The organism is Bacillus sp. JZ105, from assembly GCF_053903125.1.
On the sequence record NZ_CP096387.1, the window covers coordinates 1,495,906 to 1,726,591 of the forward strand.

Below are 230,686 nucleotides of genomic sequence, written 5' to 3' on the forward strand. Positions count from 1 at the left end.
TTTATATAATGTATTAAAAGAAATTACGACTACATGATGGAATGATATTAGGTAAGGCGGAGGGTAATATGGAGAACTTGAAGAATGAATTATTAGAAGCGCAAGTCGGTAAAGTGCTTGAAAATGAGCCGCTTGCAAATCATACGACAATGAAAATAGGCGGGCCGGCAGATCTATTGATCGTTCCTAAAGATATCGATTCAGTTAAAACGATCATGGATCAGATAAAAAAACACCACGCGGACTGGACGGTTATTGGAAGAGGATCAAATTTACTCGTACTTGATAAAGGAATACGTGGTGTCGTCCTGAAGTTAGGCGCTGGACTTGATCATTTAACTGTAAATGATGAAGAAATTACAGTTGGCGGCGGCTATTCTGTTGTAAGGCTTGCAACGTCTCTTAGTAAGCAGGGGCTCTCAGGGCTGGAATTTGCAGCTGGTATTCCAGGGTCTATTGGCGGCGCTGTTTATATGAACGCAGGTGCGCACGGATCTGATATCAGTAAGATTCTTGTGAAAGCTAGAATCTTATTTGAAGATGGAAGCATCGAGTGGCTAACAAATGAGCAGATGAACTTTAGCTATAGAACGTCTGTCCTTCAAAAGGAACGACCAGGCATTGTTCTCGAGGCCGTGTTTAAGCTCAAACAGGATGATCGCGAGAAAATCACAAAGAAAATGCAGCAAAATAAAGACTATCGCAAGGAAACACAGCCATATAATCGACCATGTGCCGGAAGTATTTTTCGAAATCCGCTGCCTGAATATGCAGGACAGCTTGTAGAAAAAGCGAATTTAAAAGGGTACCAAATTGGCGGAGCAAGAATCTCTGATATGCATGGAAACTTCATTGTGAACGCTGGCGGGGCTACTGCTCAAGACGTGCTGGACTTAATTCAGTACATCCAAAAGAAAATTAAAGATGACTACAATGTAGATATGCATACAGAAGTCGAAATTATCGGTGAAGCAAATTAAAAGCAAGTTTTATGAATGATGGCATCACAGGAAAACAAACGGCATTCTTTCATGCCGTTTGTTTTCTCATCAAAAGATGACCCAAAGGTGTGGACAAGCAGCTTTGAATGGGGTGAAGAATATATATGCGGCCTGATCATGAAAATGAAAAGATCGTCAATATAGAAGAACGAATTCCTAAAATTAAAGAACAAAGGAAGCAGAAAGCGAATCGGAGACTAATCTCTTTTATTCTACTGTTTTTTATCATGGTTTTAATCATTATTTATTTGCAGACACCAATCAGTAAAATTTCTTCTTTAACTATTACGGGTAACGAGCATGTCCCTACAAAACAGCTTGTGAAACTTTCCCAGATTAAAGAAGGCGAAACGGAGTTTTGGAATTTAAATAAAGATTTAACAGCAGATCATATGAAGCAAAACAAACTGATTAAAAGTGTCAGTATCAAAAAACATTTTCCAAATAAGGTTAGTATTGCTGTCAAAGAATATGCCAATATTGCGTATCTTCAAAAGGGAAATCTATACTATGAGCTTCTTGAAAATGGGACAGCATTACCAGAAGAAGTCACACCAAGTCATGCAGGGCCTATTTTTGTTGATTGGGACAATAAAGAGAAGCTGAAGCAAACGGTTAGATCTTTAAATCAGCTGCCAGCCTCTATTCAGGAACTCATCTCAGAAATATATTATGTGCCGACAAGCTCAAACCAGTGGCTCGTTAAATTTTATATGAATGACGGAAACACCGTGATTGCGTCAATTAAAACATTCGCTGATAAAATGAAAACCTACCCGGCCATTGTAAAAGAACTTTCGCCATCTGAAAAAGGCACAATCCATATGGAAGTCGCGACGTATTTTGAAGCGTTTAAATCTAAGAAAAAGGAAGATGAACGTTGAGAGGCAAAACAGTTATATTCTCAATTGTCATGCTTGTTCTTGGTTTTCTGATTTCTTTTTCATACCAATATACTAAGCAGCATCAGGCAGATGTCATTCGCACAGAGCAATGGAAAAAAGAATACTCCTTGAAAAGTCAGCTGACAAAGCAAGAAAAGGCGAATCAGAAACTTGAAAAAGAATTATACAGCCTTCAATCACAGGTTCAAGCTACTGAGTCCAATTTGAAAAATGAAAAAGAACAGTATTTTAATGTATTGGAAGATGTTGAGAAATACAGGATGTTTACAGGAGAGATCGGTGTAAAAGGAAAAGGGGTAAAAGTATCCCTTGAAGATGCATCTTATATCCCAAGTGGACAAAATGTCAATAATTACATTGTTCATGAGAGCCACATTTTTCATGTGATAAACGAACTGTTTATATCAGGAGCCTCTGCCGTATCTATTAATGGACAGAGAATTACACACCAATCATACATACATTGTAACGGCCCAGTTGTCACAGTTGACGGTGTTCAGCATCCAGCACCATTTGTTATTTCTGCTATTGGTGATCCGGCTGTGTTAATACCTGCATTAAATATTGCAGGAGGAGTGGTCGATCAGCTGACAAGTGATCACATTTCGATGACGATTGAAAAAAAGGATATTCGTATGAATCCTCTTTTAAAACACAAAGATTAAAAGTGAAAAGGTGAGTGGTGTTGAGGAAAAAGAAGCCTTTACTTAGTTTGACAGCCTTAATGGTGATATTCGGCATCATGGTCTCCATCCAATTTAATTCATTGCAAAAGCCCAAAGTTCGTGATACTCGCGATGTGTGGGAGCTAAGAGAGGATTTATCTGCATCTAAAAGTAAAGAATTGGATTTACTGAAAGAAATTGATAAATACGATGAAATGCTGAAAAAGTATGGTCGTCAAGGAGATCAATCAAAAGAAGCTCAACTAACTAAAACATTAAAAGATTTAAAAGAAAAGGCTGGTTTTACAGAAGTGACAGGGGAGGGAATTGAAGTTGACATCTCTCAGCTCTTCTCCAAGGATCTGACCGGAGAAGAAGTGAAAAATATCCCGCCTGATCTTCTGAAAAAGCTAATCAACGAAGCCAATATGTATGGGGCAAAACATATTTCCATTAATGACCACCGTGTGATTAATACAAGTGTGATTCGAGATATTAATGGCACGACGAAAATGGATGGCTACAGCTTAGATGGTGATGAAGTGACCATCAAGATGATCAGCGACCAGGCCGACAAATTATACAGCCGTTTAAATGTATCAGATATTGGTGATTTGTTTGCTCAGGAAAATTTCGGCTTAAGTATTAGCCAGCCGAAGCAGCAAATTCAATTAAAAGCATATGACGGTGCAATTCAGTTAAACGAGTTGAAACCTCTTGACGATGTAAAGGAGGGAAAATCTTAATGTGGCTTCCTGTACTTGGCTTAATCATAGGAGTTGCGATCGGTTTCTTAACAAATTTTACGATACCGAATGAGTATTCTAATTATCTTTCCCTCGCTGTACTTGCTGCGCTTGATACATTGATTGGTGGAATCAGGGCACATCTGCAAGGGGCATACGATGAACTAGTGTTTGTATCAGGCTTTTTCTTTAATATTATACTTGCAATAAGTTTAGCTTTTCTGGGCGTCCATCTTGGTGTAGACTTGTATTTAGTCGGAATGTTTGCTTTCGGCGTTAGATTGTTTCAAAATATAGCAGTTATTCGAAGAATTCTACTAACAAAATGGACAATTTCTAGAGAAAAAAAGAAAAAAAGTGAGTCATAAAAAAGGATATACATATGATGTAACGAATATTTTCAGTAATCCTAATAAAAAATGTTGATTTTTTAAGTTTTGTTACACACTTGTAAAAACACATTCATTGTATTGTTGTTCAGCAAATAATAGAATAGAAAGTATTGATATGTGAGGAGGTGCCATAGAATGAACAACAATGAAATTTACGTCAGCCTTGACATCGGTACATCCAATATAAAAGTCATCGTCGGAGAAATGGCGGATGATTCGCTTAACATTATAGGTGTTGGAAATGTCCCTTCAGAAGGGTTAAAAAAAGGATCGATTGTTGATATAGATGAGACAGTTCATTCTATTAGACAAGCATTTGAACAGGCTGAGAGAATGGTAGGTTTTCCTTTACAAAAGGCGATTGTCGGAATTAACGGAAACCACATTCATATTCAGAATACGAGCGGCGTGGTCGCAGTATCTAGTGAAAACAAAGAAATACATGCTGAAGATGTGAGACGTGTCTTAGATGCTGCACAGGTAGTATCTATTCCTCAAGAACATCTCGTCGTAGACGTCATCCCGAGACAATTTATCGTCGACGGAAGAGATGAGATCACTGATCCGAAAAAAATGCTTGGTGTTCGGCTAGAGGTGGATGGATCGTTAATTACAGGTTCTAAAACGATTCTACATAACTGGCTCCGATGTGTAGAAAGAGCTGGAATTGAAATTATGGATATTTGCTTGCAGCCGCTCGCATCGGGCTCAGCAGCATTATCGAAAGATGAAAAAAATCTAGGGGTAGCTCTCGTCGATATTGGCGGCGGATCTACAACGATTTCCGTATTTGAAAACGGGCATCTCTATTCTACTCACAGTATCCCTTTGGGCGGAGAGAACATTACAAAAGACTTGTCTATAGGACTTAGAACGTCTACTGAAGAAGCTGAACGAATCAAAAAACAATTTGGACATGCGTTTTATGATGAGGCATCGTCTGAGGAAACATTTGAAGTTTCTGTTATCGGTACCGATCAGAAACAGACGTATACACAGCTTGAAGCGGCTAATATCATCGAAGCTCGGCTGGAAGAAATCTTGCTCTTTGTGGCAGAGGAATTAAGAAATATGGGTGTCCAAGATTTGCCTGGCGGATTCGTTTTAACAGGTGGACAGGCAGCTATACCAGGTATCCTTTCTCTTGCACAAACGGTCTTGCAAAACAATGTTAGAATTGCAAGTCCGAATTATATTGGGGTGAGAGAACCTCAGTATATGACAGGAGTGGGTCTAATTCACTTTGCTTATCGCAATGCAAAGATTCAGGGCAGACAGGTTGGATTCCAAATGCCGGATGAGGCGTTTCATGAAGTAGGCGCATCCATGGAGCCGGTTTCTTCTGCACAACAAGTGAAAGAAGCGCAGCCAAGACCGAAAGTAAAACAAAAAGCACAAGAAGAGACAAATAAAAAACCGGGCAAAATGAAAAAACTATTTAATATGTTCTGGGAATAGAATTAGATTTTCGACGGATTAGGAGGATTCAGCATGTTGGAGTTTGAAACAAATATAGACGGCCTAGCATCAATTAAAGTAATCGGAGTAGGTGGAGGCGGAAATAACGCTGTCAACCGCATGATCGAAAATGACGTACAAGGTGTCGATTTCATTGCAGTCAATACAGATGCACAGGCTTTAAATCTATCAAAAGCAGAAACGAAAATGCAAATCGGTGCTAAGCTGACAAGAGGGCTTGGAGCAGGTGCGAATCCTGAAGTCGGTAAAAAAGCTGCTGAGGAAAGCAAAGAACAGATTGAAGAAGTATTAAAAGGCGCAGACATGGTCTTTGTTACTGCTGGTATGGGCGGTGGAACTGGTACGGGTGCTGCACCTGTCATTGCAAAAATCGCAAAAGATTCTGGTGCATTGACAGTTGGAGTCGTGACTCGTCCTTTCACATTTGAAGGAAGAAAGCGTCAGCTTCAAGCCGTCGAAGGAATTGCTTCTATGAAAGAAGCAGTTGACACATTAATCGTCATTCCAAACGATCGCTTGCTTGAAATTGTTGATAAAAACACGCCAATGCTTGAAGCATTCCGTGCAGCAGATAACGTGCTACGACAAGGTGTTCAAGGGATCTCAGATCTTATTGCTACACCAGGTTTAATTAACCTTGACTTTGCTGACGTGAAAACGATCATGTCCAATAAAGGTTCTGCTCTTATGGGTATTGGTGTCGCAACAGGTGAAAATCGTGCTGCTGAAGCTGCGAAGAAAGCTATTTCTTCACCACTTCTAGAAACGGCGATTGACGGTGCACAAGGTGTCATCATGAATATTACTGGTGGTACGAACCTAAGTCTTTATGAAGTACAAGAAGCAGCGGACATTGTTGCTTCTGCATCTGATGAAGATGTAAACATGATTTTCGGGTCTGTCATTAATGATAATTTGAAGGATGAAATTGTGGTAACTGTTATCGCTACTGGATTTATTGAGCAAGAGCCAGAAGTGACAAAACCACAAAGAAATCCATTAGGACAAGGATTAAAGCAAAATCAATCCATTCCTCAAAAGCGTGAAGTAAAACGTGAGGAACATCAGCAGCCATCATCTCAACCGAGACAAAATACACAATCAAGCGATGATACGCTGGATATCCCAACGTTCTTGCGCAACCGTAATAAACGCTAATCGAGTATCACTCATCCCCTTCCACTGGAAGGGGATTTTTTCATGTCCAATATATTAAGTAACCCGCATCTCTTCTGATCAAAAAGTATTAAATGTGTCTTGATAACTTTATTCAACATATGCATTTCGACTTAGAGTGATTAAGTAAAAAGAATCATTTTTAAATCCTATTACAAAAAGCGACAAAATGATGAACTTTATTTGACTACATTAAATAGAACACCATGAATCTTGTCATGAACAAAGGAAAGGGAGGCGTGAAACCCATACACTGTTTGACCATTTGAGGAGGAGGGATTTGATTGAAAGTGAAGTTTCGCAAAACCGCCGGCTATCGTTTGATGAGTCTTTTGGTGATTGGTACTTTAACGATGACAAGCTTTGGGATGGTTCAAGCAAAATCGACTTCTACCTCATATCAAGAGGAAGCTGTTTCCTCCAAGAAAACAAAAGCAAAGATCTCATCTAGATTAATGAAACAGTTTCAACAAGAAGACAAGGTGACCTTTTTAGTCAAAATGAAGGAACAAACCAATGTCAAAAAAGTGGCGAAGGATGCTGTGTCAAAAGCCAAAAAACAGAAGTTAACAGTAGCTAAAACGCAGTACACAAAAAGATCAGCAGTCGTATCAGAACTAAGAGCGACGTCTGAAGAGACGCAGGAAGCGCTGCTTGCTTATTTACAAAAGGCACAAAAGAAAAAGCAAGTGAAGGATTTTCATTCGTACTATATTGTGAATGGTCTCGCTGTGACGGGAACGAAAGAAGTCATGGAAAAGGTGGCTTCCTTCCCAGAAGTAGATCAAGTGCTGCCAAATGAAATCCGTCAAATCCATCGTCCTGTTGATTTGAAGACTTCAAAGAAAAACAAACAATTCAAAGCAGCAGATGGAATCGAGTGGAACATTTCTCAAGTTCATGCCCCAGAAGCATGGGCTTTAGGCTATGACGGAACTGGTACGGTTGTGGCAAGTATTGACACAGGTGTGGAATGGGATCATCCTGCATTAAAAGAAAAATACCGCGGATTTGACCCTGCACGTCCAAATGAACCTTCACATGAATTCAATTGGTACGATGCAACGACAGGTTCTAAAGCGCCATACGATGATTTAGAGCATGGTACACATGTAACGGGAACGATGGTTGGCTCTGAGCCAAATGGAGAGAATCAAATTGGAGTCGCACCAGGTGCAAAATGGATTGCGGTGAAAGCTTTCTCAGAAGATGGTGGATCAGATGCTGATCTGCTTGACGCAGGTGAATGGATTTTAGCCCCAAAAGATGAAAACGGAACCCCTCATCCAGAAAAGGCGCCAGATGTGGTCAATAATTCTTGGGGCGGTGGGCCTGGTCTTGATGATTGGTATAAAGATGTGGTCAATGCTTGGAGAGCAGCGGACATCTTCCCAGAGTTTTCAGCTGGTAATACGGATTTATTTAACCCTGGCGGTGAGGGATCTATTGCAAATCCTGCGAACTATCCCGAAGCCTTTGCGACGGGTGCAACAGATCAAAACAACAAACTGGGTTCTTTCTCTTTGCAAGGCCCTTCTCCATATGGCGTCATGAAACCAGATATTGCTGCCCCAGGGGTAAACATTCGTTCTTCTATTCCTGGGAAAGGGTATGAGGATGGCTGGAATGGAACCTCGATGGCAGGTCCGCATGTTTCAGCTGTTGTGGCTCTTCTGCGCCAAGTACAGTCAGATCTGTCTGTTGAAGAGATCGAAGAAATTCTCATTGATACTGCAAAACCGCTGACAGATCAACAATTCCCGGAATCCCCTAACAATGGCTATGGGGCAGGATTAGTTGATGCAAAAGAAGCCATCACAGCATTAACAGATGGAATTGGCAAGATTGAAGGACAGGTAACAAAAGAAGGAGAAGATACAGAACCACCTGTTTTTTCTCATAAAGGACCGAATGAAATTTTTGCCTCTACGCCAACACCTCTAAGTATTACAGCAGAAGATGAAGTAGCTGTGACAAATGTCTCCTTGAGCTATCAAGTGGATCAAGGGAAAAGGGAGACGCTGCAAGCAAAACGAACGGATGGAAATCATTTAAAAGGGACATATGTTGTCCAGCTCCCAGAACTTGAGGGAGAAAACGTCACATACCGATGGATGGTGAAAGATTTTGGAGGAAATGAAGCTGCATCAGAACCGTATACGCTTCCGATTAAAACATCCATCACGACTGGCTACTCGCAAGATTTTGAAGCTTGGCCAAGTGGGTGGTTCAGTGGTGGAACAAAAGATCCTTGGCAGTGGGGGAAGCCGACCACAGGTCCGAAACAAGCCTTTACTGGAGATCATGTCTACGCCACAAACCTAGACAGTCCGTATGAAAATCAAACAGATGCTCATTTATCTATGCCGATGATTGCTGTACCTGAGTCAGGCTCCTCCTTTTTACAATATCAATACTGGCATGACCTTGAAGCAAATTATGACTATGTGCATATTCATGTGCAGCCTGAGGGGGAAGATGCTGTCCAAGTGGCAGCCTACACAGGCAAAACAAGTGGATGGACAAAAGGAGAAGTAGATTTATCTGCTTACAAAGGTCAGAACGTGAGAGTTATTTTTCAGCTAAGAACGGATGGCAGTGTAACAAAAGACGGTTTTTATTTAGATGATGTGAAAATAACAGATCAAGCCTTGCCTCAAAAGGCAAAGAAACAGCTTGGCATCATCAAAAAAGAAAAGCCATCACGGGAGCAGAAGAAACCCGTCGATCCGAAAAGGGCAAAGCCTGCTAAACTAAAAGAAAAACATGTCCAGATGAAAAAGGAAAAAAGCTTAGATGCTCCGTCTATCAAAGCTCTTCCGATGAAGGCAGAAATCAGTGTTCTTGAAAGCGGCAAGTCCACGTACACTGATGAAGCGACAGGGAGATATCAGCTTTCTCATGGTGCAGGGGAATTTACAGTGAAAGCTGAAGCATATGGCTTTGAATCACGCACACAAAAAGTCAATATTTCTGCAAATGATCAGGCAGAGGCAAATTTCTCGTTACAGCCATTAGAAAAACGAACGATATCTGGCACAATTGTCAATGAAACAACGGGTGAAAAAGTAAAGGATGCTACGGTTTATCTTGTAGAGGATGCGAAAATTGAGCCGGTGAAAACAGATGAATCTGGCGAGTTTTCTCTAGAGGCATTGAGCGGTGTGTATACAGTCAAAGTATTTGCGAAAGGGTTTAAAGGATATTCGTTTACAGCCGATGTGACAGAAAAGCCGCTTGAAAAAGCAATCAAGCTGGAACCTTTCATCGGTTTTGCCGGCGAAATCGGCTACGATGACGGAACAGCTGAAAATGCGCGGGCGTTCTATGATCCTGGTAATGGCTGGGCGGTGAAATTTTCATTAGAAAAAGGGAAGAAACAAGCACAGGTCACAGGGGGGCTTTTCCGTTTCTGGACAACAGAGTGGCCAGCCCCTGGCGGGAATGAATTTGCGGTTGAAGTGTATGATGCTTCTGGGAAGGACGGCGCTCCAGGTGAGAAAATTGCGGGACCTTTTAAAGCAAATGCGCTGCGTAATGGTGAATGGACAAAAGTAGATTTAGAAGATCAAGCCATTACGGTGAATGGAGATTTCTATCTTGTCTATATTCAAACGAAAAAGAATACGGAATCTCCAGGCCTTGCAACAGATGAAGATGGACCAAATGCTGAAAGAAGCTGGCAGCTGACAAGCGGTGCCTTTTCTCCTTCTCCAAAAGAAGAGGGGAATTATATGATTCGTGCGCTTGTCCAATATGAAGCAGATGTGCCAGAAATAACATCTCCAAAGGCTGGAACGATCACGAACAAAGATGAACTGGAGATCGAAGGTAAAGCCTCTCCAGGGCTTGATGTAGCGATCTATCAAAACAATAAAGAGATTGCTAAAGTGAAAGCAGATCAGTCGGGTGCTTTCAAAGAGAAGGTTACAGTGTCAAGCGGAGAGCATGTATTCACGGCTGCTACTGTTACGGATAAAGGCGCAACGAAAAAATCCAAATCAGTCAAGGTGATCATTGATCAAACAGCCCCAGTGTTAACGATAGATACACCAAAAAAAGGGGAAAAGTCTAACAAAGAATCACTCACTGTAGAAGGAAAGGTAACGGATGATCATCTTGATCAAGTCACTGTGAATGGAAAAAAAGCAGCCGTAAAAGATGGGGAATATTCTGCAAGAATCCTGCTTGAGAACGGGGAAAATACGATCAAAGTTACAGCAAAAGATGCAGCAGGAAACAAAACGACTAAAAAAGTCGATATCGATGTTCAATACGAAGCACCTGAGATTTCAAAGCTGACACCAGCAGAGAATGTCAATCTATCATCAGGTGAGTCTGTTAAAATTTCATTTAACAGCAGAGAAAAGCTAGACGCAACGTTTGTCATTCACATGCCGCTGACAAACGCGAGATCAAAGCTGCAAAATACAACAGAGCTGCCGCTTCGCGAGGTAGCTAACGGAAGATATGAAGGCTACTGGACAGCTACCTCTACTGCCAAAGCAAAAGGAGCAGTCATTGAAGTGATTGTGCGGGATGATTATGGAAATGTCACACGACAAAAGGCTCCAGGCACATTAAATATCAATGAAAAATAACCCTTAAGAAAGGCACGACTCCTTGGAGCGTGTCTTTTTCGTTTCGAATGATTGTTTGTAAGTTTGTCCGGAAGCACACTCTCTTTCTTTGTGCTCTCATTCCTCGACAAAAACAATAACAATCCACCAAAAGTTCTCTATCATCCCCAACAAGAATTGACAGACTTCCATCTCTTGGCTGTTTTATACTGGTACAAACAAGTGCAAGTACTGCTTTTGATTCTTTGTTTCAGATGAAAGGAGCAGAAGGTGGTCATTTATTTAGATGTGATTTGGCTGTTAAACTTTTGTTTTGATCTATTGCTTCTCTTACTCACTGCATTTATTCTCAAACGACAAGTAAAAAAACGGCGATATATGTTAGGAGCTCTGATTGGATCGAGCATTGTTCTCTTGCTCTTTACACCATTTGCAATGTTTGTGTCACACCCTCTAGGCAAACTGCTTTTTTCTGTCTTGATCGTGCTTGCAACTTTTGGATTTCAAAGATTTCGATTCTTTTTTCAAAACCTGTTTGCTTTTTACTTTGTCACATTTTTGATGGGAGGAGGCATGATCGGGGTTCATTCGTTTTTACAAACCAATACTGTTATTCAAGACGGGCTGCTGATTTCACAAAATGATGGCTTTGGTGATCCCATTAGCTGGCTTTTCGTTTTAACCGGCTTTCCTGCGATTTGGCTGTTTTCAAAGAAACGATTAGGAGAGGTCGGTGCGAAAAAAAGACAGTTTGATGAACAAGTCCTTGCGGAGATACACATTCAAGGAGAGACCATCCGCTTAAAGGGACTCGTCGATTCTGGCAATCAGCTGTATGATCCTATGACGAAAACACCTGTGATGATCGTTCAAGCAGATCAACTTATGTCCATTTGCGGAGAGCCATTTATAGAGCTTATGAAGCAGTCTCATCCTGTTGAAGTGATGCAAAAGCTCGATGATCAATTTCCGCTTCTTGACCGTTTAAGACTTGTTCCATATCGAGCAGTCGGTCATGATCACGGGTTTCTTCTATGCTTAAAACCAGATACGGTCATCATTTATTCAAAAACACATATGATCCAGCCAGCCAAGTGTTTTGTAGGCATGAGTCTGAGCGGTTTATCAGCAGATCAGGAATTTCAATCCATCATTCATCCAGATATGTTAGACGGAAAAATCATCCAAGGGGTGTCTTAAGGATTGGTGATGTCTTTTATCTTACGAGGTCAACTTGATATTTAGAAGGGAGAAGAAGATGAAAAAATTAAAATTTAAACTCACTTACTACTGGTATAAACTCCTCATGAAGCTAGGTCTTAAGAGTGATGAGATTTATTATATTGGTGGTAGTGAGGCGCTGCCGCCGCCATTATCCAAGGATGAAGAGCAGGAACTGCTTGTCAAATTACCAAAAGGTGATCAAACAGCAAGGGCTATCCTGATTGAAAGAAATTTGCGGTTGGTGGTCTACATCGCAAGAAAATTTGAAAACACAGGGATTAATATTGAGGATTTAATTAGTATTGGAACTATTGGTCTAATTAAGGCAGTCAATACATTTAACCCAGAAAAAAAGATCAAGCTTGCGACATATGCTTCGAGATGTATTGAAAACGAGATTTTGATGTATTTGCGCCGAAATAATAAAATTCGTTCAGAAGTGTCGTTTGATGAGCCGCTCAACATTGATTGGGACGGAAATGAACTGCTTTTATCAGACGTACTTGGAACAGATGATGATATTATCACACGGGATATTGAAGCAAATGTAGATAAAAAACTTTTGAAAAAAGCGCTGGAACAATTAAATGACCGCGAAAAGCAGATCATGGAGCTCAGATTCGGCTTGGTTGGCGGTGAAGAAAAAACCCAAAAAGATGTCGCTGACATGCTAGGCATTTCCCAGTCGTATATTTCAAGGCTTGAAAAAAGAATTATTAAACGATTACAAAAAGAATTTAACAAAATGGTCTAAAAAAATTTTTTTGAAAGCTCTGTCCCTTTGCTGTCAAAGGTATCAACTTCTTTTCTCATGATTCTCATCATCACTCGTGCATATTTTTCCATCCCAAGGAGATACTGAACTTTGTACAACAGCTCCTGTAGGGAGGGAAAAAAGTGTCCAGAAATAAAGTGGAAATCTGTGGAGTCGACACCTCCAAACTGCCTGTTCTGAAAAACGAAGAGATGAGAAAATTGTTCAGACAGCTGCAAGATGAAGGTGACGATACAGCAAGAGAAAAGCTAGTCAATGGCAATTTGCGGTTGGTTTTAAGTGTGATTCAGCGTTTTAACAACAGAGGCGAGTATGTGGATGATCTCTTCCAAGTAGGCTGTATCGGATTAATGAAATCAATTGATAATTTTGATTTAAGCCACAATGTCAGATTTTCAACTTATGCGGTCCCTATGATCATAGGAGAAATCCGTCGATACTTGCGTGATAACAACCCAATTCGGGTATCTCGTTCACTAAGAGATATTGCCTACAAAGCGCTTCAGGTTCGTGAGAGGCTGATTAGTGAGACAAGCAAGGAGCCAACGGCAGAAGACATTGCCAAAGTGCTGGAAGTGCCTCATGAGGAAATTGTCTTTGCCCTAGATGCGATTCAAGATCCTGTTTCTTTGTTTGAACCGATCTATAATGACGGAGGAGATCCGATTTATGTGATGGATCAAATTAGTGATGATCGGAACAAAGACACACAATGGGTAGAGGAATTGGCCTTAAAAGAGGGAATGCGCCGGTTGAATGATCGAGAAAAAATGATTCTCCGCAAACGCTTCTTCCAAGGAAAAACGCAAATGGAAGTCGCTGAAGAGATCGGGATTTCTCAAGCACAAGTCTCAAGACTTGAAAAAGCAGCCATCAAACAAATGAATAAAAACATCTTTTAAAGCCGCCGCTTCATGTGCGGCTTTTTTCATTCTTGGAAAGAGCGCGTCTCTAGTATTGACTCTGTTATTTTTTTCATTTAATCTGTTTTTAACAAATGTTATTTTAGATATCATTTGTTAGGGAACACTTAAGCGGAAAGAAGGGTTATTATGACATTCCATGATGAAAGAAGGCTGCTCATTAAGGTTGCGCATATGTATTATGAAGAAGGCGCCACTCAATCTAAAATAGCAGATGCTGTTGGGGTTAGCCGTTCGCTCATATCGAAATATTTGGCAAAAGCACGTGAAGCAGGAATCGTGGAAATCATTATTCATGATGAAATGAATCAACAATATGGATCTTTAGAAAGAAAAATAGAGCGGAAATACGGGCTGCGAGAAGTCGTCTGTGTGGAAACGCTCAGCCAAGAAACAACAAAAAGCCGAATCGGCGCTGCGGCGGCAGGCTTTTTATTAAAAGTCATGAAGGATGGACAAGTCATCGGTTTTTCCTCAGGAACCACTTTGCATGAAATGGCGAAAGCGCTTACGTCAGTTCAGCACTACCCATCCGTGACATTTGTTCCGCTTGTCGGGGGTGTGGGAAACGAAGATGTTGATATCCATGCCAATTATATTATTGCGAGATGCACAGAGGCACTCAAATCTAAATGTGAGTTTTTACATGTGCCTGTCATGCTTGATACCAAAGAAGCGAAGGATGTACTGATACGGCAGCCGTCAATCAAAAAAGTGATTGAACTAGGAGAATCATCAAATATTGCGGTTGTCGGGATTGGCGGGGTTCCGCAGCATTCAACGATGGTGAAATCTTATATGACAAGCGGTGAGGAGGATATTCTTCAAGCGAAGGATGTAGCGGGTGACATTTGCTATAACTTTATTGATCACCAAGGAGAAGTGTATCCCCACCCATGGAACGACAGGGTAATGGGCATAAGCCCGCAAAAGTTGAAAGAAATCCCGCTAGTCATTGGTGTCGCTGGAGGAGAAGAAAAAATTGAAGCGATTCGGGCAGCATTAGAAGGTGGATTAATTCATGTATTAATTACGGATGAACGAACAGGAGATGCCTTATTAAAGTAACTACCTAATATGATTAGGTAGTTTTTTTGAGTCTTTAGACTCAAAAAAATTGAAAATTTTATTGATTTTAGCTTGACACAAAGTTGACACATCATATAAACTAAGTTCATAACAAATGATAAATAAAATAACAAATGTTACAAGAAACAGATTTTTGTTAATTTTTATAACGTTTGTTAAAAGTTTCAGATTATTTTTCTAGCAATCTACCCGAGAAGCAAGAAAACCTGAAAGGATGATTTAGATGTCAATTTATCAACAGTTGTTAGCTCGAGAACGCAGTGGAGATCCAATCAAAGTAGGAATTATTGGGGCAGGCCAAATGGGTTTTGGACTTATTTCACAAATTTCTAAAATTCCAGGCATGATTGTAGCAGGTGTATGTGATATTCACCTTAGTGCAGCAGAGAAGGCAGCGAATTTTTACAAGCAGCATGCGAAGCCGCATCAAATGGTCGTCACAAATGATTATAGAGAAGTGATTCAATCAGATTTTGTGGAAGTTGTCGTAGATGCAACAGGAGTGCCAGAGGTCGGAGCAAACATTTCTTTGGAAGCGCTTAATTCAAAGAAACATCTCGTTCTTTTAAATGTAGAAGTTGATATTACCATCGGTTTGGTGATGCATAAATTATTCACAAATGCAGGACTTGTTTACTCTGGATCAGCTGGAGATGAACCGGCAGCAACTCTAGAATTATATGAATTTGCAAAAACAATGGGACTTGAGGTGCTCGTTGCTGGGAAAGGCAAGAACAACCCATTCTTCCCAGAAGCAAATCCAGATACGTGTAAAGCAGAAGCAGATAGTAAACATATGAGTGCACATATGCTCGCTGCCTTCCAAGACGGAACAAAAACAATGGCAGAAATGAACTTATTAAGTAACGCGACAGGGCTTTTGCCAGATAAGGTCGGTATGCACGGAGTCGAAGCAAATTTAGAGAATGTAGCAGATAAATTGAATCAAAAACAACAAGGCGGCGTGCTCGATAACTTCGGAGTCGTTGAATATGTAAATGGGCTAGCACCAGGCGTATTCGTTATCGTCAAGAGTGACCTAGAGCCAGTAGATGAAGAGCTTCGTTACTTAAAAGTTGGAAAAGGTCCTCACTACACGCTTTACCGTCCTTTCCACTTAGCGAGTCTTGAAACACCTGTTACCATTGCAAAAGCGGTCTTACAGCATGATTCATCGATCCACCCGATTGGTGTACCAGTGTCAGAAACAGTCGCTGTTGCGAAAAGAGATATTAAAGCAGGGGAATCACTTGACGGAATTGGCGGATACTCCGTAAGAGGTGTACTTGAAACACATCAAGACATGAAAACGAACGGTCACATTCCAATTGGCTTAATCAGCGGAAAAGTTGTTGCGAAAAAAGACATCAAATTAGGACAGTTCCTCACTCATGATGATGTAGAGCTTGATTCAAACACAACTGTCTGGAAGCTGCGTTCATTACAAGATCACTTATTTCAATCATAAGGACGTGAAGCTATGGAAAAATTAGCAATCGTACTTTGTATCATTCTCATCGTGCAGTATGGGTTATCTTTTATTCAAATTAAGTATTACCGCAAAAGCATGGACTCACTGATTGATGACTACAGAGGGAAACAGGGCTATCACTTATTTTCAGGAATGGAACGGCGCAAAGTTGGCCCTGGGGCCATTGCGCTCATCATTGTGGATGAATCGTATATCATTCAAAAATGCCATGTGCTTGGCGGCGTGTCGATCTTATCTAAATTTAAAGAAGTCCCTGCATATGAAGGCAAGCATGTAGGGGCTGTGCTGGACGAGCACCACATGATGAAGAAAACGTTGAAAAAGCGCAAAAAGGCGCCAGCTGTCATGCAAGCACTTTCCATGGCGGCTGAGCAGGCCCTTGTCTCGATTTCGAAAAAAAATATAACAAATGTGAACTAAAGAAAGGGGAGATGAAACATGGAATGGATTCAATGGTTTGGAGAGCACTTTATCGGAATGTTTGAAGCCGGCGGAAAGCAATTCATGGGTCTGATTACAGGTATCGTTCCAACGCTTGTTGTGTTACTGACTTTCACTTATGCTGTCATGAAATTTATTGGAGAAGAGCGAGTGAATAGAGCCATTCAGTTTGCAGCGAAGTATACCATTTTGCGCTACACGTTAATGCCGATCTTATCCGTTCTTATTTTGACAAACCCAATGGCTTATACGTTTGGCCGCTTTTTACCTGAAAAACAAAAACCAGCATTCTATGATTCAGCTGTTTCATTTGTTCATCCGGTGACATCACTGTTCCCGTATGCCAACGCAGGAGAACTATTTGTCTACTTAGGAATTGCGAACGGGATTAAAGAAGCTGGATATTCAATGTCAGAGCTTGCTGTTCGCTACTTCTTAGTCGGGATCGTCGTCATTTTACTACGCGGAATCATTACTGAATGGATTACAAAATATTTAGCAGGAAAAATGAAAGCGAATTCACAATAGGGGAGGGTTAGACATGACAAACCACAAAGTATTTGTTGCAAAAGGTGCTGGCGGATGGGGAGAAGGCTTAGAGCTTGAACCAACTGGTAAAAGAAGAAAGGTTGTTTCTATTACAGGGGGAGGCATTCACCCGGTTGCACGTAAAATTGCAGAAATGACAGGGACAGAAGCATGTGACGGCTTTAAAAACTCTATACCAGAAGATGAAATGATGTGTGTTGTCATTGACTGCGGGGGAACAGCGCGAATCGGACTTTATCCAATGAAACGCATTCCTACTGTAGACGTTTTGCCATCCTCTCCTTCTGGACCGCTTGCTAAACATATTACAGAAGATATCTTCGTATCAGGCGTAACAGAAAAAGATATTTCCTATGCAGAAGCATCTGATGGTGAGTCGAAAGCAGAAGGTCAGGAGAGCAGTGAGTCGATTGACAAAGAGAATTTCAAAGAAACGTATGCAAAGCTGAAAGAGGAAAATATTGAGCGGCAGGAAAAAGGCAATTTCCTGATGAGATTCTCACGCGGAATCGGGAAAGTCACCGGTACGTTCTATCAGGCCGGCCGTGATTCTGTTGATATGCTTTTGAAAAACATTATTCCATTCATGGCATTTGTCAGTATGTTAATTGGAATTATCAATTATACAAAAATCGGTGATCTGATTGCCCATTTTCTATCACCTTTGGCAGGATCTCTTTGGGGGCTCTTACTGCTCGTTGTGGTCTGTACACTGCCGTTCCTATCACCTGTCTTAGGACCTGGAGCAGTTATAGCCCAAGTCATCGGTGTTCTGATTGGTAGTCAAATCGCACTAGGAAACATTCCGCCTCAATTTGCACTTCCTGCACTATTTGCCATCAACGGTCAAGTAGGGTGTGATTTTATTCCAGTGGGGCTGTCACTTGGTGAAGCGAAGCCGGAAACGGTACAATATGGGGTACCAGCTGTTTTGTATAGCCGTCTTATTACAGGGGTTCTATCTGTTGTGATCGCATACGTTGCCAGCTTCGGTATGTATTAAACGTATTAAAGGAGGAATCGAGATACATGGTAACACAATCTGTTATAAAAGAAATTGGGATCTTAGTCCCGCAATTTAAAGAAGATAAGCTGATTGTTTTATTTGGACCCGCAGCGCCGCAGGAATTAAGAGATATGTCTGTCATTCATGAGTTCGAACATCTAGAAGAAGAGCCGCTGAAGCTGGGCGGAACCATTCAAGTGGGCGATCAAACGTACACGATCACAGCCCTCGGCAATAAAGCAAATGACAACTTTAAAGAGCTCGGCCATATTTCGATCTACTTCCAAGAGCCGTTTGATGAAGTATTACCAGGAGCTGTATTTGCATCCCCGCACACGTTTCCTGATATAAAAGAAGGCGTACGAATTGAAATTTCGTAACCTTGTAAAAAAGCTGTTCCTAAATTGGGACTGACCCCATAAGATGAGACAAATAAAAAACACCTTCAAGTTTGAAAACGGATCGTTGTCATCCGAAATAAAACATGGAGGTGTTTTTCTATGGGGACAAGAGTGAGTTATCCGGTTGAAGTCAAACAGAAGGCTGTAGAAATGAGATTGGCAGGCGTATCAATGAAAGAGATCATGCAAGAATTGAATATCAAAAATAAAACGCAGGTTCAGACATGGGTGAGGTGGCATAAGGCTGGGGATACACACCGGTTCGAACAGCCTGTTGGAAAACAATATACCTATGGAAAGGGTCCCGAGTACTCTTCCGAATTAGAGAGACTGCGGGCAGAAAATCGCTATCTGAGTCAACAGAATGAAGTTTTAAAAAAGTACAACGAATTGGAAAGGAAGTTGATAAGGAAACGTCAATCAAACTGGTAGAAGAATTGCGCAAAAAGATGACAGTACAGGACATCTGTGTCCATTTAGGCATCTCACGCGCTTCGTTCTATAGATGGAAAAAGAATCTGACTCAGAATCATTCTAAAAGACAACTAGAGAAACAAATCGGCACGTTGTGCCGAGAGCACAAGTATCGATATGGATACCGAAAAATTACAGCCATACTAAAATTGAGAATGCGTATTAACCATAAAACTGTTCAACGTATCATGCAGAAAAACCAGTGGCAATGCCGGGTTAAAATGAAAAAGCGTAAGAAGAATGGGCAACCCTATGCCGTGGCTGGTAATATACTCGATCGGAACTTTCAGTCTGATCGCCCTCTTGAAAAACTAGTAACGGACATCACGTATTTGCCTTATGGACAGAAACAATTGTACCTTTCCAGTATATTGGATTTATATAATGGAGAAGTGATTGCTTTTACGATTGGTGATAAGCAGGACACAGACTTTATCTTAAACACACTTGATCAGCTCCCAGCACTGCCTGAGAACTGCGTGTTACATAGCGACCAAGGTTCTGTGTATACATCTTACGAGTATCAGAAAGCTGTTCATATAAAAGGCATTACCATGAGCATGTCCCGTAAAGGGACACCCGCTGATAATGCCTCCATCGAATCGTTTCATTCCTCACTAAAGTCTGAAACGTTCTATCTTAACAGCATTGATCGAACTACAACCACCATCGTAGAACGCACTGTCAAAGAATACATTTATTATTATAACAACATTCGTATTCAAACGAAACTAAACAACCAATCACCGATAAACTATCGGCAATTGGCTGTATAAAGGTGTTTTGATCCCTGTCTCAATAACGGGGGTCAGTCCCATTGGAGCAGCTTTTTTATATGAGGTTTACCAGAAAGAGCATTTACGATATGCTGTAAACATTCATTGTTTGTATATTCAGAATTTTTACTCAGGAGGAAGTTATGGTGTCACTTGAATTGAAGAATGTTTCATTAAAAAGAAATGGGAAATGGCTGCTGCAGTCTGTTGACTGGCAGGTAAATAAGCAGGAACACTGGGTGCTTTACGGTTTAAATGGTGCGGGAAAAACCGCTTTATTAAATATGCTCTGCTCCTATTATTTCCCCACATCAGGCGAGATGACAGTGCTGGGGCATGTCTTTGGCAAGGAAGCTCTTGGTGAAAAGCTCAGAAGGAAAATTGGTCTCATCTCAGCGGGACTTGAAAAGAAATTGCACAGAGACGACAATGCTTTTGAAATTGTTTTGAGCGGCGCATTTGCTTCTATCGGGCTTTATGAAACCCCGACAGATGAAATGAGAGAGAAAGCCATTGATCTATTAAAAGCGTTTGGTTCATTCAAATATGCCAACAGAACATATGAAACCCTCTCACAGGGAGAGAAGCAAAAAGTCTTGATTGCGAGGGCTTTAATGAATGATCCGCAGCTCTTGATTTTAGATGAACCTGTGACGGGTCTTGATTTTTTAGCAAGAGAGCAAGTGCTGGAGACCATCTCATTTATTGCAGCTAGGCCTGATGCGCCTACTTTGCTCTATACGACCCATCATGCAGAGGAGATTCTGCCTGTTTTTCAGCACACCTTATTATTAAAAGATGGAGCTGTTTTTGATCAAGGAGAAACAAAAGAAATGATGACAGGCGGCTTGCTTTCTTCTTTTTTTGAATGTCCGGTAGATGTCATGTGGAGAAATGGCCGTCCGCATTTAAGCAAATTGTAGATAAAAGAAACTATTGGTCTGCGTCCCTGCTTTTCCATCATACATATTATAGTAGAAAACGAAAGGCGGGGAAGGACAGATGATCAGTATTTCTGAATTCCAAATCAAGGATGTCGTCGATGTATCCAGCGGGAAAAAACTAGGCACCATTGGGGACATTGATATTAATGTCACAAGCGGTAAAATCCAAGCGATTATTATTGGCGGGACAGGTAAAATGATGGGATTTTTCGGAAAAGAAGAGGAAATGATTGTCCCATGGCGAAATATAGTAAAAATTGGCGAAGATGTGATACTTGTCCGCTTGTCTTCTTAATTCGTATAATTCCTCAATGAATCATTCAATTTTTCCTTAAAACAAACTCTTCATTCTTAGCAAACAATGTCTTTTTCGGGTAAAAAGATTACGTTTTCATATCAATTTGTAAAAAAACCTGCAGAAAGGGCACATTTGAGTGTAATATTTAATGAATCACACTAACTGTCTATGCATGTCTTGTGGTAAAATAGGAGCGAAATAAAGAGAGATGAATGAAAGGTGGGAGGCAGCTTTGACATACAAATATGACCCCTTTCAGCAGAAATCACCATATGCAATGACCATTCATGATTGGACGAACATGACATGTTCTGGTAAAGAGGTATTGGCCGGGTTTACCACAAAAAACGGCGGCTTCAGCCTACCTCCATATCAATCATTGAACACTGGACTCCATGTAGGAGATGATGCTTCTAGTGTTCAAATGAATCGTCAAGTCATAGCAGATGCTGCTGCTGTGCCGCTCTCTGATTGGGTGTTTGCAGACCAAACACACGAGGATCGCATCCTAAAAGTCACCAAGGAGCAAAGAGGAAGAGGAAGTCTTCATTATCATGAGGCACTGCCTGGTACAGACGGTTTATATACGTCTGAGACGAACATGATGCTCGCTCTTTGTTTCGCTGATTGTGTTCCGCTTTATTTTCTAGCTCCGCAAAACGGATTAATTGGAACGGCTCATGCCGGCTGGAAAGGAACCGTCAAGCAAATTGGTGCAAAGATGGTTGATGTATGGGTCAGCCAAGAAGATGCCAAGGCCGATCATATTCAAGTCGTCATTGGACCATCCATTGGCAGCTGCTGCTACATAGTCGATGACGCAGTCATGGATCAAGTGAAACAGCTTCCTTTTTCAACAGAGGATGTGTATTCCGAGATTTCACCAGGACAATATAAAATTGATTTGAAAACATTTAACAAAAACGTATTGCTTCATGCAGGAATAAAGGAAGAAAACATACATGTCAGTTCGATGTGCACAAGCTGCAATGATCAGCTTTTCTTCTCACACCGGCGTGATCAAGGGAAAACAGGACGTATGATGTCTTTTGTCGGGTTTAAGGAGGCATAAGTGCAATTGAATGTACGAGAGAATCTCAGACAAATAAATGAACAAATAAACGAAGCATGTAAAAGAGCCGGTAGACATCCAGCAGATGTATCGGTCGTCGCTGTGACAAAGTATGTCTCAATTGAACGAGCACAAGAAGCTAAAGAAGCAGGAATTATGCACTTTGGTGAAAATCGTGACCAAGGGTTACTTGAAAAGCAGGCGGCCATAACCGATGAAAACATTAGCTGGCACTTCATCGGCAGTTTACAAACACGAAAAGTGAAATCTGTCATTCAGTCAATTGACTACTTACATTCGCTCGACAGGATGTCTCTTGCGAATGAAATTGAAAAAAGAGCGGATCACACAGTCCGCTGTTTTGTACAGGTGAACACATCACTTGAGGAGTCAAAACACGGCTTAAAAAGTGAAGACGTCATTCCATTTGTGAAGCAGCTGGCTGATTTCAAACACATTGAAGTGGCTGGGTTGATGACGATGGCTCCATTTACAGATGATCACACTGTGATTCGCAACTGTTTTAAAACATTAAAAAATCTTCGAGAAGAAGTAAAACATCTTAACCAAGTAAATGCACCTTGTCAGCATTTATCGATGGGCATGTCAAATGATTTTGAAATCGCAATTGAAGAAGGTGCGACATTCGTTCGGATTGGCTCTTCACTTGTTGGAAATGAAACAGGAGGTGCGTGACATGAGCATAAAAAATAAGTTTAAAAGCTTTTTCACTCTCGACGATGAAGAGTATGAGTACGAATATATTGATGAAGAAAGAGAACCCGTTCAAGAAGAAAAAGGAACGAAGGACAAAGCAGCATTTCAAGATCGCCCGCAGACAGGAAAACAAAATGTCGTCAGCTTGCAAAGCGTGCAAAAATCCTCTAAAGTGGTGTTAAGTGAGCCGCGTGTTTATGCAGAAGCGCAGGAGATTGCAGACCATATTAAAAACAGACGTGCAGTCGTCGTGAATTTGCAGCGCATTCAGCATGATCAAGCAAAGCGAATCATTGACTTCTTAAGCGGAACCGTTTATGCAATCGGTGGAGACATCCAGCGTATTGGCTCGAATATATTCCTCTGCACACCTGATAATGTAGATGTATCTGGTACAATATCAGAGCTATTGACAGAGGAAGAACCTCAGAGGTGGTAAATCATAGTGATTCTATATTACATTTTCCAGTTTTTACAGACTGTATTAACGATTTACTCATTCGCAATTATTATTTACATCTTTATGTCATGGGTGCCATCTGCAAGAGAAACTGTGATTGGCCGTTTTCTGACAAATATTTGCGAACCGTATTTAGAACCATTTCGTAAAATTATTCCGCCAATCGGCATGATTGACATCTCGCCGATTGTGGCATTGCTTGTGATTCGTTTTGCATCATCATATGGACTAACGGGTCTTTACAATATGATTGTGCGCTTCATGTAAACAGGCTGCCGGGCTTGGCACTGCCAGGCTCTTTTACATAAGAGGGGAACAAAATGAGCGATATCTATCAGCATTTTAGAAAAGACGAACAGCCATTTGTCGACCAAGTGTTAGGCTGGAAAAAAATCGCACTCGACCAATATCGAATGAAATTAACAGATTTCCTTGATCCGCGTGAGCAATTTATTACTGAGTCCGTCATTCAGCATGGCGAAGAACTTGGGATCATGTTTTTTGGCGGGTATGAGGGAGCGGAGCGGAAAAGAGCCCTCATTTATCCTGATTATTTAGAACCTTCTATTCAAGATGTTGAGCTGTCATATTTTCGGGTGAACTATGCGAAAAAGTTTATTTCCTTAGAACACCCGAAGCTTCTCGGCTCATTGATTGGGACAGGCTTGAAGCGTCAAAAATTCGGAGATCTATTATTTTCAGAGGAAGATGTGCAGTTTATTTGTACAAGTGATGTCGCCGATTTTGTGCGGGCGCAGCTGACACATGTCGGCAGAGCATCCGTTTCATTAGAGGAAATCACGCAGGCAGAAATAAAGCCAGTGATGACGAAGACTGATATTAAAGAAGATACCATTTCTTCACTTCGGCTTGATGCTGTATGTGCTGCTGTCAGCCGTCAGTCTCGGCAAAAAGCACAGCTTTTAGTCAAAAATGGGCTTGTCAAAGTCAATTGGAAAGTCACAGAGGACCCTTCTTTTACAATCGGTGAAGGCGATCAGCTCTCTGTTCGGGGATTTGGCCGCTTTAGCCTCAAAACGATTGATGGGAAGACCAAAAAAGATAAATTCAAAGTAACATTTGAGCTTCTGACATAACGAACTTGAATCTGGAGGTGGCGAGGTTGCCATTAACACCTAATGATATTCATAATAAAACGTTCACAAAAAGCTTTCGCGGCTATGACGAAGATGAAGTAAACGAATTTTTAAGCCAAGTACGTAAAGACTACGAGATCGTACTTCGTAAAAAGAACGAGCTTGAAGACAAAGTAAACGAGCTTGACGAAAGACTAGGTCATTTTGCAACAATTGAAGAGACATTAAACAAATCGATTCTTGTGGCGCAGGAAGCAGCAGAAGACGTAAAGCGTCATTCAGATAAAGAAGCAAAATTGATTATTCGTGAAGCAGAGAAAAATGCAGACCGTATTATCAACGAAGCGCTGTCAAAATCAAGAAAAATTGCAATGGAAATCGAAGAGCTGAAGAAACAGTCGAAGGTCTTTAGAACTCGTTTCCAAATGCTCATCGAAGCGCAGCTTGATCTTCTGAAAAATGACGATTGGGATCATTTACTGGAATATGAAGTAGACGCTGTCTTTGACGAAAAAGAATAAGCGCATCATCTTGACATGACGTGCTCATGTTGCATATAATACCATCATAAATTAACAAGAGATAAACGTTTGAAAGGGACACTCGCAGCTGTCACATGCGTAATAAAGCGAATCAGGGATGGTGGAAGCCTGACATTACGAGACGCTGCCATGAGATCACCCCTTTAGTTCCTTTTCTGAAAAAAACGAGTAAGAAAAGGCGTCTGATCACGTTACGATTTTAGAGTGGATAAGCGGCTCTTTCATATCGCTTGTCTAAAAGGGTGGTACCGCGAGACAAGCCTTCTCGTCCCTTATGGGATGAGAGGGCTTTTTTTATTGTTTTTTAATCAGAATTTGCATGTGGAGGAATGGGTATGAACTACAAAGACACCTTATTAATGCCGAAAACAGAATTCCCGATGAGAGGGAACTTGCCGAACAAAGAGCCTGAAATCCAAGAGGAGTGGGCAGAGAAAGACATCTATCAAATGGTTTTAGAGCGGACTAAAGGACGCCCGACGTTTATTTTGCATGATGGACCTCCATATGCGAATGGTGACATTCATATGGGGCATGCACTCAATAAAATCCTAAAAGATTTTATCGTTCGTTTTAAATCAATGAACGGGTATCATGCACCATATGTACCGGGCTGGGATACACACGGGCTGCCAATTGAAACAGCTCTCACTAAAAATAAAAAAGTCAAACGCAAAGAAATGTCTACAGCAGAATTCCGCAAACTATGCGAGGAGTATGCTTGGAAGCAAATTGAAGGTCAGCGCAGCCAGTTTAAGCGATTAGGCGTTAGAGCAGATTGGGACAATCCATATGTCACGTTAAAGCCTGAATACGAAGCGCAGCAAATCCTTGTCTTTGGTGAAATGGCGAAGAGAGGCTATATCTATAAAGGATTAAAGCCTGTTAACTGGTCTCCTTCAAGTGAATCAGCCCTCGCTGAAGCGGAAATTGAATATAAAGACAAACGTTCACCATCGATTTACGTTTCGTTTAAAGTAAAAGATGGCAAAGGCGTTCTTGAAAACGGTGAACAATTCATTATCTGGACAACAACACCTTGGACGCTTCCTGCAAATCTTGGCATTTGTGTTCATCCAAACTTAGAGTACAGTGTTCTTCAAGTCGGTGCTGAGCGTTATGTCGTTGCATCTGAACTGGTTGAACAAGTAGTAACAACACTCGGCTTTGAAGAATACGAAGTTGTGAAAACATTAAAAGGTAAAGAATTAGATAAAATCGTTGCTGCACATCCAATTTACGATAGAGATTCTCTTGTGATGCTTGGCGATCACGTGACAACTGATGCGGGAACTGGCTGTGTTCACACAGCACCAGGCCACGGGGAAGATGACTTTATTGTCGGTATGAAATACGGTCTTGATGTGCTCTGTCCAGTAGATGAAAAAGGTGTGATGACAGATGAGGCGCCTGGTTTTGAAGGATTATTCTACGAGGATGCCAATAAAGCCATCACAGAACAGCTTGAAGCAAAAGGTGCGCTGAAAAAGCTCGACTTTATCACGCACTCCTACCCGCATGACTGGAGAACGAAAAAACCAACGATTTATCGTGCGACAGCTCAGTGGTTTGCATCTATTAAAGACTTTAGAGAAGCGTTATTAGACAATATTAAAGAAACAAAATGGGTTCCAGCATGGGGAGAAACACGCCTGTTCAATATGGTGCGTGACAGAGGTGACTGGTGCATTTCAAGACAGCGTGTATGGGGCGTTCCAATTCCGGTCTTTTATGCGGAAAATGGTGAGCCGATCATCACGGACGAAACCATTCAGCATGTATCTCAATTATTTAGAGAGCACGGCTCAAATATTTGGTTTGAAAAAGAAGCAAAAGAGCTATTGCCAGAAGGCTTTACACATCCAGGCAGCCCGAATGGTGAATTCACAAAAGAGCAGGACATCATGGATGTATGGTTTGATTCCGGTTCTTCTCACCAAGCCGTTTTAGAAGAAAGAGACGACCTAGTCCGTCCGGCAGATCTTTACCTTGAAGGCTCTGACCAATATCGCGGCTGGTTTAACTCCTCATTATCAACAGCAGTGGCTGTCACTGGAAAAGCACCATATAAAGGTGTCCTAAGCCATGGCTTTACGCTTGATAAAGAAGGACGTAAGATGAGTAAATCATTAGGCAATACGATTGATCCAACAAAGGTCGCGAAGCAGCTTGGTGCAGAGATTCTTAGACTTTGGGTATCTTCCGTCAACTATCAAGCCGATCATCCAGTGTCTGATGATATTTTGAAACAAGTAGCAGAAGTCTATCGTAAGATCCGTAACACCTTCCGCTTCCTGCATGGGAACTTATTTGACTTTGACCCAGCAGTTAATGCCGTGCCGGTAGAAGAGCTTCGCGAAGTGGATCAATACATCATGATCAAATTAAACAAATTGATTGATAAAGTGAAAAAAGCTTATGATGATTACGAATTTGCGGTCGTGTATCATGCGATTCATAATTTCTGTACGATTGAGCTCAGCTCTTTCTATCTTGATTTTGCAAAGGATGTCGTCTACATTGAGCATGCCGATCATCCAGACCGCCGCAGCATGCAGACGGTCTTCTACGAAACATTAATGGCTTTAGTAAAGCTGACTGCACCAATTCTTCCGCATACCGCAGATGAATTATGGAGCCACTTAAGCTTTGTTGAAGAGCCAAGTGTTCAGTTAACAGATATGCCAGAAGGTGTGGCAGTTCCTCAAGCTGAAGCGACAGAAGCGAAGTTTGACCGCTTTATGGAGGTACGTGATGATGTGCTAAAAGCGCTGGAGATTGCGCGTAACGAGAAAGTCATCGGACGTTCACTTGAAGCAAGTGTGACGCTTTATGCGACAGACGAAGTGAAAAACCTTCTTGCATCCATTAAAGAAGATGTGAAGCAGCTCTTTATCATCTCTGAATTAACGGTAGAAGATGAGCAGCATGCAGATACATCAGCGCCTGAATATGCATCAGGACGAATTGTGGTTCAAAAAGCAGAAGGAGAACTGTGCGAACGTTCCCGCATTATTTCAAAAGACGTTGGTGCAAATCCGAAATACCCAACATTGTCGCTGAAAAATGCTGAAATCGTGGAGAAATATTACCAAAATTAACAATGCGATATCACAAGCTGGCGCCCCGTCATATGCGGGGCGTTTTCTTTTATGAGAAAATGACAGCGTTTAGAACGAAAGGAAAAATCTTATGGCTTTAAAGTGACCAGGCGGGGCAACAATATGATTATCACGACAGGGCAGGAGTTGAAATAGCGACATGAATGGCGATCTAGAGACGATTTACACGGAACTCCTTCAAATGAAAGAAGAGCTGCAATCTAAACTGTTTGAATACGCATCATTTCGTTCACCCGCTGAGCATGTCACATTGAATGAGGTCAAAACGACCACGCTTCTTTATCACATCAAAGAAGAGCTGCAAGATGTGTCTCTCGCTATTGCAAAAATCGAACAAGGAACCTATGGCATATGTGAGGCAACAGGAGATGTGATTCCGCTTGAACAAATGAGTATTCTTCCTACCGCCCGCACGGCTGACGACTTTTTATATCATAAGCAATACGAGAAAAAAGCATTCACTCCTTATCCTTACGAATCAAATGATTCTCATTTTGAAGCCTTCCACATGTAGGGAGGTTTTTGTCTGTCAACTAAAGTTTCTTTACTCCTTCCTGTTTTCTTGATAAAATGCTTAAAGATCAAAGTATGAAGATGGAGGAACGTGTGTGTTCTATTACATAATCGCATTCGTTATCATTTGTTTAGACCAATTAACAAAATGGCTCATTGTCAAAAATATGATGCTCGGTGATTCTGTTCCAGTCATTGATGGATTCTTTTATATCACGTCTCACCGAAATTCAGGAGCCGCATGGGGAATTCTCCAAGGGCAAATGTGGTTTTTCTATGTGATCACACTCGTTGTTATTGCGGGAATTGTTTATTACTTACAAAAACATGGACAAAAGGACAAGCTGCTGGGAGTAGCGCTGGCCTTAATGCTTGGCGGAGCGATCGGAAACTTTATCGACCGTATTTTCCGTCAGGAAGTGGTTGATTTTGCTCATTTCGTATTTGGGGACTATCATTACCCAATCTTTAATATTGCAGATTCTTCTCTCTGTGTAGGGGTTATTCTGCTCTTCATTCAAATGCTGTTAGATGGAAAGAAAAATAAGGAGTCAACTACATGAATCAAGTAAATATTGCCGTTTCAGAAGAACAAACGAGTGAACGGCTAGATAAATTTCTAAGCACGACAGAACCAGAATGGTCAAGAACCCAAGTCCAGCAATGGGTAAAAGAAGGGCTGATCGAAGTAAACGGGAAACAAGTAAAGGCCAATTACAAAGTACAAGCTGGGGATCAAATCAAAGTGGAGATTCCAGATCCGGAAGCGCTAGATGTAGAAGCAGAACCAATGGATCTTGATATTTATTATGAGGATGCAGATGTGTTAGTCGTAAATAAACCACGAGGAATGGTCGTTCATCCAGCGCCAGGTCATGTGTCAGGAACACTTGTAAATGGACTGATGGCACATTGCAAAGACTTATCAGGGATTAACGGTGTGATGCGTCCTGGAATTGTCCACCGAATTGATAAAGATACGTCTGGGCTGTTAATGGTCGCTAAAAACGATATGGCACATGAGTCACTCGTCAATCAGCTGGTGGCTAAAACTGTCACAAGAAAGTATACGGCTGTTGTCCACGGTATTATCCAGCATGATACAGGCACAATTGATGCACCAATTGGCAGAGACAAAAAAGACCGCCAAAGCATGACGGTTACAAAAGAAAATGCAAAACAAGCCGTTACTCACTTTGATGTGATTGAACGCTTTAAAGACTTCACAGTTGTCGAATGCCGTCTTGAAACAGGAAGAACACACCAAATTCGTGTTCATATGAAATATATCGGCTACCCTCTTGCAGGAGATCCGAAATATGGACCGAGAAAAACAGTCGATTTTAATGGACAGCTGCTGCATGCAGGTGTTTTAGGATTTGATCATCCTAGAACAGGAGAATATATCGAGTTCACAGCACCAATTCCAGCTGATATGCAGGCTTTTATCGATTCATTAAGAAATAACGATTGACAGGCCGTTCTTTTTTTGAAATAATAAACGAAGAAATTGAGATTCTTTAAAACAGTCCAGAGAGGCTGAGAAGGATGACGGATCAATTTGTGCACGAGTATGCACAAATGAACGCCCCTCTCTGCCCTTTGCAGAAGGGGATTTTTATTTGTCAAAAAGAGGTGTAAAGATGGAACAAAAAGCAGTCATTCTTGATGAACAAGCGATCAGACGAGCGCTTACCCGCATTGCACATGAAATGATTGAGCGCAACAAAGGGATGAAGGATGTCATCCTTGCCGGGATCAAGACAAGAGGCATACATCTTGCAAAGCGCCTTGCAGAGCGCATCGAGCAAATTGAAGGGAATCCAGTCACTGTAGGTGAACTTGATATTACGCTATACCGTGATGACCTGACAAAAAAGACAGACAACCAAGACCCGCTTGTAAAGGGTGCAGACATACCAGCTGACATTAATGACAAAACACTTATTGTTGTTGACGATGTCCTGTTTACAGGCAGAACCGTCAGAGCAGCTATGGATGCCCTTGTGGATGTAGGAAGACCATCTTCCATTCAGCTGGCTGTGCTCGTTGACCGGGGACACCGGGAGCTGCCGATCCGAGCGGATTATATCGGGAAAAACATTCCGACTTCAAAAGCAGAGACAGTCATGGTTCAGCTCAATGAAGTAGATCAAAACGACCTTGTCGCTATATATGAAAAATAACCTTTTTAAATGCATTCCAGAGAGTTTGCAAAGAGGGCAATAACAGAGACACCGAGCACACGGCCAACATGACGTGTCCGGTTAATCTAGGCCTCTTTGCGCATACTCGCAAAGAGGCTTTTTTAATGAAAAAGGACACATCTAGGAGGAAAATCATGAGTCAGCAAAAAGCCAATTTAGGCATTCGAGATATCCCAAAACCATTCACATGGCTGTCACTTAGCCTGCAGCATTTGTTTGCGATGTTTGGTGCGACCATTCTTGTACCAAAAATCATTGATATGAGTCCAGCCGTCGCGCTCATCTCAAGCGGTGTGGGAACGATTGTTTACTTAATCATCACAAGAGGACAAATTCCGGCGTATCTTGGATCGTCCTTTGCCTTCATCGCCCCCATACTGAATGTGAAAGCAACAGGCGGCCCTGGAGCCGCAATGGTTGGCGCCTTCATGGCGGGTGTCGCTTATGCACTCATCGCCCTGTTCATTAAATGGCTCGGTACAGGCTGGCTGATGAAGCTTCTGCCGCCGGTTGTCGTAGGACCAGTCATTATGGTCATCGGACTTGGACTCGCTGGAACAGCAGTCAACATGGCGATGTATGTTGATCCGAATGCAACCGAGCTTGTTTACAGCCTCAAGCACTTAATGGTTGCTGGCTTCACACTGGCTGTCACGATTATCAGTATGATTTTCCTAAGAGGATTCCTTAGCTTAATCCCAGTATTAATCGGCATCATCAGCGGCTATCTCTTTGCTTTAACACAAGGCATCGTGAACTTCCAGCCGGTCATTGACGCAAAATGGTTTGCTGTACCAGACTTCGTCGTGCCATTTGTCGACTATACACCTGCTGTGACCTTAAGCATTCTCACAGTGATGGTGCCGGTTGCCTTTGTCACAATGTCTGAGCATATCGGCCACCAAGTGGTGTTAAGTAAGGTCGTAGGACAAGATTTTATTAAAAAACCAGGTCTTCACCGCTCTATTTTAGGAGACAGTGCGGCGACGATCTTCGCTTCACTTATTGGCGGACCACCAACAACAACTTATGGAGAGAACATTGGCGTACTTGCCATCACAAGAGTGTTCAGTATCTTCGTCATCGGCGGAGCAGCCGTGTTTGCGATCTGCTTCGGTTTTGTAGGAAAAATTTCAGCATTAATCAGTACAGTGCCGTCCGCAGTGATGGGAGGCGTTTCGTTCCTGCTCTTTGGAATCATTGCTTCAAGCGGCCTGAGAATTCTGATTGATCATAAAGTGAATTTTGAAGAAAAGCGTAATCTCATTATCGCATCAGTCATCCTAGTCATTGGGATTGGCGGGGCATTCATTGAGGTGAAACAAATCAATCTCACCCTATCTGGAATGGCACTTGCTGCGATTACGGGTGTCCTGTTAAATTTGATCCTGCCGCATCAAAAAGCAGAAGATGACAACTCAAATGAATCAAATACAGAAAACCTTTTAAAAGAAGTCCAGTGAGGCTGACAAGGGTTCTAAATGGAGCAGAATGCACAAAAGTGCCGCTGCTTCTTTTGGAGAACCCTAAGCTGCCGAGGCTTAGGGTTTTTTTGAACCTGAAAGTGATGAAAAACTAGAGGGGGAAGAAAAAATGAATGATTTATCGACAATGAGCAGCTTATCAAAAGAAGAGATTTTACAGCTGATTGAAGAAGCAGCTGCACTCAAAAAGGGGAAACAAGAACATGGATTAGCCGGAGAATTTGTGGCAAACCTCTTCTTTGAACCAAGCACAAGAACACGTTTTAGCTTCGAAGTAGCCGAGAAGAAATTAGGGATGAATGTCCTGAGCTTAGATGCGGCAAGCACCTCCGTTCAAAAGGGCGAAACACTTTACGATACGGTAAAAACACTCGAATCGATCGGAGTAAAGGCATGTGTGATCAGGGACAGCACCGATGAATATTATAACGAGCTGATCGGGAAGGTTGGAATTCCCATCATCAATGCAGGAGATGGCTGCGGACAGCATCCAACCCAATCACTGCTTGACCTCATGACCATCTTTGAAGAGTTTGGCGGCTTTGAAGGCTTAACGATTTCGATTCATGGAGACATCAAACATAGCAGGGTGGCAAGATCAAATGCTGAGGTTTTATCGAGGCTGGGAGCGACAGTTCTCTTTTCAGGACCTGCTTCCTTCCAGGATGAAAAAAACCCTCACGGAACGTATGTCCAAGTAGATGAAGCCATCGCACAATCTGATGTGGTGATGCTGCTTAGAATCCAGCATGAACGGCACGCTGAAAAAATGGGCAGTGAAGATTACTTATCAACTTATGGATTAACAGTAGACAGAGCAAACAAAATGAAAGAACGCGCGATTATTATGCATCCAGCACCAGTAAACAGAGGTGTTGAAATAGATGATTCATTAGTAGAGTCCAAGCAGTCAAGGATTTTCAAACAAATGGAAAATGGTGTTTATATCCGAATGGCCGTATTAAAAAGAGCTTTTCAAAAAAGCACACTACATCAAAAAGGGAGAGATTCTGTCTATGTCATATCTCATTAAAAACGGTTTTATCTTAACAAGCACAGGTGAAAGAGTGCAGCAGGATATTAGGGTAAAAGGAAAAGTGATTCAAGCGATTGGTCACCTAGAAAGAGAAGACGGAGAAGAGGTTATTGATGCAGCAGGGCTATTTGTGTCACCAGGCTTGATCGATCTGCATGTGCATTTAAGAGAGCCGGGCGGAGAGAAAAAGGAAACGATTGAAACAGGCTCTAAAGCAGCCGCAAGAGGCGGATATACGACGATTGCAGCGATGCCGAATACAAGGCCGGTTCCAGATACAAAAGAGCAAATGGAATGGCTGATGAATCGAATCGAAGAGACCTCATCTGTGAGAGTGCTGCCATACGCCTCCATCACAACGAGGCAAATTGGGGAAGAGATGACGGATTTTGCAGCACTAAAAGAAGCAGGCGCCTTTGCTTTTACAGATGACGGTGTCGGTATCCAAACAGCAGGCATGATGTACGAAGCGATGAAACAGGCAGCAAGTCTTGATCAAGCGATTGTGGCGCACTGTGAAGATAACTCGCTCATATACGGCGGGTGCGTTCATGAAGGAGAATTTTCAAAAGCAAATGGGTTAAACGGAATACCGTCCATTTGTGAATCGGTGCATATTGCAAGAGATGTTCTTTTAGCAGAAGCAGCGAACTGTCATTATCATGTATGTCATATCAGTACGAAGGAATCTGTGCGGGTCGTACGCGATGCAAAAAAAGCAGGCATCCGTGTGACGGCTGAGGTATCACCGCATCACCTGCTGTTGTGTGATACGGACATTCCAGGTCTTGATACAAATTATAAAATGAACCCGCCGCTCAGAGGAAAAGAGGATCGCGAGGCATTGATCGAGGGACTGTTAGATGGAACGATTGATTTCATCGCAACAGATCATGCGCCGCATACAGAAGAAGAAAAGAACGAAACCATGCAGCGTGCCCCGTTTGGAATTGTGGGACTTGAAACAGCGTTCCCGCTTCTGTATACACGATTTGTCAAAACAGGCGAATGGACATTAAAAGAACTTGTTGATTATATGACAATCAAACCAGCAGAAGCATTTTCTCTTCCATACGGAAAGCTTGAAGAAGGACACGTAGCTGATATTACACTCATTGATTTAAACAAAGAAATGGCAATCGATAAAACAAGCTTCTTATCTAAAGGGCAAAATACACCGTTTGACAAATTGACTGTATCAGGGTGGCCGGTCATGACACTTGCATCTGGGAAAGTCGTTTATGAAGAGGGGAGACTAGTAAAATGAAGAGACGCTTAGTGCTAGAAAACGGAACAGTATTCGAAGGAACAGGCTTTGGCAGCTTAGAACCATCAGTCGGAGAAGTCGTCTTTAATACAGGGATGACGGGCTATCAAGAAATTTTATCTGATCCATCATACTGCGGACAAATTGTCACACTGACTTACCCGCTTATCGGCAACTATGGCATTAACCGTGACGATTTTGAATCGATCACACCGTTTGTGAAAGGGCTGATTGTGAAAGAGCTTTGTGAAAAGCCCTCAAACTGGCGCTCTTCATATTCACTCGATGAATATTTAAAAATGAAAAACATTCCGGGGCTGAGCGGAATCGATACACGGAAGCTGACTAGAATGATTCGAAGTGCAGGGACTTTAAGAGGCGCGTTTGCAGGACCTGATGAACAAGTAGAAGACGTTGTCCGCCGCCTTCAAACATTGCAGCTGCCAACAGATCAAGTGAGTCAAGTATCTGTGAAAAATGCGTACCCAAGCCCAGGCAGAGGAAAAAGAATTGTCCTTGTCGATTTCGGCATGAAGCACGGCATTTTGCGCGAGCTCAATAAACGTGACTGCGACGTCATTGTGGTGCCATACAACATCACTGCAGATGAAGTGCTGCAGCTAAAGCCTGATGGCATTATGCTTTCAAACGGACCTGGAGATCCTGTGGATGTACCGGAAGCCGTTGAGATGATTCAGCAATTGATTGGAAAGGTGCCGCTCTTTGGTATATGCCTCGGACATCAATTATTTGCTCTAGCATGCGGTGCAAGTACAGAAAAAATGAAATTTGGCCACAGAGGATCAAACCATCCGGTGAAAGAACTAGCAACTGGCAAGGTGACACTGACGTCTCAAAACCATGGCTACACGGTTAGCAGTATTAACGAAGACGTGCTCGAAGTCACACATATTGCCCTAAACGACAATACGATTGAAGGATTAAAACATAAAGAAGCACCAGCATTCACTGTTCAGTACCACCCGGAAGCATCACCGGGTCCAGAAGATGCAAACTACTTATTTGACCAGTTCATGGAAATGATTCATACGACTGAGAAAGAAGGGGAAGAAGTATGCCAAAACGCGTAGACATCAAAAAGATTTTAGTAATCGGATCAGGTCCTATCATCATCGGTCAGGCAGCGGAGTTTGACTATGCAGGTACACAGGCTTGCTTAGCGCTAAAAGAAGAGGGCTATGAAGTCGTTCTTGTGAACTCTAACCCTGCGACCATCATGACAGATACAGAAATGGCTGATAAGGTATACATCGAACCACTGACACCAGAATTTTTAACACGAATCATTCGAAAAGAACGGCCTGATGCGATCTTACCAACACTTGGCGGGCAAACTGGATTAAACCTTGCTGTTGAATTGTCAGAGCTTGGCGTATTAGCTGAATGCGGCGTTGAAGTACTCGGTACAAAGCTGTCAGCCATCCAAAAAGCAGAGGATAGAGATTTATTCCGTCATTTAATGAATGAACTAAATGAGCCTGTACCAGAAAGTGAAATCATTCATAACCTGGAAGAAGCAATGGCGTTTACGGATCAAATCGGTTTCCCTGTCATCGTCAGACCAGCCTATACATTAGGCGGAACGGGCGGCGGAATTTGTACAAACGAGCAAGAACTGAAGGAAATCGTTGAAAACGGTCTGAAGCTAAGCCCAGTCACACAATGCTTACTTGAAAAAAGCATTGCTGGCTTTAAAGAAATTGAATATGAAGTCATGCGAGACAGCGGTGACCATGCAATCGTTGTTTGTAACATGGAAAACTTTGACCCTGTCGGCATCCATACTGGTGACAGTATTGTTGTAGCCCCAAGCCAAACGTTAAGTGACCGTGAATATCAGCTGCTTCGAAATGTGTCGCTTAAGTTGATCCGTGCACTTGGCATTGAAGGCGGCTGTAACGTACAGCTGGCACTTGATCCAAACAGCTTTCAATACTATATCATCGAAGTAAACCCGCGTGTGAGCCGTTCCTCTGCGCTTGCGTCAAAAGCGACAGGCTATCCAATTGCCAAATTGGCAGCGAAAATTGCTGTCGGCTTAACGCTTGATGAAATGATGAACCCAGTCACAGGTAAAACCTATGCAGCCTTTGAGCCGGCACTTGACTATATCGTTTCAAAAATACCGCGCTGGCCGTTCGATAAATTTGAATCTGCGAACAGACGTCTTGGTACGCAAATGAAGGCAACTGGTGAAGTCATGGCGATCGGCCGCACATTAGAAGAGTCTCTTCTAAAAGCTGTACGTTCACTTGAAGCCGATGTGCATCACATTGAATTAAAAGATGAAGCAGACATCACAAATGAAGTGCTTGAAAAACGGATTATCAAAGCGGGAGACGAACGATTATTTTATATCGCTGAGGCGCTTAGAAGAGGCTATACAGTCGAACAAATACATGAATTCTCAAAAATTGATTACTTCTTCCTTCATAAGCTGGAAGGTATCATCGCCTTTGAGAAAACATTAAAAGAAAACAAAGGCAATACAGACGTATTAAAAGAAGCGAAAGAAAAAGGCTTCTCAGATATCTACATTAGCCGTGAGTGGAATATGAAAGAAGCGGATGTCTACAAGCTAAGACATGAAGCAGGCATTGTACCTGTATACAAAATGGTGGATACATGTGCGGCAGAATTTGAATCAGAGACACCATATTTCTACAGCACGTATGAAGATGAAAATGAATCAGAACGTACAGACAAGAAAAGCGTTATCGTATTAGGTTCAGGTCCTATCCGAATTGGACAAGGGGTTGAATTTGATTATGCGACCGTTCACTCAGTGTGGGCAATTAAACAAGCAGGCTATGAAGCGATCATTATTAACAACAACCCTGAAACGGTCTCAACAGACTTTAGTATTTCAGATAAGCTTTACTTTGAACCACTCACTGTAGAAGATGTCATGCATATCATCGACCTTGAACAGCCTGAAGGAGTCGTCGTTCAGTTCGGCGGACAAACGGCGATCAACTTAGCAGATGAATTATCAAATAGAGGGGTTAAAATTCTTGGAACTTCTCTAGAAGACCTAGACCGCGCAGAAAACCGGGACAAGTTTGAACAAACGTTAGAAACACTCGGTGTGCCGCAGCCGAAAGGGAAAACAGCAACGTCTGTGCCTGAAGCTGTAGCAATTGCCAATCAAATCGGCTACCCAGTCCTTGTCCGTCCTTCCTATGTATTAGGCGGCCGTGCGATGGAAATTGTGTATCAAGAAGCTGAGCTTCTTCACTACATGGAGAATGCGGTGAAGGTCAACCCGCAGCATCCAGTATTAATTGACAAGTATTTGACAGGAAAAGAAATTGAAGTAGATGCCGTGTCTGATGGAGAAACTGTCGTAATCCCAGGCATTATGGAACACATTGAAAGAGCCGGAGTTCACTCTGGTGACTCGATTGCGGTCTATCCGCCGCAAACATTGTCTGAGGACATCAAAGCAAAGATCGCAGAATACACGATCAAGCTTGCAAAAGGACTCAACATTATTGGGCTTTTGAACATTCAGTTTGTCCTATCAAAAGGTGAAGTGTATGTACTTGAAGTGAACCCGCGATCAAGCCGGACGGTTCCTTTCTTAAGTAAAATTACAGGCATTCCGATGGCCAACCTTGCGACGAAAGTCATCTTAGGAGACAAACTCAAAAATTATGGCTACGAAGAAGGACTTCACACAGAGCAAGAAGGAGTGTACGTCAAAGTTCCAGTCTTCTCTTTTGCAAAATTAAGAAGAGTGGATATTACACTCGGACCTGAAATGAAATCAACAGGTGAGGTCATGGGGAAAGATGTCACGATCGAAAAAGCCCTTTATAAAGGATTGATTGCCTCAGGCATTCAAATCCCTAATGACGGAACAGTTCTTTTGACAGTGGCTGATAAGGATAAAGAAGAAGGACTTGAGATCGCAAGAAGATTCCATTCGATCGGCTATCATATTTTAGCAACAGAAGGAACGGCGAATTATTTAAAACAAGCCTCCATTCCATCAAGTGTGGTCGGCAAAATTGGAGAAGAAGGCAAAAATCTTCTTGATGTCATTCGAAACGGGGAAGCCCAATTCGTGATCAACACATTAACAAAAGGAAAACAGCCAGCAAGAGACGGCTTTAGAATTAGACGTGAATCTGTTGAAAACGGAGTGGCTTGCTTAACGTCACTAGATACAGCAGAAGCCATTTTACGAGTGCTTGAGAGTATGACATTTAGAGCGGATGAAATGCCAGAAGTGAAAACGAATGCTGAGGTGACAGTAACGATATGAAAAAAGCATACTTGACGGTCGTCTCGAACCGACAGATCGCTGATCATATTTACGAAATGACATTAAAAGGTGACCTTGTGGACTCCTTTCAAACGGCTGGCCAATTTCTTCATCTTAAGGTCAGTGAATCGATGACACCGCTGCTGAGAAGACCGATCAGTATTGCCAACATTCATGCCGAGCAAAAAGAAGCAACCATCATTTACCGCGCAGAAGGAGAGGGCACAAAGCTCCTCTCCCAAAAGCGGGAGGGAGAATCAGTTGATGTATTAGGGCCGCTTGGAAACGGGTATGATCCTTCAGTCGTCAAGCCCGGAGAGACGGCATTACTAGTCGGCGGCGGAATTGGCGTACCACCTCTATATGAACTGTCCAAGCGTTTAACGAAAAAAGGCGTCATCGTAAAGCATGTCCTCGGCTTTCAGTCGAAAAAGGATGTATTTTACGAGGAAAAATTTCAAGCACTCGGCGATACGTTTATTGCAACGGTTGATGGCACATACGGTGCTAAAGGCTTTGTAACAGATGTGATAAAAGAGCAAAACCTGAGTTTTGATGTGCTGCTTTCCTGCGGTCCAACACCTATGCTAAAAGCGCTGAAAGACACGTATCCTGATAAGCCTGTCTACATTTCGATGGAAGAACGAATGGGCTGTGGGATTGGTGCCTGCTTTGCATGTGTCTGTCATACCGATCAGCTCGACAAACCTTATGTCAAAGTGTGTCTTGATGGACCTGTTTTTAAAGCAGAGGAGGTGGCATTGTCATGCTAAACGTTGAGTTACCGGGATTATCTTTAAAGAATCCAATTATCCCTGCATCAGGCTGCTTTGGATTCGGGAGAGAATTTGCATCCTTATATGACCTATCATTGCTGGGCGGTATCCTGATCAAAGCCACAACCCTTGAACCGAGATTTGGCAATCCGACTCCAAGGGTAGCCGAGACAGGAGCTGGTATGCTCAATGCAATCGGCCTTCAAAACCCAGGTCTAAAAGGCGTGCTTGAAAATGAGCTGCCTTGGCTTGAGCAGTTTGATACGCCTATTATTGCGAATGTTGCTGGCTCACAGGTTGAAGATTATGTTGAAGTAGCCAAGCAAATCAGCCAAGCAAAAAATGTTCATGCCCTTGAACTGAATATTTCTTGCCCAAATGTTAAAACCGGCGGAATCGCCTTTGGTACAGATCCAAATATGGCAGCATCATTGACAAAAGCAGTCAAGAAAGTCTCTTCCGTACCTGTCTATGTCAAGCTGTCACCTAACGTAGCCAATATTGTAGAAATTGCTCAAGCGATTGAAGCTGCTGGAGCGGATGGACTCACCATGATTAACACATTAATTGGGATGCGTTTAGATTTAAAAACGGGGAAACCCATCCTTGCCAATAAAACAGGCGGATTATCAGGACCAGCTGTCAAACCTGTCGCTGTACGTATGGTGCATGAGGTGAGTCAAGCGGTTTCTATTCCGATTATCGGGATGGGCGGAGTGCAAAGTGCTGAAGATGTACTTGAATTTTTACTAGCAGGTGCAAGTGCAGTCGCTGTCGGTACAGCGAATTTTGTGAATCCATTTATTTGCCCGGAAATCATTGAAGAGCTGCCAAATGTGTTAGCAGCATATGGTTATTCATCTGTAGAGGAATGTATCGGAAGGAGCTGGAAACATGAAGCACTTGCCCATCATCGCGCTTGATTTTCCATCAGGGCAGGACGCGCTTGCCTTTTTAGATCCCTTTGAAGGGACACCATTATTTGTGAAGGTCGGCATGGAGCTGTTTTACCAAGAAGGACCTGCCATCCTTGAAGCGCTGAAAGAAAAAAATTGCCGCATTTTTCTCGATCTAAAATTACATGACATTCCAACAACGGTCCAAAAAGCGATGAACCGGCTTGCCACACTTGGCGTTGATTTGGTCAATGTGCATGCTGCTGGCGGGAAACGAATGATGCAGGCTGCATTAGAGGGACTTGAAAGCGGGACTCCTGCTGGACAAAGCCGTCCGGGCATTATTGCAGTGACCCAGCTGACTAGTACGTCAGAAGACATGATGAGAAGCGAGTTACTCATTGACCGTCCGCTGCAAGAGGCTGTGATCCGGTACGGACAATTAGCATATGAAAGTGGACTGGACGGTGTTGTTTGCTCTGTTCATGAATCTAAAGCACTTCATGAACATATCTCACCCTCTTTTCTCACTGTAACGCCAGGGATTCGCTTACCGAATGATCAAACCGATGACCAAAAGCGTGTGGCGACACCTGCCTATGCAAAAGAGCAAGGTGTTTCACAAATTGTTGTCGGAAGATCAATCACAAAAGCTGATAAACCATTAGAAGCCTATCATCAAATTTTGAAAGAGTGGGAGTGACTGCCAGATGAAATCAAAAATCGCGAAACATCTATTACAAATCAAAGCGGTCTCATTAAAACCAGACGAACCGTTTACATGGGCGAGCGGTATAAAATCACCGATCTATTGTGATAACCGCCTCACATTATCATATCCAGAAGTCAGACACGACATTGCGGAAGGTCTAAAAGATTTGATTCTCACTCATTTCAAGGGAGCAGAGGTTGTCGCGGGTACTGCAACAGCAGGCATTCCGCATGCGGCATTAGCAGCAGACCGCTTGAACATCCCGATGTGTTATGTCAGAAGTAAGCCGAAAGCACACGGCAAAGGAAATCAAATTGAAGGGGCCGTATCGAAAGGCCAAAAGGTTGTCGTCGTCGAAGACCTTATCTCCACAGGAGGCAGTGTGCTGGAAGTGGTTGCTGCTCTTCAAGCTGAGGGCTGCGAGGTACTAGGAGTTGCCGCAATCTTCACATACGGACTGCCAAAAGCAGCGGCCGCTTTTCAAGAAAAAAATATTCCATATGTCACCCTGACAGACTATGACACATTGACAGACGTGGCACTTGAACTGAAAGCGATTGAGCCGTCTGCGATGAACAAACTAAAACGCTGGAGACAAGACCCTTCCTCTGAATCTTGGATGGAAGAAACGGTCTGAAAAGTCAAAGTCCATCGTTAACAATTTTAAAGCTGTGCCTGCCCGCACGGCTTTTTTATTTGGGTAAAAATAGTAAAATAGACTCAAATTTTAATAAAAACTAATCCTATCAATAAAGTCGGGTTGACTTTTGTTTGAATTGTGTTAATATTTAAGACAAATTGAAACTCTTATCCAGAGAGGTGGAGGGACTGGCCCGATGAAACCCGGCAACCTGCGATTCGCAAGGTGCTACTTCCTGCAAAATGATTCTATTTTGAAAGATAAGGAAATTGCGAGCTTCCTCATCTTTCTTTCGGACTGAAAGAAAGTTTTTTTATTTTAACGGTGAGGAGGAAGAGGAGATGGAAGTGAAACAAAATCAGGATGAGGACTTAGTAAAGCATATGCAAGAACTGATTGGGGATATGAAATTCGGTTCAATTACGTTAATTGTTCAGGACGGTCAAGTGATTCAAGTGGAAAAAAACGAAAAAATTAGATTAAAGTAGTGCGGAAAATAGCAATATGAGCGGTACTCCGGAAGGGGAGAAATCATGTTAACTTATGAAAATTGGCAAGAGCCGTCCATTACATTTCAAGAGGATGATTTGTATAAAGGAGCCCTGTCTGTACTGAAATGGGCGTACGGTCATTATGGTGACCAGCTCGTATATGCGTGCAGCTTTGGGATTGAGGGCATTGTTCTGATTGATCTGATTGCAAAAGTAAAAAAAGATGCGAGAATTGTCTTTTTAGATACAGGTCTGCATTTTAAAGAAACTTACGACACAATTGATGCGGTAAAGGAAAGATATCCGGGTTTAGATATTGTACTGAAAACGCCTGAGCTGACGGTTGAACAGCAAAATGAGCAGCACGGTGATCAATTATGGAAAACTGATCCTCAAAGCTGCTGTCATATGCGTAAGGTCATTCCTTTGCAAGAAGCCCTGTCTGGTTATCCAGCATGGCTTTCTGGTTTAAGAAGAGAGCAGTCACCAAAACGAGCAGGGACGAATTTCTTAAATAAGGATGAAAAATTCAAATCAGTGAAAGTATGTCCCCTCATCCATTGGACGTGGAAGGACATATGGAGATATGCATCTAGAGAGGAACTTACTTATAATCCGCTGCATGACCAAGGATATCCAAGTATCGGCTGTGCACCGTGTACACAGCCAGCATTTACTGCAGATGATCTGCGTTCTGGCAGATGGTCAGGCACAGCAAAGACAGAGTGCGGATTACATGAGTAAGGGAGCATAATGTATGGAAATCGCCGCAATTTTATTTAGTCTATTCTTTGCTTTAAACATAGGCGCAAGCGGAGCAGCTGCTTCTATGGGCATTGCGTATGGATCAGGTGCCATTCAAAAGCCCATTTATGCACTCAGTTTTTGTGCAGTTGGGATTTTAGCAGGTTCAGTGATTGGCGGCGGTGAGGTCGTCAAAACGATCAGCTCTGGTATTATGCCAGAATCAGTCATTACACTTGAAATCGTTTGTATTATCATTGGTTCTGCTGCACTATCACTTTTCATAGCAAATCTGATGGCGATTCCTTTATCAACAAGTGAGGTCACAGTAGGGGCTGTAGTTGGTGTGGCAGTCGCATATAAAGTTTTGTTTGTGAAATCCATTTTAGTGATTGTGGCATTTTGGGTTATCATCCCGCTTTTCGCCTTTCTTTTTACCTTTGCTGTCGTCAAAATCATCAGAATGTTCCCTAAACGGAAGCTGTCTAAAAAAGGCACAGCTATTTTATCTGTCGTATTAATCCTCAGCGGATTTTTAGAGGCATTTTCAGCCGGTATGAACAATGTGGCAAATGCCGTCGGCCCGCTCGTCGCTTCAGGCGTTTTGTCAGTTGGGCAGGGAACACTTTACGGCGGAATCTTTGTCGCAGCAGGGGCCCTCTTGCTAGGTAGAAGAGTACTGGAAACAAACGGAAAGAAAATTACCCGCTATCAAACAGGCGAAGGGATTTTACTTTCGAGTACCGGTGCCGGGCTTGTCATCGTCAGCTCTATTTTTGGGCTGCCCGTTCCACTTACGCAAATCACCTCCTCGTCTATTATCGGGCTTGGAATGGCAAAAGGCGGGCCTAACATTTTTCACAAACATGTGGTGAAAAAAATGCTGAAAGTATGGGTGGTCTCACCTTTCTTATCACTCAGCCTATCGTATTTGCTTGTGAGCCTTTTCTTAAAAGGAGACTATTACTCTATCTTTATCATGATGAGTGTACTGCTTGCCTCACTTGGTGCGCTGAGTCTGATGAAAGCAGTCAAAAATGAAAGCAGCTCTATTCATGAACAGGGCGGCGGGATTTAACCATAAATCCGACTATTAACATCTAATAAATATGAACATTGAGAGGAAGATGAACAAATGAGTTTAACACCACATGGTGGCGTATTAATTAATCGAGTAAATGAAGAATATGATCTCAGCACGGCTGCGAAGGAAATTGAACTAGATGCGATTTCCTTTGCAGACCTTGAACTCATTGCAATTGGCGGATATAGTCCAATTGAAGGGTTTTTAACAAAAGCGGATTATGAAGCAGTTGTAAGCAATATGCGGCTAGCAAGTGGTGTCGTTTGGTCTCTTCCTATTACACTGCCAGTGACAAAAGAAAAGGCGGCGGAAATCCATCAAGGCGATATCGTGCGCTTATCCTACAATGGAACTGTATATGGGGTCATTGAAGTAGAGGATCAATACACACCAGATAAGGAAAAAGAAGCGGTGAATGTCTATAAAACAGATGACCGCAATCATCCAGGCGTGAAAAAATTATTTGAACGCGGCGATACTTACATTGGCGGAAAAATTACACTGACGAAACGCAGTGAAAAACCATTCCCTCAATTTACGTATGAGCCAGAAGAAACAAGACGTCATTTTCAAGAAAACGGCTGGAAAACCATTGTTGGTTTCCAAACGAGAAACCCGGTTCATCGTGCTCATGAATATATTCAAAAAACAGCACTGGAAACAGTCGATGGTTTATTTTTAAATCCTCTTGTCGGTGAAACAAAATCTGACGACATCCCAGCAGATGTAAGAATGAAAAGCTATCAAGTGTTATTGGACGGTTATTATCCAAAAGACCGCGTCTTTTTAGGTGTTTTTCCTGCTGCAATGCGTTATGCTGGACCAAAGGAAGCCATTTTTCATGCGCTAGTGCGGAAAAATTATGGCTGCACCCATTTTATTGTCGGAAGAGATCATGCAGGTGTTGGTGACTATTACGGCACATACGAGGCGCAGGAACTATTTGATCAATTTACAAGCGAAGAAATCGGCATTACGCCATTAAAATTTGAACACAGCTTCTACTGTAATACATGTGAAGCGATGGCCACACCAAAAACGTGTCCTCACGACAAAAGCGAGCATGTCATTCTTTCAGGTACAAAGGTTCGAACAATGCTGAGAAACGGTGAATTACCACCAAGCACGTTCAGCCGAAAAGAAGTCATTGAAACATTAATCGAAGGATTAAAAACGACGGTATCTTAATGGGAGGGTATGATATGAGCAACGAACATATCGTGTGGCATGATTCATCAATTACAAAAAAAGAATATCAACAAAAAAACAATCATACGAGCGGCATTATCTGGCTTACAGGTCTAAGCGGGTCAGGGAAATCAACGATCGCGAATGCAGCTGCAAGAGAGCTGTTTGAACAAGGCTACCAAGTCACAGTTCTTGACGGCGATAACGTGCGGCACGGACTCAATAAAGATCTAGGGTTTTCAGATGATGACAGAAAAGAAAACATCCGCCGGATCGGAGAAGTGGCGAAATTGTTTGTGGAGCAAGGGACGATTGTCATCACTGCTTTTATTTCTCCATTTCAAGAAGACCGCCATACTGTCAGACAGTTGGTCGAAGATGGAGAATTTCACGAAGTGTTTGTCAAATGTGATCTGAACGTGTGTGAAGAGCGTGATCCAAAAGGGTTATATAAAAAGGCGAGAAACGGCGAAATTCCGTTTTTCACTGGAATCGATTCACCGTATGAAGAGCCTGCTGCGCCTGAGCTCGTATTAGATACAGGGGAATTATCCCGTGAGGAATCTAAACAGCGTCTTGTTGATTATGTAAAAGGAACTACGAAATAATCGCCTGATGGCAGGGGGAGAAAAGCAAGATGGGGAAAGTATACATTGTGGGTGCTGGACCCGGTGACCCAGATTTAATCACATTAAAGGCCCATAAGGCGATACAGCAGGCAGATGTCATCTTATATGATCGTCTTGTCAATCAAGAAATTCTTGCCCATGCCAAACCGGAGGCGGAATTGATTTATTGCGGCAAGCTGCCAAATCATCATACAATGAGGCAGGAAGCCATCAATGAAGCCCTTGTGGCTCATGCAAAGGAAGGGAACGTTGTCGTTCGTCTAAAAGGCGGCGACCCCTTTGTCTTTGGCCGCGGCGGTGAAGAAATCGAATGCTTAGCTGAGCACGGAATTCCTTATGAGGTCGTCCCGGGAATTACTTCTGGGATTGCAGCGGCTGCTTATGCGGGCATCCCTGTGACACATCGTGAATTCAGCTCAAATGTAGCTTTTGTCACGGGCCACTATCAAAAGGATGAACATTTTGAAGAAAAGTGGGAGGCGCTGGCTACAGGGATTGATACTCTTGTGATTTACATGGGTGTCAAAAACGTGGAGAGAGTGCAGCGCCTGCTTTTGAAAAATGGACGGGACCCAGAAACACCCGCTGCATTTATACACTGGGGAACCACAACAAGGCAAAAGACAACTTGCTGCACGGTTGCGACACTGTCTGAAACCGTTGAAAAAGAAGGGATCGAGCATCCAAGTTTAATTGTTGTTGGAGATGTCGTTCATTTTCACCAAAAGCTGAACTGGTTTGAACCCGCATTAATTGAGAAATGAGAATGATAGAGAAAAGACACGTATATACATCGTGTCTTTTCGTCTGATGAAAACAAGTGAGAGGGAGGAGCCGCATGAAACAAGCTGTCCTTTATGTTGGGCATGGAAGCAGGGTGAAAGAAGCACAAGATAAGGCCATTTCTTTTATGAAAAGCTGTATGCCGTTAGTGAAAGCAGATATACAAGAAATTTGTTTTTTAGAGCTGACGGACCCTTCTATAGAAGAAGGATTTGAGACCTGTGTGAAAAAAGGAGCGACACACATTGCAATCGTCCCGCTCCTCCTTTTGACTGCCATGCATGCCAAATCGGATATCCCGGTCGAAATTGAGAAAGTGCGCGCGCGTTTCCCGCAAGTGAAGGTCACATATGGAAAGCCGATCGGGGTGAATCAAGAAGTAACAAAAGCGGTTGCCGCAAGAATTAAAGAAGCAGGATATCAAGGCGAGCGCGCACGGATTCTTTTAATTGGCCGCGGGAGTTCTGATCCGGATGTGAAGCGAGATGTGTTTGGCATTGCAGACGATGTCCGAAGCCTGCTTCCGCATGCAGAGGTTCTTCCGTGTTTTATTACAGCATGTGAGCCAAATTATCGAGATGTTCTCGCGCAGTTATCAGAAGATGACGATGGGCCTGTTTATATCGTTCCTTACTTACTGTTTACGGGGATTTTAATGAAAGAAATTGAAAGTGAAGCCGCTCAGGCGAGAAAGAGGCTGAAAGATGTCCGGGTATGCCGGTATATTGGCTTTCATCCGCATGTCAAAGCGGCTTATATTGAACGAGTGCAAGAAACCATTTTAAACAAAGACGATGCGTTTCGTTTCCGAGGAGAAAGCCATGCTTCCAGTCCATCTTGATTTAACCAATAAACAAGTGGTCATCGCCGGCGGCGGATCTGTCGCATTAAGAAGAGCAAAGGCATTGTGTACGGAGTCTTGCCATCTAACTGTTGTGAGTCCTGATCTTTCTGAAGAGATGGCGTGCCTCATTGATACATACGCATTGAATTGGAAGGAAAAGAAGGTGGGCGCTGAAGATTTGAAGGATGCGTTTTTCATTGTAGCTGCTACAAACGACCCTTCGGTAAATGAATGGATTGCACAAACAGCGCAGCCTCACCAGCTCGTGAACTGTGTGAGCCAATCTGAGCTCGGTAATGTGATGATGCCGAAGGTTGTCAAAGCAGGAAAAGTGACGATTTCAGTCTCTACAAGCGGTGCTAGCCCAGCCCGGACAAAACAGCTGGCTGCGGCAATTGAATCCTTGCTTGAACAAGAGGATATTGACGCACTTGATGCCCTTTACATCGAAAGAAAAAAACGACAAAGAAAAAGCCGATAAATCCTTATAGGAGATTTTATCGGCATTTTTTATTTATTTTCTCAGCTTAAGCACAAGATCTTCGTCAGGCGTGACAAATAATGTTTGCTGCTGATCATACGTAACAAAGCCAGGCTTTGCTCCGTTTGGTTTTTTCACATGCCGGATTTTTGTATAGTCGACAGGTACGGAGCTGGACTCTTTTGCCTTTGAAAAATAGGCGGCAATTTGAGCCGCTTCAAGCAGCGTTTGTTCATCAGGTGCTTGGTGGCGGATGACGACATGTGATCCAGGGATATCCTTTGTATGCAGCCAAACATCATCACGAGCAGCTGCCTTTGTAGTCAAATACTCGTTTTGTTTGTTGTTTTTTCCCACTAAAATTGGTATGCCTTGGGATGATTCATACGTTTCGAGCTGAATGGCCGCCGGTTTTTTCTTTTTGGCGAGACGCTTTTGTTTGGCGCGCAAATATTTTCCTTCAACAAGCTCTTCTCTCATTTCCTCTAAATCCTTCGGTGAAGCAGAGGACAGCTGCTGAATCAGCTCTTCAAAATAAGCAATTTCTTCATGTGTCCGCTTAATTTGTTCATTTACAGCTTCTACAGCATTTTTTGCTTTTTGATATTTTGTAAAATATGCCTGGGCATTTTCAGAAGGGGTTTTGTTTGTTTTGAGCGGAATCGTGATTTCTCCGCCGTCTTCATCGTAATAATTGATGACAGTCGCTTCTTTATCCCCTTTTTTGATCGCATATAAATTGGCTGTTAACAATTCGCCATAGAGCTGATATTTGTGTGCATCTTGAGATTCTTCAAGGGTTCTTTTTAACTTTTTCAGCTTGTTTTCATTTTTCTTCTTTTCATTGACGACAAACCGTTCAAGGTCCGACGCCTGCTGTTTGACTCTGTCTCTCTCAGCTTTTCCAAAATAAAAGCGGTCAAGCAGCTGGCTGAGTGAGTCGAATGTTTTCATCTCGCCATGGACATGCTGAAGCTCTAATAAATAGAAATACTCTTTCCCGTCTTTTCTTGTGAGCTGCGGTGTAAAAGAATGCATGCGAATGAGCTGGAACATGTCGAGCAGTGTATTTGGAATCGTTTCTTGATTGGCAAGACCGGCCCGGTGTACAACTTCCTTTGCAAACAGCGGGGAAACCCCAGAGAAGGTATCGACAATTTGATTCGCGATCTTGCCTTCTTGAAAGCGTAAATGCTTCAAAATATCATCTTTTGTCACGTCAAAAGGATTCAATTTTTGCTGCGCAGGCGGCAGAAGGTATTCATAACCAGGGAGCACCGTTCGATAGCTGTTCACAGAGGGAGAAAGGTGTTTCAAACCATCAATGATCTGCTGCGTTCCATCCTCTACAAGAATGAAGTTACTATGACGTCCCATGATTTCAATGTAAAGCTTACGCGTCTGCTCATCGCCGATTTCGTTTCGGCTTCGCACATGAAGCACAATCACCCTGTCAAACCCAATCTGTTCAAAACGTTCAATGAAGCCGCCCTCAAGATGCTTTCTGAGGAGCATACAAAACATTGGCGGCTCGCTTGGGTTGTCGTATTGATGCTCTGTGAGCTGCACTCTCGCATAGCTCGGATGAGCCGATAAAAGGAGCTTATGATTTTTTCCGTTTGCCCGAATATGAAAAATCAGCTCGTGCTTATATGGCTGATGGATTTTTGAAATTCTCCCGCCAGTTAATGTCTTTTGCAATTCATTTGTCATACCATATGTAAAAATGCCGTCAAATGACATGTTGGATACACCCTCTTCTTTCACACAAATCTACTGAAAGAACCTTCCGTTTTCTCGTTCTTTAGGCAGTCTTATTATTATAGCATGATTTAGGACGAGTCTGAATAAACTGGCTTATAGAACACTGCATATGAGAGAGAACAAAAGAGGAGTGGACGAGGTCAAATGAATTGGCATGAACTGAACCAAACCGATTTATTAAAAACAATGAATACATCGATAGGTGACGGACTGTCAGAAAAAGATGTACAAAAGCGGCTTGAAAAACACGGGCCAAATGAATTGCAGGAAGGAAAAAAGGCGTCGGCTCTGATTATTTTTTTAGCACAGTTTAAAGATTTCATGGTGTTAATCTTGCTTGCAGCAACAATCATTTCTGCCTTTTTAGGAGAATACATTGATGCGGTTGCGATTGTAGCCATTGTTTTGATTAATGGTGTACTCGGCTTTTATCAAGAGCGCCGAGCGGAAAAATCCCTTCAAGCGTTAAAAGAATTATCAACTCCGCATGTGTATGCAAGGAGAAATAATGAATGGGTCAAGATCCCGTCTAAACATCTCGTGCCAGGGGATATTGTGAAATTTTCAAGCGGAGACCGGATTGGGGCAGATATTAGATTACTAGAAACAAAGAGCTTAGAAATTGAGGAGTCCGCTCTCACTGGCGAGTCTATCCCAGCGGTCAAACACGCAAGTCCTCTTTCAAGCAGCCATGTCTCGCTTGGAGATTTGACGAACATGGCCTTTATGGGGACGCTGGTTACTAGAGGAAGCGGCGTAGGGGTTGTCATTGGTACAGGAATGAATACGGCAATGGGGCAAATTGCCGGTATGCTGGATGCAGCAGGTAATATGGAAACGCCGCTGCAAAGGCGTCTCGAGCAGCTCGGGAAAATTCTGATTGTGGCTGCTTTATTTTTAACGGTGCTCGTTGTGGTTCTCGGTATTGTGCAAGGGCATGAATTGTATCATATGTTCCTAGCGGGAGTATCTCTTGCTGTTGCGGCGATTCCAGAAGGACTGCCGGCGATCGTCACTGTCGCACTTTCCCTAGGGGTGCAGCGGATGATCAAACAAAAATCGATTGTCAGAAAGCTCCCGGCGGTGGAAACACTCGGCTGCGCGTCAATCATTTGCTCAGATAAAACAGGAACGATGACGCAAAATAAAATGACCGTGACCCATGTATGGGCAGAGGGGAAAACGTGGAATATTTCCGGCACAGGCTATGAGCCATCCGGTGACTTTACCTTAAACGGAGAAATCGTCCATGCCGACAAGCATCCAAGCCTGCAGAAGGTGTTATTATACGGGGCGCTTTGTAATACATCGACCATCGTTGAAAAAGACGGAGAGATGAGGCTTGATGGCGATCCGACAGAGGGGGCGCTTCTTACCGCAGCACGTAAAGCGGGTTTTACAGAGCAATTCATTGAAGCTGGATTTCATGTCATTGAGGAGTTTCCTTTTGATTCAGAAAGAAAGATGATGTCAGTCGTCGTTGAAACGAATCAAAAAGAGCGGTATGTCATTGCAAAAGGTGCGCCGGATGTACTAATGAACCGTTCAAGTCATATCATGCACGGCGGACGCACAGCTTCTTTTTCAGCCACCCGCAGGCAAGAAACAGAAGCTGCGATTCAAGGGTTAGCAAGACAGGCGCTTAGAACCATTGCCATTGCGTATAAAAAAGTCGGTCTGACAGAAAAAATCACCTCTGTAAAGCAGGCTGAAACCGATTTAACATTTATCGGGTTAGAGGGCATGATCGATCCACCGCGTCCTGAAGTCAGACGAGCGATTAAAGAGTGCCGGGATGCCGGGATTAAAACGGTCATGATTACAGGCGACCACGTAGAAACGGCCAAAGCGATCGCCAAAGACTTGAGCCTTTTACCGAAGCAAGGACAGGTGCTCGACGGAAAAGCGCTTGATCAGATGAGCGACAAAGAGCTTGAGCAAATGGCTGAAAATGTATACGTCTTTGCCCGGGTTTCCCCTGAGCATAAACTGAGAATTGTCAAAGCCTATCAAAAAAATGGGCATGTTGTGGCGATGACAGGTGATGGGGTCAATGATGCGCCTGCCATTAAACAAGCAGATATCGGCATCTCCATGGGCATCACTGGAACAGACGTAGCCAAAGAAGCGTCTTCTCTTATTTTACTTGACGACAACTTTGCGACCATTAAATCCGCCATTAAAGAAGGCCGGAATATTTATGAAAACATTCGTAAGTTTGTCCGTTATTTGCTGGCATCAAATGTCGGAGAAATTTTGGTCATGCTGTTTGCGATGCTGCTCGCGCTGCCGCTGCCGCTCGTTCCTATACAAATCTTATGGGTCAACCTTGTCACAGACGGTCTGCCGGCTATGGCACTTGGCATGGATAAGCCAGAAGGGGATGTCATGAAGAGAAAGCCGCGGAATGTGAAAGAGGGCATTTTTGCTAGAGGGCTTGGCTGGAAAGTCATCTCAAGAGGATTCCTCATCGGGCTTGCGACCCTTTTGGCATTTATATTTGTGTATCACCGCGATCCAAACAACCTGCAATATGCACAAACTGTCGCATTTAGTACGCTTGTATTGGCGCAGCTCATTCATGTATTTGACTGCCGCAGTGAACGGTCCATTTTTGAACGTAATCCATTTGGAAATCTCTATCTGATCGGTGCGGTTTTGTCATCACTTTTGCTCATGCTTGTGGTCATTTATTACCCGCCGCTTCAGCCGATTTTCAAAACGGTCGCGGTTGCACCGATTGATTGGCTGCTGATCATTGGGATGTCTGCACTGCCAACTTTTTTACTGGCAGGATCACTTTTGACAAGAAAAAAATAATTGATTATGGTATAATTTTGAGGTAATAGTGTCTGCTATTACCTTTTTCATTTTATTAATATGAAAGAATTGGGTGTTTTAACATGATACGCAGTATGACGGGATTCGGCCAAGCGAGTAAAACGGATGGAGAACTGACAGTTTCAGTTGAGCTAAAATCGGTCAATCACCGTTTTAAAGAGGTTCATGCCCGTTTGCCGAGGCCGCTTTTATATTTCGAAGATACATTAAAAAAGATCATTCTTCGTCACGTGCAGCGCGGTAGAATTGAGCTGTTTGTCACGATTGAAGGCGGTAAACTAGCAAGCCGGTCCTTACAGATCGACTGGCCGCTGCTTGATGAATACATGAAAGCCGCAAAAGACCTCGAGAAACGCTATCACATTTCAGGCATTCAGCATGCACATGACTTACTGGGGCTGGAGCTTGCCGTTCAGGTGGAAGAGTCAGCCAGCCGAAATGAACAGTTAGAGCAGCTGCTGATGGAAGCTTGCGAGGCTGCTGTCAAGGAGCTTTGCTTCATGAGAGAGCAAGAGGGAGCATCCCTTCAAAAAGACTGTGAACTGAGGCTTTCTGAACTAGAGGCCTATACAGAAGAAATCAAAGTCTTTGCACCAGAGGTTGTGAGTCAGTACAAAGAACGATTGAATCAGCGATTGCAAGAATGGATCGGAGAGGCGCTTGACGAGAGCAGACTGACTACAGAGGCAGCCATCTTTGCTGACCGGTGTGACATTACAGAAGAGATTACGAGATTAAAAAGTCATTTTCAGCAGTTTCAGCAAATCTTGCTGCAAGGCGGTGCTGCCGGCCGAAAACTTGACTTCCTTGTACAGGAGCTCAACCGTGAAGTGAACACCATTGGATCAAAAGCGAACCATCATCATTTAACAAAGCTGGTGGTTGAAATGAAAAGTGCTATTGAAAAAATAAAAGAACAAGTGCAAAATATAGAATAGTCATTGTGTATGCTGTTTACAGTGCGTCTCTTTCGGCGAGACTAGAGACGTTTATATTACAGGGGGACGAAAGAAGATGACCATAAAGTTGATCAATATCGGATTTGGAAACATCATTTCAGCGAATCGGATGATTTCGATCGTCAGTCCGGAATCAGCACCGATTAAACGAATGATACAAGACGCAAGAGATCGAGGCATGCTCATAGATGCTACATACGGAAGAAGAACCCGTGCTGTTGTCATTATGGACAGTGACCATGTCATCTTATCTGCCGTTCAGCCTGAGACTGTCGCGCAAAGACTTTCTGTAAAAGAAGAAATCATAGATGAAGGGCAGGGGTAATACGCCATTATGAAAGAAAGAGGACTTTTAATCGTTCTCTCTGGACCTTCGGGAGTTGGAAAAGGAACGGTCAGACAAGCCATTTTCTCCCAGGAAGATACGAAATTTGAATACTCTATTTCTGTGACGACACGCAAACCGCGTGAAGGTGAAAGAAATGGTGTCGATTATTTCTTTAAAACCAGGGAAGAATTTGAACATATGATTGAAAACAAAAAGCTGTTAGAATGGGCAGAGTACGTCGGGAATTACTACGGCACGCCTGTTGACTATGTAGAACAGACATTAAGCGAAGGAAAAGATGTTTTCCTTGAAATTGAAGTGCAAGGTGCACTTCAAGTAAGAGAAGCATTTCCGGAAGGTCTTTTTATTTTCCTTGCACCGCCTAGCCTTTCAGAACTTCAAAACCGCATCATTACACGCGGTACAGAGTCTGAGGAGCTCATTCGAAACCGAATGGCCGCTGCGAAAGAAGAAATTGAAATGATGGATGCTTATGACTATGTCGTTGAAAATGATGATGTCGAGCTGGCTTGTGAAAGAATCAAAGCGATCGTCCTTGCAGAACACCTGCGCAGAGACAGAGTCGCACCAAGATATAAAAAAATGCTGGGGGTAGAATAAACCATGTTAGATCCTTCAATTGACTCATTGATGAACAAACTTGATTCAAAATATACACTTGTAACAGTGTCGGCACGCCGTGCACGTGAAATGCAGATCCATCAAGATCAGCAGATTGAAAACACAAAGTCTTACAAATTCGTAGGCAAAGCACTAGAAGAAATCGACGCTGGTCTTTTGACATTTGAAAAAGAGGATCAAGAATAACACATCGCTTCTGCAATGCAGATACGATACGTTCAAAAAAGTCAAAACTATGATTGGTTTTGACTTTTTTGAATTGTAGACGAATTTGTGAAAAAGGCCGTTAAGGGGGACAAACAAATGTTACAGTCAAAAAATATTTTGCTTGGTGTCAGCGGAGGAATCGCCGTATATAAAGCAGCAGCACTTACTAGTAAACTCGTACAAGCAGGCGCAAATGTCAGAGTGATTATGACGGAATCTGCTCGTGAGTTTGTGTCTCCGCTAACCTTCCAAGCACTGTCTCGGCATGAGGTATATGTAGATACATTCAAAGAAAACAATCCAAGAGTCATTGCGCATATTGACGTAGCTGACTGGGCCGATCTCATTCTTGTTGCCCCTGCAACAGCACATACGATTGGTAAAATGGCCGCTGGACTTGCAGATGATATGCTGACGACGACTTTGCTTGCTTCAACAGCGCCTGTATGGATCGCTCCAGCGATGAATGTGCATATGTACGATCACCCCGCTGTCAAACGGAACATTCGCACATTATATGAAGACGGCTACCGGTTTATTGAGCCAAGTGAAGGTTATTTAGCCTGCGGGTACATTGGAAAAGGGCGACTAGAAGAGCCTGAAAAAATTGTGGAACACATCCGGGCCTTTTTTGAAGAGCCAAAAAGCTTGCCGCTCTCAGGTAAAAAAGTCGTGGTGACAGCAGGTCCTACTCGTGAAGTGATCGATCCTGTCCGGTTCTTTACAAACCGTTCTAGTGGAAAAATGGGCTATGCGATTGCAGAGGCTGCTCAGCAAATGGGGGCAGATGTGACGCTGATTTCTGGACCTGTTTCTTTAACTGAACCTGACCATGTGCATGTAGTGCACGTTGAATCAGCTGAAGAGATGTATCAAGCTGCGCTAGATGTATACGGAGAAGCTGATCTTGTTATTAAATCAGCAGCTGTCGCCGATTACACCCCTGTCACGACATATGCTCATAAAATGAAAAAACAGGACGGCACACTGCACATTGAATTCACCCGGACAAAAGATATTTTAAAAGAGCTGGGGAAAAGAAAAGAGCATCAAGTGCTGATCGGATTTGCAGCTGAAACGCAGGATGTAGAATATTATGCGAAAAAGAAAATTGAATCCAAGCACCTAGATATGATTGTGGCCAATAACGTCACTAAAGAAGGTGCAGGATTTGGCACAGATACCAATGTGGCAGCGATCATCAAAGCAGATGGAACGAAAAAAGAGCTGCCGATGATGAGCAAAAAAGACCTCGCTTTTGAAATTTTAAAGGAGGCAATACAGCTGCTTCCAGAAGAGCGTGATCGCGCATGATTGCTGAAGTCATTGTAGATGTCACAACGAAAGCCATTGACCGGCCATTTGATTACCGTGTACCAGATCGATTCAAAGATCTCGTCAAAGCGGGAATGAGGGTGGTCGTTCCCTTTGGCCCGCGGAAGATTCAAGGGTTTGTGACAAAAGTCAAAGAGGAAACAGACATCAAGACAGGAAGCATCAAAGAGATAGTCGATTTATTTGATTTATCACCTGTTCTGACAGATGAGCTGCTGGAGCTTTCCCACTGGCTGACGGAAAAAACATTGTCCTATCATATTACGGCACTTCAATCGATGCTGCCCGCAGCCATGAAGGCAAAGTATGAAAAAGAAATACAGGTGCTATCAGAGGAAGAACTTCCGCAGTCATTGAAAGAGCTTTTCGGTCAGCGAGAGAGCATTCTTTATGCTGACATCCCGGCTGAACAATTAAAACAGATTCAAAAGCATGTCCAAAAAGGTCATCTAGAGGTGAGATACCATGTCTCGCAAAAATCTGGAAAGAAAAAGGTCCGCATGCTCCAGTTGGCTGTATCGAAAGAAAAACTTGAAGAAAAGCAGCAGCAGCTAAAGAAAAATGCGGTAAAACAAAAGGCGCTGATCTCTTACTTGCTTCAAGCGGGAGAGACAACCTTTTTAGCGAAAGACTTGCAGCAGCAAACAGGCGCGAGTTCTCAAACGCTTAAAACCTTTATTCAAGAAGGGCTGTTAACAGAAAGCTATGAAGAGGTCTACCGGGATCCTTACCGTGACCGGGAGTTTACACCATCTGCTTCACTTGATCTCACGCCTGAGCAAAGAGAGGCGGCAAAACATATTCATCAAGCAGTCAGTGAGGACCAGCACGAAACCTTTCTGCTGCACGGAGTGACAGGAAGCGGCAAAACGGAGATTTACTTGCAGACAATTGATCATGTTCTTCAAAAAGGGAAAGAAGCGATCGTTTTAGTTCCTGAAATTTCATTAACCCCTCAAATGGTGCAGCGATTTAAAGAACGATTTGGCTCAAATGTGGCTGTTCTTCACAGCGGCTTATCGACAGGAGAAAAATATGATGAATGGCGGAAGATTCATCGCAAGGAAGTCAAGCTTGTCGTTGGCGCAAGATCTGCTGTTTTCGCTCCATTTGAAAATTTAGGCATGATTATTATAGATGAAGAGCACGAATCCTCTTATAAACAAGAAGAAATGCCTCGTTACCATGCCAAGGATGTCGCCATTGAGCGAGCAGTGCGGCATCAATGTCCAGTCGTATTAGGCAGTGCAACACCTTCTCTTGAAACGTATGCACGAGCGAAAAAAGGCGTCTATACATTGCTGTCGCTCAAGCACCGCGTCAACCAGCAGCAGCTGCCGCACGTTTCGTTAATTGATATGAGAGAAGAACTGAGAAATGGCAACCGCTCCATGTTTTCAGAAGAATTAATGCTCAGGTTAAAAGAGGTGCTTGAAAGAAAAGAACAAGCCGTTTTATTTCTGAACAAAAGAGGCTATTCATCCTTTGTGATGTGCCGTGATTGCGGATATGTGGAGCAATGTCCTCATTGCGAAATTTCTCTTACCTATCACCGCTATCAAAAAAGGCTGAAGTGCCATTATTGTGGTCACGAAGCACCAGTACCTGCTGAATGTCTAGAATGCCACAGCGAGCATATTCGCTATTTTGGAACTGGCACGCAGCGAGTAGAAGAGGAACTGACAAAGGTACTGCCTGAGGCGCGTGTAATTCGAATGGATGTGGATACAACGTCTCGAAAAGGTGCTCACGAAAAGCTTCTCACATCTTTTGGTAATAAAGAAGCGGACATTTTGCTCGGGACGCAAATGATTGCAAAGGGGCTGGATTTTCCAGATGTCACACTTGTTGGTGTTCTCAGTGCGGATACATCCCTTCACATCCCTGATTTTCGTTCAAGTGAAAAAACATTTCAGCTGCTCACGCAGGTCAGCGGCAGGGCAGGGCGCCATGAAAAAGCGGGCTCGGTTATTATTCAATCGTATACGCCTTCTCACTATAGTATTGAGTTAACGAAGCAGCATGACTACGAAGCCTTTTATGAACAGGAGATGCTGCATCGCCGCCACCAGTCCTATCCGCCGTATTACTTTTTGGCGATGGTGACAGTGTCACACGAAGAAGTGACGAAGGCAGCACATGTCACTGACCAGATTGTCCAGTTCCTAAAAATGAACTGTGCACCGAATACTCGAATCCTTGGCCCGGCTGCATCGCCAATCGCTAAGATCAAAGATAGATATCGCTATCAATGCGTGATAAAATACAAAAGGGAAAATGAACTGGCAAGTTTACTACGGAAAATACAAGACCATTATCAAAAGGAAATGGAACAAAAACAATTGATGATTTCAATAGATATGAATCCATATATGATGATGTAAAACGGAGGGCTGTAAGTGGCAGTAAAACCAATAGTCATACATCCGGCAGAAGTGCTCGAACAAAAGACAGAGCGTGTCGATACGTTCGATAAAAAGCTTAAAAAACTGCTGGATGATATGTATGATACAATGCTTGAGCTGGATGGAGTTGGACTAGCAGCACCACAAATCGGTATTTCAAAAAGAATCGCTGTTGTAGATATCGGGGAAGAACCTGGCAGAATTGACTTAGTGAACCCAGAGGTGCTTGAAGTAGAAGGAAGCCAGACAGATATTGAAGGCTGCCTGAGCTTTCCATCTTTATACGGCACTGTAGAGAGACCGAACTATGTGAAGGTAAAAGCCTTTGATAAGAAAGGTAAACCATTTACAATAGAAGCAGACGGATTTTTAGCAAGAGCTTTATTGCACGAAATTGATCATTTAGACGGCATTTTATTTACGTCAAAAATCATTGAAACGTATACAGAAAAAGAACTTGCGGAAATGGAAGGGTGAAGAAAATGGCACGTATCGTATTTATGGGAACCCCTGATTTCTCAGTACCTGTGCTGCAAACACTGATAACAGAAGGATACGAAGTGGTAGGGGTTGTCACGCAGCCAGACCGCCCAAAAGGAAGAAAACGAGTGCTCACACCGCCTCCTGTAAAAGTGGAAGCCTTAAAGCACGGCATTCCTGTGTTGCAGCCTGAAAAGGTGCGCCTTGATGAAGAAATTGATAAGGTGCTTGCATTACAGCCGGATTTAATCGTCACAGCGGCATTTGGACAAATCTTACCAAAGCGATTACTCGATGAACCTAAGTTTGGCTGTATCAATGTTCATGCCTCGCTCCTGCCAGAACTAAGAGGCGGCGCGCCGATCCATTATGCGATCCTTCAAGGTAAAAAGAAAACAGGCGTTACCATCATGTACATGGTGGAAAGACTTGATGCAGGTGACATGATCAGTAAAGTAGAAGTAGAAATCGATGAATTAGACAATGTCGGAACATTGCATGATAAATTAAGTGCAGCTGGTGCCACGCTGCTAAAAGATACGGTGCCAAATGTTCTAAGCGGGTCTATTTCTCCAATTCCGCAAAATGAAGAAGCGGCCACATACGCACCAAATATTAAGCGGGAGCAAGAAAGATTAGACTGGACAAAAACCGGTGAAGAGCTTTACAACCAAGTTCGCGGGCTAAATCCTTGGCCAGTTGCCTATACTGAATGGAACGGCGCTCATCTAAAAGTATGGGAAGCGAAAAAGGTTCCGCTTCAAGCGCAAGAAGAACCTGGGAAAGTGATTGAGCTTCAAAAAGAAGGTCCGGTCATTGCAACGGGTAATGAGCAAGGCCTTTTATTAACAGGTGTGCAGCCAGCTGGTAAGAAAAAAATGAGCGGCGAAGACTTCTTAAGAGGCGCAAATATCGAAATTGGACAGAAATTAGGGCTAATGAATGAAGAAAAGTAATGTGAGAGAAGTAGCGCTGGACGCTTTAATCAAACTCGAACAAAATCAAGCTTACAGTAATTTGCTGTTGCAGTCAGTCATGAAAGATAAAAACTTAGCTGATCAGGACAAACCGCTGTTAACAGAGCTTGTATATGGTACACTGCAAAATAAGCTGGCATTAGATTATATGCTGATGCCCTTTGTGAAAAAACCGCAAAAGGTCGCTCCATGGGTGATGCAGCTTTTGCGGATGTCTCTTTATCAAATGGTGTATCTTGAAAAAATACCAGATCGTGCAGCCATTCATGAAGCTGTCGAGCTAACGAAAAAGCGCGGGCACAAAGGCATTTCTTCACTTGTGAACGGTGTTCTTCGTTCCGTGCAAAGAGAAGGCGTTCCGTCATTTGATGCGATCAAAGATCCCGTAAAGCGGCTGTCCATTGAGACAAGCCACCCATTATGGCTTGTGCAGGAGTGGGTTCAGGCGTACGGGTTTGAAGCGGCAGAAAGCATGTGCCGCATTCATTTAGTTCCGCCAAAGCAAACCCTTCGTGTCAATCGAATGAAAACTGACCGCATGGCACTGCAGCAAAAACTAATGGATGCAGGCATTGAAACGGAGCTTGGCGACTTATCTGAAGATGCACTTAAGCTCATGAAAGGGTCCATCGTCTCAACCCCTTCTTTTCAAGAAGGCTATGTGACGATACAAGATGAAAGCTCGATGCTTGTCGCAAGAGCGCTCGACCCTCAGCCGGGAGAAACGGTGCTTGACGCCTGTGCGGCTCCTGGCGGAAAATCAACACATATTGCAGAACGTATGAACGATGAGGGCAAAATTGTTTCTCTTGATTTACATGAACACAAAGTGAAACTCATCAAACAAGCAGCAAAACGTCTGAACCTTACTCACATTGAGGCAAAAGCACTTGATGCAAGGAAAGCGGCAGACTATTACAGCGAAGCTTCGTTTGACCGTATTCTCATTGATGCACCGTGTTCCGGTTTTGGCGTCATTAGACGAAAACCAGATATGAAATATACAAAGTCACAAGAAGACTCAGCAAGGCTTGCGGCTATCCAGCAGGCCATTTTAAAGAAAGCGGCCCCGCTTTTAAAACCGGGCGGAACCCTTGTATACAGTACGTGTACAATGGACCCAACAGAAAATCAACAAGTGATTCATGCGTTTTTACAAGAACACCAAGACTTCGAACCCGATCTATCTCTTAATGAACGGCTGCCTGAGCAGGTTGCTCCGTTTGTTCAAAACGGAAGTGTACAAATTCTTCCTCATTATTTCGGAACAGATGGTTTCTTTATTTGCAGCATGAGAAAGAAGGGATAAAAAATGACAGAACAAAAAGTAAGAAAAGAACTGAAGACAGAAATGCCGTCGATCTACTCATTTGAGCTTCACGAAATGAAAGAATGGTTAAAAGAACAAGGCGAAAAGCCTTTCCGCGCAGCCCAAATTTTCGAGTGGCTTTATGAGAAACGTGTGACATCCTTTGACGATATGTCTAACCTTTCAAAGGATTTAAGAGAAAAATTAAAAAATCAATTTGCGATCACCACATTAAAAACTGTGATCAAACAAACGTCTCAAGACGGAACGATCAAGTTTTTATTTGAATTACATGATGGCTATACGATTGAAACAGTACTGATGCGCCACGAATACGGCAACTCTGTCTGTGTCACAACTCAGGTTGGCTGCCGAATCGGCTGTACATTCTGTGCATCTACACTTGGCGGGTTAAAACGAAACCTTGAAGCAGGAGAAATCGTTGCTCAAGTATTGAAAGTGCAGCAGGCACTTGACGAAACAGATGAGAGAGTCAGCTCGGTTGTCATCATGGGAATTGGCGAACCGTTTGATAACTTTGACGAAATGCTTGCCTTCCTTAAAATCATCAACCATGACAACGGCTTAAATATTGGCGCGCGTCATATTACAGTGTCGACAAGCGGAATCATTCCAAAGATCTATCAATTCGCTGATGAGCAAATGCAAATCAATTTTGCTGTCTCTCTGCATGCACCGAACACAGAGATCAGAAGCCGTCTGATGCCGATCAATAAGGCATATAAGCTGCCAAAATTAATGGAAGCCATTGAATACTACATTCAAAAAACGGGTAGACGTGTCAGCTTTGAATACGGCCTGTTTGGCGGAGTAAATGATCAAGTGCATCATGCAGAAGAGCTTGCAGACTTATTAAAAGGAATCAAGTGCCACGTGAACCTCATTCCGGTGAACTATGTACCGGAAAGGGATTATGTAAGAACACCAAGAGAACAAATCTTCCTATTTGAAAAAACGCTGAAAGAACGCGGCGTAAACGTAACAATTAGACGAGAGCAAGGCCATGATATTGATGCTGCTTGCGGTCAGCTAAGAGCGAAGGAGCGTCAGGAAGAGACGAGGTGACGAATGTTGATAAGGGCAGCCTTTCAAACCGATACAGGAAAAGTCCGTCAGCATAATGAAGATGATGCAGGTATTTTTGAAGCAAAAGAAGACACCCTTCTAGCTGTTGTAGCAGATGGAATGGGAGGTCATCTTGCTGGTGATGTCGCCAGCAGGATGGCCGTCTCTTCTTTAAAAGAATACTGGGAAGAAACATCTTCAATTCCAGCAAAACCAGCAGAGCAAGAAAGCTGGTTAATCTCAAAAATAAGTGACATTAATGATCAAGTATATGAACATGCGAAAAACAATGAGGAGTGCCAAGGAATGGGGACAACCATTGTTTGTGCGCTCGTTCATTTGCAAACGGTCACAATTGCCCATATTGGCGACAGTCGCTGCTACTTGCTAAGAGAAGGAGCACTGACCCAGCTAACAGATGACCATTCACTTGTAAATGAGCTTGTGAAAACAGGTGAAATTTCAAAAGAGGATGCAGAATATCATCCAAGAAAAAATGTGCTTACGAAAGCATTAGGAACAGATAAACACGTTCAAATCGATGCCCATACCTTTGAAGTGGACCCTGGAGATCAAATCCTGCTTTGCTCAGATGGTTTATCAAATAAAGTAGAAGAAGAGAATTTGATTCATATTTTAACGCAAACGACCGCACCAGATGAAAAAGTAACAGCATTAATCCAAACAGCGAATGACAACGGCGGTGAAGATAACATTACAGCAGTATTGTTAGAAATCTCCTCCCAGCCAGAGGAGGGTGACAGCAAGTGTTGATCGGAAAACGGATCAGCGGCCGTTATCAGATTCTTCGCGTCATAGGCGGAGGCGGAATGGCAAACGTTTATTTGGCGGAGGATATGATTTTAGATCGCGAAGTCGCGATTAAAATTTTGCGCTTTGACTTTGCAAGCGATGATGATTTTATTAGACGTTTCCGGCGTGAGGCGCAATCAGCCGCAAGTTTAGATCATTCAAATATTGTCAGCATCTACGATGTAGGGGAAGAAGATGACATTTATTATATTGTCATGGAATATGTCGAGGGGATGACGCTGAAAGAATACATACATGCCAATGGCCCGCTTCATCCGAAAGAAGCCGTTCGCATTATGGAGCAAGTGGTTGCGGCAATGGAAGAAGCCCATGCAAAGCAGCTCGTCCACCGGGACATTAAGCCTCACAATATATTAATAGACAACATGGGGAATATTAAAGTCACTGATTTTGGGATTGCCATTGCACTCAGCTCAGCGACCATCACCCACACAAATTCGGTCCTAGGATCCGTGCACTATTTGTCTCCAGAGCAAGCCCGCGGAGGTCTTGCGACGAAAAAGTCAGACATCTATTCACTTGGAATTGTGCTCTATGAACTCATTTCTGGACGCATGCCATTTGAAGGGGAATCAGCTGTCAGTGTTGCGCTGAAGCATTTGCAATCAGAGCCGCCATCTGTAAGAAGATGGAATCCTTCTGTTCCACAAAGCGTGGAAAACATCATTTTAAAGGCGATGGCCAAAGATCCATTTTATCGATATGAAGATGCATCTGAAATGCAAAAAGATCTGCAAACTGCTTTCGACCCTTCAAGACTAAAAGAAAAACGCTTTGTCATTGAAGAGGATCATGAAGCAACGAAAGCGATCCCAATCATTCAAGATCATCAAGTCGATCAAGACAATGAAAAAACAGCTGTCCATCCGGTGCAAAAACCGAAGAAAAAAGAGAAACAAAAGCCGAAAAAGAAACGGAAAAAATGGCCTTGGGTTGTGGCATCTATCCTGTTTATTCTAACGGCTGCGACCATTTTAGCCATCACTGTGTTTCCCGGACTGCTCTTTCCAAAAGATGTTGAGGTCTCTGATGTATCTGGCATGACGATTGAAAAAGCAGAGGACACCTTGAAGAAGGCCGGCTTTACCGTTGCCTCTGAACCAATTGAGATCGCTGATGAGAAAATTGAAAAAGGGCTTGTTGTCAAAACAGACCCGAAAATCGGCACAAAGGTAAAAGAAGGAACTGACATTCAGCTTTACCAAAGTACGGGCAAAGAAAAGACTGAATTACCTGATGTAACAGGTGAAAAGGTTGATAAAGCAAAAGAATTACTAGAGAAAAAAGGGTTTAAGCAAGTGGTTGTGGAGGAAGTAAATGATAATGACACCGAATCTGGGATTGTCATGGAACAGAAACCTTCAGCGAGTACCGAGCTTGTGGCAGCAGATGAAGAAGTGACGTTGACGGTCAGCATAGGTCCTGCCGATATTACTTTGCGGGATTTAACGACATATAGTAAACAGGCTGCATCGAATTATTTAGAGGATAACGGATTAAAGCTTGATGAAAAAGAAGCGTATTCTGATGATGTACCAAAAGGTGAGGTCATGAAGCAGGAGCCGGGAGCAGGAACTGCTGTGAAACCAGGGGATACGGTTAAGATCACCTTCTCACTCGGACCGAAGAAAAAACCGGCTAAAACGGTAACTGAGAAGATTGCCATCCCGTATGAGCCAGTCACTGAAGGGCAAGAGATGACCGTTCAGATTTCCATTGACGATGCTGAGCATAGCATTTCTGATTCATATGAAACCTTTAACATCACTGCACCAACTGAACGGACCATTAAATTTAAGATTGAACCAGGTCAAAAAGGATACTATCAAGTGACGGTTGATGATAAAGTCGTAAGCTCTAAAACAATCGAATACCCTGACGATGAATAAAGGAGGGACTTTATGCCTGAGGGCAAAATTATTAAAGCATTAAGCGGATTTTATTATGTGCTCGATGAGTCTTTAGAAAGTGGAAAAGTGATTCAGTGCAGAGCGAGAGGCATTTTTCGAAAAAACAAAATCACACCTCTTGTGGGAGATTATGTCGTATATCAAGCGGATAACGATAAAGAAGGCTATTTATTAGAAGTAAAAGAGCGGACAAACGAACTGGTTCGTCCGCCTATTAGTAACGTCGATCAAGCGGTGCTCGTTTTCTCTGCGGCAGAACCGACTTTTAGCACATCACTATTAGACAGATTTCTAGTGCTTGTGGAAGCAAATGATATTAAGCCGATTATCTGTATCACAAAAATGGACTTATTGAAAACAGATGAAGAGCGTGAAAGGATTCAAGGCTATGCAGAGGACTATCGGCAAATTGGATATGATGTTCATGTAACATCTACGATCGAGGGAGACGGAATTGGAAAGCTGACCCCGCATTTTCACAATAAAATCACTGTATTTGCCGGTCAGTCTGGTGTAGGCAAGTCCTCCCTTTTAAATGCGATGAGTCCTGATTTGGCGCTGAAAACCAATGATATTTCCTCCCATCTTGGAAGGGGGAAGCATACGACAAGACATGTTGAACTCATTCGTACAGCAGAAGGGCTCATTGCAGATACACCTGGCTTTAGCTCACTCGAATTTACCGGCATCGAAGCGGAAGATTTAGGCCTTTACTTTTTAGAAATCAAAGAGCGGAGTGCAGATTGTAAGTTTAGAGGCTGCCTGCACGTGAAAGAGCCTGGCTGTGCGGTAAAAGGCGCGGTCGAACAAGAGCAAATCAGAGATTATCGCTATCAGCATTATTTAGAGTTTTTAACTGAAATCAAAGACAGAAAGCCGAGGTACTAAATCATGGTTTATATTGCCCCTTCCATTTTATCAGCAGATTTCGCCAATTTGGAGAAAGATATTCGTGATGTGGAACAAGGCGGAGCGGATTACATTCATATCGATGTGATGGACGGCCATTTTGTACCGAATATTACATTTGGGCCGAATGTGGTGGAAGCAATCAGACCGCATACAAAGCTGCCGCTCGATGTTCACTTAATGATTGAGCAGCCAGACCGGTATATTCCTGCATTCGCAAAAGCAGGTGCTGACATTATTTCTGTCCATGTAGAAGCTTGTCCGCACTTGCACCGCACGATACAGCATATAAAAGAACAAGGTGTAAAAGCCGGCGTCGTCTTGAATCCGCACACACCTGTTTCTCAGATTGAGCATGTATTAGAGGATGTAGACCTTGTCTTATTCATGACGGTGAATCCCGGTTTTGGCGGACAGGCGTTCATTCCATCTGTCCTCACAAAGGTAAAAGAAGTGAAGACACTTAGTGAACAAAAGGGCTTATCAGACTTACTCATAGAAGTAGACGGCGGTGTCAATGTAGAGACTGCAAAAAGCTGTAAAGAGGCGGGCGCTAACTTACTTGTGGCCGGCTCAGCGGTATACGGTAAAGACAACCGTGCAGCCGCCATTCAGGCCATTCGAGAAGCGTAAAAAAAGGAACCAAAGTCACTCTGATCTTTGGTTCTTTTTACATGGAGAGGAGCGTATATCATGCACATACATATCGTAGCCGGCGGCCCTTTTGATTATATCCCGCCCCTTGAACAGGAAGCACAGGACGATATTCTCTGGGTCGGTGTAGACCGGGGCACGCTCTTTTTACTAGAGCACGGCATCATGCCTGCCAAGGCTTTTGGTGATTTTGACAGTGTGACAGAAGAAGAACTTTGCGAGCTGAAAAAGAAATTGCCTGCCTTGAATGTATTTCAGGCTGAAAAGGATGAAACCGATTTAGAGCTTGCGCTGAACTGGGCCATGCGCCAGCACCCAGCGCATATTCACATCTACGGCATTACAGGAGGAAGGGCTGATCACTTTCTAGGAAATATTCACCTTCTATATCAAGGCATTCAGCACAAGCAGAACATCACTCTTGTAGATAAGCAAAATATCATTCAAATGTTTGAACCTGGTACATACGAAGTAAAAGAAGACCCTGATAAAAAATATGTGTCGTTTCTGCCCTTTGGTCCATCGGTTGAAAAGCTGACATTAAAAGGTTTCAAATATCCTCTGAAAAATTGTCATATTGAGCCTGGTTCCACACTATGTATTAGTAACGAACTCATCCACTCAAATGGTACTTTTTCTTTTCATGAAGGCATATTAATAATGGTAAGAAGCAAAGATTGACCAACCTATCAATGTGGATGGCTGATTAAGCTCAATTGTGCTGCAAGCGGTACTTTTAGGAGGGGGACAAAATGAAATTTTATACAATCAAACTGCCTAGATTTCTTGGCGGCATTGTCCGTGCGATGCTTGGTTCATTTAAAAAAGATTAATGAGTAATCTCCTTTATTTCCACATAAAAACGCCTGCTACAGTTTATTGTAGCAGGCGTTTACTCTTCTTGCTTATACACGCTCAACTTTACCAGATTTCAAAGCTCGAGCTGATACATATACTCTTTTAGGCTTACCGTCCACTAGAATACGAACTTTTTGAAGGTTCGCGCCCCATGTACGTTTTGTAGAGTTCATTGCGTGAGAACGGTTGTTCCCAGCTTTTGTTTTTCTGCCTGTAATAACGCATTTACGTGCCATTTGTTTCCCTCCTAACTGCGAAAACATCATCATATTCTTCATATACGTACTTAGAGATGCCTCAAGATACTTTAATAATTTACCACAGCTTCAAGGGGTTTGCAAGGATTGTTTACTCCTCTTTCAAGAAAAATACCTTGACATCTTGATAAAAAATCAAGGCTATAGTATAAGTAGGATTGGGTCGGATTGAATGATTTCTTTTAAAAAGAAAGGTCTTATAGTAAAATAGTGATAACTCAGGGCAATTTCTCAAAAAGGGGGAACCAATGTGTCCATTGAACTTAGAACGAAATACGGACAAATTGATATATCAAATGAAGTCATTGCAATGGTGGCAGGAGGCGCTGCGATCGATTGCTATGGTATTGTTGGCATGGCGTCCAAAAATCAAATCAAGGACGGTTTGACGGATATTCTCCGCAAAGAGAACTTCAGCCGGGGTGTTCTTGTGCGTCAAAAAGAAGACCGCATTCATATTGATATGTACATCATTGTCAGCTACGGTACAAAAATATCAGAAGTCGCACATAATGTTCAAACGAAAGTCAAATACACGATTCATCACACAATTGGACTTTCTGTTGACTCGGTCAACATTTATGTACAAGGAGTAAAAGTTACGAACCCGTAGTAAGGAGGAAATATATTGTCTATTAGAAATCTTGATGGCCGCTCATTTGCAAAAATGATTCTTGCAGGTGCTCACCATCTTTCTCAAAACGCACAAATTGTGGATGCGTTAAATGTTTTTCCAGTGCCAGATGGAGATACGGGGACAAATATGAATTTGTCGATGACTTCAGGGGCCAAAGCAGTTGAAGAAACAAATACCGATCATATTGGGAAGGTCGGCGTGGCCCTCTCGAAAGGGTTATTGATGGGCGCAAGAGGAAACTCTGGCGTGATCCTGTCCCAGCTCTTTAGAGGTTTCAGTAAACATATTGAACAAAAAGAAACGATTGATGCAAAAGAATTTGCTCTTGCCTTACAGGCGGGTGTTGATACAGCATATAAAGCCGTAATGAAACCGATTGAAGGAACGATCTTAACAGTTGCAAAGGATGCAGCAAAGAAAGCGGTTGCTGTTTCGGCAGTAGAAGATCAAATTGACCGCGTTCTAGAGTTAACGATTGAGGAAGCAAGAGCATCACTTGATCGAACGCCAGATCTGCTTCCTGTCTTAAAAGAAGTGGGTGTTGTCGATAGTGGAGGTAAAGGACTTTTATGTGTATATGAAGGTTTCCTTGCTTCATTAAGAGGAGAAGAGCTTCCTCCTAAAGCGGCTTCTTTACCTACGCTAAAAGAACTCGTTAGTGCAGAGCATCATAAAAGTGCGCAAAGCCATATGAACACAGAAGATATCGAATTTGGCTACTGTACTGAATTTATGGTGAAATTTGAAGAAGACAAACAGTCCTTTGATGAGAATGCCTTCAGAGAAGACTTAAGTGAATTCGGAGATTCACTTCTTGTGGTGTCTGATGATACACTCGCGAAAGTTCATATTCATGCAGAGCAGCCAGGAGAGGTCTTATCCTATGCACAGCGCTACGGCAGCTTGATTAATATGAAAATTGAAAACATGAGAGAGCAGCATAGCTCAATCGTGAACGAAGAAAGAGAACACGCACCTGCTGCACCAAAAGCACCTGCTGCTGAAAAACAGCGCTTTGGCGTCGTCAGTGTCGCAATGGGAGAAGGAATTGCTGACTTGTTCAAAAGTATCGGAGCTTCCGTCGTCATTGAAGGTGGACAGACGATGAATCCGAGCACAGAAGACATTGTCACAGCAATAGAAAGCGTACATGCCGAAACCGTCTTTATCTTACCTAATAATTCTAATATTGTCATGGCAGCTAAACAGGCGGCAACTGTCTCAAACCGTGAGGTCGTAGTCATTCCGACGAAGACCGTTCCTCAAGGAATGTCGGCACTTCTTTCTCTCAATGAAGCAGCTTCAAATGAAGACAACGAAAGAGCGATGCTAGAAGCGATTGACCATGTGAAAAGCGGGCAAATTACCTTTGCAGTGAGAGATACTCAAATTGATGGAATCGACATTGCGAAAGGTGACTATATGGGTCTGTTCAACGGGAAAATCACGTTAACAGCGAAAAATCAATTAGATGCAGCAAAAGAACTTCTCACCAAAATGGTGACAGAAGATGATGAGATTGTCACCATCATTAAAGGAGAAGATGCATCATCTGATGAGCTGGATGCACTGCAAGCCTTTATTGAAGAAACATTTGAAGATGTAGAAGTTGAAGTCCACGATGGAAAACAGCCGCTTTATTCGTATATTTTGGCGGTTGAATAATGAAAGAAGGGCAAATAAAGCCCTTCTTCTTCTTTTGCAATTTTTTACTAGCCATTCCACGGTGAAATGAGTTGCGGGAAACGAATGAATCCATTAGTCTAAAGAAAGAACCAAACCATACGTGAGTGGTGATGAGAGGGGAAGACCTATGAAATTTAGAAGTGTGTTTGATATTATTGGACCTGTCATGATTGGGCCATCAAGTTCGCACACAGCGGGTGCGGCTCGTATCGGGAGAGTAGCTCGCAGCTTATTTGGAAGAGAACCGAAACGAATTGTCGTTTCATTTTATGGTTCTTTTAAAGATACGTATAAAGGACACGGTACAGATGTCGCCATTATTGGCGGTGTTCTTGACTTTGATACATTTGATGAACGAATCAAAACAGCGATCGATATTGCAAAAAGCAAAGAGATCGACATTGAATTTAAAGAAGAAGAGGCGGTGCCGGCGCATCCGAATACAGCAAAAGTAGAGATTTCAGATGCGAACGGAAGCCTTGAACTAATCGGGATTTCCATCGGCGGAGGTAAAATTGAAATCACAGAATTAAACGGCTTTGAGCTCAGGCTTTCAGGGAATCATCCTGCTATTCTTGTGGTTCATAACGATCGCTACGGGACGATTGCGGCAGTTGCCAATGTCTTAGCGAAATTCGCCATCAACATCGGTCATATGGAAGTGGCGCGTAAAGATGTCGGGCAAGAGGCACTGATGACGATTGAAGTGGATCAAAATATTGACCCAGCTGTCCTATCAGAGCTTGAAACGCTGCCAAACATTATTCAAGTCACACAAATTGCAGAGTAACAACAAGGAGGTTATGAATGATGTTTAAAAACGTCAAAGAACTCGTGCAGCTATCAGAAGAACGGAATACCTCCATTTCAGAAATTATGATTGAGCAAGAAATGGAAGTGACAGGGAAGTCACGTGAAGAAATTTTCTCCCAGATGTACCGCAACCTAGAAGTGATGGAACAGGCCGTTGAAAACGGGCTGAAGGGTGTGAAATCATTATCAGGCTTAACAGGCGGAGATGCAGTCAAACTTCAAGCCTACATCGCATCAGGCAAAACGCTGTCTGGTCATACAATATTAGATGCTGTCAGTAAAGCTGTTGCAACAAATGAAGTCAATGCCGCAATGGGAACCATTTGTGCCACGCCTACAGCAGGCTCAGCAGGTGTTGTACCAGGTACGTTATTTGCAGTAAAAGAAACATTAAAGCCAACAAAGGAACAAATGGTCAGATTCCTATTTACTTCTGGCGCATTTGGTTTTGTTGTGGCGAATAACGCGAGCATTTCCGGTGCAGCAGGCGGCTGTCAGGCAGAGGTAGGTTCTGCATCAGGTATGGCGGCAGCAGCGATTGTCGAGATGGCAGGCGGTACACCGCAGCAATCTGCAGAAGCAATGGCGATTACACTGAAAAATATGCTTGGACTTGTTTGCGATCCAGTAGCGGGACTTGTCGAGGTACCTTGCGTGAAACGAAACGCAATGGGTGCATCTAACGCCATGATCGCAGCAGACATGGCTCTTGCTGGCATCACAAGCCGCATTCCTTGTGATGAAGTCATTGATGCGATGTACAAAATCGGTCAAACGATGCCAACAGCTCTTCGCGAAACTGCACAAGGCGGTCTCGCTGCGACACCGACAGCAAGAGAGCTTGAAAAGAAGATTTTCGGAGGTGTGACCTCATCTCGTGATACAGAAACTGCAAGATAATGTCTCTGTCCTGAAGGGGATTGGAGAGGAAACCGAAAAAACACTCAATGAACTTGGAATCTACACAGTAGCCGATTTACTCGGCTACTTTCCTTATCGATATGACGACTATGAGCTTCGTAACTTAGAAGAAGTCAAACATGACGAACGTGTCACAGTTGAAGGAAAAGTACATAGTGAGCCCGTTCTCACCTATTATGGAAAAAAACGAAGCAGGCTGACATTCAGGCTGCTTGTCGGGCGTTTTCTCATTACAGCGATTTGTTTCAATCGCCCATATTTAAAACGAAGCCTTGTGTTAGGTGATACAGTTTCCGTTACAGGAAAATGGGATAAAAACCGTCAATCTATCATGGTGCAGGAATTTAAAAAAGGGACGCACGAGCAAGATGGCAGTATAGAGCCCGTTTATTCAGTAAAAGAAAATGTGACTGTGAAAATGATGAGACGCTTTGTAAAGCAGGCCTTGTCACTTTATGCAGACAAAGCTGAAGATCCATTGCCAAAGCAGCTTGTCTCTGCCTATAAACTCATGTCCTATCAGGAAGCATTAAAAACCATCCATCTTCCAGAAACAAGAGACTCGCTCAAGCAAGCAAGACGCCGTTTTGTGTACGAGGAATTTCTCATTTTTCAACTGAAGATGCAGGCGATTAGAAAGAAAGAACGAGAGAGAACATCAGGCATCCAGCATCCGTTTTCCAAAGAGGCTGTTTTTGAGTTTGTTAACAGCCTGCCATTTACGCTGACGAAGGCACAATCAAGAGTACTTGATGAAATCATGTCGGACATGGCGTCTCCATATCGAATGAACCGGCTGCTTCAAGGAGATGTAGGTTCAGGGAAAACAGCTGTTGCAGCCATTGCGCTTTATGCCGCTCATTTATCAGGTTTTCAAGGTGCATTAATGGTCCCAACAGAAATTTTGGCAGAGCAGCATGCCGATTCACTTTACCAGCTGTTTGAAAAATGGGGACTGAATATCGCCCTTTTGACAAGCTCTGTGAAAGGAAAGCGACGCAGAGAATTGCTTGAGCGTTTAAAAGAAGGCGAGATTGACATATTAGTCGGCACACACGCACTCATTCAAGATGAAGTCGAATTTCAGCAGCTCGGTCTTGTCATCACAGATGAACAGCACCGGTTTGGCGTCGAGCAGCGGAAAAAACTGCGAAGTAAAGGGCAGGACCCAGATGTCTTGTTTATGACCGCCACACCTATTCCGCGAACACTTGCGATCACTGTCTTTGGAGAAATGGACGTATCCGTCATTGATGAATTGCCAGCTGGCAGAAAACAAATCGAAACGTATTGGGTGAAGCATGACATGCTTGAGAGAATTCTTGCTTTTGTGGATAAAGAGCTGAGAAAAGGCAGACAGGCATATATCATTTGTCCGCTCATTGAAGAATCAGACAAGCTTGATGTCCAAAATGCGCTTGATGTCCATAGCATGCTCACTGAGGCATACCGCGGCAAGTGGTCAATCGGCTTAATGCATGGGAAGCTGGTAAGTGATGAAAAAGATCAGGTCATGAGAGCCTTTACCGCAAATGAAGTACAAATTCTCGTTTCAACTACAGTCGTTGAAGTCGGGGTCAACGTACCGAATGCAACCATCATGGTCATTTATGATGCAGACCGCTTCGGACTGTCTCAGCTTCATCAGCTAAGAGGCCGGGTCGGACGAGGAGAGCATCAATCATTTTGTATTTTAATGGCTGATCCAAAATCCGAAACAGGGAAAGAGCGGATGCGGATCATGTCCGAAACAACCGATGGCTTTGAGCTGTCTGAAAAGGACTTAGAACTAAGAGGACCCGGCGATTTCTTCGGTAAAAAACAAAGCGGGATGCCAGAATTTAAGGTAGCAGATATGGTTCACGACTATAGAGCGCTGGAAACAGCTAGAAAAGATGCAGCAGATCTTGTCCAATCGGACGCCTTTTGGACTGATCCCGAATACAAAGAACTTCGGCAAACGCTGATAGACAGCGGTGTGCTGGGAGGAGATAAATTAAGCTGATCAAACGCTGGAGGAATTTTCTTGTCTTTTTGAAACAAGGATTGATTTATCATCTATGAGATTATATACTACTATTAGTACCTAGTCATAAATGTACGGATGGTGTCTGCATATGAAACTAAATAAAAAAGAACGTCAAAAGCTTCTCCAGCAAACGATCAGCTCGACTCCATTCATTACTGATGAAGAATTGGCAAGTAAATTCGGTGTCAGCATACAAACGGTTCGTCTTGATCGTTTAGAGCTGTCGATCCCTGAATTACGCGAAAGAATTAAGCATGTGGCCGAAAAGACATTAGAGGATGAAGTAAAGTCACTTCCACTGGATGAAGTGATTGGAGAAATGATTGATGTAGAACTTGATGACCAAGCCATTTCCATTTTAGAAGTGAGAAAAGAGCATGTATTCAGCCGAAACCAAATTGCCAGGGGACATCATCTCTTCGCCCAGGCAAATTCGCTGGCAGTTGCCGTCATTGACGATGAACTGGCTTTGACAGCAAAAGCGAATATCAGGTTTACAAGGCAGGTGAAACAAGGCGAAAGAGTCGTCTCTAAAGCCAAAGTAGCCTCACATGATAAAGAAAAAGGAAGAACCGTAGTTGAAGTAAACAGCTATGTTGGTGAGGAAGTTGTCTTCTCAGGTGACTTCGTCATGTATCGCTCAAAACAAAAGTAAAAGGTGGCACGTAATATGAGAATTGCAGTCGATGCAATGGGGGGAGATCATGCCCCTAAAGCCATTATTGACGGTGTGCAAAAAAGCTTAACAGCATTTTCAGATATCGAGATTACACTTGTCGGCGATGAAAACAAAATCAAACCATACATAACAAACAACGACCGCATCACGATTTTAGATGCAAAAGAAGTCATTGAACCGACGGATGAACCAGTGCGTGCAGTCAGACGTAAAAAAGATTCATCTATGGTGAAAATGGCGCAGGAAGTCTCCGAGGGACGAGCAGATGCCTGCATCTCAGCAGGAAATACTGGCGCCCTCATGACAGCTGGGCTGTTTATCGTAGGCAGAATTGACGGTATTGACAGGCCAGCCCTTGCCCCAACTTTGCCAACACTGGATGGCAGCGGCTTCTTATTACTAGATGTTGGTGCCAACGTTGATGCTAAACCAGAACATCTCATGCAATATGCCATGATGGGATCCATCTACGCAGAGCGTGTTTTCCCAAAGAGCAATCCGCGTGTTGGACTGTTAAATGTAGGAACAGAAGATAAAAAAGGCAACGATTTAACGAAAAAAACCTTTGAATTATTAAAAGCATCAAACTTGAATTTCGTAGGAAATGTAGAGTCCCGTGACTTATTAGAAGGTGTTGCTGACGTTGTTGTCACAGATGGTTTCACAGGAAATATTGCGCTTAAAACAATTGAAGGCACAGCCCTTTCTGTCTTTAAAATGCTGAAAGAAACATTAACATCCAGCTTCACAGCAAAAATAGCAGCAGGCATGATGAAGCCAAAATTGATGCAGATGAAATCTAAAATGGATTATTCCGAATATGGCGGTGCCGCTTTATTTGGTTTAAAGGCACCTGTTATTAAAGCGCACGGCTCCTCTGATGAAAATGCCATCTTCCATGCAATTCGTCAAGCCCGTGATATCGTAGAAAAAGACGTTTCAGCCATCATCCATCAAGAAGTCCAAAAAGAAACGACGAATGAGTCTTAATGGAGGTAAAGCAGCATGACTAAAATTGCATTTTTATTCCCTGGCCAAGGCTCTCAAAAAATTGGCATGGGAAAAGATTTATTTGACCAAGAAGCAGTATCTAAAGCTGTTTTTGAAGAAGCAGACAATACCCTCGGGTTTGACTTATCTTCTATGATTTTTGAAGGGGATGCAGAAGAACTGACGCTCACCTTTAACGCGCAGCCAGCTCTTTTAACGACAAGTATCGCCATCTTAAAGAAATTTGAAGAGAGCGGAATCAAAGCAGATTATGCAGCAGGACACAGTCTTGGCGAATACACTGCCCTCGTTGCAGCAGGCGCACTTTCGTTTAAAGATGCTGTTTATGCAGTCAGAAAGCGCGGAGAATTAATGAATGAAGCTGTTCCAGCAGGAGAAGGCGCTATGGCAGCAATTCTTGGCTTAGACAAAGCGGCACTTGAAGAAGTGACAAAAGAAGTGACAGAGAGCGGTCACCTTGTAGAGCTCGCTAACTTAAACTGTCCTGGTCAAATCGTGATCTCTGGTACAGCCAAAGGAGTAGAACTTGCTTCAGAGAAAGCGAAAGAAAAAGGCGCAAAACGTGCAATTGCCCTTGAAGTGAGCGGACCTTTCCATTCCGCATTAATGAAACCAGCCGCTGAAAAATTTACAGATGTTTTGTCAAAGCTGGATATTGCGGATGCCAAAACTCCAGTCATCTCAAATGTAACAGCAGACATCGTGACATCTCGTGATGAAATTGAGACAAAACTCATTGAACAACTGTATTCTCCAGTTCGTTTTGAAGAAAGTGTGGAACGCCTTATTGATTTAGGCGTCACAACATTTATTGAAATTGGTCCTGGCAAAGTGCTTTCAGGTCTTGTGAAAAAAGTGAATCGCCGCCTGACGACGATTTCCGTTTCAGATCAAGAAACAATTGAAGCAGCCATTCAAACACTCAAGGGGGATTCTTGATGCTTACAAATAAAACAGCCGTTGTAACAGGAGCATCACGCGGGATTGGCCGTTCTATCGCGATCGATCTAGCGAAAAGTGGTGCAAATGTTGTCGTGAACTATTCTGGAAACGAAGCAAAAGCAAATGAAGTCGTAGATGAAATCAAAGCACTCGGCCAGCAGGCATTTGCTGTGAAAGCTGATGTCTCAAATGCTGAAGAAGTACAAGCCATGATGAAACAAGCGATTGATACCTTTGGTTCAATTGACATTCTTGTGAATAATGCAGGGATCACAAAGGACAACCTGCTCATGAGAATGAAAGAGAATGAATGGGATGATGTCATTAACATAAACTTAAAAGGTGTCTTTAACTGTACAAAAGCCGTGACAAGACAAATGATGAAGCAAAGAAGCGGAAGAATCATCAATTTGGCTTCAGTCGTTGGTGTGTGCGGAAACCCTGGACAAGCAAACTATGTTGCAGCAAAAGCTGGTGTCATCGGATTAACGAAAACAACAGCAAAAGAGCTGGCAACCCGTCACATTACTGTTAATGCAGTAGCTCCAGGCTTTATTTCAACAGATATGACAGACAAGCTTGATGAAAATGTACAGACGGAAATGCTCAAGCAAATTCCGCTCGCACGCTTTGGTGCACCTGAAGATATCAGTAACGTTGTTGTCTTTTTAGCTTCAGAAGGAGCAGGTTATATTACAGGCCAAACCATCCAAGTAGATGGCGGAATGGTCATGTCCTAAGAAATATCAAAATTTCATTAGGTTTTCTCTAGTTTTTTAAAAACGAATCAACTATAATACTTTGAGGGGAGGTGAAAGGCAATGGCAGACGTATTAGAGCGTGTATCAAAAATTATTGTAGACCGCCTTGGCGTTGATGAGGCTGACGTGAAAATGGAAGCTTCATTTAAAGAAGATTTAGGCGCTGATTCCCTTGATGTAGTTGAGCTAGTTATGGAACTTGAAGATGAGTTCGATATGGAAATTTCTGACGAAGATGCTGAAAAAATTGCAACAGTCGGTGACGCTGTGAACTACATAAATAGCCAGCAATAAGCGTAACAAAGTCCCGTCTACTTTCGACGGGACTTTGAAAATTTATGTTAGTTTCAACACATTCAGCTGATCAATTGTCAGCCTTTTTCAGATGCTGGGAGCAATGTTTCCCTGCATGTAGAAAGAGAGACTCCATATAATCAGTATCCTTAAAGGCGATTACGCCTACCTGGAGGTTGCTATGCCAAAACAATATAAAGACAAACAGAAACAGAGCAAAAAACTAGAGCAATTTAGAGAATTCCAGCAGCGCATTTCTGTACACTTTAAAAATGAAAAGCTTCTATATCAAGCCTTTACCCATTCCTCTTATGTGAATGAACACCGGAAAAAGCCATATGAGGATAATGAAAGACTTGAATTTTTAGGAGATGCTGTTTTAGAATTGACCATCTCTCAATTCTTATTTGCAAAATATCCAGCGATGAGCGAGGGAGATTTAACGAAACTAAGAGCGGCGATCGTATGTGAACCGTCACTTGTATCACTGGCACACGAGCTGTCCTTCGGAGACCTTGTTCTTTTAGGAAAAGGCGAAGAAATGACAGGCGGCAGAAAACGCCCAGCACTCTTAGCGGACGTATTCGAGGCGTTTATCGGTGCACTTTATTTAGATCAAGGACTTGAGCCGGTTGAACGGTTCCTAGAAGCGTACGTTTATCCGAAAATTAACGATGGAGCATTCTCGCACGTCATGGACTTTAAAAGCCAGCTGCAAGAATTTGTACAGCGCGATGGAAAAGGTGTGCTTGAATATCGCATCCTGCATGAAAAAGGGCCTGCACATAACCGGGAATTTGAAGCAAATGTATCCCTTCGAGGTGAAGTGCTCGGAATTGGAAATGGACGCTCTAAAAAAGAAGCAGAACAGCACGCTGCACAGGAAGCACTTGCTAAATTGCAGAAACATCATATGAACCAATAAAATCCCCCTCGTTATTCAGGGGGATTTCACTCTGTTTTCCATCATCTTTTTTCACTTCATATGGTAAGATGATAGTACTTTAAATACATAAGGAGGATCACTCTCATGTTCCTCAAACGTTTAGACGTGATAGGATTCAAATCATTTGCACAGCGAGTGACCGTGGACTTTGTTAAAGGGGTCACAGCTGTTGTTGGACCAAACGGAAGCGGCAAAAGTAATATTACCGATGCCATCCGCTGGGTACTTGGAGAACAATCAGCGAAAAGCCTCCGCGGAGGAAAAATGGAAGATATCATTTTTGCAGGGAGTGACTCAAGAAAAAGAGTCAATCTAGCAGAGGTGACTTTAACGTTAGATAACGAAGATCACTTTTTACCGATCGATTTTCATGAAGTCAGTGTGACAAGAAGGGTCTATCGTTCAGGAGAAAGTGAATTTCTCATAAACAATCAATCTGTCCGCTTAAAGGATATTATTGATCTTTTCATGGATTCAGGTCTTGGAAAGGAAGCTTTTTCAATCATCAGCCAAGGAAAGGTAGAGGAAATTCTATCAAGCAAGGCAGAAGAGAGAAGAAGTATTTTTGAAGAAGCGGCTGGCGTTCTAAAATATAAAACAAGAAAGAAAAAAGCCGAAAATAAACTGTTTGAAACGCAGGACAACTTAAACCGAGTAGAAGATATTCTGCATGAACTAGAAGATCAAGTAGAACCATTAAGAATGCAAGCATCCATTGCAAAGGACTATTTGCAAAAAAAAGAAGAGCTTGAAAATGTCGAAATCGCCCTAACTGTCCATGACATCGAAGCACTTCATGAAAAATGGACAACACTTGGTGAAGCAGTCGAGCGCTTCAAACAAGATGAAATGAAGCAGTCTACAGATATTCAAGCAAAAGAAGCCAAAATTGAAGAGTCGAGAGACCGCATTCAAGCGCTTGACGAATCAATTAATGACCTGCAAGAAGTTCTTCTTTTCACAAGTGAAGAATTAGAAAAGCTTGAAGGAAAAAAAGAAGTACTAAAAGAACGGAAAAAAAATGCCGCCGCAAACCAAGGACAGCTAGAAGAAACGCTCGTTCGTTTAACTGAAAAGCAGGCGCTGTTAACCGAAAAGATTGAGCAGCAGAAAATCACGCGGGACAGCCTGCAAAAAGAAGTGCAGCAGCTAAAAGATGAAGTGAACACAAAGCAGCATCAACTGTCTCTTCATAGTGAAGATGTGGAAGGTCAAATTGAACAGCTGAAAAGCGATTATTTTGATCTGCTCAATGAACAGGCTTCCATCCGTAATGAACGTAAATTACTAGAAGAACAGCAGCGCCAAGCAGCGATGCAGCTAGAACGCCTGACGCAAAATAACCAAAAACATATCGAAGAACGAGTGTCTGTCAAAGAAAAGAAAACAGAAGCTGAGCAGCAGCTTGCAGCACTGGAAGAAGACATTCTGGCTCAAGTCAAACGTTTTAGAGAAGCAGAACAAAAGCTTGAGCAGATGAAACGTCAATACGAGAAAAAAGAAACGGCTCTTTACCAAGCCTATCAATACGTACAGCAGGCAAAATCCAAAAAAGAAATGCTTGAATCCATGCAGGAAGATTTCTCAGGCTTTTTTCAAGGAGTGAAAGAGGTCTTAAAGGCAAAAGAACGGTTAGGCGGTATTCATGGTGCCATTGCAGAGCTGATTCAAACGGATCAGCAGTATGAGACAGCGGTTGAAATTGCGCTGGGTGCAGCCACGCAGCACGTCGTCACAGAAAATGAAGCAGCTGCGAGACAAGCGATTGGATACTTAAAGCAGCATTCATATGGACGTGCAACCTTCCTGCCAATGAACGTGATCAAAGAAAGAACCATTCAGCTCAGAGATGTTCAAACAGCAGAGCAGCATGCTTCATTTATCGGTGTAGCGAGTCACCTCGTTTCCTTTGATGAAAAGTATCAAAAGGTGATTCAGAATTTGCTTGGAACTGTGCTGATCGTTAGAGACTTAAAAGGCGCCAATGAACTGGCGAAAATGCTTGGACATCGTTACCGTATCGTGACCCTTGATGGAGATGTCGTAAACCCCGGCGGTTCAATGACTGGTGGCGGCGTAAAGAAAAAGAACAACTCTCTTCTTTCAAGAAACCGGGAGATCGAAACGTTAACAAAGCAGCTCGTTGAAATGGAAGAGAAAACAACGATCCTTGAAAAAGAAACAAAAGAAACGAAGCAATTGATCGGAGCAAACGAAAGCCAATTAAACGAACTGCGTCAGCGCGGCGAAACGCTTCGTGAAAAGCAGCAAGATCTCAAAGGGAAGCTATACGAACTGCAAGTTGCAGAAAAAAATATCAATGCTCATCTTGAACTCTATGATCAAGAAAAAGAAGAATTGCAGCAGCGTTCTACTGAACTCGCGGATAAGGACAAAAAGCAGATCGCTCTTGAAGCCTCTATAGGTGAGAAACTGACGGCTCTTGATCAAGAGATCAATACATTAACAAAGCGTAAGCAGACGCAAAGCTCAACAAAGGAAACCATTTCTGCTGAATTAACAGAGCTGAAAATCTCGCTTGCCAAAAAAGAGCAGTCCTTAGCGAATGAACAAGAAAAGCTTTCGAGCTTAATGGCTGAATTAGAAGAAGCTGAACAGACGCTGAAGGAAACAAAAGAAGATCTGTCACTCTTATCAAGTGAAATGTCATCTAGTTCAAGCGGAGCAGAACAACTGGAAGAAGCGGCGAAAGAGAAGCTGGAAAACAAAAACAAAACAACCGCCCTCATTTCAGAGCGTCGTAAACAGCGTCTCGCTCTTTCTGAAACATTAGAATTTGCTGAACGTGAACTCAAAGAACAAAAGCGTCTTTATAAGCAGCTTACCACAAGCTTAAAAGATGAAGAGATTAAGCTAGGCCGTATGGAAGTCGAGCTCGATAACTTGATCGCTTATTTGAACGATGAATATGCACTTTCGTTTGAAGGAGCAAAAGAGATGTATCAGTTGACGTTATTGCCAGATGAAGCAAGAAAACGAGTGAAGCTGATCAAACTAGCCATTGAAGAGCTTGGAACAGTAAACTTAGGCAGCATTGACGAGTATGAACGTGTCAATGAACGCTATCTCTTCTTAACAGAACAGCGAAATGATCTGACAGAAGCGAAAAATACATTATTCCAAGTCATCGAAGAAATGGACCAAGAGATGACAAAGCGTTTCTCTGAGACGTTCTCTCAAATCCGCGGTCACTTTGAATCTGTTTTCCAAGCATTATTTGGCGGCGGAAGAGCAGATCTTAAGCTGACAGATCCAAATGATTTACTCAACTCTGGCGTTGATATTGTCGCGCAGCCGCCAGGGAAAAAACTGCAAAACTTAAGCCTTCTTTCAGGCGGAGAGAGAGCCTTAACAGCGATCGCTTTATTATTCTCTATTTTAAAAGTGAGACCTGTTCCATTCTGCGTATTAGATGAGGTAGAAGCGGCGCTTGATGAAGCAAATGTTTTCCGTTTTGCGCAATATTTAAAGAAATACAGTGAGGAAACACAGTTCATTGTCATTACACACCGCAAGGGAACAATGGAAGAAGCCGATGTGCTCTACGGCGTGACCATGCAGGAATCAGGTGTTTCTAAGCTTGTATCTGTCAAACTAGAAGAAACGAAAGAGCTTGTCCAGTAATTAAAGGAGGTTTTTGAACCAATGAGCTTTTTTAAGAAATTAAAAGAAAAAATTACGCAGCAAACCGATTCAGTATCAGAAAAGTTTAAAGATGGACTCGAGAAAACGAGAAACTCTTTCCAAGGAAAAGTAAATGAACTGATTTCCCGCTACCGCAAAGTCGACGAAGACTTTTTTGAAGAGCTGGAAGAGGTTCTGATCGGCGCTGATGTCGGTTTCACAACTGTGATGGAATTGATTGATGAGCTGAAAAAAGAAGTGAAATTAAGAAACATTCAAGACCCAAGTGAAGTACAAGCGGTCATTTCTGAAAAATTGGTTGACATTTACAATAGCGGAGAGGAACAAATCTCTGCGCTGAACATTGAAGACGGGCGTTTGAATATCATTTTATTTGTAGGTGTCAACGGTGTTGGAAAAACAACGACGATCGGCAAACTTGCAAACAAGCTGAAAAAAGAAGGGAAATCCGTCATTTTAGCAGCAGGTGATACGTTCCGTGCCGGTGCCATCGAGCAGCTTGAAGTGTGGGGAGAGCGTTCAGGTGTTCCTGTCGTCAAACAAACGGCAGGCTCTGATCCAGCAGCGGTCATCTATGATGCCGTTCAATCAGCAAAAGCGAAAAATGCGGATGTCCTTATCTGCGATACAGCAGGAAGACTTCAAAACAAAGTCAACTTGATGAAAGAGCTGGAGAAGGTCAAGAGAGTCATTGAGCGCGAGGTTCCAGATGCACCTCATGAAGTATTGCTCGCTCTGGATGCGACAACGGGTCAAAACGCCATGGCACAAGCCAAGGAATTTTCTAAAGCGACAAATGTGACAGGGATTGCTTTAACAAAGCTTGACGGTACTGCAAAAGGCGGGATCGTTCTTGCAATTCGAAATGAGCTGAACATTCCTGTGAAGCTTGTCGGTTTAGGGGAAAAGGTGGACGATCTGCAAGAGTTTGATGCAGAATCGTATGTGTATGGATTATTCTCAGACGTAATTGATCAACAAAACTAACAAAAAATGCCGGCAAAATTGCTGGCATTTTTATTTATGCGCAGCTTCAAGAAGTGACAAGATAAAAACTTGACACACAGAAGAGAACCGTGTAAACTTAGTTGATGTAAAGGGAATGAACTTAACAAAGGGGAGAGAGCCCATGACGCTTGAAAAAACAACGAGAATGAATTACTTGTTTGACTTCTATCAATCGTTGTTGACCGCAAAGCAAAAGAGCTACATGTCGCTTTACTACCTAGACGATTTTTCCCTCGGTGAAATTGCGGATGAATATGAAGTATCAAGGCAGGCTGTTTATGATAATATTAAACGGACTGAAGCGATGCTTGAACAATATGAAGAAAAGCTGCTCTTGTTTAAGAAATTTAAAGAGCGTAAAGAACTTCTCAAAAAAATGAGAGAGCTTGTAGCTGGTTCTGCGCAAACAGAAGAAGCAGAAGCTTTAATTGAATCGCTTGAGAAATTAGATTAGGAGGCGGCACAGTATGGCATTTGAAGGATTAGCCGACCGACTGCAGCAGACGATTTCAAAAATCCGCGGCAAAGGAAAAGTGTCAGAGCAAGATGTAAAAGAAATGATGCGCGAGGTACGCCTTGCCCTTCTTGAAGCTGACGTCAATTTTAAAGTAGTCAAAGACTTTGTGAAAAAAGTAAGTGAGCGGGCAGTTGGACAAGAGGTCATGAAAAGCCTTACCCCTGGACAGCAGGTCATTAAAGTTGTAAAAGAAGAACTCACTGAATTAATGGGCGGAGAAGAGAGTAAGATCGCTGTAGCGAAAAAATCTCCAACCGTCATTATGATGGTTGGTCTTCAAGGGGCAGGTAAGACAACCACAACTGGGAAGCTTGCCAATTTACTTCGCAAAAAACATAATCGCAAGCCGATGATGGTGGCTGCTGATATTTACCGACCAGCAGCAATCCAGCAGCTTCAAACGCTTGGGAAACAGCTTGATATGCCGGTGTTCTCATTAGGTGATCAAGTCAGCCCTGTCGAAATTGCCAAACAGGCAATTGAAAAAGCGAAAGAAGAACACCATGATTATGTCATTTTAGATACAGCAGGACGTCTTCATATCGATGAAGAATTAATGGATGAACTTCAGAAAGTAAAAGAAGTAGCAAATCCAGAAGAAATTTTCCTAGTTGTTGACTCTATGACAGGTCAAGATGCTGTCAATGTCGCGAAAAGCTTTAATGAACAGCTTGGTTTAACAGGTGTCGTTCTCACAAAACTAGACGGTGATACAAGAGGCGGTGCAGCACTTTCTATTCGAGCTGTCACCAACACGCCGATTAAATTCGCTGCACTAGGAGAAAAGCTTGATGCGATTGAACCATTCCATCCAGAGCGGATGGCATCAAGAATTCTTGGCATGGGAGATGTGCTCACGCTGATTGAAAAAGCACAGGCAAACGTCGACCAAGATAAAGCGAAAGAGCTTGAGCAAAAAATGCGGACAATGAGCTTCACGCTCGATGATTTCCTCGAGCAGCTTGGCCAAGTTCGGAATATGGGTCCTCTTGATGAACTGATCCAAATGATGCCGGGAGCCGGTAAAATGAAAGGGCTCAAAAACGTCCAAGTAGACGAAAAGCAGCTCAATCATATCGAAGCGATCATTAAATCAATGACAACCAAGGAAAAAGAACAGCCAGAGGTCATCAATGCAAGCCGCAGAAAACGGATTGCAAAAGGAAGCGGAACATCTGTACAGGAAGTCAATCGCCTTTTAAAGCAATTTGATGAAATGAAAAAGATGATGAAGCAAATGACCAACATGTCCAAAGGAAAGAAAAAGGGCTTTAAATTACCATTTATGTAATTGGTTATACATGATAAAACCGTTGTTAAGAAAAAACACTTTACAAACCCTTTTATCATTGTTAATATACTATCTTGTTGAAATATTTTCGGAGGTGCTAGTAAAATGGCAGTAAAAATTCGTTTAAAACGTATGGGAGCAAAAAAATCTCCTTTCTATCGTATTGTTGTAGCAGATTCTCGTTCACCACGTGACGGTCGTTTCATCGAAACAGTTGGAACTTACAACCCAGTGGTATCACCAGCTGAGGTGAAAATCAACGAAGAATTAGCGCTTAAATGGCTTCAAAATGGTGCGAAACCATCTGATACAGTTCGCAACCTTTTCTCAAGCCAAGGAATTCTTGAAAAATTTCATAATGCGAAAAACAGCAAATAATGAATGAGCTGTCCTTGGAAGAATTGATTGTGTCCATCGTCGAGCCACTTGTTGATTTCCCTGAAGATATTCACGTATCTTCATTAGAAAAAGATGAGCAGGTGATTTACACACTGTCTGTCAATGCTGAAGATACCGGAAAAGTGATCGGAAAGCAGGGACGTACAGCAAAAGCGATACGAACAGTCATTTTTGCAGCAAGTGCAGAGTCTTCTAAGAAAGTTCAACTTGAGATTGCTGACTAAAAAGGGAGAGGGCTTAGGACCTCCCCTTTTTTTACACGTTTAAATCTATTTTTCGTTATACTGTAGAGGACAAATGCCTTCGGATAGGGGGACAAAAAGGAAGATGCAGATCATTCAACATGTCACCGTGATGCAAGTATTAACTGAAAGCAGTAAGGACAAACTGTTAACGACTTTTTTGGAGAAAAAAGAAAGACTAGAACGTGAATGCAATCAACTATATTTTCAACTAAAAAAACATGAAAAAGAACCACATCAGCAAGAAGCCATCCCTCAATTTCAAAAAGCGATCGATAAAAGGCAAGAGAAGATCCGGCAAATTGATTTTCAAGTAGAGCAGCTGCATATTCTGCCGCTTGGAAGTGAAATGAAAGAAACAGAAGTGGATGCATTGGTTGAAGTAAAAATAGGTGATAAATGGGATGACAAGATGCAAGATAATGTCATCGTCGTGAAAGACGGCACCATTGTGGAAATACGTCAGGGGTGATTGAGAACATGGAGCTAGAATGGTTGAATGTTGGAAAGATCGTCAATACACACGGAGTGCGCGGAGAAGTACGCGTCGTGTCAAAGACGGATTTCCCAGAAGAGCGCTACAAAAAGGGAAGCGTCCTCTATATTTTTAAGCAAGGTCAAAGCGAGCCGCTGAAAGTGACTGTCGCATCACACCGGCAGCACAAACAGTTTGATTTGCTCACATTTGAAGAAATCAGCTCATTAAATGAAGCAGAGCATTTGAAAGAATCAATCTTAAAGGTAGAAAAAGAACACCTCGGGTCATTAGACGAAGGAGAATTTTATTTCCATCAAATCATTGGCTGTGAAGTATACGATGAAGAGGACAAGCTGATCGGCCAAATCAAAGAAATCCTTACGCCAGGGGCAAATGATGTGTGGGTGGTTGGAAGAAAAGGCAAAAAAGATGCCCTCATTCCTTATATTCCATCTGTCGTCAAAAAGATCGATATCTCATCCAAAACCGTACACATTGAAGTGATGGAAGGACTTATTGACGAATGAAAATCGATTTCTTAACCCTTTTTCCTGAAATGTTCGAAGGTGTGCTTCACTCATCGATCTTAAAAAAAGCACAGGAGAAAGAAGCTGTCTCATTTCAAGTCGTCAATTTTAGAGAGTATTCGGATCATAAACATAAAACAGTGGATGACTATCCGTATGGCGGCGGTGCTGGTATGGTACTGAAAGCGCAGCCCGTATTTGATGCGGTAGAAGATTTAACGAAGAAAGCAAGCACGAAACCCCGAATCATTCTTGTCTGTCCTCAAGGGGAAAGATATACACAAAAGAAGGCAGAAGAACTTGCAAAAGAAGAGCATCTTATGTTCATTTGCGGCCACTATGAAGGCTACGATGAGCGCATCAGGGAGCATCTTGTCACAGATGAGATCTCAATCGGAGATTTCGTCCTCACAGGCGGAGAGCTGCCAGCGATGATGATTGCAGACAGTGTGGTCAGGCTTTTGCCTCATGTGCTTGGAAAAGAAGCGTCTCACATCGAAGATTCATTCAGTACAGGTCTGCTTGAGCACCCGCACTATACAAGGCCGGCGGATTATAAAGGACTAAAAGTGCCGGATGTGCTTCTCTCTGGAAATCATGCCAAAATTGAAGAGTGGCGGCGCAAAGAATCCTTGAAACGAACCTATACAAGACGGCCAGATTTGATCGATTCTTGCAAAACATTAACGGATGAAGAAAAAAGATGGATTTGGCAGCTTCATAATGACTAGATTGTATTGCACACGGCATAGAGGTATGGTATGATACTACTTGTGACTTGGACGGCTTGCTGATCTAAGTTTGAAAACGATGTTCCGCTGCAATGAAGAAAGAGGACATGAGCATCTGTTGGAAGGAGTTGAAAACGATGCAACATTTGATTGAAGAAATCACAAAAGAACAATTACGCACTGATCTTCCTGCGTTCCGTCCTGGTGACACTTTACGTGTACACGTTAAAGTTGTCGAGGGTACTCGTGAGCGTATCCAGATCTTTGAAGGTGTTGTAATTAAGCGTCGTGGTGGTGGAATCAGCGAAACTTTCACAGTTCGTAAGATCTCTTACGGTGTAGGCGTTGAGCGTACATTCCCTGTACACACACCAAAAATCGCTAAGATCGAAGTTGTACGTCACGGTAAGGTACGTCGTGCGAAACTTTACTACCTACGTGAACTTCGCGGTAAAGCGGCTCGTATCAAAGAAATCAGACGATAATGATATCAAAGGAAAGAGCTTGTTACCTGTAACAGGCTCTTTTTTTGTACAATGTATAAAGATAACGGTAGAAGAAAGAAGGTGCACATATGACGATTCAATGGTTTCCAGGCCATATGGCAAAAGCAAGACGTGAAGTCACAGAAAAATTAAAGCTCATCGACATCGTATTTGAATTAACCGATGCAAGAATTCCGATGTCCTCTAGAAACCCAATGATCGAAGAAATCCTTCAGAACAAACCCAAAATCATGCTTTTAAACAAAGCAGATAAAGCAGATCCTCGTATGACAAAGGAGTGGCAGGCGCATTTTGAGCAGCAAGGCGTTCGGTCACTTGCTATTAACTCTGTCGATGGACAAGGGTTAAATCAGATCATCACGACTTCAAAAGAAATTTTAAAAGAAAAATTCGACCGCATGAAAGCAAAAGGCGTCAAACCACGTGCCATTCGAGCACTGATTATCGGGATTCCCAACGTCGGTAAATCGACCTTAATCAATCGTTTAGCAAAAAAGAACATTGCCAAAACAGGAGACCGGCCTGGTATTACGACATCACAGCAATGGGTAAAGGTAGGGAAAGAACTAGAACTGCTCGATACGCCTGGAATCCTCTGGCCGAAGTTTGAAGATGAGCAAGTAGGACTCAGGCTTGCGGTGACTGGAGCGATCAAGGATTCGATCATCAACTTACAGGATGTCGCTGTGTATGCACTTCGTTTTCTAGAAGAGAACTACCCAGAGCGATTAAAAAAACGCTATGACCTAGCGGAGATACCTGAAGATACGGTTGAGCTGTTTGATGCAATTGGCACTAAGCGCGGCTGTCTAATGAGCGGGGGATTCATAAACTATGACAAAACCACCGAAATCATTATTCGGGATATTCGGACAGAAAAATTTGGTCCCCTCACTTTTGAGAAGCCTGAAAGCTAAGAGACACGCAGCTCATGCGGGTCTTTATTTTTTGCGAAAAACTGCCGATATAAAGAAGGAGGCTGCGTAAAAGCCTATGTACACGGTGAAACAAATAAAAGAACAAATAGAAAAGCATGCAGGCGACGAGTCATACATTCGCGAACTTGTGAAAGATGATACGAGAAAAAGTGTCCAAAAACTGATAGAAAAGTGGCACAAAGAGAGAGAAAAGCAGCAAGCACTTCGCGCGGCATGGGATAACATGCTGCAATTTGAAAACAAAGCAAAGGCGCAGGGATACACATGTATTGCTGGAATAGATGAAGCAGGAAGAGGACCGCTCGCCGGCCCGGTTGTGGCAGCAGCCGTTATATTAAAGGAAGATACAGTCCTGCTCGGTTTAAACGACTCAAAGCAATTATCTGAGAAAAAAAGATTGGCTTATTATGATTTAATTCAAAAAGAAGCACTTGATATCGGAATCGGCATTGTGGATGCGGCTACGATTGATGAAATCAATATTTATGAAGCATCAAGACTGGCGATGGTAAGAGCTGTGGAGCAGTTAACTCATACACCAGATTATCTACTCATAGATGCCATGACACTTCCGCTTTCTACTCACCAAGAGAAGATCATCAAAGGAGATGCAAAAAGTGCATCCATTGCAGCAGGTGCATGTATTGCGAAGGTGACAAGGGATCAGATGATGGAAGAGTACGGGCGTAAGTATCCTGAGTATCAATTTGAAAAACATAAAGGGTACGGAACGAAAGAGCATCTGGCTGCGATTCAAACACATGGTGCTGCCCCCATCCACCGATTATCGTTTGCGCCGGTGAAATCTGTTATATCATAAATTTTAATCTAAGGAGGCTGCCTGTGATGACAAGAGTTGAGGACATACATACAGCACTGAATAGCCGGCTGAATACGGCCGAATCGGTTCCATTAAACACTGAAGGGAAGGAAAATGTTCATCGGCTGATTCTCGGCAAAGTACTAAAAATGCTTGGAGATGATACAGCCCTTGTTCAAATAGGCTCAACGAAAATAAAAGCGCAGCTGGCGGCCCAGCTTAAAGCAGACGCATTTTATTGGTTCCAATTTGAACAAGAGGGCGGGGGCAGCCTCAATAAACTAAGACCCGTTCAGCAATTTGATCAAGATCCTAAGACATTAAAGGATGCAGCAGCCAAACTATTAGAAGGTCTCTCACTGAAAAATGGGCTTGAAAACATGCTGACGGCTACAGCTTTTTTAAAGGAAAAGTCCGTCATTAATGAAGGAGAGTTAAAAACGGCAGTGAAGTGGATCGAACAGCTTCAAGGGGCTGATGTGAAGAAAGGGCTCCAGGCACTCCTCTTTGCTTTAAAGAAAGATTTACCGATCCAGCAAGGGGTGCTTCAATCTATTTTAGCCGTAAAATCACCCTCTGCCCTTCATCAGGATATAACAGCGCTATTAAATCAATTAACACAGCTTCCGAAGCACACAGACGCCACACAGACCCTAACACAAGCCGTTCGGTCAGTTGTAGATGCAGAGACAGCCGTTCATGCAGAAAAGCTCTTATCGGTCCTTCTAGCAGCGAGAGAAGGCGAGGCGAAGCAAGGCGGCAGTTTACCAGTAACGACTCAGCTCAATCCGTCCCAGCAAAAAGAAAATAGCCATGCCGCAATCGTTCAAGAGCGTCAGCCGTCCCAAGTTCTTCAGACAAACGTGCAGCAGTCAACAAGTCCAAAAGAAGAGCTGCAAATCCCGCCTCAGCAAATTGAGCGGATACTGGCAAGTTTGATGAAACAAGGTGCAGACGGGCAGCAAGAACCTAACTTAAAACAGCTCACAGCATTGCTTCAAGGACTCCAGCAAGCAGGCTCTCAGCCTGACGCAAAAGCAGCTGTACTGCAAAAAGAGTTTCCCTTCCTGTCAAAAGCAGAGGCGAAAGCTTTGGCTCAGGCGGTGCAGCAGACTGAACCAACATTAAGCAATAAAACCGATGTGCTCGATTTACTTATGACGATGAAAAAGGCAATCGGTGTGCGTGATGAAATTGGAATGCTGAAAATGCTTGAAAAAGGCAGTCAGGATGTCAAAAGTCAGGAGCTGCACCAATTAAAGCTTACCTTAAATGATGTGAGACAGGCTGATTTACCAGAGCCTATTAAAAAAGAAGTGGATCAATTATTTCATAGATTGAATGGGCAGTTATTTGTGCAGCAGGAGAACCAAACTGTCAGTCAAATGATGGTTTCCTATCCTCTATTCTCAAAACATAGTGTTCAAGATTTAACCTTTATACTAAAGGGGCATAAGAAAAAAGATGGCTCTATTGATATTTCTCAGTGCCGCCTGATGTTTTATTTAAACATGGAAAACCTTGAAGAAACCTTAATAGACTGTACGATTCAGCAAAAGGTCATGGCCATTACTGTCGAGACAGCCCATGAACTGCAAGGAACCATTAATCCGATGATTCCGGCTGTTCGGGAGAATTTAAATGCGCTGGGATACAGTTTAACGGGAATTACAGCAAAAAAGAGACAAGAGCCAGTAGATCCGTCTCAATTTCTAGATGAACACTTTCATAAAATCAGCGAGAAAGGGCTGGACTTACGAGTATGAAGGATTCAAAACCGCTTAGAAGAGCGGTCGCTCTGCATTACGATGAAGAAAAGCAAAAGGCGCCAAAAGTCGTTGCAACAGGCAGCGGCTATGTGGCAGATCATATTATTGAAGAAGCAAAAAAGTCGGGAGTCCCAATTCAGGAAGACCGTAATTTAGTCGAACTCATGCGCCATTTAACATTAGATGAGGAGATCCCTGAAGCGTTATACGATACTGTAGCAGAAATTTTTTCGTTTATCTACAGGTTAGACCAAAAAATGAAAAAATAAGGTAAAATAAGTGATTTGACTGAAAAATTTATATTTTTAATAAAATAAAAGTTTGAATGTTTAGAAGGATTTTACGATTTTACATAGAACCCTAGACATTCTCTTTTTTATTCTTTAAAATGAAAGCGCAGTCTATTTTATAATTTTTGTTTCTACATATGTTGGGAGGATGGGAAATGAATATCCATGAGTACCAAGGAAAAGAAATCCTAAGAAAATATGGGGTTTCAGTTCCAAATGGTAAAGTAGCATTTACACCTGATGAAGCCGTAAAAGCATCAGAAGAGCTAGGGAGCTCTGTATATGTCGTAAAAGCACAGATTCATGCAGGCGGCCGTGGTAAAGCAGGCGGGGTAAAAATTGCAAAAACGAAAGATGAAGTGAAAGGGTTTGCAGAGGAATTGCTCGGCAAGACACTTGTCACACATCAAACAGGGCCTGAAGGGCGCGAAATAAAACGCTTACTTATTGAAGAAGGCTGCGATATTCAAAAGGAATACTATGTTGGACTAGTTTTGGATAGAGCGACATCAAGAATTGTATTGATGGCATCTGAAGAAGGCGGTACTGAAATTGAAGAAGTAGCAGAAAAAACGCCAGAAAAAATCGTCAAAGTGGTCATCGACCCAGCGATTGGCCTGCAAGGCTATCAGGCGAGAGAAGTAGCATTTAAAATTAATATTCCAACAAAATTAATTGGCCAAGCTGTTAAGTTTATGACAAGCCTTTACAATGCGTTTATTGAAAAAGATTGTTCAATTGCTGAGATTAATCCACTTGTTGTAACAGGCGATGGAAAAGTCATGGCACTTGATGCAAAATTAAACTTTGATAGCAATGCCTTATATAGACAAAAAGATATATTAGAATACCGTGACCTTGATGAAGAGGATCCAAAAGAAATTGAAGCATCTAAATATGACTTAAGCTACATTTCTTTAGATGGAAATATTGGCTGTATGGTCAATGGAGCAGGTCTTGCGATGTCTACAATGGATATCATCAAGCATTACGGCGGGGACCCTGCAAACTTCCTAGATGTTGGCGGCGGTGCAACAGCTGAAAAAGTAACGGAAGCATTTAAAATCATTTTATCTGATCAAAATGTCAAAGGGATTTTCGTGAACATTTTTGGCGGCATCATGAAATGTGATGTGATTGCAGAAGGTGTTGTGGAAGCGACGAAACAAGTCGGCTTAACATTACCGCTTGTTGTACGTCTTGAAGGAACAAACGTTGAATTAGGGAAGAAAATCCTGAGTGATTCAGGCTTAAATATCACTTCTGCTGAGTCTATGGCTGACGGGGCAGAAAAGATTGTATCTTTAGTCAAGTAGAGCAGAAAGGCAGGGAACCTAAATGAGTGTATTTATTAATAAAAATACGAGAGTAATTGTTCAGGGGATCACCGGTTCAACCGCATTGTTCCATACAAAACAAATGATTGAGTACGGGACAAATATTGTTGGCGGTGTCACACCTGGAAAAGGTGGAACTGAAGTAGAAGGAGTTCCTGTATTTAATACTGTATCTGAGGCAGTGCAGACAACTGGAGCAAACGCTTCTGTTATCTATGTACCAGCACCATTTGCAGCAGATGCCATTTTAGAGGCTGTTGACGCAGAAGTCGATCTCGTCATTTGTATCACTGAACATATTCCAGTGCTTGACATGGTCAAAGTGAAACGATATATGGAAGGGAAAAAGACAAGACTAGTTGGACCAAACTGCCCAGGTGTCATCACACCTGAAGAATGTAAAATTGGTATTATGCCCGGCTACATTCATAAAAAAGGTCATGTGGGTGTTGTTTCTCGTTCTGGAACGCTTACATATGAAGCGGTACATCAGCTTTCAGAAGCTGGCGTTGGTCAATCGACAGCTGTAGGAATCGGGGGGGACCCGGTAAACGGGACAAACTTTATTGATGTTTTAAAAGCATTTAATGAAGACCCTGAAACGCATGCTGTGATTATGATCGGTGAAATCGGCGGAACGGCTGAAGAAGAAGCAGCTGAATGGGTAAAAGCGAATATGACTAAACCAGTCGTTGGCTTTATTGGCGGTAAAACGGCGCCTCCAGGAAAACGTATGGGACATGCTGGTGCTATAATTTCTGGTGGTAAAGGAACAGCTGATGAAAAGGTAAAAACAATGCGTGAATGTGGAATTGAAGTGGCAGAAACACCATCTGTCATGGGAGAAACACTGATTAAAGTATTAAAAGAGAAGAATCTCTTCGAAGCTTGTAAAACGCATTAATGACACAAGAAGACTTGTTCTTTGACAAGTCTTCTTCTTTCTATCTTAAACTGGAGGAATGGTATGTACAACGTGTCCGAAAGAATGATTTTTCACCGCTTAAAAGGCCTCATCTCACCCTCATTACTGACAAAATGGTGGAAAGTCGATCCTGAACTATATATAAATGAAGAAACACATCATTTTAAACAGGATCGAGCATTACAAACGATCGACTTTACCCGCTTAAAACAAGCTGAAGAAAATGAATTCCCCATTTTTCAACACATCGTTCAAGCCTATTTAAAGCAAAACATTCACATGATTCCCATCACATCACCCTTATATCCCAGCACACTAAAAAATATTTATGATCCTCCCCCTGTGTTATTCCTAAAAGGAAACGTATCATACTTAAATGAAGAAAAAAGTTTAGGTGTAGTCGGCACGCGAGTTCCATCGTCTTATGGAGAAGCATGTGTGAAGAAAATTGTTGGTGAGCTTGTCAAGGAAGAGTGGATGATTGTCAGTGGTTTAGCTAAAGGAATCGATGGACTGGCACATAAAGAGTGCATCAGGAAAAAAGGGAAAACAATCGGCATTATAGCAGGCGGCTTTCAGCATTTATACCCAAAAGAACATGTGCAAATGGCTGAATACATGGGCGAACATCATTTGCTTTTGTCAGAGCATCCGCCTTATGTCAAACCAGAAAAGTGGCATTTTCCAATGAGAAATCGTTTAATTAGTGCATTGACGAAAGGGACCATCGTGATTCAGTGCAAAGAAAAGAGCGGTTCTCTTATTACAGCCTATCAAGCGCTTGAGCAAGGCAAAGAAGTATTTGCGGTTGCCGGCTCCATCTTTGATTCTAATTCCACAGGTCCTGCAAGACTCATTCAGCAGGGGGCAAAGCTTGTTCATTCCACAAAGGATATTTTAGAGGAATTCTCCTTTCACAGCGTTCAATATACTGAACTCTCATAAAATATCGTTTGACAAAAGACATCGGAATATTTAATAATAGTGAGGATTTAAGTTTACACTTTGTTTTTCGTGTTTATAATGATGTTCATCATAAAGAATTTTTAATGATTGCCTGTTAGATAGGTGCAATTAACATAAATATGAATTGTGAAATGTATAAAGAGAGAACACCTCTTAAGGGGGATTTTAAGTATGGCTGATTATTTAGTCATCGTTGAGTCGCCAGCAAAGGCGAAAACGATTGAGCGTTATTTAGGAAAAAAGTATAAAGTAAAAGCTTCAATGGGACACGTAAGGGATTTACCGAAAAGTCAGCTCGGTGTTGATACTGAGCATGACTTCGAACCGAGATATATTACGATTCGCGGGAAAGGCCCAGTTTTAAAAGAATTAAAAACAGCAGCGAAAAAAGCAAAGAAAGTCTATCTCGCAGCTGACCCCGATAGAGAGGGAGAAGCGATTGCTTGGCATTTAGCCCACAGTCTTGACCTTGACCTCTCTTCTGACTGCCGCGTTGTGTTTAACGAGATTACAAAGGATGCGATTAAAGATTCCTTTAAGCATCCACGTATGATCAATATGGACTTAGTTGATGCGCAGCAGGCAAGACGGATTTTAGATCGTCTCGTTGGGTATAAAATCAGTCCGATTTTATGGAAGAAAGTGAAAAAAGGCTTAAGTGCAGGACGTGTTCAATCAGTTGCACTCCGCCTGATTATTGATCGCGAGAAAGAAATTAATGAATTTAAACCAGAAGAATACTGGACAATTGATGGTACATTCCTTAAAGGAAAAGAAAGCTTCGAAGCGAGTTTCTTTGGCCTCAATGGCAAAAAACATCCATTGAAAACAAAAGAAGATGTAAAAGAAATCCTTTCGAAATTAAAAGGAAGCAAATTCTCTGTAGAGAAAGTAACGAAAAAAGAGCGTAAACGTAATCCAGCTGTTCCGTTTACGACTTCAACTTTACAGCAGGAAGCTGCAAGAAAATTAAATTTCCGTGCGAAAAAGACAATGATGATTGCACAGCAATTATATGAAGGAATTGATCTTGGTAAGGAAGGTACAGTCGGTCTCATTACATATATGAGAACGGACTCAACACGTATTTCCAATACAGCGATTGAAGAAGTATCTGCCTTCATTGATCAGACGTACGGCAAGAATTTCTTAAACACAACAAAACGAACAGCTAAAAAGAATGAAAATGCACAAGATGCTCACGAAGCCATCCGCCCGACTTCTACGTTAAGAAAACCGGCAGATGTCAAGCACGTGCTAAGCCGCGATCAGCTTCGTCTGTACAAATTGATTTGGGAACGATTCGTGGCAAGCCAAATGGCGCCGGCTGTTCTTGATACAATGAGTGTGGACCTTGATCACAACGGTCTTACTTTCCGTGCGAATGGAAGTAAAGTGAAATTTCCTGGGTTTATGAAGGTTTATGTGGAAGGAAAGGACGACCAGCTAGAGGAAAAGGACAAAATGCTTCCTGATCTGAAAGAAGGGGACACAGTTCTTTCAAAAGATATCGAACCTGAACAGCACTTCACACAGCCGCCTCCGCGTTACACTGAGGCAAGATTGGTCAAAACACTTGAAGAGCTCGGTATAGGCCGTCCATCTACGTATGCACCAACATTAGATACGATTCAAAAGCGCGGCTATGTCGCACTTGATAACAAACGATTTACTCCGACAGAGCTTGGAGAGATTGTACTCAACTTAATCATTGAATTCTTCCCTGAAATCATTAACGTTGAATTTACAGCGAAAATGGAAAAGGAACTTGATAGTGTTGAAGAAGGTACGGTCGAATGGGTTCGTATTATCGACAGCTTCTATCAAGACTTTGCCAAACGGGTAGAAAAAGCTGAAGCAGAGATGCAAGAAGTTGAGATTGAGCCGGAATACGCAGGTGTTGATTGTGAAGAGTGCGGACATCCGATGGTGTACAAAATGGGTAGATACGGCAAGTTCATGGCGTGCTCTAACTTTCCTGACTGCCGTAACACAAAACCAATTGTCAAAGATATCGGTGTCAAATGCCCGTCGTGTCATGAAGGAAACATTGTTGAACGAAAATCAAAAAAACGCCGCATTTTTTACGGCTGTGATCGTTTTCCAGAGTGTGAATTCGTCTCTTGGGACAAACCAATTGAAAGAAAGTGTCCAAAATGCGAAAATATGCTTGTAGAGAAAAAGCTGAAAAAAGGCGTTCAAGTTCAATGTGTGAACTGTGATTATAAAGAGGAACAACAAAAATAGCGGTGAGCAGCCTTGTTCACCTGCTTTTTTATGTCATCAAACAGACTTTACGAAATAGGAGAGTTGTACAATGAGTCAATTTGTAAATGTGATCGGAGCCGGGTTAGCTGGAAGTGAAGCTGCATGGCAAATCGCTAAACGAGGAATTAAAGTTAATTTATATGAAATGAGACCTGTGAAACAAACGCCGGCTCACCACACAGATAAATTTGCGGAGCTTGTATGCAGCAACTCACTGCGTGCGAATGCTTTGACAAATGCAGTAGGTGTATTAAAGGAAGAAATGCGTCATTTAGATTCAGCCATTATCGCAGCAGCAGATGAAAGCTCAGTTCCTGCTGGCGGCGCGCTTGCAGTAGACCGTCATGAATTTGCAGCAAACGTGACAGACCGTGTGAAAAATCATCCGAATGTTACTGTCTTTCAAGAAGAAGTGCAAAGCATTCCAGAAGGTCCGACAATTATCGCGACTGGCCCGCTGACATCAGAAGCACTTTCAAAAGAATTAAAATCGTTAACAGGAGAAGAATATCTCTATTTCTACGATGCAGCAGCACCAATTCTAGAAAAAGACAGCATTGATATGGATAAGGTGTACTTGAAATCACGCTATGACAAAGGCGAAGCCGCTTATTTAAACTGTCCAATGACAGAAGAAGAATTCGATCGTTTTTATGAGGCGCTCATTTCTGCTGAAACTGTGCCATTAAAAGAATTTGAAAAAGAAATCTTCTTTGAAGGCTGTATGCCGATTGAAGTCATGGCGAAAAGAGGAAAGAAAACGATGCTGTTTGGTCCAATGAAGCCAGTAGGACTGGAAGATCCGAAAACAGGAAAAAGACCTTACGCTGTTGTTCAATTAAGACAGGATGATGCAGCAGGTACTTTATATAACATCGTTGGCTTCCAGACACATCTGAAGTGGGGCGATCAAAAGGAAGTATTCCGTTTGATTCCAGGTCTTGAGGAAGCAGAGATTGTTCGTTACGGCGTGATGCACCGTAATACATTTATTAACTCGCCAAGCCTTTTAAGACCGACTTATCAGTTTAAAAATAGAGGTGATCTATTCTTTGCTGGACAAATGACAGGCGTTGAAGGGTATGTCGAGTCTGCCGCGTCCGGACTTGTGGCTGGCATTAACGCCGCTCGTTTTGTCAAAGGAGAAGAGCTTGTGACACTTCCTGAGGAAACGGCGATTGGCAGTATGGCTCACTACATCACATCGACAAACAAGAAAAGCTTCCAGCCGATGAATGCGAATTTTGGTTTGCTGAAAGATCTAGGTGTTCGAATTAAAAACAAACAAGAACGTTATGCAGAGTACGCTAAGCGCGCAATCGAAACTATTCAAACTATTTCGAAATCTCTGTAGTAAAACATTGCACGGAAAGCAAGATATGTGATACCATTTAAAAGCCTTAAAGAGGTGTAAAAATGACGAATAAACAGCGTCTTGTCCACTTATTCATTGAATATCTGCAAATTGAAAAAAACTATTCAGCTTTAACGATCTCAGGATATACAGAAGCCATTGAAGAGTTTGTCAGATTTATGAACATTCAAGGAATAGACGGTTTTGAAGAGGTATCCTATCAAGATACGAGAATTTATTTAACAGAAGCTTATGAAAAAGGCCTGACAAGAAGAACGATTAGTAAGAAAGTCTCTGCGCTTCGCAGCTTTTATAAATTTTTATTAAGAGAACAGCTTGTGAAAGAAAATCCTTTTTTACTCGTTAGCTTACCTAAGCAGGATAAGCGGATTCCTTCATTTTTGTATGAAGAGGAACTAAAAGAGCTTTTTACAGTTTCTGATATCAGTACACCGCTTGGGCAAAGAAATCAAGCCATTTTAGAGCTTCTTTATGCAACAGGTATGAGGGTTAGTGAGTTATGTTCATTAAAAGAATCTGATCTTGATTTATCGATGGATACAGTGCTTGTTCATGGGAAAGGCAGCAAGCAGCGGTATGTTCCTTTTGGGTCATATGCTCATGAAGCGCTCATTACTTATTTAGAGGATGGAAGGCAGAAGCTGAAATCTAAAGGGAAAGACCGCGCTGATACTCATGTGTTTTTGAATCAGCGCGGGACGCCTCTTACAGACCGAGGTGTACGATTCATTCTCACTGAATTAATGAAAAAGGCGTCAGGTACATTACATATCCATCCTCACATGTTAAGGCACACCTTTGCCACGCATCTCTTAAACGAGGGGGCGGATTTGAGAAGTGTTCAAGAACTTCTCGGTCATTCAAATTTATCATCTACACAGGTGTACACGCATGTATCAAAAGATTCTTTAAGAAACACGTACATGTCTCATCACCCAAGGGCTTTTAAACGATCCTAAAAGGAGGTTTTTTCATGTCATCATTTCATGCAACAACCATCTTTGCCGTTCAGCATAAAGGAAAAAGTGCAATGGCTGGCGATGGTCAAGTCACTTTCGGGCAGGCTGTCGTGATGAAACACACAGCAAAAAAAGTGCGCCGTCTTTTCGGAGGCAAGGTGCTTGCAGGTTTTGCAGGTTCTGTAGCCGATGCTTTTACACTCTTTGAAAAGTTTGAAACAAAGCTTGAAGAATATGGTGGTAATTTAAAGCGGGCAGCCGTAGAACTAGCGAAGGAATGGCGAAGTGACAAGATGCTAAGACAGCTTGAGGCTATGCTCATCGTCATGAACAAAGAAAGCATCCTGCTCGTCTCTGGAACAGGAGAGGTCATCGAACCAGATGATGGGATTTTGGCCATTGGCTCAGGCGGCAACTATGCGCTTAGCGCCGGGAGAGCACTCAAAACCCATGCAGGTGATCATCTCTCAGCGAGAGAAATTGCAAAGGCCGCTCTTGAAACGGCCGGAGAAATCTGTGTCTACACGAACGATCAAATCACTTTAGAAGAGCTTGAATAGAAAGGACATGAGACGTATGGAGAAAAAGCCGTTCACCCCAAGAGAGATAGTTGAAAAGCTTGATCAATACATCATTGGTCAGCTTGATGCGAAAAAAGCAGTGGCGGTGGCTTTAAGAAACCGTTACAGAAGAAGTCTTTTGCATGATAAGCTAAAGGATGAAGTCGTTCCTAAAAACATTTTAATGATCGGTCCAACAGGTGTGGGGAAAACAGAAATTGCCCGCAGAATTGCTCGAATTTCTGGTGCGCCTTTTATTAAAGTGGAAGCGACGAAATTTACTGAAGTGGGTTATGTCGGCCGTGACGTAGAGTCCATGGTGAGAGATTTAGTTGAAACAGCGATTAGACTCGTCAAAGAAGAAAAGATGAAAGATGTTCAAGAGGAAGCAGAAAAACAAGCAAATAAACGGCTTGTTCATTTACTTGTTCCTGGCAAGAAAAAAAGCCAGTCTGTGAAAAATCCGTTTGAGATGCTGTTTGGCGGTTCTGATGAAGATGACCGTGATCGAGATCATTCAAATGAAGAAGTGGAACTCGAATCGACAAGAAAGCGAATCGCTCATCAGCTGGCGATGGGAGAACTTGAAGATCATTACGTTACGATTGAAGTAGAAGAACAGCAGCCTTCCATGTTTGATATGCTTCAAGGCTCGGGTATGGAGCAAATGGGTATGAACATGCAGGATGCGCTCGGCAATCTCATGCCTAAAAAGAAAAAACGCAGAAAGCTGACTGTCAGAGAAGCAAGAAAGGCGTTAACGGCTGAGGAAGCTTCAAAACTGATTGATATGGATGAAGTCAGTCAGGAAGCGGTCTACAAAGCAGAGCAGCAAGGAATTATTTTTATCGATGAAATCGACAAAATCGCCAAAAGCGGTGGTGCATCATCTGCAGATGTTTCTCGTGAAGGGGTTCAGCGTGATATTTTACCGATTGTAGAAGGTTCAACTGTGATGACGAAATATGGAGCCGTTAAAACTGATCATGTGCTGTTTGTTGCAGCAGGTGCATTTCATATGGCAAAGCCATCAGATTTGATTCCAGAGCTTCAGGGACGCTTCCCAATCCGTGTAGAATTAGATAAATTAAGTATAGAAGACTTTGTGAAAATCTTAACGGAACCAGATAATGCATTATTAAAGCAATATAAAGCTTTACTTGAAACAGAAGGTATATCTCTTGAATTTTCTGACGATGCTATTCATAAGATTGCCGAAGTGGCTTATCATGTCAATCAGGAGACAGATAACATCGGTGCAAGAAGGCTTCATACCATACTTGAAAAGCTGCTTGAAGAGCTTTCATTTGAGGCGCCTGATATTACGATGGAGACAGTGACCATTACCCCTCAGTATGTCGAAGAGAAGCTAGGAAAGATTGCAAATAACAAAGATTTAAGTCAATTTATACTTTAACAAATGAATAAAGTAATCTAGGAGGATCATTATTATGGCGTTACTACAAAAAACAAGGATTATTAACTCGATGCTGCAAGATGCAGCGGGGAAACCAGTTAATTTCAAAGAAATGGCAGAAACACTGAGAGATGTCATTGATTCAAACATTTTCGTATTAAGCAGAAGGGGAAAGCTTCTTGGCTACTCCATTAATCAACAGATTGAAAATGCACGTATGAAAAAAATGCTTGAAGATCGTCAGTTCCCTGAAGAATATACAAAGAGTCTATTCAATGTCCCTGAAACGTCTTCAAACCTTGATATTAACAGTGAATATACAGCTTTCCCGATTGAAAACCGGGACTTATTCCAATCAGGTTTAACCACAATTGTTCCAATTATCGGCGGAGGAGATCGTTTAGGTACGCTAATCCTGTCCCGTTTGCAAGATACATTCACAGATGATGATTTAATTCTTGCTGAATACGGGGCAACAGTTGTTGGAATGGAGATTCTTCGCGAAAAAGCAGAGGAAATCGAAGAAGAAGCAAGAAGCAAAGCAGTTGTCCAAATGGCGATTAGCTCTCTTTCATACAGTGAGCTTGAAGCGATTGAGCACATTTTTGAAGAGCTTGATGGAAACGAAGGTCTTCTCGTTGCAAGTAAAATTGCAGACCGTGTAGGGATCACACGCTCAGTGATCGTAAACGCCTTACGTAAGTTAGAAAGTGCAGGCGTAATCGAATCTCGTTCTCTTGGAATGAAGGGAACGTACATCAAAGTGTTAAACAACAAATTTTTAATTGAACTGGAAAATTTAAAATCTCATTAATCAAAAACCCTTTTTGGCCGAAATAAATGCTGAAAAGGGTTTTTTTATGTGAAAAAATGAGGATTTGTGCGAAAAATGTCACTCTTTTTTTCAAGAAACCCCTTACAAATCTGTAGTGCTTTGAATCTAGGTCTTTATACCTATTCGTAAAATAGATATATATTACGAGTTTTTTTTACATATACATCATAGACTTTAATCCTATTATTTCTTACAATGAACATATGGTTTTACAAATCTCGACATGATTAAATGGAATGAAATACATATGATTGGAGGTATATGGTTTTGGATATATTTTCTGGAACGATAAGCAACCTTGAGAATGCCTTGGGCAGAGCGAATGTTAAGCAAAAAGTCATAAGCAATAATATCGCGAATATAGATACACCGAACTACAAGTCGAAAAACGTCACATTCCATGACATGCTAAATGATGCGTCAATCAAATTAGATGCTAAAAAAACATACCAAGGTCACATTGATTTTTCAAAAACAGGGTCTAATTATTCAGTTGTTTCGAGCAACCGTACTTCTTATCAAGAAAACGGAAATAATGTCGATATTGATCAAGAGATGAGTGAACTCGCTAAAAACCAAATTCAGTATAATGCACTGGTGGAAAGAATGAGCGGGAAATTCAATTCTCTTAAAACAGTTTTGACAGGAGGTAAGTGATGTCGATTTTTTCAGGAGTGAACGCTTCGGCCTCAGCATTAACGGCACAGAGGCTCAGAATGGACGTTGTATCCTCAAACCTTGCAAATATGGATACAACAAGAGCTAAACAGGTTGATGGCAACTGGGAGCCTTATAGACGTAAGCTTGTCACATTACAGCCGTCAGGTGAATCATTTTCATCTATATTGAACTCAAGTATGAATTCGAGCGGCAAATTAGGAAACGGTGTCAAAGTAACAAAGATTACTGAAGACGAAACTCCATTCAACCTTCAATATGATCCTACAAATCCCGATGCCAATGAAAATGGATATGTTCAAACGCCAAATGTCGATCCATTAAAAGAAATGGTCGACCTCATCAGCAGCTCAAGATCATATGAAGCAAACGTGACTGCTCTAAATGCGAACAAAAGCATGCTGATGAAAGCTTTAGAAATAGGAAAGTAAGGTGAAAACAATTGGTTAATGCAATATCTCCTTTCCAGCTTCAAACTGCTCAACAAGCAAGTGAATTGACGAATGCATCGCCCGTCCAGGCGGCTGCGCCTAAAAGTCAAACGAATTTCTCTGATGTGCTGAAGAATTCCATTGAGGCATTAAATCAATCACAGCTGAAATCAGACCAGTATACAAATGCGCTTGCACAAGGAAAAGATGTCAATCTCGATGAAGTCATGATTGCTTCACAAAAAGCGAGTGTTACACTCACAGCTGCAACAGAGTTTCGAAATAAAGCAGTTGAAGCGTACCAAGAGATTATGAGAATGCAGATGTAGGAGGTGCTGGTGGACAAAAAAAGACTGAATGGAATGACCGGGGGTTAAGATGAATCGTACTTTAATGCAATTAAGAACAAAAACAGTTGAGTTTTGGCGAAATCGATCAAAATTACAAAAAATACTCATGATTGGCGGCGTTGCTGCCCTAGCAATCATTATTACGGTTGTTAGCATCTTTGCTTCTTCTGAAAAAATGGTTCCTCTCTTTAGAGACTTGTCTGAGGCAGAAGCTGGACAAATCAAACAGGAACTAGATGGCAAAAACGTTAAATCGGAACTTGCAAACAACGGAACAACGATTCTCGTTCCAGAAGAGCAAGCAGATTCTTTAAAAGTAACACTCGCATCCGAAGGGCTTCCTAAGACAGGCAACATTGATTATTCCTTCTTTGCAAATAATTCAGGCTTCGGTTTAACAGATAATGAATTTGATGTTCTGAAAGTAGACGCAACTCAGACAGAACTATCCAATCTGATCAACACGATTGATGGGATTAAAGATTCAAAAGTGATGATTAACCTGCCAAAAGATTCCGTTTTTGTTGGAGAAGAGCAAAGTAATGCATCAGCATCCATTGTGCTGCAAGTTGAGCGGGGCTACACACTCACACCGCAGCAAGTAAAAGGCCTTTATCATCTTATTTCAAAAAGTGTGCCGAATTTAAAAACAGAAAACATTGTCATTATGGACCAAGATTCCAACTACTACGACTTAAACACCAGCTCCGATTCTTATGCAAGTGGAATGGATGCACAGCAGCAGAAAAAAGAGGAAATCGAAAAGAATCTTCAAAGAAAAATTCAGCAGCTGCTCGGAACAATGATGGGTCAAGATAAAGTGGCTGTATCGGTCACAACAGACATTGATTTTACTGAAGAAAAAAGAAAAGAAGACCTTGTAGAACCTGTTGATAAAGAAAACATGCAGGGGATTGCTGTCAGCGCTGAAAAGATTGCTGAAACTTATTCAGGTAATGGCGCAGCAGCTGGAGGCACTGCTGGAACAGGTGACGATGATGTCACAAATTATCAAGGTGCCGATGGAGCGAATGGAAGCGGAGATTACGAAAAGAGCGAAGATCGCATCAATTATGAAGTCAACCGCATTCATAAAGATATCAAAGAAAGTCCTTATAAAATTAGAGATGTTGGCATTCAAGCATTGGTCGAACCACCAACTGCAAACGATGTAAACTCTTTAACGGCTGAAAGACAAGATGATATCAAAAAGATTCTTTCAACGATCATTAGCACATCGATTGATAAAGAATACACAAATGGTCAAGCGCTCACTCAAGCAGACTTAGATAACAAAATCGTTTTATCTGTATCAAAATTAGACGGTAAACAGCAAACTGCGGCAGATAACCCTTCAAACAATATTCCAATCTGGGTTTATATTGTAGGCGGTGTGCTTCTACTTGCAATTATCGCTCTTATCATTCTTCTTGTGCGCAAGCGTAGAAGAGATGAGGAAGAAGAGTTTGAGTTTGATGAACGTACACCAATCGATGTTCCTGATATTGATACTGAGCCAGAAACAGAAGAAATGGTGAGAAAAAATCAGCTTGAAAAAATGGCAAAAGAAAAACCAGAAGACTTTGCTAAATTGCTACGCAGCTGGCTGTCCGAGGATTAGGAGGAATACACATGTCGAGAAAAGATCCAAATCGACTAACAGGCAGACAAAAAGCAGCAATCCTAATGATTTCCTTAGGGCTAGACGTGTCAGCATCTGTATACAAACATCTGTCTGAAGACGAAATAGAAAAATTAACATTAGAAATTTCCAATGTACGAAGTGTAGATACTGCTAAAAAAGATGAAGTCATTGAAGAGTTTCACAGCATTGCCATCGCGCAGGACTACATATCGCAGGGCGGTCTTATGTACGCAAGACAAGTGCTTGAAAAAGCGCTTGGTGAGGATAAAGCGGACAGCATCTTAAACAGGCTGACATCCTCTCTTCAAGTGAAACCATTTGATTTTGCTCGAAAGGCTGAGCCAGAACAAATTTTAAACTTTATCCAGCATGAGCATCCACAAACGATTGCACTTATCCTTTCCTACCTGGATCCAGTGCAGGCTGGACAAATTTTATCTGAGTTAGGCGAGGAAGTGCAAACTGAGGTTGCAAGACGTATTGCCTTAATGGACCGCACATCTCCAGAGATCATCAATGAGGTGGAACGTATTCTTGAACAAAAGCTCTCTTCAACCTTTACGCAGGACTATACGCAAACAGGCGGAGTCGAAGCGGTTGTGGAAGTGCTAAATGGTGTAGACCGTGCTACGGAGAAGACCATTTTAGACACACTCGAAATTCAAGATCCAGAGCTTGCGGATGAAATTAAGAAACGTATGTTTGTCTTTGAAGATATTGTCACTCTTGACAGCAGAGCGATTCAGCGCGTCATCAGAGATGTTGAAAATGATGACTTATTGCTCGCACTCAAAGTGGCAAGCGAAGAGGTCAAAGAAATTGTCTTCCGCAACATGTCACAGCGGATGGTCGAAACATTCAAAGAAGAAATGGAGTTTATGGGGCCTGTCCGGCTTAGAGATGTCGAGGAAGCACAAACCCGTATTGTCAGCATTGTAAGACGACTTGAGGAAGCTGGAGAAATCGTCATAGCTCGAGGCGGAGGAGACGATATCATTGTCTAGGATTATCAAACATATAACATCTGTTATTCCTGAACAAGGACGGCAAACGATTCCTTTACAGCAAGTAAACTTTAAAAGAGAACATCACGAAGAAGAGCTTGTCAATGAAACCGAAGCATCGCAGCTAGTACTTAGTGATGCAGAAGATCAAGCGAGCCGCATATTAGAACAAGCGAACAGTGAACTGGAAAAAACAATGGCTGAAATCAATCAGCGCAGAACTGATTTTGAAGAAGAAAGAATGCAGCTCATTGAAGACGCGAAACAAGCAGGTTATCAAGACGGCTTCCAAAAGGGCGAAGCGGATGCGAAAATGCAGTACCAAGCTATTCTTGATCAAGCAAATGACATCGTCAGTCTTGCAAGGCAGGATTACGAAGAAAAAATTGAAAGCTCTGCTGAGCAAATTGTGGAACTCGCTTTTGAACTCGCCAAACGCGTTTGGAATGCAGCTGAGGACACGAAAGATCAATTTTTGGCTCTTGTGAAGCAGGTCATTGCAGAAGTGAAAGAATATGATGATATTTCCATCTATGTTGATCCTGAACATTACGAGCATGTGATGGAATATAAAGACGAATTGATTAGAATCCTTCAAAAGGATACACACCTTGCCATTTACTCGGATGAAAAAGCGCCAAAAGGAACTTGTTACGTAGAAACAAGTTTTGGAAAAGTGGAAGCGAGTGTTGACACCCAAATGAATCAGTTGAAAGAAAAATTATTAGAAGTCATTGATTCAGGTGATCACAAATGAAAATGGATGTGCTAAAAGAAACGATTGAAACCGCCGATCCTTATAAACGATTTGGTAAAGTCAATCGAGTGGTTGGGCTGATGATTGAATCTAAGGGGCCGGAGAGTTCGATCGGTGATGTATGTCTCATTCATAAAAAAGGGAGCAAGCACCATCCGATAAAAGCAGAGGTCGTAGGGTTTAGAGATGAAAACATTCTGCTCATGCCTTATGTTGAAGCATCCAATATTTCACCAGGAAGTCTTGTTGAAGCGACGGGAGAGTCGCTGAAGGTCAAAGTAGGGACAGGATTAATTGGTGAAGTCGTTGATGCCTTCGGTGATCCGCTTGATGGCAGTATGCTTCCAAAGGGACTTGCACCTGTTTCAACAGATCAGTCACCTCCAAATCCGATGGACAGGCCGCCTATTCGAGAAAAGATGGGTGTTGGTGTTAGAGTCATTGACAGTCTGCTCACAGTTGGCACTGGTCAAAGGATCGGGATTTTTGCCGGAAGCGGTGTTGGAAAAAGTACCTTAATGGGGATGATCGCAAAGCAGACAGAAGCAGACCTGAATGTCATTGCCCTTGTTGGAGAGCGTGGCCGTGAAGTTCGTGAGTTTATTGAAAAGGATTTAGGTGCTGAAGGACTGAAGCGATCAATTGTTGTCGTCGCAACTTCTGACCAGCCTGCACTGACGAGACTGAAAGCTGCGTATACAGCAACAGCTATTGCGGAATATTTCAGGGACAGAGGCAAAAATGTCATGTTCATGATGGATTCTGTTACAAGGGTCGCCATGGCGCAAAGGGAAATAGGACTCGCAACTGGCGAGCCGCCAACAACAAAAGGATATACACCTTCAGTGTTCGCTATACTGCCAAAATTGCTCGAACGAACTGGAACAAATCAGCTTGGTTCCATCACAGCGTTTTACACAGTGCTTGTTGATGGGGACGATATGAATGAGCCGATCGCTGATACAGTGAGGGGGATTCTTGACGGGCACATTGTACTTGATCGTGCCCTAGCCAACAAAGGACAATTTCCCGCTGTTAACATTCTGAAAAGTATCAGCCGTGTCATGAGCAATATCGCAAGTCATGATCACAAGGAAGCGGCTAACCGGTTCCGCCAGCTTTTATCCACTTATCAAAACGCTGAAGACCTCATTAATATTGGAGCATATAAAAAAGGCTCCTCCAAAGATATTGATGAGGCCATGCAGGCTTATCCTCATCTGATTTCATTTTTGAAGCAGGATGTAGAAGAGGCTGTATCTATTGAAGACAGTGTGAGTTTATTGCTCAGTTTGATGAATAGAGAGGATTGACAAAAACAGTGAGATATCAATACAAATTTCAAAAGCTCTTAGAACTGAAAGAAAGTGAAAAAGACAAGTCACTCGCAGCATACCAACAATCCGTTTCGGCATTTGAGCAAGTAGCTGAAAAACTCTATGAAAATATGAGTAAAAAAGAGCTAATGGAAAAAAGCAAAGAAGAAAAGCTGAGAAGTGGAATGAGTGTTCAAGAAATGCGTCATTACCAGCAATTTGTGACCAACTTAGATAACACCATCCAGCATTATCAGCAGCTTGTGATCATGAAACGCCATCAAATGAATGAAAAACAATCTGATTTAACTGAAAAAAACATTGAGTTTAAAAAGTTTGAAAAAATGAAAGAAAAGCAATTTGAAAAGTTCTCCCTTGAACATAAGGCAATTGAAATGAAAGAAATGGATGATATCTCTATCAGCCAATTCATGTTTCAAGGACATTAGGAGTCGAGATGAATGCCTAAGAAGGAAAAAACGAAGGAATCAGGCGGCGGGAAATTTCAATGGATCTTGTTTATTGTCATCATCCCATTGATTGTGCTTGTGATTGTCACTGGCACGATCCTTTATATGGCAGGTTTTGATCTAAAAAAACCGCTCCAAAACATTCCGGGGATCAGCAGCTTGGTTGGTTCAGATGACACCTCAAAAACGTCATCTTCACCTAAAGATCAAAGCGATGCAGAGTTGAAAGAACTGAAAAAGACCATTAAAGAGCAAAAAAATGAACTCGAAATTGCACAAAAAGATTTGAAAACAAGTGATGAAGAGATTAAAAGACTCAACCAAAAAATCAACTCACTTGAAAAAACATCTGGAAATGATGCAAAGAATACGTCAGCTAATGACAGTTCATCAAATAACAGCTCATCAAATAACACGTCAGGTAATAACTCAGCAGGGGCGTCCTCTGATGCAGCGGCATCCTCTAATCAGCAGACAAAAGGAAAGGTCGCCAGCATTTATGAAAGCATGGACCCAGGGAAATCCGCCAAAATTTTATCAGAATTAAGTGATAAAGAGGCGTTAAAAATCCTTGAAGAGCTGAGCAAAAATAAACTGACAGACATATTAGCAAAACTGACACCTCAGAAGGCAGCAACGTTTACAAAAGAGCTTGCCAAAAAAGAAGAAAGTGAAAATGGGGGTGGACAATAAGTGAAGCTATTGGATATTGGAGCCTTACAGCAATCTTCTCAAGGTCTCTCAGGGCTAAAAGGAGACGGCGCGGCATCTGCACGAGGTTTATTTAAACAATTGCTTAGCGGAGCAGGCGCTCAAAGCGGTCCTGTTCATGCTGAGACAGCCGCTGCTGCCTCTCTTTCTATCAATGATGCGCTGCAAATTGTTGAAAAATGGATGCAGTCACCTGAAGAAGGAATGAGCGCAGACCTACTAAGTGCGCTTCAAACACTACAAGGCCAAACGCTTGAATCATCTGATCTCAAATCGCTTGAAGAATTATTTCAAAAAATGGAATCTTCCATTTACGGTGATCAAGCTGAAAAGCCAGGTTCTGAACATAGTGAACAGCTCATACAAGTCCACTTCTTCATCTATCAATTGCTCAATCAACAGCCGCCAAGCTTTGATGCGAAACTTGTGCAGGATATTGAAGGAAAAGGTCAAGACTTTATCCACTTCCTTTCGAAAAACGGGGTAGATGAGAAACTCATTCAGCAAGTAAAAGAGCAGTTCTTTTCGCAGGGTTCAGCGCCAAAGCTGAATTCGATGACTCAAAGTGAGCTAAAGCACTTTAATCAGTTAATCGACCATATGATGGCGAATGCGAAAGGGTCTGACAAAGAGTGGAAAATTTCACTTGGAGAGTTGAAGGAACTAATCTCTCCAAAACAAGAATCTACACTCGCTTCTCCGGCAAAAGGGAATGCATCTCTTGAGTGGCTCATCAAAAAAGAAGTCGTTAAAGGACAAAGCGCTGCTGCACCAGCTTCTGAAAAAATAATGACCCATACACTTTTGCCAGGTCATATGCAGTTTTTCCAACTGCAGTCAGCGGCTCCTGTTCAGCAGACACAAACGACTGATGAAAAGCCGGGAACAGTTGATCAGCAAATTCTAAACACGTGGAAGCAAATGAAATTCACGCCGTTTGGCAATTCAAGCGGACGCTTTACCGTTCGATTAAATCCTGAAAATCTTGGGTTTATTACCATTCAGCTAACGAAGCAAAACGGTATGTATGCGAGTAAAATTACAGCCTCGACGCAAGCAGCGAAAGAGCTGTTAGAGCATCATCTGCCGCAGCTTAAGCAGGCGCTTCCAAATATGTCGGTTCAAGTGGACCGTTTCCATATACCGCTTCAATCAAATGAGCAGCCGTTATTTGGGCAACAATTTAACGAAGAAAACAAGCAGCAGCAGCCAAAAGGACAGAATTTCCAGCAGACTGATGAACAGGAAGCAGAATTCCAAGATATGCTGGATGCTCTTGTTGGGTCAGATGAAGAAGAGGAGGAGATCTAATGGCAACAGTTGATGCTACGAATAGAACAGCCGCACAAGCAGACACTTCTTCGAAAGCAGAAAAGAAAACAGATACGCTCGGCAAAGATCAATTCTTGAAAATTTTGCTCACACAGCTTCAAAACCAAGATCCGACAAACCCGCTTGATGACCGTGAGTTTGTCACGCAGCTTGCGACATTTTCATCTTTAGAACAGCAAACCAATATGAACGATTCGATCACCAAGCTGAATCAGCTCATGTCTACATTTGTTGCACACCAAGATCCGTTTACGACGTATGTAGGCTGGATTGGTAAAGAAGTATCGGGCAAATTGGATGATAAAGAGATATCGGGCACTGTGAAGTCTGTTAAAAACATAGACAACGAGTACTTCTTGATTTTAGAAGATGGAACGAAAATCAGCCCTTGGGATGTTACAGCAGTTGGAGAAAAAACGAAGTAATTCGAGGAGGAAAATAAATGTTACGCTCACTTTACTCAGGAATTAGCGGAATGAAAAACTTCCAAACAAAATTAGATGTGGTAGCCAATAACGTAGCCAACGTCAATACACATGGATACAAAAAGAGCCGTATCACGTTTAAAGATATGGTCAGTCAAACCATTTCAAGTTCAGGCGGACCGACGAACAACTCTGGTTCAATTAACTCAAAACAAGTTGGTTTAGGATCATCTTTATCTTCTATTGATAAAATCATGAAACCAGGCTCTTCTCAAAATACAGACGAACCATATGATTTCTATATTAATGGAGATGGGTTCTTCCGTATTCAAAAGCAAGGTGAAATCCTATTTACAAGAACAGGGAACTTCAAACCTGATTCAAATGGGGATTTGGCAACACCTGATGGAAACTATCTACTTGGCATGGATGGGCAAAGAATCAACATTCCAAGCGACAATGTGTCAAGTGTCAGTGTTGGGCCAGATGGGACCGTTTCTGTTGTTGAGAACAACGTTTCTCGTACTGTTGGGCAAATATCACTTGTGTCATTCAGTAATGCAGGAGGATTAGATAAGATTGGGGATAACCTATACCGCCAAACGCTCAGTTCCGGTGCGCCAAGTAATGCCATCGCTCCTGGAAGTCAAGGGACAGGTGAACTTCAAACAGGGAAACTTGAAATGTCAAACGTTGATTTAACAGATGAGTTTACCGAAATGATTATCGCGCAGCGTGGATTCCAATCGAATGCAAAGACGATCACAACATCTGATGAAATTCTGCAAGAGCTTGTGAATCTGAAACGATAGGAGGTAGGGGGAGCGGATGCTCGCTTCTCTGCTTAATATGATTGAAGTGACAAGATTAAATGGCAAAGGATTTATGCTGAACGCTCTCCATATCGAGCAAATCGAAAGTTTTCCAGACACGACCATTACTTTGGCCAATGGAAAGAAATTCGTTGTGAAAGAAGATGAAGAGCAGCTTCAAGAGAAAATCATTTCTTTCTACAGAAAAATCCAAGTCATTTCATTGAATCAAGGAATAGAGGAGTTTGAATGAAGAAGAAATTAGTCGTAGTAATGCTAATCATGATTATTGCCATCGTCGGAATTGGAGCAGGCATCGTTTTTCTGCTGAATGGGTCAGACGAAGCAAAAGCCGAAAAAGAGCCAACAGCAGATGAAGTTGTAAAAGCTTCTGTTGAAATTCCTGAGATTATCACCAATTTAAAATCTGAAGGAAATGCTGTCAAACTTGTCCTGAATATTGAAACGGACTCTGAAAAAGCAAAATCAGAGCTTGAGAAAAGAAGTTTCCAAGTAAAAGATGCTGTCATCGACATTTTATCAGACACGAATGCAGATGAACTTGATGGCAAAAAAGGCAGAGAACATTTTAAAACACAAGTCAAAAACAAAGTGAATAACTATTTGCAAGATGGCAAGGTGAAAGAAGTATATATAACCTCCTTTAATCTGCAATAGAGGCGATTAATTAACGCGATGGAGGTGAAGAAATGTCAGGAGAAGTGCTTTCCCAGAATGAGATCGACGCATTATTATCCGCCATCTCAACAGGCGAAATGGATGCAGAAGAGCTGAAAAAAGAAGAAACGACGAAAAAAGTGAAGGTGTATGACTTTAAACGTGCACTGCGCTTTTCAAAAGACCAGATTCGAAGTTTAACAAGAATTCATGATAACTTCGCTAGACTGCTCACCACGCATTTTTCAGCGCAGCTAAGATCATATATTCAAATTACTGTCAGCTCGGTTGACCAAGTACCATACGAAGAATTTATTCGTTCGATTCCTAATATGACATTATTAAACTTATTTTATGTCAGCCCGCTTGAAGGAAGAATCATGCTTGAAGTGAACCCAACAATCGGCTATGCGATGATGGACAGGCTGATGGGCGGGATTGGCATTAGTCATAATAAGACAGAATCACTTACAGAAATTGAAACAAAGATTATCTCAAACATGTTTGAGGGAGCTTTGGAAAATTACAGAGAAGCGTGGCAGTCCATAACTGACATCGAGCCTGAAATGGCAGATTTCGAGGTAAATCCCCAGTTTGTTCAAATGGTGTCACCAAACGAAACAGTTGTCGTCATTTCTCTTAATACACAGATTGGCGAGGTAAGCGGGGTTATAAACCTATGTATTCCTCACGTTGTATTAGAGCCTATTATTCCGAAGCTGTCTGTACACTACTGGATGCAGTCTGAACGAAATGAACCAAAACAGCAAGAAACAAAGGCCATTGAAAAACGGATTATGAAGGCAAAAATACCGGTAGTCGCAGAGCTGGGACAATCGGAAATGACGGTGGAAGAGTTTTTGAATTTGGAAATAGGTGATTGTATTGCCTTGGACAAACCAGTAAATGCGCCTCTTACTGTTATGGTCGGAAATAAACCGAAATTCTTGGGACAGGCCGGCCGCGTGAATCGGAAACAGGCGATTCAAATTCTAGATCACGACATAAGAGGTGAAGAAGATGGAGAATAACGGAAGTAAATTATCACAAGACGAAATCGATGCGCTCCTTAAAGGAGGCAGCAATGACGATATAGAGCCTGATACAATCCTTTCTGCAATGGAGCAAGATGCCATTGGAGAAATCGGAAATATTTCATTTGGCAGCTCTGCAACAGCACTTTCAACCCTATTAAATCAAAAAGTGGAGATTACAACTCCAACTGTTACAGTGATTCAAAAAAGTATGCTGAATGAGGAATTTCCTCATCCGTATGTCGCTATTGAAGTGAATTATACGGAAGGCTTCAGCGCAAGTAACCTGCTTGTTGTCCAGCAAACAGATGCAGCAGTCATTGCGGACTTAATGATGGGCGGAGACGGGACAAATGCTGACCCTTCTTTAAGCGAGATTCACTTAAGTGCAGTGCAAGAAGCAATGAACCAAATGATGGGTTCTGCTGCGACATCTATGTCGACTGTCTTTAATAAAAAGATTGATATTTCTCCGCCGCGCGTCGAATTACTTGATGTGAAAGAAGGAGAAGGGACAGACCGCATTCCAGCTGAAGAAATGCTTGTCAAAGTATCCTTCAGATTAACAATAGGTGAACTCATCGATTCAAATATTATGCAGCTTTATCCTATTACATTTGCGAAGGATTTAATTGCAGAATTAACAGACCCTGCGCAAGAAGAAGAGCCGGTGCAAGAAGCTCAAGCGAGTGCACCTGAACCTCAGCCGGCAGCTCCGCAAACGCAGTCTGCTCCAGCGCAGCAGGCAGCACCGCCGAAAAGACAGGCGAAGCCAAAGCCGGCAGCACCTGTAAATGTGGCGCCAGTTGAATTTGAATCGTTCAGTGAGCCTCAGCATACAACAAGCCAGCTTGGAAACCTTGACATGCTGATGGACATTCCGCTTTCCATTACGGTGGAACTTGGAAGAACCCAGCGCAGTGTGAAAGAAGTTCTTGAGCTTTCAGCTGGAAGTATCATTGAACTGGACAAACTTGCTGGTGAGCCAGTAGACATTCTAGTGAACAAACGAATCGTCGCCAAAGGGGAAGTCGTTGTCATTGATGAGAACTTTGGTGTTCGTGTGACTGATATTTTAAGTCAGTCAGAAAGACTTTCTAATTTAAAATAAACAAACATATAGGGAGAGAATAAGTAAATGGCTACTAAGGTATTAATCGTAGATGATGCAGCATTCATGAGAATGATGATCAAGGATATTCTTGTAAAAAACGGATTTGATGTAGTAGGAGAAGCAGAAAACGGCGCACAAGCAGTTGAAAAATACAAAGAAACATCTCCTGATCTTGTCACAATGGATATCACAATGCCAGAAATGGACGGAATTACTGCACTAAAAGAAATTAAACAAATTGATGCTTCTGCAAAAATCATCATGTGTTCTGCTATGGGACAGCAGTCAATGGTTATTGACGCCATCCAAGCAGGTGCAAAAGACTTTATCGTGAAGCCATTTCAGGCAGACCGCGTACTTGAAGCAATTAATAAAACGTTAGGCTAAAAAAGGGTGTAAGATTTGTTGAAAAAACGTTTGATATGTATAGCAATGATCAGTTTTATGCTTTTCTTGACGATGCAGCCTGCCTCACTGTTTGCCGAAACGAAAGATCCTGAGAATGGCACAGTGAATGACTGGATCAAAGGTGAGAAAGAAAGCAAAAAGGATACAGAGAAGAAAACCACTGACAATCAAACGAATCCGGCAGAAGAAGTTCCCTCTTCTTCTGTCTCCATTATGGATTTTGTCAAAATGATTGGTGCCTTACTTTTTGTCATCCTGCTTATTTATGGATTGGTGAGATTTGTTGGTAAGCAAAACCGCTTACTTAAACCATTTCGCTATGTTGAAAATATTGGCGGAACGACAGTCGGACAAAACCGTTCAGTCCAGCTGATCAAAGTGGGCAAACGCGTATTAGTTGTCGGCGTAGCAGACTCAATCCAGCTGCTAAAAGAGATTGATGATGAACAAGAATGTGAAGCAATCGTGAAACAATATGAAGAAGCGATGGAAAGCAAAACCGATTTACCAAAAATGGTTCAAAAATTCACATCGCAGGTAAAGAAACATGATCAGCCGACCACTTCTTCTTTTTCAGCCAATTTAAAGGCGCAGTTAGCCGAATTGAAAAAGACCCAATCAGAAGTCAGAAAGAAAGGCCCGAAACAAAATGAATGAGTTTATCGATTTATTTAATTCCAGCGGTGCAGGAAATATCAGCACATCTGTCCGTCTTCTATTACTTTTAACTGTATTTTCGGTTGCACCGGGCATTCTCATTTTAATGACGTGTTTTACACGGATTGTGATTGTTCTTTCATTTGTCAGAACATCACTTGCAACCAACTCAATGCCGCCAAACCAAGTGCTTGTTGGACTTGCTTTGTTTCTCACATTTTTTATCATGGCACCCACGTTCTCACAGATTAATAAAGAGGCGCTGACGCCGCTTTTAAATGATGACATCACGTTAAATCAGGCGTATGAAAAAGCCGAAGTGCCTATTAAAGAGTTTATGAGTAAACATACAAGACAAAAAGATTTGGCTTTATTTCTTAGCTACGCAAAAATGGACACACCTGAATCGATTAAAGATATTCCATTAACGGCGATGGTTCCCGCTTTTGCCATTTCAGAATTAAAGACGGCATTTCAAATCGGTTTTATGATCTTTATTCCATTTTTAATTATTGACATGGTGGTCGCAAGTGTTCTGATGTCAATGGGGATGATGATGCTTCCGCCGGTTATGATATCGCTCCCTTTCAAAATATTGTTATTTGTTTTAGTCGATGGATGGTATTTGATAGTTAAATCTTTGCTGCAAAGCTTTTAGAGTAGGTGCTTAAAACATGAGTTCAGAATTTGTTATTACGATGGCTGAAAGATCAGTGTATGTAGTATTGCTTGTGAGTGGGCCGCTTCTAGCGCTCGCACTTATTGTGGGACTGATTGTCAGTGTGTTTCAGGCGACAACCCAAATTCAAGAACAGACGCTTGCGTTTATTCCTAAGATTGTTGCTGTACTCATTGGGCTTGTTGTGTTTGGTCCATGGATGCTTTCAACAATCGTGTCCTTTACGACAGAGCTGTTCTCGAATTTAGATCGATTTGCAGGTTAAAAAGCGATGTCAATCATAGAATTATTCCCTGCTTTTCTTTTAGTTTTTATTCGAATCACCGCTTTTTTTGTGACAGTACCGCTTTTAGCGCATAGAACGATCCCAGCTGTACACAGAGTTGGGTTCTCACTGTTTTTAGCTGTCATTAGTTTTAGCACCATAAAAGACCCGCCAGCACTCGACATAGACGGTCTTTATATGATGCTTGCGGTGAAAGAAGCAATGGTCGGACTTCTGCTGGGGCTGATTGCATACATCATGGTGTCCGCAGTTCAGATTGCCGGCTCATTCATTGATTTTCAAATGGGTTTTGCGATTGCCAATATTATTGATCCGCAAACAGGGGCGCAGACGCCGCTGATGGGACAGTTTTTTTATACGGTCACATTGCTGTTGATGCTGGCAACAAACGCACATCACTTGCTGCTTGATGGAATCTATTACAGCTTTCAATACATTGCAGTTGATCAATATGCGCTGAATTTCGGCAGTGAATCCTTTGCTTACTTTATCGCAAAGAGCTTCAACCAAATGTTTATCATCGCCTTTCAAATCTCGGCACCTGTCGTGGCAAGTCTGTTTTTAGTCGATTTGGCGCTGGGGATTGTGGCACGTACAGTTCCGCAAATGAACGTATTTGTGGTCGGACTTCCTATTAAAATAGGTGTGAGTTTTATCATGATCATCATCTGTATGGGCGTCATTTTCGGTGTTGTCCAAAATACATTTGAAACGATTGTACTCACCATGAGGAATTTCTTAGCATTGGTCGGTGGTTCGTCATGATGACAAGGCTTAGACTAGACTTGCAATTTTTCGCAGGTGAAAAAACAGAAAAAGCAACGCCGAAAAAAAGGCGGGATTCACGTAAAAAAGGACAGGTTGCCAAAAGTACCGACGTCAATACAGCCATCTCATTTCTATTAATCTTTTTATCATTCTTTTTTATTGGGCCTTTTATGAAAGAGCGGATTATTGCGCTCATAGAACGTTTTTATTCAACAACCATGCTAATGAAGGTTAGCACATCTAATATTCATCAACTATTCTTGGAATTGCTTCAGGAAACAGGGCTCCTCCTCATGCCAATCCTTGGTGTTGGCATGCTGGCGGGGATTATCAGTAACTATTTACAAGTCGGCTTTCTCTTTTCGGCAGAAGTGATCAAACCGAAATTAGAAAAGCTTGACCCAATCAAAGGGTTTAAACGGATATACAGTATTCGAGCCCTCGTAGAGCTCTTAAAATCCATTTTGAAAATTGGCTTTGTTGGCTTTGCGACATTTATTGCTCTTTGGATGCACTTTGACGAAATTCTGCGGCTTCCTTTATTAACAGCAGAGGAAACCCTTCATTTCGTTGCAAAGATGACCTTAATTATGGGGCTGTATGCTGCTGGTGCTCTTTTGATTTTGGCAGGGCTTGATTATATGTATCAGAAATTTGATTATGAAAAAAACTTGCGGATGTCCAAACAAGACATCAAAGATGAGTATAAAAAATCAGAGGGTGACCCGCTCATTAAATCAAAGATTAAACAGCGTCAGCGGGAAATGGCCATGAGACGGATGATGCAGGAAGTCCCAAAAGCGGACGTCATCATTACAAACCCAACCCACTATGCCATTGCTTTAAAGTATGATGAAGAAAAAATGGACGCGCCCTATGTTGTGGCAAAGGGAACGGATATTTTGGCTTTGAAAATTAGAACGATTGCGAAAGAACATGATGTCATGACTGTAGAGAACCGCCCGCTTGCCCGGGCGCTCTATGATCAGGTCGACATCGACCAAGCGGTGCCGGAAGAATACTTTAAGGCCATCGCAGAAATTTTAGCTTACGTCTATAAAACGAAACAAAAGATTTTATGAATTTTTGGTTTTAAAAGGAGAGAACAGGCATGTCAGCAAGAGATTTATCTGTTTTATTCAGTGTTATTTTAATTGTGGCGATGCTGGTCATACCGTTTCCGCCCATTTTATTAAGTATTTTAATCATTATTAATATTTCTCTTGCGCTTATCGTGCTTCTCACCACAATGAACATGCAAGAACCACTGCAATTTTCAATTTTTCCATCATTGCTTTTGCTCTTAACGCTGTTTCGTTTAGGGCTTAACATCTCTACAACACGTTCTATTCTTTCAACAGGAGATGCTGGAAAGGTTGTCGAAACGTTCGGTTCATTTGTTGTTGGAGGAAATATCCTCGTTGGTCTTGTTGTTTTCCTTATCCTGATTATCATTCAGTTTATTGTTATCACAAAAGGGGCAGAGCGTGTATCAGAGGTTGCGGCAAGATTTACACTCGATGCGATGCCAGGTAAACAAATGAGTATTGACGCAGATTTAAATGCAGGAATGCTGACCGAAAGTGAAGCAAGAAACCGCCGTGAAAAAGTAGCGAGAGAAGCAGACTTTTATGGAGCGATGGATGGTGCCAGTAAGTTCGTTAAAGGGGACGCCATCGCAGGTATTATCATCGTCATCATCAATATTATATTTGGAATCATTATCGGGATGCTTCAGCAAGGAATGTCGATTCAAGAATCAGCTTCCCACTTTACCCTATTAACGGTAGGGGACGGAATCGTTTCGCAAATTCCGGCACTTCTCATCTCAACCGCAACAGGGATTGTCGTGACGAGAGCCGCTTCTAACGGAAACCTTGGATCAGACATTACAGGGCAGCTCTTTGCATTCCCAGCCATGCTTTATGTGACAGCAGGCACGATCTTCCTTCTTGGACTGTTTACACCAATCGGCATCCTTTTGACAGGGCCGATCGCAGGTTTACTTGCCCTTGGCGCATACATGATGTCGAAAAACAAACAAGACCAAGAAGAAATCGAAGAGGTACTGGAGGAACAAGCAGAGGTAGAAGAGATGAAAAGTCCAGAAAGTGTTATTCATCTCCTGCAAATGGATGCCATTGAATTTGAATTTGGCTACGGTCTCATCCCGCTCGCTGATGCAAATCAGGGCGGTGACCTGTTAGACCGAATTGTGATGATCCGAAGGCAGCTTGCCCTCGAACTTGGTCTTGTCATTCCAGTCGTCCGGATCAGGGACAATATTGCACTGAACCCAAATGAATACCGGTTGAAAATTAAAGGGAACGAAGTAGCAAAAGGAGAGCTGCTGCTTGATCACTACTTAGCGATGTCCCCAACGCCTGATGATGATCCGATTGAAGGAATTGAAACAATCGAACCATCCTTTGGCCTGCCGGCTAAATGGATATCAGAAGCAGAAAAAGACCAGGCTGAGATGCTAGGCTATACGGTTGTGGACCCAGCGTCTGTTGTGTCTACTCACATCACAGAGAAGATTAGACAAAACACACACGAACTGCTCGGACGCCAAGAAACGAAGCAATTAATCGATCATCTGAAAGAAAGTTATCCTGTCTTAGTGGATGAGGTAACACCAAATCCGCTGGCAGTCGGTGATATTCAAAAAGTACTGGCGAAGCTGCTGAAAGAAAAGGTCTCTATCCGAAATCTTGTCACCATTTTTGAGACGCTTGCAGACTACGGAAAATTAACGACTGATACAGATTTATTAACAGAGTATGTTAGACAGGCGCTGGCAAGACAGATTACCGCACAGTATGCAAGAGAAAATGAATCGCTCAAAGTCGTGACATGCTCGGGCCGAGTAGAAAAGGTGATTGCAGACAGCGTTCAGCAGACAGAGCATGGCAACTACTTATCGTTAGATCCAGAATCCTCTGAAAGTGTGATTCAATCAGTGGCGAGAGAAATTGAACAGCTTTCGCTTCGTCAGGAAACGCCGGTTCTATTATGCTCACCTCCTATAAGAATGTACGTTAAGCAGTTGTTAGAAAGATATTTCCCAGATTTACCGGTACTATCTTATAACGAACTAGAAGCGAATGTGGAAGTACAGAGCATCGGAGTGGTGGATATCTAATGAAAATGAAAAAAATCACAGCAAATTCTATGCAGGAGGCAACGATTCAAATCAGGCAGCAGCTTGGGAAAGATGCCGTTATTTTAAATTCTAAAACCGTTGTCAAACGCAAACTGTTCGGTTTGAAGAAACAGCAAATGGTCGAAGTGATTGCAGTGCTGGATCAAGATTTCGAGGAAAGAGCTGGTAAAGGGTTAAACCCTGCGCCGCCTCTTCCAGTGTTACCAAAAAAGGAACAAGTTCAAAAGCTGCCCGAAGAGCCTTCATTTGCTCCCAAGGCGGCGAAACCAGCGCCTTCTCATACTCAGCCTTTAGAATATGTGAGGAATGAACGGCATGCGGGTATTCTGCCTGACCCTCTCATAGCAATCGATCAAAAGCTAAAGGATCAAGGGCTTGATGATGCCATTCGAGACGAATGCCTGAAGGGTCTTTTAACAAAGGGTGCGGTTAAAGAAGATCACATAAAAAAAGAACTTGAACAACTGCTGACAGATATGCTGCCAGCCAAAACCTCTGATGAGCCGATGATTTCTTCAAAATACATTGTACTGTTCGGTTCAACCGGAGCTGGTAAAACGACAACGATTGCAAAGCTGGCCGCTAAAACGGCCATTCAGCAGCAAAAGAAAATCGCTTTTATTACAACCGATACGTACCGGATTGCAGCGATCGAACAGCTGAAAACATATGCTGAACTGCTGAATGCACCGCTTGAGGTTTGTTATTCAAGAGAGGATTTTGTAAAAGCCCAACAGACCTTTAAAGAGTATGATCATATTTTCATCGATACAGCAGGCCGTAACTTTAAAGAAGAAGCGTATATCAAAGAGCTGACCGACATTATTCCATTTGATGAGAGCATTCAAAGTTTCCTCGTGATGAGTGCCACATCGAAGTATCAAGACATGAAAGCCATGGTCAAACGCTTTGAACACGTTCCAATCAATCAATTCATTTTTACAAAAGTAGATGAAACGGACACGATGGGAACCATTTTTCAAATCATTGCTGACTCTCAAATCAAACTTGGCTTTTTAACAAATGGTCAAAATGTGCCTGAGGATATTCTTGAAGGTTCTCCTCTTGAACTTACAAGGATGGTTTTACAATCATGAAGCCCGACCAAGCAGAAGGGTTAAGAAAACTAGTTCAGCAGAGTCAAATCATCACACCGGCTCCTCTTAACGCCGGCGGACAGGCAAAAACCATTGCCGTCATGAGCGGTAAAGGCGGGGTAGGTAAATCGAATTTGACCCTGAATATGGCACTGTCTATCGCAAGTACAGAGAGAAGAGTGTTAGTGATTGATCTTGATTTTGGGATGGGGAATATTGATATTTTACTAGGGAAAACATCGACTAGTTCTATATTAGATGTTCTCGTTAGAAAAAAATCCTTCCAAGCAGCCATGACAAAAGGAACGGACAACCTATATTACATTTCTGGCGGAAGCGGGCTTGAACAGCTGTTTTCTTTAGATAAAGATCAATGGTCGTTCTTTTTGGAAGAGATGGAAAGAATGATGCAGGACTTCGATTGTATTTTCTTCGATATGGGAGCCGGCTTGTCAAAAGATCAGCTGCCTTTTGTCTTATCGGCAGGAGAAGTGGTCGTTGTGACTACGCCAGAGCCAACATCCATCATGGATGCCTACAGCGCGATTAAACACTTAACCATTCATCAGTTTGAACGGTCTGTTCAAATCATTGTTAACCGGTGCAAAACCCCGACAGAAGGGTCTGAAACCTACCGGAAATTAGCAGGAGTGGTCACATCTTTTCTTCACAGAAAACTTGTATTTGCTGGCGCTGTGCCTGATGATCCTGCGGTTCCTAAAGCAGTATCAGAACAAATTCCATTTTATATGAAGCAGCCTCATTCAAGGCTGAGTAAAACCATTAAGATGCTGGCAGAAACACTATATCATCAGCAGATAAGAGAGGCACGGAGAGAACAGCATACGTTTATAGATAAGTTGTCCTCTTTTTTTAAAAGGAGGAAGGTGGACTCATGATTAGAGTGCTAGTAGTAGATGACTCGGCCTTTATGAGAAAGCTCATTAGTGATTTTCTAAGTGCCGAGCAAGAAATAGAAGTCGTCGGAACGGCGCGAAATGGGGAAGATGCCTTAAAACGGATCAAGGAACTGAATCCAGATGTTGTCACATTAGATGTGGAAATGCCTGTTTTAAATGGAACAGAAGCATTAAAACAAATTCTGGCTGAACACGACCTTGCCGTGATTATGGTGTCAAGCCAGACAAAGCAAGGAAAAGATTTAACCATCCATTGCTTAGAACTAGGTGCTTTTGACTTTGTGACAAAGCCTTCGGGAAGTATTTCGCTCGATCTGCACAAAGTGAGGGGGCAAATTGTAGAGCGGGTACTTGCAGCAGGACTATCAAGGAAACGCACTGAAGAGAAGGTGTCTCCTAAGCCGGTGATAAAGCCGCCAAGTCCAGTGGCTGCACCCCGGCTGCCATCTGTAAAAGGCAGCTCACTCCGAAAGATTATTACTATCGGAACATCTACAGGAGGACCAAGGGCGCTTCAACGAGTCGTCACGAAGCTGCCTAAGGACATCGAGGCACCTATATTGATTGTGCAGCATATGCCAGCAGGGTTCACAGCATCACTTGCTGCTAGGTTAGATCATTTATCACAAATTACGATTAAAGAAGCGCAAGATGGAGACATCGCGAAAAATGGAGTGGCTTACATAGCTCCTGGTGGAATGAATATGTCACTTCATGACCAAGGGGGGTCACTTGTTATCAGGCTGTCCCCTGAAGACACGGAAAGCCGGCACAAGCCATCTGTTAACTATTTATTTGAATCCATCAGCAGCATAAAGGGTTACGAGAAAATCGCTGTCATTATGACAGGTATGGGCAGTGACGGTACTGAAGGTGTCAAAAAAATGGTCGCAAGCGGTCATACGAAAGTCATTGCAGAAAAAGAAGAATCATGTGTTGTTTTCGGAATGCCTAAATCAGTCATTAAAGCAGGCCTTGCACATGAAACAAGGCATGTGGATGACATCGCACATGCAATTATAAGCTCCATGAAAAAAGAGAGGGCGTGAACACGTTGGATGTAAACCAATACTTAGATATCTTTTTAGATGAAAGCAGAGAACACTTACAAACTTGTAATGAAAAACTTCTTGATTTAGAAAAGAACCCAACCGACTTGCAGCTAGTGAATGATATATTCAGAGCCGCTCATACATTGAAAGGTATGAGTGCAACGATGGGCTTTGATGATATGGCTCACTTAACGCATCATTTAGAAAACATGTTTGATGCTATCCGTAATGAACAAATGATTGTCACTCCTGAGTCAATGGATACGATGTTCGAAGCACTCGATCATCTTGAAGCAATGGTTCAATCGATTGCAGAAGGAGGAGACGGGAAACGTGATGTCACAGAGATTAGTAAAAAGCTAGATGTGACAGGAAGCCATGCTGAGGCAGCTTCTAGCGTTGAAACAGCAGATGCATCAGCTGCTGCTAATGACTTAGATTATAACGAATTTGAACGAACAGTTCTTGATGAAGCGAGAGAGCAAGGCTTCAAATGCTATGAACTCAACGTGACATTAAGTGAAGCGTGCTTACTAAAAGCCGTTCGTGTCTATATGATTTTTGAAAGATTAAATGAAGCAGGCGAGGTTGTCAAAACCGTTCCAAATGCAGAACTGTTAGAATCAGAAGATTTTGAATCTGAATTCAGCATTTCTTATCTTTCTAAACAGCCGATGGACGAAGTGCAGAAAATCGTCACGGCGATCTCAGAGGTTGAGAAGGTTGAGATCTCTGAAGTCTCCGCATTTGAAGAAGCAGCTCCGGCTGAAAAACAAGAGGCGCAGCCTGAACAGAAAAAAGAACAAGTATCCGTTCCTGCTGCGAAAGCGCCAGCAAATGATGCGCCAAAAGCAAATGGCAATAACGGTGCAGCTGCCGGCGGAACGAAAACAATTCGTGTCAACATCGACCGTCTTGATTCTCTTATGAATCTATTTGAAGAACTTGTGATTGATAGAGGCCGATTAGAGCAGATTGCGAAAGAACTAGAAAATAACGAACTCACAGACACAGTCGAAAGAATGACTCGTATTTCTGGAGACCTGCAATCAATCATCCTGAACATGAGAATGGTACCTGTGGAAACTGTCTTTAACAGATTCCCGCGTATGATTCGTCAATTGACGAAAGAGCTTAATAAGAAAATTGAGCTTATTATTGAGGGTGCTGAGACGGAGCTTGATCGAACAGTGATCGACGAGATTGGTGATCCGCTCTTGCACTTACTTAGAAACAGTCTAGATCACGGGATTGAATCACCAGAAGAACGTGTGAAAAAAGGCAAGCCGGAAAAAGGTACGGTTCTATTAAAAGCGTACCATAGCGGAAACCACGTCTTCATTGAAGTAGAAGATGATGGCGGCGGGATTAACCGTAAAAAGGTGCTTGAAAAAGCATTAGAGCGCGGGGTTATCACAGAAAGAGAAGCAGAAACACTTGAAGATCATCAAATTGATTCATTGATCTTTGCAGCAGGATTCTCTACAGCTGATACGATTTCTGACATCTCAGGCCGCGGTGTAGGTCTTGACGTTGTGAAAAACAAGCTGGAATCACTTGGCGGATCTGTGAGCATTAACTCAACAGAAGGACAGGGTTCACTATTTTCGATCCAGCTTCCTCTTACATTATCGATTATTTCCGTTCTTCTTGTAAAACTAGAAGAGGAAACATTTGCGATTCCGATTTCTTCTATTATTGAAACGGCTGTCATTAAGAAAAGTGACATCCTGCAAACGCATGATCGTGAAGTGATTGATTTCCGCGGATTTATCGTACCGGTCGTGTACTTGAAGAAACAATTCCACGTACCAAATGCGAATGAATTAGAGGAAGAACTGCACATCATTGTTGTTCGTAAAGGAGACAAGCTGACAGCATTTGTGGTCGATTCATTTATTGGTCAGCAAGAGGTTGTATTGAAATCACTAGGAGATTATCTGCCAAACGTATTTGCGATATCCGGCGCAACGATCCTAGGTGACGGTCAAGTTGCACTCATCGTTGACTGTAATGCACTGATCAAGTAAAAAACAATAGAGGAGCGGTCTGAAATGAGTACAGATATCAAAACTGGCGAAAAGATGATTGTGTTTATCGTAAACAAAAAAGAATACGCCATTTCAGTATCAGAAGTAAAGTCCATTGAAAAATGGCAGCAGCCGACAAGAGTTCCTGGCGTTGCCCCTTATATATGCGGTGTTATTAATTTACGCGGTGTCGTGACACCTGTCATTGACCTGAGAGTCAGACTTGGTTCTACTGACAACGAAATTACAGATGAAACAAGAATGATCATTGTACAAGTTGGTGACATTGAAGTCGGCTGGATTGTTGATGAAGCAAATGATGTCATAACCGTCCATCAGGAAGAAGTAGAATCTTCTCCTGAATCAGCTGAAAAAGAAGGACAGTCATGGGTGACAGGTATCATTAAGCATGATCAGCGTCTTTTCAATATCATTCATGCCGGTGCTGTCCTCGACAAGAGCGTTCAAGGTGCACCTGTTCATTAAGGGGGATGTGAAATGAGCATTTTCAACGAAATTAAAGATGAACAGCTAGATATTTTAGGAGAGGTTGGGAATATCGGGGCAGGCCACGCAGCGTCTGCTCTTGCCAACCTATTGGATCGCAAAATCGATATGGCTGTTCCTTTTGTCAAGGTTCTCTCGTTTGAAGATTTAATGGATTTCTTTGGCGGTGCAGACCTTCCTGTTGCAAGTATTTTCCTGCGAATGGAAGGGGATTTAACCGGCTCAATCTTTTTCATTATGCCGTTTGAGCAAGCAGAGCAATTTGTAAGAGAGCTTGTCCAGGATCCGGCATTTGATATTGATACGATTCATGAACATGAGATGGGGACGTCAGCACTTCATGAACTTGGAAATATTTTAGCGGGCTCTTATTTATCAGCCCTTGCCGATTTAACAAAATTGCAGCTTTACCCAAGTGTTCCAGATGTCACGCTCGATATGTTCGGGGCTGTCATTAGTGAAGGGTTGATGCAATTCAGTCCTCTTGGTGATCAGGCGATTGTGATTGATACATCTATTTTTGATGATCAAAATAAGCAAGAGCTGAAAGGAAATATGTTTCTATTACCAGACTTTGAATCGTTTGAAAAACTATTCAAAGCATTAGGTAACCTATAATGAACGTGCAAATTCCGGCAGTTGTAAAGGTTGGTATTGCGGATGTTCAGCTTGTTAAATCACCGGACCGCATTCGGACATCCGGTCTTGGTTCCTGCGTAGGGCTTGTCTTGTTTGATCAAGACAAAAAGCTGGCAGGCCTTGTCCATGTTATGCTTCCAGATTCCTCTCTTTCAAAAGGGGCGGTGGAGAACTTGGCTAAATATGCAGATACAGGTGTCAAGCATACAATTGATTTGCTCTTAAAAGCAGGCGCACGCAAACATGCGCTAAAGGCAAAACTTGCTGGCGGAGCGGAAATGTTTAAGTTTAAGTCAACCAATGATCTAATGAGAATTGGACCTAGAAACGTTTCAGCTGTAAAAGAACATCTGTCTCTTCATCATATCCCGATTATTAGTGAGGATACAGGCGGAAACAGTGGCCGCACGATCGAATTCGATCCGCTTACGGCAGAGCTTGAGATCCGTACTGTGAAGCAAGGCATTATGAAGATATAACTAAGGAAGTATAGGGGGATAAAGATGCAATCCTTAAATTACGAAGATCAGGCGCTATGGGCTAGATGGAAAGAGTGGAAAGACCCAGCTGCTGGAGATGATCTTATGCGCCGCTATATGCCGCTCGTCACATATCATGTTGGAAGAATTTCCATCGGTCTCCCGAAGTCAGTGCATAAAGAAGACTTGATCAGTCTAGGGATGCTCGGTTTATATGATGCCCTTGAAAAATTTGATCCCGGAAGAGATCTGAAGTTTGATACATATGCATCCTTCAGAATCCGCGGGGCCATTATCGACGGTCTTCGTAAAGAGGACTGGCTGCCTCGTACATCAAGAGAAAAAACAAAAAAAGTAGAAGCGGCTATTGAAAAGCTTGAACAGCGTTATTTGCGTAATGTGACGCCGACAGAGGTGGCTGAGGAACTCGGCATGAGTGAACAGGATGTCGTCACAACGATGAATGAAGGATTCTTTGCAAATCTGCTCTCAATTGATGAGAAGCTGCATGATCAAGAAGACGGAGAGAACGTCCAAGTCATGATTCGCGACGAGAAGTCTGTGACTCCAGAAGAGAAAATGCTGAAAGATGAATTAATTGAACAGCTTTCTGAAAAAATCACAGAGCTTTCAGAAAAAGAAAAGCTTGTGATCAGTCTTTTCTATAAAGAAGAACTGACATTAACGGAAATCGGTCAAGTGCTCAATTTATCTACTTCGCGCATTTCGCAAATTCATTCAAAGGCCTTGTTCAAGCTTAAGCATCTGCTTGATAAAGCCATTCAATCTTAAAGAGTTAGTGAGTGAAAAAATATGTTATGGCTGATTAGCTTCATGCTTCATGCTGCACTTATTTATTTTGTGATTATTTTATATACGAGAATGAATTCGCTGAAGGCAACAGAACAAAAGCAGCGAGAACTTCTAGAAGAAACGGAAAATACCCTGGCTGCATTTTTGATGGAGGTCAAAGAAGAGAATGACAAACTATCAAAAGTGGCAGCCGCTTCCCCTGATTTTTCTGCTGAAGAGCTGAAATCGGATCTTCAGACACCAAAGCAGCCACAACCACCAATTGAATCCCAGCAATCGGTCGAAAGTGAAGATCCCGTACCAGAGCACCTGTCGGCTCTCCTTAGCGAAGTTGAGGTGCAGGAAGAGAAGGTAAACGAACCCGTTCCACAACTTGAAACAGAGGCTTCTCTGCCTTCTAAAAGTGAAATAGAAGAAACATTCGAGGACCAAGTGAAGACCCTATATGATGAAGGGCGGTCACTAGAAGAAATAGCGAAAGAAATGAAAACTGGCAAGACAGAAATCGAGCTTTTATTAAAATTTAGCGGAAAGCTGTAAAGGATTCTTGATTGTCAGTCCATCATGTGTTATATTATTTCTTGGTGTTAAATACACACGCTTAATGATTCGTATAAAGGTGCTGCCGTGGCGCAGTTTTATGTGAACATGACTTAAGCGGAGGAAAAAAAACCATTATATTAGGAGGCAACAAAATGTCAGTTATTTCTATGAAACAATTGCTAGAAGCTGGTGTTCACTTCGGTCACCAAACTCGCCGTTGGAACCCAAAAATGAAGCGTTACATCTTTACAGAGCGTAACGGTATCTACATCATCGACCTTCAAAAAACGGTGAAAAAAGTAGAGGAAGCTTACAACTTCACGAAAAACCTTGCTGCTGACGGAGGAAAAATCCTTTTCGTTGGTACGAAAAAGCAAGCACAAGATTCAGTGAAAGAAGAAGCAATCCGTTCTGGTATGTTCTATGTGAACCAACGCTGGCTTGGTGGAACTTTAACAAACTTTGAAACAATCCAAAAACGTATTAAACGTTTAAAAGATATTGAAAAAATGCAAGAAAACGGTACATTCGAAGTTCTTCCTAAGAAAGAAGTCGTTCAACTGAAAAAAGAATTAGAGCGTCTTGAAAAATTCCTAGGCGGAATCAAAGACATGAAGAGTCTTCCAGATGCACTTTTCATTATCGACCCTCGTAAAGAGCGTATTGCAGTTGCAGAAGCTCGTAAATTGAATATCCCAATCATCGGTATCGTTGACACAAACTGTGATCCAGACGAAATTGATGTTGTGATCCCTGCAAACGATGATGCAATCCGTGCTGTAAAACTTCTAACTGCTAAAATGGCAGATGCGATTCTTGAGTCTAAACAAGGCGAAGAAGAAGCTGTTGTAGAAGAAACGACAGAAACTGAAACAACAACTGCGTAACCTATTCAAAAGGTGATAAGAGGGAAATGCCTTTTATCACCTTTTTTTCACCTAGTAATCCGTGTTTTAACATAGAAGGAGGAAATGTAAAATGGCAATTACTGCTCAATTAGTTAAAGAACTGCGTCAAAAAACTGGTGCAGGTATGATGGACTGTAAAAAAGCGTTAACAGAAACTGATGGTGACATCGAGAAAGCAATCGACCTTCTAAGAGAAAAAGGAATCGCAAAAGCTGCGAAAAAAGCAGACCGTATTGCGGCAGAAGGATTAACTCTTATCAAAACTGACGGCAACACAGGCGTGATCCTAGAAGTGAACTCTGAGACGGATTTCGTTGCGAAAAACGAAGGATTCCAAGCACTTCTTAACGAACTTGCTGATCATTTGCTTGCTGCTAAACCTGCAACACTTGAAGAAGCTCATGCTTCTAAAATGGAAAACGGTTCAACAGTTGAAGAGCATATCACATCTGCAATTGCGAAAATCGGAGAGAAAATCACTCTACGCCGTTTCTCTGTCATCACAAAAGAAGATAATGCTGCATTCGGTTCTTACCTGCACATGGGCGGACGTATCGGTGTGTTAGCCGTTCTTAATGGAACAACTGACGAAGAACTTGCAAGAGACATCGCAATGCACGTTGCAGCTGTAAACCCTAAATACATTTCTCGTGACCAAGTGTCAGAAGAAGAAGCAAACCGTGAGCGTGAAGTACTAACACAGCAAGCGCTTCAAGAAGGAAAGCCTGAAAACATCGTAGCTAAAATGGTAGAAGGCCGTCTAAACAAATTCTTCGAAGAAATTTGCTTACTTGACCAAGCGTTCGTTAAAAACCCAGATGAAAAAGTGAAACAAGTTGTAGCTGCGAAAAACGCAACTGTTCAAACTTATGTTCGTTATGAAGTGGGCGAAGGTATTGAAAAACGTCAAGACAACTTTGCTGAAGAAGTTATGAGCCAAGTGAAAAAATAATGTTTGAAAAGCTCTCTGGGGCTTTTTTAGGGAGCACAAGCACTGTGTTCCCTATTTTTTAGAGGATATTGATTTACAAAAGGCAGTTTCTTACGCATAATAAGAGACGGTATAGTTTACACTTGGAGGTTATCATGAGCAAACCGAAATATAATCGCATTGTACTGAAGCTAAGTGGCGAAGCACTAGCGGGTGATGCTGGAAATGGAATTAACCCAACTGTCATTCAATCAATTGCAAAGCAAGTAAAAGAAATTGCAGAGCTTGATGTTGAAGTGGCAGTCGTTGTAGGCGGAGGAAACCTTTGGCGCGGAAAGACAGGCAGTGATCTAGGAATGGACCGTGCAACAGCAGACTACATGGGGATGCTGGCAACAGTGATGAACTCACTGGCGTTACAGGACAGCCTAGAAACGCTTGGCATTCAGTCAAGAGTGCAAACCTCTATCGAAATGAGACAGGTTGCAGAACCATACATAAGAAGAAAAGCGATCCGTCATCTTGAGAAGAAACGTGTCGTCATTTTTGCTGCTGGAACAGGGAACCCTTATTTCTCTACAGATACTACGGCAGCACTTCGTGCAGCAGAAATTGAAGCAGATGTCATTTTAATGGCGAAAAATAATGTAGATGGTGTCTACAGTGCTGATCCTCGTACAGATGCGGATGCAGTAAAATATGATAAGCTTTCATATCTTGATGTACTTAAAGAAGGGCTTGCTGTAATGGATTCTACTGCGTCCTCATTATGTATGGACAATGACATTCCATTAATCGTATTCTCCATTATGGAAGAAGGAAATATTAAACGTGCCGTAAACGGCGAATCAATCGGAACGATCGTGAGGGGGAAATAACGTGTCAAAAGAAGTGTTGAACCAAACGAAAGAAAAAATGGAAAAAGCCGTACAAGCATACGGACGTGAGCTTGCAACTGTTCGTGCAGGCCGCGCGAATGCTTCACTGCTTGATAAAGTGACAGTGGATTATTACGGTGCACAAACACCGCTTAACCAAATTGCGTCGATCACGGTGCCAGAAGCACGTATGCTGATTATCACACCTTACGATAAAACAGCAATCGGTGATATCGAAAAAGCGATCCAAAAGTCTGATCTTGGCATCACACCAACAAGTGACGGAAATGTGATCCGTATTGCGATTCCTGCGCTAACTGAAGAAAGACGTAAAGAGCTTGTGAAAGTCGTAAAAAAATACTCAGAAGAAGCAAAAGTAGCTGTTCGTAACGTGCGTCGTGATGCAAACGATGATTTGAAAAAGCTTGAGAAAAATGGGGAGATCACTGAAGATGAATTAAGATCATCAACAGAAGATGTCCAAAAATTGACAGATGAATATGTCGCTAAAATTGATGACGTGACGAAAGATAAAGAAAAAGAAATCATGGAAGTTTAAGAAAAAACTATGTACAATAGATAATAGTGAAAAGACCCTCTTCATGTTTACAGGGGGTTTTTTTGTTAATACTGTTGATGACTATATTATTTAGCGGGAACGCAACCTTTTTGGGTGATGGAGGAATCTCATGCTCAATATACTCAAAAATTGGAAGAATCAGCAAACAGCAGCTTCCAACTTAGAAAGCCTGACAAAAGAAGACATATTAAATGGAGAAATTCCTGAACATATCGCCATTATCATGGATGGGAACGGAAGATGGGCGAAAAAACGTGCTCTTCCACGGGTAGCAGGTCATCATGAAGGAATGAAAGTCGTCAAGCGCATGACAAAGCTTGCAAATGAGCTGAATGTCAAAGTGCTGACTTTGTATGCTTTCTCTACGGAAAATTGGAAACGTCCAAAACTAGAAGTAGACTTTTTAATGAAACTTCCTGAAGAATTTTTAAACATCTACCTGCCTGAACTCATCGAGGAGAATGTCCGTGTGCGTTTAACAGGTGATCCAGACGGCCTCCCGCAGCATACGAAAAAAGCGGTAGAGAACGCAGTAAAGAGTACGGCGAATAACGACGGGCTCGTTTTGAACTTTGCGCTCAACTATGGAGGGCGCACAGAAATCGTCTCCGCATGCAGACAAATTTCTGAAAAGGTCAAAGAAGGTAAGCTTCGAGCAGAAGACATCACAGAAGAGATGTTTTCAGCTTATTTAATGACAGAATCTCTTCAAGATCCGGATTTGCTCATTCGCACGAGTGGAGAAATTAGATTAAGCAACTTTATGCTTTGGCAAATTGCGTACAGCGAGTTTGTCTTTACGGATGTGCTATGGCCTGACTTTTCTGATGAGCACCTTATAGGCGCTATCGGAGAGTACCAGCGCCGCGGCCGGAGGTTCGGTGGACTTTAGAGGGTGGTGCAGATGAAACAAAGAATTTTGACGGGTGTTTTGGCAGCTGCAGTCTTTTTGCTTGCAGTTATATATGGACAGATGCCATTTACCCTGCTGATTTATTTAATGGGAAGTGTCGCTCTCTTTGAGCTTTTAAGAATGAAAAAGATCTCGATTTTCAGCTTTCCTGGTATTGTCAGCTTAATATTGCTTTGGCTTTTAATGGGCGGAGACAACAGCTTCTTCCCAAACGTGGACGCATCAAAAATGCAGATTGCTTTATTTGCAGTCTTAATACTTTTAACTTATACAGTTTTGAGCAAAAACTCTTTCACATTCGATGAGGTTGCTTTTGTTGTATTAGCCACATTATATATTGGCGTTAGTTTCTATTACTTTATCCAAATTAGAGGCTTATACGGGATGAGTGCGATCTTCTTCGCAGCAGTGATTATTTGGTCTACTGATTCAGGAGCCTATTTTATTGGGAAATCTATGGGGAAACGAAAGCTTTGGCCAGAAATCAGCCCAAACAAAACAGTAGAAGGATTTATCGGCGGAATCGTCACAGCGGTCGTGTTGTCACTTGTGTTTCAGGCGGTTACAGGATTTTTGCCATCATATCTGCTTGTGATGTTTATTACTCTTTTACTCAGTATCTTCGGACAGCTTGGCGACCTTGTGGAATCTGCTTTAAAGCGTCATTATCACGTGAAGGATTCAGGGACAATTCTCCCTGGCCATGGCGGGATTTTGGACAGGTTTGACAGCTTTTTATTCGTTCTGCCGTTTTTATACTTACTGCTTGCAACGTTTGCCAGCTAACCTCATAGAAACTTATTGAACGAGAGAAGGAGTGGCAATTTGAAATATATTTCACTATTAGGCGCAACAGGATCAATTGGAGAACAAACGTTAGATGTGATCAGTCAGCACCCTGACAAGTTTAAGCTGGAAGCCATGACATTTGGCAGAAATATAGCAAAGGCGATTCCAATCATTGAGCGCTTTCAGCCTGAATTCGTCGGCTGTGTAGACGAAGAAACCTATCACATGCTAAAAAATCATTCATTTGCATACGATGTGAAGCTGGCTGCTGGTCATGAAGCCAACATTGAAGCAGCGACCTATGATGCAGTGGACGTAGTGGTCAATGCACTTGTAGGAAGTGTTGGACTTGTTCCAACATTAAAGGCCATTGAACAAAAAAAGACGATTGCACTCGCAAATAAGGAAACACTTGTAACAGCTGGTCATATAGTAAAAGAGTACGCCAAAACTTATGATGTACCTTTACTTCCTGTCGATAGTGAGCATTCCGCTATTTTTCAATGCCTGCAAGGTGAACAAGCTAAAAATATTGAACGCTTAATCGTGACAGCTTCAGGCGGTAGTTTCCGAGATAAAAAACGAACTGAACTTGAAGGTGTTACGGTTGAAGAAGCGCTGAACCACCCGAACTGGTCGATGGGAGCGAAAATCACCATTGATTCAGCGACGATGATGAATAAAGGGCTCGAGGTGATCGAGGCACATTGGTTGTTTGATATCCCTTATGAACAAATTGATGTGCTGCTACATAAAGAGAGCATTATCCATTCGATGGTGGAATTTCACGACAAAAGCGTCATGGCTCAGTTAGGGACACCTGACATGAGAGTACCTATTCAATATGCACTCACATACCCTGACAGGGCGCCGTTACAAGAAGCGAAATCATTGAACCTTTGGGAGATTGGACAATTGAATTTCCAAAAAGCGGATTTTGACAGGTATCGCTGCTTACATTTTGCTTATGAATCAGGTAAAATAGGAGGGACAATGCCTGCTGTACTTAATGCAGCAAATGAAATGGCAGTCGATGCATTTCTGAAAGGCAAAGTAACGTTCCTGCAAATTGAAGAATTGATTGAAAAGGCACTAATCAGACATCATGTGATTTCAACGCCTAGTTTGCAAGATATCCATGAAGTGGACAAAGATACACGAGACTTTGTTCAATCAATCCTCACATAAGGTGGTATGTTCGTGAATACAGTGATTGCGTTTATTATTATTTTTGGAACGCTCGTTTTTTTCCACGAGCTTGGCCATTTAATTATGGCGCAGCGCGCGGGGATTTTATGCCGCGAGTTCGCAATTGGTTTTGGGCCGAAAATTTTCTCCTTTAAACGAAAAGAAACCGTTTATACCATTAGACTTCTCCCTATTGGCGGATTTGTTAAAATGGCTGGAGAGGACCCTGAAGTCATCGAAATTAAACCAGGTCATACAGTGGGGCTCTTATTCAATGAGCAAAATGAAGTAGAAAAGATCATTTTAAATGATAAAGAAAAATATCCTGATGCACTTGTCATCGAAGTTGAGCAGATTGATTTAGATCATGCCATGAGAATCTCGGGATATGAAGCTGGAAATGAAGATATTCTGACTGGCTACAATGTCAGTCAAACAAGCTTCTATATTGCAGATGGTGAAGAAATTCAAATCGCACCATACAATCGTCAATTTGGTTCAAAAACGGTATGGCAGCGAATTAAAGCCATCGCAGCTGGACCGATTATGAACTTTATCCTGGCGTATGTGATTTTGGTTGCTTTAGGTTTTATTCAAGGGGTAACCGTTGATGATCCTGTACTCGGTAAGCTGACGAAAGACGGCCGGGCGGCTGAAGCTGGACTCATGCAGGGAGATCACATCGTGTCCATTAACGGCGAGAAAATGAATTCTTGGACAGACGTCGTTCAAACAGTTCAAAAGAACCCTGAGAAAAAAATGAATGTCGTTATTGACCGAGACGGCAAAGAAAGCACTGTGCAGGTTGTACCAGAAGCTGTGAAAGCAGATGGGAAAAGCATTGGCCGTTTCGGATCATATCCGCCAACGGAAAATGGATTTTTGAAAGTCATATCATCTTCTGGAACAACTGTCGTTTCAACGGCAGGTCTGATCTTAACGAACTTGCAAAAAATTGTCACAGGACAATTTTCACTAGATATGTTAGCAGGTCCTGTTGGAATTTATGACATGACAGGAGAAGTAGCCAAACAAGGTGTGTTAACATTAATGCAGTTTGCGGCGTTCCTCAGTATCAACCTTGGCATCGTGAATTTGTTACCGATTCCTGCATTAGACGGAGGACGTTTACTATTCTTAGTTGTTGAAGCCATTCGCGGTAAACCAATTAATCGTGAGAAGGAAGCACTTGTTGTCTTTATCGGTGTTGCTTTCCTCATGCTGTTAATGTTAGTGGTAACGTGGAATGACATTCAGCGGTTATTTTTATAAAAACCATTCTCTCTTGTTTCTCATTCCGGGAAACAAGAGTTTTTGTGAGAAGTCCTATTTCATAAATGAGGTGTAACGACATGAGACAATCCCTGACTTTTATTCCGACTCTTCGAGAGGTGCCGGCAGATGCTGAGGCAAAAAGTCATCAACTCTTAGTAAGAGCTGGGTTTATTAGACAAAATACAAGTGGAATCTATCATTATCTGCCGCTTGCGCATAAAGTCATCCAGCATATTCAATCGATCGTCCGCAAGGAAATGGAAAAGGCAGGCGCAGCTGAGCTGCTAATGCCAGTGCTGCAGCAGGCTGAAATGTGGCAAGAGTCAGGAAGATGGTATACATACGGTCCAGAACTGATGCGTATGAAGGATCGCCATGGCCGCGAATTTGCGCTTGGTCCAACCCACGAAGAAGTGATCACATCACTAGTACGCAGCGAAGTGAAATCTTATAAGAAACTTCCTTTAACGCTATATCAAATTCAATCAAAATTCCGTGATGAACAGAGACCGCGCTTTGGACTGCTGCGCGGACGTGAATTTATCATGAAGGATGCATACTCATTCCATTCTTCACCAGAAAGCCTTGATGAGACATACAACAAAATGTTTACGGCTTACTCTAATGTGTTCTCAAAAGTGGGTCTCAATTTTAGACCAGTCATTGCAGATTCTGGGGCAATGGGAGGAAAAGATACGCATGAGTTCATGGCGCTCTCAGAAGTCGGAGAGGATACCATCGCTTATTCTGATACTTCCTCATATGCTGCAAACATTGAAATGGCTGAGGCTGTATATCACGGAGAAGAAGCAAATCCTGCGGACTTCAAAGAGCTTGAAAAAGTCCACACGCCGCAAGCGAAAACCATTCAAGATGTGGCTGGATTTTTAGAAGTTGATCCTTCTGCTTGCATTAAATCTGTTTTGTTTAAAGCAGATGATGCGTATGTTCTCATTCTTACTAGAGGCGACCATGAAGTAAATGATGTGAAAGTGAAAAACTTAGTAGGAGCACAGCTTGTCGAGCTTGCTTCACGTGAAGAAGTGCTGGAAGTCATTGGAACTGAGCCTGGATTTATCGGACCTGTTAAACTGGAAGCAGAAGTCGATATTTATGCGGACCTTGCTGTGAAAGGAATGACAAATGCAGTCGCTGGTGCAAACGAAGCGGATTATCATTATGTCAATGTCAACCCTGCACGTGATGTGTCAGTGAAAGAATTCACAGATCTTCGCTTGATTCAAGAAGGAGATGTTTCTCCAGATGGGAAAGGTACAATCCAGTTTGCTAAAGGGATTGAAGTAGGACAAGTCTTTAAACTGGGCACTCGTTATTCTGAGTCAATGGATGCAACGTACCTCGATGAGAATGGTCGTGCGCAGCCAATGATTATGGGCTGCTATGGCATCGGTATCTCTAGAACGCTGTCAGCGATTGTTGAACAGCATCACGATGAGAAAGGAATCATTTGGCCAGAAACAGTGGCACCATATGATCTTCACCTCCTTGCATTAAATATGAAAAACGATGCGCAGAAAGAACTAGCTGAAACGTTGTACGAGCGCTTAGAAGCTGAAGGCTTTGACGTACTTTTCGATGACCGCCAGGAGCGTGCGGGAGTAAAATTTGCAGACAGTGATTTAATTGGACTGCCAATTCGCATTAGCTGCGGAAAACGTTCAGAAGAAGGTATAGTAGAAGTGAAGTTTAGAAAATCAGGTGAATCACATGAAGTATCTGTTGATGATTTGATTTCATTTATACGCCAAGCATAAAACGAACAAAAAAATGAAGGTACCTCCTGTAGAAAAGAGGTACCTTTCTGATTGACAAAAGGAGGGTCCTGTCTTGGATGAACAATTACCGATCACACGGCGGCAATTTCATATATTACTCAATCAGATTCAAATGACAGATGATGACCTCAGTCGTTACTTTGAAGAAGGAGAAATCGTCAAATTGACGGTGCACAAGGCGACGAAAACATGGCATTTCCTTTTTAAATTTAAAGCGCTTTTGCCTTACAAAGTATACGCCATGTTTCTCAGCAGACTGACAAATGCATTTTCACATATTGCACAAATCACTTGTACGATTGAAGTGAGTGATCCGCACATATCTGAAGAACTCGTGCAATCGTACTGGTCACATTGTGTGGAAGAACTTCAAGGAATTTCTCCCCCAATCATCAGCTTGCTTCAGCAGCAAAAACCATCGCTGTCTGGACATAAAATCATCATTAAAACGAAAAGCGAAACAGAGGCACTCGCTATTAAGAAGAAGTACAGTCCGATGCTCCAGGCCGCATTTAAACAAGTGGGCTTTCCAGAGTTGCAATTTGATACAGAAATTTTTGTATCAGATCAAGAGATTCAGAAGTTTAGAGAACAAAAGCTTGCTGAAGATCAAGAAAGAGCCATGCAAGCCCTCACTGAGATGGAGAAGAAAGAAAGTGAGGAGCAGAATGAAGCTCCGTCAGGCCCTCTGATGATTGGCTATCAAATCAAAGATAATGAAGAAATTCGTACGCTTGATAGTATCATGGACGAGGAAAGAAGAATTACCGTTCAAGGCTACGTATTCGATGCAGAAACGCGTGAGCTGAAAAGCGGGAGAACACTTTGTATCTTTAAGATCACAGATTATACAAACAGTATTTTGATCAAAATGTTTGCAAGAGAAAAAGAAGATGCTCAGCTGATGAAATCATTGAAAAAAGGCATGTGGGTGAAAGCAAGAGGAAGCATTCAAAATGATACGTTTGTCAGAGATCTTGTCATGATCGCTAATGATGTCAATGAAATGAAACCGCAGCTGAAAGAAGATACAGCACCTGAGGGTGAAAAGCGTGTGGAGCTTCATTTACATTCCCCTATGAGCCAAATGGATGCTGTCACTGGCATTGGCAGACTTGTTGAACAAGCAAAAAAATGGGGGCATGAAGCAATTGCCCTGACAGATCATGCCGTTGTACAATCCTTCCCAGATGCGTATGCAGCGAGTAAAAAGCATGGCATCAAAATGATGTACGGTGTGGAAATCAACTTAGTGGACGACGGGGTACCGATTGCATATAACCCAGAGCACCGCTTGTTAGAGGATGCGACCTATGTCGTATTCGACGTAGAGACAACTGGACTTTCAGCTGTTTATGACACGATTATTGAGCTGGCAGCAGTGAAAATAAAAGGCGGGGAAATCATTGACCGCTTTGAGGCGTTTGCAAATCCCCATCACCCGTTATCAGCGACCACCATCGAATTAACAGGTATCACCGATGATATGGTGAGAGATGCACCAGATGTCGTCGACGTTGTACGGGATTTCAAAGAATGGATTGGACAAGATATCCTTGTTGCGCACAATGCGAGCTTTGATATGGGCTTTTTAAATGCTGCGTATAAACGGTTGTTAAAAACAGATAAAGCGTCAAACCCTGTCATTGATACACTTGAACTTGGCCGGTTCCTTTACCCAGAATTTAAAAATCACCGGCTGAACACCCTTTGTAAAAAGTTCGATATTGAACTGACGCAGCATCACCGGGCAATTTATGATGCAGAGGCGACAGGCTATCTCATGCTGAAGATGCTAAAAGATGCGGCTGAAAAAGAAATTGCCTATCACGACCAATTGAATGAAAACATGGGGCAGTCGAATGCTTACCAGCGCTCACGTCCTTACCATGCGACTTTGATTGCTCAAAATGAGACAGGTCTTAAGAATTTATTTAAGCTTGTTTCACTTTCTCATATTCATTATTTCTACCGGGTCCCGCGTATTCCGCGCTCCCAGCTTGAGAAATATCGAGAAGGTTTAATTGTTGGGTCTGCTTGTGATAAGGGTGAGGTATTTGAAGGAATGATGCAAAAGTCACCTGATGAGGTGGAAGACATTGCAGCATTTTATGACTATTTAGAGGTACATCCGCCAGAAGTATATCAGCACCTGCTGCAGCTTGAGCTTGTTCGAGATGAACGTGCGTTAAAAGAAATCATCACAAACATTGTCAAACTTGGCGAAAAGCTGAATAAACCAGTTGTGGCAACTGGAAATGTACATTACCTGCATCCAGAGGACAAAATTTATCGTAAAATCTTAATTTCATCACAGGGTGGAGCGAATCCGCTGAACCGCCATGAACTGCCAAAAGTTCATTTTAGAACGACAGATGAAATGCTCGAAGCCTTCTCCTTCCTAGGAGACGAAAAAGCGAAAGAGATCGTCGTCACAAATACGCAAAAAGTATCTGGGATGGTCGAAAGCATTAAACCTATCAAAGATGATCTTTACACACCAAAAATTGAAGGTGCAGATGAAGAAATACGGGAAATGAGCTATCAAATGGCGCGCAGCATCTACGGAGAAGACCTGCCGAAAATCGTAGAAGACCGTATTGAGAAAGAATTAAAAAGTATTATCGGTCATGGCTTCGCCGTTATTTACTTAATCTCTCATAAGCTCGTAAAAAAATCACTTGATGATGGATATCTCGTTGGTTCAAGGGGATCTGTCGGCTCCTCTCTTGTTGCGACATTAACAGAGATTACTGAAGTGAATCCACTTGCACCTCATTATGTATGCCCAAGCTGTAAGCACTCTGAGTTCTTTAATGACGGATCTGTTGGTTCAGGCTTTGACCTTCCTGATAAGGACTGTCCAGAATGTGGAGCGCCGTATAAAAAAGATGGCCATGATATTCCGTTTGAAACGTTCTTAGGTTTTAAAGGAGACAAAGTCCCTGATATTGACTTGAACTTCTCAGGCGAATATCAGCCGATCGCACATAACTATACGAAAGAGTTGTTCGGTGAAGATTATGTATACCGAGCAGGTACGATTGGTACCGTTGCAGAAAAAACAGCATATGGTTACGTAAAAGGCTATGCAGGAGATCATAACCTTCATATGAGAGGCGCTGAAATCGACCGGCTTGTACAAGGCTGTACAGGAGTAAAACGGACAACAGGCCAGCATCCAGGCGGGATTATCGTTGTGCCGGATTATATGGACATTTACGATTTCTCCCCTATTCAATACCCAGCAGATGCGACAGGTTCCGATTGGAAGACGACACATTTTGATTTCCATTCGATCCACGATAACTTGTTGAAGCTGGATATTCTTGGGCACGATGATCCAACGGTTATTCGTATGCTTCAAGATTTAAGCGGAATCGATCCAAAAACGATTCCAACAGATGACCCTGAAGTCATGAAGATTTTCCAAGGGACAGAGCCACTAGGTGTCACAGAAGAGCAAATTGGCTGTAAAACAGGCACACTCGGTATCCCGGAATTTGGGACAAGATTTGTTCGGCAAATGCTAGAGGATACAAAACCAACGACCTTCTCAGAGCTTGTTCAGATTTCTGGACTATCACACGGTACGGATGTTTGGCTTGGAAATGCGCAAGAGCTCATTCACAATAAAACGTGTGAACTAAGTGAAGTAATTGGGTGCCGTGATGATATTATGGTCTATCTCATCTATCAAGGCTTAGAGCCGTCACTTGCCTTTAAAATCATGGAATCTGTTCGTAAAGGAAAGGGGCTTCCTCCTGAATGGGAAGAAGAAATGAAGAATAATAATGTACCAAACTGGTATATTGATTCTTGTAAAAAAATTAAATACATGTTCCCTAAAGCCCACGCGGCTGCTTATGTATTAATGGCTGTTCGTATTGCTTATTTCAAGGTGCATCATGCACTCCTGTACTATGCGGCTTACTTTACCGTTCGTGCGGATGACTTTGATATTGAAACGATGACAAAAGGATCGAATGCGATTCGAGCCGTTATGGACGATATTAATTCAAAAGGTTTAGATGCATCACCGAAAGAAAAGAACCTATTAACTGTACTAGAACTTGCACTTGAAATGTGTGAAAGAGGCTACCACTTCAAAAAAGTTGACCTTTACCGCTCAAGTGCAACAGAGTTTATCATTGACGGAGACGGATTAATACCGCCATTTAACTCGATCCCCGGTCTCGGTACAAACGTTGCGTTAAATATTGTCCGCGCGCGGCAAGATGGGGAATTCCTCTCAAAAGAAGATTTACAAAAACGCGGAAAAGTGTCGAAGACCATCCTTGAATATTTAGATCGTCAAGGCTGTTTAGAATCACTTCCTGATCAAAACCAGCTTTCTTTATTTTAACATGATGAATAAGAGCGCCCTAAAAGGGCGTTCTTTTCTATATATACAATAATTTTATTATGTTAACTAATAAAGATTTCTCATCAACTGGAATTATTTTCTTATTCGTTCATATATCTTGATTTAGCGTGATGTTTTAAGAGAAGAGATTGTATGTCATTCTTTCTACCCAAATAGAGCTCAAAAGAGAAATTCGCCGTCTGAAATGTTCTCAAGCGACATATGATCATTCTGGGTACAGTCAGAAGGAGAATCAAGAGAAAATCTTCGATGAGCGTAAAGCTGATTGCTGTTTACTATGCTTATTTTTGAAACATATTTGATTCTTTTCAAAACTGTACAGATCACGAAATGAAGGATAAAAAGGAGGCGGTAGCGTCTATTGATCAATGTTTTACTAAAAAGAAGGGGTGAGCAATAGAGACATGGCATCTTACAACTATGTAGAGGTTCTCCAAAAATCCATGCTGTTTTATGAAGCGCAACGGTCAGGCCGGCTTCCGGAAAGTAATCGTCTTAACTGGCGGGGAGATTCTGGACTAGAGGACGGGAAGGATGTTGGGCATGACTTAACTGGCGGCTGGTATGATGCAGGAGATCATGTGAAATTTGGACTTCCGATGGCTTACTCAGCAGCCGTGCTTGCATGGACAGTATATGAATACCGAGAAGCTTATGAGGAAGCGGAGCTGCTTGAGGAGATCTTAGATCAAATCAAGTGGGCAACAGATTATTTTTTGAAAGCACATACAGGACCGAATGAATTTTGGGCGCAAGTAGGTGATGGAAACGCTGATCATGCTTGGTGGGGGCCAGCAGAAGTGATGCCGATGAACCGGCCAGCTTTTAAAATTGATGAACATTGTCCTGGCACAGAAGTAGCTGCACAAACTGCGGCGGCTTTAGCAGCAGGTTCTATCATTTTTAAAGAAACAGATGCTTCTTATGCAGCAAAGCTTTTGACGCATGCCAAACAGCTATATGCATTTGCTGACAGGTATCGCGGCAAATATACAGATTGTGTCACCAATGCGCAGCCATTTTACAACTCTTGGAGCGGCTATGTTGACGAACTTATTTGGGGCGGAATCTGGCTGTACTTGGCGACAAATGAAGAAACCTATTTAAACAAAGCATTAAAAGCGGTAGAGGAATGGCCGAAGGATTGGGATTATACGTTTACCATGTCATGGGACAATACTTTTTTTGCTTCACAAATCTTACTAGCAAGAATCACGAAAGAAAACAGATTTATAGAATCGACAGAGCGCAACCTTGATTACTGGACCACAGGTCTTGTTCAAAATGGAAAAGTAGAAAGAATCACCTATACGCCTGGCGGTTTAGCATGGCTTGAACAATGGGGTTCACTTCGTTATGCCGCCAATGCAGCATTTTTAGCCTTTGTCTATGCTGATTGGGTATCTGATCAAGAAAAGAAGAATCGATACCAATCGTTTGCGATTAAGCAAACTCACTATATGCTGGGTGATAATCCGCTGAATAGAAGCTATGTTGTTGGGTTTGGCCAGAATCCGCCGAAGCACCCGCACCACCGAACTGCACATGGCTCATGGTCTAACCAGCTGACAAATCCTCCATCTCACCGGCACACTCTTTATGGAGCGCTTGTTGGAGGTCCTGATGCACAGGATCAATATGATGATGACATCTCTGATTATATATCTAACGAGGTGGCGACTGATTACAATGCCGCCTTTACTGGAAATATCGCCAAAATGGTGCAGCTGTTTGGTCAAGGGCAATCAAAGCTGCCAAATTTCCCGCCTAAAGAACAAGTGGAGGATGAGTTTTTTGTAGAGGCAGCTGTGATGCATAACGATACAACATCTACTCAAGTGAAAGCAGTGCTGTACAACAGATCCGGCTGGCCGGCAAGAAGCAGTCAAACACTATCCTTTAGATATTACGTCAATCTGAGCGAGGTCTTTGCAAAGGGGTTCACTGAAAAGGATATTCAAGTAACAGCAGCCTACAATGAAGGCGCTTCCTTATCGTCTTTAAAGGTATATGACGCATCAAGCCGCGTCTATTTTGCAGAAATCGATTTTACAGGCGTAGCTATTTCTCCTATAGGAGAATCTGAGCATAAGAAGGAAATACAGTTTCGATTATCTGCTCCAAATGGATCGAATATATGGGATGCCTCAAATGATTTTTCCTATCAAGGGTTAACATCCAATATGCAAAAAACAACAAAGATTCCTGTCTTTGACGATGGTGTTTTAGTATTTGGCACACTTCCAGACAAATAAAAATTCAACGATTTTATTGAAAGGGTGAAGGACTTGTCAAACAAAGAACGGTTTTTAACGCTTTATCATCAAATCAAAAGCGATGCGAATGGATATTTTTCACCAGAAGGAATTCCGTATCATTCAATCGAGACGCTCATTTGTGAAGCACCTGATTACGGGCATATGACAACTTCAGAAGCGTATAGCTATTGGCTGTGGCTTGAGGTGCTGTATGGACATTACACAGGGGACTGGAGCAAATTAGAGGCAGCTTGGGACAATATGGAGAAGTACATCATCCCAGTCAATGAAGATGGAAATGATGAGCAGCCGCATATGGACGCTTACAATCCGTCCAGCCCAGCCACATACGCAGCAGAGAAACCATTTCCGGATCAATACCCAAGCCAGCTGACTGGTGCTCGTCCTGCTGGTCAAGATCCAATTGATAGTGAATTGAAATCAACCTATGGGACGAATGAAACGTATTTAATGCACTGGCTCCTTGATGTAGATAACTGGTATGGCTATGGCAACTTGCTCAACCCATCACATAAAGCCGCCTATGTGAACACATTCCAGCGTGGTCCGCAGGAATCAGTATGGGAGTCCATTCCTCATCCATCACAGGACGATAAATCTTTTGGTAAGCCGAATGAAGGCTTCATGAGCTTGTTCACAAAAGAAAATCAAGCTCCAGCTGCCCAGTGGCGCTATACGAATGCAACGGATGCTGATGCACGTGCGATACAAGCGATGTATTGGGCAAAGGAGCTCGGCTATAATCGGTCAGCTTATCTTGATAAAGCGAAAAAAATGGGGGATTTTCTCCGTTACGGCATGTACGATAAATATTTTCAAACGATTGGAAGCGGAAAGCAGGGGAATCCGTATCCTGGAAACGGAAAGGGTGCCTGTCATTACTTAATGGCGTGGTATACCTCTTGGGGCGGAGGACTTGGGGATTATGCAAACTGGTCATGGCGTATCGGAGCGAGTCATTGTCATCAGGGATATCAAAATCCTGTCGCCGCTTATGCTTTATCCTCTGATAAAGGAGGCTTAAAGCCATCTTCAGCAACAGGGGCAAGCGATTGGGAAAAAACATTAAAGAGACAGCTTGAATTTTATGTATGGCTTCAATCGAAAGAAGGAGCCATAGCAGGAGGCGCAACCAATAGCTGGAATGGAGACTACAGCGCTTATCCAGCAGGAAGAAGTACTTTTTATGATATGGCATATGAAGATGCACCTGTTTACCTTGACCCGCCTTCAAATAACTGGTTTGGAATGCAGGCGTGGCCTATGGAGCGCGTAGCAGAGCTTTATTATATTTTTGTAAAAGATGGCGACAAAACATCTGAAAATGTCCAAATGGCCAAATCTGTCATAACAAAATGGGTCAGCTATGCCTTAGATTACATGTTTATCGGCAGCCGTCCTGTGTCGGATGAAGAGGGTTATTTCTTAGATGAGCAGGGACAAAGAATTCTAGGGGGAACGAATGTTTCGGTTGCTACAACAAGTGCGCCTGGAGAGTTTTGGCTTCCTGGAAATATTGCTTGGAGCGGCCAGCCTGATACTTGGAATGGGTTCCAGTCTGCAACAGGAAATCCAAATTTAACAGCTGTAACTAAAGATCCGACTCAGGATACAGGCGTATTAGGAAGTCTAGCCAAAGCTTTGATATTCTTTGCTGCAGCCACAAAGCTGGAAACAGGTGATTATACAGCGCTTGGTGCAAGAGCGAAAGATGCAGCCGCGCAGCTCCTAGAGGTTGCATGGAATTACAATGATGGCGTCGGCATAGTGACAGAGGAAGATAGAGAAGACTATGACCGTTTCTTTAGAAAAGAAGTGTATTTCCCAAATGGATGGAACGGGACATTTGGTCAAGGAAATCAGATTCCTGGAGCCAGCACCATTCCTTCTGACCCGCAGCGAGGAGGGAATGGAGTCTATACGAGTTTTGCTGATCTTCGTCCGAAGATTAAACAAGATCCAGCGTGGTCTTCACTCGAAAGTAAATATCAGTCTTCATTTAATGAAGCTACAGGGAAATGGGAGAATGGCGCACCAGTTTTCACTTATCACCGCTTCTGGTCTCAAGTGGATATGGCCACTGCCTATGCTGAATACCATCGTCTGATCAACTAAGAAGTCAAAATCAAGCTGCCGGCTTCTAGCCGGCAGTTTGAATAGGTATATCAATCCAATGAAAATAAGGGTGAGTTTACATGGTCAAAGAAAGAAGCTTTCTTCATCATTCATTCAATAGGGGCGAAAATGGGCAGGAAAATCTAAGGTGGAAACAAGAGGCGGATGATCGAATCTCAGAGCATAGACAAAGAGATCTTGTGATCAACGTGACAAACGGCGAAAAAAAGCCAATAGCAGGTATAGAGATTGAAATAAAGCAAATCAGACATGAATTCGCCTTTGGTTCAGCGATGAATGATCAAGTATTATTTAATCAACAATATGCTGATTTTTTCGTGAAGCATTTTAATTGGGCTGTTTTTGAAAATGAAGCAAAATGGTATGCGAATGAGCCAGAAAGAGGGAAAATCACCTACGAAAAAGCAGATGCGATGCTGAATTTTGCAGATCGGCATCAGATTCCAGTGAGGGGGCACGCTTTATTTTGGGAGGTAGAGGATGCGAATCCAAGCTGGCTGAGGTCACTGCCGAATCACGAAGTATATGAAGCCATGAAAAACCGGCTTGAGCATGCGGGCAATCACTTTAAGGGAAGGTTCCGTCATTGGGATGTAAACAATGAAATGATGCATGGTTCATTTTTTAAGGATCGATTTGGGAAAAATATTTGGAAGTGGATGTATGAAGAAACGAAAAAAATTGACCCTCAAGCACTATTGTTTGTGAATGATTATAATGTGATCTCTTATGGTGAACACCATGCCTATAAAGCGCATATCAATGAACTGCGTCAGTTAGGCGCACCTATTGAGGCGATTGGGGTTCAAGGCCATTTTGAAGAACGGGTCGATCCAGTCATTGTCAAAGAGAGGCTCGATGTGCTTGCTGAGCTTGGTCTTCCAATATGGGTCACAGAGTACGATTCTGTTCATCCTGATCCTAATAGAAGAGCGGATAACCTGGAGGCTTTATATCGCGTCGCATTTAGTCATCCAGCCGTAAAAGGAGTGCTGATGTGGGGATTTTGGGCAGGTGCTCATTGGAGAGGTGAACATGCAGCTATCGTGAATTATGATTGGTCTTTAAATGAAGCAGGACGACGTTATGAAAAGCTTCTAAATGAGTGGACGACCCAAAGAGTTGAAAAAACAGATGCTAATGGCAATGTGACATGTCCAGCATTTCATGGAACATATGAGATTCGAATCGGTAAAGAAAATAAAATGCTCAAACAGCAGACGATTGAACTTGATTCAAATGAACAAACACCGTTTCAACTAGACGTAATCCTGCCTCAAGAAGGATAGAGATAGATTGTGAGGAGAATGTAAATGAAAAAGTGGGCTCAAAGAGTGTCTTGCTTCATACTTGTAGCCGCTATATGGTCCGGCTGGTTTTCGCTTACGGTGAAGGCCGCCGCTTATGTGCAGACGTCTGGTACACAATTTACGCTGAACAATCAACCATTTTACTTCGCCGGTACAAATAATTACTACTTCCATTACAAATCTAAAAAGATGGTAGATGCTGTGTTCGATGATATGAAAGCAATGAATTTAAAGGTCATCAGGATTTGGGGCTTTCACGATGGGGCCCCTCAAGAAAACTCAGTCTTACAATCTAGTCCAGGCGTCTATGAAGAATCTGGTTTTCAAAAACTAGATTATGTGATATATAAAGCAGGACAGGAAGGAATAAAGCTTGTGATCCCACTAGTGAACAATTGGGATGACTTTGGCGGTATGAATCAATATGTGAAGTGGTTCGGGGCAGGATCGCATGATGCCTTCTATACAGATCCTCGTATTCAAAAAGCTTACAAAAATTATGTGCGCTATGTATTAGAAAGAACCAATACGTATACAGGTGTTCAATATAAAGACGATCCAGCTATTATGACTTGGGAATTAGCCAACGAGCCGCGGATGCAGTCAGATCCAACGGGAAATGTACTAGTCAAATGGGCAGATCAAATGAGTACTTGGATCAAATCACTGGATCGTCACCATCTTGTTGCAGTAGGAGATGAAGGATTCTTTCACATACCAGGACATGAAGATTGGTTTTACGGAGGAGGAGAAGGCGTCGATTGGGACCGTTTAACTTCTCTTCCTAATATCGATTATGGAACCTATCATCTGTACCCAGATCACTGGAGCAAATCTGCTGACTGGGGAGTGAAATGGATCGAAGACCATATCACCCGCGGGAAGTCAATCGGAAAGCCAGTTGTGCTAGAAGAGTTTGGCTATCAAAATCAATCAGCTCGTCCTGACGTATATCAAAGCTGGCTGTCAGCGGTAGAACGGCTCGGAGGGGCTGGCAGTCAATTTTGGATTTTAACAAGCATTCAGGACGATGATTCGCTCTATCCGGATTATGACGGTTTCCGCATTATAAAAGGAAGCAGGGAGGCAGCACTTATCAGTGAACATGCGAAAAGAATGAATGAAAAGAATCGATGACGAATGCCTGCTGAATAAGGAACTGTTTATATAGCTCACTCCAATTAGTAGTTCTTACTTTCCAAATAGAAAATTTAAAATGCTTGTTTATCGCTTTTTCTATATTTTAAAATATGAAGCGGTTTGAGACCAACCATTGAATAAGGTTTTCAGAAACGATCAAGAAGCAGAAGGTATTTGGAGATTCGTTAGGAAGGAGGTGGTTTATTTTAATTCATAAAAAAGGTATTTCCAATAACTTGACTAAATGGAAATTTAATTATATACTCTGTAGTACAGAGTTCTTTGTGGAAGAGGAGTTTATTTATGCCTAATGAAAAATTCAATAATTCAGAAATATTAGAGAATTTATCTCATATCAAGACGATTACAAACTATAAAACAGAGTATTGCAAACAAACCAGTATTTATTTTATCATTTGGGGCCTCATTTGGATAATGGGATATTCAATACCTTTACTTTTTGCTAATTCAATAACTGCAGGTGTCTTTTGGCTTATTTTAGGCATTGCGGGCTGGGTTATCACTTTAACTACATATTTTAAACAAAAGAAAATGATACCAATGCCCTTGTTTTTAAGAACTCAATTACAATACACATGGCTTGGTCTTGGAATTATTTTAGGTATCTTTATTTTTTTAATATGTGTTGGTTTATTACCATATACATTAAATAATTTACCCTTTTATGTTGTTTTATTGGTTTCTATCATGTATTTACTCTTAGGTATTGTTCTGGCTAAAGAGATCTTTATTATGGGGTTCTGGCTAAGTGTTTTAGGTGTAACTACATTTTTATTATTTCCTAGTTTAATGAACATTATCTTCGCTTTTATTGGTGGAGGAAGTTTGTTATTAACTGGTGTGATTTTAAAAAGAAAAGGACAAGGAAATGAGTAATGTCAATAGTTTAAATGATTTAATCCATCCAAAAGTTCGGTTAGGGATTATGAGTTTACTAATGATTTATGAAAAATGTGATTTTAGCTTCTTAAAAGCCTCTTTATCTGTAACAGACGGTAATTTGGGCTCGCATTTAAAAAAATTAGAGGATGCAGGCTATGTGCTAATTACAAAGACATTTGTGGATAAAAAACCAAAAACAATCGTTAGTATAACAAATTTAGGAGAGCACGCCTACAAAGAATATTTGAGTGTTATTGAAGCCATTTTAAAAAATAAATGACATGGAAGGAAAGAGTGCCGAATGTTGAAAATAGAAAACGTCAGTAAAAAATACGGGACTACCCAAGCGTTAAAAAGTATTACATTAACAATTCCAGAAGGAGTTTGTTATGGATTAATAGGTCCAAATGGTTCTGGTAAATCAACCTTGATGAAAATTATATCTCACATCATTAAATCTTATGAAGGCAGAGTTGAGCATGTTGGTGAGTCTAAGAGTGCGCTCGGCTACATCCCGCAAGACATCAGCTTAGAGGAAAAATTAACAGCTAAAGTAAATATGGAGTTTTTTGGACAAATTTATGGTTTGAAAGGGAAAACATTAGAAGAAAGAGTAGAAAAAACACTAAAAGATGTAGGATTGTGGGAAAGAGCAAATGATATAGTTGAAAGCTTTTCAGGAGGAATGAAACGTCGTTTGAATATTGGCTGCGCTCTAATGCATGCTCCTAAGTTAATTCTTTTAGATGAACCGACAGTGGGGGTAGATCCTCAATCAAGACGCTATATTTTCGACATCATTAATAAATTGAAGGAAGAGGGAAGAACTATTATCTATGTTAGTCATTATATGGAGGAAATAGAGAGTTTATGTGATTATGTGTCTTTCATTGATAAAGGGAACATTGTTGAAGAAGGCAAAATAGATGAGCTTTTGAATCGTTACGCAGAAACATCTGTCTTTTTTGAATCTATGATTCCTAATAAAACATTAACTAGTCTCGGGTATGATTTTGTTACTCATCAAGGTGGAGTGTTAATTAAAACTACAAAACCATTAGATACTTTAGAAGATTTGGCTAAACTGAGTAAAAAGGAATCACTCGTTCCCCAACAATTATCTTTATACAGACCGAGACTTGAAGATGTCTTTTTTCAATTAACAGGAACAGATTTACGTGATCAATTACAATAAAATGTCTTTATGAATGAAAAGCACTCTCGTATTTTTTTCAATTAAAATAACTTAAAAGAGTAACTGATGTAGAAAGAGCATAAATCTAACGAACAGAATTAATTTGTGTGTACCGTGATTTAAAATCATACGTAATTAGTCAACATTATGTGACTAATTCTAATTCGTCACATCAACAAATGGTAAAATAAATAAAAAATGTGATTATTTAAGAGTTATATAGAAGGGAATCAAATGAATATAACGGGAGTGATTTTTATGTGGCCACTAGTCCGCATCGAATCTATAAAACAGGTGAAAGATCGATCATTGTTGTTCTGGACCATTTTATTACCAGTTGCTTCAATTATTCTTTTAATAGAATTATTTACATCAGGTAGTTCTCAAGCACAAAAAACATTAGTTGCTTCTCAATCAGTGACAGGGATGAGCGTGTTTTTCTCCACATTTGTCATTATTTCAATTGTCATTAGTTTTGTAAAAGATCGTGAGAAAGGAATTGTGGCAAGGCTAGCAAGTACTCCTTTACAGCCGCATCATTTTTTTCTTGGAAAGTGCGTTCCATTTTTTATCATTATCTTATTTCAAGTTTTGTTGCTAACCATTTTAGGAGTTTATTTATATGGTATTGAAATAACACAATACAGCTCGTATTTCTTAGTAGTTGTTCTATTATCAATGCAAGTGACTTCATGGGGAGTTGCCATCGCCGCATTTGCTAAAACTGAGAATACAGGCTTAGTGATGACAAACATGATTGCTTTAGGGACAGCAGTTGCTTGTGGCTTATGGACTCCATTTGATCAATTACCTAGTTATCTCAAAATAATTGGTATGCTCTTCCCGCAGTATTGGGCACATCAAGGTTTAGTGCAATCAGTATCAACACTACCAGGGGGAGAGAATTTGATCTTAGTTACAGCAGTCCTTATAGGCTATACACTGTTAGGGTTTATTCTTTCGTTGGTTGGCTATAAAAAATATATAAAGCGAGCAAGAGGCTAGTCTCTAAAAATTTCAGCTAAATGTTATGCACCGCAAAATCAATGCTTGTATGCTGTCTGAAAAAAAGGAGTGAGTCAATGTTAAGTGAAGAGTTAGAACTGTATGTTGAAAGTTGTTTTCGGCCATATAAAAAAGACAAAACATATGAAGAAAAGAAAAAAGAATTATTAGAGCTGCTTGGAAATGTTAAATTAAAACTCGAAAATGATGGATTAAAAGATGCAGAGGTTCAGGATATGCTTATTGAAAAGCTGAAATCAGGCGAAATAAGCATTGATAATCATACATTAGTAATTGATGATCATAACCGCGTAGAGCATGTGAAAAAAATATTTGTTAATGCTGATTTAGATTGGTTAACGTTTATAAATGTTAAATATAAGTTATGCGATTTTAAGGGGCTATCGATTGTACAAAAAGTAATGAGCCATTCAGATTTTAATGGGTGCTATCTGAGAAAAGTTAATATTAGCCATTCTAAAATTTCCTCATCTACCTTTGAAAAGAGTGATTTGACTCAATCTCATTTTGAACATTGTGAGATAACGAATTCATCCTTATATGGCTGTCATTTACCCAACATTAGTATTGATGAATCATCTTTAATAAATGTTTTATTTGAAAATTGTTATTTTAAAAACATTACTTTTGAGAATTCTAAATTAATCAATGTTAATTTTAAATCATGTACGATTAAAAAATTAAACTTTATTGGAGTGACAATGGATAAAATGACTTATCATATTTTAGAAGGAGAAGGGGCAGATTTAAGCGGTGTGGAAGTAATCGATATTTAATACAGTGGGGGCTATTGAGAAAAATCTCAATAGCCTTTTTTTGTTTTATTCACTATCTCTTGCTGTCCCATTAACTGGATGCAAGGTTTTCGTTAAGCAAAATAAACGTGGAAACTTCTATTTTCAAATAAAAAATGCCCACCCACCTAGCTAAGTCTGCTTCGCTAGGTGGGCGAGCGATCTTTTCAATGATATGTCGAAAAAACTAAAGTTGATTAGAAAGTTGAAGAACTTGAGATGATTGTTGTGCAAGTGCAGCGCGCAGCCATTGGTTCGAATAAATGTTGACCTTCCCCATGTACCTTAGCAGCCAAAGCAGTTGGGATTGTAATTTTAGTCATCTTTAGACCTCCTTAGTTAAAATTTATCAACATAGATATGTAGTTGATATATTACATATGATGGTTCATAAGTCTTTATTTGTCAATATGTGAGTGTGAAAGTTTTATATTTTCTGAAAAGTCCGTTGATACCACTGAAAAAATGTGGTTTAATATGACTATGGAAAATAATACTATATTTAAAATTTAATGTATTTTAAGGTTTTATATGGTCTTTATGTTATTTTTGGATTAAAGGTTGGTGTTAATTTGAATCAAATATTTTGGGTATTTAGATATTAAGTTAATTAAATGTATGAAAAAAGTTGAGGTTACTATGTTATGAAGAACTCAAATAGAAGATTACTATTTCTATTATAAGTTTGATTGATTTAGATTTTCACCATTCACTGATAATCAGGAAAGAGAAAAGAGGGAGGGGATCTTTATGAGTATTCATTATGTCGGGATTAGAGAACCAATAAAAGCCTATTTAGAGAAGATGAAAGTTGAGTATGAAGACTATCCTGTTCAAATAATTGATTTGGGCGGGGCTGTTAGTTATGACAAAGAATTCTTTATAAATAATACTGATTTTCAAACGGAAACGATTATTTTATCTAATAGAAGGCATACTGTCGAGGATGAACTAGGTTCTCTTGAAAGTGAATTATTGAAAATCTATCAGAATAGCATACTTTATAGGACTTCACCGCTTGATATTAATATAGAACTTTATAGAGGATGGGCAGGTGCTACTGGTAAATTAATAACTGCATTTTCTCCCGAGGGAGTTAATTGGATCAATACAAAAGATGTTGTAAAGGCATGTTTGATCCCTAAACAGGATGTTAGGAATCGCGCTGGAAAGGCATATGATTTAACAGGACCAGAGTTAGTAAGTATGAGTAGGCTGAAGGATATTTTTGAAGAGGATTTAAACATGAAAATTGAATTGTATTGTAAAAGTAAAGAAGAGGTCATATCAATTTTGTCCCAGAACAATATGCCTTTAGACGTATTAGAATGGTTAGCCGAATTTCAAGAAGCTTCTTCTTCAAAACATTTACAGCCATTTACGAACACGCTGGAACAAATAATTGGTCACCCCCCAAATCGGGCACAATTATCTAAAATACAAATTAATTATTCTTAAGGAGGAATAATATATGTTTGTCAAAGACCAAGAAATGACGAGGTATAAATTAGCACCACACATTACGCTAGGTAAACTAGAAGACAGTTTGATTGGTTTAAAAGCGCAAACTGTCACCAAAATTGAAGGTGACGGAATTATTGAATTTATTCAAGAAATTTCTGATTATCTTATGGAAGATAATGGGGTTTCCGTTAAAGAGCTGGAGGAGAATTTCGAAGTAGAGAGTGATCAATTAAAACATGTCCTCGAATTTTTAGTTGCGAACGGAATGTGTGTTAAGACGGATATGACCTTTGATTTAACTGCGCTTTTGTCTTATGAAAGAGCCGGTGGACAAGTATTGGTTGAAGATATACTAGATCGTTTAAAAACAGGGATTGTTGAAGTTATTACGCGAGATCATAACCCAGTTGCTGCTGAATTTATTCGTCATTTGCAAGAGGCAGGGCTACATGTAGTGCTTAAAGGAGAATTAAATAAGCAGCCAGATATCAGGGTTGCTATCGGCAACTCTCATTTAGATCCGATTTTTGAAGAAATAAATGATCTGGCATTAGAAGACCACATCCCTTGGTTAAGCATTGTGCCATATGATGGACAGACATCTTGGGTAGGTCCATTTTTCTTGCCACATCAATCAGCTTGTTTACATTGCTATAACCTTCGAAAATCAGCAAATTTTTCTGACGAAGTATTGCGATCAGACTTAATGAAAATAAAACCTATAAATCCTGAAAAGAAACCGGTTTATCATATGCCGATTAATTTAGTTCAAATCGGAATTGCAAGTAATTTAATTTTAGAATGGCTCACACTAAAAGATTACGCACCAAGTGCAACACCAGGTGGATTTACAACAATTAATTTAGATGATAAAGGTGTCTCATGTAATCATCATCGTGTTTATCGAGTTCCTAGATGCCCAAAGTGTTCCCCAACTGCAGATACAGGTTTTCCTCAAGTTTGGTTTCATGGTGAGGTGAATAATTAATTATGGCTAATAAATGGACAACGTTAGAAGAGTCATGGGAAATACTCGATCAATTGGCAGATCCTTATGTTGGGATAGTCCGTAGAGAGTATAGAAAACTCAGAGACGTTGATGATATATGGGGTCATTCATATGGAGCGCATGGTACAGACAGCAATATTTTATTTGGAGTACCATCTAATTCATATAATGGGGGAGGATCTGCTAATCCAGCTGCAGCCAGATTAGCAGCTATAGGTGAAACGGTGGAAAGATATAGTGCCGCTTATTTACCTTTAAACTCTGATGTTGTATGTTTTGGTACTCAAAAGGACTTAATCAATGAAGGCAAATCAGTAATTGGCTTTGATAAGTGGGAGATGTATGCTGTCACTCAATATGAGGACCCGGATTTTCCTCATGATAGATGGAATGAAGATACAAAATTATGGTGGAGAAAAGGTCATATTGCTGAAAATAATGAAGAAGTTTGGACGCCTGCTCAATTAATTCATATTGCAAACTATACTGAGTGGCCAGGAGACCCCAATATTGGTCATGCAACTAGTAATGGACTAGCTTGTGGTATTACATATCAAGAAGCTGCAATCTCAGGTTTATTTGAAACAATTGAAAGAGATGCATTTATGCTTACTTGGTACAATAAGTTAAGTTTACCGCAGATCGATATTAATACCTCACCTAGATTAAAACACTTCTATGAAAGATATATTAAACCTACTTCTCTTGATTTGCATTTAGTAGACATGAGCATTTTTTCTGGTGTTCCTACTATTTTGGCAGTGATAAGAAATCCTCATACAGATTTAGCTCCATTTGCTATTGGCGCGGCCTCTGCTCATTCAATTGAAAGAGCATGTGAGAAAGCTGCAATAGAGGGAATGTATACAAGAACTTGGGTAAAAACAGAACAACGATTAGGGAACGCCTTATTGGATGTAGATTATCATCGAGATATTAACAGTTTTGAAGATCATATTAAACTCTATGCGGGAACAGCTATTGTGAAAGAAGCTGATTTTTTAACAGCGAGTGAGAAATTAGTGGGCGTTAAAGACTATGCACCGTTTGATGATCGTTCTCCAGACATTTTATGGACTAACCTTGTCAGTCATTTATCAAAACAAGGATATCATGTGGCAACTTTTGATTTAACCAGCCCTGATATAAAAGATGCTGGTGCCTATGTTGTAAAATCAATTATTCCTGGATATAAACCGATTGACGTTCTTTATAGAGGTAGAATGTTGGGCGGAGAACGAATTTTAAAACATTCTTATCATTTAGGTTTAGTAGATAAACCTTTTAAGTTAGAAGAACTGAATCCAATTCCGCATCCATTTCCTTAATATCGTAGAAAGGTGATTAAATATATGAATAGTATTGAAAGACATGCTACTAATTTGGCTGATGTTGTGTATGGAAACGAAGCATTACGGTTTGATGATCCTTCTGAAAATTGGTTTGAGGCAACAAAAATCTATAGGGGTTCAATGGCATGGGACGCACCTGGTGTTGCAGGGCTGCTGCGATCTCAAACTTTGCAAAAGATTGCTACACATGCAAGTAAAAGATTTGATGACCTACCTTTAATTTTACTGCCTAAACCATTAAATACAAATATAACTTTAGATGATGTCATTAAGGAACGAAGAAGTGCAGATTATTTTAGCGGGGGGAGTGTTTCATTAGAACAACTCTCAACAGTTTTACAGAAGAGTTATGGATTGGTAGAGCGTAAAGAAGGACCTAGACGCCCTATACCATCTGGCGGGGCACTTTATCCTCTAGATCTATTTATTGTAGCCAACAAAGTGGATTCTTTAGTCAAAGGTATTTATCATTTCGATCCGTATAGAAAAGGATTGACCAAAATGGGTGATTACTCTGAAAAAGAATTTGAGAAAATAATGTTACAAGAAGAATCCGTTCAAGATTTTGCATTTGCTGTAGTCATTTCAGCTAATTTTTGGCGTTCTCGATTTAAGTATGGACATCGTTCTTATCGCTTCGTTTTTATGGAGGCAGGACATGTCATGCAAAATATGATTTTGCTATCTACTGCACAGAAGATTAATAGCCGACCATTCGGAGGGTTTATCGATGATGAGTTAATGGAACTGATCGGTGGATTTAATGGAGTAGATGATGCCCCAATTTATACATTGATTGCGGGTACTTAAATAGATGATTTCAATGGTAGCAGCTTTAGGGATCCTCATTCACTTTTTGGGTCCCTTAAGCTCTAAAGTGGTGATCAAAATCAAGAGAGATAAACCAATATCCGATCGAAAGTTAATAACATATATCACTCCTCAGAGGAGCTATGATGGATTCACGATTATCGGAGCTTCTATATGCTGTGGAGCATTTTCTCAAGAGCTCTTAGTTGAAATTTCTAATAATAAAAATGTGTATGGTGTTTTATTCTTCTCTTTATTAGGTGTCCTATTACCGTCAGTTCTATGGAAATTAAAAAACAAAGTTGTTGCATTTAGAGGCAGATATGTTGTCAATGTTGATTCAATCTTTTTTCTTCCATTAACGGCTCTATCAGAAGAATTGATTTGGCGGTTCTTTCTTCCGTTATTATTACTAACAAATTCTGTGGAGTCTGCAGCGGTATCGATCTGTATCAGTTCAATAGGATTTATCTTGCTGCATATACCAATAGGCGGTGTTAAGTCTATTGCTTATATGTCGCTTTTTACATTAATCACAGTTATTTCATACTTAACATTTGGTATTCTAGCAGCGATAGCATTTCATATTTCACATAATCTGTTCATTCATTTTTTTCAACCTCGCAAAATAAAGAACTTCAAAACGAAACCTCCCGTATTATCTGAAACTGATTGGTGAGACTTTTTATAAAGGTGGTAAACCCTGTGATAATACAAGAAAAGATGAAAGAGCTTAAAGGGAAAAGAGCTCTGGCGCAGTCATGGTTTTTGGATTCAGAAAAAAGAAAAATAAGTTCAAATTATGATAATCGAGAAACGCCATTTACTCGATGTCTATCAGCTGAAACTTTCATTTCTTATTATCAACTAACATTCAAAAAAACCCCTGCCTCTATTTTAGATATAGGATGTGGACAAGGGCAGATGCTTGAGTATTTATCTAAGCAATTACCTCAAGCTGATTTGACTGGAATTGATTCATCTGAAGAAGCCATACATTGTGCAAATCAATTGAATTTAAAAGCTAATTTTATTTGTACAGATATCAAAAATTTTTCATCACATGCGAAAAGTTATGATGCGATTTTAATACATCTGTGTTTTGGGCTATTTGAAGATCCTTTAGCATTATTAGAACAGTTACTTCCTTATTTATCAAATGAATCTATTATTTATATAGTTGATTTAAATCGAGATAGTATAGAAAGTGGATTGAGTTCAGTTGAGAACAAAGAAGAAGAACTGTATTTATATGATCAATATCACGCCTCATTGACATTATCTGAGTTCGAGCAGTTACTCACCTATATGACCAAAACTAGAAAAGATATGATGTATAAGATTGGTACTTCTATAATTGGAGGGTTTAGCCCATTTAGTATGGAATTTTTATCGTTAATAGGAAATGAAAATTTACAACAAACGTTAAGGCAGGTTCCAGATGAATATAGCAATTCAGCACAGAAGACACCTTTACTTTTACATGCATGGCTGATTAAACAGTCTGGATAAATTCATTCCATATAAACATGGTTCTTTCTCATGTATAATATGAAGGTTATCCGTTCAGTCTCCGCCTGCTCTTCGGGGAGTTCAATATGAATGATCTTTACATTGCTATTCCCTAAAAATTAGAACGCGGTTCTCTGAAGTGAGTGACAAAGGCAAAGTGCTTATTTCTTTAACGTTAAAGTACTTATCCATTAGGGGGGATGAAAAATTTGAAAGTGAAGGCTGTTTACTGATACACTCTTTGCTTCTATATAAATAACCATACTGTGTCATACAAAATGTTTTTTGGAAATAGAGATGGCTTAGTGTAGATGTTACTTTCTTTCATAGGGGAGCTCTGTTCTTCGCTCATTGCATTCAGGTGCATTATTACCAGTCCGCTCTATTCATAGTGGCTTTCCGTTTATATATAAAGGAAGAGAGAGGTATTAATGGTACTGAACATGCTGCAGTAATCGTTGAGCAAGTACCTATTATAAGGAGGAACTTCATTTGCATAAAAAAATTGGATATGGTATAGTTTTTATGGAAATGCTAACGATTACCGAGACAAGAGTGGGGAAACCCGCTCTTTTGTATTGAACAGGCAATTTTTGTCTCGACATTATTCATCCGTTTTCTGCTCCCCCTGCTCACATAAAGCAGGGTTTTTATGCAGAATGATTGATAAGAGCGTTTATCGAAAGCACAAGGAGGAAGAGAATGAGCAAAAAAGTAGTGGATGTCGTAAGCGAAATGGTGCAGCCAATTTTAGATGGCTTACAGCTTGAACTCGTTGATGTTGAATTTGTCAAAGAGGGTCAAAACTGGTTCCTTCGCGTGTTTATTGACTCTGATAAAGGTGTCGATATCGAAGAGTGTGCCAAAGTGAGCGAAGCCTTGAGCGAAAAGCTTGATGAGGCAGATCCGATTAGCCAAAACTACTTTCTTGAAGTGTCCTCTCCTGGAGCGGAGCGCCCATTAAAGAAAAAAGCTGATTTTGAAAAAGCACTTGGAAAAAATGTTTTCATGAAAACATATGAACCAATTGATGGTGAAAAAGCATTTGAAGGTGAGCTTACAAGCTTTGATGGTGAGATTGCAACAGTGACAGTGAAGATCAAGACAAGAAAGAAAGAGATCAATATTCCATACGAAAAAATAGCTAACGCAAGATTAGCAGTTTCGTTCAATTAACCTTTTCATTGATATAAGGGGGAACCATAAAAATGAGTAGTGAGTTGTTAGATGCCCTGACTGTTCTTGAGAAAGAGAAGGGTATTAGTAAAGAAATTATAATTGAAGCGATAGAAGCTGCACTCATTTCTGCATATAAGCGTAATTTTAATCAAGCACAAAATGTTCGTGTTGATTTAAACCGCGAAACGGGAACAATTCGTGTGTTCGCTAGAAAAGATGTTGTAGATGAAGTGTATGATTCTCGCCTTGAAATCTCTGTAGATGATGCAGCCAATATTAACCCGAATTACATGGTTGGTGACGTCGTTGAGATCGAAGTCACACCAAAAGACTTCGGACGCATTGCAGCTCAGACAGCGAAACAAGTTGTGACGCAGCGTGTGAGAGAAGCAGAGCGTGGTGTGATCTACACTGAGTTCATCGACCGCGAGGAAGACATTATGACGGGAATCGTTCAGCGGATTGACAGTAAATTCATTTACGTGTCACTTGGCAAAATCGAAGCCCTTCTTCCTGTCAATGAACAAATGCCAAATGAAGAATACAAACCACATGATCGCATTAAAGTGTTCATTACAAAAGTAGAAAAAACAACAAAAGGACCACAAATTTATGTGTCTAGAACACATCCAGGTCTTTTAAAGCGTTTATTTGAAATTGAAGTACCAGAAATTTATGATGGTACTGTAGAGCTTAAATCGGTTGCTAGAGAAGCTGGGGACCGTTCTAAAATATCTGTTCGTACAGATGATCCTGATGTTGATCCAGTTGGCTCCTGTGTTGGACCAAAAGGCCAGCGTGTACAAGCAATTGTCAATGAGCTGAAAGGCGAAAAAATTGACATTGTCCATTGGTCTAATGACCCGGTTGAATTTGTTGCCAATGCGCTGAGTCCATCAAAAGTACTTGATGTCATTGTGAATGAAGAAGACAAAGCGACAACAGTCATTGTCCCTGATTATCAGCTGTCATTAGCGATTGGTAAAAGAGGTCAAAATGCCCGTCTTGCAGCGAAGCTGACCAGCTGGAAAATTGACATTAAAAGCGAAACAGATGCAAGGGAACTCGGTATTTTTCCAAGAACTGAAGACTCTGAATCTCTTTTCTTAGAGGCTGAACCAGTAGCTGAGGAATCTGACGAATAAGAGGTGATATTAAAGGTGAAAAGCCGAAAAAAAATCCCGCTTAGAAAATGCATCGTGACGGGAGAAATGAAACCAAAGAAAGAACTGATCCGTGTTGTTCGTTCTAAAGAAGGAGAAGTGTCTGTTGACGCTACCGGAAAAATGAACGGACGCGGAGCTTACCTTTCTCTCGATAAAGAAACCATTCTTGCGGCAAAGAACAAACGCAGTTTACAGCAGCAATTTCAGACACAGATTGACGAACACATATTTGAAGAATTACTAGAACTAGCTGAAAAGGTGAAAAAACCTAATGAATGAATCTGAATGGTATCCTTTGCTTGGTCTAGCAAATCGAGCTCGTAAAGTCGTGTCAGGAGAAGATCTGGTGATCAAAGAAATTAGACATGCGCGTGCTAAGCTGGTTCTTCTTGCAGCAGATGCCTCATCTAACACAGAGAAAAAGGTATCTGACAAATGCAAATTTTATAATGTTCCGGTTAGAAAAGTTGAAGACCGTTCCGTTCTCGGACGTTCTATTGGGAAAGAAGCTCGCGTAGTTGTCGCTGTCACTGACCAAGGCTTCGCTAAGAAGCTCATAAGCTTGCTCGATTAATTTATTTGGGGGTGAACGAATGGCTAAAGTGAGAGTATATGAATACGCAAAAGCCATAGATGTTTCAAGTAAAGATATTATAGCAGCGCTTAAGGATATGAACGTGGAAGTGAACAACCACATGGCGACGCTTGAAGACGACACTGTGAAAAAGCTAGACGCTATCTATAAAAAAGCCAAAGCAAAAGAGACAGCTAACGAGAAACCCGCAGAACAAAAAAAACAATCATCTAACAAAAACAATGATAGAAAGAAGAATGACGTGCAGAATAATCAATTTAATAAAAACAAAAAAAACAACAACCAAAATAAAAACAAAAATAAACGCGGTGGAAATAACAAACCGCAGCATCAGCAAGCTAGACCTGTGAAGCCTAAAAAAGAGCTTCCTGAAAAAATTGAATTTACAAATTCAATGACCGTCGGCCAGCTGGCTGATGAGCTTGGAAAAGAAACAGCTGAAATCATCAAAAAGCTGATGATGCTTGGTGTCATGGCAACGATCAACCAAGAACTTGATAAAGATACAGTTGAATTAATCGCTTCTGAATATGGTGTTCCAGTAGAGGAAGTCATTATTTTAGAAGAAACTGAACTTGAAAAGTATGAAGTTGAAGATAAAGAAGAAGATATGCAAGTACGCCCTCCAGTTGTAACGATCATGGGACACGTTGACCACGGGAAAACAACTCTTCTTGACAGCATTCGTAAGACAAAAGTCGTCGAAGGCGAAGCAGGTGGAATCACGCAGCATATCGGTGCATACCAAATTGAAGAAAACGGCAAAAAAATTACGTTCCTTGATACACCTGGACACGCAGCATTTACAACGATGCGTGCACGTGGTGCCGAAGTAACGGATACGACCATTCTAGTCGTTGCAGCAGATGATGGTGTCATGCCTCAAACAATTGAAGCGATTAACCATGCGAAAGCGGCAGAAGTGCCAATCATTGTCGCTGTTAACAAAATTGACAAACCAACAGCGAACCCTGACCGCGTGATGCAGGAATTAACCGAGCATGGTCTTGTACCAGAAGCTTGGGGCGGCGAAACCATTTTCGTTCCACTATCTGCGAAAACAGGTGAAGGCATTGACGAATTGATCGAAATGATCCTTCTTGTCAGCGAAGTAGCAGAACTGAAAGCCAACCCTAATCGTGCGGCAAAAGGGACTGTCATCGAGGCTGAGCTTGATAAAGGAAGAGGTTCTGTTGCAACCCTTCTTGTTCAAACAGGTACACTTCATGTAGGTGACCCAATCGTTGTCGGAAATACATTTGGCCGTGTACGTGCAATGGTCAATGACATCGGCCGCCGCGTGAAAACAGCAGGACCATCTACACCTGTTGAAATCACTGGTTTAAACGATGTACCGAATGCAGGGGATCAGTTCCTTGTATTCAAAGATGAAAAGACAGCTCGTCAAGTCGGTGAGGCGCGTGCTTCTAAACAGCTGGACGAACAGCGTTCAGATAAAGCAAAATTATCTCTAGACGACCTATTTGAGCAAATCAAACAAGGTGACGTAAAAGATATCAACTTGATCGTGAAAGCAGACGTACAAGGCTCTGCTGAAGCATTAACAGCAGCTCTTCAAAAAATTGAAGTCGAAGGCGTAAAAGTGAAAATCATCCATACGGGTGTTGGAGCGATTACAGAATCAGACATCATTTTAGCAAGTGCTTCTAATGCCATCGTGATTGGCTTTAACGTACGTCCTGATGGAAATGCGAAGAGCACAGCTGAAACAGAGAACGTAGATATCCGCTTGCACCGCATAATCTATAAAGTCATCGATGAAATTGAAGCTGCGATGAAAGGAATGCTTGACCCTGAATATGAAGAAAAAGTCATCGGTCAAGTTGAAGTTCGTCAAACGTTCAAAGTATCTAAAATCGGTACAATTGCGGGCGGCTATGTAACTGAAGGAACGATTACAAGAGATAGCGGAATCCGCTTAATCCGTGACGGCGTCGTTATTTTTGAAGGCGAAGTTGACGTGTTAAAACGATTTAAAGATGATGTGAAAGAAGTTTCACAAGGCTATGAATGTGGTATTACCATTAAGAAATACAATGATATCCGTGAAGGTGATGTCATGGAATCATTCGTTATGCAAGAAATCGAAAGAAAATGATCGGTTATACCGAATGTGAGTGCATGATCTATGATGCATCCTCACTGAAGGAAAAACGTGCGGTTCTTCAGCGAATATTGACAAGAACGCGTCATAAATTCAATGTAACCATTGCTGAAATGGATTACCAGGATACATGGCAGCGTACATCAATCGGAATCGCCGTGATTTCCTCATCTCGGGTTCAAGTGGAAAAGGAGCTTCAGCGTGTATTAAGCTTTATCGATTCTTTTCCTGAAATTGAACGAACGATCACGAAAACTGAGTGGTTTTAATTAGAGGTGATAAGATCATGAGTATGAGAGCAACCCGTGTGGGTGAGCAAATGAAAAAAGAATTGGGCGACATCTTAGGCAGAAAGCTAAAAGATCCAAGAATCGGCTTTTTGACTGTAACTGATGTCGAAGTATCCGGTGATTTGCAAATTGCCAAAGTCTACATTTCTGTTCTTGGCGACGAGAAGAAAAGAGAGGAAACCTTAAAAGGTCTTGCAAAGGCTAAAGGGTACATCCGCTCTGAAATTGGCAATCGAATCAGACTTCGCAAAACACCAGAACTGCATTTTGAATTCGACGAATCCGTAGATTACGGAAACCGAATTGAAAGCCTGATTGCTGAATTAAACACAAAAGATCACGAATAAGACGTTGAAATAAGGATAGGCGATGATCGTCTGTCCTTTTTCATCGTTTATGAAAGGAGAGAACGCAGATGATAAATGGTGTTCTTTTATTACATAAAGAAAGAGGCATGACCTCACACGACTGTGTGTTTAAAGTAAGAAAAATTTTGCGCACAAAAAAAGTCGGCCATACAGGCACCCTCGACCCAGAGGTTTCAGGTGTTCTGCCTATTTGTATCGGAAGAGCAACGAAGATTGTAGAATACTTAACAGATAAATCGAAAACGTATGATGCAGAGATCACGATTGGCTTTTCTACAACAACAGAAGACCAAACAGGTGAGATCGTAGAAGAAAAAAAGGTAGAAAAACCGATCTCAGAAAAAGAAATTGATGCGGCGCTGAAGCAGTTTGAAGGAATCATTGAACAAATTCCTCCTATGTTTTCTGCTGTGAAAATTGGCGGGAAAAAGCTCTATGAATATGCAAGAGAAGGCATTGAAATTGAACGGCCGAGCCGTGAAATTACCATTCACCGTATCGAGCGGACTACACCTGTCACATATGAAGATGGCTGTATGTCATTTAGATTCACCGTTCTATGCTCAAAGGGAACGTATGTGAGAACCTTAGCGGTTGATATCGGGAAGAAACTAGGATTTCCAGCCCACATGTCACATCTCATTCGCACTGGGTCTGGCGATTTTACACTTGATGAATGTATCACACTGGATGAGCTGCGAGAGATAAGCGAGGCAGGAACTGTGGATGAACACCTTGTCCCGGTCGAGCGTGCGCTCAATCATTTGCCGAAATGGGAGATAAATGATACATTAGCAAGTAAAGTGGAAAACGGTGCAGTCCTGCCAATGCCTGATGAATTTGCTCATTTCATAGAGGCGGATCGTGTCGCTGTATTTGCTCCTTCAGGCCGTTGTCTGGCGATTTATATGAAGCATCCGACCAAACAGAACCTGATGAAGCCGGCGAAGATCTTATCTCAGGACAAGCAATCTTAAAGAAAAGGTGACATCTCGTGAAGACTATACATATTTCACACCCACATACATTGAATCAAAAGGATCAAGTCCCGTCTGTCATGGCTTTAGGGTACTTTGACGGTGTTCACCTCGGGCATCAAAAAGTCATTGATGAAGCAAAAAGCATTGCGGAAAAAGAAGGATTGGCCTTAGCAGTCATGACCTTTCATCCGCATCCATCACATGTTTTGCAAAAGGCACGGGAACCAAAAGACTTAATTACACCGCTTGAGGATAAAATTGATTTTATTGAACAGCTGGGCGCTGACTATTTATACATCGTACAATTCAGCGAGAGCTTTGCAGCTCTATTTCCACAAGAGTTTGTGGATCAATATTTGGATGAATTGAATGTGAAGCACGCAGTAGCGGGGTTTGATTTTACGTTTGGCCGTTTTGGTGCGGGCACAATGGAAACGTTCGACGAATACGGAAAAGGCCGTATCAATGCAACCATCGTCCCTAAGCTGTCCAATCAAGACCGAAAAGTCAGCTCCACTCTCATCCGTTCGGCATTAAAAAATGGGGATGTTGAATATGTGAGCGAGCTTTTAGGCAAACCTTATCAGCTTCGCGGCATTGTCATCCATGGAGACAAACGCGGACGGACGATCGGGTTCCCGACAGCTAATGTCGGCTTATCTGCTGAATACATTATTCCGCCAACAGGGGTATATGCAGTAAGAGCAGAAGTAAAAGGTAAAGTATATGACGGCGTTTGTAATGTCGGCTATAAACCAACATTTTATGAAAAACGTCCTGATCAGCCTGCCATTGAAGTAAACCTCTTTGATTTTAACGAAGAAATATATGGCCAGCCGATCAAATTACAATGGTTCAAGCGCATTCGCAGTGAACGGAAATTTAACGGAATCCAGGAGCTGACGGCTCAAATCAGTCAAGATAAAGAAGAAGCGATTCAGTTTTTTCAAGATCAGCATAAGCAAACAAAAAAATCATAGAAAAACTGCTCTACCATTTGCAAATTCAGCATATTTTTAGTATGATTATTCCTGTAGCTTTAAAACCACTTACTTGGCAGGCCGACTTCACCGACGGCTGCGAGGTAGATGGGGCTAACATGATTTGGAGGTGAAACAGGATGGCAATTACTCAAGAGCGTAAAACGCAATTAATTAATGAGTTCAAAACACACGAATCTGATACTGGATCTCCAGAAGTTCAGATCGCTGTCCTAACAGAATCAATTAACAACTTGAACGAGCATTTACGTACTCATAAGAAAGATCACCACTCACGTCGCGGTCTTTTGAAAATGGTAGGTAGACGTCGTAATCTTCTTACGTATCTACGTAATAAAGACGTAACTCGTTACCGTGAGTTAATTAACAAACTAGGCTTACGTCGATAATCGTAAAAAGCGGGAGGATTCCCGCTTTTTTATCGTATAATCACTAATATTTTATGGTTAAAATGTTGAAAGAATGGCAAATACCCTTCTACATACAGCTTTCACATTGATATGTGAAAATCATTTTGTTCATAATAAGAACTAACTAAAATTTTACGATAAGAGAGGAGTTTATCTCAGAATGGGACAAGAGAAACATGTCTTCACCATAGACTGGGCTGGACGTCAACTGACAGTTGAAACTGGCCAGCTTGCAAAGCAAGCAAACGGAGCGGTCCTCGTACGCTACGGAGATACGGCTGTGCTTAGCTCAGCCACAGCTTCTAAAGAACCAAAACCACTTGATTTCTTCCCGCTCACTGTGAACTACGAAGAAAGACTATACGCAGTAGGTAAAATTCCTGGCGGCTTCATTAAAAGAGAAGGCCGTCCAAGTGAAAAGGCTATCCTTGCGAGCCGCTTAATTGACAGACCAATTCGTCCGCTGTTTGCAGATGGATTTAGAAACGAAGTACAAGTCATTAGTATCGTCATGAGTGTGGATCAAGATTGTTCATCTGAAATGGCTGCAATGTTTGGCTCATCTTTAGCTTTATGTGTGTCTGACATTCCATTTGAGGGACCAATCGCCGGCGTTACAGTAGGACGAGTGGATGGAAAGCTGATCATTAACCCAAATGTGGAGCAGCTTGAACAAAGTGACATCAATCTTGTGGTTGCCGGAACAAAAGATGCGATCAACATGGTAGAAGCTGGTGCTGATGAAGTACCGGAAGAAACAATGCTTGAAGCGATCATGTACGGTCACCAAGAGATTAAACGCTTAATCGAATTCCAAGAAGAAATTGTGAAGGCAGTCGGTAAAGAAAAAATCGATATTCCTTTATATGAAGTAGATCAAACGTTAGCAGACGAAGTAAAAGCACTTGCTGAAGCTGACCTGCTGAAAGCGATTCAAGTACATGAGAAGCATGCGCGTGAGGATGCGATCAGTGCTGTGAAAAAAGCTGTAGTTGAGAAGTTTGAAGCAGAAGAACGTGACGAAGCAACGATTAAACAAGCGAAAGATGTATTAAATAAGCTTGTCAAAAACGAAGTTCGCCGTCTGATCACTGAAGAGAAAGTACGTCCAGATGGACGCGGCGTAGATCAAATCCGTCCACTTTCTTCAGAAGTAGGACTGCTGCCAAGAACGCACGGTTCAGGCCTATTTACAAGAGGACAAACTCAGGCACTCAGTATTTGTACATTAGGTGCACTTGGCGATGTGCAAATTCTTGATGGTCTAGGTGTTGAAGAATCAAAACGCTTTATGCACCATTACAACTTCCCGCAATTCAGTGTTGGTGAGACAGGTCCAATGCGCGGCCCAGGCCGTCGTGAGATCGGACATGGTGCACTAGGTGAACGTGCACTAGAACCAGTCATTCCATCCGAAAAAGATTTCCCTTATACGGTTCGCCTCGTTTCAGAGGTATTAGAATCTAACGGATCTACTTCACAAGCAAGTATTTGCGCAAGCACACTTGCGATGATGGATGCGGGTGTTCCAATTAAAGCACCAGTTGCAGGAATTGCAATGGGACTTGTGAAATCTGGGGAATACTACACAGTGCTGACAGACATTCAAGGAATGGAAGATGCACTTGGAGATATGGACTTTAAAGTTGCAGGTACATCAAAAGGTGTCACAGCCCTTCAAATGGACATCAAAATCGATGGCTTGTCAAAAGATATCTTAGAAGAGGCTCTTCAACAAGCGAAAAAAGGCAGAATGGAAATTTTAGACAGCATGCTGTCAACGATTCCTGCGTCTAGAGGAGAATTGTCTCGTTATGCACCTAAAATCTTAACGATGACAATCAATCCGGATAAAATTCGCGATGTCATTGGACCAAGCGGTAAACAAATCAATAAAATCATTGAAGATACCGGTGTGAAAATCGATATTGAACAAGATGGTACAATCTTTATTTCTTCTACAGAAGAAGATATGAACCAAAAAGCGAAGAAAATCATTGAAGATCTTGTGAGAGAAGTTGAAGTAGGACAGCTTTATTTAGGTAAAGTCAAACGCATTGAAAAATTCGGTGCCTTCCTTGAAATCTTCAGTGGAAAAGATGGACTTGTTCATATTTCTGAGCTTGCGCTTGAGCGTGTGGGCAAAGTAGAAGATGTCGTGAAACTTGGCGATGAATTACTTGTCAAAGTCACTGAAATCGATAAACAAGGCCGTGTGAACCTTTCTCGGAAAGCTGTTTTACGTGAAGAAAAGGAAAAAGAAGAAAAGCAGTCTTAATGAGATCAAATAAAATGTGTTAGAAGCCAGGTATCCGTGCCAGGCTTCTTTCTTTTCTTGGGCTAACAATAGTTCTAGCTTGTTTCTCCCCATCATAATTTGTGGTAAGGGGAGGGACAACCATTGAAAAAAACGTTACCATTCATTGTGTTTGTATTTTTACTGCTCGTGTCATATCAAACGATGAAGCAGCCGGCTGCTGTTACATATATTGAATCAATGAAAGAGCATGCCGAGATTGCATCTGTTTCAAAAGATATTTTATATCAGGAAATTGAATCGAAGTCTTCTGACTATGAAGTAAAGGCGCAAAATGCTAAGATTGATAAAGTGTGGAAAAAGATGCCTGGCTTAAATGGACAGACAGTTGATATCGATGCCTCTTATGAAAAAATGAAGAAACAGGGGTCATTCGATGAAAAGCTGCTTGTGTTGAAAGAAACAAAACCATCTATTCATTTACATGAGCTTGGTCCAGAGCCCATTTATAAGGGACATCCAGATAAAAAAATGAATGCATTCCTCATCAACGTAGCTTGGGGTGACGAGCATTTAATCAACATGTTAAAAACGCTGGAAAAGCATCAAGTCAAGGCGACCTTTTTCTTAGAAGGCAAATGGGTGAAAAAAAGCACAGAGCTTGCTAAAAAAATCGTGGCAGATGGTCATGAAATTGGAAATCATTCATACAATCACCCAGATATGCGCACACTGACAAGAGAACGAGCATTAGAGCAGATAACGAAAACAAATCGCCAAATTGAAGAATCCCTTGGGAAGAAACCAAAATGGTTTGCGCCTCCAAGCGGAAGCTTTAAAGAAGAAACAGTCAAGCTTGCCAAACAAGAAGGCATGGAAACCATTATGTGGACAGTAGACACCATCGACTGGCAAAAACCATCCCCGGCTATTTTACAAAAGCGGGTGCTTGGGAAAATTCACAATGGGGCGATGATATTAATGCATCCAACAGATGCAACAGCGAAAAGTCTTGACGCACTTATCACTCAAATCAAGGAAAGAGGATATGAATTAGGGACGGTTTCTGACCTCCTAAGTGAAAAAAGACATCCGTGATGCGATCTGTTTGTTGAATAGGAGGAGCAAAACTTGGTCAAAACGTATACATGCCAAAACGGAGTAAGAATTGTACTCGAAAACAATCCCACTGTAAGGTCTGTCGCAATTGGCGTCTGGATTGGCACAGGCTCAAGACATGAGACACCTGAAATTAATGGGATCTCACACTTTTTAGAGCATATGTTCTTTAAAGGGACAAAGACAAGATCTGCACGTGATATCGCAGAATCCTTTGACCGCATTGGTGGTCAAGTGAATGCCTTTACATCAAAAGAATACACTTGCTACTATGCGAAGGTGCTTGATTCACATGCTGGCTACGCCCTCGATGTATTAAGCGACATGTTCTTTCACTCAGCTTTTGATGAAGAAGAGCTGAAAAAAGAAAAAAATGTGGTGTACGAAGAAATTAAAATGTATGAGGATACTCCTGATGACATCGTTCATGATTTATTAAGCAAAGCCATTTATGGGGATCATTCATTAGGATATCCGATTTTAGGAACAGAGGAAACACTCTCTACCTTTAACGGAGACTCGCTTAGAAAATATATGGATGAATTCTATACGCCGGACCGCGTCGTGATCTCTGTTGCAGGGAACGTAGATGAGACCTTTATTCGTGAGGTTGAAAAGCTGTTCGGTTCTTATGAAGGAAAAGGAAAAAAGCAGCCTGTAGAAGCTCCAGCATTTCATTATGACAAGCTCACACGCAAAAAGGAAACGGAACAAGCGCACCTATGCCTGGGCTTTAATGGCCTTCCAGCTGGAGATAAGGGCATCTATGACTTAATCGTCTTAAATAATGTTCTTGGCGGAAGCATGAGCAGCCGATTATTCCAAGATGTAAGAGAGGATAAAGGACTTGCTTATTCCGTCTTCAGCTATCACAGTTCATTTGCAGATAATGGAATGCTGACGATTTACGGCGGAACTGGAGCCAAGCAGCTAAACCTGCTCTCTGAGACCATCTTACAAACATTAGACGTCTTAAAGCGTGAGGGAATCACGCAGAAAGAACTAGAGAACTCTAAGGAGCAAATGAAAGGCAACCTTATGCTCAGCCTTGAAAGCACAAACAGCAAAATGAGCCGAAACGGTAAAAATGAACTGCTCCTTGGCAAACATCGGACACTCGATGAAATTATTAATGAAATCAACAGCGTCACATTAGACGGCGTGAATAACTTATCTAAACGCATCTTTACAGAAGATTATGCGCTCTCGCTTATTAGTCCGACGGGTGATCAGCCATCATAATGTAAACAACACGGCAGACTCAAAAAAGTCTGCCGTTTTATTGTAGGTAAAGAAGAAAGGGGTTCTGCTTTCATGGAACATGAAAAGCTGAAACAGCTCTCTCCACTTCTGACACAAGCTATTTCTTTCCAAGCCATGACATCTGGTTTTTCGGGAGATCGCATCTTTTTGGTTACAGTATCATCTAGTGAAAAGCTGGTGCTTAAGTTATCAGACATTCAAACGTATTCGCGCTATAAAAGAAAAGCATCATTTCAGCGGAATTTAAAAGATCGAGGGGTTCTTTGTTCTGAAGTAATTGAGATTGGAATGAGTGCTGAACTAAACTGTACCTATCGTATTTTCTCCTTTATCGAAGGCGAGAATGCTAGAGACTCCATCCATCTACTTACAAATGAAGAGCAGTATGAAATCGGGAGGCGGGCAGCGAGAGAGCTAAGTTTGATGCATACATGCCGTGCATCTTCTCATGTTCGTCCGTGGGATGAGAAAGTCATAGCAAAACATGAACGGTATGTACATGCCTATCAATCAAGTGGCGTGACGTTTTCCAATGATCAGTTTGTATTAGATTTTATCAAGTCGAATGTTGATGCGGTAAAAGAGAGGCCTAACCAGTTCCAGCATGATGATTTTCATTTAGGGAATATCATCATACAAGGTAATCAATATGCCGGTGTGATTGATTTCGATCAATCCGACTGGGGCGACCCGGTTCATGACTTTTATAAATTGTCCTTATTTAGCCGAGAAAGCAGCATTCCGTTCTCAGCTGGACAACTGGATCAATACGTGAGTACGCAGTCCACAAACGATTTTTGGCTTCTTTTTTCTATCTATACAGCAATGAGCTGCTTTTCATCTATCATCTGGACGCTTTCCTATGATCCGGGGCATGTAAAAGACATGGTGAAACGAGTGGAGAGAATGCTGACAGATCATAATGGCTTTCATCAACTTAAGCCTGTTTGGTATACCAACTCGCATCATACATAACTTGAAAAGAGCAGGACGGTCTATTTCTTCCTTTTGGTGCATATATGATACGGAAGGGAAGTGATGCGATTTTGAGGCTGAGTGAACTGTCAGGAAAAGAGATCGTCGATATTAAAAGAGCGGAGCGGCTTGGTGTGCTTGGACAAACCGACCTTGAAATCAATGAACAGGACGGTCAAATTACAGCACTCATTATACCTTCCGTGAAGTGGTTTGGCTTTCGAAAACAAGGAAATGACATCCGCGTCCCGTGGAATCACATTCAAAAAATAGGATCAGATATGATCATTCTCGATGTGCCTGCAGAACTTCAGCCGCACGGAGAAAAAGAGCACCCGCAATAAAGGGTGCTCTTTTTCTTTTCTCTCTCTGATTCGTTCACAGGCTGAATCCTCTCCTCATATGCTGAAAGGGAGATTCAGAAAATATTACAGACTTTTTTAAATAAAGAAGGTGAACGGTCAGTATGTTGAGCGGTTTAACGGTTGCGGTGATCGGGGGAGATGCAAGGCAGCTTGAAATTATTCGCAAGTTGTCACAGCAGCATGCCAAAGTATTTTTGGTTGGATTTGACCAGCTGGATCATGGATTTATCGGTGCTGAAAAGCTGAAAATGTCTGAACTTCCATTCGAACAAGTAGACAGTATGATCCTGCCGGTATCTGGGGCAACGGATGAAGGCGTTGTTGCTACAGTTTTTTCAAACGAGCAGGTCTTGCTGGAAGCCAAATATTTAGAAAGAACCCCTGCCCATTGTATCTTGTACTCAGGTATTTCAAATACGTACTTAGACAATCTGGCAAAGCAGGTGAACCGGAAGCTTGTGAAGCTGTTTGAGCGAGATGATATTGCCATATATAACTCTATTCCAACAGTTGAAGGAATTATCATGATGGCCATTCAGCAAACGGACTATACGATTCACGGGTCTCATGCCGCTGTTCTCGGACTTGGAAGAACAGGACTCACCATTGCCCGCACATTTCGGGCACTAGGGGCAGACGTAAAAGTAGGGGCGGCAGACACAGCACATTTAGCGCGGGCATTTGAGATGGGGCTTAATCCATTTTCAATGGACCAGTTAAAAGAGGAAGTAACGGATGTTGATATTATCATCAATACCATTCCAAGTCTTGTATTAGATTCATCTGTCATCGTCAGCATGACACCAAAGACACTCATTTTGGATATCGCCTCACGCCCAGGCGGAACAGACTTTGACTTTGCACAAAAGCACGGAGTGAAGGCACTTCTTGCACCAGGACTCCCGGGGATTGTTGCACCAAAAACAGCAGGACAAATCATTGCAAAAGTGCTTTCCGGGCTTTTATGTGAACTTGCGGAGGAAAAAAGGGGGATGGAATCATGACAACATTAAAAGGGAAAAGAATCGGCTTTGGTTTAACAGGTTCCCACTGTACGTATGAAGCTGTTTTTCCGCAAATCGAAGCGCTTGTAAAAGAAGGGGCAGAGGTGCGTCCAGTGGTGTCGTACACGGTGCAGAGCACGAATACGAGATTTGGAGATGGAGCCGAGTGGATCGAGCGGATTGAGAAGCTGACTGGATTTCAAGCGATTGACTCAATCGTGAAAGCAGAGCCGCTCGGACCTAAGCTGCCGCTTGATTGTATGGTCATTGCTCCTTTAACTGGAAACTCGATGGCGAAATTTGCAAATGCCATGACAGACAGTCCTGTTTTAATGGCTGCTAAAGCAACCATACGGAATCATCGACCTGTCGTTTTAGGTATCTCAACAAATGATGCGCTAGGTTTAAATGGTACAAATCTGATGAGGCTGATGTCGACAAAGAATATTTTCTTTATTCCGTTTGGTCAGGATGATCCATTTAAAAAACCGACCTCTATGGTCGCGAACATGGATCTGCTATCTCAAACAGTAGAAGAGGCTCTCCAGCATAGACAAATTCAGCCAATTTTAATTGGACCAAACGAATAATAGATTCACTAGAAAATCATGAAAGATTCAAAAAAGATGCTTCAAGCCTTGCTTTTCTATGGTAAAATAAAATGTAAAAAGTCATAGGATGGCCATCCGAAAGAAAAGAATCATGGATGGGTCGGAAGGAGTTTTACTGATGGGAAGAGGATTGCATGTAGCTGTAGTTGGAGCGACTGGAGCTGTCGGTCAACAAATGTTAAAAACACTAGCTGACAGAGATTTTGAAATGGATAAACTTACTCTACTATCCTCAAAACGTTCTGCTGGAACAAAAGTGACATTCAGAGGTCAAGAGTACACTGTTCAGGAAGCAACACCTGAAAGCTTTGAAGGAGTGAACATCGCATTATTCAGTGCTGGAGGAAATGTTTCTAAAGCGCTGGCTCCTGAAGCAGTCAAACGAGGTGCGATTGTTGTTGACAACACAAGTGCATTTCGTATGGACGAAAACATCCCTCTTGTCGTACCAGAGGTAAACGAAAAAGATTTGTATGATCATCAAGGGATCATTGCAAACCCTAACTGTTCAACGATTCAAATGGTAGCGGCCTTAGAACCGCTTCGTCAGGCGTATGGAATGAAAAAAGTCATTGTCTCTACGTATCAAGCAGTTTCAGGTGCGGGACATGAAGCCATTGACGAACTATACAGCCAATCACAAGCCATTTTAAATAAAGAGGATGTAACACCAGAAGTCATGCCTTATCAAATTGCATTTAATGCGATCCCGCAAATTGATAAATTCCAAGACAACGGTTATACATTCGAAGAAATGAAAATGATCAACGAAACGAAAAAAATCATGCATATGCCTGAGCTGGAAGTAGCGGCAACATGCGTAAGGCTTCCAATTGAAACAGGTCATTCAGAATCTGTCTACGTCGAACTAGAATCAAATGATGCAACAGTGGAAGACCTCAAATCAATTCTAAAAGATGCACCAGGAATTACGCTGCAAGATGATCCGTCTCAGCAGATTTATCCAATGCCTGCAGATGCTGTTGGGAAAAACGACGTATTTGTCGGCCGCATTCGGAAAGATTTGGACCGTCCAAACGGGTTCCATATGTGGATTGTATCTGATAACCTGCTTAAAGGCGCTGCATGGAACTCAGTTCAAATTGCAGAAAGCTTAAAAGCATTAAAATTAGTTTAACATTCAATGGATGATGAGGACGAACAGAAGAGAGTTAGGCATCTTTCGCCTGCTCTCTTCTGTTACGTCAGAATGAACTTGGAGTGAAAACAGTGAAAATAATTGTCCAAAAATTTGGCGGTACATCTGTCAAAGATGATCAAGGTAGAAAAAGGGCACTTGCACATATCTTATCTGCAAAAGAGAAAGGCTATAAGTCGGTTGTCGTCGTTTCTGCAATGGGACGAAAAGGCGATCCCTATGCGACAGATACGCTGCTTGGTCTGCTTTACGGCAGCGCGCAGCATATGACAAACAGAGAAAAAGACTTGCTTGTTTCCTGCGGAGAGAATATCTCAGCTGTTGTGTTTTCAAGTATGCTGAATGAAAACGGTCTAAAGGCTGTAGCGATGACTGGAGCTCAGGCAGGCTTTGTGACAGATAAGGAGCATACAAGTGCGAAAATTATTGACATGAAGTGCGAACGTCTGGAGGCTGCACTGTCTGAACATGATGTTGTCGTTGTTGCTGGGTTCCAGGGAGCGGCGAAAAATGGAGACGTGACAACAATCGGACGAGGTGGCAGTGATACGTCCGCAGCTGCTTTAGGCGCTGCATTGCAGGCAGACTTTATTGATATTTTTACAGATGTAGAAGGCGTTATGACAGCAGATCCCCGCATTGTTGAAAATGCAAAACCGCTGAGAGTCGTGACATATACGGAAATTTGCAACCTCGCATATCAAGGGGCAAAAGTCATTCACCCGAGAGCTGTCGAAATTGCGATGCAGGCAAAAGTACCAATGAGGGTCCGTTCAACATACTCTGATGATGAGGGCACACTCGTTACATCACACTACTCCGATAAAATGAGCCATGATGTGTATGACCGCCTCATTACGGGTATTGCACATGTCAATGATGTGACGCAAATCAAAGTCCCTGCAAAAGAAGGACAGTACAGCGTACAAACAGAGGTCTTCAAAGCAATGGCAAACGCACAAATCAGTGTCGACTTCTTCAACATTACACCGAGTGAAATTGTGTATACAGTGACAGGTGCAATGACAGAAAAGGCGACGTCGATCCTAAAAGATCTTGGCTATACGCCAATTGTGACAACAAATTGTGCGAAAGTATCAGCTGTTGGCGCAGGCATTATGGGTGTACCAGGTGTCACATCAAAAATTGTAACGGCTCTATCCGAGCAAAACATTCCGATTTTACAATCGGCTGACAGTCATACGACCATTTGGGTGTTAGTGAACGAAGAAAACATGAGAGCGGCTGTCAATGCCCTGCATGAAGTGTTTGAACTTTCAAGATAAATGTGATTGAATCATGATGAGGTGAAAAAAATGAATTTCGGAAATATCGCAACAGCTATGATTACACCTTTTGATAAAAAGGGCAACATTGATTTCCAAAAGCTATCAATTCTCATTGATTACTTGTTAAAAAACGGCAGTGACTCCTTAGTTGTTGCAGGGACAACAGGCGAATCGCCAACTTTATCGAATGAAGAAAAAGTTGCTCTTTTTCAGCAATCGGTCAAATTAGCAAATGGTCGTTGTAAAATCATTGCAGGAACAGGCAGTAATAATACAAATGCGTCTATCAAACTAACGAAAAAAGCAGAAGAAGCGGGCGTTGATGCAGTGATGCTTGTCGTACCTTATTACAACAAGCCATCACAGGAAGGCATGTATGCACACTTTAAAGCCATTGCCGAGTCTACATCTCTTCCTGTCATGCTTTACAATGTACCAGGAAGAACGGCAGCTTCATTAGCACCAGAAACAACGATTAAGCTTGCGCAAATACCTAACATTGTTGCCATCAAAGAAGCAAGCGGCGATCTTGATGCTATGACAAAAATCATTGCAGAGACGCCAGAAGATTTCGACGTATATTCAGGGGACGACAGTTTAACACTTCCGGCTGTATCTGTTGGTGCAAAAGGAGTTGTCTCGGTTGCGTCTCATATCGTAGGGCTGGATATGCAGCAAATGCTGAAAAGCTATGCTTCAGGCCAAACCGCTAATGCAGCATTGATCCACCAAAAGCTGCTTCCTATCATGAAACAGCTTTTCTCAGCGCCAAATCCAACGCCTGTCAAAACAGCCCTTCAGCTGAAAGGACTAGACGTCGGATCTGTTCGTCTCCCGCTTTTGCCATTGTCAGAAGAAGAGAGGCTGGATTTAAGCAGCGTTTTAAACAGCTGATCAAAACAAAAGATTTCGTAAGCGGTCATTCTCAGATGTCCCTGAGTATGACCGTTTTTTATACATAAACACTTTCTTAAAATGTGACTTCGTCTTGTTTTCTAAAATTAGATTCAGTTATAATAGCATTAAGCGATGATGGACGGGCTTGAGACTAGGAGGATAAGAATTTTGAAAAAGAAAAATACAGAGAACGTAAGAATTATTGCACTCGGAGGCGTTGGAGAAATCGGGAAAAACTTATATGTCATTGAGATTGATTCGGACATATATGTAGTAGATGCAGGTTTAATGCATCCAGAAAATGAAATGCTGGGCATTGACGTCGTCATTCCCGATATCTCTTATTTAACAGAGCGTGCTGATCGGGTGAAAGCAATTTTTCTTACCCACGGACATGATGAAGCAATCGGAGGCGTATTCCATTGCTTGAGCAAATTGTCTGTACCAGTCTACGGAACGAAGCTGACCCTTGCGTTACTTCGAGAAAAATTAAAGCAGTATGGCTTCAATCAAAAAGCTGATTTGCGTGAGGTACATGCGAAATCAGTTATTACTTTTGAAACAACAAAAGTATCGTTCTTTAGAACGAATCACAGCATTCCTGATTCAGTTGGGATCAGCTTCAAAACCTCTCTTGGTTCAATTGTATGCACAGGTGATTTTAAATTTGATCAAACCCCAGCGCTTAACCAAGCCTGTGACATCGGAGAGATTGCGAAAATTGGAAACAACGGCGTTTTAGCACTGCTTTCAGACAGTGCAAATGCTGAAAAACCAGGCTATACACCTTCTGAGGCGCTCGTCCAAGACGAAATCTCAAATGCGATGTACAATGCTGAAAATCGTGTGATTGTTGCTGTGTCTTCATCTAATATTAACCGTGTGCAGCAGATCATTAATGCAACAATTCAAAATGGACGTAAGCTTGCCGTTGCGGGGAAGAATATGATGACAACTCTTCAACTGGCGATCAAGCTTGGTTATGTTACAGCAGACGAAGAGTTATTTGTACCCGTTCAAGAAGTGAAGAAAATGGCGAAAAACGATGTAGTCATCCTGACCGCTGGAAGCCACGGAGAGCCGCTTGCTGCTTTAACAAAAATGGCGAAGCAAAATCACAAACAGCTTCATATTGAAAAAGATGATACGGTTGTGATTGCATCTACACCTCTTCCTGGACAAGAACTCACATACTCTAAAACAGTGGATTTCCTTACAAGAAGCGGAGCACAAGTCATTTTTGCGCAAAAACGCGTGCATGTATCTGGACATGGCTGCCAAGAAGAGTTAAAGCTAATGCTGAACTTACTAAAACCGAAGTATTTAATTCCGGTGAATGGCGAATATCGTATGCAAAAAGCACATTCTCGTATTGCTGAAGAAGTAGGCATGAAACGCAGTGACATTTTCTTGATTGATAAAGGAGATGTTGTTGAGTTTAGAGGACAGAACGTCAAAATCGGTGAAAAAGTTCACCAAGGGAACATTTTAATCGATGGTCTTGGTGTTGGTGATATCGGAAACATCGTGTTACGCGATAGACGTCTATTGTCTCAAGACGGCATCTTGATTGTTGTCATTACGCTCGATAAACAAAAGAAACAATTAATTTCTGGACCTGAAATCATCACAAGAGGATTTGTCTATGTAAGAGAATCCGAAGAGCTGATTGTGAAAGCAACAGAAATGGTCAAAGGGATTGTCAAAGAGCAAACGGAAAACTCAATTGTTGAATGGTCAACATTGAAACAATCCATGCGCGATGTGCTCAATCAATTCCTATATGAAAAAACAAAACGTAAGCCGATGATCATTCCAATTATTATGGAAGTGTGATGAGAAAAGCCCAAAGAGTATAAGCTCTTTGGGCTTTTTTGATGTGGCATGAGGAATGCGGATGGAATATGCCCTATTTGTTCATAATAGGAGAAGAGTTTGAGGAAAGGATGGAGACAAATGGACGAAAAGAATGAACAGCAGCCTGAGCGAAAGCCAGAAGAAAAAGACAGCATTATGAGCAAAATACAGCAGCTCGGTGAAACAGCCGTTCCGCAGCTGCCGCAAGATACAAATATCCATTGCCTCACCATTATTGGACAAATTGAAGGCCACATGCAGCTTCCGCCGCAAAATAAAACAACTAAATACGAACATGTCATTCCACAAATCGTAGCTGTTGAACAAAACCCGAAAATAGAAGGTCTTCTGATCATCTTAAATACAGTAGGGGGAGATGTTGAAGCAGGACTTGCGATTGCAGAAATGCTTGCTTCTTTATCGAAACCAACTGTCTCGATTGTGCTTGGCGGCGGCCACTCCATAGGTGTCCCGATTGCTGTATCGTGTGACTATTCGTATATTGCAGAAACAGCTACGATGACCATTCATCCTGTGCGTTTAACAGGTCTTGTGATTGGCGTTCCGCAAACCTTTGAATACTTAGATAAAATGCAGGAAAGAGTCATTAATTTTGTCACAAGCCATTCCAACATTACAGAAGAGAAATTTAAAGAGCTTATGTTTTCAAAAGGCAATTTGACAAGAGACATCGGAACAAATGTCGTTGGTCATGAGGCAGCAGAATACGGGCTCATGAATGAAGTGGGCGGTGTAGGACAAGCGATTAAAAAGTTGAATGAACTTATCGGAGACAGAGCATCTCAAAACGAGGGGCTGATCCAATGATTTTATATACGCCTATGCCATATGAAGCCATTTACGCTGAGGAACAGGGAGAACGCAAACTCCAGCAGGTAAACATTCAAGGTGTGCCAGTGATGGTTGAAATGAAAGAAGATGAAGCAGAAATCGTTCAAGTCATGAGTACCAATCCAATGGATTTTCTCAATCAAGAGCTTGCACCAGGCAAGCGGTTGAAGTTACATTTAGGCACCAATCAAACCGACTCATATGAATGATTCTATGCTATAATAAAGGGAAAACTTACAACAAGATGCAGCCAAAACCAGGCTGCTTTCTTTCTGATCTTTCGGTAGGTTATATTTTCTTTCGTAGTAAGGTGATGAGTATGGCTAAAAAGAGAAAACGGAAAACGAGAAAAAAACAAAATAAACAGCTAAAACTGAAATATGAATTAAATGGGTTAGTCTGTATTGCCATAGCGATCATTGCCATTTTACAGCTGGGCGTTGTTGGACAAACCTTTGTACATCTATTCCGATTCTTTGCAGGTGAATGGTTCATTCTCTGCCTTATCGGATTATTTCTTTTTGGTGTGACGATTTTCTGGAAAAAACAAATCCCAGATATTTTAACAAGAAGAAAAGCAGGTCTCTACTGCATCATTGCGAGTATCTTGCTTTTGTCACATGTAAAGCTCTTTCAGCATCTTTCATCTGCTGGCGTCATTGGCTCTCAAAGTGTGATTAGAAATACATTTGAGCTATTCTTGATGGATATGAAAGGGGAAACAGGATCGCCTGATTTAGGAGGCGGCATGATCGGCGCCGTATTGTTTGCTGCTTCTTATTTCTTATTTGCGCAAGCAGGTTCGCAAATCATGGCGATTGTTCTGATGCTGATTGGAATCGTCCTGATTACAAACCGATCCCTTCAGGAAATGGTGAAAAAAGTGACGATTCCTGTATCACAATTTATGGTGAAGCAGTGGAAAGCGTTTGTTGAAGATATGAAAGGAATCAGGCAGGCAAAAAAGAGCGCATCCTCTCAGAAAACAGGTGAAAAGAAAAAACGTTCACGCATTCCAGAAGAAGAGGATGATCTGATTTTGATCGAAGAGGAAACGCCGTCTTCTGATAATAGCCAGCCGATTATTTCAAGCTTTGCAGACAGAGATGACATTCTCACCCCGCCGGTTCAAAAAAAGCAGGCGGCAAAAGAGCCAGCGCCTCTTCAGGACTCTGTGCAAAGTGCATCAGTTCAATCAGATACAGCCGATGAACCAAAAGAGGCTCCGCCGATGACATTTACAGAACTTGAAAACAAAGATTACGAATTGCCGTCACTTGATATTTTGGCAGAGCCCCAGCATTCAGGTCAGCAAACAGATAAGAAAAATATTTATGAAAATGCCAGAAAGCTTGAAAAAACATTTCAAAGCTTTGGTGTGAAAGCAAAAGTCACACAGGTTCATTTAGGTCCAGCTGTGACCAAATATGAAGTCTATCCAGATGTCGGTGTAAAGGTCAGCAAGATCGTCAATCTAAGTGATGATTTAGCCCTTGCCCTTGCAGCAAAAGACATTCGTATTGAGGCGCCGATTCCTGGTAAATCAGCCATCGGCATTGAAGTTCCGAATGCAGAAATTGCTATGGTTTCATTAAAAGAGGTATTAGAATCGAAGCAAAATGACCGTCCAAATGCTAAGCTCCTCATTGGACTCGGCCGTAATATCTCGGGTGAAGCTGTGCTTGCTGAAATGAACAAAATGCCGCATTTGCTTGTAGCAGGTTCGACTGGAAGCGGAAAAAGTGTGTGTATCAATGGTATTATCACAAGCATTCTCATGAGAGCGAAACCTCATGAAGTGAAAATGATGATGATTGATCCAAAAATGGTTGAATTAAATGTGTATAACGGCATTCCGCATCTTTTGGCTCCTGTCGTAACAGACCCTAAGAAAGCCTCGCAGGCCCTTAAAAAAGTAGTCAGCGAAATGGAACGCCGCTATGAATTGTTTTCGCATACGGGGACAAGAAATATTGAAGGATACAATGATTACATTAAACGGATGAATCAAACAGAAGATGCTAAACAGCCGGAGCTTCCTTATATTGTTGTCATTGTAGACGAGCTTGCAGATTTAATGATGGTCGCTTCCTCTGATGTGGAAGATTCCATTACACGACTTTCTCAAATGGCTCGTGCTGCGGGAATTCATTTGATTATCGCCACACAAAGACCTTCTGTTGATGTCATTACAGGTGTCATTAAAGCTAACATCCCGTCCCGCATTGCCTTTAGTGTATCCTCACAAACAGATTCAAGGACGATCCTTGATATGGGAGGCGCAGAAAAGCTGCTGGGCAGAGGGGACATGCTGTTTTTACCAGTTGGTGCAAACAAGCCGGTTCGTGTGCAAGGCGCCTTTTTATCAGATGAAGAAGTGGAACATGTTGTGGATCACGTGATCACACAGCAAAAAGCTCAATACCAAGAGGAAATGATTCCGAGCGAAGAAACGCAGGATCAGCTTGCGGCTGTAGAAGATGATCTGTATGATGAAGCAGTTGAATTGATTATCGGCATGCAGACGGCATCTGTTTCTATGCTGCAAAGAAGATTCCGCATCGGTTATACCCGGGCGGCACGTCTCATTGATGCAATGGAAGAGCGAGGCGTGGTAGGCCCATATGAAGGAAGTAAACCGAGAGAAGTTCTTCTCTCAAAAGAACAGTATGACGAGCTCTCTTCATAAATTGAAGAGAGCTTTCCTGAAAAATAGTAAACGATAGTATGATTATGTCAACTGGATGTCAGACTATTTATTTATTTGCAAAAACATGATATAGTTATGTTCAACTTATCTCGGAATAGAGATTTCTCATCTTATCATTTGCATTGATTAGACGGAGGGAAAACATGTCGACCAAAACAGACAATCGCCATTTATATTTGAAAGTGATTGACCGTATTAAAGAAGATATTCAAACAGGTGTTTATGCCGAAAAAGAAAAGCTGCCTTCTGAGTTTGAGCTCTCAAAGCTTTTAGGTGTGAGCAGAGCGACACTGCGTGAAGCCCTTCGTATATTAGAAGAAGAGAAGTATTTAATTAGAAGGCATGGGGTAGGGACTTTCGTCAATTCAAGACCGCTTTTTTCGACAGGCATAGAACAGCTGACAAGTGTCACGAAAATGATTGAGCAGGTCAATATGACGCCTGGCACCATCTTTTTATCCTCGCAAGAAGGGGAACCAACAGAGAATGATGTCATTCGTTTTCAGTGTGAAAAATCTGATGGGATTTTTTCTATGGAACGCGTTCGAACGGCAGATGGGCAGCCTGTTGTTTATTGTTTAGATAAAATTCCGGTTAAACATCTTCCTGCTTCTTTTACACATGAAGAAGAGTCGCTTTTTGAGCTGTTTGGAAGAGAACCGCACAGCGGGATTAAATATGCAGTTGCTGATATTGAACCAATTGGCTACCACGATCAGGTCTCACCGATTCTAGATTGTGACCCTGAAACGGCGTTATTATTATTGAAACAAATGCACTATGATCAGGATGATCAGCCGGTCTTATACTCCCTCAATTATTTTCGAGCGGATAAATTCAGCTTTCATGTCATACGCAAACGATTTTAATAAGCAGTCGCTTCTATAGGCGGCTGCTTTTTGTTTGCCCATACATAATACTCGTCAAACTTGCCACACTAATACGTAACAGTATATAGAATTGGGTGAATGATGTTGGGCGAGAAAACAGTCAGTCAAAAGAATATCATTGCATTATCATCGGTGCCTCTAATCATGACACTAGGGAACTCGATGTTAATACCAGTATTGCCAGAGATAGAAAAGAAACTCTCGATTACTTCCTTTCAAGTCTCTCTCATTATTACGGTATATTCGGTTGTAGCCATCTTATGTATTCCAATCGCCGGTTACTTATCAGACCGGATTGGGCGGAAAAAGGTACTGCTGCCGTGTCTTTTAATCGCCGGACTTGGGGGAGCTGTGGCAGCAGTCGCCTCAACGATCATGAAAGAACCTTATATGTGGATTCTGTTTGGCAGGGTCCTTCAAGGGATTGGTTCAGCTGGAGCCGCACCTGTCGTTATGCCGTTTATTGGAGATTTGTTTCATGATGATGAAGAGGTGAGTGCAGGACTTGGCGCCATTGAAACCTCTAACACAGCAGGAAAGGTACTAAGCCCTATTATTGGGGCACTTCTTGCTTCATGGTTTTGGTTTGTGCCGTTTTGGTTCATTCCGTTCTTTTCGATTATCAGCTTTCTCATGGTACTGTTCATGGTAGAGTCGGCGAAAAAAGAGGAGGATCCGCCTACATTTAAAGAATTTTTAAAATCAACAAAGACCATTTTTAAGCATGAGGGACGATGGCTTTATGCCATTTTTGCTATTGGCGGTTTTATTATGTTTCTTCTTTTTGGTGTGCTCTTTTACTTATCCGATAACCTAGAGGCGGCTTATCAAATAAAGGGCGTCAAAAAAGGGCTTCTGCTGAGTATTCCACTCCTTTTTCTATCAATCAGTTCCTACATTGCTGGAAAAACGATTGGAAAAGAAAAAGGAAAAATGAGAATCTTTTTAATCGTAGGGATGGCTTTGTTATCACTTTCTTATATTTTTTTATGGTGGAATCACAGCTTTTACGTATTGTTTATCTGTTTAAGCATTGGCGGTGTTGGCATTGGTATTGTCCTTCCTGCCCTTGATGCGCTGATTACTGAAGGAATTGAAAAAGAGCAGTGCGGTACCATTACGTCATTTTATAGCAGTATGCGTTTTATCGGTGTTGCTTTAGGACCTCCGATTTTTGCCTATCTTATGGATAAAGGAGACTCCATTGTTTTTATTCTCTCGACCATTTGCAGTCTCATTTCACTATTTTTGGTCCTCTTTTTCATCCAGCCAGATGAAAAGGATGAGAGTGAACAATTGAAAACGGTTTAAAATATAGAAAAAAGATGGTATTTTGCCATCTTTTTTCTTTTTTATAAATTGACATGTAAAATTTTGATAGTTAAACTAATGTATAGTAATATCTTTTAAATTATCCCAAATTGGAGGTGTTCAAAAACATTCATTTTCTGTCTTTCTTTAGGCAGAAATTGAGCTCGCGTGCTGATGATGGAGATATGCTTCTTCAACACGAAAGGACAATTGAATAGGTCATCCTGCCATTTGAAGGAGACGCAGTCAGCACTTCAGACACGCTCAAATACAGCAAATTGATTGAAGAACTAGAAGGAGCTTGAAGCAGCTATGTTGCAAATAATTAAAGCAAGATGGATTGTATTAGTGGTGTGGATGATAACAGCTGTGATTCTGTTTATTACTGCGCCCGATTTAGAGGAATTAACGAGAGAAAAAGGGCAATTAAAGGTTCCGGAGGGGACACCAACAGCTGAGGCACTTCACCTATTGGATAAGCTGTCAGATAAGAACGGGAAAAAAGATACAGGTGTGCTTGTATTCTCCGAACAACATCTGTTCCCTGCGAAAGAGCAGGAATTAAAAAAGGCTTTAGCTGCACTCACGACAAATGCCCCAGAACTCCACATTGACGGAATTACTTCGTATTTTCATGTAGATCCGGACATTCAAAAACAACTTTTATCAAAGGATAAAAGTACACTTCTTGTTCCATTCAAATTCGACCACTACGAAACAAAAGCTGTGAAGATTAAAGAACAAATTGAGGAAGTTTTAAAGCCCTATCATGTCTCATATGAAATAACGGGTCAAAAATTTGTGGATTCAGATGTCATTCAAAGTTCTCAACAAGGTCTGAAGAAAACTGAACTTATCACGATGATCTTTATTTTCTTTATTTTAATCATTGTTTTCAGATCGATATTGGCACCTGTTGTTCCGCTCATTACGATAGGCATTTCTTACGCTGTCAGCCGGTGTATTGTGGCTTTTCTCGTAGAATATACACAATTTCCTCTATCTAATTTTACTCAGATTTTTATGGTAGCCATTATGTTCGGTATCGGAACGGATTATTGTATCCTGCTGTTAAGCCGTTTTAAAGAGGAGATCAGTCAAGGCCGTGATGTCAAAGAGTCGATTATCGTCACGTATCGATGTGCAGGGAAAACGGTATTTTTCAGCGGCTTAGCCGTGTTAGTCGGCTTCTCAAGTATTGGATTTGCTAAATTCCAATTGTATCAATCAGCCGTTAGTGTTGCCGTTGGAGTAGGCATTCTGCTGATTGCCCTTGTCACCATCGTTCCCTTTTTTATGTCTGTTTTCGGAAAATCTCTATTCTGGCCATCTAAAAGAGAAAACATTCGGCACCCGCAAAGTAAAATGTGGGAATGGGCTGGGCGTTTTTCATTTAAAAGGCCGCTGATCAGCTTAGGGTTAGTTGCTCTTATTACGGTACCTCCTATTCTGATGTACGATGGCACTCTATCTTATAACAGTTTAAATGAAATTGGGAATAAGTATGAGTCGGTGTCTGCATTTAATACGATATCAGAGCAATTTGGCTTTGGTGAAGCGCTGCCGCTGAATGTGCTTGTCGAAAATGATCATAAGCTAGATAATCAAGAAAAGATTGTCATGATAGAAAAACTGACTCGTAAACTAAATGACATTGACGAAGTCAAAACAGTCCGCAGTGTCACGCGTCCTGTTGGGGACGGGCTGAGCCAGCTTTATGTCACTTCTCAAGCGAAAGAGCTTGGAGGAGAACTTGGCAAAGGCCATGAAGGAATTGGGAAAATTTCAGATGGTTTGACCGAAACAAATCTCGCCCTTCTTAAACAAAAACCAAAAATTGAAGAATCCGCTCAAGGCATTGACCAGCTGATTGATGGAACAAAAGCAATCAAAAGCGGTATCGGAGAAGTCAGGGAATCCTTAATCTCTTTAGAAGATGGGGTGAGACGCAGTAAGGAAGGCGTCGGCACCATTCGAAGTAAAATCAAAAAAGCGAAAAAAGAATTAGAGCAAGAATATCGCAGCAGCGAAACGATGATTCAAGAGCTAAAGCGAGTGGTGAATACACTGGAACGCCATGCGAAATCGAATGAGCAGCTGATGACAACCATTAAGAAAGTAAAGAAGTCTTATGAAAATCTATCATTTGAAGCACTAGAAAATCGTCTTCCAGAAGTAAAAGACATGGATGAATATAAAGAAATCAAGAAAGTATTCAAAGAAACAAAAGGAATGCTTGATCAAGCAGGGGAGCAAATGAGTGTATATGAAGAGGAAGCCTCTCACTTTAAGCAAAAGATCAAGCAAGCAGATCAAGTGATTCAAACCTTATCAAGCAAACAAAAAGAAGTAAAACGTCAAGTGAAAGCACTCATGGATGGGCTTGATCAAATTTATGACGGACTTGACCAAACAAATGAGGGCCAAAAACAGTTGATTAAAGAAATGCCTAAAATTGAAGATGGTGCAGATCAGCTGACAGACGGCCAAAAAGCCATCAAAAAAGGATTTAGCCAGCTTTCATCAAAACTTACGTTGTTAACAGATGGATTAGGTGAAAGCATTGAAGGGCTTGAGCAGGTCAAAAGCGGTTTCACCGAGGCTGACGGCTATTTAAAGCAGCTTCAGCAAGCGCCTGATGAAGAAGTAACGGGCTGGTTTATTCCAGAAGAAGTGCTGAAACGCCAAGAATTTAAACAAATCTTTCATACGTATATGTCTCCAGATCGTAAATTAACGACTTTTGAAGTCATCTTAAATGTGAATCCATACAGCAATGAAGCGATGAAAGGTGTCGCGAAAATTGAGGAAACCCTTGATCATTTTTTACCTGTCAGTGGACTCAAAAATGCCAAATACGGTGTATCTGGTATCTCAAGTTTAAATGTGGACTTAAAAGAAACGTCTGACGGTGACTTTATTCGAACTGTCATCTTTATGTTAATTGGTATTTTTATTATTTTAATTATTTTATTACGGTCAATCGTCATGCCGATATACTTAACACTTTCACTGATTTTAACGTATTTTACATCAATCGGGGTAACAGAATGGATCTTTAAAACATTTTTTGGCTACGATGGTGTCAGCTGGGCTGTCCCATTTTTCAGCTTTGTCATTCTTGTGACGCTCGGGATCGATTATTCCATCTTCCTCATGGATCGTTTTAATGAATGGAAGGGAGAACATGTACAAGCATCGATGATATCAGCGATGAGAAATATGGGTTCTGTTATTATTTCTGCAGTGGCCATTTTAGCGGGTACGTTCGCTGCTATGCTGCCATCTGGAGTATTATCGCTTGTTGAAATTGCAACGGTCGTACTCATTGGACTTTTATTATATGCTTTTGTTGTATTGCCTCTCTTTATTCCGGTCATGGTTCGTATTTTTGGTAAATGGAATTGGTGGCCGTTTAGAATGAAATAACGACTGGCGTCTCTGCTATGAGCAGAGGCGTTTTTATTTCCTATCCTTTCCTCTGATTGATATAATGTCTATTAAATGGCTGTTTCACGTATATATCAGCTATGTTCTAATACATAATAAATAGGATGAACAAAGGAGGTTTCTCATGACGTACTTACAAGAGAAGACACTGGACACACCGGGTCTTCATACTCATATTGTCAAAACAGAAAAATTTAAAACCGTGACAATCCTTTTTAAAATGCTTGCACCGTTATCCAAAGATGACGTCACCATGCGTTCTCTTTTCCCGCATGTGCTGTTAAGAGGAACAGAAAAAATGCCGAAAACAGGAGCACTGCGTGCCTATTTTGATGAGCTCTATGGAGCAACCGTTTCGGCAGACATGGCAAAAAAAGGTGAGAATCACATCATTACCTTTCGCCTAGAAATGGCGAATGAAAAATATTTAAAGGATCAAACCCCTTTACTAGAAAAAGGGATTGCCTTACTATCTGAGCTATTATTCCACCCGTATGTTGAAGAAGGGGTGTTTAGTCAATTATATGTAGATCAAGAAAAACGCACATTAAAACAGCGAATTCAGGCAGTTTATGATGACAAAATGCGTTATTCGAACTTAAGACTCGTGCAGGAAATGTGTAAAGGTGAACCATATGCACTGCACGTCAATGGTGAAATGGGAGACATCGATGCAATCACAGCTCACTCACTCTTTGAAGCTTATGAGCATGCGCTTCAATCAAACCAGCTTGATCTTTATGTTGTCGGAGATGTTGATGAACAAGACATCAGCCGTATGGTCTCCCAATACTTTAAAACAAGTGAAAGAAAGCCAGTCAAAAAGCAAACTGAATCAAGAAGACCTCAAAATGAACCAAAAGAAGTCATTGATGAAGAGGACGTAAAACAAGGCAAGCTGAATATCGGCTTTCGCACACATACAACGATTGCAGATAAAGATTATCCGGCGCTGCATTTGTTTAATGGCATATTCGGCGGTTTCTCGCATTCTAAGCTATTCATTAATGTTCGAGAAAAAGCAAGCCTTGCGTACTACGCTGTGTCTAGACTTGAGAGCTTTAAAGGCTTGATGATGGTCATGTCAGGAATTGAAGTCGGCAACTACCAGCAGGCAGTAGACATCATCAAAGAACAATTTGAAGCGATGCAAAAAGGTGATTTTTCAGATGAAGCAATTAATCAAACAAAAGCAGTCGTCAAAAACCAGCTGCTTGAAACGATCGATACATCTTATGGAACAGCAGAGTATTTGTATCAGCATGCCGTTGTGCCAACTGGGGAAACCCTTGATTCCTTTTTAGAAGCATTAGACCGCGTGACAAAAGAGGACATCATCAAAGTGGGTCAGAAAATTGAATGGGATACGACCTATTTTCTTAAAGGAACGGAGGGTGCTTCATGACAGTGAAAACAATTCAATTCGATCAGCTGCAAGAAACGGTCTATCACGAAAAAATGGAAAGCGGACTTGACGTCTATGTGCTGCCAAAGCAAGGGTTTAACAAAACCTATGCGACCTTTACAACAAAATATGGCTCTGTCGATAACGAATTTGTGCCGCTTGGCAAAGAAGACATGATTCGAGTGCCTGACGGAATTGCCCATTTCTTAGAGCATAAGCTGTTTGAAAAAGAAGATGGAGACGTGTTTCATACTTTTAGTAAACAGGGAGCATCCGCAAACGCTTTTACAACGTTTACGAGAACGGCTTATTTATTCTCAAGCACCTCAAATGTTGAACAAAACCTTGAGACACTCATTGATTTTGTTCAAGAGCCTTATTTTACTGAAAAAACAGTCGAAAAAGAAAAGGGCATCATTGGTCAAGAGATTAACATGTATGATGACAATCCGGACTGGCGTTTATTCTTTGGTCTGATTGAAAATTTATATCAAGAGCACCCTGTGAGAATAGATATTGCTGGAACAGTAGAGAGCATTGCCCCTATTACAAAAGATCATTTGTATGAATGTTATGAAACGTTCTATCACCCGAGCAATATGCTTCTATTCGTCGTAGGGCCTGTTGATCCGAAGCAAATTTTAGATCAAGTCAGAGCGAATCAGGCGAAAAAACCGTTTACAGACCAGCCGGAGATCAAACGAAAAGACATCAATGAGCCTGAAGGTGTGTACCGGAAAGAATACGAACTTCCAATGAACGTACAAGGCTCTAAATGTATGTTCGGTTTGAAAACAAAGAATCCGCATAAAAAAGGAAACCAGCTGCTAAAGCATGAGCTTGGGATGAACCTCATATTAGAGACGCTGTTTGGCAAAAGCTCCTTACAATATGAACAGATGTATGAAAAAGGCTTAATTGATGAAACATTCAGCTACGATTATACAGAAGAGGGCGGCTTTGGCTTCACTTCAGTTGGCGGAGATACAAATGATCCTGATCAACTCGCAAAGGTATTAAAAGAAACCCTTCTTCAAGCAAAAAGCCTCATGACAGAAGAGAAAATTGAACTTGCACGCAAGAAGAAAATCGGCAGCTTTTTAAAAGCCATGAATTCTCCAGAATATATTGCGAACCAATTTACTCGATATGCATTCTTAGACATGAGCTTATTTGATGTCGTCACAATGCTGGAACAAATTCAATTGACTGATATTCAGCAAATTTTAGATGAAGAAATTGATGAAGAACGGATGTCTGTTTTCAAAGTCGTCCCAAAAACAAAATAAATTTAAAAAGACAAACTCATATCGGCAGAGTTTGTCTTTTTTATGTTCATTGAAAAACCGCTTTATCTACGAGGATATTGATTGACAATTGTTTTGGCCATTAGTTAAACTCTTTAATAGTTAAACACTTAAACTAAAAAGGAGCAGCGTATGGAACAAAATAAAATTGCCCAGCTTATCCAGAGGTATACAGATGTCTATCTCATGTTGGAGAAAAAAGTATCGAGTATGATCACCGAAAAGCTTGATAAAGAGCTGACGCTTGATCAATATTACTCGCTTCGATACATCAATCTACATCCAGGATGTACATCTACGGACCTGGCTTATGTATGTAATGTAAACAAAAGTGCTGTAACATCCATGACTAATCGTCTTTTTACGAAAAACTATATTTTTCGTGAACATGATCAAGCTGACAGAAGAAATGTTCACTTGTATGTCACGCCGGAGGGCAAAGAAGTGGTTAGACGAATGGAAAAGCAGCTTCAAGACCTAGTTCGGTCTTATTTTGAAAAGTTTGAAGAAAAAGAAATGGAATCATTTATTCAAACATATGAAAAGATCTATCAAGTGATCATCGAAGAGGAGGCACAAAGAACGAATGAGAGCAATCATAAAGGGTAGATGGCTGATCACGATCTTGTGGGTCGTATTAGCAGCAGTGTTACTCATCACCGCTCCTAATATGGCGCAATTAACAAAAGAAAAAGGGCAAATTTCTGTACCAGACGGCTATCCGTCCTCTTATGCCAATCAGTTATTAAAGAAAATGTCTGAAAACGGCGATACAGAAAAATCAGTCGTCATTGTCTTTCAAGAAAAGAACATTGTAAAAGAAAGAGAATCATCTTTAAAAAAGGCAATGAACATTTTAGAAAAGGATCAAGGTCTCCACATAGAGGACATCACTTCTTACTTTGAAGCCAATAAAGATATCAAAAAACAAATGCTCTCTAAAGATCAAACGACGCTTCTTGTTCCAGTTACATATGACTCAAACAAAATCAAAGCGTCCGAATTTAAAGAAAGAGTCAATGAAAAGCTGAAAAGCTTAAACCTGAAATTTGAAATGACAGGGCAGCCGTTAATTGATGATGATGTTATCACAAGTTCGCAGGAAGGCCTGAAGAAAACAGAATACATTACGATTGGGTTTATTCTCATTGTCCTTATTCTTGTCTTTAGATCAGCTGTGGCGCCTTTCGTTCCATTAGTCACAGTCGCACTCTCTTACTTGGTGAGTCAATCGATCGTGGCTTATTTAGTGAAATATGTAGACTTTCCGCTCTCGACCTTTACTCAGATCTTTATGGTCGCGATCTTGTTTGGAATTGGAACGGACTACTGCATACTGCTACTCAGCCGCTTTAAGGAAGAGATCGCCCACGGTAAAGATAAAATTGAGGCGATTCTCATCACGTATAAAACAGCAGGAAAGACCGTCTTATTCAGCGGAATTGCGGTTCTGATCGGTTTTACATGTATTGGTCTGGCACAATTCCAGCTTTATAAATCAGCTGTTGCTGTAGCAGTTGGGGTTGCTGTGCTCATTGTGGCTCTTCTCACGATTGTGCCGTTCTTTATGGCAGTTTTAGGAAAGGTGTTATTTTGGCCGATTAAAGGCGATATTGCCCACCCGCAGTCAAAAATGTGGGAAACAGCAGGCCGCTTTTCATTTAAGAAACCGCTTTTCAGCTTATTAATCGTAGGAATCATTACGCTCCCGCCAATTCTGATGTATAAAGGAACCCTTTCTTATAACAATTTAGATGAAATTGGCATTAAATATGAATCAGTCAAAGCGTTCAATACTATTTCTGACAAGTTTGGACCGGGTGAAGCACTTCCAGCAACAGTGGTTGTGAAATCATCTGATGTTTTAGACAACAATGAAGGGCTGATTGCCATTGAAAAACTCAGCCGTGCAATCGAACAAACAGATGGCGTCAGTAAAGTCAGAAGTGCCACCCGTCCTGTAGGTAAAGGGCTGAGTGATCTGTACGTGAAATCACAAGCCAAAGAACTGAACACAGGACTTGATAAAAGCAATGAAGGCTTGAAAAAAATCCAAGATGCACTGACGACAATGAGTCAATCCATTGAGGATCAAACGCCGCAAATCAAATCATCAGGAAAAGGCATTAACAAATTGATTTCTGGTACAGAATCTGTGCAAACAGGGATTCAAAATGTTGAAAAATCCTTAAGAAAATTGCAAAACGGCATCGATCAAAACAAAAAAGGTGTAGCAGCCATTAAAGATGAAATCAAAGGTGCGAAAAAGGAATTAACGGCTCAAGTCGCACAAGTGAATCAGCAAGTTTCACTGTATAAAAGCATTTCCAAAGAATTAAAGGCCGCATTAGCGCAAGTGGATACGTCATCCTCTGCCGCAGCAGATGTAAAAGCGTTAATCAAACAAGCAAATACTCAATTTAGTACCCTTGAAAAGCAAATCCCGCAGGTAAAAGAAAATCAATCGTATCAAGCGATTAAAGCTTCGTACAATGAACTTTCTGCGACTTTGCAAGAAGGGGCGAAACAGGCAGACAGCTATGCCAAACAAGCGAAAGAAGCTAGAAAGCAGCTTGAAGCGGCTGATGCCTTTATTGCAAAAGCTTCAGAGCAGCAAAAAGTCTTGACGAATCAAATTGATGAACTCATTGCTGGCTTAGATGCAGTTGAAAATGGACTGGATCAAACGTCTAAAGGTCAAGGTCAATTAGCCGATAATATGCCAAAGCTTGCAAATGGAGCGGGCGACATCATTAATGGCCAAAAGCAAATGAAAGAAAAGATTGGCGGCTTTGGGGATGACCTGACCAAGCTGACAGACGGCTTGAACAAAAGCGTAAATGGACTGGAGAAAATTTCAAGCGGCTTAATGGGTGCAGGTGACTACTTAGACGAACTGAAGAATGCACCAGATCAAGACATGACCGGCTGGTTTATTCCAAAGGACGTCTTGAAAAGTAAAGCATTCAAGCAAGTATTTGATTCATACTTGTCAGACGATCGCAAGATGACAAAAATTGATGTCATTTTAGAAAAAAATCCATATGGAAATGAAGCCCTGTCAACGATAAAACAAGTGGAAGCTTCTGTCGAGCGGGCACTTCCTGAAACAAACCTAAAAGATGTATCATTTGGTGTCTCAGGTGTATCAAGTATGAATGCTGATCTGAAACAGCTGTCAGACCAAGATTTCAATAAGACAGTGCTTTACATGATCATCGGCATCTTCCTTATTTTGGTGATTCTGTTCCGTTCGCTTGTCATGCCGCTGTATTTGGTAGGTTCACTCATATTGACTTACTTTACAGCAATCGGTGTAACAGAATTTATTTTCACCCATTTCTTCGGATATCCAGGCATTAGCTGGCCTGTACCATTCTTTGGATTTGTGATATTAATGGCGCTCGGAGTCGATTATTCGATTTTCTTAATGGAGCGGTTCAATGAATACAAAACAAAAGACATCCAGTTTGCTATGACCGAATCAATGAAAAATATGGGGTCTGTCATTATATCTGCTGCTGTTATTTTGGCAGGGACATTTGCCGCAATGCTTCCATCAGGTGTGCTGTCTCTCCTGCAGATTGCAACACTTGTCCTCACAGGACTTTTACTGTACGCACTCATTGTGCTACCATTGTTCGTACCTGTGATGGTGAAATTGTTCGGATCAGCCAACTGGTTCCCATTTAAACGAAAAGAATAGGTATTCTATATAGAAAGAAGGAATCAATGTGATGAGTCGTTGGGCGCTGATAACAGGTGCCAGTGGCGGGATTGGGCAGGCAGCAGCCAAAAAGCTTGCCCAAGAAGGCTGCCATGTGATGCTCCATTATCATAAAAATGAACAGGCAGCTGTGCGCCTCGCCGCTCATTTGGATGAGGCATATTCCATTCAAACGCACGTCGTTCAAGCAGATTTATCTAAAACGGGCGGAGCGGATGAGCTTGTCAGCCGTCTGCCGCTCTTTCCAGATATTCTTGTTTTAAATAGCGGCATGAGCCATGTCGGATTGGTGACAGACACAGAAAAAGACGTATTAGCCAGTATGGTGCAGCTTCATGTCACAAGTCCATATGAGCTTACCCAATCCCTTTTACCCGCCATGATTCAAAAGAAAGCAGGCCATATCATTGCGGTCAGCTCGATATGGGGAGAAACGGGAGCATCGTGTGAAGTGCTGTACAGCATGGTCAAAGGTGCGCAAAATGCGTTTATCAAAGGGTTAGCCAAAGAGCTTGCTCCAAGTGGAATTAGAGCAAATGCTGTCTCACCAGGTGCTGTCAAAACAGACATGATGAATCGTTTTACGCAGGAAGACATCGCAATGCTGGAAGAAGACATTCCGCTTGGCCGGCTTGCATCGCCTGAGGAGGTTGCAGATGTCATTTGGTTTCTCGCCTCAAAACAGTCAAGTTATATCACCGGTCAAATTTTATCTGTCAATGGCGGCTGGTACTGTTAAAAAACGTGTATAATTCGTCTCTCCATGACAAAAGCTATGGCTGTAATTCATCTTTTCGAATGGAGGAATCGACATGTCTGTACTTGAGAACTGGGACCATTGGAAAAACTTTTTAGGTGATCGCTTAAATCATGCGCAGGATAAAGGTTTAGAAGATGAGACCATCAATAACCTTGCGTATGAAATTGGCGGATATCTAGCTAACGAAGTTGAGGCAAAGAACGAGCAGGAAAGAGTACTTGCTGACCTTTGGAGCGTTGCATCAGAAGATGAGCAGCGTGCCATTGCAAATATGATGGTCAAGCTGGTTGAAAATAATAGCTCGCACTAAACAAAAAGAGAGGTCGTTTGTGCCTCTCTTTTTATTTTAACCGTTTCACAACATTGTGCTTTCTAAAAATGTGAAAATGCTTTATGATAAAGGAAGGTAAAAATTTGCCACAATGAAGGGGGTAATATCATTTGGCAAAGCTCGAATGGTATTTTGAATATGAGATACAGGTAAACCGTCCCGGACTTTTAGGAGACATTTCTTCTCTAATGGGGATGCTTTCAATTAATATTGTGACAATCAATGGTGTTGATGTATCAAGACGCGGAATGCTTTTACGCTGTGACCACACAGATCAAATTAAGCGGCTTGAATCAATTTTAAATACAATGGAAACGATAAAAGTAACAAAATTAAGACAGCCGAAGCTTCGTGACCGCTTAGCTGTTCGTCATGGAAGATACATACAGCGTGATGCGGATGACAAAAAGACGTTCCGTTTTGAAAGAGACGAGCTCGGTCTTCTTGTTGATTTTATGGCTGAACTCTTTAAAAAAGAAGGACATAAATTGATTGGGATTCGCGGAATGCCGCGTGTCGGAAAAACAGAATCAATTGTGGCTTCAAGTGTTTGTGCAAGCAAGAGATGGCTGTTTGTCTCATCAACTCTTTTGAAACAGACGATCCGAAGTCAGCTGATTGCAGATGAATACAGCCCAGATAACGTCTTTATTATTGATGGGATTGTGTCAACAAGAAGAGGTTCTGAGAAGCATTTGCAGCTTTTAAGGGAAATTATGAGACTGCCGGCAACGAAGGTGGTTGAGCATCCAGACATCTTTATTCAAAATTCAGAATATACAATGGATGATTTCGATTATATCATTGAATTGCGTAATAGCGCAGACGAAGAGATTACATATGAACACGCTGAAGAACCACAAGTGTTTGATCATTCTGGTTTTTCCGGCTTCGATTTTTAATATGGTAATGGTAGGTGTTTGTTTTGACTGAATTGGGAAAACGGCTCGTTGAGGCCAGAGAGGAAAAAGGGATGTCGCTGGAGGATCTTCAGACGGTGACCAAGATCCAAAAGCGCTATTTGCTAGCAATCGAACAAGGAAACTATGATATTATTCCAGGTAAATTTTACGTCAGAGCGTTTATTAAACAATATGCCGAAGCCGTTGGACTGAACCCTGAACAATTGTTCGAAGAATTTCGTAAAGATGTTCCAAGCACGTATAACGATGAAGTATCTGATAAATTATCGAATATTAAGCCGCAAAGAGAGCTGCCAAAGCCTGCCTCGAAAGTGCTTGAACTATTGCCGACAATTTTAATTATTGGAGGCATCATTGTGGTCATTGCCATCATTTATGTGATCGTGCAGGCGGTCAATCATGATAGCGGACAGAAGAATAATCAGGCGGCCCCTCAGCAATCAGAATCTAAATATGAAGTATCTGAGGATTCATCTCTTGCAAAAGATCAAAAGAAAAAAGAAAAAGCTTCGTCAGATGATAAAGAGAAATCATCTAAAAAAGACGATTCATCAAAAGACGATGAAACTGTTTCTTTAAAGGCGACGAATACAGAAGGCTCGACAACAACGTATGAAGTATCAGGTGCTGACAAAATGGAGTTAACCATTTCTGCCTCGCAAGCTTCATGGCTGCGCGTAAGAGATGAATCTGGAAAAGTGCTGAAGATGGGCGAACTAAAAGATGGCGAATCGTTTAAAACAGACCTGTCTGATCTTTCTCAGGTCGATATCCGTCTAGGCAATGCGTCTGGAATTGATATCAAGGTAAATGACGAGACACTTAAGTACGAATTAGACCCTAAGAACACCATGACACAAAACATTGTGATTGTGAATAAAGGAAAGGAAAAGTCATCTTAAGCAAGTAGATGACTTTTCTTTTGTTCCTACTATTATATATACATAAAAAATTGCATTATTGGAGGATTGGATTTCATGTTTAACTTACCGAATAAAATAACTCTTTCTAGGATCGCCTTGATCCCTGTTTTTATGATCATTATGCTTGCACCATTAGATTGGGGTGTTGCACGTTTTGGTGACGTCAGCATCGAAGTGACGCACCTTGTTGGCGCGATCCTGTTTATTGTCGCTTCAACAACTGACTGGATTGATGGATACTACGCACGTAAGCTTAATTTGGTGACAAACTTTGGTAAATTTTTAGATCCGCTTGCAGATAAATTGCTTGTTTCAGCTGCTTTAATTATACTTGTTCAATACAACCTCACACCGGCATGGATGGCGATTGTGATCATCAGCCGTGAATTTGCTGTAACAGGTCTAAGGCTTGTATTAGCCGGAGGCGGTGAAGTGGTGGCAGCGAATATGCTTGGAAAGGTGAAGACATGGGCGCAGATCATTGCGATTTCTGCACTTTTACTGCATAACCTGCCGTTTGAACTTGTGTCATTCCCGTTTGGTGATCTAGCGATGTGGGTAGCGGTGTTCTTCACTGTTGTCTCAGGCTGGGATTACTTTGCAAAAAACTGGGAAGCTTTAAAGAATTCTAACTAAAAAGGACGTGTACGCTTTGAAGTCAGAGAGAAAAGCAGAAATTATTGCAGTCGGTTCCGAACTATTGCTAGGGCAAATTACGAATACGAATGCACAATTCATCAGCAAACAACTAGCTGAAATTGGTGTGAATGTTTATTATCACACAGCAGTTGGTGACAATCCAGAGCGTTTAAAACAGGCCATTCAGGTGGCGCAGGGAAGATCTAATTTTATTATCTTTTCAGGTGGTCTTGGACCAACCAAAGATGATTTAACAAAAGAAACCATTGCGAGCACGCTTGGCAAAGAGCTTGTACTAGATGAAGAAGCATTTGAATCGATTCAAGACTACTTTCGAAAGACCGGCCGCGTTATGTCACCGAACAACCGTAAGCAGGCACTCGTTCTAGAAGGATCTGATGTGCTCGTGAACCGTTTCGGGATGGCCCCGGGTATGTTTGTTCAAGAAGACGATACGTTTTATATGCTTCTTCCTGGACCGCCAAGTGAACTGCACCCGATGTTTGAAAACGAGGCAAAGCCGCTGATTTCTGAGAAACTTGGCTTAAAGGAAAAAATCGTGTCTGTTGTTCTGCGCTTCTTCGGAATCGGTGAATCGCAGCTTGAAACAGACCTAGAAGATTTAATTGATGCCCAAACCAACCCGACGATTGCACCACTCGCATCTGATGGTGAAGTGACGCTAAGGCTGACTGCTAAGCATGAGGATGAAAAAGAAACAGAGCGTCTGTTAAAAGAAACAGAAGCGCAAATTTTAGCGCGGGTAGGAGAGTACTTCTACGGATATGGGGATACATCACTTGTCCGCGAAGCGTCCAAAGCCTTGCACAAACACGGGAAAACAGTAGCAGCAGCAGAAAGCCTGACTGGCGGAATGTTCTCCGAATGGCTGACAGATCTCGAAGGAGCATCATCCATTTTGAACGGAAGTGTGGTTTGTTATACAAACCAAGTCAAGCAGCAGGTACTTGGCTGCCGGGAAGAAACATTGTCTTCTCGTGGTGCTGTCAGCAAAGAGTGTGCTTTAGAGCTCGCTGAAGGGGTGAGAAAGCTGACCGGAAGTGATATTGGCATTAGCTTTACGGGTGTAGCAGGTCCTGATACCCAAGAGGGTCAGCCTGTTGGAAAAGTGTTCATTGGACTATCGACAAAAGACCAGACGGACGTGTTTGAATGGATGTTTACAGGCAGCCGGTCGGGCATTCGAAAGCGTGCTGTGAAATATGGTCTGCATCACTTACTCAACTTATTAAAAGAGAGTTAATTTTGTTTTTTGTTAGGTTTACTCCTTTATAAAAGAGTGTTTTTTCTAATAGAAACCACTCTTTTCTTAAAAAATCTGCCGAGAAAAAAACGAATATGTGTTCGTTTTTTTCTTGGCAAATGACGTAAAACAAGGTATAGTATAGATAGTGGAATTGATAAAGGAGGAAACAATAGAATGAGTGATCGTCAAGCAGCCTTAGATATGGCTCTTAAACAAATAGAAAAACAGTTTGGTAAAGGCTCTATTATGAAACTAGGAGAGCAAACAGATACACGTATTTCAACAGTACCTAGTGGTTCGTTAGCACTTGATACTGCGCTTGGAATAGGCGGATATCCCCGCGGCCGTATTATCGAAGTATATGGTCCAGAGAGTTCTGGTAAAACGACAGTAGCCCTTCATGCCATTGCTGAAGTTCAGCAGCAGGGAGGACAAGCTGCATTTATTGATGCAGAGCATGCACTCGATCCAGTTTATGCTCAAAAACTAGGTGTCAACATTGATGAACTATTACTTTCTCAGCCGGATACAGGAGAGCAAGCACTTGAAATTGCAGAAGCTCTTGTCCGCAGCGGGGCAGTTGATATTGTTGTTATTGACTCTGTAGCTGCTCTTGTACCAAAAGCAGAGATTGAAGGAGACATGGGTGATTCACACGTTGGTCTTCAAGCGCGTTTGATGTCCCAAGCACTTCGTAAACTATCAGGTGCTATCAATAAATCAAAAACAATTGCCATCTTTATTAACCAAATTCGTGAAAAAGTTGGGGTCATGTTCGGTAACCCTGAAACAACGCCAGGTGGACGTGCGCTGAAGTTCTACTCGTCTGTTCGTTTAGAAGTGCGCCGTGCTGAACAGCTGAAACAAGGCAATGACATTATGGGGAATAAAACGAGAATTAAAGTGGTCAAAAACAAAGTAGCACCGCCATTCCGTATTGCCGAAGTAGACATTATGTACGGTGAAGGGATCTCAAAAGAGGGAGAAATCATCGACCTTGGAAGCGAGCTAGATATCGTACAAAAGAGCGGTGCTTGGTATTCTTACCAAGAGGAGCGTCTTGGACAAGGCCGTGAAAATGCGAAACAGTTCCTAAAAGAAAATAAAGATATCATGCTGATGATCCAGGAGCAAATTCGTGAACATTACGGCTTGGATAATAACGGAGCAGCGCAGCAGGAATCTGAAGAGGCGCTAGAACAATTAGAATTAGAATAAAAATAAAATCAGTATGAAATGATAAAAAGGCTGGGTGAAAAAACTCAGCCTTTTTTATTTTTGCAAAAAACTTTCGACAACTTTTTCAGTACTTCATCCGTCTAAAGTATGCAAAATGGAATTTATTTTGGGAGGAAAAAATAATGACAAGCCCGACCCGCAGAAGAACTGCCAAACACAGACAGAGAAAACCGAGTCAGAGGGGAAAACTTGTGCTTGTTTTTTTAGCAGCGATGATTTGCTTAACGATGTGGAATGTGCTTCATCGAAATAGTGAAGAGAATAACCAGTTTCAAAAAACTGCAGTAGCTTTAGAAAACAGCCAGAAAAAAGAAGTCGAAAGGAAAATCGCCAAAAAATCAGAGGAACAAATCAAAACAGTGGACCGCAATCACAAAATCAGCAGTTATTTAAATGAGATTGGTTTCAGCGGAACAGCCATGATTGTTAGAAATGGAGAAATTGTAACAAATAAAGGTTTTGGTTATGCAGACCGTAAACGAAAAATTCAAAATAATCCATTAACATCTTTTTATGTCGGTTCGTCACAAAAAGCGCTGATTGCAACCGCTATTTTGCAGCTTGAGGAAAAGGGGAAACTTCAGACAAGCGATCCGGTAAGTACGTATTTACCTCATTTCCCTAACGGACAAACGATTACTTTGAAAAATCTGCTGACACATACATCGGGAATAAACGGACACATTGAAGGAAATGGCGCAATTACTCCGGACGAATTAATAAAAGACATAGAACGTCAGGGAATTCATCGTCAGCCGGGCGTATGGGGCTACAAGGATTCCAACTATTCTGTTCTTGCTTATATTGTGGCTGAAGTGAGCGGTGAGTCCTATGAACAATATATAACGAATCATATTTTTAAACCGGCGGGGATGACGCATGCAGGCTTTTACAAAACATATAAAAAAGAACCTTATCCTGCTGTCGGGTATAAGCTGAAAGGCAGCAAAGCGGTTACACCGTATATGCCCGATCTATCTCAGCTGTACGGTGCTGGAGATATGTATATGAGTGCTATAGATATGTACAAATTTGACCAAGCCCTGATAGAAGGCAAACTGTATTCCCAGAAGAGCTATAAAAAGATGTTTACGCCAGGAAGCAGCTCCACATACGGAATGGGATTTTATGTTGCTCCCGGTAGCTATTCAAGCCATGGTGTCATGCCGGGCTTCAACATTTTGAACAGCTTTAGCAAATCTGGGCAAACCATCGTTGTTTTGTTTTCAAATATACAAAATAACACTAAACTGGGCCAAGTAAACAATAAAGTATATCAGCTGCTGAATCAAGAATAATTCTGATCTGCTTTTGCAAACGCTAAGATGGCTAGCTTGACAAGTATTTCCGACACAATTACAATGGGAATGTATCACTTGTTTTTCTTAACATGATTGATAACTAATTTAAACTTGACAAGGGCAGTGAGGATCTCATTCCCTGTGAAGGCCCTGTATGTTGAGACACAAAACAATGTACATGCCGACACTTTATTTGTAAAACCAAGTTCATAGCAAGAGGAGGTGAAAATATGTCGCCTACGATGTTTACGATCATCTCCATTTTGCTGAGCCTAATCTGTTTAGTTGTTGGCTACTTTGTTCGTAAAACCATTGCAGAAGCAAAAATATCCGGCGCAAGAAACATGGCCGAACAAATTGTTGAGGATGCAAAGCGTGATGCGGAAGCATTGAAGAAAGAAGCGCTCTTGGAAGCGAAAGATGAAATTCATTCGTTTCGTGTAGAGGCGGAGCAAGAAGTTCGTGAAAGACGAAATGAGCTTCAAAGACAAGAAAACCGTTTACTTCAAAAAGAGGAAAATCTTGATCGCAAAGACGAATCTTTAGATAAACGGGAGTCCCTGTTGGAGAAGAGAGATCATTCTCTGAATGAACGACAACAACATATTGAAGAGATGGAAAGCAAAGTGGATGATATGATTCGTTTGCAGAAAGCCGAGTTGGAACGTATTTCAAGTCTAACTCGAGATGAAGCGAAACAAATCATTCTGGATCAAGTTGAAAATGAGCTTTCCCACGACATTGCAGTCATGACGAAAGAATCTGAAAACCGAGCGAAAGAAGAGGCTGACAAAAAGGCGAAAAACATTCTTTCACTTGCGTTACAGCGTTGTGCAGCAGATCATGTGGCTGAAACAACGGTATCTGTAGTCAATCTTCCAAATGATGAGATGAAAGGTCGTATTATCGGACGTGAAGGACGAAATATCCGTACGTTAGAAACGTTAACAGGTATTGACTTGATCATAGATGATACACCTGAAGCTGTTATACTATCGGGCTTTGATCCGATTAGACGTGAAACAGCGAGGATAGCTCTGGACAAGCTAGTCCAGGATGGCCGCATTCATCCTGCACGAATTGAAGAAATGGTGGAAAAATCACGCCGTGAAGTCGATGATTATATCCGCGAGATGGGTGAGCAAACGACATTCGAAGTCGGAGTTCACGGTCTGCATCCGGATCTGATCAAAATTCTCGGCCGCTTAAAATTCCGTACAAGTTATGGACAAAATGTCCTGAAGCATTCAATTGAGGTTGCACATCTTGCAGGTCTCATGGCTTCAGAGCTTGGAGAAGATGCAAAGCTTGCAAAACGAGCAGGTCTTCTGCATGACATTGGAAAAGCCATTGATCATGAAGTAGAAGGAAGCCACGTAGAAATTGGCGTTGAGCTTGCGACGAAATATAAAGAGCATCCTGTTGTCATCAACAGTATTGCCTCTCACCACGGTGACCAAGAACCGACATCTATTATCGCTGTTCTTGTTGCGGCAGCTGATGCATTATCTGCAGCACGCCCTGGTGCAAGAAGTGAGACGCTTGAAAATTACATTCGGAGACTTGAGAAATTAGAAGATATCTCTGAATCTTATGAAGGTGTTGAAAAATCGTTTGCGATACAGGCTGGACGTGAAGTACGTATTATGGTGAAGCCAGATTCAATTAATGATCTTGAAGCTCACCGTCTAGCAAGGGATATTCGTAAGCGAATTGAGGACGAGCTCGATTACCCTGGTCACATTAAAGTGACAGTCATTCGAGAAACTCGCGCAGTAGAGTATGCAAAATAGAGCGGTGCGCTTAGCGCCGCTTTATTTTTTTGTGTAAATATGCAACACTGATAAGAAGATCAATTTAAAAGAGAAAGGGTTCAAAAGCGCATGAAAATATTATTTGTTGGAGATATTGTCGGTTCACCTGGCAGAGACACACTGAAAGAATATTTGCCAAAGCTGAAGAAAAAATATCAGCCGCACTTTACCATTGTCAACGGAGAAAATGCTGCTCACGGGAAAGGTCTAACTGAAAAAATCTATCATGAGCTGCTGCAAGCAGGAGCTGATGTGCTCACAATGGGCAACCATACATGGGATAAAAGAGACATTTTCGATTTCATCGATGATGCAGCTAATATGGTCCGCCCTGCTAACTTCCCAGAAGGCACACCTGGAAAAGGTCTCACGTTTATTAAAAAACAAGGAAAAGAATTGGCTGTCATCAACCTGCAAGGACGTACGTTTTTACCGCCAATTGACTGCCCATTTCAAAAAGTAGATGAATTAATTGCGGAAGCATCCAAACGGACACCGTTTATTTTTATTGATTTTCATGGTGAAGCCACAAGTGAAAAGCAGGCGATGGGCTGGTATACAGACGGCCGTGCATCATGTGTCGTTGGCACGCATACACATGTTCAAACAGCAGATAACCGCGTATTGCCAAAAGGAACTGCGTATATTTCAGATGTCGGGATGACAGGGCCTTATGATGGCATTTTAGGTGTTGACCGAGAAACGATCATTAAACGATTCAAAACAAGTCTCCCAGTCCGGTTTGAAATTGCAGAAGGCCGAACGACGTTAAGTGCAGTAATCGTAGAAATTGACGAACAGTCGAAAAAAGCTGTCAAAATTGATCGAATTTTGATAAATGATGACCATATTTTCTTTGAATAAATGTTCACATATTTATTTCAGAAAAATATTAATCAGAAAGAAGGAATATGCGCCCTCTATCGTGAATATAGTAAAAATGGTAGGTAGCCTGCTATTTTTGAAAAACATTTTGGGGATGGATTTTCAAAAAAATAGCATCATCTAACAAAGATTGTTCTAATGAACACTCACTTATCCATTGTAAATTTAAGGGGGAGCAGAAATGGAAATTTTAAAAGTTTCAGCAAAGTCAAATCCGAATTCAGTAGCAGGAGCATTAGCCGGCGTTTTACGTGAACGCGGTGCAGCGGAAATACAAGCAATCGGCGCTGGAGCACTGAATCAGGCGGTTAAGGCTGTCGCCATTGCAAGGGGATTTGTCGCGCCAAGCGGAGTGGATTTGATATGCATTCCAGCCTTTACTGACATTCTGATCGATGGAGAAGAAAGAACAGCCATCAAATTGATTGTTGAACCACGATAATTCTAATTTTATTATTTTCAACCTGCTTACATCATGTAAGCAGGTTGTTTTTGTTTACCGCTATACATTTCTTATATAACATATTCAGTTCGTGAAATAGATAAAAATGACATATTAGAGCTTGCATTTTTTCACCGTGATGATAAATTAAGATTAAGTTGAATTTACTTCATCAAAAATAAATATTTAAGTAGGTGAAATAATGTTTGAAGCTTTTTTGAAAAGAGGAAAGCTTGTTTTTATTTTATTTTTTATCGTTCTCATTGCTGGCGGCTATTTATTCGCGCAGCTTCCTAAACGAGAACTGCCAGAATTCGAGGCGAATCTCGTCACGATTTCTACCGTTTTTCCTGGTGCAGATGCAAAACAGGTGGAAAGAGATGTCACCAATAAACTGGAATCAGCCCTATCTGATATCAACGGTGTAGAGAAAACGAGCTCGGTTTCTGCCATTGGTTTCTCAAATATTGTGCTTGAAATTGAGGACCAAGCCGACTTTCAAAAGGTGGCAAGTCAAATTAAGAATGAAACCACAAGTGCTGCGTCGTCTTTTCCTGACGGGGTGATGGAGCCGGAAGTAAAGGATGAATTCGGCAGCGTGCCGGTTGGCTCTTATATGATTGTGTCAAATGAATCATCGGACTTAGCAAAGAGTCAGCAATCGCTGCGTGCATTGAAGGAAAAAGTAGAGGACATCAAAGGGGTAGACAGTGTCATTATCAAAGGCTTCAATGACAAACAAGCGATTTTAAACTTAGATTCAAACAAGCTGGAGGGTGAAGGGCTCAATGTAACTGATGTCACAAATGCCATCAATCAGGAATTTGACACATCTCCACTAGGCGATATTCGGGCAGGCAAAGAGAAGGTGAAGCTGTCCATCGATACATATGACCGCTTTGATCAAGTTAAAAAAATTGAGCTTTTCTCAAAAACGAAAAGAGAGCCGGTCACAATTAGTCAGCTTGGCAGTTTAAAAGAAGTAGAAAAACAGAAAAGTGATATTGTGTCGTATAACGGAAAGCCCGCTTATTCATTTACTGTGAATATTAAACAAGGGCTTGATATTCCTAAAATGTATGACAAAGTCAGTGATGTCATTGAGAAAGAAAAGCAGCTGCCAAATGGGGTGGAGTGGGTAGGCTACTATTCACAAAAAAGTGAAGTGGATACCATTTTCAATGATTTAATAAAAGAAGCCATTGTTGCGGTCATTGCTGTCATAATTGTTACCACACTTGGACTCACGATTGGCGGGGCGTTTATCGTTTCACTCGCCATTCCGCTATCCATTACAATTGGAACGATTCCGCTGCCATTTTTACAAGTGGACCTCAATCAAATTTCGATCATCGGCTTTATCATTGCTTTAGGGATACTTGTCGATGATGCCATTGTCGTCAATGATAATATTTTAAGACAAATGAAAAAATACGAAAGTCCGCTTAAAGGAACAATTGCAGGGGTGAAAGAAGTCGCAGGGTCCATTTTGACATCAACACTAGCTGTTGTGTTTGCCTTCCTGCCGCTTGTATTCCTATCAGGTGCAAACGGTTCATTTATTCGGGCATTACCGTCTGTTCTAGTGACGACTGTGCTTGCGTCCATGGTGATTTCTCTGACACTTGTACCGGTCTATCAATATACTGTGAACCGGAAAAGAAAGAACAAAAACAGTCAAAAAGAGCCGGGATTCCTAGGGAAACCATTAAAAAGGCTGGCTGATTTCTATGCAGACCGTGTGCTGACAAATATAGTGAAGCGGCCGCTCGTTATTGGACTAAGTGGTTTGCTCGTTGCAACGCTTGCTTTTTTACTTATTTTCGCCACACCATTTGAATTTTTCCCTGCGGCGAATAAGAAAGAAGTGGTCGTCACTGTCACGCTTCCAAGTGAAACAACATTAGACCAAACAAATGAAACACTAAAGAAAATAGAACAAGAGATCAAACAGCAAAAAGGAATTGAAGAAACGGCGATTTTTGCAGGCGGCGGTGTGCCGAACCTGTTTAATGAAAGTATTTCAAATGCAAGTGACCACACGGGTCAAGTTGTCGTGAGAGTAGACAATGATCAGATGACAAGTAAGGCATTGATAGATCGTATGACCGAGCCTTTGCGAGAGACATTCAAAGAGGCTGAAACCTTTATGAAAACCATTGTACAAGGGCCGCCAACTGGCGCGCCAGTGACAGTAACGGTTGCAGGTGAATCTTTTTCAAAGCTCATTGATGTCAAAGAAACGCTGACAAATGAAATGAAAGACAAAGGAGCAAGCTTGATTACGGTCGATGTCAATCAGCCGGTGAAAACGATCTCCTTTGAATTAAACCGCGAGCGGATGGCAGAGGATGGGCTCAGTGCTCAATTTGTCAGCAGACAGCTTGGTCTTGTGACAGAAGGGATGCCATTAGGTACCTTTCAACAAGGAACAAATGATATCGATTTAGTGGTGAAACAGGATATAGGCAGACATCAAAATGGTTTGAAGCTAAAAGAAATGAAAGTGCCTGTGAAGACAAATGAGGGTGGTATGCCTCAACTTGAGCCGCTTAGCCGATATGTAAAAGAAAAAGAAACAGAGCAGTACGAAAGCATTCCACATGAAAATGGAGTTCCGACCATTACGCTGAAGGCGTATCCCGGCGCATCAGATTCGTTTAAAGACGATATGAAAGAAGTCGTCAATCAAGTAGGGAAAAGCGCTGCAGCGAAGGATTTGACCATTTCACAAGGTGGAGAAAATGAAAATCAGACCCAGTTCTTTATTGAAATAAGTCTCTTATTTGCAGTAGTCTTGCTGCTCATTTACGTGACCATCGCATTCCAGTTCAATTCATTAATGCTTCCGCTGTTAGTTCTAGGAACGGTTTACTTAGCCGTATCAGGAGCCATTATCGGACTGTTTGTCACCCAAACACCATTCAGCTTTATGGCAACAATGGGGATTGTCTCATTGGCTGGTATTGTCGTCCGAAATGCGGTCGTCCTATTCGAATTTATAGAACAGCGGCGCAAGCAAGGGTTTGATCAACAGACAGCTGTCATTGAAGCAGGAAGAGCAAGGATTAGACCGATTCTCTTAACAGCATTTACGGCACTTGTTGCACTAATGCCTGTTGCATTAAGTCATGATCCACTCTTTAAGCCGCTGGCCATATGCATTGTATCGGGTGTCTTTTTCTCAACAATTCTGACATTATTCATTGTGCCAGCACTATATGTTGCCGTTTCAAAGAAACGCTGACGATGAAAGCAAATCTCCGATCGAAAGGAGATTTGCTTTTTTTTTTAGAAAAATATCTAAAAAAATATGTGGGGTGTTCATTTGTCTTTTTCTAGTAGACAGTGGTATTTACGACTAAAATAAGTCGTGTTAAAATCTGATTGGGAGAAGTTTTTTAACAAAGGGGTTGTACGTCATGTGTGGAACGATGAAAGCAATTGTTAAAAAAGAAAGCGCTTACGGAGCGGTGCTGATGGAGATGCCGATTCCAGAAATCAAAGATCATGAAGTTTTAATCCAAGTGAAAGCCACTTCGATATGCGGAACAGACGTGCATATTTATAATTGGGATGACTGGGCTAAGGGAAGAGTCAAAGCGCCTTACATTTTTGGACATGAATTTACAGGGGAAGTTGTCAAAGTGGGGAAGCAAGTCTCACGAGCAAAGGTAGGGGACTTTGTATCAGCTGAGACGCATGTTGTATGTAATCAATGTTATATGTGCTTAACAGGGCAGCAGCATTTGTGCAGTGAAACGAAAATTTTAGGGGTAGACATTGATGGCTGTTTTGCTGAATATGTCAAAGTACCTGAACAAAATGTGTGGCACAATCCAGCTCAAATGCCGGTTGAGCTTGCCTCTATACAAGAGCCGCTAGGAAATGCTGTTCATACTGTACTGCACACACCTGTTTCAGGTAAGTCAGTGGCGATTTTTGGCTGCGGACCAATCGGTTTAATGGCAATTGCTGTTGCAAAAGCCTCCGGGGCTGTTCAAGTGTTCGCTGTTGATAAAAATGAATACAGGCTCGATCTTGCCCGGAAAATGGGTGCAGATCATATCGTGGATATTGGAAAAGATGATCCAGTGGCGATAATTAAGCAGCTCACGCGGATGGAAGGGGCAGATGTGATGTGTGAGATGTCAGGTCATCCAGCTGCCATTAATCAAGCACTCGAAGCTTGTGCAAATGGAGGGAAAGTCAATATACTAAGCTTGCCAGAACGGCCAGTGACAATTGATATTACGAATCAAATTGTGTTTAGGGGATTAACCGTGCAAGGGATCACGGGGAGAAAAATGTTTGAGACGTGGCGTCAAGTATCTGAGCTGTTAAGAACGAATACCATTGATGTAAAGCAAGTTATCACTCATACACTGCCATTTGAAGAGTTCGAAAAGGGATTTGAACTTATGCAAAGCGGTACGTGCGGGAAAGTCGTACTGATGATGCCATCATATCAAAGGGGGAAGAAATGATGAAAGAATTCACGTATTTACAAGATGAATTGGACACAATGAAGCAGCAAGGCACCCACCAAACTTTGAAAGAGATCGACTCAAAACAATCATCCACTGTGACATTAAATGAACAATCTGTCATACAACTCTCCTCAAATAACTACTTAGGCCTCACCTCACACCCAAGGCTGATGAAAGCAGCAAAAGAGGCAATCGATGAATTCGGTGCGGGTACAGGATCTGTACGTACCATCGCCGGCACAATGACGATGCATGAACGTCTTGAAAAAAAGCTTGCTGCATTTAAAAAGACAGAAGCAGCTCTTGTGTTCCAATCAGGCTTTACGACCAATCAAGGGGTCTTATCCAGTATCTTGACAAAAGATGATATTGTCATATCGGATGAACTGAATCATGCCTCAATTATTGATGGCATTCGATTAACAAAAGCAGATAAAAAGGTATACGGTCATTCCAATATGGAAGAGCTGGAGAAGATTTTGAAAAAATCAATGAATTACCGCGTCCGCCTCATCGTTACAGACGGTGTATTCTCGATGGATGGAGATATCGCACCACTTCCTGAGATCGTCAGGCTCGCCGAAGCATATGATGCATTTGTGATGGTAGACGATGCGCATGCCTCGGGCGTGCTTGGCGAGAATGGCCGCGGGACGGTCAACCATTTTAAACTCGACGGCAGAGTGCACATTCAGGTCGGGACACTTAGTAAGGCTGTCGGAGTCCTCGGCGGCTATGTGGCGGGGTCAGCGGTTTTAATTGATTATTTAAAACATAAAGCAAGACCGTTTTTATTCAGCACTTCACATCCGCCAGCTGTGACTAGAGCGTGTGAAGAAGCGATTGAAGTGCTGTTAGATGAACCGGAGCGAATCGATACACTTTGGGAGAACGCCGCTTATTTTAAAGAAAAGGTCATCAGCCTAGGATTTCAAGTCGCACCAACAGAGACACCGATTATCCCAATCATGATTGGAGACGAAGCACTTACTTTTCGATTCTCAAAGGCTTTAATAGAACGAGGCGTGTTTGCCCAAGGCATCACCTTCCCAACTGTAGCAAAAGGCAAGGCAAGAATTAGAGCCATCATCACAGCCGAGCACACAAAAGAAGAACTAGACCGGGCACTGACAATCATTGAAGAAGAAGCAAAAAAACTAAACATACTTGATTGAGAGAGCGCAGGCTCTCTTTTTTCTTTTTGTGAAAAATGGTTATGACTAATAGGCAATTTTCATAGAAGAACCGTATATGATTTATTTTCAATTCATCACAAAATAGTCTATACTGTAGGGTGGAACTTGGTTTGAAAGGAGTACAAATTCATGAATGAAGAGCAGAGAAAAGCGAGCGGACAAGTAAGTTCATCGGACAAAAAATCCGAGAAGGACTACAGTAAATATTTTGAAGCTGTGTATATTCCGCCTTCCTTAAAAGATGCAAAAAAACGGGGTAAAGAAGAAGTCGAATACAATCAATTTCAAATTGACGAGCAGTTTCAAGGGTTAGGAAACGGCCGCAAGTTTTATATTCGCACATATGGCTGTCAAATGAATGAGCATGACACAGAAGTGATGGCTGGTATTTTTATGGCGCTTGGCTATGAACCAACAAACTCAACGGAAGATGCAAATGTGATCTTATTAAACACTTGTGCTATTCGTGAAAATGCAGAAAATAAAGTGTTTGGAGAGCTTGGTCATTTAAAAGCATTAAAACGTGAAAAGCCAGATTTAATTTTAGGTGTCTGCGGGTGTATGTCACAAGAAGAATCTGTCGTGAGCCGTATTTTGAAGAAACACCCATTTGTTGACTTGATTTTTGGCACGCACAATATTCACCGCCTGCCAGAACTGTTATCTGAATGCTACCTTTCAAAAGAAATGGTCGTTGAGGTGTGGTCAAAAGAAGGCGATGTGATTGAGAATCTTCCGAGAGCCCGTCAAGGTAAAATCAAGGGCTGGGTGAACATTATGTACGGCTGTGATAAATTCTGTACATACTGTATCGTGCCTTACACGCGTGGCAAGGAAAGAAGCCGCCGCCCAGATGAAATTATTCAAGAGGTCAGACGTTTAGCAGCAGAAGGATATAAGGAAATTACCCTTCTTGGTCAAAACGTGAATGCATATGGAAAAGATTTTGATGATATGGAATATGGTCTTGGCCACCTGATGGATGAGCTGCGAAAAATTGATATTCCGCGTATCCGTTTTACAACAAGTCACCCGCGTGATTTTGATGATCACTTAATTGAAGTGCTTGCCAAGGGCGGAAATCTTCTTGATCATATTCATCTGCCAGTTCAATCCGGAAGTTCTTCTGTGCTGAAACTTATGGCGAGAAAATATGACCGTGAGCGTTACCTTGATCTTGTGCGCAAAATCAAAGAAGCTATGCCGAATGCTTCATTAACAACGGACATTATTGTTGGATTTCCAAATGAAACAGATGAGCAGTTTGAAGAAACACTTTCCCTCTATCGCGAGGTTGAGTTTGATGCTGCTTATACATTCATTTATTCTCCAAGAGAAGGAACGCCTGCAGCGAAAATGAAAGACAACGTGCCAATGCGTGTGAAAAAAGAACGTTTGCAGCGCCTAAATGCACTTGTGAATGAAATTTCTGCGAAAAAAATGAAGGAATATGAAGGGCAGATTGTCGAAGTATTAGTAGAGGGTGAAAGTAAAAACAACCCTGAGATCCTAGCCGGATATACAAGTAAAAGCAAGCTTGTGAATTTTAAAGCACCAAAAGAAGCGATTGGCAACATCGTCAAAGTGAAAATCACACAAGCCAAAACTTGGTCTCTTGACGGAGAAATGGTTGGAGAAGCTATCGAGGTGAATTAAAATGACACTTTATTCAAAGAAAGAAATTGTCGAGCGTGCAAGAGAGCTCGCTAAAATGATTTCTGAAACGGAAGAAGTTGATTTCTTCAAAAAAGCAGAAGCGCAAATCAATGAAAATACAAAAATTTCGACGATCATTAATCAAATTAAGGCGCTTCAAAAACAAGCTGTGAACTTAAAGCATTACGGCAAACATGAAGCCTTAAAGCAAGTCGAAGAAAAAATCGATGCCCTGCAAGAAGAACTGGATGACATCCCAGTGATTCAAGAATTCAAAGAATCACAAATGGAAGTCAATTCCCTGCTTCAACTTGTAGCGCACACAATTTCGAATCAAGTAACAGATGAAATCATTCTTTCAACCGGCGGTGACCTCTTATTAGGAGAAACCGGTTCAAAAGTAAAAAACTCATCACCAAGTTGCTCCATAAAATGAGAAAACCCCGCAGATGCGGGGTTTTTATTATATAGAATATATGTTATTTGTATTTTGCTACTGCATCAACAATAAAATGTTGATGCAGTAGCCCTTATATTTCGTAAAAAATAAATATTATATTGAAGTGTTATCAACTAAAAATGAATTGATTTTACAGATTAAAAGATTTGAACTGAAGCTCAATGTTTAATCCAAAAATGTTTATTATAATATTAAATTGTTTCATAATATCTCCTCCTTATATAAAGAAGGGCTACTATCTTTATTACATCAAATGACCCCATTTCAGTCAACCCCAATCTCTCACTCTCCAACTTTTCCAATTTTCAAGGCAAGTTTATGGGCGACCATGCATACACTGAAACAGAAATGAATTTAATTGAACATGAAGTTCAAAATCGTGACACACTAGACGAATGCCCAGCATAAGATAAAACGATCAAGAACAAGGAGGCATGCCGGAATGTCTGAATACAGAGAAATTATTACAAAAGCGGTGGTTGCAAAAGGGAGGAAATTCACCCAAAGCACACACACCATTTCTCCATCGCAAAAACCAACCAGCATCCTAGGTGGTTGGATCATTAATCATAAGTATGATGCTGAAAAGGTCGGTAAAACCGTTGAGATCGAAGGAACATTTGATATTAACGTATGGTACTCTTACGCCGACAACACGAAAACAGAAGTCGTCACAGAGCGTGTGAAGTATGTAGACATCATTAAACTGAGATATAAAGATAAAAATTTCCTTGATGATGAGCACGAAGTAATTGCGAAAGTGTTGCAGCAGCCCAATTGCTTAGAAGTGACCATTTCTCCAAATGGCAATAAAATTATCGTTCAGGCAGAGCGTGAATTCATTGCTGAGGTAGTCGGTGAAACAAAAATTGTCGTAGAGGTCAATTCAAGCTGGAAAGAAAAAGATGATCACGAGTGGGAAGAAGAAGTGGATGAGGAGTTAGAGGGTATTCATCCAGAATTCCTAGCAGGTGAGCCAGAAGAGTAAGGAATGACTAGGGCGCATATCCCCCTAGTTTTTTTGTGCCTGATCTAGGAGAAAAAAGGTGATTTTTTATGCTATAATTGAAGATGGTATGAATTCGAAAGTAATATAGTGAGGGATTAGAAATATGGCAAGTTATACGCCCATGATACAGCAATATTTAAAGATCAAGGCAGATTATCAAGATGCCTTTTTATTTTTTCGCCTAGGCGATTTTTATGAGATGTTTTTTGATGATGCAAAGGAAGCCGCGCAAGAACTAGAAATTACGTTAACAAGCAGAGACGGCGGCACAATTCCAATGTGCGGCGTTCCTTATCATTCTGCTTCTGCATACATAGAACAGTTGATTTCAAAAGGCTACAAGGTCGCCATTTGTGAGCAGGTGGAAGACCCTAAAACGGCAAAAGGTGTAGTCAAAAGGGAAGTCGTTCAACTGATTACACCGGGAACCGTCATGGATGGTAAAGGTTTAAGTGAAAACGAGAACAACTTTATTGCGTCTGTTACCAGCTTTCAAAATGGATACGGTCTTGCGCTGTCTGATTTATCAACAGGTGAAAACATGGCAGCTTTCATCGATCGATTAGATGAAGTCGTATCAGAAATTTATTCTGTCGGTGCAAAAGAAATTGTGGTGTCAAAGCAGCTGGATGAGGAAACAATCAAAACCCTTAAAGAACGCTGCCAAGCGACCATTTCATACGAAGATAGTGATGCATTATTAGAGGAAGCTGAACAGCTCATTTCCCATCTTGATGAAAAGTTAAAAACAGCATTTTTAACACTATATGCCTATTTAAGAAGAACGCAAAAAAGAAGCTTGGATCATCTTCAGAAAGTTCAAGTGTTTGAGCTTGAACAAACGATGAAAATCGATCTTTATTCAAAACGAAACCTTGAATTAACAGAAACGATTCGTTCAAAAAGCAAAAAAGGCTCTTTATTATGGCTGTTAGATGAAACAAAAACAGCGATGGGCGGCAGACTGCTCAAGCAATGGATCGACCGGCCGCTCATTCGCCTTTCGCAAATCAACGAGCGTCAGGAAATGGTGCAAATTCTGATGGATCATTTCTTTGAGCGAGAGGATCTGCGCGAACGATTAAAGCAAGTATATGATCTTGAGCGTTTAGCGGGCCGCGTGGCATTTGGCAATGTGAATGCCCGTGATCTCATTCAGCTCAAAGAATCTTTAAAACAAGTACCAGATATTAAACAACTCGTTCATTCATTACCAGAGGAAATGGCAAAATCAAGAGCGAATGAGATTGATCCTTGTGGTGACTTGCTTGATTTATTAGAAGATGCCCTTCATGAAAATCCGCCGATGACGATAAAAGAAGGCAATTTGATTAAAGATGGCTACAATGCAAAATTAGATGAATACCGTGATGCCAGCCGAAACGGAAAGGACTGGATTGCACGGCTTGAACAGCAGGAAAGAGAATATACTGGCATTCGCTCCTTAAAAGTCGGGTTTAATAAAGTGTTTGGTTATTATATCGAAGTGACACGCGCAAATACACATCTGCTGGAGGAAGGGCGTTACGAAAGAAAACAAACGCTTGCCAATGCAGAGCGGTATATCACACCTGAATTAAAAGAAAAAGAAGCACTGATTCTTGAAGCAGAATCAAATATTAACGAATTGGAATATGAACTATTTACAGCTCTCAGGGAGCAAGTAAAAAGCTATATTCCTAGATTACAGCTGCTTGCAAAACAAATGAGCGAGCTTGATGCGCTTCAATGCTTTGCGACTGTCAGTGAAAAGCGCCGTTATATCCGGCCGGAATTCTCAGAGGATGAAGTAGATGTCAAAGATGGCCGTCACCCTGTCGTTGAAAAAGTGCTGGATCACCAGGAATATGTACCGAATGACTGCCACATGGGAAAAGGCAGACAAACCTTACTCATCACTGGACCGAATATGTCAGGGAAAAGTACGTATATGAGACAAATGGCACTCATCTCGATTCTTGCGCAGATTGGCTGCTTCGTTCCTGCGTCAAAGGCGACGCTTCCAATCTTCGATCAAATCTTTACACGTATTGGTGCAGCAGATGATTTGATTTCTGGTCAAAGTACTTTTATGGTAGAGATGCTCGAAGCAAAAAATGCGATGGTGCACGCAACGAAAAACAGCTTGATTTTATTTGATGAAATTGGACGCGGGACAAGCACCTATGATGGAATGGCTCTTGCGCAGGCGATCATTGAATTTGTTCATAATCATATTGGAGCCAAAACCCTATTCTCCACACATTACCATGAGCTCACTGTCCTTGAATCCCAATTAAGCGAGCTGAAAAATGTTCATGTGCGAGCTGAAGAGCATGAAGGCATGGTCGTTTTCTTACATCAAATCAAAGAAGGTGCAGCTGATAAAAGCTATGGTATTCATGTAGCGCAGCTTGCTGAATTGCCAGATGCCATCATTAATAGAGCCCAGACTATTTTAACGGAGCTTGAGAGCGGATCACATGACGTGACTCCAACCGTATCTGCAGCACCAAAAGCAGAAAAGACTGTAGAAAAACAGCAGCTTTCTTTCTTTGAAGTAGAAGAAAAACCGCAGCCGAAAGCTGCGCTAAAACAGAAGGATCAAGCGGTCATCGACGAATTAAAGTCTTACAACCTAATGGATATGACGCCGCTTGAAGCGATGACAAAGCTGTATGAATTGCAAAAGAAATTATAATGTAAGGTGAGGTGAGCAGAAATGGCAAAGATTATTCAGTTATCCGATGACCTATCCAATAAAATTGCTGCAGGTGAAGTGGTCGAGCGCCCGGCTTCTGTTGTAAAGGAGCTTGTGGAAAATGCGATCGATGCAAAAAGTACAGTGATTGAAATCGATGTAGAAGAAGCAGGTCTTTCTTCTATCAGGATTATTGATAATGGTGTTGGAATCGATGCTGAAGATTGTAAGCTCGCCTTCCAGCGTCATGCAACGAGTAAAATCAAAGACGAAAATGATCTGTTTCGTGTCAGAACGCTCGGATTCAGGGGAGAGGCGCTGCCAAGTATTGCATCCGTCTCTCATCTAGAAATGAAAACAAGTACTGGCGAAGGAGCTGGAACGCACTTAGCTTTGCAAGGCGGGAAGATCATTTCGGAGAAAAAAACCTCTGGCCGCCGCGGCACCGAGATTGTGGTCACCAATTTATTTTACAATACGCCAGCCCGCCTAAAATACATGAAAACCGTTCATACGGAACTTGGCAATATATCGGATGTTGTCAATCGAATTGCGCTAGCTCATCCCGAAGTATCGATCCGTTTGCGTCATCAAGGGAAAGTCCTGCTACAGACGAATGGAAACGGAGATGTGCGTCATGTACTTGCGGCCATTTACGGGACAGCTGTGGCTAAAAAAATGCTGCCGCTTCACGTACAATCACTTGATTTTGAAGTGAAAGGATATATTTCGTTACCTGAAGTAACGAGGGCATCACGGAATTATATGTCTTCTGTTGTAAACGGGCGATATGTTAAACATTTTCCGCTCGTGAAAGCAATCCATGAAGGGTATCACACGCTGCTTCCGATTGGCCGTCATCCAATTACATTTATTGAGATGAAGATGGATCCCATTCTAGTGGATGTGAACGTTCATCCTTCGAAGCTAGAAGTGAGGCTAAGTAAAGAACAGGAACTTCATGATCTGATTAAACAAGGAATTAAGGAAGTATTTCAAAGACAGCAGCTCATTCCAAGTGCTTCAGTACCAAAAAAAGCACCAATGCCAGCTGTGAAAAATGAGCAGCAATCCTTAACCTTTGATGCGAAACAAAAGTACTCAAGCCCAGCGGAAACACCGCTAACCTATCAGCCGGAGCCGCACGAGTCGGTCATATACGAGACAAGTCATACCGATGCATACGGAATGCCTGAACAAGAGAAGACAGAAGCATCATCACCAGTATTTTATGAAGAAACCTCATCTGAACGTGTTCATTTAGAGGAATCCGCCGCTTCACTTGAAGAGACGGTACTGCACGAAGAAGTGACAGAAACGATTCCTGAAAACGAACGCGTCCCTGTGATGTATCCAATTGGGCAAATGCACGGCACATATATTTTGGCTCAAAATGAACGAGGGCTTTATATCATCGACCAGCATGCGGCTCAAGAGCGAATCAAGTATGAGTATTTTCGTGAGAAGGTGGGGGAGATCGAACAGGAAGTGCAAGAAATGCTCGTCCCCTTAACATTTCACTACTCTAAAAACGATATGCTGATCATTGAAGAGCATAAGGATATTCTAGTGAAAGTGGGGGTCTTCTTAGAGCCCTTTGGTTCAGGTAGCTACATCGTTCGGTCGCATCCGCAGTGGTTTCCAAAAGGTGAAGAGGCTGAGTTGATCGAAGAGATTATAGAGCAAGTGCTTGATGAAAAACGTGTTGATATCAAGAAACTGAGAGAAGAAGCGGCGATTATGATGAGCTGTAAAGGCTCAATCAAAGCAAATCGTCATTTGCGTCATGATGAAATCAAAGCCTTATTAGATGAACTACGGCAAACGAAGGACCCATTCACTTGTCCGCACGGCCGGCCGATCATCATTCATCACTCGACTTATGAAATGGAAAAGATGTTTAAACGGGTGATGTGATATAAAAAAGCGCTCTAATCAGAGCGCTTTTTTATTTAGCATCCGCAAGGATTTGGCGGTGTGACCACAACTGGCCGTGTATTAATATCAATCGTATCTTCTGCATAAAATGTAGAACCGATGCTGATGGCTCGATTTTCTGCGCGGAACGTATATGTACCTGCAGCAGGGAGTACTTTATGTGAAAGCTTTAATGTATATTTGGACATTCCAAGTAAATCCAATCTAAGCGGAATACGAACGGTTTGTCCATTGTTCAAAATGTAGCGGTCTTTTAATGCTTTACCGTTCATAATGTCTTTAGTTGTTGCTTGGAAACCCTTTGGCAGAGTGAACTCAACCGCACCAAGACTTAGAACAGAATTTGGGCTGTACGTCAGCTCAATGTCAGAAAAAGACCATTCCTGCTTACTTGCTCCTGTAATTTTTGCGTAAAGTGCAGCTGGTTTTGCATTGGTTGTTGCTTTGCCTTCCTCTGTTTTGACTCCTTCAGCAGATGCAGAAAGCGGTACTGACAGTGCCATAACCAATGTGAGCATCCCCATCATAAGAATCGTCCATGTTTTTTTCATTTTTTCCTTCCCCCTTGTTGAATATAGGTAAATAATAGATGATTACACCCATTATTTACCTATAATGTTACCATATTACCATATGGTATTAAATGGGATATTATACCCTTATTTTGTCATTCTTTAGTAATAGCGGGGAAATAGCGCATTTGGTTGATTCATTCCATAATAATGGCCTGGCATTTGCTGGTTTGTTGGCATCATCATATGCATATCTTGATAACCGTATGGATGATGTGGCATCATCCCATATCCACCATAATGGCCTAGATGATGGTGGTCTTTCATTGGAACATGCTTTGAAAAGGTATCATGCTGATTTGGAAACGGTGAATAAACTGAATGATGATGTGGATGGTGCGCGTTATGCACATCTTTTTTGCCGCTATGATAATGGTTTGGCATATTCATATGACCATGCATGTTTGGCGCGACCATATGCTCATGATTGGCTGTATACACATTTTCAAATGTGTGATAGGGATTTTCTTGGTGATAATGATTCATTTGGCTGTTCATATCGTTCATGTATATCTCATCCTTTATGTCAGGTTGCCATATCTTATGAGACAGATCTGCTTCATGAGCCTATCCATCTGAAAGAAAAAAACCGGCTTTTCAGCCGGGAAAAGGAAAAGCAGGTAAAGCGTCAAGCGTTAAATTGTGTAGCTGTGTCTTCTTCTGCGACGCTTTTTACAACTGCTGCAGACACTTTTAGGAAAATAACAGGGATCGTAGCTTCGAGAGGTATCCCAAAAATCGCTCTCAAACCATTTATCTTTTTTATGACAAAACTTTTTTTCTTTACATGGATCCTCATGGCAATGATCGTCATGCTTTTTATGGCAGTGTGAGTGGGAATGTTTGCACTTGCATTTGCACATTGTCATCCCTCCTAAATGTGACTCAATGCTAGTATATGCAAGAAAGATCGATGAGGACTGGATGCTCTCGCTTCTTTTATAAAAAAAGGCTTTTTCTGAAAAAACTCAAATAAAAAGAATTGACTAGTGCTAAATTAACATGATAAAATATAAATTTTTATCCTCTGATGAAATGTGTTATAATGTTATTGTGAATACTTTCGGAGGTGGCGGATTTGTTTCAAATAGGTGATAAAATTGTTTATCCAATGCATGGAGCCGGTGTGATTGAAGGAATGGAGGAAAAAGAGATTTTAGGTAAGACGCAGGAATATTTCCTGATTCAAATGCCGAATATGCAGATGATGGTTCCAAAAGGCAGAATCAATCAACTAGGTATACGTCCGGTAGCAGATCAAGCAACGCTGAAAGTTGTGATGAACAATTTTGCAGAAGAAACAAACGACGACACGCTTACTTGGAAGCAAAGATATGATGAAAATCTGAAAAAGCTAAAAACAGGTGCGATCGAAGATGGTGCAGACGTTGTCAAAGATCTAATGAGACGAAATCAGAAGAAAGCCTTAAATTCAAGTGAAAAGAAGATGCTTGAAGATGCAAGAGGCATGTTAGTGAGTGAGATTTCACTTGCACAGGGACTCACGCAAGATGAAGTGATGACAGCTTTAGAGAATGAATTAAGAATGTAATGATGATATACAGAGACTAGCTGTAAGCAGAAGGGGACTACTTCTTTTGTTTACAGCTTTTTTGTTTTTAAAAAAGAGTAATATTGCCATTTTTGTAGGTGGTTTTAACTAAAATTGAAATGAGGTCATATGATTTAGTTTTTACGTTCACAACAAAAATTTAAAGACCTCTGAAATACCTACATCATATGAAAAACAGGTAAGTTCTCCTGATTCATTCAAATGAGCCGGACAACCTTTGAATTTTTTAAGTCATTGATAGTAAAATATTGCGGTAAGATGACACCTAAGAGAAAAAAGGAGCGGTGAAATGAAAAGGTTACTAATATGTGGATTCATCTTTCTTATTCTGTGTACTCTTTTAATGGTGAAATGCAGCCATTCTGTTCAAGAAAAAAAAGAGCAAAAGCAGCATCATAACGAGGTAGAAAAGTATCAAAAAGAGCGAAAAAAAGGTGATCAATATGAAAGCTTTAAACAGCTCATACGACATGAAAGAGAAGGGTATGAGATAGAATTTCATGAAAAGGGCGGAAGTGATTTACTCGTATTTTCTCCTCATGGAGGTGACATTGAACCAGGAACAAGTGAAATTGTAGAAGCCTTTCAAGAAAGGTACTCTACGTATTTGTTCGAAGGTACAAAGCAAGACAATAACCGGGACCTGCATATCACGAGTACCAATTTTGATGAACCCATTTTGGTTCAAATGATTAAAACGTATCCTTTTTCAATTTCCATCCACGGCTATAAAAGTGATAAAAGACACACGCTCGTTGGCGGCACAAATGAAAAAATGCAAAAAGCAGTTGTACGAGAACTAAAGGATCGGGGATTTTCCGCAGAAATGGTACAAAAAGGCGAACGGCTTTCTGGTACAGACCCTAAAAATATAAATAATCGAAATGCGAGTGGTGAAAGCGTTCAGCTTGAAATTAGTACAGCGCAAAGAGAAGCTTTTTTTGACAATTTTGATACGAGAAAAGGAAAGAAAAAAGCATTCAGACGTTATATTAATGCGTTAAAAGAAGTACTAAGAGAATTCGATCCGTCTTCGTAAAAAAGTTTTGATGGGTAAAAGTACTCTATTTAAACTTGGTAAAAAAGATAGGAATATGCGATTTGAACATAAAATATGTAATAACTTACAATTTGCCTTAAAAACATAAATTATGTAAAATAATAGTTATCAGTTTGATATGATAGAATGGGGCTGAAGTGGATGGCACATAAAATACCATCTTCCGAAGTAGGTGTAAAGATCAATCAATGGTACACGCATATTTGCAAATTTGAAGTTGAACAGGCAAACGACATGAAGCGCCTTGTTGAAGAAGAAATTCATGATATGGAAGAGGATCAAGATTTACTCCTATACTATTCTCTAATGGATTTTCGCCATCAAATGATGCTTCAGCACTTAGCGCCAGTCCATGCAGGGAGTGAAACGCTTCAAGCAGTGTCTCTTCCTAAAGAAATTGACGATGCAGAAGATGAAATGACAGGCTTACTCGGCTATTATTTTCATTTTTTTCATGGAATGTATGCGTTTATCCAGCGCCGGTATATCGAGGCCATTTCATATTACAAGCATGCGGAACATCAACTGATTTTAGTGACAGATGAAATTGAAAAAGCTGAATTTTACTATAAAATTGCAGAAGTATACTATCATATGAAACAAACCTATTTCTCCATGCACTACGCTAAAAAGGCAAGAGACATCTACAAGAAACATCAGCTTTATGGTAAAAGAAGCATTCAATGTGATTTTGTCATGGCAGGTAATTGGATTGATGTGAATCAGTATCAAAAAGCGCTTCCTTATTTAGAAAAAGCGTTAAAAGTCTGTGAAGCGATGGAACAAAAAGAATGCACCTCTTACTTTAAAGCAATGGCTCTTAATAACTTAGGCACTTGTCATTATAGTATGGGAATGTACCATACAGCGACTGTCTTTTTTGAACAAGCCATTTCACTTTATCAGAAAGATCAAGCATCCACGATGATCAAATCGTTGTTTTCACTGGCTCTTACATGTTTTAAACTTGGAGATATTCAGCGGGCTGGCGAGGCCATATCTACAGGAATGAAAGAGGCTTGTGTATTGGAAGATGAAATTTATCAGTTGAAATTCCAATTTTTGCAGGCGCTCTATATAGAGAAAGACGGCTGTGAGCAATTGAGGTCGGCCCTTTTTGGTCTGAGAAATAAAAAAATGTTTGCTGATTTAGAGGAATTAGCACTTGATGCGGCTAATTATTATAAGGAACGCGACATGTACAAGGAATCTTCCACTTTTTTTGAGATTGTGATCGAAGCGCGTACGCACATTCAAAAAGGAGATGAGATGTATGAGAACGAAGCATAACATGTCAGCTGCTCAAGTAGATGAAAGACTTCACACTTAAAAATGAGACAAACAACACCCTTTACGCAAAACGTAAAGGGCTTTTTTCTTTATTCTTTGATTGCTTTTTCTGCGTCAATTGCACCTGCTCCATAAATCATCGGGTCATCCCCAGACCACTTGCTTGTATTTTCTTTTAAAAGGGTTTTGACTTCATCCGGCGTTAAATCTGGTGAATGCTCTAACAGTAGAGCGCAAATACCAGCACAAATCGGTGTTGCCATCGATGTGCCAGATAACGTTGTATAATCATGATCGACTCTGCTTGATTTATCAAGTTTATCCAGAAAGGATCTTGGTGATCTGAGAGAAACGATGTTTACTCCTGGTGCGAGGATATCAGGCTTTGCCTCCCCGTAAACAGTTGGTCCTCTGCTTGAAAATGGTGCCACGACATCGTCACTTGATTCTGGTGTATTCCTGTCATCGTAGGCTCCGACGGTAATGACTTTTTGACTAACAGCAGGGCTTGCAATCGTCTGGCTGTTAGGGCCAGAGTTTCCGGCAGCGACGCATACCACGATCCCTTGATCCCAAGCCGCATTGACAGCACGCACCATTGGATCGTCCTGTTCGTCATCATAACGCTGCGCAGCCCCGCCCAGCGACATACTGATAATATGAATTGGATCATCAGGGTGGTCTTCGTTGAACTGTATGCACCATTCAACACCTTCTATAATAGTAGAAAGTGATCCAGCCCCTTGTTTATTTAACACTTTCACACCAATCAGATTTGCTTTTGGAGCAGGTCCTTTGTATAAGCCGTCTGAGGCGGCTCCATCTCCCGCGACATCTCCCGCGCAGTGAGTACCGTGGCCATTATCATCATAAGGCTTTGTTTTTTGTTTGACTAAATCCACAAAATCTCGAATTCTTCCATCTAAATCTTCATGTGGATAAATTCCCGTGTCAATGACAGCGACCGTAATACCTTCTCCTGTTAAAGTTGTCCCGTTTCGGATGACTTCTTCAGCATGGCTTGCTTGTGTGGCTACATCCAGCAGCGCATGAACTTTCCGGTCTAAATAAATTTTACGAATATGCTCACCATTTGCTAATAGCTCTTCTAAAGCAGCAGGCGTTAAATCAGCAGCGCAGCAGTCGATATGTGAAAAATGCCGTTTTATATTTGTTTTTCTGCTTTTTTTCATGACCTGTTTTGTGCTTTGAATCCCTGCCTCAGCTGCACCTTCCTTAAATTCAATGATCACACGAAGCTTCTTTTTCTTCTTCAGCCTGCCTTCGAAAAAACGATGAAGAAAGCATGGCGTCCATTTAAAGGGTTTATAAAGGTGAAGAACGGTCTCTCTTAAAGGCTGATCTAGTTTACTAGCATGTGTTCTCACCATTTGCACCATAGAAAATCCAAACATGTGATGCCCTCCATTCCAGCTATCCATTCTCGTACACTCTTACGTTATGAGAATGAGAACTGCTTGGTTCGGATTCTTGTCCCTTCTTTTCTTTATATTGGCGGCTTGCTTATGTCTTTCAAAGAAAGAAAAGCGCTTACATTTTGTAAAATAATAGAAAAAGGTGGAAATCACGTAGAATCTGCCGATGATAGGTGGGAGAGTTCTTCTGAGAGAACCAGTGAAACAAAGGATTTTGCAGAAAAAGGAGGGCTGTGGACAGGGTCAATGCTCATATAAATGTGATGCGTGACAGATGGAAAAAATCAAATCCTTATCAAAAAAAGCCGAATTAAAGAAAACAGACTGGATAGGACTAGGTCATATTAAACATAACGTCATTTGTTTGTCATACTATTCTAACTCTGTTTTCAAAGAGGAGAGGCGTTTCTGTGTATATAAATGCAATTATCTTATTTTTGAGGAATCTCATGATCTAGAGTGTTATGATCAAACGTGAAGAGAAAATGTGGAAAAAATGATAAGAAATGATGATTCAATATAAATCATAGAAACGGCTTAGAAATCTGTTAAAGGAGAACGGGAATGAAGAAGTTTTTTGCTTTGCTTCTCCTGCTTGCGATCGGATGGGGCGTTTATTATACCATGCAAGCACAGGAACATGATGAGCCAGTGTCATCAGGTGGGGAAGACGAAAGCGGTTCAAATGATATTTATCGAAATTTTAAAGAACTTGAAGAAAACGAATCAACAAGCAGCTATAACATTACAGCCAACCCAGTGCCCGGCAGCCGCCTTCTTGTGATGTCACCTCATGGCGGGAGGATCGAAGGCGGCGTGAGCGAGATCGTCCATTTTTTTGACAACGATTTTTCGACGTATTTATTTGAAGGTCTAAGAGAGAATGCATCAGAACTTCATATTACAAGTACAAACTTTGATGAGCCAATCGGCGTCGCGCAGGCAAAAGCACATGATTACATCTTAGCGGTGCATGGATACAAAGGCGAGGAAGGAATTGACCATACTCTCGTCGGCGGAACAGATTACGACCGTGCAGAGAAAATTGTCAACTCATTAGAGCGGAACGGGTTTTCTGCTGAACTAGCTGTCGCACACGCAACCCTGAGCGGGACAAGCAATCATAATATTAATAATCTTACAAAAACAGGGCAAAGTGTGCAGCTTGAGATTAGTAGAAGTCAGCGTGAAGCTTTATTTGACAGTTTCGATTTTCGGAGGCGGTCGAGTACAAAAAACGAGACGTTCTATCGTTATGTCAGGGCAATTCGGACAGTGCTGGATGAAGAATATACATAAGGGCTGTGCACATGTTAAGACAAGCAGGGGAATTCTTGTTACACTATGAATAGTGATAACAAAAGGAGAGACGGATATGGCGCGTCATCATTTTCATCTTCAGGCAAGCTGGCCCGGTCTGCGTAACGATGTGGGTACAATCGCATGTGAACAGTTAAAAACAAAGATTTCGATTCCAAAGGAAATGGACGGTCCAGGTATTGGAACCAATCCAGATGAGATGCTCTTAGGTGCAGCGGCTACGTGTTATATCATTACGCTTGCAGCCATGATGGAGCGGAGTCAATTAGAGAAAGAGGATTTATCGATGAGCTCTGAAGCTGTCGTAGATGTGACAAATGGTGTGTTTACTTATGAGGAAATCATTCATCGGCCTGTCATCATCCTCAAAGAATCCGCTTCCGCACATGATATTGAGCTGGCCCGAAAGCTGGCGCATAAAGCCGAAAGCTCTTGTATGATTTCAAGAGCTGTTCAGGGGAATGTGAACATCTCCTTAGAAGAAACCATTCAAGTCGGCCGTTAAAAACAAAAAAGTCATTTTCTCTAGAAATATGGAGAAAATGACCTTTTTTTATGACGTTCATTCGGTTTGATCGAGTTGTGCTTTGGTTTCGTTCTTTTGCTTCTTGGATTGATTTAAGACAATTACGCCGCAGATGACAAGTGCAAGGCCGATGTAGCCTTTTGTGCTGATCGTTTCGTTAAACAGCACAAGTCCTACAAGAGCAGTGAGAGCTGTTCCAACGCCAGACCAGGTTGCATAGGCAGACGAGAGCTCGATGGTTTTAAGTGCCAAGCTCAGGAAAGTAAAGGCGCATCCAAATCCGATCAGTACCCCGATACTCGGCAGTAGCTGCGAAAAGCCTTGAGAAAGCTTCAGCATTGTACTGCCAAAAACCTCTGTCAAAATGGCTCCTGTTAAGTAGAGTATTCCTTTCATCATCTCCCACATCCTTTATGACATATTTAATAGTACGACCCCTGAGACAAGCATCGCCATGCCACTGACTGCTTTTTGGTTCAAGGTTTCTTTGAAAAAGAGCACGCCAAAAATAGCTGTGAGGACCGTACCAGCCCCAGACCATGTTGCGTAAGTTATGCTGAGCGGAATGATGTTCAGCGTCAATGCCAGCATATAAAAAGCAAGTGTATAGCCAGCCACAACGACAGCACTAGGCTTCCAGCGCGTAAAACCATGAGATAATTTTAACATCGCGGCGCCAATGGCTTCTGAGAAAATGGCCAAAGCCAAAAAAAGATAACCGAGGATCATGATCATCCCTCCTTCTAATAGGTGTAAAATCCGCTGAAGTAAAAGAGTTTTTTCCTCTCTTTTCAGCGGTTCGAGCTGAAACATTTCTAAAAACCATATTACATCCATGCAAGGCGGATCAGCTGACTCAGTGCAGGATCGCTTATTTCCTCAGCTGCTTTTTCTTTGACCTCCGCATAAAAAGCACGCCAGGATGCAGCAGCGCATCATCAAATGACATGGTAGCCAGAGCATACTTGTACATAGCTGGGGCGTATGCTGCATATTTAGATCATGTCATGTGGCCAATAGATATGCGCGTACATAAGGCGCTTTTTCGTGTTTGTATGTTTCTTGATACGTCACGAGCTGCTGACGAAAGCAAAGAATTGCGTGCTCATTCATTTGTTGGATGAGCTCTTCCTTGCTTGAAAAATGATAAAGCAGACCGGCTTTGGTCATATTTGCATGCTCTGCCATCTGCTGAATTCTTCTTTTAAAATCGTGCTGGCAGCTGTATCAAAAATTTGCTCTTTTTTGGTTTTAAGTATAAAAAAAACACCTACTTTACTGAAGAGTCGGTAAAGTAAATGTTAACCCATGAAAAAAGAGTGTGTCAATCGATTCATTTTATGAACGGATATTTTCACTTAAACGTCATATTTAATACCAAGGGTATGGTCCATATGGCACAAATGGCGGGGGATAAGGATATCCAAATCCTGGTGCAAGCAAAGATCCAGCAAGCAGGCCGCCAGCAAAGCCGCCTAAAAATGGAGGTCCAAAGAATCCAGGTCTTCCAAATCCAAAGCCTGGTCGGCCAAATCCAAAACCAGGTCGGCCAAATCCAAAACCAGGTCTCCCAAATCCAAAAGGTCTTCTCATGTCTTCTTGAATAAACGGAGGTGCGTCAAAATAATTCATAATAAAAGGCTCCTTTCTCATAAAATCACTGTAACTGACATCAGTGTATTCCAGTCGCCTACATGTGTTTGGATGAACGCCTAATATAAGGAGGAATGTTAGAAATGGGCCTGTATCCATCTGATTGGGCAAAGTGTCCGCCGCATGCTCATGCATATAAAGCTCGTACAGATGTAACGGAGGGGCATTATCATTTAATAGAAGGTATTTCTCAGCCTGTGAATGGAAGCAGCACTGACCGGCATACTCATTTTTATCGGGGAATCACTTCCTTTGAAAGAGGACACTTCCACAGGTACTACGGTATCACAGGGCCTGCAATTCCGAGAGTGGATGGAACGCATTATCACGAGATTGAGGAAGTCACCTATTCTGCCTATCTCGATTCTGTTCCTATCCCATATGGAGGTGTCGTCTATAGTCCAGATGAGAATCGGCCAACCCATAAGCATCGTTTAAAAGGAAAAACATATGAAGTGGTTGGTAATGAACCGCTTGGCTGGTAATGGGCAGGATATAGGAGAGTAAGAAAAGTTATGCTATACTGTAGGCAGTTTTGTAAAAGTGAGTGATGTTATGAATAAAGCGAAGCAGCCAGTAATCGTGTTAGTAGGGCCGACGGCTGTCGGCAAAACCAAATTGAGCATTGATATAGCCAAAGCATTTAATGGAGAGA

General features: G+C 41.7%; 224 protein-coding genes, 1 riboswitch and 1 other annotated feature (2 of these 226 running past the window's edge). Of the genes, 214 read left to right on the forward strand and 10 right to left on the reverse strand.

The features are described from left to right. The 49 genes from murG to M1D81_RS07850 all read left to right on the forward strand — a co-directional run. Window positions 1-37: the 3' end of an undecaprenyldiphospho-muramoylpentapeptide beta-N-acetylglucosaminyltransferase gene (murG, locus tag M1D81_RS07610; RefSeq protein WP_456265143.1), read on the forward strand. The gene continues 1,058 nt to the left of window position 1, outside the view; only the last 37 of its 1,095 coding nucleotides appear in the window; its start codon lies off the left edge, out of view; its stop codon occupies window positions 35-37. A gap of 31 nt (window positions 38-68) precedes the next feature. After that, window positions 69-980, forward strand: a complete 912-nt coding sequence (murB, locus tag M1D81_RS07615; RefSeq protein ID WP_024426930.1) for a UDP-N-acetylmuramate dehydrogenase — start codon at window positions 69-71, stop codon at window positions 978-980. Window positions 981-1,105: 125 nt separating this feature from the next. Then, window positions 1,106-1,885 carry a cell division protein FtsQ/DivIB gene (locus M1D81_RS07620; protein WP_456265142.1) on the forward strand — a complete coding sequence of 260 codons (780 nt, stop codon included), beginning with the start codon at window positions 1,106-1,108 and terminating at the stop codon, window positions 1,883-1,885. Further along, complete coding sequence (locus M1D81_RS07625; protein WP_024424255.1) at window positions 1,882-2,571, forward strand: DUF881 domain-containing protein; 690 nt, start codon at window positions 1,882-1,884, stop codon at window positions 2,569-2,571. The genes M1D81_RS07620 and M1D81_RS07625 overlap by 4 nt, the downstream gene beginning before the upstream one ends. Before the next feature lie 20 nt (window positions 2,572-2,591). After that, window positions 2,592-3,317 (forward strand): DUF881 domain-containing protein, encoded by a 726-nt coding sequence (locus M1D81_RS07630; RefSeq protein ID WP_041117315.1) that lies wholly within the window; start codon window positions 2,592-2,594, stop codon window positions 3,315-3,317. Continuing rightward, window positions 3,317-3,685: a small basic family protein gene (locus M1D81_RS07635; protein WP_003210988.1), complete on the forward strand. Its 369-nt coding sequence runs from the start codon at window positions 3,317-3,319 to the stop codon at window positions 3,683-3,685. The genes M1D81_RS07630 and M1D81_RS07635 overlap by 1 nt, the downstream gene beginning before the upstream one ends. A 159-nt stretch (window positions 3,686-3,844) precedes the next feature. Continuing rightward, complete coding sequence (gene ftsA, locus M1D81_RS07640) at window positions 3,845-5,167, forward strand: cell division protein FtsA (RefSeq protein ID WP_456265141.1); 1,323 nt, start codon at window positions 3,845-3,847, stop codon at window positions 5,165-5,167. A 33-nt stretch (window positions 5,168-5,200) separates the two neighbouring features. Continuing rightward, window positions 5,201-6,346, forward strand: a complete 1,146-nt coding sequence (gene ftsZ / locus M1D81_RS07645; RefSeq protein ID WP_024424252.1) for a cell division protein FtsZ — start codon at window positions 5,201-5,203, stop codon at window positions 6,344-6,346. A gap of 302 nt (window positions 6,347-6,648) precedes the next feature. Beyond that, window positions 6,649-10,965: a S8 family serine peptidase gene (locus M1D81_RS07650; RefSeq protein WP_456265140.1), complete on the forward strand. Its 4,317-nt coding sequence runs from the start codon at window positions 6,649-6,651 to the stop codon at window positions 10,963-10,965. A gap of 249 nt (window positions 10,966-11,214) precedes the next feature. Then, window positions 11,215-12,144 (forward strand): sigma-E processing peptidase SpoIIGA, encoded by a 930-nt coding sequence (gene spoIIGA, locus M1D81_RS07655; protein WP_024426933.1) that lies wholly within the window; start codon window positions 11,215-11,217, stop codon window positions 12,142-12,144. Between the two features lie 58 nt (window positions 12,145-12,202). After that, window positions 12,203-12,922, forward strand: a complete 720-nt coding sequence (sigE, locus tag M1D81_RS07660) for an RNA polymerase sporulation sigma factor SigE (protein ID WP_007499746.1) — start codon at window positions 12,203-12,205, stop codon at window positions 12,920-12,922. A gap of 143 nt (window positions 12,923-13,065) precedes the next feature. Next, a complete protein-coding gene (gene sigG / locus M1D81_RS07665; RefSeq protein ID WP_024424250.1) occupies window positions 13,066-13,845 on the forward strand; it encodes an RNA polymerase sporulation sigma factor SigG in 780 nt (259 codons plus the stop codon). A 150-nt stretch (window positions 13,846-13,995) separates the two neighbouring features. Then, on the forward strand, window positions 13,996-14,934 hold the full coding sequence (locus M1D81_RS07670; RefSeq protein ID WP_456265139.1) for a sugar-binding transcriptional regulator: 939 nt from the start codon (window positions 13,996-13,998) through the stop codon (window positions 14,932-14,934). A 244-nt stretch (window positions 14,935-15,178) separates the two neighbouring features. Beyond that, complete coding sequence (locus M1D81_RS07675) at window positions 15,179-16,423, forward strand: NAD(P)H-dependent oxidoreductase (protein ID WP_024426935.1); 1,245 nt, start codon at window positions 15,179-15,181, stop codon at window positions 16,421-16,423. A gap of 12 nt (window positions 16,424-16,435) precedes the next feature. After that, window positions 16,436-16,867, forward strand: coding sequence for a transcriptional regulator GutM (locus M1D81_RS07680; protein ID WP_024424247.1), 432 nt, complete (start codon window positions 16,436-16,438; stop codon window positions 16,865-16,867). Window positions 16,868-16,885: 18 nt separating this feature from the next. Next, the gene (srlA, locus tag M1D81_RS07685) at window positions 16,886-17,416 is read left to right on the forward strand and encodes a PTS glucitol/sorbitol transporter subunit IIC (protein WP_024424246.1); all 531 of its coding nucleotides are present in this window, start codon (window positions 16,886-16,888) and stop codon (window positions 17,414-17,416) included. A 13-nt stretch (window positions 17,417-17,429) separates the two neighbouring features. After that, window positions 17,430-18,440 carry a PTS glucitol/sorbitol transporter subunit IIB gene (srlE, locus tag M1D81_RS07690; RefSeq protein ID WP_456265138.1) on the forward strand — a complete coding sequence of 337 codons (1,011 nt, stop codon included), beginning with the start codon at window positions 17,430-17,432 and terminating at the stop codon, window positions 18,438-18,440. Between the two features lie 26 nt (window positions 18,441-18,466). Then, window positions 18,467-18,823, forward strand: a complete 357-nt coding sequence (locus M1D81_RS07695) for a PTS glucitol/sorbitol transporter subunit IIA (protein WP_456265137.1) — start codon at window positions 18,467-18,469, stop codon at window positions 18,821-18,823. A gap of 120 nt (window positions 18,824-18,943) precedes the next feature. Beyond that, a protein-coding gene (locus M1D81_RS07700) for an IS3 family transposase (RefSeq protein ID WP_456265136.1) occupies window positions 18,944-20,094 on the forward strand; the annotation gives its coding sequence in 2 pieces (ribosomal slippage) (window positions 18,944-19,217 and window positions 19,217-20,094; 1,152 coding nt in all). 146 nt (window positions 20,095-20,240) lie between these two features. Beyond that, complete coding sequence (locus tag M1D81_RS07705; protein WP_456265135.1) at window positions 20,241-21,017, forward strand: ABC transporter ATP-binding protein; 777 nt, start codon at window positions 20,241-20,243, stop codon at window positions 21,015-21,017. A 79-nt stretch (window positions 21,018-21,096) separates the two neighbouring features. Beyond that, window positions 21,097-21,333, forward strand: a complete 237-nt coding sequence (locus tag M1D81_RS07710; RefSeq protein ID WP_008344958.1) for a YlmC/YmxH family sporulation protein — start codon at window positions 21,097-21,099, stop codon at window positions 21,331-21,333. A gap of 235 nt (window positions 21,334-21,568) precedes the next feature. Continuing rightward, window positions 21,569-22,408: a peptidoglycan editing factor PgeF gene (gene pgeF, locus M1D81_RS07715; protein WP_456265134.1), complete on the forward strand. Its 840-nt coding sequence runs from the start codon at window positions 21,569-21,571 to the stop codon at window positions 22,406-22,408. Window positions 22,409-22,414: 6 nt separating this feature from the next. After that, a complete protein-coding gene (locus M1D81_RS07720; RefSeq protein WP_456265133.1) occupies window positions 22,415-23,104 on the forward strand; it encodes a YggS family pyridoxal phosphate-dependent enzyme in 690 nt (229 codons plus the stop codon). A 1-nt stretch (window position 23,105) separates the two neighbouring features. Continuing rightward, complete coding sequence (gene sepF / locus M1D81_RS07725) at window positions 23,106-23,564, forward strand: cell division protein SepF (protein ID WP_024424241.1); 459 nt, start codon at window positions 23,106-23,108, stop codon at window positions 23,562-23,564. 6 nt (window positions 23,565-23,570) lie between these two features. Further along, complete coding sequence (locus M1D81_RS07730) at window positions 23,571-23,852, forward strand: YggT family protein (RefSeq protein WP_073205111.1); 282 nt, start codon at window positions 23,571-23,573, stop codon at window positions 23,850-23,852. A gap of 53 nt (window positions 23,853-23,905) precedes the next feature. Further along, complete coding sequence (locus M1D81_RS07735) at window positions 23,906-24,682, forward strand: YlmH family RNA-binding protein (protein ID WP_456265132.1); 777 nt, start codon at window positions 23,906-23,908, stop codon at window positions 24,680-24,682. Between the two features lie 26 nt (window positions 24,683-24,708). Beyond that, a complete protein-coding gene (locus M1D81_RS07740; RefSeq protein ID WP_008344947.1) occupies window positions 24,709-25,203 on the forward strand; it encodes a DivIVA domain-containing protein in 495 nt (164 codons plus the stop codon). Between the two features lie 59 nt (window positions 25,204-25,262). Further along, window positions 25,263-25,500, forward strand: a binding site (T-box leader). A gap of 59 nt (window positions 25,501-25,559) precedes the next feature. Continuing rightward, complete coding sequence (gene ileS, locus M1D81_RS07745) at window positions 25,560-28,325, forward strand: isoleucine--tRNA ligase (protein ID WP_456265131.1); 2,766 nt, start codon at window positions 25,560-25,562, stop codon at window positions 28,323-28,325. Window positions 28,326-28,485: 160 nt separating this feature from the next. Then, window positions 28,486-28,860, forward strand: coding sequence for a TraR/DksA family transcriptional regulator (locus M1D81_RS07750; protein WP_024424237.1), 375 nt, complete (start codon window positions 28,486-28,488; stop codon window positions 28,858-28,860). Window positions 28,861-28,954: 94 nt separating this feature from the next. After that, on the forward strand, window positions 28,955-29,422 hold the full coding sequence (gene lspA, locus M1D81_RS07755; RefSeq protein ID WP_024424236.1) for a signal peptidase II: 468 nt from the start codon (window positions 28,955-28,957) through the stop codon (window positions 29,420-29,422). Next, on the forward strand, window positions 29,419-30,333 hold the full coding sequence (locus tag M1D81_RS07760; RefSeq protein WP_456265130.1) for an RluA family pseudouridine synthase: 915 nt from the start codon (window positions 29,419-29,421) through the stop codon (window positions 30,331-30,333). Before lspA ends, M1D81_RS07760 begins: the two co-directional genes overlap by 4 nt. Window positions 30,334-30,502: 169 nt before the next feature. Beyond that, window positions 30,503-31,045 carry a bifunctional pyr operon transcriptional regulator/uracil phosphoribosyltransferase PyrR gene (pyrR, locus tag M1D81_RS07765; RefSeq protein ID WP_024424234.1) on the forward strand — a complete coding sequence of 181 codons (543 nt, stop codon included), beginning with the start codon at window positions 30,503-30,505 and terminating at the stop codon, window positions 31,043-31,045. A 155-nt stretch (window positions 31,046-31,200) separates the two neighbouring features. After that, a complete protein-coding gene (locus tag M1D81_RS07770; protein WP_025092549.1) occupies window positions 31,201-32,529 on the forward strand; it encodes a solute carrier family 23 protein in 1,329 nt (442 codons plus the stop codon). Window positions 32,530-32,659: 130 nt separating this feature from the next. Beyond that, window positions 32,660-33,583: an aspartate carbamoyltransferase catalytic subunit gene (locus M1D81_RS07775; protein WP_456265129.1), complete on the forward strand. Its 924-nt coding sequence runs from the start codon at window positions 32,660-32,662 to the stop codon at window positions 33,581-33,583. Beyond that, window positions 33,567-34,853, forward strand: coding sequence for a dihydroorotase (locus tag M1D81_RS07780; RefSeq protein ID WP_456265128.1), 1,287 nt, complete (start codon window positions 33,567-33,569; stop codon window positions 34,851-34,853). Before M1D81_RS07775 ends, M1D81_RS07780 begins: the two co-directional genes overlap by 17 nt. Next, entirely contained in the window at window positions 34,850-35,944 is a 1,095-nt protein-coding gene (locus tag M1D81_RS07785) for a carbamoyl phosphate synthase small subunit (protein WP_024424230.1), read from the forward strand. The genes M1D81_RS07780 and M1D81_RS07785 overlap by 4 nt, the downstream gene beginning before the upstream one ends. Next, on the forward strand, window positions 35,929-39,144 hold the full coding sequence (carB, locus tag M1D81_RS07790; protein WP_456265127.1) for a carbamoyl-phosphate synthase (glutamine-hydrolyzing) large subunit: 3,216 nt from the start codon (window positions 35,929-35,931) through the stop codon (window positions 39,142-39,144). Before M1D81_RS07785 ends, carB begins: the two co-directional genes overlap by 16 nt. Further along, a complete protein-coding gene (locus M1D81_RS07795) occupies window positions 39,141-39,917 on the forward strand; it encodes a dihydroorotate dehydrogenase electron transfer subunit (RefSeq protein WP_456265126.1) in 777 nt (258 codons plus the stop codon). Before carB ends, M1D81_RS07795 begins: the two co-directional genes overlap by 4 nt. Next, window positions 39,911-40,843, forward strand: a complete 933-nt coding sequence (locus tag M1D81_RS07800; RefSeq protein ID WP_456265125.1) for a dihydroorotate dehydrogenase — start codon at window positions 39,911-39,913, stop codon at window positions 40,841-40,843. Before M1D81_RS07795 ends, M1D81_RS07800 begins: the two co-directional genes overlap by 7 nt. After that, entirely contained in the window at window positions 40,815-41,519 is a 705-nt protein-coding gene (pyrF, locus tag M1D81_RS07805) for an orotidine-5'-phosphate decarboxylase (RefSeq protein WP_456265124.1), read from the forward strand. Before M1D81_RS07800 ends, pyrF begins: the two co-directional genes overlap by 29 nt. A gap of 7 nt (window positions 41,520-41,526) precedes the next feature. Further along, a complete protein-coding gene (gene pyrE, locus M1D81_RS07810) occupies window positions 41,527-42,165 on the forward strand; it encodes an orotate phosphoribosyltransferase (protein ID WP_024424225.1) in 639 nt (212 codons plus the stop codon). Window positions 42,166-42,332: 167 nt separating this feature from the next. Beyond that, window positions 42,333-42,435: riboswitch (SAM riboswitch) on the forward strand. 116 nt (window positions 42,436-42,551) lie between these two features. Then, window positions 42,552-42,656: a DUF2292 domain-containing protein gene (locus M1D81_RS07815; RefSeq protein WP_369810469.1), complete on the forward strand. Its 105-nt coding sequence runs from the start codon at window positions 42,552-42,554 to the stop codon at window positions 42,654-42,656. A gap of 45 nt (window positions 42,657-42,701) precedes the next feature. Continuing rightward, the gene (locus M1D81_RS07820; RefSeq protein WP_024424224.1) at window positions 42,702-43,403 is read left to right on the forward strand and encodes a phosphoadenylyl-sulfate reductase; all 702 of its coding nucleotides are present in this window, start codon (window positions 42,702-42,704) and stop codon (window positions 43,401-43,403) included. Between the two features lie 13 nt (window positions 43,404-43,416). After that, window positions 43,417-44,481 carry an inorganic phosphate transporter gene (locus M1D81_RS07825; RefSeq protein ID WP_034281721.1) on the forward strand — a complete coding sequence of 355 codons (1,065 nt, stop codon included), beginning with the start codon at window positions 43,417-43,419 and terminating at the stop codon, window positions 44,479-44,481. A gap of 57 nt (window positions 44,482-44,538) precedes the next feature. Then, entirely contained in the window at window positions 44,539-45,675 is a 1,137-nt protein-coding gene (gene sat / locus M1D81_RS07830) for a sulfate adenylyltransferase (RefSeq protein WP_212052021.1), read from the forward strand. Window positions 45,676-45,689: 14 nt separating this feature from the next. Next, window positions 45,690-46,283 carry an adenylyl-sulfate kinase gene (gene cysC, locus M1D81_RS07835; RefSeq protein ID WP_034281722.1) on the forward strand — a complete coding sequence of 198 codons (594 nt, stop codon included), beginning with the start codon at window positions 45,690-45,692 and terminating at the stop codon, window positions 46,281-46,283. Window positions 46,284-46,312: 29 nt separating this feature from the next. After that, complete coding sequence (cobA, locus tag M1D81_RS07840; protein ID WP_041108928.1) at window positions 46,313-47,068, forward strand: uroporphyrinogen-III C-methyltransferase; 756 nt, start codon at window positions 46,313-46,315, stop codon at window positions 47,066-47,068. A gap of 74 nt (window positions 47,069-47,142) precedes the next feature. After that, the gene (locus M1D81_RS07845; RefSeq protein WP_456265123.1) at window positions 47,143-47,928 is read left to right on the forward strand and encodes a sirohydrochlorin chelatase; all 786 of its coding nucleotides are present in this window, start codon (window positions 47,143-47,145) and stop codon (window positions 47,926-47,928) included. Further along, window positions 47,909-48,412, forward strand: a complete 504-nt coding sequence (locus tag M1D81_RS07850; RefSeq protein WP_456265122.1) for a precorrin-2 dehydrogenase/sirohydrochlorin ferrochelatase family protein — start codon at window positions 47,909-47,911, stop codon at window positions 48,410-48,412. The genes M1D81_RS07845 and M1D81_RS07850 overlap by 20 nt, the downstream gene beginning before the upstream one ends. Window positions 48,413-48,445: 33 nt before the next feature. Here M1D81_RS07850 and M1D81_RS07855 read toward each other — a convergent pair whose 3' ends face one another. Then, the gene (locus M1D81_RS07855; protein WP_456265121.1) at window positions 48,446-50,155 is read right to left on the reverse strand and encodes an Rqc2 family fibronectin-binding protein; all 1,710 of its coding nucleotides are present in this window, start codon (window positions 50,153-50,155) and stop codon (window positions 48,446-48,448) included. Window positions 50,156-50,320: 165 nt separating this feature from the next. Here M1D81_RS07855 and M1D81_RS07860 point away from each other — a divergent pair, with 165 nt between their 5' ends. From M1D81_RS07860 to spoVM, 17 genes are all read left to right on the forward strand, one after another. Further along, entirely contained in the window at window positions 50,321-52,996 is a 2,676-nt protein-coding gene (locus tag M1D81_RS07860; RefSeq protein ID WP_456265120.1) for a calcium-translocating P-type ATPase, SERCA-type, read from the forward strand. Between the two features lie 83 nt (window positions 52,997-53,079). After that, a complete protein-coding gene (locus tag M1D81_RS07865; protein ID WP_024424215.1) occupies window positions 53,080-53,955 on the forward strand; it encodes a YicC/YloC family endoribonuclease in 876 nt (291 codons plus the stop codon). Between the two features lie 76 nt (window positions 53,956-54,031). Then, window positions 54,032-54,301: an extracellular matrix/biofilm regulator RemA gene (remA, locus tag M1D81_RS07870; protein ID WP_008344898.1), complete on the forward strand. Its 270-nt coding sequence runs from the start codon at window positions 54,032-54,034 to the stop codon at window positions 54,299-54,301. Between the two features lie 9 nt (window positions 54,302-54,310). Beyond that, complete coding sequence (gene gmk, locus M1D81_RS07875; RefSeq protein ID WP_024424214.1) at window positions 54,311-54,925, forward strand: guanylate kinase; 615 nt, start codon at window positions 54,311-54,313, stop codon at window positions 54,923-54,925. A 3-nt stretch (window positions 54,926-54,928) separates the two neighbouring features. After that, on the forward strand, window positions 54,929-55,132 hold the full coding sequence (gene rpoZ / locus M1D81_RS07880) for a DNA-directed RNA polymerase subunit omega (protein WP_003211647.1): 204 nt from the start codon (window positions 54,929-54,931) through the stop codon (window positions 55,130-55,132). Window positions 55,133-55,249: 117 nt separating this feature from the next. Further along, complete coding sequence (gene coaBC / locus M1D81_RS07885; RefSeq protein ID WP_456265119.1) at window positions 55,250-56,467, forward strand: bifunctional phosphopantothenoylcysteine decarboxylase/phosphopantothenate--cysteine ligase CoaBC; 1,218 nt, start codon at window positions 55,250-55,252, stop codon at window positions 56,465-56,467. After that, window positions 56,464-58,872, forward strand: coding sequence for a primosomal protein N' (gene priA, locus M1D81_RS07890; protein ID WP_456265118.1), 2,409 nt, complete (start codon window positions 56,464-56,466; stop codon window positions 58,870-58,872). Before coaBC ends, priA begins: the two co-directional genes overlap by 4 nt. 15 nt (window positions 58,873-58,887) lie before the next feature. After that, entirely contained in the window at window positions 58,888-59,370 is a 483-nt protein-coding gene (gene def / locus M1D81_RS07895) for a peptide deformylase (RefSeq protein ID WP_456265117.1), read from the forward strand. Window positions 59,371-59,375: 5 nt separating this feature from the next. After that, a complete protein-coding gene (gene fmt / locus M1D81_RS07900; protein ID WP_024426956.1) occupies window positions 59,376-60,329 on the forward strand; it encodes a methionyl-tRNA formyltransferase in 954 nt (317 codons plus the stop codon). After that, window positions 60,316-61,659, forward strand: a complete 1,344-nt coding sequence (rsmB, locus tag M1D81_RS07905) for a 16S rRNA (cytosine(967)-C(5))-methyltransferase RsmB (protein ID WP_456265116.1) — start codon at window positions 60,316-60,318, stop codon at window positions 61,657-61,659. The genes fmt and rsmB overlap by 14 nt, the downstream gene beginning before the upstream one ends. A gap of 3 nt (window positions 61,660-61,662) precedes the next feature. Further along, window positions 61,663-62,745 (forward strand): 23S rRNA (adenine(2503)-C(2))-methyltransferase RlmN, encoded by a 1,083-nt coding sequence (gene rlmN, locus M1D81_RS07910; protein ID WP_024424208.1) that lies wholly within the window; start codon window positions 61,663-61,665, stop codon window positions 62,743-62,745. Window positions 62,746-62,748: 3 nt separating this feature from the next. Beyond that, window positions 62,749-63,519 (forward strand): Stp1/IreP family PP2C-type Ser/Thr phosphatase, encoded by a 771-nt coding sequence (locus M1D81_RS07915; RefSeq protein ID WP_034281746.1) that lies wholly within the window; start codon window positions 62,749-62,751, stop codon window positions 63,517-63,519. Continuing rightward, window positions 63,513-65,468: a Stk1 family PASTA domain-containing Ser/Thr kinase gene (gene pknB, locus M1D81_RS07920; protein ID WP_456265115.1), complete on the forward strand. Its 1,956-nt coding sequence runs from the start codon at window positions 63,513-63,515 to the stop codon at window positions 65,466-65,468. Before M1D81_RS07915 ends, pknB begins: the two co-directional genes overlap by 7 nt. Window positions 65,469-65,480: 12 nt before the next feature. Then, the gene (rsgA, locus tag M1D81_RS07925) at window positions 65,481-66,377 is read left to right on the forward strand and encodes a ribosome small subunit-dependent GTPase A (RefSeq protein ID WP_456265114.1); all 897 of its coding nucleotides are present in this window, start codon (window positions 65,481-65,483) and stop codon (window positions 66,375-66,377) included. Window positions 66,378-66,380: 3 nt separating this feature from the next. Beyond that, a complete protein-coding gene (gene rpe / locus M1D81_RS07930; RefSeq protein ID WP_456265113.1) occupies window positions 66,381-67,031 on the forward strand; it encodes a ribulose-phosphate 3-epimerase in 651 nt (216 codons plus the stop codon). A 60-nt stretch (window positions 67,032-67,091) separates the two neighbouring features. Then, window positions 67,092-67,733 (forward strand): thiamine diphosphokinase, encoded by a 642-nt coding sequence (locus M1D81_RS07935; protein WP_456265112.1) that lies wholly within the window; start codon window positions 67,092-67,094, stop codon window positions 67,731-67,733. A gap of 71 nt (window positions 67,734-67,804) precedes the next feature. Continuing rightward, on the forward strand, window positions 67,805-67,885 hold the full coding sequence (gene spoVM, locus M1D81_RS07940; protein ID WP_008354550.1) for a stage V sporulation protein SpoVM: 81 nt from the start codon (window positions 67,805-67,807) through the stop codon (window positions 67,883-67,885). Between the two features lie 72 nt (window positions 67,886-67,957). Here spoVM and rpmB read toward each other — a convergent pair whose 3' ends face one another. Beyond that, window positions 67,958-68,146, reverse strand: coding sequence for a 50S ribosomal protein L28 (rpmB, locus tag M1D81_RS07945; protein ID WP_003212514.1), 189 nt, complete (start codon window positions 68,144-68,146; stop codon window positions 67,958-67,960). Between the two features lie 271 nt (window positions 68,147-68,417). On the opposite strand from rpmB, the gene M1D81_RS07950 reads away from it, so the two are divergent. From M1D81_RS07950 to M1D81_RS08370, 85 genes are all read left to right on the forward strand, one after another. After that, the gene (locus M1D81_RS07950) at window positions 68,418-68,780 is read left to right on the forward strand and encodes an Asp23/Gls24 family envelope stress response protein (protein ID WP_008344871.1); all 363 of its coding nucleotides are present in this window, start codon (window positions 68,418-68,420) and stop codon (window positions 68,778-68,780) included. A gap of 15 nt (window positions 68,781-68,795) precedes the next feature. Beyond that, a complete protein-coding gene (locus M1D81_RS07955; RefSeq protein ID WP_456265110.1) occupies window positions 68,796-70,469 on the forward strand; it encodes a DAK2 domain-containing protein in 1,674 nt (557 codons plus the stop codon). Between the two features lie 148 nt (window positions 70,470-70,617). Further along, window positions 70,618-71,280 carry an L-serine ammonia-lyase, iron-sulfur-dependent subunit beta gene (gene sdaAB, locus M1D81_RS07960; RefSeq protein ID WP_024424201.1) on the forward strand — a complete coding sequence of 221 codons (663 nt, stop codon included), beginning with the start codon at window positions 70,618-70,620 and terminating at the stop codon, window positions 71,278-71,280. Window positions 71,281-71,300: 20 nt separating this feature from the next. Continuing rightward, complete coding sequence (gene sdaAA, locus M1D81_RS07965; RefSeq protein ID WP_456267143.1) at window positions 71,301-72,203, forward strand: L-serine ammonia-lyase, iron-sulfur-dependent, subunit alpha; 903 nt, start codon at window positions 71,301-71,303, stop codon at window positions 72,201-72,203. Beyond that, window positions 72,181-74,229 carry an ATP-dependent DNA helicase RecG gene (recG, locus tag M1D81_RS07970; protein ID WP_456265109.1) on the forward strand — a complete coding sequence of 683 codons (2,049 nt, stop codon included), beginning with the start codon at window positions 72,181-72,183 and terminating at the stop codon, window positions 74,227-74,229. Before sdaAA ends, recG begins: the two co-directional genes overlap by 23 nt. Window positions 74,230-74,341: 112 nt before the next feature. Continuing rightward, window positions 74,342-74,908, forward strand: coding sequence for a transcription factor FapR (gene fapR / locus M1D81_RS07975; protein ID WP_024424199.1), 567 nt, complete (start codon window positions 74,342-74,344; stop codon window positions 74,906-74,908). A gap of 15 nt (window positions 74,909-74,923) precedes the next feature. Continuing rightward, a complete protein-coding gene (gene plsX / locus M1D81_RS07980) occupies window positions 74,924-75,922 on the forward strand; it encodes a phosphate acyltransferase PlsX (protein WP_456265108.1) in 999 nt (332 codons plus the stop codon). A gap of 15 nt (window positions 75,923-75,937) precedes the next feature. Beyond that, complete coding sequence (gene fabD, locus M1D81_RS07985; RefSeq protein WP_024424197.1) at window positions 75,938-76,882, forward strand: ACP S-malonyltransferase; 945 nt, start codon at window positions 75,938-75,940, stop codon at window positions 76,880-76,882. Then, window positions 76,882-77,625 carry a 3-oxoacyl-[acyl-carrier-protein] reductase gene (gene fabG / locus M1D81_RS07990; RefSeq protein WP_024424196.1) on the forward strand — a complete coding sequence of 248 codons (744 nt, stop codon included), beginning with the start codon at window positions 76,882-76,884 and terminating at the stop codon, window positions 77,623-77,625. The genes fabD and fabG overlap by 1 nt, the downstream gene beginning before the upstream one ends. Window positions 77,626-77,706: 81 nt before the next feature. Further along, window positions 77,707-77,940 carry an acyl carrier protein gene (gene acpP / locus M1D81_RS07995; RefSeq protein WP_003212028.1) on the forward strand — a complete coding sequence of 78 codons (234 nt, stop codon included), beginning with the start codon at window positions 77,707-77,709 and terminating at the stop codon, window positions 77,938-77,940. 181 nt (window positions 77,941-78,121) lie between these two features. Further along, on the forward strand, window positions 78,122-78,865 hold the full coding sequence (gene rnc, locus M1D81_RS08000) for a ribonuclease III (RefSeq protein ID WP_008344850.1): 744 nt from the start codon (window positions 78,122-78,124) through the stop codon (window positions 78,863-78,865). Window positions 78,866-78,970: 105 nt separating this feature from the next. Then, the gene (gene smc / locus M1D81_RS08005; protein ID WP_456265107.1) at window positions 78,971-82,531 is read left to right on the forward strand and encodes a chromosome segregation protein SMC; all 3,561 of its coding nucleotides are present in this window, start codon (window positions 78,971-78,973) and stop codon (window positions 82,529-82,531) included. A gap of 21 nt (window positions 82,532-82,552) precedes the next feature. Then, complete coding sequence (ftsY, locus tag M1D81_RS08010) at window positions 82,553-83,539, forward strand: signal recognition particle-docking protein FtsY (protein WP_456265106.1); 987 nt, start codon at window positions 82,553-82,555, stop codon at window positions 83,537-83,539. Window positions 83,540-83,681: 142 nt separating this feature from the next. Then, window positions 83,682-84,014: a putative DNA-binding protein gene (locus M1D81_RS08015; protein ID WP_456265105.1), complete on the forward strand. Its 333-nt coding sequence runs from the start codon at window positions 83,682-83,684 to the stop codon at window positions 84,012-84,014. Window positions 84,015-84,027: 13 nt separating this feature from the next. Then, complete coding sequence (gene ffh / locus M1D81_RS08020; RefSeq protein ID WP_024424193.1) at window positions 84,028-85,368, forward strand: signal recognition particle protein; 1,341 nt, start codon at window positions 84,028-84,030, stop codon at window positions 85,366-85,368. Between the two features lie 105 nt (window positions 85,369-85,473). Further along, window positions 85,474-85,746 (forward strand): 30S ribosomal protein S16, encoded by a 273-nt coding sequence (rpsP, locus tag M1D81_RS08025; protein ID WP_008344841.1) that lies wholly within the window; start codon window positions 85,474-85,476, stop codon window positions 85,744-85,746. Beyond that, window positions 85,746-85,991, forward strand: a complete 246-nt coding sequence (locus M1D81_RS08030; protein ID WP_024424192.1) for a KH domain-containing protein — start codon at window positions 85,746-85,748, stop codon at window positions 85,989-85,991. Before rpsP ends, M1D81_RS08030 begins: the two co-directional genes overlap by 1 nt. 103 nt (window positions 85,992-86,094) lie before the next feature. Next, window positions 86,095-86,481: a YlqD family protein gene (locus M1D81_RS08035; protein WP_024424191.1), complete on the forward strand. Its 387-nt coding sequence runs from the start codon at window positions 86,095-86,097 to the stop codon at window positions 86,479-86,481. An 8-nt stretch (window positions 86,482-86,489) separates the two neighbouring features. After that, entirely contained in the window at window positions 86,490-87,014 is a 525-nt protein-coding gene (gene rimM, locus M1D81_RS08040) for a ribosome maturation factor RimM (protein ID WP_133743825.1), read from the forward strand. Continuing rightward, window positions 87,011-87,745, forward strand: a complete 735-nt coding sequence (trmD, locus tag M1D81_RS08045; protein ID WP_456265104.1) for a tRNA (guanosine(37)-N1)-methyltransferase TrmD — start codon at window positions 87,011-87,013, stop codon at window positions 87,743-87,745. Before rimM ends, trmD begins: the two co-directional genes overlap by 4 nt. Window positions 87,746-87,882: 137 nt before the next feature. Then, on the forward strand, window positions 87,883-88,230 hold the full coding sequence (rplS, locus tag M1D81_RS08050; RefSeq protein WP_008354510.1) for a 50S ribosomal protein L19: 348 nt from the start codon (window positions 87,883-87,885) through the stop codon (window positions 88,228-88,230). Between the two features lie 89 nt (window positions 88,231-88,319). After that, entirely contained in the window at window positions 88,320-89,168 is an 849-nt protein-coding gene (gene ylqF / locus M1D81_RS08055; protein ID WP_024424188.1) for a ribosome biogenesis GTPase YlqF, read from the forward strand. Between the two features lie 76 nt (window positions 89,169-89,244). Then, on the forward strand, window positions 89,245-90,009 hold the full coding sequence (locus tag M1D81_RS08060; protein ID WP_456265103.1) for a ribonuclease HII: 765 nt from the start codon (window positions 89,245-89,247) through the stop codon (window positions 90,007-90,009). A 26-nt stretch (window positions 90,010-90,035) separates the two neighbouring features. Continuing rightward, window positions 90,036-91,775 carry a glycosyltransferase gene (locus M1D81_RS08065; protein ID WP_456265102.1) on the forward strand — a complete coding sequence of 580 codons (1,740 nt, stop codon included), beginning with the start codon at window positions 90,036-90,038 and terminating at the stop codon, window positions 91,773-91,775. Then, window positions 91,772-92,047 carry a FlhB-like flagellar biosynthesis protein gene (locus M1D81_RS08070; RefSeq protein ID WP_003211418.1) on the forward strand — a complete coding sequence of 92 codons (276 nt, stop codon included), beginning with the start codon at window positions 91,772-91,774 and terminating at the stop codon, window positions 92,045-92,047. The genes M1D81_RS08065 and M1D81_RS08070 overlap by 4 nt, the downstream gene beginning before the upstream one ends. 176 nt (window positions 92,048-92,223) lie before the next feature. Then, complete coding sequence (gene sucC / locus M1D81_RS08075; RefSeq protein WP_197197843.1) at window positions 92,224-93,384, forward strand: ADP-forming succinate--CoA ligase subunit beta; 1,161 nt, start codon at window positions 92,224-92,226, stop codon at window positions 93,382-93,384. Window positions 93,385-93,406: 22 nt separating this feature from the next. After that, the gene (gene sucD, locus M1D81_RS08080) at window positions 93,407-94,309 is read left to right on the forward strand and encodes a succinate--CoA ligase subunit alpha (protein ID WP_007499624.1); all 903 of its coding nucleotides are present in this window, start codon (window positions 93,407-93,409) and stop codon (window positions 94,307-94,309) included. Between the two features lie 63 nt (window positions 94,310-94,372). Continuing rightward, window positions 94,373-95,275, forward strand: coding sequence for a DNA-processing protein DprA (gene dprA, locus M1D81_RS08085; protein WP_456265101.1), 903 nt, complete (start codon window positions 94,373-94,375; stop codon window positions 95,273-95,275). Window positions 95,276-95,467: 192 nt separating this feature from the next. Continuing rightward, window positions 95,468-97,543, forward strand: coding sequence for a type I DNA topoisomerase (gene topA, locus M1D81_RS08090; RefSeq protein ID WP_456265100.1), 2,076 nt, complete (start codon window positions 95,468-95,470; stop codon window positions 97,541-97,543). A gap of 70 nt (window positions 97,544-97,613) precedes the next feature. Then, a complete protein-coding gene (gene trmFO / locus M1D81_RS08095) occupies window positions 97,614-98,918 on the forward strand; it encodes an FADH(2)-oxidizing methylenetetrahydrofolate--tRNA-(uracil(54)-C(5))-methyltransferase TrmFO (protein WP_456265099.1) in 1,305 nt (434 codons plus the stop codon). A 62-nt stretch (window positions 98,919-98,980) separates the two neighbouring features. Further along, on the forward strand, window positions 98,981-99,898 hold the full coding sequence (gene xerC, locus M1D81_RS08100; RefSeq protein ID WP_456265098.1) for a tyrosine recombinase XerC: 918 nt from the start codon (window positions 98,981-98,983) through the stop codon (window positions 99,896-99,898). A gap of 14 nt (window positions 99,899-99,912) precedes the next feature. Then, window positions 99,913-100,458: an ATP-dependent protease subunit HslV gene (gene hslV / locus M1D81_RS08105; protein WP_024424181.1), complete on the forward strand. Its 546-nt coding sequence runs from the start codon at window positions 99,913-99,915 to the stop codon at window positions 100,456-100,458. Between the two features lie 16 nt (window positions 100,459-100,474). Then, window positions 100,475-101,875, forward strand: a complete 1,401-nt coding sequence (hslU, locus tag M1D81_RS08110) for an HslU--HslV peptidase ATPase subunit (protein ID WP_024424180.1) — start codon at window positions 100,475-100,477, stop codon at window positions 101,873-101,875. Between the two features lie 34 nt (window positions 101,876-101,909). Continuing rightward, window positions 101,910-102,689: a GTP-sensing pleiotropic transcriptional regulator CodY gene (gene codY / locus M1D81_RS08115; RefSeq protein WP_007499612.1), complete on the forward strand. Its 780-nt coding sequence runs from the start codon at window positions 101,910-101,912 to the stop codon at window positions 102,687-102,689. 288 nt (window positions 102,690-102,977) lie between these two features. Beyond that, entirely contained in the window at window positions 102,978-103,367 is a 390-nt protein-coding gene (gene flgB, locus M1D81_RS08120) for a flagellar basal body rod protein FlgB (protein ID WP_034623641.1), read from the forward strand. Further along, entirely contained in the window at window positions 103,367-103,819 is a 453-nt protein-coding gene (flgC, locus tag M1D81_RS08125; RefSeq protein ID WP_024424179.1) for a flagellar basal body rod protein FlgC, read from the forward strand. The genes flgB and flgC overlap by 1 nt, the downstream gene beginning before the upstream one ends. 11 nt (window positions 103,820-103,830) lie before the next feature. Beyond that, on the forward strand, window positions 103,831-104,148 hold the full coding sequence (gene fliE, locus M1D81_RS08130; protein WP_076839565.1) for a flagellar hook-basal body complex protein FliE: 318 nt from the start codon (window positions 103,831-103,833) through the stop codon (window positions 104,146-104,148). Between the two features lie 49 nt (window positions 104,149-104,197). Continuing rightward, window positions 104,198-105,790: a flagellar basal-body MS-ring/collar protein FliF gene (gene fliF / locus M1D81_RS08135; RefSeq protein WP_456265097.1), complete on the forward strand. Its 1,593-nt coding sequence runs from the start codon at window positions 104,198-104,200 to the stop codon at window positions 105,788-105,790. Between the two features lie 11 nt (window positions 105,791-105,801). Beyond that, window positions 105,802-106,818, forward strand: a complete 1,017-nt coding sequence (gene fliG, locus M1D81_RS08140; protein ID WP_024424176.1) for a flagellar motor switch protein FliG — start codon at window positions 105,802-105,804, stop codon at window positions 106,816-106,818. Further along, on the forward strand, window positions 106,811-107,575 hold the full coding sequence (gene fliH / locus M1D81_RS08145) for a flagellar assembly protein FliH (protein ID WP_456265096.1): 765 nt from the start codon (window positions 106,811-106,813) through the stop codon (window positions 107,573-107,575). Before fliG ends, fliH begins: the two co-directional genes overlap by 8 nt. Further along, the gene (fliI, locus tag M1D81_RS08150; protein ID WP_024424174.1) at window positions 107,572-108,888 is read left to right on the forward strand and encodes a flagellar protein export ATPase FliI; all 1,317 of its coding nucleotides are present in this window, start codon (window positions 107,572-107,574) and stop codon (window positions 108,886-108,888) included. The genes fliH and fliI overlap by 4 nt, the downstream gene beginning before the upstream one ends. An 8-nt stretch (window positions 108,889-108,896) precedes the next feature. Next, the gene (fliJ, locus tag M1D81_RS08155) at window positions 108,897-109,340 is read left to right on the forward strand and encodes a flagellar export protein FliJ (RefSeq protein WP_024424173.1); all 444 of its coding nucleotides are present in this window, start codon (window positions 108,897-108,899) and stop codon (window positions 109,338-109,340) included. 12 nt (window positions 109,341-109,352) lie between these two features. After that, the gene (locus tag M1D81_RS08160) at window positions 109,353-110,054 is read left to right on the forward strand and encodes a MotE family protein (RefSeq protein WP_456265095.1); all 702 of its coding nucleotides are present in this window, start codon (window positions 109,353-109,355) and stop codon (window positions 110,052-110,054) included. Continuing rightward, complete coding sequence (locus M1D81_RS08165) at window positions 110,055-111,383, forward strand: flagellar hook-length control protein FliK (RefSeq protein WP_456265094.1); 1,329 nt, start codon at window positions 110,055-110,057, stop codon at window positions 111,381-111,383. Beyond that, entirely contained in the window at window positions 111,383-111,829 is a 447-nt protein-coding gene (flgD, locus tag M1D81_RS08170) for a flagellar hook assembly protein FlgD (protein WP_456265093.1), read from the forward strand. Before M1D81_RS08165 ends, flgD begins: the two co-directional genes overlap by 1 nt. A 17-nt stretch (window positions 111,830-111,846) precedes the next feature. Then, the gene (flgG, locus tag M1D81_RS08175) at window positions 111,847-112,641 is read left to right on the forward strand and encodes a flagellar basal body rod protein FlgG (RefSeq protein ID WP_073205183.1); all 795 of its coding nucleotides are present in this window, start codon (window positions 111,847-111,849) and stop codon (window positions 112,639-112,641) included. Between the two features lie 37 nt (window positions 112,642-112,678). Then, the gene (locus M1D81_RS08180; protein ID WP_008344794.1) at window positions 112,679-112,894 is read left to right on the forward strand and encodes a flagellar FlbD family protein; all 216 of its coding nucleotides are present in this window, start codon (window positions 112,679-112,681) and stop codon (window positions 112,892-112,894) included. Next, window positions 112,891-113,319 carry a flagellar basal body-associated protein FliL gene (gene fliL / locus M1D81_RS08185; protein ID WP_456265092.1) on the forward strand — a complete coding sequence of 143 codons (429 nt, stop codon included), beginning with the start codon at window positions 112,891-112,893 and terminating at the stop codon, window positions 113,317-113,319. Before M1D81_RS08180 ends, fliL begins: the two co-directional genes overlap by 4 nt. Window positions 113,320-113,351: 32 nt before the next feature. Next, window positions 113,352-114,350, forward strand: coding sequence for a flagellar motor switch protein FliM (gene fliM / locus M1D81_RS08190; protein WP_024424167.1), 999 nt, complete (start codon window positions 113,352-113,354; stop codon window positions 114,348-114,350). Further along, window positions 114,340-115,464, forward strand: a complete 1,125-nt coding sequence (gene fliY, locus M1D81_RS08195) for a flagellar motor switch phosphatase FliY (protein ID WP_456265091.1) — start codon at window positions 114,340-114,342, stop codon at window positions 115,462-115,464. The genes fliM and fliY overlap by 11 nt, the downstream gene beginning before the upstream one ends. 27 nt (window positions 115,465-115,491) lie before the next feature. After that, window positions 115,492-115,854, forward strand: a complete 363-nt coding sequence (locus tag M1D81_RS08200) for a response regulator (RefSeq protein ID WP_007499584.1) — start codon at window positions 115,492-115,494, stop codon at window positions 115,852-115,854. Window positions 115,855-115,872: 18 nt separating this feature from the next. Then, window positions 115,873-116,532, forward strand: coding sequence for a flagella biosynthesis regulatory protein FliZ (gene fliZ / locus M1D81_RS08205; RefSeq protein WP_456265090.1), 660 nt, complete (start codon window positions 115,873-115,875; stop codon window positions 116,530-116,532). Next, on the forward strand, window positions 116,525-117,190 hold the full coding sequence (gene fliP, locus M1D81_RS08210) for a flagellar type III secretion system pore protein FliP (protein WP_008354479.1): 666 nt from the start codon (window positions 116,525-116,527) through the stop codon (window positions 117,188-117,190). The genes fliZ and fliP overlap by 8 nt, the downstream gene beginning before the upstream one ends. A 16-nt stretch (window positions 117,191-117,206) precedes the next feature. Continuing rightward, a complete protein-coding gene (fliQ, locus tag M1D81_RS08215; RefSeq protein WP_003211206.1) occupies window positions 117,207-117,476 on the forward strand; it encodes a flagellar biosynthesis protein FliQ in 270 nt (89 codons plus the stop codon). 6 nt (window positions 117,477-117,482) lie between these two features. Further along, window positions 117,483-118,262, forward strand: coding sequence for a flagellar biosynthetic protein FliR (gene fliR / locus M1D81_RS08220; protein ID WP_456265089.1), 780 nt, complete (start codon window positions 117,483-117,485; stop codon window positions 118,260-118,262). Then, entirely contained in the window at window positions 118,259-119,347 is a 1,089-nt protein-coding gene (flhB, locus tag M1D81_RS08225; RefSeq protein WP_456265088.1) for a flagellar biosynthesis protein FlhB, read from the forward strand. Before fliR ends, flhB begins: the two co-directional genes overlap by 4 nt. A gap of 29 nt (window positions 119,348-119,376) precedes the next feature. Continuing rightward, window positions 119,377-121,410 (forward strand): flagellar biosynthesis protein FlhA, encoded by a 2,034-nt coding sequence (flhA, locus tag M1D81_RS08230; RefSeq protein ID WP_456265087.1) that lies wholly within the window; start codon window positions 119,377-119,379, stop codon window positions 121,408-121,410. Beyond that, the gene (gene flhF, locus M1D81_RS08235; RefSeq protein ID WP_456265086.1) at window positions 121,410-122,528 is read left to right on the forward strand and encodes a flagellar biosynthesis protein FlhF; all 1,119 of its coding nucleotides are present in this window, start codon (window positions 121,410-121,412) and stop codon (window positions 122,526-122,528) included. The genes flhA and flhF overlap by 1 nt, the downstream gene beginning before the upstream one ends. After that, window positions 122,522-123,427: a MinD/ParA family protein gene (locus tag M1D81_RS08240; RefSeq protein ID WP_456267142.1), complete on the forward strand. Its 906-nt coding sequence runs from the start codon at window positions 122,522-122,524 to the stop codon at window positions 123,425-123,427. Before flhF ends, M1D81_RS08240 begins: the two co-directional genes overlap by 7 nt. After that, window positions 123,424-124,497 carry a protein-glutamate methylesterase/protein-glutamine glutaminase gene (locus tag M1D81_RS08245; protein WP_456265085.1) on the forward strand — a complete coding sequence of 358 codons (1,074 nt, stop codon included), beginning with the start codon at window positions 123,424-123,426 and terminating at the stop codon, window positions 124,495-124,497. Before M1D81_RS08240 ends, M1D81_RS08245 begins: the two co-directional genes overlap by 4 nt. Window positions 124,498-124,502: 5 nt before the next feature. Next, window positions 124,503-126,530 carry a chemotaxis protein CheW gene (locus tag M1D81_RS08250; RefSeq protein WP_456265084.1) on the forward strand — a complete coding sequence of 676 codons (2,028 nt, stop codon included), beginning with the start codon at window positions 124,503-124,505 and terminating at the stop codon, window positions 126,528-126,530. Window positions 126,531-126,554: 24 nt separating this feature from the next. Beyond that, entirely contained in the window at window positions 126,555-127,016 is a 462-nt protein-coding gene (locus M1D81_RS08255) for a chemotaxis protein CheW (protein WP_024424157.1), read from the forward strand. Window positions 127,017-127,028: 12 nt separating this feature from the next. Beyond that, complete coding sequence (locus M1D81_RS08260) at window positions 127,029-127,655, forward strand: chemotaxis protein CheC (protein WP_024424156.1); 627 nt, start codon at window positions 127,029-127,031, stop codon at window positions 127,653-127,655. Continuing rightward, window positions 127,655-128,155 carry a chemotaxis protein CheD gene (locus tag M1D81_RS08265; RefSeq protein WP_024424155.1) on the forward strand — a complete coding sequence of 167 codons (501 nt, stop codon included), beginning with the start codon at window positions 127,655-127,657 and terminating at the stop codon, window positions 128,153-128,155. The genes M1D81_RS08260 and M1D81_RS08265 overlap by 1 nt, the downstream gene beginning before the upstream one ends. Before the next feature lie 24 nt (window positions 128,156-128,179). Then, window positions 128,180-128,947: a FliA/WhiG family RNA polymerase sigma factor gene (locus M1D81_RS08270; protein ID WP_024424154.1), complete on the forward strand. Its 768-nt coding sequence runs from the start codon at window positions 128,180-128,182 to the stop codon at window positions 128,945-128,947. A 21-nt stretch (window positions 128,948-128,968) separates the two neighbouring features. Then, window positions 128,969-129,508: a hypothetical protein gene (locus M1D81_RS08275; RefSeq protein WP_024424153.1), complete on the forward strand. Its 540-nt coding sequence runs from the start codon at window positions 128,969-128,971 to the stop codon at window positions 129,506-129,508. A 155-nt stretch (window positions 129,509-129,663) separates the two neighbouring features. After that, window positions 129,664-130,398, forward strand: a complete 735-nt coding sequence (rpsB, locus tag M1D81_RS08280) for a 30S ribosomal protein S2 (RefSeq protein ID WP_024426991.1) — start codon at window positions 129,664-129,666, stop codon at window positions 130,396-130,398. 91 nt (window positions 130,399-130,489) lie between these two features. Next, window positions 130,490-131,371, forward strand: coding sequence for a translation elongation factor Ts (gene tsf, locus M1D81_RS08285; RefSeq protein WP_024424151.1), 882 nt, complete (start codon window positions 130,490-130,492; stop codon window positions 131,369-131,371). Between the two features lie 134 nt (window positions 131,372-131,505). Continuing rightward, a complete protein-coding gene (gene pyrH / locus M1D81_RS08290) occupies window positions 131,506-132,228 on the forward strand; it encodes a UMP kinase (protein ID WP_008344767.1) in 723 nt (240 codons plus the stop codon). A 1-nt stretch (window position 132,229) separates the two neighbouring features. Next, window positions 132,230-132,787: a ribosome recycling factor gene (gene frr / locus M1D81_RS08295; protein ID WP_024424150.1), complete on the forward strand. Its 558-nt coding sequence runs from the start codon at window positions 132,230-132,232 to the stop codon at window positions 132,785-132,787. A 130-nt stretch (window positions 132,788-132,917) separates the two neighbouring features. Further along, window positions 132,918-133,700 (forward strand): isoprenyl transferase, encoded by a 783-nt coding sequence (locus tag M1D81_RS08300; protein ID WP_456265083.1) that lies wholly within the window; start codon window positions 132,918-132,920, stop codon window positions 133,698-133,700. Window positions 133,701-133,712: 12 nt separating this feature from the next. Next, window positions 133,713-134,507 (forward strand): phosphatidate cytidylyltransferase, encoded by a 795-nt coding sequence (locus M1D81_RS08305; protein ID WP_024424148.1) that lies wholly within the window; start codon window positions 133,713-133,715, stop codon window positions 134,505-134,507. A gap of 39 nt (window positions 134,508-134,546) precedes the next feature. Further along, window positions 134,547-135,698, forward strand: coding sequence for a 1-deoxy-D-xylulose-5-phosphate reductoisomerase (gene dxr / locus M1D81_RS08310; protein ID WP_456265082.1), 1,152 nt, complete (start codon window positions 134,547-134,549; stop codon window positions 135,696-135,698). A gap of 6 nt (window positions 135,699-135,704) precedes the next feature. Beyond that, window positions 135,705-136,970 (forward strand): RIP metalloprotease RseP, encoded by a 1,266-nt coding sequence (rseP, locus tag M1D81_RS08315; protein ID WP_456265081.1) that lies wholly within the window; start codon window positions 135,705-135,707, stop codon window positions 136,968-136,970. Window positions 136,971-137,050: 80 nt separating this feature from the next. After that, window positions 137,051-138,748 (forward strand): proline--tRNA ligase, encoded by a 1,698-nt coding sequence (locus M1D81_RS08320; protein WP_456265080.1) that lies wholly within the window; start codon window positions 137,051-137,053, stop codon window positions 138,746-138,748. Between the two features lie 73 nt (window positions 138,749-138,821). Then, a complete protein-coding gene (locus tag M1D81_RS08325) occupies window positions 138,822-143,135 on the forward strand; it encodes a PolC-type DNA polymerase III (RefSeq protein WP_456270894.1) in 4,314 nt (1,437 codons plus the stop codon). A 425-nt stretch (window positions 143,136-143,560) separates the two neighbouring features. After that, window positions 143,561-145,411: a glycoside hydrolase family 9 protein gene (locus M1D81_RS08330; protein WP_456265079.1), complete on the forward strand. Its 1,851-nt coding sequence runs from the start codon at window positions 143,561-143,563 to the stop codon at window positions 145,409-145,411. Window positions 145,412-145,444: 33 nt separating this feature from the next. Then, complete coding sequence (locus tag M1D81_RS08335; protein ID WP_456265078.1) at window positions 145,445-147,550, forward strand: glycoside hydrolase family 48 protein; 2,106 nt, start codon at window positions 145,445-145,447, stop codon at window positions 147,548-147,550. Window positions 147,551-147,630: 80 nt separating this feature from the next. Continuing rightward, window positions 147,631-148,860 carry an endo-1,4-beta-xylanase gene (locus M1D81_RS08340; protein ID WP_456265077.1) on the forward strand — a complete coding sequence of 410 codons (1,230 nt, stop codon included), beginning with the start codon at window positions 147,631-147,633 and terminating at the stop codon, window positions 148,858-148,860. A 24-nt stretch (window positions 148,861-148,884) separates the two neighbouring features. Beyond that, window positions 148,885-150,018 carry a glycoside hydrolase 5 family protein gene (locus M1D81_RS08345; protein ID WP_456265076.1) on the forward strand — a complete coding sequence of 378 codons (1,134 nt, stop codon included), beginning with the start codon at window positions 148,885-148,887 and terminating at the stop codon, window positions 150,016-150,018. Window positions 150,019-150,324: 306 nt separating this feature from the next. Next, window positions 150,325-150,918, forward strand: a complete 594-nt coding sequence (locus M1D81_RS08350) for a hypothetical protein (RefSeq protein WP_197172836.1) — start codon at window positions 150,325-150,327, stop codon at window positions 150,916-150,918. Next, a complete protein-coding gene (locus M1D81_RS08355; RefSeq protein ID WP_135031763.1) occupies window positions 150,911-151,204 on the forward strand; it encodes a winged helix-turn-helix domain-containing protein in 294 nt (97 codons plus the stop codon). Before M1D81_RS08350 ends, M1D81_RS08355 begins: the two co-directional genes overlap by 8 nt. A 21-nt stretch (window positions 151,205-151,225) precedes the next feature. Next, window positions 151,226-152,119 carry an ABC transporter ATP-binding protein gene (locus M1D81_RS08360; RefSeq protein ID WP_456265075.1) on the forward strand — a complete coding sequence of 298 codons (894 nt, stop codon included), beginning with the start codon at window positions 151,226-151,228 and terminating at the stop codon, window positions 152,117-152,119. 234 nt (window positions 152,120-152,353) lie between these two features. Next, window positions 152,354-153,124, forward strand: a complete 771-nt coding sequence (locus tag M1D81_RS08365) for an ABC transporter permease (protein WP_227001718.1) — start codon at window positions 152,354-152,356, stop codon at window positions 153,122-153,124. A 77-nt stretch (window positions 153,125-153,201) separates the two neighbouring features. Then, window positions 153,202-153,921, forward strand: a complete 720-nt coding sequence (locus M1D81_RS08370) for a pentapeptide repeat-containing protein (protein ID WP_164512170.1) — start codon at window positions 153,202-153,204, stop codon at window positions 153,919-153,921. Window positions 153,922-154,136: 215 nt separating this feature from the next. On the opposite strand, the gene M1D81_RS08375 is transcribed toward M1D81_RS08370, so the two are convergent. Beyond that, window positions 154,137-154,262 (reverse strand): plantazolicin family TOMM peptide, encoded by a 126-nt coding sequence (locus M1D81_RS08375; RefSeq protein ID WP_080701195.1) that lies wholly within the window; start codon window positions 154,260-154,262, stop codon window positions 154,137-154,139. A 427-nt stretch (window positions 154,263-154,689) separates the two neighbouring features. Between M1D81_RS08375 and M1D81_RS08380 the strand changes: the two genes are divergently transcribed. The 56 genes from M1D81_RS08380 (at window position 154,690) to mutL (ending at window position 220,580) form a co-directional block, all read left to right on the forward strand. Beyond that, entirely contained in the window at window positions 154,690-155,397 is a 708-nt protein-coding gene (locus tag M1D81_RS08380; protein WP_034623597.1) for a Rossmann-fold NAD(P)-binding domain-containing protein, read from the forward strand. A gap of 13 nt (window positions 155,398-155,410) precedes the next feature. Further along, the gene (locus M1D81_RS08385) at window positions 155,411-156,391 is read left to right on the forward strand and encodes a TOMM precursor leader peptide-binding protein (RefSeq protein ID WP_456265074.1); all 981 of its coding nucleotides are present in this window, start codon (window positions 155,411-155,413) and stop codon (window positions 156,389-156,391) included. Between the two features lie 2 nt (window positions 156,392-156,393). Next, a complete protein-coding gene (locus M1D81_RS08390; RefSeq protein WP_456265073.1) occupies window positions 156,394-157,740 on the forward strand; it encodes a YcaO-like family protein in 1,347 nt (448 codons plus the stop codon). A 24-nt stretch (window positions 157,741-157,764) separates the two neighbouring features. After that, complete coding sequence (locus M1D81_RS08395) at window positions 157,765-158,574, forward strand: SagB/ThcOx family dehydrogenase (protein WP_034623591.1); 810 nt, start codon at window positions 157,765-157,767, stop codon at window positions 158,572-158,574. Window positions 158,575-158,587: 13 nt separating this feature from the next. Then, window positions 158,588-159,253: a CPBP family intramembrane glutamic endopeptidase gene (locus M1D81_RS08400; RefSeq protein ID WP_051683475.1), complete on the forward strand. Its 666-nt coding sequence runs from the start codon at window positions 158,588-158,590 to the stop codon at window positions 159,251-159,253. Between the two features lie 26 nt (window positions 159,254-159,279). Further along, window positions 159,280-160,086, forward strand: coding sequence for a class I SAM-dependent methyltransferase (locus M1D81_RS08405; RefSeq protein WP_034623589.1), 807 nt, complete (start codon window positions 159,280-159,282; stop codon window positions 160,084-160,086). Between the two features lie 702 nt (window positions 160,087-160,788). Further along, on the forward strand, window positions 160,789-161,262 hold the full coding sequence (rimP, locus tag M1D81_RS08410; protein WP_003211398.1) for a ribosome maturation factor RimP: 474 nt from the start codon (window positions 160,789-160,791) through the stop codon (window positions 161,260-161,262). A gap of 32 nt (window positions 161,263-161,294) precedes the next feature. Then, the gene (nusA, locus tag M1D81_RS08415; protein WP_024424140.1) at window positions 161,295-162,410 is read left to right on the forward strand and encodes a transcription termination factor NusA; all 1,116 of its coding nucleotides are present in this window, start codon (window positions 161,295-161,297) and stop codon (window positions 162,408-162,410) included. A gap of 15 nt (window positions 162,411-162,425) precedes the next feature. After that, window positions 162,426-162,710 (forward strand): RNase P modulator RnpM, encoded by a 285-nt coding sequence (rnpM, locus tag M1D81_RS08420; protein WP_251232129.1) that lies wholly within the window; start codon window positions 162,426-162,428, stop codon window positions 162,708-162,710. After that, window positions 162,703-163,005 (forward strand): YlxQ family RNA-binding protein, encoded by a 303-nt coding sequence (locus M1D81_RS08425; RefSeq protein WP_024424138.1) that lies wholly within the window; start codon window positions 162,703-162,705, stop codon window positions 163,003-163,005. Before rnpM ends, M1D81_RS08425 begins: the two co-directional genes overlap by 8 nt. Window positions 163,006-163,024: 19 nt before the next feature. Beyond that, complete coding sequence (infB, locus tag M1D81_RS08430; RefSeq protein ID WP_025092597.1) at window positions 163,025-165,145, forward strand: translation initiation factor IF-2; 2,121 nt, start codon at window positions 163,025-163,027, stop codon at window positions 165,143-165,145. After that, window positions 165,142-165,420, forward strand: a complete 279-nt coding sequence (locus tag M1D81_RS08435; RefSeq protein WP_024424137.1) for a DUF503 domain-containing protein — start codon at window positions 165,142-165,144, stop codon at window positions 165,418-165,420. Before infB ends, M1D81_RS08435 begins: the two co-directional genes overlap by 4 nt. Before the next feature lie 17 nt (window positions 165,421-165,437). After that, window positions 165,438-165,788, forward strand: coding sequence for a 30S ribosome-binding factor RbfA (gene rbfA, locus M1D81_RS08440; protein WP_007499525.1), 351 nt, complete (start codon window positions 165,438-165,440; stop codon window positions 165,786-165,788). A 68-nt stretch (window positions 165,789-165,856) separates the two neighbouring features. After that, the gene (gene truB / locus M1D81_RS08445; protein WP_456265072.1) at window positions 165,857-166,786 is read left to right on the forward strand and encodes a tRNA pseudouridine(55) synthase TruB; all 930 of its coding nucleotides are present in this window, start codon (window positions 165,857-165,859) and stop codon (window positions 166,784-166,786) included. A 17-nt stretch (window positions 166,787-166,803) separates the two neighbouring features. Further along, entirely contained in the window at window positions 166,804-167,769 is a 966-nt protein-coding gene (gene ribF, locus M1D81_RS08450; protein WP_456265071.1) for a bifunctional riboflavin kinase/FAD synthetase, read from the forward strand. A gap of 140 nt (window positions 167,770-167,909) precedes the next feature. Continuing rightward, window positions 167,910-168,179 (forward strand): 30S ribosomal protein S15, encoded by a 270-nt coding sequence (gene rpsO, locus M1D81_RS08455; RefSeq protein WP_008354438.1) that lies wholly within the window; start codon window positions 167,910-167,912, stop codon window positions 168,177-168,179. Window positions 168,180-168,360: 181 nt separating this feature from the next. Next, entirely contained in the window at window positions 168,361-170,478 is a 2,118-nt protein-coding gene (pnp, locus tag M1D81_RS08460; RefSeq protein ID WP_024424134.1) for a polyribonucleotide nucleotidyltransferase, read from the forward strand. Between the two features lie 123 nt (window positions 170,479-170,601). Next, complete coding sequence (locus tag M1D81_RS08465) at window positions 170,602-171,555, forward strand: polysaccharide deacetylase family protein (RefSeq protein WP_456265070.1); 954 nt, start codon at window positions 170,602-170,604, stop codon at window positions 171,553-171,555. Window positions 171,556-171,588: 33 nt separating this feature from the next. Then, window positions 171,589-172,818, forward strand: a complete 1,230-nt coding sequence (locus tag M1D81_RS08470; RefSeq protein ID WP_456265069.1) for a M16 family metallopeptidase — start codon at window positions 171,589-171,591, stop codon at window positions 172,816-172,818. A gap of 72 nt (window positions 172,819-172,890) precedes the next feature. Then, entirely contained in the window at window positions 172,891-173,814 is a 924-nt protein-coding gene (locus M1D81_RS08475; protein WP_456265068.1) for an aminoglycoside phosphotransferase family protein, read from the forward strand. A 71-nt stretch (window positions 173,815-173,885) separates the two neighbouring features. Further along, window positions 173,886-174,158: a YlmC/YmxH family sporulation protein gene (locus M1D81_RS08480; RefSeq protein ID WP_456267140.1), complete on the forward strand. Its 273-nt coding sequence runs from the start codon at window positions 173,886-173,888 to the stop codon at window positions 174,156-174,158. 122 nt (window positions 174,159-174,280) lie between these two features. Further along, window positions 174,281-175,183, forward strand: coding sequence for a dipicolinic acid synthetase subunit A (gene dpaA / locus M1D81_RS08485; protein ID WP_456265067.1), 903 nt, complete (start codon window positions 174,281-174,283; stop codon window positions 175,181-175,183). Further along, complete coding sequence (gene dpaB, locus M1D81_RS08490; protein ID WP_024427009.1) at window positions 175,180-175,773, forward strand: dipicolinate synthase subunit B; 594 nt, start codon at window positions 175,180-175,182, stop codon at window positions 175,771-175,773. The genes dpaA and dpaB overlap by 4 nt, the downstream gene beginning before the upstream one ends. A 139-nt stretch (window positions 175,774-175,912) precedes the next feature. Next, window positions 175,913-176,932 (forward strand): aspartate-semialdehyde dehydrogenase, encoded by a 1,020-nt coding sequence (asd, locus tag M1D81_RS08495; protein WP_456265066.1) that lies wholly within the window; start codon window positions 175,913-175,915, stop codon window positions 176,930-176,932. 92 nt (window positions 176,933-177,024) lie between these two features. Beyond that, window positions 177,025-178,239, forward strand: coding sequence for an aspartate kinase (gene dapG, locus M1D81_RS08500; protein WP_034281880.1), 1,215 nt, complete (start codon window positions 177,025-177,027; stop codon window positions 178,237-178,239). A gap of 30 nt (window positions 178,240-178,269) precedes the next feature. Further along, window positions 178,270-179,136 (forward strand): 4-hydroxy-tetrahydrodipicolinate synthase, encoded by an 867-nt coding sequence (dapA, locus tag M1D81_RS08505; protein ID WP_024427012.1) that lies wholly within the window; start codon window positions 178,270-178,272, stop codon window positions 179,134-179,136. A gap of 171 nt (window positions 179,137-179,307) precedes the next feature. Beyond that, entirely contained in the window at window positions 179,308-180,975 is a 1,668-nt protein-coding gene (rnjB, locus tag M1D81_RS08510) for a ribonuclease J2 (protein ID WP_456265065.1), read from the forward strand. Between the two features lie 120 nt (window positions 180,976-181,095). Further along, window positions 181,096-181,824, forward strand: a complete 729-nt coding sequence (locus tag M1D81_RS08515; RefSeq protein WP_024424124.1) for a ClpP family protease — start codon at window positions 181,096-181,098, stop codon at window positions 181,822-181,824. Then, window positions 181,821-182,057, forward strand: a complete 237-nt coding sequence (locus tag M1D81_RS08520; RefSeq protein ID WP_008344712.1) for a YlzJ-like family protein — start codon at window positions 181,821-181,823, stop codon at window positions 182,055-182,057. Before M1D81_RS08515 ends, M1D81_RS08520 begins: the two co-directional genes overlap by 4 nt. Window positions 182,058-182,167: 110 nt before the next feature. After that, window positions 182,168-184,537, forward strand: a complete 2,370-nt coding sequence (locus M1D81_RS08525) for a DNA translocase FtsK 4TM domain-containing protein (protein WP_456265064.1) — start codon at window positions 182,168-182,170, stop codon at window positions 184,535-184,537. A gap of 164 nt (window positions 184,538-184,701) precedes the next feature. Further along, complete coding sequence (locus tag M1D81_RS08530; protein WP_456265063.1) at window positions 184,702-185,427, forward strand: GntR family transcriptional regulator; 726 nt, start codon at window positions 184,702-184,704, stop codon at window positions 185,425-185,427. Between the two features lie 102 nt (window positions 185,428-185,529). Next, window positions 185,530-186,759, forward strand: coding sequence for an MFS transporter (locus tag M1D81_RS08535; protein ID WP_456267139.1), 1,230 nt, complete (start codon window positions 185,530-185,532; stop codon window positions 186,757-186,759). Between the two features lie 312 nt (window positions 186,760-187,071). Then, window positions 187,072-190,188, forward strand: coding sequence for an MMPL family transporter (locus M1D81_RS08540; RefSeq protein WP_456265062.1), 3,117 nt, complete (start codon window positions 187,072-187,074; stop codon window positions 190,186-190,188). 145 nt (window positions 190,189-190,333) lie between these two features. Then, window positions 190,334-191,614 (forward strand): EF-P 5-aminopentanol modification-associated protein YfmF, encoded by a 1,281-nt coding sequence (gene yfmF, locus M1D81_RS08545; protein ID WP_456265061.1) that lies wholly within the window; start codon window positions 190,334-190,336, stop codon window positions 191,612-191,614. Beyond that, a complete protein-coding gene (yfmH, locus tag M1D81_RS08550) occupies window positions 191,611-192,903 on the forward strand; it encodes an EF-P 5-aminopentanol modification-associated protein YfmH (protein WP_073205222.1) in 1,293 nt (430 codons plus the stop codon). The genes yfmF and yfmH overlap by 4 nt, the downstream gene beginning before the upstream one ends. Window positions 192,904-193,053: 150 nt before the next feature. Next, the gene (locus M1D81_RS08555) at window positions 193,054-193,530 is read left to right on the forward strand and encodes a MarR family transcriptional regulator (RefSeq protein ID WP_456265060.1); all 477 of its coding nucleotides are present in this window, start codon (window positions 193,054-193,056) and stop codon (window positions 193,528-193,530) included. Then, window positions 193,508-196,627 carry an MMPL family transporter gene (locus tag M1D81_RS08560; protein ID WP_456265059.1) on the forward strand — a complete coding sequence of 1,040 codons (3,120 nt, stop codon included), beginning with the start codon at window positions 193,508-193,510 and terminating at the stop codon, window positions 196,625-196,627. The genes M1D81_RS08555 and M1D81_RS08560 overlap by 23 nt, the downstream gene beginning before the upstream one ends. Before the next feature lie 31 nt (window positions 196,628-196,658). Further along, window positions 196,659-197,387, forward strand: coding sequence for an elongation factor P 5-aminopentanone reductase (ymfI, locus tag M1D81_RS08565; RefSeq protein WP_456267138.1), 729 nt, complete (start codon window positions 196,659-196,661; stop codon window positions 197,385-197,387). A 73-nt stretch (window positions 197,388-197,460) separates the two neighbouring features. Then, the gene (locus M1D81_RS08570) at window positions 197,461-197,718 is read left to right on the forward strand and encodes a DUF3243 domain-containing protein (RefSeq protein ID WP_024424114.1); all 258 of its coding nucleotides are present in this window, start codon (window positions 197,461-197,463) and stop codon (window positions 197,716-197,718) included. A 131-nt stretch (window positions 197,719-197,849) separates the two neighbouring features. Beyond that, complete coding sequence (locus M1D81_RS08575; RefSeq protein WP_003211480.1) at window positions 197,850-198,641, forward strand: DUF3388 domain-containing protein; 792 nt, start codon at window positions 197,850-197,852, stop codon at window positions 198,639-198,641. A 23-nt stretch (window positions 198,642-198,664) separates the two neighbouring features. After that, window positions 198,665-199,564 (forward strand): helix-turn-helix domain-containing protein, encoded by a 900-nt coding sequence (locus M1D81_RS08580; protein ID WP_456265058.1) that lies wholly within the window; start codon window positions 198,665-198,667, stop codon window positions 199,562-199,564. Between the two features lie 75 nt (window positions 199,565-199,639). Then, the gene (pgsA, locus tag M1D81_RS08585; protein WP_008358030.1) at window positions 199,640-200,221 is read left to right on the forward strand and encodes a CDP-diacylglycerol--glycerol-3-phosphate 3-phosphatidyltransferase; all 582 of its coding nucleotides are present in this window, start codon (window positions 199,640-199,642) and stop codon (window positions 200,219-200,221) included. A gap of 16 nt (window positions 200,222-200,237) precedes the next feature. Beyond that, on the forward strand, window positions 200,238-201,488 hold the full coding sequence (locus tag M1D81_RS08590) for a competence/damage-inducible protein A (protein WP_456265057.1): 1,251 nt from the start codon (window positions 200,238-200,240) through the stop codon (window positions 201,486-201,488). Between the two features lie 177 nt (window positions 201,489-201,665). After that, the gene (gene recA / locus M1D81_RS08595; protein ID WP_087978917.1) at window positions 201,666-202,709 is read left to right on the forward strand and encodes a recombinase RecA; all 1,044 of its coding nucleotides are present in this window, start codon (window positions 201,666-201,668) and stop codon (window positions 202,707-202,709) included. Window positions 202,710-202,852: 143 nt separating this feature from the next. Further along, window positions 202,853-204,028, forward strand: coding sequence for a serine hydrolase domain-containing protein (locus M1D81_RS08600; RefSeq protein ID WP_456265056.1), 1,176 nt, complete (start codon window positions 202,853-202,855; stop codon window positions 204,026-204,028). 233 nt (window positions 204,029-204,261) lie between these two features. Further along, window positions 204,262-205,824: a ribonuclease Y gene (gene rny, locus M1D81_RS08605; protein WP_003211958.1), complete on the forward strand. Its 1,563-nt coding sequence runs from the start codon at window positions 204,262-204,264 to the stop codon at window positions 205,822-205,824. A 90-nt stretch (window positions 205,825-205,914) separates the two neighbouring features. Further along, the gene (locus M1D81_RS08610) at window positions 205,915-206,709 is read left to right on the forward strand and encodes a TIGR00282 family metallophosphoesterase (protein WP_024424109.1); all 795 of its coding nucleotides are present in this window, start codon (window positions 205,915-205,917) and stop codon (window positions 206,707-206,709) included. 202 nt (window positions 206,710-206,911) lie between these two features. Beyond that, complete coding sequence (spoVS, locus tag M1D81_RS08615; RefSeq protein ID WP_003211281.1) at window positions 206,912-207,172, forward strand: stage V sporulation protein SpoVS; 261 nt, start codon at window positions 206,912-206,914, stop codon at window positions 207,170-207,172. A gap of 202 nt (window positions 207,173-207,374) precedes the next feature. Next, the gene (locus M1D81_RS08620; protein WP_456265055.1) at window positions 207,375-210,419 is read left to right on the forward strand and encodes an efflux RND transporter permease subunit; all 3,045 of its coding nucleotides are present in this window, start codon (window positions 207,375-207,377) and stop codon (window positions 210,417-210,419) included. Window positions 210,420-210,594: 175 nt separating this feature from the next. Beyond that, the gene (gene tdh, locus M1D81_RS08625) at window positions 210,595-211,659 is read left to right on the forward strand and encodes an L-threonine 3-dehydrogenase (RefSeq protein WP_456265054.1); all 1,065 of its coding nucleotides are present in this window, start codon (window positions 210,595-210,597) and stop codon (window positions 211,657-211,659) included. Beyond that, a complete protein-coding gene (locus M1D81_RS08630; protein WP_456265053.1) occupies window positions 211,656-212,837 on the forward strand; it encodes a glycine C-acetyltransferase in 1,182 nt (393 codons plus the stop codon). The genes tdh and M1D81_RS08630 overlap by 4 nt, the downstream gene beginning before the upstream one ends. 150 nt (window positions 212,838-212,987) lie before the next feature. Beyond that, window positions 212,988-214,514 (forward strand): tRNA (N6-isopentenyl adenosine(37)-C2)-methylthiotransferase MiaB, encoded by a 1,527-nt coding sequence (miaB, locus tag M1D81_RS08635; RefSeq protein WP_456265052.1) that lies wholly within the window; start codon window positions 212,988-212,990, stop codon window positions 214,512-214,514. Between the two features lies 1 nt (window position 214,515). After that, a complete protein-coding gene (locus M1D81_RS08640; RefSeq protein WP_008358013.1) occupies window positions 214,516-214,950 on the forward strand; it encodes a RicAFT regulatory complex protein RicA family protein in 435 nt (144 codons plus the stop codon). Between the two features lie 466 nt (window positions 214,951-215,416). Continuing rightward, the gene (gene cotE, locus M1D81_RS08645) at window positions 215,417-215,962 is read left to right on the forward strand and encodes an outer spore coat protein CotE (protein WP_456265051.1); all 546 of its coding nucleotides are present in this window, start codon (window positions 215,417-215,419) and stop codon (window positions 215,960-215,962) included. Between the two features lie 124 nt (window positions 215,963-216,086). Beyond that, the gene (gene mutS / locus M1D81_RS08650; RefSeq protein WP_456265050.1) at window positions 216,087-218,663 is read left to right on the forward strand and encodes a DNA mismatch repair protein MutS; all 2,577 of its coding nucleotides are present in this window, start codon (window positions 216,087-216,089) and stop codon (window positions 218,661-218,663) included. A gap of 21 nt (window positions 218,664-218,684) precedes the next feature. Further along, window positions 218,685-220,580: a DNA mismatch repair endonuclease MutL gene (gene mutL / locus M1D81_RS08655; protein WP_456265049.1), complete on the forward strand. Its 1,896-nt coding sequence runs from the start codon at window positions 218,685-218,687 to the stop codon at window positions 220,578-220,580. Between the two features lie 35 nt (window positions 220,581-220,615). On the opposite strand, the gene bslA is transcribed toward mutL, so the two are convergent. Next, window positions 220,616-221,152, reverse strand: coding sequence for a biofilm surface layer hydrophobin BslA (gene bslA, locus M1D81_RS08660; protein WP_456265048.1), 537 nt, complete (start codon window positions 221,150-221,152; stop codon window positions 220,616-220,618). 123 nt (window positions 221,153-221,275) lie between these two features. Further along, the gene (locus M1D81_RS08665; protein WP_456265047.1) at window positions 221,276-221,680 is read right to left on the reverse strand and encodes a hypothetical protein; all 405 of its coding nucleotides are present in this window, start codon (window positions 221,678-221,680) and stop codon (window positions 221,276-221,278) included. Between the two features lie 571 nt (window positions 221,681-222,251). Here M1D81_RS08665 and M1D81_RS08670 point away from each other — a divergent pair. From M1D81_RS08670 to M1D81_RS08680, 3 genes are all read left to right on the forward strand, one after another. Continuing rightward, complete coding sequence (locus tag M1D81_RS08670; protein ID WP_024424099.1) at window positions 222,252-222,725, forward strand: CarD family transcriptional regulator; 474 nt, start codon at window positions 222,252-222,254, stop codon at window positions 222,723-222,725. A 310-nt stretch (window positions 222,726-223,035) separates the two neighbouring features. Beyond that, the gene (locus M1D81_RS08675) at window positions 223,036-223,785 is read left to right on the forward strand and encodes a poly-gamma-glutamate hydrolase family protein (protein ID WP_456265046.1); all 750 of its coding nucleotides are present in this window, start codon (window positions 223,036-223,038) and stop codon (window positions 223,783-223,785) included. 162 nt (window positions 223,786-223,947) lie between these two features. Continuing rightward, a complete protein-coding gene (locus M1D81_RS08680; RefSeq protein ID WP_456265045.1) occupies window positions 223,948-225,096 on the forward strand; it encodes a response regulator aspartate phosphatase in 1,149 nt (382 codons plus the stop codon). 89 nt (window positions 225,097-225,185) lie between these two features. Here M1D81_RS08680 and M1D81_RS08685 read toward each other — a convergent pair whose 3' ends face one another. After that, window positions 225,186-226,511, reverse strand: coding sequence for a S8 family peptidase (locus M1D81_RS08685; protein WP_456265044.1), 1,326 nt, complete (start codon window positions 226,509-226,511; stop codon window positions 225,186-225,188). 585 nt (window positions 226,512-227,096) lie between these two features. Here M1D81_RS08685 and M1D81_RS08690 point away from each other — a divergent pair. Both M1D81_RS08690 and M1D81_RS08695 read left to right on the forward strand, forming a co-directional pair. Further along, window positions 227,097-227,831 (forward strand): poly-gamma-glutamate hydrolase family protein, encoded by a 735-nt coding sequence (locus M1D81_RS08690; RefSeq protein ID WP_024427035.1) that lies wholly within the window; start codon window positions 227,097-227,099, stop codon window positions 227,829-227,831. 76 nt (window positions 227,832-227,907) lie between these two features. Continuing rightward, a complete protein-coding gene (locus M1D81_RS08695) occupies window positions 227,908-228,357 on the forward strand; it encodes an OsmC family protein (protein ID WP_262089433.1) in 450 nt (149 codons plus the stop codon). A 57-nt stretch (window positions 228,358-228,414) separates the two neighbouring features. Here the strand turns inward: M1D81_RS08695 and erbB are convergent, their stop codons facing one another. The 4 genes from erbB to M1D81_RS08715 all read right to left on the reverse strand — a co-directional run bounded on the left by erbB (window position 228,415) and on the right by M1D81_RS08715 (window position 230,010). Beyond that, window positions 228,415-228,774: an SMR family multidrug efflux transporter EbrB gene (erbB, locus tag M1D81_RS08700; RefSeq protein WP_456267137.1), complete on the reverse strand. Its 360-nt coding sequence runs from the start codon at window positions 228,772-228,774 to the stop codon at window positions 228,415-228,417. Between the two features lie 15 nt (window positions 228,775-228,789). Beyond that, window positions 228,790-229,107, reverse strand: coding sequence for an SMR family multidrug efflux transporter EbrA (gene erbA, locus M1D81_RS08705; protein WP_456265043.1), 318 nt, complete (start codon window positions 229,105-229,107; stop codon window positions 228,790-228,792). A gap of 276 nt (window positions 229,108-229,383) precedes the next feature. Beyond that, the gene (locus M1D81_RS08710) at window positions 229,384-229,566 is read right to left on the reverse strand and encodes a TetR family transcriptional regulator (protein ID WP_456265042.1); all 183 of its coding nucleotides are present in this window, start codon (window positions 229,564-229,566) and stop codon (window positions 229,384-229,386) included. A 183-nt stretch (window positions 229,567-229,749) separates the two neighbouring features. Continuing rightward, a complete protein-coding gene (locus M1D81_RS08715; protein ID WP_456265041.1) occupies window positions 229,750-230,010 on the reverse strand; it encodes a spore coat protein in 261 nt (86 codons plus the stop codon). 104 nt (window positions 230,011-230,114) lie between these two features. Between M1D81_RS08715 and M1D81_RS08720 the strand changes: the two genes are divergently transcribed. Both M1D81_RS08720 and miaA read left to right on the forward strand, forming a co-directional pair. Next, on the forward strand, window positions 230,115-230,516 hold the full coding sequence (locus M1D81_RS08720) for a YmaF family protein (RefSeq protein WP_041084774.1): 402 nt from the start codon (window positions 230,115-230,117) through the stop codon (window positions 230,514-230,516). A 70-nt stretch (window positions 230,517-230,586) separates the two neighbouring features. After that, window positions 230,587-230,686 carry the start of a tRNA (adenosine(37)-N6)-dimethylallyltransferase MiaA gene (miaA, locus tag M1D81_RS08725; RefSeq protein WP_252050450.1) on the forward strand. Its footprint extends 857 nt past the window's final position, so the window shows 100 of its 957 coding nt (coding positions 1-100); its start codon is at window positions 230,587-230,589; its stop codon lies off the right edge, out of view.

Excerpts from the sequence above, each read along its gene's own strand:
- murB (WP_024426930.1), top strand. The coding sequence starts at position 69 with ATGGAGAACTTGAAGAATGAATTATTAGAAGCGCAAGTCGGTAAAGTG.
- M1D81_RS07620 (WP_456265142.1), top strand. The coding sequence starts at position 1,106 with ATGCGGCCTGATCATGAAAATGAAAAGATCGTCAATATAGAAGAACGA.
- M1D81_RS07635 (WP_003210988.1), top strand. The coding sequence starts at position 3,317 with ATGTGGCTTCCTGTACTTGGCTTAATCATAGGAGTTGCGATCGGTTTC.
- ftsA (WP_456265141.1), top strand. The coding sequence starts at position 3,845 with ATGAACAACAATGAAATTTACGTCAGCCTTGACATCGGTACATCCAAT.
- ftsZ (WP_024424252.1), top strand. The coding sequence starts at position 5,201 with ATGTTGGAGTTTGAAACAAATATAGACGGCCTAGCATCAATTAAAGTA.
- sigE (WP_007499746.1), top strand. The coding sequence starts at position 12,203 with ATGAAAAAATTAAAATTTAAACTCACTTACTACTGGTATAAACTCCTC.
- M1D81_RS07670 (WP_456265139.1), top strand. The coding sequence starts at position 13,996 with ATGACATTCCATGATGAAAGAAGGCTGCTCATTAAGGTTGCGCATATG.
- M1D81_RS07675 (WP_024426935.1), top strand. The coding sequence starts at position 15,179 with ATGTCAATTTATCAACAGTTGTTAGCTCGAGAACGCAGTGGAGATCCA.
- M1D81_RS07680 (WP_024424247.1), top strand. The coding sequence starts at position 16,436 with ATGGAAAAATTAGCAATCGTACTTTGTATCATTCTCATCGTGCAGTAT.
- srlA (WP_024424246.1), top strand. The coding sequence starts at position 16,886 with ATGGAATGGATTCAATGGTTTGGAGAGCACTTTATCGGAATGTTTGAA.
- srlE (WP_456265138.1), top strand. The coding sequence starts at position 17,430 with ATGACAAACCACAAAGTATTTGTTGCAAAAGGTGCTGGCGGATGGGGA.
- M1D81_RS07695 (WP_456265137.1), top strand. The coding sequence starts at position 18,467 with ATGGTAACACAATCTGTTATAAAAGAAATTGGGATCTTAGTCCCGCAA.
- M1D81_RS07710 (WP_008344958.1), top strand. The coding sequence starts at position 21,097 with ATGATCAGTATTTCTGAATTCCAAATCAAGGATGTCGTCGATGTATCC.
- sepF (WP_024424241.1), top strand. The coding sequence starts at position 23,106 with ATGAGCATAAAAAATAAGTTTAAAAGCTTTTTCACTCTCGACGATGAA.
- M1D81_RS07735 (WP_456265132.1), top strand. The coding sequence starts at position 23,906 with ATGAGCGATATCTATCAGCATTTTAGAAAAGACGAACAGCCATTTGTC.
- ileS (WP_456265131.1), top strand. The coding sequence starts at position 25,560 with ATGAACTACAAAGACACCTTATTAATGCCGAAAACAGAATTCCCGATG.
- M1D81_RS07750 (WP_024424237.1), top strand. The coding sequence starts at position 28,486 with ATGAATGGCGATCTAGAGACGATTTACACGGAACTCCTTCAAATGAAA.
- M1D81_RS07760 (WP_456265130.1), top strand. The coding sequence starts at position 29,419 with ATGAATCAAGTAAATATTGCCGTTTCAGAAGAACAAACGAGTGAACGG.
- pyrR (WP_024424234.1), top strand. The coding sequence starts at position 30,503 with ATGGAACAAAAAGCAGTCATTCTTGATGAACAAGCGATCAGACGAGCG.
- M1D81_RS07770 (WP_025092549.1), top strand. The coding sequence starts at position 31,201 with ATGAGTCAGCAAAAAGCCAATTTAGGCATTCGAGATATCCCAAAACCA.
- M1D81_RS07775 (WP_456265129.1), top strand. The coding sequence starts at position 32,660 with ATGAATGATTTATCGACAATGAGCAGCTTATCAAAAGAAGAGATTTTA.
- M1D81_RS07780 (WP_456265128.1), top strand. The coding sequence starts at position 33,567 with ATGTCATATCTCATTAAAAACGGTTTTATCTTAACAAGCACAGGTGAA.
- M1D81_RS07785 (WP_024424230.1), top strand. The coding sequence starts at position 34,850 with ATGAAGAGACGCTTAGTGCTAGAAAACGGAACAGTATTCGAAGGAACA.
- carB (WP_456265127.1), top strand. The coding sequence starts at position 35,929 with ATGCCAAAACGCGTAGACATCAAAAAGATTTTAGTAATCGGATCAGGT.
- M1D81_RS07795 (WP_456265126.1), top strand. The coding sequence starts at position 39,141 with ATGAAAAAAGCATACTTGACGGTCGTCTCGAACCGACAGATCGCTGAT.
- M1D81_RS07800 (WP_456265125.1), top strand. The coding sequence starts at position 39,911 with ATGCTAAACGTTGAGTTACCGGGATTATCTTTAAAGAATCCAATTATC.
- pyrF (WP_456265124.1), top strand. The coding sequence starts at position 40,815 with ATGAAGCACTTGCCCATCATCGCGCTTGATTTTCCATCAGGGCAGGAC.
- pyrE (WP_024424225.1), top strand. The coding sequence starts at position 41,527 with ATGAAATCAAAAATCGCGAAACATCTATTACAAATCAAAGCGGTCTCA.
- M1D81_RS07815 (WP_369810469.1), top strand. The coding sequence starts at position 42,552 with ATGCAAGAACTGATTGGGGATATGAAATTCGGTTCAATTACGTTAATT.
- M1D81_RS07820 (WP_024424224.1), top strand. The coding sequence starts at position 42,702 with ATGTTAACTTATGAAAATTGGCAAGAGCCGTCCATTACATTTCAAGAG.
- M1D81_RS07825 (WP_034281721.1), top strand. The coding sequence starts at position 43,417 with ATGGAAATCGCCGCAATTTTATTTAGTCTATTCTTTGCTTTAAACATA.
- sat (WP_212052021.1), top strand. The coding sequence starts at position 44,539 with ATGAGTTTAACACCACATGGTGGCGTATTAATTAATCGAGTAAATGAA.
- cysC (WP_034281722.1), top strand. The coding sequence starts at position 45,690 with ATGAGCAACGAACATATCGTGTGGCATGATTCATCAATTACAAAAAAA.
- cobA (WP_041108928.1), top strand. The coding sequence starts at position 46,313 with ATGGGGAAAGTATACATTGTGGGTGCTGGACCCGGTGACCCAGATTTA.
- M1D81_RS07845 (WP_456265123.1), top strand. The coding sequence starts at position 47,143 with ATGAAACAAGCTGTCCTTTATGTTGGGCATGGAAGCAGGGTGAAAGAA.
- M1D81_RS07850 (WP_456265122.1), top strand. The coding sequence starts at position 47,909 with ATGCTTCCAGTCCATCTTGATTTAACCAATAAACAAGTGGTCATCGCC.
- M1D81_RS07855 (WP_456265121.1), bottom strand. The coding sequence starts at position 50,155 with ATGTCATTTGACGGCATTTTTACATATGGTATGACAAATGAATTGCAA.
- M1D81_RS07860 (WP_456265120.1), top strand. The coding sequence starts at position 50,321 with ATGAATTGGCATGAACTGAACCAAACCGATTTATTAAAAACAATGAAT.
- M1D81_RS07865 (WP_024424215.1), top strand. The coding sequence starts at position 53,080 with ATGATACGCAGTATGACGGGATTCGGCCAAGCGAGTAAAACGGATGGA.
- remA (WP_008344898.1), top strand. The coding sequence starts at position 54,032 with ATGACCATAAAGTTGATCAATATCGGATTTGGAAACATCATTTCAGCG.
- gmk (WP_024424214.1), top strand. The coding sequence starts at position 54,311 with ATGAAAGAAAGAGGACTTTTAATCGTTCTCTCTGGACCTTCGGGAGTT.
- rpoZ (WP_003211647.1), top strand. The coding sequence starts at position 54,929 with ATGTTAGATCCTTCAATTGACTCATTGATGAACAAACTTGATTCAAAA.
- coaBC (WP_456265119.1), top strand. The coding sequence starts at position 55,250 with ATGTTACAGTCAAAAAATATTTTGCTTGGTGTCAGCGGAGGAATCGCC.
- priA (WP_456265118.1), top strand. The coding sequence starts at position 56,464 with ATGATTGCTGAAGTCATTGTAGATGTCACAACGAAAGCCATTGACCGG.
- fmt (WP_024426956.1), top strand. The coding sequence starts at position 59,376 with ATGGCACGTATCGTATTTATGGGAACCCCTGATTTCTCAGTACCTGTG.
- rsmB (WP_456265116.1), top strand. The coding sequence starts at position 60,316 with ATGAAGAAAAGTAATGTGAGAGAAGTAGCGCTGGACGCTTTAATCAAA.
- rlmN (WP_024424208.1), top strand. The coding sequence starts at position 61,663 with ATGACAGAACAAAAAGTAAGAAAAGAACTGAAGACAGAAATGCCGTCG.
- M1D81_RS07915 (WP_034281746.1), top strand. The coding sequence starts at position 62,749 with ATGTTGATAAGGGCAGCCTTTCAAACCGATACAGGAAAAGTCCGTCAG.
- rsgA (WP_456265114.1), top strand. The coding sequence starts at position 65,481 with ATGCCTGAGGGCAAAATTATTAAAGCATTAAGCGGATTTTATTATGTG.
- rpe (WP_456265113.1), top strand. The coding sequence starts at position 66,381 with ATGGTTTATATTGCCCCTTCCATTTTATCAGCAGATTTCGCCAATTTG.
- M1D81_RS07935 (WP_456265112.1), top strand. The coding sequence starts at position 67,092 with ATGCACATACATATCGTAGCCGGCGGCCCTTTTGATTATATCCCGCCC.
- spoVM (WP_008354550.1), top strand. The coding sequence starts at position 67,805 with ATGAAATTTTATACAATCAAACTGCCTAGATTTCTTGGCGGCATTGTC.
- rpmB (WP_003212514.1), bottom strand. The coding sequence starts at position 68,146 with ATGGCACGTAAATGCGTTATTACAGGCAGAAAAACAAAAGCTGGGAAC.
- sdaAB (WP_024424201.1), top strand. The coding sequence starts at position 70,618 with ATGAAATTTAGAAGTGTGTTTGATATTATTGGACCTGTCATGATTGGG.
- sdaAA (WP_456267143.1), top strand. The coding sequence starts at position 71,301 with ATGTTTAAAAACGTCAAAGAACTCGTGCAGCTATCAGAAGAACGGAAT.
- fapR (WP_024424199.1), top strand. The coding sequence starts at position 74,342 with ATGAAACTAAATAAAAAAGAACGTCAAAAGCTTCTCCAGCAAACGATC.
- plsX (WP_456265108.1), top strand. The coding sequence starts at position 74,924 with ATGAGAATTGCAGTCGATGCAATGGGGGGAGATCATGCCCCTAAAGCC.
- fabD (WP_024424197.1), top strand. The coding sequence starts at position 75,938 with ATGACTAAAATTGCATTTTTATTCCCTGGCCAAGGCTCTCAAAAAATT.
- fabG (WP_024424196.1), top strand. The coding sequence starts at position 76,882 with ATGCTTACAAATAAAACAGCCGTTGTAACAGGAGCATCACGCGGGATT.
- acpP (WP_003212028.1), top strand. The coding sequence starts at position 77,707 with ATGGCAGACGTATTAGAGCGTGTATCAAAAATTATTGTAGACCGCCTT.
- rnc (WP_008344850.1), top strand. The coding sequence starts at position 78,122 with ATGCCAAAACAATATAAAGACAAACAGAAACAGAGCAAAAAACTAGAG.
- smc (WP_456265107.1), top strand. The coding sequence starts at position 78,971 with ATGTTCCTCAAACGTTTAGACGTGATAGGATTCAAATCATTTGCACAG.
- ftsY (WP_456265106.1), top strand. The coding sequence starts at position 82,553 with ATGAGCTTTTTTAAGAAATTAAAAGAAAAAATTACGCAGCAAACCGAT.
- M1D81_RS08015 (WP_456265105.1), top strand. The coding sequence starts at position 83,682 with ATGACGCTTGAAAAAACAACGAGAATGAATTACTTGTTTGACTTCTAT.
- ffh (WP_024424193.1), top strand. The coding sequence starts at position 84,028 with ATGGCATTTGAAGGATTAGCCGACCGACTGCAGCAGACGATTTCAAAA.
- rpsP (WP_008344841.1), top strand. The coding sequence starts at position 85,474 with ATGGCAGTAAAAATTCGTTTAAAACGTATGGGAGCAAAAAAATCTCCT.
- M1D81_RS08030 (WP_024424192.1), top strand. The coding sequence starts at position 85,746 with ATGAATGAGCTGTCCTTGGAAGAATTGATTGTGTCCATCGTCGAGCCA.
- M1D81_RS08035 (WP_024424191.1), top strand. The coding sequence starts at position 86,095 with ATGCAGATCATTCAACATGTCACCGTGATGCAAGTATTAACTGAAAGC.
- rimM (WP_133743825.1), top strand. The coding sequence starts at position 86,490 with ATGGAGCTAGAATGGTTGAATGTTGGAAAGATCGTCAATACACACGGA.
- trmD (WP_456265104.1), top strand. The coding sequence starts at position 87,011 with ATGAAAATCGATTTCTTAACCCTTTTTCCTGAAATGTTCGAAGGTGTG.
- rplS (WP_008354510.1), top strand. The coding sequence starts at position 87,883 with ATGCAACATTTGATTGAAGAAATCACAAAAGAACAATTACGCACTGAT.
- ylqF (WP_024424188.1), top strand. The coding sequence starts at position 88,320 with ATGACGATTCAATGGTTTCCAGGCCATATGGCAAAAGCAAGACGTGAA.
- M1D81_RS08060 (WP_456265103.1), top strand. The coding sequence starts at position 89,245 with ATGTACACGGTGAAACAAATAAAAGAACAAATAGAAAAGCATGCAGGC.
- M1D81_RS08065 (WP_456265102.1), top strand. The coding sequence starts at position 90,036 with ATGACAAGAGTTGAGGACATACATACAGCACTGAATAGCCGGCTGAAT.
- M1D81_RS08070 (WP_003211418.1), top strand. The coding sequence starts at position 91,772 with ATGAAGGATTCAAAACCGCTTAGAAGAGCGGTCGCTCTGCATTACGAT.
- sucC (WP_197197843.1), top strand. The coding sequence starts at position 92,224 with ATGAATATCCATGAGTACCAAGGAAAAGAAATCCTAAGAAAATATGGG.
- sucD (WP_007499624.1), top strand. The coding sequence starts at position 93,407 with ATGAGTGTATTTATTAATAAAAATACGAGAGTAATTGTTCAGGGGATC.
- dprA (WP_456265101.1), top strand. The coding sequence starts at position 94,373 with ATGTACAACGTGTCCGAAAGAATGATTTTTCACCGCTTAAAAGGCCTC.
- topA (WP_456265100.1), top strand. The coding sequence starts at position 95,468 with ATGGCTGATTATTTAGTCATCGTTGAGTCGCCAGCAAAGGCGAAAACG.
- trmFO (WP_456265099.1), top strand. The coding sequence starts at position 97,614 with ATGAGTCAATTTGTAAATGTGATCGGAGCCGGGTTAGCTGGAAGTGAA.
- xerC (WP_456265098.1), top strand. The coding sequence starts at position 98,981 with ATGACGAATAAACAGCGTCTTGTCCACTTATTCATTGAATATCTGCAA.
- hslV (WP_024424181.1), top strand. The coding sequence starts at position 99,913 with ATGTCATCATTTCATGCAACAACCATCTTTGCCGTTCAGCATAAAGGA.
- hslU (WP_024424180.1), top strand. The coding sequence starts at position 100,475 with ATGGAGAAAAAGCCGTTCACCCCAAGAGAGATAGTTGAAAAGCTTGAT.
- codY (WP_007499612.1), top strand. The coding sequence starts at position 101,910 with ATGGCGTTACTACAAAAAACAAGGATTATTAACTCGATGCTGCAAGAT.
- flgC (WP_024424179.1), top strand. The coding sequence starts at position 103,367 with ATGTCGATTTTTTCAGGAGTGAACGCTTCGGCCTCAGCATTAACGGCA.
- fliF (WP_456265097.1), top strand. The coding sequence starts at position 104,198 with ATGAATCGTACTTTAATGCAATTAAGAACAAAAACAGTTGAGTTTTGG.
- fliG (WP_024424176.1), top strand. The coding sequence starts at position 105,802 with ATGTCGAGAAAAGATCCAAATCGACTAACAGGCAGACAAAAAGCAGCA.
- fliI (WP_024424174.1), top strand. The coding sequence starts at position 107,572 with ATGAAAATGGATGTGCTAAAAGAAACGATTGAAACCGCCGATCCTTAT.
- M1D81_RS08160 (WP_456265095.1), top strand. The coding sequence starts at position 109,353 with ATGCCTAAGAAGGAAAAAACGAAGGAATCAGGCGGCGGGAAATTTCAA.
- flgD (WP_456265093.1), top strand. The coding sequence starts at position 111,383 with ATGGCAACAGTTGATGCTACGAATAGAACAGCCGCACAAGCAGACACT.
- flgG (WP_073205183.1), top strand. The coding sequence starts at position 111,847 with ATGTTACGCTCACTTTACTCAGGAATTAGCGGAATGAAAAACTTCCAA.
- M1D81_RS08180 (WP_008344794.1), top strand. The coding sequence starts at position 112,679 with ATGATTGAAGTGACAAGATTAAATGGCAAAGGATTTATGCTGAACGCT.
- fliL (WP_456265092.1), top strand. The coding sequence starts at position 112,891 with ATGAAGAAGAAATTAGTCGTAGTAATGCTAATCATGATTATTGCCATC.
- fliM (WP_024424167.1), top strand. The coding sequence starts at position 113,352 with ATGTCAGGAGAAGTGCTTTCCCAGAATGAGATCGACGCATTATTATCC.
- fliY (WP_456265091.1), top strand. The coding sequence starts at position 114,340 with ATGGAGAATAACGGAAGTAAATTATCACAAGACGAAATCGATGCGCTC.
- M1D81_RS08200 (WP_007499584.1), top strand. The coding sequence starts at position 115,492 with ATGGCTACTAAGGTATTAATCGTAGATGATGCAGCATTCATGAGAATG.
- fliP (WP_008354479.1), top strand. The coding sequence starts at position 116,525 with ATGAATGAGTTTATCGATTTATTTAATTCCAGCGGTGCAGGAAATATC.
- fliQ (WP_003211206.1), top strand. The coding sequence starts at position 117,207 with ATGAGTTCAGAATTTGTTATTACGATGGCTGAAAGATCAGTGTATGTA.
- fliR (WP_456265089.1), top strand. The coding sequence starts at position 117,483 with ATGTCAATCATAGAATTATTCCCTGCTTTTCTTTTAGTTTTTATTCGA.
- flhB (WP_456265088.1), top strand. The coding sequence starts at position 118,259 with ATGATGACAAGGCTTAGACTAGACTTGCAATTTTTCGCAGGTGAAAAA.
- flhA (WP_456265087.1), top strand. The coding sequence starts at position 119,377 with ATGTCAGCAAGAGATTTATCTGTTTTATTCAGTGTTATTTTAATTGTG.
- flhF (WP_456265086.1), top strand. The coding sequence starts at position 121,410 with ATGAAAATGAAAAAAATCACAGCAAATTCTATGCAGGAGGCAACGATT.
- M1D81_RS08245 (WP_456265085.1), top strand. The coding sequence starts at position 123,424 with ATGATTAGAGTGCTAGTAGTAGATGACTCGGCCTTTATGAGAAAGCTC.
- M1D81_RS08255 (WP_024424157.1), top strand. The coding sequence starts at position 126,555 with ATGAGTACAGATATCAAAACTGGCGAAAAGATGATTGTGTTTATCGTA.
- M1D81_RS08260 (WP_024424156.1), top strand. The coding sequence starts at position 127,029 with ATGAGCATTTTCAACGAAATTAAAGATGAACAGCTAGATATTTTAGGA.
- M1D81_RS08265 (WP_024424155.1), top strand. The coding sequence starts at position 127,655 with ATGAACGTGCAAATTCCGGCAGTTGTAAAGGTTGGTATTGCGGATGTT.
- M1D81_RS08270 (WP_024424154.1), top strand. The coding sequence starts at position 128,180 with ATGCAATCCTTAAATTACGAAGATCAGGCGCTATGGGCTAGATGGAAA.
- M1D81_RS08275 (WP_024424153.1), top strand. The coding sequence starts at position 128,969 with ATGTTATGGCTGATTAGCTTCATGCTTCATGCTGCACTTATTTATTTT.
- rpsB (WP_024426991.1), top strand. The coding sequence starts at position 129,664 with ATGTCAGTTATTTCTATGAAACAATTGCTAGAAGCTGGTGTTCACTTC.
- tsf (WP_024424151.1), top strand. The coding sequence starts at position 130,490 with ATGGCAATTACTGCTCAATTAGTTAAAGAACTGCGTCAAAAAACTGGT.
- pyrH (WP_008344767.1), top strand. The coding sequence starts at position 131,506 with ATGAGCAAACCGAAATATAATCGCATTGTACTGAAGCTAAGTGGCGAA.
- M1D81_RS08300 (WP_456265083.1), top strand. The coding sequence starts at position 132,918 with ATGCTCAATATACTCAAAAATTGGAAGAATCAGCAAACAGCAGCTTCC.
- M1D81_RS08305 (WP_024424148.1), top strand. The coding sequence starts at position 133,713 with ATGAAACAAAGAATTTTGACGGGTGTTTTGGCAGCTGCAGTCTTTTTG.
- rseP (WP_456265081.1), top strand. The coding sequence starts at position 135,705 with ATGTTCGTGAATACAGTGATTGCGTTTATTATTATTTTTGGAACGCTC.
- M1D81_RS08320 (WP_456265080.1), top strand. The coding sequence starts at position 137,051 with ATGAGACAATCCCTGACTTTTATTCCGACTCTTCGAGAGGTGCCGGCA.
- M1D81_RS08330 (WP_456265079.1), top strand. The coding sequence starts at position 143,561 with ATGGCATCTTACAACTATGTAGAGGTTCTCCAAAAATCCATGCTGTTT.
- M1D81_RS08340 (WP_456265077.1), top strand. The coding sequence starts at position 147,631 with ATGGTCAAAGAAAGAAGCTTTCTTCATCATTCATTCAATAGGGGCGAA.
- M1D81_RS08345 (WP_456265076.1), top strand. The coding sequence starts at position 148,885 with ATGAAAAAGTGGGCTCAAAGAGTGTCTTGCTTCATACTTGTAGCCGCT.
- M1D81_RS08350 (WP_197172836.1), top strand. The coding sequence starts at position 150,325 with ATGCCTAATGAAAAATTCAATAATTCAGAAATATTAGAGAATTTATCT.
- M1D81_RS08355 (WP_135031763.1), top strand. The coding sequence starts at position 150,911 with ATGAGTAATGTCAATAGTTTAAATGATTTAATCCATCCAAAAGTTCGG.
- M1D81_RS08360 (WP_456265075.1), top strand. The coding sequence starts at position 151,226 with ATGTTGAAAATAGAAAACGTCAGTAAAAAATACGGGACTACCCAAGCG.
- M1D81_RS08365 (WP_227001718.1), top strand. The coding sequence starts at position 152,354 with ATGAATATAACGGGAGTGATTTTTATGTGGCCACTAGTCCGCATCGAA.
- M1D81_RS08370 (WP_164512170.1), top strand. The coding sequence starts at position 153,202 with ATGTTAAGTGAAGAGTTAGAACTGTATGTTGAAAGTTGTTTTCGGCCA.
- M1D81_RS08375 (WP_080701195.1), bottom strand. The coding sequence starts at position 154,262 with ATGACTAAAATTACAATCCCAACTGCTTTGGCTGCTAAGGTACATGGG.
- M1D81_RS08380 (WP_034623597.1), top strand. The coding sequence starts at position 154,690 with ATGAGTATTCATTATGTCGGGATTAGAGAACCAATAAAAGCCTATTTA.
- M1D81_RS08385 (WP_456265074.1), top strand. The coding sequence starts at position 155,411 with ATGTTTGTCAAAGACCAAGAAATGACGAGGTATAAATTAGCACCACAC.
- M1D81_RS08390 (WP_456265073.1), top strand. The coding sequence starts at position 156,394 with ATGGCTAATAAATGGACAACGTTAGAAGAGTCATGGGAAATACTCGAT.
- M1D81_RS08395 (WP_034623591.1), top strand. The coding sequence starts at position 157,765 with ATGAATAGTATTGAAAGACATGCTACTAATTTGGCTGATGTTGTGTAT.
- M1D81_RS08400 (WP_051683475.1), top strand. The coding sequence starts at position 158,588 with ATGGTAGCAGCTTTAGGGATCCTCATTCACTTTTTGGGTCCCTTAAGC.
- rimP (WP_003211398.1), top strand. The coding sequence starts at position 160,789 with ATGAGCAAAAAAGTAGTGGATGTCGTAAGCGAAATGGTGCAGCCAATT.
- nusA (WP_024424140.1), top strand. The coding sequence starts at position 161,295 with ATGAGTAGTGAGTTGTTAGATGCCCTGACTGTTCTTGAGAAAGAGAAG.
- M1D81_RS08425 (WP_024424138.1), top strand. The coding sequence starts at position 162,703 with ATGAATGAATCTGAATGGTATCCTTTGCTTGGTCTAGCAAATCGAGCT.
- infB (WP_025092597.1), top strand. The coding sequence starts at position 163,025 with ATGGCTAAAGTGAGAGTATATGAATACGCAAAAGCCATAGATGTTTCA.
- M1D81_RS08435 (WP_024424137.1), top strand. The coding sequence starts at position 165,142 with ATGATCGGTTATACCGAATGTGAGTGCATGATCTATGATGCATCCTCA.
- rbfA (WP_007499525.1), top strand. The coding sequence starts at position 165,438 with ATGAGTATGAGAGCAACCCGTGTGGGTGAGCAAATGAAAAAAGAATTG.
- truB (WP_456265072.1), top strand. The coding sequence starts at position 165,857 with ATGATAAATGGTGTTCTTTTATTACATAAAGAAAGAGGCATGACCTCA.
- rpsO (WP_008354438.1), top strand. The coding sequence starts at position 167,910 with ATGGCAATTACTCAAGAGCGTAAAACGCAATTAATTAATGAGTTCAAA.
- pnp (WP_024424134.1), top strand. The coding sequence starts at position 168,361 with ATGGGACAAGAGAAACATGTCTTCACCATAGACTGGGCTGGACGTCAA.
- M1D81_RS08475 (WP_456265068.1), top strand. The coding sequence starts at position 172,891 with ATGGAACATGAAAAGCTGAAACAGCTCTCTCCACTTCTGACACAAGCT.
- dpaA (WP_456265067.1), top strand. The coding sequence starts at position 174,281 with ATGTTGAGCGGTTTAACGGTTGCGGTGATCGGGGGAGATGCAAGGCAG.
- dpaB (WP_024427009.1), top strand. The coding sequence starts at position 175,180 with ATGACAACATTAAAAGGGAAAAGAATCGGCTTTGGTTTAACAGGTTCC.
- asd (WP_456265066.1), top strand. The coding sequence starts at position 175,913 with ATGGGAAGAGGATTGCATGTAGCTGTAGTTGGAGCGACTGGAGCTGTC.
- dapA (WP_024427012.1), top strand. The coding sequence starts at position 178,270 with ATGAATTTCGGAAATATCGCAACAGCTATGATTACACCTTTTGATAAA.
- M1D81_RS08515 (WP_024424124.1), top strand. The coding sequence starts at position 181,096 with ATGGACGAAAAGAATGAACAGCAGCCTGAGCGAAAGCCAGAAGAAAAA.
- M1D81_RS08520 (WP_008344712.1), top strand. The coding sequence starts at position 181,821 with ATGATTTTATATACGCCTATGCCATATGAAGCCATTTACGCTGAGGAA.
- M1D81_RS08525 (WP_456265064.1), top strand. The coding sequence starts at position 182,168 with ATGGCTAAAAAGAGAAAACGGAAAACGAGAAAAAAACAAAATAAACAG.
- M1D81_RS08530 (WP_456265063.1), top strand. The coding sequence starts at position 184,702 with ATGTCGACCAAAACAGACAATCGCCATTTATATTTGAAAGTGATTGAC.
- M1D81_RS08535 (WP_456267139.1), top strand. The coding sequence starts at position 185,530 with ATGTTGGGCGAGAAAACAGTCAGTCAAAAGAATATCATTGCATTATCA.
- M1D81_RS08540 (WP_456265062.1), top strand. The coding sequence starts at position 187,072 with ATGTTGCAAATAATTAAAGCAAGATGGATTGTATTAGTGGTGTGGATG.
- yfmF (WP_456265061.1), top strand. The coding sequence starts at position 190,334 with ATGACGTACTTACAAGAGAAGACACTGGACACACCGGGTCTTCATACT.
- yfmH (WP_073205222.1), top strand. The coding sequence starts at position 191,611 with ATGACAGTGAAAACAATTCAATTCGATCAGCTGCAAGAAACGGTCTAT.
- M1D81_RS08555 (WP_456265060.1), top strand. The coding sequence starts at position 193,054 with ATGGAACAAAATAAAATTGCCCAGCTTATCCAGAGGTATACAGATGTC.
- M1D81_RS08560 (WP_456265059.1), top strand. The coding sequence starts at position 193,508 with ATGAGAGCAATCATAAAGGGTAGATGGCTGATCACGATCTTGTGGGTC.
- ymfI (WP_456267138.1), top strand. The coding sequence starts at position 196,659 with ATGAGTCGTTGGGCGCTGATAACAGGTGCCAGTGGCGGGATTGGGCAG.
- M1D81_RS08570 (WP_024424114.1), top strand. The coding sequence starts at position 197,461 with ATGTCTGTACTTGAGAACTGGGACCATTGGAAAAACTTTTTAGGTGAT.
- pgsA (WP_008358030.1), top strand. The coding sequence starts at position 199,640 with ATGTTTAACTTACCGAATAAAATAACTCTTTCTAGGATCGCCTTGATC.
- recA (WP_087978917.1), top strand. The coding sequence starts at position 201,666 with ATGAGTGATCGTCAAGCAGCCTTAGATATGGCTCTTAAACAAATAGAA.
- M1D81_RS08600 (WP_456265056.1), top strand. The coding sequence starts at position 202,853 with ATGACAAGCCCGACCCGCAGAAGAACTGCCAAACACAGACAGAGAAAA.
- rny (WP_003211958.1), top strand. The coding sequence starts at position 204,262 with ATGTCGCCTACGATGTTTACGATCATCTCCATTTTGCTGAGCCTAATC.
- M1D81_RS08610 (WP_024424109.1), top strand. The coding sequence starts at position 205,915 with ATGAAAATATTATTTGTTGGAGATATTGTCGGTTCACCTGGCAGAGAC.
- spoVS (WP_003211281.1), top strand. The coding sequence starts at position 206,912 with ATGGAAATTTTAAAAGTTTCAGCAAAGTCAAATCCGAATTCAGTAGCA.
- M1D81_RS08620 (WP_456265055.1), top strand. The coding sequence starts at position 207,375 with ATGTTTGAAGCTTTTTTGAAAAGAGGAAAGCTTGTTTTTATTTTATTT.
- tdh (WP_456265054.1), top strand. The coding sequence starts at position 210,595 with ATGTGTGGAACGATGAAAGCAATTGTTAAAAAAGAAAGCGCTTACGGA.
- M1D81_RS08630 (WP_456265053.1), top strand. The coding sequence starts at position 211,656 with ATGATGAAAGAATTCACGTATTTACAAGATGAATTGGACACAATGAAG.
- miaB (WP_456265052.1), top strand. The coding sequence starts at position 212,988 with ATGAATGAAGAGCAGAGAAAAGCGAGCGGACAAGTAAGTTCATCGGAC.
- M1D81_RS08640 (WP_008358013.1), top strand. The coding sequence starts at position 214,516 with ATGACACTTTATTCAAAGAAAGAAATTGTCGAGCGTGCAAGAGAGCTC.
- cotE (WP_456265051.1), top strand. The coding sequence starts at position 215,417 with ATGTCTGAATACAGAGAAATTATTACAAAAGCGGTGGTTGCAAAAGGG.
- mutS (WP_456265050.1), top strand. The coding sequence starts at position 216,087 with ATGGCAAGTTATACGCCCATGATACAGCAATATTTAAAGATCAAGGCA.
- mutL (WP_456265049.1), top strand. The coding sequence starts at position 218,685 with ATGGCAAAGATTATTCAGTTATCCGATGACCTATCCAATAAAATTGCT.
- bslA (WP_456265048.1), bottom strand. The coding sequence starts at position 221,152 with ATGAAAAAAACATGGACGATTCTTATGATGGGGATGCTCACATTGGTT.
- M1D81_RS08665 (WP_456265047.1), bottom strand. The coding sequence starts at position 221,680 with ATGAACGATATGAACAGCCAAATGAATCATTATCACCAAGAAAATCCC.
- M1D81_RS08675 (WP_456265046.1), top strand. The coding sequence starts at position 223,036 with ATGAAAAGGTTACTAATATGTGGATTCATCTTTCTTATTCTGTGTACT.
- M1D81_RS08680 (WP_456265045.1), top strand. The coding sequence starts at position 223,948 with ATGGCACATAAAATACCATCTTCCGAAGTAGGTGTAAAGATCAATCAA.
- M1D81_RS08685 (WP_456265044.1), bottom strand. The coding sequence starts at position 226,511 with ATGTTTGGATTTTCTATGGTGCAAATGGTGAGAACACATGCTAGTAAA.
- M1D81_RS08690 (WP_024427035.1), top strand. The coding sequence starts at position 227,097 with ATGAAGAAGTTTTTTGCTTTGCTTCTCCTGCTTGCGATCGGATGGGGC.
- M1D81_RS08695 (WP_262089433.1), top strand. The coding sequence starts at position 227,908 with ATGGCGCGTCATCATTTTCATCTTCAGGCAAGCTGGCCCGGTCTGCGT.
- erbB (WP_456267137.1), bottom strand. The coding sequence starts at position 228,774 with ATGAAAGGAATACTCTACTTAACAGGAGCCATTTTGACAGAGGTTTTT.
- erbA (WP_456265043.1), bottom strand. The coding sequence starts at position 229,107 with ATGATCCTCGGTTATCTTTTTTTGGCTTTGGCCATTTTCTCAGAAGCC.
- M1D81_RS08710 (WP_456265042.1), bottom strand. The coding sequence starts at position 229,566 with ATGGCAGAGCATGCAAATATGACCAAAGCCGGTCTGCTTTATCATTTT.
- M1D81_RS08715 (WP_456265041.1), bottom strand. The coding sequence starts at position 230,010 with ATGAATTATTTTGACGCACCTCCGTTTATTCAAGAAGACATGAGAAGA.
- M1D81_RS08720 (WP_041084774.1), top strand. The coding sequence starts at position 230,115 with ATGGGCCTGTATCCATCTGATTGGGCAAAGTGTCCGCCGCATGCTCAT.